The organism is Mesorhizobium sp. ESP-6-2 (assembly GCF_020164675.1).
GTDB lineage: Bacteria > Pseudomonadota > Alphaproteobacteria > Rhizobiales > Rhizobiaceae > Mesorhizobium.
In genome coordinates this window covers 166,023-394,757 of sequence record NZ_JAIUGT010000002.1, presented here as the reverse complement: position 1 = coordinate 394,757, position 228,735 = coordinate 166,023, and the positions used below count along the sequence as shown (strand labels likewise).

205 protein-coding genes, 2 other RNA genes and 3 pseudogenes (2 of these 210 running past the window's edge) are annotated in these 228,735 nt (G+C 63.6%); 75 read left to right on the top strand and 135 right to left on the bottom strand.

Features of this window, described 5'->3' with window-relative positions:
• The 3 genes in view from LB532_RS06920 to LB532_RS06910 are tightly spaced (at most 49 nt apart) and all read right to left on the bottom strand, a layout consistent with a single transcriptional unit that may run on beyond the window.
• Positions 1-374 carry the 5' portion of a GNAT family N-acetyltransferase gene (locus tag LB532_RS06920; RefSeq protein WP_140495357.1) on the bottom strand. The gene continues 148 nt to the left of window position 1, outside the view, so the window shows 374 of its 522 coding nt (coding positions 1-374); it begins with the start codon at positions 372-374; its stop codon lies beyond the left edge, outside the window.
• Between the two features lie 49 nt (positions 375-423).
• On the bottom strand, positions 424-735 hold the full coding sequence (locus LB532_RS06915) for a hypothetical protein (protein ID WP_140639144.1): 312 nt from the start codon (positions 733-735) through the stop codon (positions 424-426).
• Between the two features lie 4 nt (positions 736-739).
• The gene (locus LB532_RS06910; RefSeq protein ID WP_140639145.1) at positions 740-1,303 is read right to left on the bottom strand and encodes an XRE family transcriptional regulator; all 564 of its coding nucleotides are present in this window, start codon (positions 1,301-1,303) and stop codon (positions 740-742) included.
• A 154-nt stretch (positions 1,304-1,457) separates the two neighbouring features.
• Between LB532_RS06910 and LB532_RS06905 the strand changes: the two genes are divergently transcribed.
• A complete protein-coding gene (locus LB532_RS06905) occupies positions 1,458-3,290 on the top strand; it encodes an ATP-binding protein (protein ID WP_140639235.1) in 1,833 nt (610 codons plus the stop codon).
• Between the two features lie 175 nt (positions 3,291-3,465).
• On the opposite strand, the gene LB532_RS06900 is transcribed toward LB532_RS06905, so the two are convergent.
• Both LB532_RS06900 and miaA read right to left on the bottom strand, forming a co-directional pair.
• Positions 3,466-4,257, bottom strand: coding sequence for a GGDEF domain-containing protein (locus LB532_RS06900; RefSeq protein ID WP_140639146.1), 792 nt, complete (start codon positions 4,255-4,257; stop codon positions 3,466-3,468).
• A 106-nt stretch (positions 4,258-4,363) separates the two neighbouring features.
• Positions 4,364-5,332: a tRNA (adenosine(37)-N6)-dimethylallyltransferase MiaA gene (gene miaA, locus LB532_RS06895; protein ID WP_140639236.1), complete on the bottom strand. Its 969-nt coding sequence runs from the start codon at positions 5,330-5,332 to the stop codon at positions 4,364-4,366.
• Between miaA and serB the strand changes: the two genes are divergently transcribed.
• On the top strand, positions 5,322-6,209 hold the full coding sequence (serB, locus tag LB532_RS06890; protein WP_140639147.1) for a phosphoserine phosphatase SerB: 888 nt from the start codon (positions 5,322-5,324) through the stop codon (positions 6,207-6,209). The two genes, miaA and serB, sit on opposite strands and share 11 nt — an antisense overlap.
• Positions 6,206-6,778 (top strand): GNAT family N-acetyltransferase, encoded by a 573-nt coding sequence (locus LB532_RS06885; RefSeq protein ID WP_140639148.1) that lies wholly within the window; start codon positions 6,206-6,208, stop codon positions 6,776-6,778. The genes serB and LB532_RS06885 overlap by 4 nt, the downstream gene beginning before the upstream one ends.
• A gap of 39 nt (positions 6,779-6,817) precedes the next feature.
• On the opposite strand, the gene LB532_RS06880 is transcribed toward LB532_RS06885, so the two are convergent.
• The 6 genes from LB532_RS06880 to LB532_RS06855 form a co-directional block, all read right to left on the bottom strand.
• Entirely contained in the window at positions 6,818-8,332 is a 1,515-nt protein-coding gene (locus LB532_RS06880; RefSeq protein ID WP_140639149.1) for a DegQ family serine endoprotease, read from the bottom strand.
• Between the two features lie 144 nt (positions 8,333-8,476).
• Positions 8,477-8,665 (bottom strand): DUF2065 domain-containing protein, encoded by a 189-nt coding sequence (locus LB532_RS06875; protein WP_140639150.1) that lies wholly within the window; start codon positions 8,663-8,665, stop codon positions 8,477-8,479.
• Between the two features lie 6 nt (positions 8,666-8,671).
• The gene (gene hflC, locus LB532_RS06870) at positions 8,672-9,640 is read right to left on the bottom strand and encodes a protease modulator HflC (protein WP_140639151.1); all 969 of its coding nucleotides are present in this window, start codon (positions 9,638-9,640) and stop codon (positions 8,672-8,674) included.
• On the bottom strand, positions 9,640-10,758 hold the full coding sequence (hflK, locus tag LB532_RS06865) for an FtsH protease activity modulator HflK (protein WP_140639152.1): 1,119 nt from the start codon (positions 10,756-10,758) through the stop codon (positions 9,640-9,642). The genes hflC and hflK overlap by 1 nt, the downstream gene beginning before the upstream one ends.
• Positions 10,759-10,924: 166 nt before the next feature.
• Positions 10,925-11,443 carry a dihydrofolate reductase gene (locus tag LB532_RS06860; protein WP_224556464.1) on the bottom strand — a complete coding sequence of 173 codons (519 nt, stop codon included), beginning with the start codon at positions 11,441-11,443 and terminating at the stop codon, positions 10,925-10,927.
• Positions 11,443-12,453 carry a DUF4424 domain-containing protein gene (locus tag LB532_RS06855; protein WP_140639154.1) on the bottom strand — a complete coding sequence of 337 codons (1,011 nt, stop codon included), beginning with the start codon at positions 12,451-12,453 and terminating at the stop codon, positions 11,443-11,445. Before LB532_RS06855 ends, LB532_RS06860 begins: the two co-directional genes overlap by 1 nt.
• 123 nt (positions 12,454-12,576) lie before the next feature.
• On the opposite strand from LB532_RS06855, the gene cobF reads away from it, so the two are divergent.
• Positions 12,577-13,341, top strand: coding sequence for a precorrin-6A synthase (deacetylating) (gene cobF / locus LB532_RS06850; RefSeq protein ID WP_140639155.1), 765 nt, complete (start codon positions 12,577-12,579; stop codon positions 13,339-13,341).
• Between the two features lie 49 nt (positions 13,342-13,390).
• Here the strand turns inward: cobF and LB532_RS06845 are convergent, their stop codons facing one another.
• From LB532_RS06845 to LB532_RS06820, 6 genes are all read right to left on the bottom strand, one after another.
• On the bottom strand, positions 13,391-13,732 hold the full coding sequence (locus LB532_RS06845) for a winged helix-turn-helix domain-containing protein (RefSeq protein ID WP_140495328.1): 342 nt from the start codon (positions 13,730-13,732) through the stop codon (positions 13,391-13,393).
• Between the two features lie 92 nt (positions 13,733-13,824).
• Positions 13,825-14,937, bottom strand: coding sequence for a molybdenum ABC transporter ATP-binding protein (gene modC / locus LB532_RS06840; RefSeq protein WP_140639156.1), 1,113 nt, complete (start codon positions 14,935-14,937; stop codon positions 13,825-13,827).
• Entirely contained in the window at positions 14,934-15,638 is a 705-nt protein-coding gene (gene modB, locus LB532_RS06835) for a molybdate ABC transporter permease subunit (protein WP_140639157.1), read from the bottom strand. Before modB ends, modC begins: the two co-directional genes overlap by 4 nt.
• Before the next feature lie 15 nt (positions 15,639-15,653).
• Positions 15,654-16,448, bottom strand: coding sequence for a molybdate ABC transporter substrate-binding protein (gene modA / locus LB532_RS06830; RefSeq protein WP_140639158.1), 795 nt, complete (start codon positions 16,446-16,448; stop codon positions 15,654-15,656).
• Positions 16,449-16,722: 274 nt separating this feature from the next.
• Positions 16,723-17,517 carry a thymidylate synthase gene (locus LB532_RS06825; protein WP_140557590.1) on the bottom strand — a complete coding sequence of 265 codons (795 nt, stop codon included), beginning with the start codon at positions 17,515-17,517 and terminating at the stop codon, positions 16,723-16,725.
• 302 nt (positions 17,518-17,819) lie between these two features.
• On the bottom strand, positions 17,820-18,131 hold the full coding sequence (locus LB532_RS06820; RefSeq protein ID WP_140554449.1) for a DUF2853 family protein: 312 nt from the start codon (positions 18,129-18,131) through the stop codon (positions 17,820-17,822).
• 168 nt (positions 18,132-18,299) lie between these two features.
• Here LB532_RS06820 and ssrA point away from each other — a divergent pair.
• Positions 18,300-18,660: a transfer-messenger RNA gene (gene ssrA / locus LB532_RS06815) on the top strand.
• A gap of 114 nt (positions 18,661-18,774) precedes the next feature.
• On the top strand, positions 18,775-19,326 hold the full coding sequence (locus tag LB532_RS06810; protein ID WP_140639159.1) for an AAA family ATPase: 552 nt from the start codon (positions 18,775-18,777) through the stop codon (positions 19,324-19,326).
• Between the two features lie 46 nt (positions 19,327-19,372).
• Here LB532_RS06810 and LB532_RS06805 read toward each other — a convergent pair whose 3' ends face one another.
• Positions 19,373-20,578 carry a multidrug effflux MFS transporter gene (locus LB532_RS06805; protein WP_140639160.1) on the bottom strand — a complete coding sequence of 402 codons (1,206 nt, stop codon included), beginning with the start codon at positions 20,576-20,578 and terminating at the stop codon, positions 19,373-19,375.
• A gap of 187 nt (positions 20,579-20,765) precedes the next feature.
• Here LB532_RS06805 and LB532_RS06800 point away from each other — a divergent pair, with 187 nt between their 5' ends.
• The 4 genes from LB532_RS06800 to LB532_RS06785 all read left to right on the top strand — a co-directional run bounded on the left by LB532_RS06800 (position 20,766) and on the right by LB532_RS06785 (position 22,576).
• Positions 20,766-21,452, top strand: coding sequence for a TetR/AcrR family transcriptional regulator (locus tag LB532_RS06800; RefSeq protein WP_140639161.1), 687 nt, complete (start codon positions 20,766-20,768; stop codon positions 21,450-21,452).
• 145 nt (positions 21,453-21,597) lie between these two features.
• Positions 21,598-22,131, top strand: a complete 534-nt coding sequence (locus tag LB532_RS06795) for an SspB family protein (protein WP_140639162.1) — start codon at positions 21,598-21,600, stop codon at positions 22,129-22,131.
• Positions 22,132-22,149: 18 nt separating this feature from the next.
• Positions 22,150-22,347 (top strand): DUF4169 family protein, encoded by a 198-nt coding sequence (locus tag LB532_RS06790; protein WP_140639163.1) that lies wholly within the window; start codon positions 22,150-22,152, stop codon positions 22,345-22,347.
• A 7-nt stretch (positions 22,348-22,354) separates the two neighbouring features.
• The gene (locus LB532_RS06785; protein WP_140639164.1) at positions 22,355-22,576 is read left to right on the top strand and encodes a ribbon-helix-helix domain-containing protein; all 222 of its coding nucleotides are present in this window, start codon (positions 22,355-22,357) and stop codon (positions 22,574-22,576) included.
• Between the two features lie 12 nt (positions 22,577-22,588).
• Here the strand turns inward: LB532_RS06785 and LB532_RS06780 are convergent, their stop codons facing one another.
• Positions 22,589-24,382, bottom strand: coding sequence for a chloride channel protein (locus LB532_RS06780; RefSeq protein ID WP_140639165.1), 1,794 nt, complete (start codon positions 24,380-24,382; stop codon positions 22,589-22,591).
• A 149-nt stretch (positions 24,383-24,531) separates the two neighbouring features.
• On the opposite strand from LB532_RS06780, the gene LB532_RS06775 reads away from it, so the two are divergent.
• From LB532_RS06775 to LB532_RS06760, 4 genes are all read left to right on the top strand, one after another.
• The gene (locus LB532_RS06775; RefSeq protein WP_140639166.1) at positions 24,532-24,984 is read left to right on the top strand and encodes a MarR family winged helix-turn-helix transcriptional regulator; all 453 of its coding nucleotides are present in this window, start codon (positions 24,532-24,534) and stop codon (positions 24,982-24,984) included.
• Between the two features lie 32 nt (positions 24,985-25,016).
• Positions 25,017-25,262: a DUF982 domain-containing protein gene (locus tag LB532_RS06770; protein WP_140639167.1), complete on the top strand. Its 246-nt coding sequence runs from the start codon at positions 25,017-25,019 to the stop codon at positions 25,260-25,262.
• A gap of 265 nt (positions 25,263-25,527) precedes the next feature.
• Complete coding sequence (locus LB532_RS06765) at positions 25,528-25,833, top strand: hypothetical protein (RefSeq protein ID WP_140639168.1); 306 nt, start codon at positions 25,528-25,530, stop codon at positions 25,831-25,833.
• Positions 25,834-25,866: 33 nt separating this feature from the next.
• Positions 25,867-26,754: a sigma-70 family RNA polymerase sigma factor gene (locus LB532_RS06760; RefSeq protein ID WP_140639169.1), complete on the top strand. Its 888-nt coding sequence runs from the start codon at positions 25,867-25,869 to the stop codon at positions 26,752-26,754.
• A gap of 30 nt (positions 26,755-26,784) precedes the next feature.
• Here LB532_RS06760 and LB532_RS06755 read toward each other — a convergent pair whose 3' ends face one another.
• Entirely contained in the window at positions 26,785-30,657 is a 3,873-nt protein-coding gene (locus tag LB532_RS06755) for an AsmA family protein (RefSeq protein ID WP_140639170.1), read from the bottom strand.
• Between the two features lie 224 nt (positions 30,658-30,881).
• Here LB532_RS06755 and LB532_RS06750 point away from each other — a divergent pair, with 224 nt between their 5' ends.
• Positions 30,882-31,865 (top strand): Dyp-type peroxidase, encoded by a 984-nt coding sequence (locus tag LB532_RS06750; RefSeq protein ID WP_224556461.1) that lies wholly within the window; start codon positions 30,882-30,884, stop codon positions 31,863-31,865.
• 111 nt (positions 31,866-31,976) lie between these two features.
• On the opposite strand, the gene LB532_RS06745 is transcribed toward LB532_RS06750, so the two are convergent.
• Positions 31,977-32,498 (bottom strand): hypothetical protein, encoded by a 522-nt coding sequence (locus tag LB532_RS06745; RefSeq protein WP_140639172.1) that lies wholly within the window; start codon positions 32,496-32,498, stop codon positions 31,977-31,979.
• Positions 32,499-32,599: 101 nt separating this feature from the next.
• Complete coding sequence (locus LB532_RS06740; RefSeq protein ID WP_140639173.1) at positions 32,600-34,015, bottom strand: FAD-binding oxidoreductase; 1,416 nt, start codon at positions 34,013-34,015, stop codon at positions 32,600-32,602.
• A gap of 215 nt (positions 34,016-34,230) precedes the next feature.
• Here LB532_RS06740 and LB532_RS06735 point away from each other — a divergent pair, with 215 nt between their 5' ends.
• Both LB532_RS06735 and LB532_RS06730 read left to right on the top strand, forming a co-directional pair.
• Positions 34,231-34,716 carry a thioesterase family protein gene (locus tag LB532_RS06735; protein WP_140495288.1) on the top strand — a complete coding sequence of 162 codons (486 nt, stop codon included), beginning with the start codon at positions 34,231-34,233 and terminating at the stop codon, positions 34,714-34,716.
• A 147-nt stretch (positions 34,717-34,863) separates the two neighbouring features.
• Entirely contained in the window at positions 34,864-35,061 is a 198-nt protein-coding gene (locus LB532_RS06730; RefSeq protein WP_140495286.1) for a hypothetical protein, read from the top strand.
• Between the two features lie 51 nt (positions 35,062-35,112).
• Here the strand turns inward: LB532_RS06730 and LB532_RS06725 are convergent, their stop codons facing one another.
• Positions 35,113-35,592, bottom strand: coding sequence for an Lrp/AsnC family transcriptional regulator (locus LB532_RS06725; protein WP_140639174.1), 480 nt, complete (start codon positions 35,590-35,592; stop codon positions 35,113-35,115).
• Between the two features lie 89 nt (positions 35,593-35,681).
• Between LB532_RS06725 and LB532_RS06720 the strand changes: the two genes are divergently transcribed.
• Positions 35,682-36,584: an EamA family transporter gene (locus LB532_RS06720; RefSeq protein WP_140639175.1), complete on the top strand. Its 903-nt coding sequence runs from the start codon at positions 35,682-35,684 to the stop codon at positions 36,582-36,584.
• Positions 36,585-36,592: 8 nt separating this feature from the next.
• On the opposite strand, the gene LB532_RS06715 is transcribed toward LB532_RS06720, so the two are convergent.
• Positions 36,593-37,492 carry a dienelactone hydrolase family protein gene (locus LB532_RS06715; protein ID WP_140639176.1) on the bottom strand — a complete coding sequence of 300 codons (900 nt, stop codon included), beginning with the start codon at positions 37,490-37,492 and terminating at the stop codon, positions 36,593-36,595.
• Positions 37,493-37,882: 390 nt separating this feature from the next.
• Here LB532_RS06715 and LB532_RS06710 point away from each other — a divergent pair, with 390 nt between their 5' ends.
• On the top strand, positions 37,883-38,317 hold the full coding sequence (locus LB532_RS06710) for a hypothetical protein (RefSeq protein ID WP_140639177.1): 435 nt from the start codon (positions 37,883-37,885) through the stop codon (positions 38,315-38,317).
• A 29-nt stretch (positions 38,318-38,346) separates the two neighbouring features.
• Here LB532_RS06710 and LB532_RS06705 read toward each other — a convergent pair whose 3' ends face one another.
• Positions 38,347-40,662 carry a glucose/quinate/shikimate family membrane-bound PQQ-dependent dehydrogenase gene (locus LB532_RS06705; RefSeq protein WP_140639178.1) on the bottom strand — a complete coding sequence of 772 codons (2,316 nt, stop codon included), beginning with the start codon at positions 40,660-40,662 and terminating at the stop codon, positions 38,347-38,349.
• Positions 40,663-40,844: 182 nt separating this feature from the next.
• Here LB532_RS06705 and LB532_RS06700 point away from each other — a divergent pair, with 182 nt between their 5' ends.
• Positions 40,845-43,499: an ATP-dependent helicase gene (locus LB532_RS06700; protein ID WP_140639179.1), complete on the top strand. Its 2,655-nt coding sequence runs from the start codon at positions 40,845-40,847 to the stop codon at positions 43,497-43,499.
• A 186-nt stretch (positions 43,500-43,685) separates the two neighbouring features.
• Here the strand turns inward: LB532_RS06700 and LB532_RS06695 are convergent, their stop codons facing one another.
• Both LB532_RS06695 and LB532_RS06690 read right to left on the bottom strand, forming a co-directional pair.
• A complete protein-coding gene (locus tag LB532_RS06695; protein WP_140639180.1) occupies positions 43,686-44,000 on the bottom strand; it encodes a hypothetical protein in 315 nt (104 codons plus the stop codon).
• 115 nt (positions 44,001-44,115) lie between these two features.
• Positions 44,116-45,846, bottom strand: a pseudogene (locus LB532_RS06690) (trimethylamine methyltransferase family protein); the annotation flags it as partial.
• Positions 45,847-46,196: 350 nt separating this feature from the next.
• On the opposite strand from LB532_RS06690, the gene LB532_RS06685 reads away from it, so the two are divergent.
• Together LB532_RS06685 and LB532_RS06680 are read left to right on the top strand one after the other, a co-directional pair.
• Positions 46,197-47,687 carry an esterase-like activity of phytase family protein gene (locus LB532_RS06685; RefSeq protein WP_140639181.1) on the top strand — a complete coding sequence of 497 codons (1,491 nt, stop codon included), beginning with the start codon at positions 46,197-46,199 and terminating at the stop codon, positions 47,685-47,687.
• A 168-nt stretch (positions 47,688-47,855) separates the two neighbouring features.
• The gene (locus LB532_RS06680; protein ID WP_140639182.1) at positions 47,856-49,328 is read left to right on the top strand and encodes an MATE family efflux transporter; all 1,473 of its coding nucleotides are present in this window, start codon (positions 47,856-47,858) and stop codon (positions 49,326-49,328) included.
• A gap of 12 nt (positions 49,329-49,340) precedes the next feature.
• On the opposite strand, the gene LB532_RS06675 is transcribed toward LB532_RS06680, so the two are convergent.
• The gene (locus LB532_RS06675) at positions 49,341-50,549 is read right to left on the bottom strand and encodes an MFS transporter (RefSeq protein ID WP_140639183.1); all 1,209 of its coding nucleotides are present in this window, start codon (positions 50,547-50,549) and stop codon (positions 49,341-49,343) included.
• A 196-nt stretch (positions 50,550-50,745) separates the two neighbouring features.
• On the bottom strand, positions 50,746-51,150 hold the full coding sequence (locus LB532_RS06670; RefSeq protein ID WP_140639184.1) for an SH3 domain-containing protein: 405 nt from the start codon (positions 51,148-51,150) through the stop codon (positions 50,746-50,748).
• A 238-nt stretch (positions 51,151-51,388) separates the two neighbouring features.
• Here LB532_RS06670 and LB532_RS06665 point away from each other — a divergent pair, with 238 nt between their 5' ends.
• A complete protein-coding gene (locus LB532_RS06665; RefSeq protein ID WP_140495258.1) occupies positions 51,389-51,964 on the top strand; it encodes a TMEM175 family protein in 576 nt (191 codons plus the stop codon).
• Between the two features lie 4 nt (positions 51,965-51,968).
• Here the strand turns inward: LB532_RS06665 and LB532_RS06660 are convergent, their stop codons facing one another.
• On the bottom strand, positions 51,969-52,250 hold the full coding sequence (locus tag LB532_RS06660; RefSeq protein ID WP_140639185.1) for a hypothetical protein: 282 nt from the start codon (positions 52,248-52,250) through the stop codon (positions 51,969-51,971).
• Positions 52,251-52,408: 158 nt separating this feature from the next.
• Between LB532_RS06660 and LB532_RS06655 the strand changes: the two genes are divergently transcribed.
• A complete protein-coding gene (locus LB532_RS06655; RefSeq protein ID WP_140639186.1) occupies positions 52,409-53,275 on the top strand; it encodes an SDR family NAD(P)-dependent oxidoreductase in 867 nt (288 codons plus the stop codon).
• A gap of 80 nt (positions 53,276-53,355) precedes the next feature.
• Here the strand turns inward: LB532_RS06655 and LB532_RS06650 are convergent, their stop codons facing one another.
• The 3 genes from LB532_RS06650 to LB532_RS06640 form a co-directional block, all read right to left on the bottom strand.
• Positions 53,356-53,796: a low affinity iron permease family protein gene (locus tag LB532_RS06650; RefSeq protein ID WP_181169327.1), complete on the bottom strand. Its 441-nt coding sequence runs from the start codon at positions 53,794-53,796 to the stop codon at positions 53,356-53,358.
• A gap of 304 nt (positions 53,797-54,100) precedes the next feature.
• Positions 54,101-54,742, bottom strand: coding sequence for a DapH/DapD/GlmU-related protein (locus tag LB532_RS06645; protein WP_140639187.1), 642 nt, complete (start codon positions 54,740-54,742; stop codon positions 54,101-54,103).
• 86 nt (positions 54,743-54,828) lie between these two features.
• Positions 54,829-55,332: a CreA family protein gene (locus LB532_RS06640; protein ID WP_140630936.1), complete on the bottom strand. Its 504-nt coding sequence runs from the start codon at positions 55,330-55,332 to the stop codon at positions 54,829-54,831.
• Positions 55,333-55,550: 218 nt separating this feature from the next.
• On the opposite strand from LB532_RS06640, the gene LB532_RS06635 reads away from it, so the two are divergent.
• The 3 genes from LB532_RS06635 (at position 55,551) to LB532_RS06625 (ending at position 58,943) form a co-directional block, all read left to right on the top strand.
• Entirely contained in the window at positions 55,551-56,129 is a 579-nt protein-coding gene (locus LB532_RS06635) for an SCO family protein (RefSeq protein ID WP_140639188.1), read from the top strand.
• 10 nt (positions 56,130-56,139) lie between these two features.
• A complete protein-coding gene (locus LB532_RS06630; RefSeq protein ID WP_140639189.1) occupies positions 56,140-57,012 on the top strand; it encodes a 50S ribosomal protein L11 methyltransferase in 873 nt (290 codons plus the stop codon).
• A gap of 86 nt (positions 57,013-57,098) precedes the next feature.
• The gene (locus LB532_RS06625) at positions 57,099-58,943 is read left to right on the top strand and encodes an aminopeptidase P family protein (RefSeq protein WP_140639190.1); all 1,845 of its coding nucleotides are present in this window, start codon (positions 57,099-57,101) and stop codon (positions 58,941-58,943) included.
• 131 nt (positions 58,944-59,074) lie between these two features.
• Here the strand turns inward: LB532_RS06625 and LB532_RS06620 are convergent, their stop codons facing one another.
• The 23 genes from LB532_RS06620 to mraZ all read right to left on the bottom strand — a co-directional run bounded on the left by LB532_RS06620 (position 59,075) and on the right by mraZ (position 86,289).
• Positions 59,075-59,371, bottom strand: coding sequence for an AzlD family protein (locus tag LB532_RS06620; RefSeq protein ID WP_140639191.1), 297 nt, complete (start codon positions 59,369-59,371; stop codon positions 59,075-59,077).
• The gene (locus tag LB532_RS06615) at positions 59,368-60,096 is read right to left on the bottom strand and encodes an AzlC family ABC transporter permease (protein ID WP_140639192.1); all 729 of its coding nucleotides are present in this window, start codon (positions 60,094-60,096) and stop codon (positions 59,368-59,370) included. The genes LB532_RS06620 and LB532_RS06615 overlap by 4 nt, the downstream gene beginning before the upstream one ends.
• 111 nt (positions 60,097-60,207) lie before the next feature.
• Positions 60,208-60,900, bottom strand: a complete 693-nt coding sequence (locus LB532_RS06610) for a DUF2461 domain-containing protein (RefSeq protein WP_140639239.1) — start codon at positions 60,898-60,900, stop codon at positions 60,208-60,210.
• Complete coding sequence (gene ligA / locus LB532_RS06605) at positions 60,900-63,104, bottom strand: NAD-dependent DNA ligase LigA (RefSeq protein WP_140639193.1); 2,205 nt, start codon at positions 63,102-63,104, stop codon at positions 60,900-60,902. The genes LB532_RS06610 and ligA overlap by 1 nt, the downstream gene beginning before the upstream one ends.
• A 211-nt stretch (positions 63,105-63,315) precedes the next feature.
• Positions 63,316-64,989, bottom strand: a complete 1,674-nt coding sequence (recN, locus tag LB532_RS06600; protein WP_140639194.1) for a DNA repair protein RecN — start codon at positions 64,987-64,989, stop codon at positions 63,316-63,318.
• A gap of 13 nt (positions 64,990-65,002) precedes the next feature.
• The gene (locus tag LB532_RS06595; RefSeq protein ID WP_140639195.1) at positions 65,003-65,872 is read right to left on the bottom strand and encodes an outer membrane protein assembly factor BamD; all 870 of its coding nucleotides are present in this window, start codon (positions 65,870-65,872) and stop codon (positions 65,003-65,005) included.
• Between the two features lie 262 nt (positions 65,873-66,134).
• On the bottom strand, positions 66,135-67,085 hold the full coding sequence (gene lpxC / locus LB532_RS06590) for a UDP-3-O-acyl-N-acetylglucosamine deacetylase (protein ID WP_140639196.1): 951 nt from the start codon (positions 67,083-67,085) through the stop codon (positions 66,135-66,137).
• A 283-nt stretch (positions 67,086-67,368) separates the two neighbouring features.
• A complete protein-coding gene (gene ftsZ / locus LB532_RS06585; RefSeq protein WP_140639197.1) occupies positions 67,369-69,051 on the bottom strand; it encodes a cell division protein FtsZ in 1,683 nt (560 codons plus the stop codon).
• A gap of 66 nt (positions 69,052-69,117) precedes the next feature.
• Positions 69,118-70,425 carry a cell division protein FtsA gene (ftsA, locus tag LB532_RS06580; RefSeq protein WP_140553117.1) on the bottom strand — a complete coding sequence of 436 codons (1,308 nt, stop codon included), beginning with the start codon at positions 70,423-70,425 and terminating at the stop codon, positions 69,118-69,120.
• On the bottom strand, positions 70,422-71,363 hold the full coding sequence (locus LB532_RS06575) for a cell division protein FtsQ/DivIB (RefSeq protein WP_140639198.1): 942 nt from the start codon (positions 71,361-71,363) through the stop codon (positions 70,422-70,424). The genes ftsA and LB532_RS06575 overlap by 4 nt, the downstream gene beginning before the upstream one ends.
• Positions 71,351-72,277: a D-alanine--D-alanine ligase gene (locus LB532_RS06570; RefSeq protein WP_140639199.1), complete on the bottom strand. Its 927-nt coding sequence runs from the start codon at positions 72,275-72,277 to the stop codon at positions 71,351-71,353. Before LB532_RS06570 ends, LB532_RS06575 begins: the two co-directional genes overlap by 13 nt.
• 301 nt (positions 72,278-72,578) lie before the next feature.
• On the bottom strand, positions 72,579-73,544 hold the full coding sequence (gene murB / locus LB532_RS06565) for a UDP-N-acetylmuramate dehydrogenase (protein WP_140639200.1): 966 nt from the start codon (positions 73,542-73,544) through the stop codon (positions 72,579-72,581).
• On the bottom strand, positions 73,541-74,941 hold the full coding sequence (gene murC, locus LB532_RS06560) for a UDP-N-acetylmuramate--L-alanine ligase (RefSeq protein WP_140639201.1): 1,401 nt from the start codon (positions 74,939-74,941) through the stop codon (positions 73,541-73,543). The genes murB and murC overlap by 4 nt, the downstream gene beginning before the upstream one ends.
• On the bottom strand, positions 74,938-76,065 hold the full coding sequence (gene murG, locus LB532_RS06555) for an undecaprenyldiphospho-muramoylpentapeptide beta-N-acetylglucosaminyltransferase (protein WP_140639202.1): 1,128 nt from the start codon (positions 76,063-76,065) through the stop codon (positions 74,938-74,940). Before murG ends, murC begins: the two co-directional genes overlap by 4 nt.
• A 1-nt stretch (position 76,066) precedes the next feature.
• Complete coding sequence (gene ftsW, locus LB532_RS06550) at positions 76,067-77,218, bottom strand: putative lipid II flippase FtsW (RefSeq protein WP_140516599.1); 1,152 nt, start codon at positions 77,216-77,218, stop codon at positions 76,067-76,069.
• A complete protein-coding gene (murD, locus tag LB532_RS06545) occupies positions 77,218-78,618 on the bottom strand; it encodes a UDP-N-acetylmuramoyl-L-alanine--D-glutamate ligase (protein WP_140639203.1) in 1,401 nt (466 codons plus the stop codon). The genes ftsW and murD overlap by 1 nt, the downstream gene beginning before the upstream one ends.
• A gap of 9 nt (positions 78,619-78,627) precedes the next feature.
• The gene (mraY, locus tag LB532_RS06540) at positions 78,628-79,710 is read right to left on the bottom strand and encodes a phospho-N-acetylmuramoyl-pentapeptide-transferase (protein ID WP_140495211.1); all 1,083 of its coding nucleotides are present in this window, start codon (positions 79,708-79,710) and stop codon (positions 78,628-78,630) included.
• Positions 79,711-79,734: 24 nt separating this feature from the next.
• Positions 79,735-81,192, bottom strand: coding sequence for a UDP-N-acetylmuramoylalanyl-D-glutamyl-2,6-diaminopimelate--D-alanyl-D-alanine ligase (locus LB532_RS06535; protein WP_140639204.1), 1,458 nt, complete (start codon positions 81,190-81,192; stop codon positions 79,735-79,737).
• Entirely contained in the window at positions 81,189-82,643 is a 1,455-nt protein-coding gene (locus LB532_RS06530; protein ID WP_140639205.1) for a UDP-N-acetylmuramoyl-L-alanyl-D-glutamate--2,6-diaminopimelate ligase, read from the bottom strand. The genes LB532_RS06535 and LB532_RS06530 overlap by 4 nt, the downstream gene beginning before the upstream one ends.
• Positions 82,644-82,697: 54 nt before the next feature.
• Positions 82,698-84,407 (bottom strand): peptidoglycan D,D-transpeptidase FtsI family protein, encoded by a 1,710-nt coding sequence (locus LB532_RS06525; RefSeq protein ID WP_140639206.1) that lies wholly within the window; start codon positions 84,405-84,407, stop codon positions 82,698-82,700.
• The gene (locus LB532_RS06520; protein ID WP_140580013.1) at positions 84,404-84,799 is read right to left on the bottom strand and encodes a hypothetical protein; all 396 of its coding nucleotides are present in this window, start codon (positions 84,797-84,799) and stop codon (positions 84,404-84,406) included. The genes LB532_RS06525 and LB532_RS06520 overlap by 4 nt, the downstream gene beginning before the upstream one ends.
• Before the next feature lie 3 nt (positions 84,800-84,802).
• Positions 84,803-85,834, bottom strand: coding sequence for a 16S rRNA (cytosine(1402)-N(4))-methyltransferase RsmH (rsmH, locus tag LB532_RS06515; RefSeq protein WP_140639207.1), 1,032 nt, complete (start codon positions 85,832-85,834; stop codon positions 84,803-84,805).
• Positions 85,831-86,289: a division/cell wall cluster transcriptional repressor MraZ gene (mraZ, locus tag LB532_RS06510; RefSeq protein WP_140639208.1), complete on the bottom strand. Its 459-nt coding sequence runs from the start codon at positions 86,287-86,289 to the stop codon at positions 85,831-85,833. Before mraZ ends, rsmH begins: the two co-directional genes overlap by 4 nt.
• Positions 86,290-86,696: 407 nt before the next feature.
• Here mraZ and LB532_RS06505 point away from each other — a divergent pair, with 407 nt between their 5' ends.
• Positions 86,697-87,812 carry a cystathionine gamma-lyase gene (locus LB532_RS06505; RefSeq protein ID WP_140639209.1) on the top strand — a complete coding sequence of 372 codons (1,116 nt, stop codon included), beginning with the start codon at positions 86,697-86,699 and terminating at the stop codon, positions 87,810-87,812.
• Between the two features lie 166 nt (positions 87,813-87,978).
• On the opposite strand, the gene rnpB is transcribed toward LB532_RS06505, so the two are convergent.
• From rnpB to LB532_RS06480, 5 genes are all read right to left on the bottom strand, one after another.
• Positions 87,979-88,388, bottom strand: an RNA gene (gene rnpB / locus LB532_RS06500) — RNase P RNA component class A.
• A gap of 65 nt (positions 88,389-88,453) precedes the next feature.
• Positions 88,454-89,188 (bottom strand): lytic transglycosylase domain-containing protein, encoded by a 735-nt coding sequence (locus LB532_RS06495; protein WP_140639210.1) that lies wholly within the window; start codon positions 89,186-89,188, stop codon positions 88,454-88,456.
• A gap of 211 nt (positions 89,189-89,399) precedes the next feature.
• Positions 89,400-90,155 carry an N-acetylmuramoyl-L-alanine amidase gene (locus tag LB532_RS06490; protein WP_140639211.1) on the bottom strand — a complete coding sequence of 252 codons (756 nt, stop codon included), beginning with the start codon at positions 90,153-90,155 and terminating at the stop codon, positions 89,400-89,402.
• Complete coding sequence (locus LB532_RS06485) at positions 90,152-90,871, bottom strand: J domain-containing protein (protein WP_140639212.1); 720 nt, start codon at positions 90,869-90,871, stop codon at positions 90,152-90,154. Before LB532_RS06485 ends, LB532_RS06490 begins: the two co-directional genes overlap by 4 nt.
• A 154-nt stretch (positions 90,872-91,025) precedes the next feature.
• Complete coding sequence (locus tag LB532_RS06480) at positions 91,026-91,235, bottom strand: hypothetical protein (RefSeq protein WP_140495184.1); 210 nt, start codon at positions 91,233-91,235, stop codon at positions 91,026-91,028.
• Positions 91,236-91,474: 239 nt separating this feature from the next.
• On the opposite strand from LB532_RS06480, the gene LB532_RS06475 reads away from it, so the two are divergent.
• Together LB532_RS06475 and LB532_RS06470 are read left to right on the top strand one after the other, a co-directional pair.
• On the top strand, positions 91,475-92,722 hold the full coding sequence (locus tag LB532_RS06475; RefSeq protein WP_224556455.1) for a DUF3419 family protein: 1,248 nt from the start codon (positions 91,475-91,477) through the stop codon (positions 92,720-92,722).
• Positions 92,719-93,384: a class I SAM-dependent methyltransferase gene (locus LB532_RS06470; protein ID WP_140639213.1), complete on the top strand. Its 666-nt coding sequence runs from the start codon at positions 92,719-92,721 to the stop codon at positions 93,382-93,384. Before LB532_RS06475 ends, LB532_RS06470 begins: the two co-directional genes overlap by 4 nt.
• Positions 93,385-93,388: 4 nt before the next feature.
• Here the strand turns inward: LB532_RS06470 and LB532_RS06465 are convergent, their stop codons facing one another.
• Entirely contained in the window at positions 93,389-94,768 is a 1,380-nt protein-coding gene (locus LB532_RS06465; protein ID WP_140639214.1) for a serine hydrolase domain-containing protein, read from the bottom strand.
• Positions 94,769-95,085: 317 nt separating this feature from the next.
• On the opposite strand from LB532_RS06465, the gene LB532_RS06460 reads away from it, so the two are divergent.
• Positions 95,086-95,880, top strand: coding sequence for a GH25 family lysozyme (locus LB532_RS06460; RefSeq protein WP_140639215.1), 795 nt, complete (start codon positions 95,086-95,088; stop codon positions 95,878-95,880).
• Positions 95,881-96,125: 245 nt separating this feature from the next.
• A complete protein-coding gene (locus LB532_RS06455; RefSeq protein ID WP_140639216.1) occupies positions 96,126-97,304 on the top strand; it encodes a lytic murein transglycosylase in 1,179 nt (392 codons plus the stop codon).
• 110 nt (positions 97,305-97,414) lie between these two features.
• Here LB532_RS06455 and LB532_RS06450 read toward each other — a convergent pair whose 3' ends face one another.
• Positions 97,415-98,320, bottom strand: a complete 906-nt coding sequence (locus tag LB532_RS06450) for a LysR family transcriptional regulator (RefSeq protein ID WP_140644182.1) — start codon at positions 98,318-98,320, stop codon at positions 97,415-97,417.
• 128 nt (positions 98,321-98,448) lie between these two features.
• On the opposite strand from LB532_RS06450, the gene LB532_RS06445 reads away from it, so the two are divergent.
• Positions 98,449-99,180 (top strand): SDR family oxidoreductase, encoded by a 732-nt coding sequence (locus LB532_RS06445; protein WP_140644184.1) that lies wholly within the window; start codon positions 98,449-98,451, stop codon positions 99,178-99,180.
• Here LB532_RS06445 and LB532_RS06440 read toward each other — a convergent pair.
• A complete protein-coding gene (locus LB532_RS06440; protein WP_140644186.1) occupies positions 99,177-100,397 on the bottom strand; it encodes an alanine racemase in 1,221 nt (406 codons plus the stop codon). The two genes, LB532_RS06445 and LB532_RS06440, sit on opposite strands and share 4 nt — an antisense overlap.
• A gap of 207 nt (positions 100,398-100,604) precedes the next feature.
• Here LB532_RS06440 and LB532_RS06435 point away from each other — a divergent pair, with 207 nt between their 5' ends.
• Positions 100,605-101,534, top strand: coding sequence for a DMT family transporter (locus LB532_RS06435; protein ID WP_140644188.1), 930 nt, complete (start codon positions 100,605-100,607; stop codon positions 101,532-101,534).
• Positions 101,535-101,907: 373 nt separating this feature from the next.
• Here LB532_RS06435 and metF read toward each other — a convergent pair whose 3' ends face one another.
• On the bottom strand, positions 101,908-102,825 hold the full coding sequence (gene metF, locus LB532_RS06430) for a methylenetetrahydrofolate reductase [NAD(P)H] (protein WP_140644190.1): 918 nt from the start codon (positions 102,823-102,825) through the stop codon (positions 101,908-101,910).
• Entirely contained in the window at positions 102,825-103,847 is a 1,023-nt protein-coding gene (locus LB532_RS06425) for an ArsR/SmtB family transcription factor (protein WP_140644192.1), read from the bottom strand. Before LB532_RS06425 ends, metF begins: the two co-directional genes overlap by 1 nt.
• A 179-nt stretch (positions 103,848-104,026) precedes the next feature.
• On the opposite strand from LB532_RS06425, the gene tsaA reads away from it, so the two are divergent.
• From tsaA to LB532_RS06405, 4 genes are all read left to right on the top strand, one after another.
• Positions 104,027-104,551, top strand: a complete 525-nt coding sequence (gene tsaA, locus LB532_RS06420) for a tRNA (N6-threonylcarbamoyladenosine(37)-N6)-methyltransferase TrmO (protein WP_140644194.1) — start codon at positions 104,027-104,029, stop codon at positions 104,549-104,551.
• Positions 104,548-104,862 carry a DUF2293 domain-containing protein gene (locus LB532_RS06415; protein WP_140644196.1) on the top strand — a complete coding sequence of 105 codons (315 nt, stop codon included), beginning with the start codon at positions 104,548-104,550 and terminating at the stop codon, positions 104,860-104,862. Before tsaA ends, LB532_RS06415 begins: the two co-directional genes overlap by 4 nt.
• 131 nt (positions 104,863-104,993) lie before the next feature.
• Positions 104,994-105,947: an aminotransferase class IV gene (locus LB532_RS06410; protein WP_140644198.1), complete on the top strand. Its 954-nt coding sequence runs from the start codon at positions 104,994-104,996 to the stop codon at positions 105,945-105,947.
• A 134-nt stretch (positions 105,948-106,081) separates the two neighbouring features.
• Positions 106,082-106,873: an SDR family oxidoreductase gene (locus tag LB532_RS06405; protein WP_224556454.1), complete on the top strand. Its 792-nt coding sequence runs from the start codon at positions 106,082-106,084 to the stop codon at positions 106,871-106,873.
• Positions 106,874-106,918: 45 nt separating this feature from the next.
• Here the strand turns inward: LB532_RS06405 and LB532_RS06400 are convergent, their stop codons facing one another.
• Positions 106,919-107,545: an MOSC domain-containing protein gene (locus LB532_RS06400; RefSeq protein ID WP_140644202.1), complete on the bottom strand. Its 627-nt coding sequence runs from the start codon at positions 107,543-107,545 to the stop codon at positions 106,919-106,921.
• 180 nt (positions 107,546-107,725) lie between these two features.
• Here LB532_RS06400 and LB532_RS06395 point away from each other — a divergent pair, with 180 nt between their 5' ends.
• Positions 107,726-108,292 (top strand): methyltransferase family protein, encoded by a 567-nt coding sequence (locus tag LB532_RS06395; protein ID WP_140644204.1) that lies wholly within the window; start codon positions 107,726-107,728, stop codon positions 108,290-108,292.
• Positions 108,293-108,307: 15 nt separating this feature from the next.
• On the opposite strand, the gene LB532_RS06390 is transcribed toward LB532_RS06395, so the two are convergent.
• The 4 genes from LB532_RS06390 to LB532_RS06375 form a co-directional block, all read right to left on the bottom strand.
• Entirely contained in the window at positions 108,308-109,429 is a 1,122-nt protein-coding gene (locus LB532_RS06390) for a beta-ketoacyl-ACP synthase III (protein WP_140644206.1), read from the bottom strand.
• Positions 109,430-109,687: 258 nt separating this feature from the next.
• Entirely contained in the window at positions 109,688-110,470 is a 783-nt protein-coding gene (gene tam, locus LB532_RS06385) for a trans-aconitate 2-methyltransferase (RefSeq protein ID WP_140644208.1), read from the bottom strand.
• A gap of 112 nt (positions 110,471-110,582) precedes the next feature.
• Positions 110,583-112,232 carry an energy-dependent translational throttle protein EttA gene (gene ettA / locus LB532_RS06380; protein WP_140495150.1) on the bottom strand — a complete coding sequence of 550 codons (1,650 nt, stop codon included), beginning with the start codon at positions 112,230-112,232 and terminating at the stop codon, positions 110,583-110,585.
• Positions 112,233-112,409: 177 nt separating this feature from the next.
• Positions 112,410-113,417 carry a ribonuclease T2 family protein gene (locus LB532_RS06375; RefSeq protein WP_140644210.1) on the bottom strand — a complete coding sequence of 336 codons (1,008 nt, stop codon included), beginning with the start codon at positions 113,415-113,417 and terminating at the stop codon, positions 112,410-112,412.
• A gap of 187 nt (positions 113,418-113,604) precedes the next feature.
• Between LB532_RS06375 and LB532_RS06370 the strand changes: the two genes are divergently transcribed.
• The 3 genes from LB532_RS06370 to LB532_RS06360 all read left to right on the top strand — a co-directional run bounded on the left by LB532_RS06370 (position 113,605) and on the right by LB532_RS06360 (position 117,436).
• Entirely contained in the window at positions 113,605-114,537 is a 933-nt protein-coding gene (locus LB532_RS06370) for an alpha/beta fold hydrolase (RefSeq protein ID WP_140644212.1), read from the top strand.
• 80 nt (positions 114,538-114,617) lie between these two features.
• The gene (locus LB532_RS06365; RefSeq protein WP_140644214.1) at positions 114,618-115,790 is read left to right on the top strand and encodes a CaiB/BaiF CoA transferase family protein; all 1,173 of its coding nucleotides are present in this window, start codon (positions 114,618-114,620) and stop codon (positions 115,788-115,790) included.
• Positions 115,787-117,436, top strand: coding sequence for a thiamine pyrophosphate-binding protein (locus LB532_RS06360; RefSeq protein WP_140644216.1), 1,650 nt, complete (start codon positions 115,787-115,789; stop codon positions 117,434-117,436). Before LB532_RS06365 ends, LB532_RS06360 begins: the two co-directional genes overlap by 4 nt.
• 80 nt (positions 117,437-117,516) lie before the next feature.
• Here LB532_RS06360 and LB532_RS06355 read toward each other — a convergent pair whose 3' ends face one another.
• The 6 genes from LB532_RS06355 to LB532_RS06330 form a co-directional block, all read right to left on the bottom strand.
• A complete protein-coding gene (locus LB532_RS06355) occupies positions 117,517-117,966 on the bottom strand; it encodes a CHRD domain-containing protein (RefSeq protein WP_140644218.1) in 450 nt (149 codons plus the stop codon).
• 184 nt (positions 117,967-118,150) lie between these two features.
• On the bottom strand, positions 118,151-119,122 hold the full coding sequence (locus LB532_RS06350) for an ABC transporter substrate-binding protein (protein ID WP_140644220.1): 972 nt from the start codon (positions 119,120-119,122) through the stop codon (positions 118,151-118,153).
• 37 nt (positions 119,123-119,159) lie between these two features.
• A complete protein-coding gene (locus LB532_RS06345) occupies positions 119,160-120,314 on the bottom strand; it encodes an ABC transporter permease (protein WP_140644223.1) in 1,155 nt (384 codons plus the stop codon).
• Positions 120,311-121,189 (bottom strand): ABC transporter permease, encoded by an 879-nt coding sequence (locus LB532_RS06340; RefSeq protein ID WP_140644225.1) that lies wholly within the window; start codon positions 121,187-121,189, stop codon positions 120,311-120,313. Before LB532_RS06340 ends, LB532_RS06345 begins: the two co-directional genes overlap by 4 nt.
• Complete coding sequence (locus tag LB532_RS06335; protein WP_140644227.1) at positions 121,190-121,708, bottom strand: endonuclease domain-containing protein; 519 nt, start codon at positions 121,706-121,708, stop codon at positions 121,190-121,192.
• Entirely contained in the window at positions 121,698-122,489 is a 792-nt protein-coding gene (locus LB532_RS06330) for an ABC transporter ATP-binding protein (RefSeq protein WP_140644229.1), read from the bottom strand. The genes LB532_RS06335 and LB532_RS06330 overlap by 11 nt, the downstream gene beginning before the upstream one ends.
• Before the next feature lie 102 nt (positions 122,490-122,591).
• Here LB532_RS06330 and LB532_RS06325 point away from each other — a divergent pair, with 102 nt between their 5' ends.
• Positions 122,592-123,029 (top strand): cupin domain-containing protein, encoded by a 438-nt coding sequence (locus LB532_RS06325; RefSeq protein WP_140644231.1) that lies wholly within the window; start codon positions 122,592-122,594, stop codon positions 123,027-123,029.
• Positions 123,030-123,052: 23 nt separating this feature from the next.
• Here LB532_RS06325 and LB532_RS06320 read toward each other — a convergent pair whose 3' ends face one another.
• The 4 genes from LB532_RS06320 to LB532_RS06305 all read right to left on the bottom strand — a co-directional run bounded on the left by LB532_RS06320 (position 123,053) and on the right by LB532_RS06305 (position 127,595).
• On the bottom strand, positions 123,053-123,430 hold the full coding sequence (locus tag LB532_RS06320; RefSeq protein WP_181169613.1) for a hypothetical protein: 378 nt from the start codon (positions 123,428-123,430) through the stop codon (positions 123,053-123,055).
• A 2-nt stretch (positions 123,431-123,432) separates the two neighbouring features.
• Positions 123,433-124,884 carry a dihydropyrimidinase gene (hydA, locus tag LB532_RS06315; protein WP_140644233.1) on the bottom strand — a complete coding sequence of 484 codons (1,452 nt, stop codon included), beginning with the start codon at positions 124,882-124,884 and terminating at the stop codon, positions 123,433-123,435.
• Positions 124,885-124,948: 64 nt separating this feature from the next.
• The gene (locus LB532_RS06310) at positions 124,949-126,199 is read right to left on the bottom strand and encodes a Zn-dependent hydrolase (protein ID WP_140644235.1); all 1,251 of its coding nucleotides are present in this window, start codon (positions 126,197-126,199) and stop codon (positions 124,949-124,951) included.
• 67 nt (positions 126,200-126,266) lie between these two features.
• Positions 126,267-127,595 carry an aspartate aminotransferase family protein gene (locus LB532_RS06305; protein ID WP_224556453.1) on the bottom strand — a complete coding sequence of 443 codons (1,329 nt, stop codon included), beginning with the start codon at positions 127,593-127,595 and terminating at the stop codon, positions 126,267-126,269.
• 227 nt (positions 127,596-127,822) lie between these two features.
• Here LB532_RS06305 and LB532_RS06300 point away from each other — a divergent pair, with 227 nt between their 5' ends.
• Positions 127,823-128,458, top strand: coding sequence for a TetR family transcriptional regulator C-terminal domain-containing protein (locus LB532_RS06300; RefSeq protein ID WP_140495120.1), 636 nt, complete (start codon positions 127,823-127,825; stop codon positions 128,456-128,458).
• A gap of 15 nt (positions 128,459-128,473) precedes the next feature.
• Here the strand turns inward: LB532_RS06300 and LB532_RS06295 are convergent, their stop codons facing one another.
• The gene (locus LB532_RS06295; RefSeq protein WP_140644239.1) at positions 128,474-129,346 is read right to left on the bottom strand and encodes a helix-turn-helix transcriptional regulator; all 873 of its coding nucleotides are present in this window, start codon (positions 129,344-129,346) and stop codon (positions 128,474-128,476) included.
• A gap of 101 nt (positions 129,347-129,447) precedes the next feature.
• Between LB532_RS06295 and LB532_RS06290 the strand changes: the two genes are divergently transcribed.
• Together LB532_RS06290 and LB532_RS06285 are read left to right on the top strand one after the other, a co-directional pair.
• Positions 129,448-130,287 carry an SDR family NAD(P)-dependent oxidoreductase gene (locus tag LB532_RS06290; RefSeq protein ID WP_140644241.1) on the top strand — a complete coding sequence of 280 codons (840 nt, stop codon included), beginning with the start codon at positions 129,448-129,450 and terminating at the stop codon, positions 130,285-130,287.
• The gene (locus LB532_RS06285; RefSeq protein WP_140644243.1) at positions 130,284-131,006 is read left to right on the top strand and encodes an SDR family oxidoreductase; all 723 of its coding nucleotides are present in this window, start codon (positions 130,284-130,286) and stop codon (positions 131,004-131,006) included. Before LB532_RS06290 ends, LB532_RS06285 begins: the two co-directional genes overlap by 4 nt.
• 9 nt (positions 131,007-131,015) lie before the next feature.
• Here LB532_RS06285 and LB532_RS06280 read toward each other — a convergent pair whose 3' ends face one another.
• From LB532_RS06280 to LB532_RS06260, 5 genes are all read right to left on the bottom strand, one after another.
• Positions 131,016-131,393, bottom strand: a complete 378-nt coding sequence (locus tag LB532_RS06280; RefSeq protein ID WP_140644245.1) for a DoxX family protein — start codon at positions 131,391-131,393, stop codon at positions 131,016-131,018.
• A gap of 69 nt (positions 131,394-131,462) precedes the next feature.
• Positions 131,463-131,921: a carboxymuconolactone decarboxylase family protein gene (locus tag LB532_RS06275; protein ID WP_140644247.1), complete on the bottom strand. Its 459-nt coding sequence runs from the start codon at positions 131,919-131,921 to the stop codon at positions 131,463-131,465.
• Positions 131,922-131,932: 11 nt separating this feature from the next.
• Positions 131,933-132,451, bottom strand: a complete 519-nt coding sequence (locus LB532_RS06270; RefSeq protein WP_140644249.1) for an RrF2 family transcriptional regulator — start codon at positions 132,449-132,451, stop codon at positions 131,933-131,935.
• Between the two features lie 110 nt (positions 132,452-132,561).
• Positions 132,562-133,875, bottom strand: coding sequence for an NAD-dependent dihydropyrimidine dehydrogenase subunit PreA (gene preA / locus LB532_RS06265; protein ID WP_140644251.1), 1,314 nt, complete (start codon positions 133,873-133,875; stop codon positions 132,562-132,564).
• 2 nt (positions 133,876-133,877) lie between these two features.
• On the bottom strand, positions 133,878-135,242 hold the full coding sequence (locus tag LB532_RS06260) for an NAD(P)-dependent oxidoreductase (protein ID WP_140644253.1): 1,365 nt from the start codon (positions 135,240-135,242) through the stop codon (positions 133,878-133,880).
• A 300-nt stretch (positions 135,243-135,542) separates the two neighbouring features.
• Between LB532_RS06260 and LB532_RS06255 the strand changes: the two genes are divergently transcribed.
• Positions 135,543-136,319 carry a VOC family protein gene (locus LB532_RS06255; protein ID WP_140644255.1) on the top strand — a complete coding sequence of 259 codons (777 nt, stop codon included), beginning with the start codon at positions 135,543-135,545 and terminating at the stop codon, positions 136,317-136,319.
• A gap of 72 nt (positions 136,320-136,391) precedes the next feature.
• Here the strand turns inward: LB532_RS06255 and LB532_RS06250 are convergent, their stop codons facing one another.
• On the bottom strand, positions 136,392-136,880 hold the full coding sequence (locus LB532_RS06250; protein ID WP_140644257.1) for a hypothetical protein: 489 nt from the start codon (positions 136,878-136,880) through the stop codon (positions 136,392-136,394).
• A 200-nt stretch (positions 136,881-137,080) separates the two neighbouring features.
• On the opposite strand from LB532_RS06250, the gene LB532_RS06245 reads away from it, so the two are divergent.
• A complete protein-coding gene (locus LB532_RS06245) occupies positions 137,081-137,473 on the top strand; it encodes a DoxX family protein (protein WP_140644259.1) in 393 nt (130 codons plus the stop codon).
• A gap of 21 nt (positions 137,474-137,494) precedes the next feature.
• Here LB532_RS06245 and LB532_RS06240 read toward each other — a convergent pair whose 3' ends face one another.
• Both LB532_RS06240 and LB532_RS06235 read right to left on the bottom strand, forming a co-directional pair.
• Complete coding sequence (locus LB532_RS06240; protein WP_224556452.1) at positions 137,495-139,936, bottom strand: FAD-dependent oxidoreductase; 2,442 nt, start codon at positions 139,934-139,936, stop codon at positions 137,495-137,497.
• A gap of 66 nt (positions 139,937-140,002) precedes the next feature.
• Complete coding sequence (locus LB532_RS06235; protein WP_224556640.1) at positions 140,003-141,541, bottom strand: trimethylamine methyltransferase family protein; 1,539 nt, start codon at positions 141,539-141,541, stop codon at positions 140,003-140,005.
• A gap of 217 nt (positions 141,542-141,758) precedes the next feature.
• Here LB532_RS06235 and LB532_RS06230 point away from each other — a divergent pair, with 217 nt between their 5' ends.
• Entirely contained in the window at positions 141,759-142,349 is a 591-nt protein-coding gene (locus LB532_RS06230; RefSeq protein WP_140553022.1) for a transglycosylase SLT domain-containing protein, read from the top strand.
• Positions 142,350-142,776: 427 nt separating this feature from the next.
• On the opposite strand, the pseudogene LB532_RS06225 reads toward LB532_RS06230, so the two are convergent.
• From LB532_RS06225 to LB532_RS06200, 6 genes and pseudogenes are all read right to left on the bottom strand, one after another.
• Positions 142,777-145,074: pseudogene (locus LB532_RS06225) on the bottom strand (dipeptide ABC transporter ATP-binding protein); the annotation flags it as partial.
• A 53-nt stretch (positions 145,075-145,127) separates the two neighbouring features.
• Entirely contained in the window at positions 145,128-146,285 is a 1,158-nt protein-coding gene (locus tag LB532_RS06220; RefSeq protein ID WP_140644265.1) for an ABC transporter permease, read from the bottom strand.
• Positions 146,286-146,297: 12 nt separating this feature from the next.
• On the bottom strand, positions 146,298-147,332 hold the full coding sequence (locus LB532_RS06215) for an ABC transporter permease (protein WP_140644267.1): 1,035 nt from the start codon (positions 147,330-147,332) through the stop codon (positions 146,298-146,300).
• Between the two features lie 148 nt (positions 147,333-147,480).
• Complete coding sequence (locus LB532_RS06210; protein WP_140553015.1) at positions 147,481-149,139, bottom strand: ABC transporter substrate-binding protein; 1,659 nt, start codon at positions 149,137-149,139, stop codon at positions 147,481-147,483.
• A gap of 263 nt (positions 149,140-149,402) precedes the next feature.
• On the bottom strand, positions 149,403-155,456 hold the full coding sequence (locus LB532_RS06205; protein WP_140644269.1) for a translocation/assembly module TamB domain-containing protein: 6,054 nt from the start codon (positions 155,454-155,456) through the stop codon (positions 149,403-149,405).
• Between the two features lie 2 nt (positions 155,457-155,458).
• The gene (locus LB532_RS06200) at positions 155,459-157,384 is read right to left on the bottom strand and encodes an autotransporter assembly complex protein TamA (RefSeq protein ID WP_224556451.1); all 1,926 of its coding nucleotides are present in this window, start codon (positions 157,382-157,384) and stop codon (positions 155,459-155,461) included.
• Between the two features lie 271 nt (positions 157,385-157,655).
• On the opposite strand from LB532_RS06200, the gene LB532_RS06195 reads away from it, so the two are divergent.
• From LB532_RS06195 to LB532_RS06165, 7 genes are all read left to right on the top strand, one after another.
• Positions 157,656-163,148, top strand: a complete 5,493-nt coding sequence (locus LB532_RS06195) for an alpha-2-macroglobulin family protein (protein ID WP_140644272.1) — start codon at positions 157,656-157,658, stop codon at positions 163,146-163,148.
• A 211-nt stretch (positions 163,149-163,359) separates the two neighbouring features.
• Positions 163,360-165,453 carry a penicillin-binding protein 1C gene (gene pbpC, locus LB532_RS06190; RefSeq protein WP_140644274.1) on the top strand — a complete coding sequence of 698 codons (2,094 nt, stop codon included), beginning with the start codon at positions 163,360-163,362 and terminating at the stop codon, positions 165,451-165,453.
• A gap of 72 nt (positions 165,454-165,525) precedes the next feature.
• The gene (locus tag LB532_RS30310; protein WP_411908873.1) at positions 165,526-165,741 is read left to right on the top strand and encodes a M15 family metallopeptidase; all 216 of its coding nucleotides are present in this window, start codon (positions 165,526-165,528) and stop codon (positions 165,739-165,741) included.
• 158 nt (positions 165,742-165,899) lie between these two features.
• On the top strand, positions 165,900-166,925 hold the full coding sequence (locus tag LB532_RS06180; RefSeq protein WP_140516694.1) for a sulfate ABC transporter substrate-binding protein: 1,026 nt from the start codon (positions 165,900-165,902) through the stop codon (positions 166,923-166,925).
• Between the two features lie 21 nt (positions 166,926-166,946).
• The gene (cysT, locus tag LB532_RS06175; RefSeq protein ID WP_224556450.1) at positions 166,947-167,798 is read left to right on the top strand and encodes a sulfate ABC transporter permease subunit CysT; all 852 of its coding nucleotides are present in this window, start codon (positions 166,947-166,949) and stop codon (positions 167,796-167,798) included.
• Positions 167,791-168,675: a sulfate ABC transporter permease subunit CysW gene (cysW, locus tag LB532_RS06170; RefSeq protein WP_140552357.1), complete on the top strand. Its 885-nt coding sequence runs from the start codon at positions 167,791-167,793 to the stop codon at positions 168,673-168,675. The genes cysT and cysW overlap by 8 nt, the downstream gene beginning before the upstream one ends.
• 125 nt (positions 168,676-168,800) lie before the next feature.
• Positions 168,801-169,841 carry a sulfate/molybdate ABC transporter ATP-binding protein gene (locus LB532_RS06165; protein ID WP_224556449.1) on the top strand — a complete coding sequence of 347 codons (1,041 nt, stop codon included), beginning with the start codon at positions 168,801-168,803 and terminating at the stop codon, positions 169,839-169,841.
• A gap of 14 nt (positions 169,842-169,855) precedes the next feature.
• Here the strand turns inward: LB532_RS06165 and LB532_RS06160 are convergent, their stop codons facing one another.
• Complete coding sequence (locus tag LB532_RS06160; RefSeq protein WP_181169615.1) at positions 169,856-170,254, bottom strand: type II toxin-antitoxin system VapC family toxin; 399 nt, start codon at positions 170,252-170,254, stop codon at positions 169,856-169,858.
• Complete coding sequence (locus LB532_RS06155; protein WP_140553856.1) at positions 170,254-170,529, bottom strand: antitoxin; 276 nt, start codon at positions 170,527-170,529, stop codon at positions 170,254-170,256. Before LB532_RS06155 ends, LB532_RS06160 begins: the two co-directional genes overlap by 1 nt.
• Before the next feature lie 211 nt (positions 170,530-170,740).
• On the opposite strand from LB532_RS06155, the gene LB532_RS06150 reads away from it, so the two are divergent.
• Both LB532_RS06150 and LB532_RS06145 read left to right on the top strand, forming a co-directional pair.
• Positions 170,741-171,727: a sulfate ABC transporter substrate-binding protein gene (locus LB532_RS06150; RefSeq protein ID WP_140644284.1), complete on the top strand. Its 987-nt coding sequence runs from the start codon at positions 170,741-170,743 to the stop codon at positions 171,725-171,727.
• Positions 171,728-171,985: 258 nt separating this feature from the next.
• Complete coding sequence (locus LB532_RS06145; protein WP_006202816.1) at positions 171,986-172,435, top strand: RrF2 family transcriptional regulator; 450 nt, start codon at positions 171,986-171,988, stop codon at positions 172,433-172,435.
• 62 nt (positions 172,436-172,497) lie between these two features.
• Here the strand turns inward: LB532_RS06145 and LB532_RS06140 are convergent, their stop codons facing one another.
• The 7 genes from LB532_RS06140 to LB532_RS06110 form a co-directional block, all read right to left on the bottom strand.
• On the bottom strand, positions 172,498-172,980 hold the full coding sequence (locus LB532_RS06140) for a gluconokinase (RefSeq protein WP_140644377.1): 483 nt from the start codon (positions 172,978-172,980) through the stop codon (positions 172,498-172,500).
• 69 nt (positions 172,981-173,049) lie between these two features.
• Positions 173,050-174,036 carry an ABC transporter permease gene (locus tag LB532_RS06135; RefSeq protein ID WP_140644286.1) on the bottom strand — a complete coding sequence of 329 codons (987 nt, stop codon included), beginning with the start codon at positions 174,034-174,036 and terminating at the stop codon, positions 173,050-173,052.
• A complete protein-coding gene (locus tag LB532_RS06130) occupies positions 174,033-175,013 on the bottom strand; it encodes an ABC transporter permease (RefSeq protein ID WP_140644379.1) in 981 nt (326 codons plus the stop codon). The genes LB532_RS06135 and LB532_RS06130 overlap by 4 nt, the downstream gene beginning before the upstream one ends.
• Positions 175,014-175,026: 13 nt before the next feature.
• Positions 175,027-176,574 (bottom strand): sugar ABC transporter ATP-binding protein, encoded by a 1,548-nt coding sequence (locus LB532_RS06125; protein ID WP_140644288.1) that lies wholly within the window; start codon positions 176,572-176,574, stop codon positions 175,027-175,029.
• 78 nt (positions 176,575-176,652) lie between these two features.
• Positions 176,653-177,780, bottom strand: coding sequence for a sugar ABC transporter substrate-binding protein (locus tag LB532_RS06120; protein ID WP_224556448.1), 1,128 nt, complete (start codon positions 177,778-177,780; stop codon positions 176,653-176,655).
• A 307-nt stretch (positions 177,781-178,087) separates the two neighbouring features.
• On the bottom strand, positions 178,088-179,116 hold the full coding sequence (locus LB532_RS06115) for a LacI family DNA-binding transcriptional regulator (protein WP_140644292.1): 1,029 nt from the start codon (positions 179,114-179,116) through the stop codon (positions 178,088-178,090).
• A gap of 164 nt (positions 179,117-179,280) precedes the next feature.
• On the bottom strand, positions 179,281-180,525 hold the full coding sequence (locus tag LB532_RS06110; RefSeq protein ID WP_140644381.1) for an MFS transporter: 1,245 nt from the start codon (positions 180,523-180,525) through the stop codon (positions 179,281-179,283).
• A gap of 198 nt (positions 180,526-180,723) precedes the next feature.
• Here LB532_RS06110 and LB532_RS06105 point away from each other — a divergent pair, with 198 nt between their 5' ends.
• A complete protein-coding gene (locus LB532_RS06105) occupies positions 180,724-181,011 on the top strand; it encodes a DUF3175 domain-containing protein (protein WP_140644294.1) in 288 nt (95 codons plus the stop codon).
• A 33-nt stretch (positions 181,012-181,044) separates the two neighbouring features.
• On the opposite strand, the gene LB532_RS06100 is transcribed toward LB532_RS06105, so the two are convergent.
• Both LB532_RS06100 and LB532_RS06095 read right to left on the bottom strand, forming a co-directional pair.
• On the bottom strand, positions 181,045-181,821 hold the full coding sequence (locus LB532_RS06100; RefSeq protein ID WP_140644383.1) for a FadR/GntR family transcriptional regulator: 777 nt from the start codon (positions 181,819-181,821) through the stop codon (positions 181,045-181,047).
• Between the two features lie 104 nt (positions 181,822-181,925).
• Positions 181,926-182,822 carry an NAD-dependent epimerase/dehydratase family protein gene (locus tag LB532_RS06095; RefSeq protein WP_140644296.1) on the bottom strand — a complete coding sequence of 299 codons (897 nt, stop codon included), beginning with the start codon at positions 182,820-182,822 and terminating at the stop codon, positions 181,926-181,928.
• Between the two features lie 118 nt (positions 182,823-182,940).
• Between LB532_RS06095 and LB532_RS06090 the strand changes: the two are divergent.
• A pseudogene (locus LB532_RS06090) lies at positions 182,941-183,877 on the top strand (NAD(P)-dependent oxidoreductase).
• Positions 183,878-184,004: 127 nt separating this feature from the next.
• Here LB532_RS06090 and LB532_RS06085 read toward each other — a convergent pair.
• Both LB532_RS06085 and LB532_RS06080 read right to left on the bottom strand, forming a co-directional pair.
• Positions 184,005-184,787, bottom strand: a complete 783-nt coding sequence (locus LB532_RS06085) for a FadR/GntR family transcriptional regulator (protein ID WP_140553837.1) — start codon at positions 184,785-184,787, stop codon at positions 184,005-184,007.
• 180 nt (positions 184,788-184,967) lie between these two features.
• Positions 184,968-185,957, bottom strand: a complete 990-nt coding sequence (locus tag LB532_RS06080; protein WP_140553836.1) for a sugar-binding protein — start codon at positions 185,955-185,957, stop codon at positions 184,968-184,970.
• 456 nt (positions 185,958-186,413) lie between these two features.
• Between LB532_RS06080 and LB532_RS06075 the strand changes: the two genes are divergently transcribed.
• The 11 genes from LB532_RS06075 (at position 186,414) to LB532_RS06030 (ending at position 196,464) form a co-directional block, all read left to right on the top strand.
• Positions 186,414-187,157: an ATP-binding cassette domain-containing protein gene (locus LB532_RS06075; protein ID WP_140644385.1), complete on the top strand. Its 744-nt coding sequence runs from the start codon at positions 186,414-186,416 to the stop codon at positions 187,155-187,157.
• A gap of 61 nt (positions 187,158-187,218) precedes the next feature.
• On the top strand, positions 187,219-188,217 hold the full coding sequence (locus tag LB532_RS06070; RefSeq protein ID WP_140644298.1) for an ABC transporter permease: 999 nt from the start codon (positions 187,219-187,221) through the stop codon (positions 188,215-188,217).
• 177 nt (positions 188,218-188,394) lie between these two features.
• Positions 188,395-189,222, top strand: coding sequence for an AraC family transcriptional regulator (locus tag LB532_RS06065; protein WP_140644300.1), 828 nt, complete (start codon positions 188,395-188,397; stop codon positions 189,220-189,222).
• Between the two features lie 117 nt (positions 189,223-189,339).
• Entirely contained in the window at positions 189,340-189,783 is a 444-nt protein-coding gene (locus LB532_RS06060) for an SRPBCC family protein (protein ID WP_140644302.1), read from the top strand.
• Between the two features lie 10 nt (positions 189,784-189,793).
• Positions 189,794-190,588, top strand: a complete 795-nt coding sequence (locus LB532_RS06055; RefSeq protein WP_140644304.1) for an FAD binding domain-containing protein — start codon at positions 189,794-189,796, stop codon at positions 190,586-190,588.
• Between the two features lie 54 nt (positions 190,589-190,642).
• Positions 190,643-191,125, top strand: coding sequence for a (2Fe-2S)-binding protein (locus tag LB532_RS06050; protein WP_140644306.1), 483 nt, complete (start codon positions 190,643-190,645; stop codon positions 191,123-191,125).
• 10 nt (positions 191,126-191,135) lie between these two features.
• Entirely contained in the window at positions 191,136-192,503 is a 1,368-nt protein-coding gene (locus LB532_RS30045) for a xanthine dehydrogenase family protein molybdopterin-binding subunit (protein WP_140644308.1), read from the top strand.
• 1 nt (position 192,504) lies between these two features.
• Positions 192,505-193,509, top strand: a complete 1,005-nt coding sequence (locus LB532_RS30040; protein WP_140553823.1) for a xanthine dehydrogenase family protein molybdopterin-binding subunit — start codon at positions 192,505-192,507, stop codon at positions 193,507-193,509.
• A gap of 8 nt (positions 193,510-193,517) precedes the next feature.
• On the top strand, positions 193,518-194,399 hold the full coding sequence (locus LB532_RS06040; RefSeq protein ID WP_140644310.1) for an AAA family ATPase: 882 nt from the start codon (positions 193,518-193,520) through the stop codon (positions 194,397-194,399).
• Positions 194,400-194,500: 101 nt separating this feature from the next.
• Positions 194,501-195,577 (top strand): vWA domain-containing protein, encoded by a 1,077-nt coding sequence (locus tag LB532_RS06035; protein WP_181169621.1) that lies wholly within the window; start codon positions 194,501-194,503, stop codon positions 195,575-195,577.
• Positions 195,577-196,464 carry an amidohydrolase family protein gene (locus tag LB532_RS06030; protein WP_181169619.1) on the top strand — a complete coding sequence of 296 codons (888 nt, stop codon included), beginning with the start codon at positions 195,577-195,579 and terminating at the stop codon, positions 196,462-196,464. The genes LB532_RS06035 and LB532_RS06030 overlap by 1 nt, the downstream gene beginning before the upstream one ends.
• A 16-nt stretch (positions 196,465-196,480) precedes the next feature.
• On the opposite strand, the gene LB532_RS06025 is transcribed toward LB532_RS06030, so the two are convergent.
• From LB532_RS06025 to LB532_RS05995, 7 genes are all read right to left on the bottom strand, one after another.
• Positions 196,481-196,888 carry a carboxymuconolactone decarboxylase family protein gene (locus tag LB532_RS06025; RefSeq protein WP_095770195.1) on the bottom strand — a complete coding sequence of 136 codons (408 nt, stop codon included), beginning with the start codon at positions 196,886-196,888 and terminating at the stop codon, positions 196,481-196,483.
• A gap of 227 nt (positions 196,889-197,115) precedes the next feature.
• Positions 197,116-198,612, bottom strand: coding sequence for a sugar ABC transporter ATP-binding protein (locus LB532_RS06020; RefSeq protein WP_140644314.1), 1,497 nt, complete (start codon positions 198,610-198,612; stop codon positions 197,116-197,118).
• On the bottom strand, positions 198,612-199,661 hold the full coding sequence (locus LB532_RS06015; protein ID WP_140644316.1) for a hypothetical protein: 1,050 nt from the start codon (positions 199,659-199,661) through the stop codon (positions 198,612-198,614). The genes LB532_RS06020 and LB532_RS06015 overlap by 1 nt, the downstream gene beginning before the upstream one ends.
• Positions 199,661-201,781 carry an ABC transporter permease gene (locus tag LB532_RS06010; RefSeq protein ID WP_140644318.1) on the bottom strand — a complete coding sequence of 707 codons (2,121 nt, stop codon included), beginning with the start codon at positions 201,779-201,781 and terminating at the stop codon, positions 199,661-199,663. The genes LB532_RS06015 and LB532_RS06010 overlap by 1 nt, the downstream gene beginning before the upstream one ends.
• A 97-nt stretch (positions 201,782-201,878) precedes the next feature.
• Positions 201,879-202,904, bottom strand: coding sequence for a sugar ABC transporter substrate-binding protein (locus LB532_RS06005; RefSeq protein ID WP_140644320.1), 1,026 nt, complete (start codon positions 202,902-202,904; stop codon positions 201,879-201,881).
• A gap of 122 nt (positions 202,905-203,026) precedes the next feature.
• Positions 203,027-204,013 (bottom strand): ABC transporter permease, encoded by a 987-nt coding sequence (locus LB532_RS06000; RefSeq protein ID WP_140644322.1) that lies wholly within the window; start codon positions 204,011-204,013, stop codon positions 203,027-203,029.
• A 273-nt stretch (positions 204,014-204,286) separates the two neighbouring features.
• The gene (locus LB532_RS05995) at positions 204,287-205,720 is read right to left on the bottom strand and encodes a DHA2 family efflux MFS transporter permease subunit (protein WP_140644324.1); all 1,434 of its coding nucleotides are present in this window, start codon (positions 205,718-205,720) and stop codon (positions 204,287-204,289) included.
• A gap of 114 nt (positions 205,721-205,834) precedes the next feature.
• Between LB532_RS05995 and LB532_RS05990 the strand changes: the two genes are divergently transcribed.
• Complete coding sequence (locus LB532_RS05990; RefSeq protein WP_140644326.1) at positions 205,835-206,836, top strand: ornithine cyclodeaminase family protein; 1,002 nt, start codon at positions 205,835-205,837, stop codon at positions 206,834-206,836.
• Complete coding sequence (gene hutH / locus LB532_RS05985; RefSeq protein WP_140644328.1) at positions 206,833-208,350, top strand: histidine ammonia-lyase; 1,518 nt, start codon at positions 206,833-206,835, stop codon at positions 208,348-208,350. The genes LB532_RS05990 and hutH overlap by 4 nt, the downstream gene beginning before the upstream one ends.
• Here hutH and LB532_RS05980 read toward each other — a convergent pair.
• From LB532_RS05980 to LB532_RS05940, 9 genes are all read right to left on the bottom strand, one after another.
• A complete protein-coding gene (locus LB532_RS05980) occupies positions 208,315-209,115 on the bottom strand; it encodes a 3-methyl-2-oxobutanoate hydroxymethyltransferase (RefSeq protein WP_140644330.1) in 801 nt (266 codons plus the stop codon). The genes hutH and LB532_RS05980 overlap by 36 nt on opposite strands.
• A gap of 49 nt (positions 209,116-209,164) precedes the next feature.
• Entirely contained in the window at positions 209,165-209,476 is a 312-nt protein-coding gene (locus LB532_RS05975; protein WP_140557934.1) for a MocE family 2Fe-2S type ferredoxin, read from the bottom strand.
• A gap of 28 nt (positions 209,477-209,504) precedes the next feature.
• Positions 209,505-210,587, bottom strand: a complete 1,083-nt coding sequence (locus LB532_RS05970; RefSeq protein ID WP_140644332.1) for a fatty acid desaturase family protein — start codon at positions 210,585-210,587, stop codon at positions 209,505-209,507.
• 85 nt (positions 210,588-210,672) lie between these two features.
• Complete coding sequence (locus LB532_RS05965) at positions 210,673-211,854, bottom strand: aldose 1-epimerase family protein (RefSeq protein WP_140644334.1); 1,182 nt, start codon at positions 211,852-211,854, stop codon at positions 210,673-210,675.
• Positions 211,855-211,858: 4 nt separating this feature from the next.
• Positions 211,859-212,635 (bottom strand): ATP-binding cassette domain-containing protein, encoded by a 777-nt coding sequence (locus LB532_RS05960; protein ID WP_140644336.1) that lies wholly within the window; start codon positions 212,633-212,635, stop codon positions 211,859-211,861.
• Between the two features lie 2 nt (positions 212,636-212,637).
• Positions 212,638-213,657, bottom strand: coding sequence for an ABC transporter permease (locus LB532_RS05955; protein WP_181169617.1), 1,020 nt, complete (start codon positions 213,655-213,657; stop codon positions 212,638-212,640).
• 44 nt (positions 213,658-213,701) lie between these two features.
• Positions 213,702-214,646 carry a substrate-binding domain-containing protein gene (locus LB532_RS05950; RefSeq protein ID WP_140644338.1) on the bottom strand — a complete coding sequence of 315 codons (945 nt, stop codon included), beginning with the start codon at positions 214,644-214,646 and terminating at the stop codon, positions 213,702-213,704.
• A 50-nt stretch (positions 214,647-214,696) separates the two neighbouring features.
• The gene (locus LB532_RS05945) at positions 214,697-215,611 is read right to left on the bottom strand and encodes a sugar phosphate isomerase/epimerase family protein (protein ID WP_140644340.1); all 915 of its coding nucleotides are present in this window, start codon (positions 215,609-215,611) and stop codon (positions 214,697-214,699) included.
• A gap of 42 nt (positions 215,612-215,653) precedes the next feature.
• Complete coding sequence (locus tag LB532_RS05940) at positions 215,654-216,751, bottom strand: Gfo/Idh/MocA family protein (RefSeq protein ID WP_140644342.1); 1,098 nt, start codon at positions 216,749-216,751, stop codon at positions 215,654-215,656.
• 457 nt (positions 216,752-217,208) lie between these two features.
• Between LB532_RS05940 and LB532_RS05935 the strand changes: the two genes are divergently transcribed.
• Positions 217,209-218,231: a LacI family DNA-binding transcriptional regulator gene (locus LB532_RS05935; protein ID WP_140644344.1), complete on the top strand. Its 1,023-nt coding sequence runs from the start codon at positions 217,209-217,211 to the stop codon at positions 218,229-218,231.
• 113 nt (positions 218,232-218,344) lie between these two features.
• Here the strand turns inward: LB532_RS05935 and LB532_RS05930 are convergent, their stop codons facing one another.
• From LB532_RS05930 to LB532_RS05885, 10 genes are all read right to left on the bottom strand, one after another.
• The gene (locus LB532_RS05930) at positions 218,345-218,800 is read right to left on the bottom strand and encodes an aconitase X swivel domain-containing protein (RefSeq protein WP_140644346.1); all 456 of its coding nucleotides are present in this window, start codon (positions 218,798-218,800) and stop codon (positions 218,345-218,347) included.
• Positions 218,797-220,047, bottom strand: a complete 1,251-nt coding sequence (locus LB532_RS05925; RefSeq protein ID WP_140644348.1) for an aconitase X — start codon at positions 220,045-220,047, stop codon at positions 218,797-218,799. Before LB532_RS05925 ends, LB532_RS05930 begins: the two co-directional genes overlap by 4 nt.
• 57 nt (positions 220,048-220,104) lie before the next feature.
• Positions 220,105-221,169, bottom strand: a complete 1,065-nt coding sequence (locus LB532_RS05920; RefSeq protein WP_140644350.1) for an ABC transporter ATP-binding protein — start codon at positions 221,167-221,169, stop codon at positions 220,105-220,107.
• A complete protein-coding gene (locus LB532_RS05915) occupies positions 221,169-221,957 on the bottom strand; it encodes an ABC transporter permease (protein ID WP_140644352.1) in 789 nt (262 codons plus the stop codon). The genes LB532_RS05920 and LB532_RS05915 overlap by 1 nt, the downstream gene beginning before the upstream one ends.
• Positions 221,957-222,826, bottom strand: a complete 870-nt coding sequence (locus tag LB532_RS05910) for an ABC transporter permease (RefSeq protein ID WP_140644354.1) — start codon at positions 222,824-222,826, stop codon at positions 221,957-221,959. Before LB532_RS05910 ends, LB532_RS05915 begins: the two co-directional genes overlap by 1 nt.
• A gap of 64 nt (positions 222,827-222,890) precedes the next feature.
• The gene (locus LB532_RS05905) at positions 222,891-223,952 is read right to left on the bottom strand and encodes an ABC transporter substrate-binding protein (RefSeq protein WP_140644356.1); all 1,062 of its coding nucleotides are present in this window, start codon (positions 223,950-223,952) and stop codon (positions 222,891-222,893) included.
• A gap of 39 nt (positions 223,953-223,991) precedes the next feature.
• Entirely contained in the window at positions 223,992-224,975 is a 984-nt protein-coding gene (locus LB532_RS05900; protein ID WP_140644358.1) for a PfkB family carbohydrate kinase, read from the bottom strand.
• Positions 224,972-226,024, bottom strand: coding sequence for an ADP-ribosylglycohydrolase family protein (locus tag LB532_RS05895; protein WP_140644360.1), 1,053 nt, complete (start codon positions 226,022-226,024; stop codon positions 224,972-224,974). Before LB532_RS05895 ends, LB532_RS05900 begins: the two co-directional genes overlap by 4 nt.
• Before the next feature lie 3 nt (positions 226,025-226,027).
• Complete coding sequence (locus LB532_RS05890) at positions 226,028-226,753, bottom strand: GntR family transcriptional regulator (RefSeq protein WP_140644362.1); 726 nt, start codon at positions 226,751-226,753, stop codon at positions 226,028-226,030.
• A 434-nt stretch (positions 226,754-227,187) separates the two neighbouring features.
• Positions 227,188-227,352 (bottom strand): DUF3309 family protein, encoded by a 165-nt coding sequence (locus LB532_RS05885; RefSeq protein WP_023757858.1) that lies wholly within the window; start codon positions 227,350-227,352, stop codon positions 227,188-227,190.
• Positions 227,353-227,406: 54 nt separating this feature from the next.
• On the opposite strand from LB532_RS05885, the gene LB532_RS05880 reads away from it, so the two are divergent.
• Positions 227,407-228,735: the 5' end (the start) of a tetratricopeptide repeat protein gene (locus LB532_RS05880; RefSeq protein ID WP_224556444.1), read on the top strand. The gene runs 2,484 nt beyond the window's last position; 1,329 of the gene's 3,813 nt are visible here — the first part of the coding sequence; it begins with the start codon at positions 227,407-227,409; its stop codon lies off the right edge, out of view.

Genomic DNA, 228,735 nt, shown 5'->3' with positions numbered 1-228,735 from the left:
AGAAGTGTGCGGCCCCTCTCCACCGCAAGGGCCTCGGCCGCTTGCATCAGGCGGGTCGCCACGCCTTTGCCTCGACGATCGAGGCGCGTCATCAGCTTGGCGATCTCGGCCCGGTGCGGCTGGTTGGGCGGACAGTCGAGCAGCAGCGTGACCGTGCCGACCAGCGTGTCTGCCTCCCACGCGCCAAGCACCACCCGCTCGCCTCTTGCGGCCGCCGTCAGCGACGTGTCCCAGAACCTGCGGGCGGTTTCCGGCGCCAGCGGATGCATGAAGCTCACGGACCCGCCCGCGGCAACCGTTTCGACCAGAAGATCGCCAAGCAACGCCTGTGTTCGCGCGTCCTGCGTCAACATTCTGATCTCGATGGAATGCATGCTCGTTCTGCCTGGCTGAGATGGAAGGATCGATAGGGTCGAACTGGCGTCAATCGAAAGCGCTGAATCGCCTTCGCTTGCGTGCCGCCTTGATCGCGGCGATGCGTTCGGTGTCCTCTTCCTGAAGGTGGCGTCCACGTTCGAGGAGTTCGAGAATGTATTCCTCATAGGTGAGTCCCAGCCGTTCCGCCTTGTCCACGCGCATCAGCATGACGTCGCGGCTCGGTGCTTTCCACGCCTTGGCGTGCGCGGCCTGCCAGGCCAGGAAAATATAAGGATCGCCCTTGCCCCATGGCGGCCCCTTGTAGTCGTCGATCGGCGGTCCCCCATTGTGGGAGCGCTTCGGACGTCTCGCGGCCATGATGTCAGCCCCTGACCAGCGCGACGAGGTAGTCGGCGCCCGCATCGAGCGCATGGAAGGTGCAGTCCGACGGCGCGCCGAGCGCCAGACAGTCGCCGGGCTCGAGCCTGTGCACCAGATCGCCCTCGGTGAATTCGAGCCGTCCGGAGATCAGCCATATCTGCTGTTTGATGAAGGCGTAGGACGCCGCGGGCAGGCTGACCTTGGCGCCCGCCGGCAGATGAACCCTGATCAGTTCGAGCGGCATGTCGCCGGCCGGCGAAAGATGCCGCCTGACATAGTCGGTGTCGGGATCGCGCCAGACGGGCTGCGCGTCAGCCCGCAGCAAGCCCCCACCCTGCAATTCCGCGCGTGCGATAAGGGTCGACAGCGTCATGCCGAAGGCGGCGGCGATCCGCACCAGGAGCGCTGCCGTCGGGCTTGTCATGCCGCGCTCGATCGTGCTCAACATGGCTTTGGAGACGCCGGAGCGCTCGGCGAGCTCGGCCAGGGACCAGTCCCGTATCGTCCTCTCGGCGTTTATCCGTCTGCCGATTGTCGAGGAGATGTCGTTCGATATATCGTCCATTCGTCTATTATAACGAAAACCGATCGCTGGAAAAGAGCCTTGTCGCGACAATTTTCGCCGGCTTCTTAATCCTCCCTACACCATCCGGCCACACTCGACCTTAACCCCGTTCCTGTAGGCTTCGACGTGAGGGAAAATGGGGATTGGCCTGTCCATGTATGTCGAACGCGAAGCCTCGGTCGGAGAACCGACATCGCAGGAGCGCCGCAACGCCGAACAGAACGACAGGCGCATCCTGGGCAATGTCGTGCAATGCGACGGCGCGCGGGCCACCATCAGCGCCTTTGCGGACGACGTCGACGGCGCGGTGACCGGCCTGTGGACCGTCGGCAAGATGATCTCGGTCAATCTCGGCACGACGCGCACTGTCGGCCTGGTCTATGCGATCGGCAAGTCGGATCGCGCCTGGAACAGCGAAGGCCAGAACGCCATCGAGGTCAGCATCGAGCTGATCGGCGAAGTGCGCGACGGCGCCGAAGCCGGCTCCAAGCCGATCTTTGACCGCGGCATCACCACCTATCCCCATATTGGCGCCATCGCGCACCGCATCCGCAGCCGTGACCTGCAGGCCGTCTATGATCTGGCCGGGCGTCATTCGATCACCATCGGCTCGCTGTCGCAGGACGAGGCGATCGCCGCCAACATCGCCATCGACGACACGCTGGCGCGCCACTTTGCCATTGTCGGCACCACTGGTGTCGGCAAGTCCACCGCCGTCTCGCTGCTGCTGCGCAAATCGATCGCGGCGCGGCCGGATCTGCGCATCCTGATCCTCGATCCGCACAATGAATTCGCCGCGTCGCTGCCCGAATATTGCGTCAAGGTCGATTCCAAGACGCTCGACCTTCCGTTCTGGATGTTCCGGCTCGAGGAATTCGCCGAGGTTCTGTTTCGCGGCCGCGAGACCGTGCCCGACGAGATCGATGCGCTGCGCGACCTCATTCCGCTCGCCAAAAACCTCTATCGCAACCCCAATTCCGGTGCCTATCTCAGGCGCGGCAGCGATGCGCTGACCGCCGATACGCCAGTGCCCTACCGCATTGCCGATCTGCTCAAGCAGATTGACGAGCGTATGGGCATGCTCGAAAGCAAGAACGAGCGCCCGACGCTCAAATCGCTGAAGACGCGCATCGAATCAGCGGCAGCCGATCCGCGCTACCGTTTCATGTTCAACTCGCGCCTGATCGAGGACACCATCCACGAGACGATCGGCAACATCTTCCGCGTGCCGCATAACGGCCGCCCGGTGACCTGTTTCGAAATGGCCGGCATGCCGTCCGAAGTGGTCAATTCCGTCTGTTCGGTGCTGGCGCGCCTGGCGTTCGACCTTGCGCTGTGGAGCGAGGGCAAGCTGCAGCTCCTATTGCTGTGCGAAGAAGCGCATCGCTACATGCCGGCCGATTCGCGCCTCGGCTTCGCGCCGACAAGGCACGCGCTGTCGCGCATTGCCAAGGAGGGCCGCAAATACGGCTGCTATCTCGGCGTCGTCACCCAGCGCCCGGGCGAACTCGACCCGACCATCCTGTCGCAGTGCTCGACTTTCTTCGCCATGCGGCTCGCCAATGAGCAGGACCAGGCGATCATCCGCTCGGCCATCGCCGACTCGTCCGCCTCCACGCTTGCTTTCCTGTCGTCCATGGGCCAGCGCGAAGCGATCGCCTTCGGCGAAGGCGTGGCGACGACGATGCGGCTGAAGTTCGAGAGACTGCCGGCTGAACTGATCCCGGGCACGGCAAAGCGCGAACAAGCCATGTCGTCGAAAACCGGAGACGATGTCGATCTGGTGACGATCGTGGAACGGCTTCGCAACGTTCCAAAGCCGCAACAGCAGGCGATGGCCTTTGCCGAAGTGGTCGATTCTGGCCGCCAGGCTGGCGATCCCGACTACCGCAAGCCGCCGGCCGCACGGGTGCAATCGGACGATGATTTCGATATGCGCTACGGCCTCAAGCCCGCCACCTTTGGCATGCGCCCCCAGAACGATTGAGCCTGCAAGCTCTCTGACGACCGGCCGGGAAGCCGCACACAAGCTTCCAAAGGCTTCACATCATCGAACCAGCTTGGTCAAATCCCGAAAGGGAATTCATCAGGCCGGATTGAATGGCGTGGTTTTCGAGAAAGCCGCGTCAGGCAACCGGCCTCATGAATTCTTCTTCGGGATTTCAGGCGCAGACACGGTTGCGGCCTTGCCTCTTGGCCTCGTAGAGCTGGCGGTCAGCGCGGCGATAGAATTCTTCCGCCGTCTCCTTTCGGTCCCAGACGGCAAGGCCGACGCTGGTGGTGATCTTGAGCCGGACATTGCCCGAGAGAACCGACATGTTGGCGATCGCCTTGCGGATACGCTCGGCGAATTTCGACAACAATTCCGCCTCCATATTGGGCGTGACCACGGCGAATTCCTCACCGCCCAATCGCGCCACCACGTCATGGTAGCGCGTCATGTCCTTGAGACAGCTGGCGACGGCCTTGAGTACCTCGTCGCCGACGTCGTGGCCGTGTGTATCGTTGACCTGCTTGAAATGATCGAGGTCGAGGATCATCAGCCCGACGGGCTTCTCGATGCGCTTGAACTCCTCGAGATATTCCTTCAGCGCGTCGTCGAAATAGCGCCGGTTCTGCATGCCGGTCAGGCTGTCTGTCAGCGCCGCATGTTCGAACGTCTCGGAGCGGGCGCTCAGCGACACGGTCATGGCGCGCAGCTTGCCTTCCTCCATCGCCTGCTTGCGGATCAGCGGGTAGATGAAGAAGATTCCGAAGAACAGCGCGGTCGCCAGCAGCACGCCCGTCGCGAAAAGCAGCTTGTTGAGGTAGATGACCTTGTCCAGGCCGGAGGCCGTGTGCAGTTCGGTGGCAAAGGATTGCAGCAGTCCATAGGCATGCAGCGTCACCAGGCCGGCGGCCAGGATCACGAAGATAAAGACGAAAAACGCCGATTCCGCCTTGTGGAAACGCATCTGCTCCCCGATGGAAAAATGCCCGTCGACCTTATGGCATGGCGGGCCTTACGGAGGGTTAATTCGGACAACCACAACGAGAACCTTTCCGTGAAGGCTCAGCTTTCTAGGTTGCATTAGCAACAAGCGTTTGGATCGTGGTTTCGAGATCGTCACCAGGGCGCAATCTTTGCCATTCCGGCCCTAGCTGGTGGCGAAACCAGGTCGTCTGCCGCTTGGCATATTGCCTGGTTGCGATCTTGGCGCGCTCGATCGCCTCGGGAAAACTTGATTGCCCCGCCATCGCCGCTTGCAGTTCGCGAACGCCGATCGCCTTCATCGCCGGCAATTGCGGATCGAGCCCAAGCGCCGCAAGTTGCCTGACCTCGTCCAGCGCGCCCTTGTCGAGCATTTGGTCGAAGCGCGTCCCGATGCGGCTCACCAGTGCCGTCCGGTCCGGTTCGATGACGAAGAAATGCGCGCTGCGCCTGTCGATCAACGGCCGGCCCCGCGCCGCCTGCCAGTCCAGGATCGAGCGACCCGACGCGTCGAGCACCTCCAGCGCCCGCACGATGCGCTGGCTGTCGGTGGGCTTCAATTGCATGGCGGCTCTGGAATCCTGGCGCAGGAGGATGCCGTGCAGCTTGACGGCGCCTTGCTCCTTCAATTCATAGCGCCAGCGCTCGCGAACCCCCTGCGGAATATCGGGCATTTCGGAAATGCCCTCCGCCAGCGCGCGAAAATAGAGCCCGGTGCCACCGACGAAGATAACAGGCCGTTCGGAAAAAATTCCGTCGTCGATTAGCCTGGTCACGTCACGTAGCCAGGCTCCTGTCGAATAGGCCTTTGCCGGGTGGACATGCCCGTAGAGAAAATGTGGCGCGCGCGCCAGCTCGACGGCACTCGGCCGGGCGGTCAGCACGTCGAGCACGCTGTAGCCTTGCATGGAATCGGTGTTGACGATGACGCCGCCGGTGCGTTCGGCCAGGTCGAGCGCCAGCGCCGACTTGCCGCTGGCGGTCGGCCCGGCTATCAGGATCGCGTTCTTCACGCGGCCTTCGCCCGCATCCGCACCGGAATTATCGATGCCGCTTATCGCCACGCTTGTTTCCCATCCCGCCGATCGTGCCTTGTCGCCATCGCTTGCGAATATGGCCTCACGGTCGGTGGGCGCAAGCATTGTTAGCTGGATGGCCGAAGACATTGCCTGCGATCTCGCACTGCCGGCGAATGCACAAGCCGACGAGGCGACCGCCAATCTGCGCGCGGCGCTGGCCGCCGAGCCGATCGACGTAATCGTCCAGCAGTCGGCAACGCGCCGCAAGAAGATCCTCATCGCCGACATGGATTCGACCATGATCGACCAGGAATGCATCGACGAGTTGGCCGACGAGATCGGCGTCAAGGAGCACGTCGCGGCGATCACCGCACGATCGATGAATGGCGAGATCGCCTTTGAGCCCGCCCTGCGCGAGCGCGTGGCGTTGCTCAAGGGGCTCGATGCGGCCGTGGTCGATCTGATCGTTGCCAACCGCTTGACGTTGGCCTCCGGCGGTCGCGCGCTGGTGCAGACGATGCGGGCCAACGGCGCCTGGACCGCACTAGTCTCGGGCGGCTTCGAGGTCTTCACCTCACGCATCGCCGCCATGCTCGGCTTCCATGAAAACCGCGCCAACCGCCTGCTCGAACAGGACGGCCTTTTTGCCGGGTTGGTCGGTGAGCCGATCCTCGGCCGCGCCGCCAAGGCCGAGGCGCTGATCGAGATCACGGCGCGTCTCGGCCTCACCCCGGCCGATGCCATTGCTGTCGGCGACGGGGCCAACGATCTCGACATGATCCGCCTTGCCGGCACCGGTGTTGCGCTGCATGCCAAACCGATGGTGGCTGCACAGGCAAAGGTTCGCATCGACCATGGCGACCTGACCGCATTGCTCTATCTGCAAGGCTACAGGCAGGAAGAGTTCGTCCAATGAAACCTATGCGCACCGAGCGCCTGATCCTGCGCAACTGGGAGGATCGCGACCGCGAGCTCTTCCATCGCATCAATTCCGACGAACGCGTGATGGAGTTCTTCCCATTCCGTCGCGACCGCGCCGCAGCAGACGCCAAGATGGACGAACTGCGGGCCATCATCGAGCAAGACGGCTATGGCTTCGCCGCCGCCGAGGTCGCTGCATCAGGTCAATGCATCGGCTTTGTCGGCATCACCGGAACCGACCATCTGCCGTTCCTGCCCGCCGGCACCGTCGAGATCGGCTGGCGGCTGGCGCCCGAATTCTGGGGCAAGGGCTATGTCACGGAAGCTGCCGAGGCATGGCTGGCCTACGGCTTCGAAAAACTCGGCCTTGGCGAGATCGTCTCCTTCGCGGTCGCGAACAACCACCGCTCGACCGCCGTCATGCAACGCCTCGGCATGACCGCCGATCCATCCGCCGACTTCGATCATCCCGGCATTCCCGACAGCCACTCCGGGCTCAAGCGGCATGTGTTCTATAAGCTGACGAGCAAGGATTGGCAGGCAAGAAAAAGGGCGGCTCGCTAACCGCCCTCCTCAATCAGATTGTTGCAGGTTGTGCCGGATTCAATCCATCCGGATCGTCACAAACCTCAGCTCACCGGTCTTGGACGCCAGCATCAGCAGTGCGTTCTTGCGTCCCTGCTCCTTCAATGCGCCGATCCGGTCCATCACATCCTTGGGCGTGGCAACTGATTCCTGCGCGATTTCGGTGATCACCTCGCCCGGCTGGATGCCGCGTTCAGCCGCGGCCGAATCCTTGGCGACATCGGTGATGACGACGCCCGAAACATCGGCGGCGATGCTGAACTTCTTGCGCGTATCGTCGTTCAGTTCGCCGACGGTCATGCCGAGCACCGAGGCCGTCGAAACCGCCGGCGCCTTGTCGCCTTTGTCCTGGTCGGTGTTGCCGTTTTCGCCGCTGGCGAGCTTCTCGCTGTCCTCGAGCCGGCCAAGTGTTACCTTCACCGTCTGCTCGACACCCTTGCGCACTATGAGCACGTCGACCGCCTTGCCGACCGGGCTCTCCGCGACGACACGCGGCAGGTCGCGCATTTCGTGGATGTCCTTGCCGTCGAACTTGATGATGACGTCGCCGGCCTGGACGGTGCCGTTGTCGACCGGTCCGCCCTTGATGACGCCGGCGACCAGCGCGCCCTTGGCGGTCGCCATGCCGAGGCTCTCGGCAATGTCGTCCGTCACCGGCTGGATACGCACGCCAAGCCAGCCGCGCCGCGTCTCGCCATATTGGCGCAGCTGATCGACGACGCCGGAGGCGAGTTGCGAAGGAATGGAGAAGCCGATGCCGATCGAGCCGCCGGACGGCGAGATGATCGCCGTGTTGATGCCGATGACCTCGCCGGCGCTGTTGAACAGCGGCCCGCCCGAATTGCCGCGGTTGATCGCAGCGTCGGTCTGGATGAAGTCGTCATAGGGGCCGGAATTGATGTCGCGGTTGCGCGCCGAGATAATGCCGACCGTGACCGTGCCGCCGAGGCCGAACGGATTGCCGATCGCCATCACCCAGTCGCCGACGCGCATCTTGGTGGAATCGCCGAATTTCACCGCCGTCAGCTTGTGGCCCTTCGGATCGACCTTGAGCACCGCGACATCGGTCTTGGTGTCGGTGCCGACCAGCGTCGCCTTCAGCGTGACTCCGTCGGAGAAATTGACCTCGATATCGTCGGCATCGGCGATGACATGGTTGTTGGTGACTACGATGCCCTGCTCGGCGTCGATGACGAAACCGGAGCCGAGCGACTGCACTTTCTGCGAGCCATTGTCCTTGTCGCCGCCGCGGTTCTTGAAGAAATCGTCAAAGAAATCCTGGAATGGCGAGCCTTCGGGGAGCTGCGGCATCGGCACCGCGCCCGGACCTTCCGTGCCCTTCACCGTCTGCGAGGTCGAGATGTTGACCACCGCGCCGAGCAGGCCTTGCGCCAGGTCGGCCACCGAAGCAGGCCCGTCGGCGGCCATTGTCGGCGTCATGAGGGCCGGAACGGCCACGGTGCCCAGAAGAAGCGCTGCCGCGCCGGCGACGAATGTGCGTCGAGCCGCGCGCAAAAGGGTGTTGGATGTCATCGAGAAGCCTCCCGGCATTTCTGAAAGAGAAAAGCGCTTCGACGAAAACGCCGTGTCGCGCCATGATGGTAAGAAATAAGGCACGTTTGCGGCTGTGGCTATCGGCAGAGTGTAAATCCCGCGTTATTGCGCAAACCGACGCTCCTATCCGCCGCGAACCAGCCAGACGACGCCGACGCCGGCTCCGATCGCCACCAGCCCGGCAATCCGCAATGTATTCTCCGGCAATGACAGCACCTCGCCCGCCAGTTTCCTGGCGAAGCCGGGAAAGCCGCCATAGACCAGGCCCTCGATGACGAGGACCAGGCCTATTGCCGCGAAGAAATCCTGCACCGGCCGCTACTGGTCGGTGCCGGGCGAAGCCGCGGGTGCCGTCGCCGGTGCGGCAGGAGGTGCCGGTTGCGGAGCCGCCGGCCTTGCCGGCGCCTCCTTGCCGTCAGGGTCGCGGAAGAAACGGAAGAACTCCGAATTCGGCGACAGCACCATTGTCGTGCCGGTGTTGTCCAGCGCGGTGCCATAGGCGTTCATCGACCGGTAGAAGTCGAAGAACGCCGGATCGCGCTGATAGGCCTCGGCAAAGGTGGCGCTGCGCTGCGCCTCGCCCTCGCCGCGCAGGATTTCGGACTCCTTCTGCGCTTCCGCGATGATCTCGACCACCTCACGGTCGGCGCGGGCCTTGATGCGCTGCGCCGCCTCGTTGCCGCGCGCCCTCAGCCTTTCGGCCTCGGCCAGACGTTCGGCCTTCATGCGATCGAAGGTCTGCTGCGAGACTTCGGCGGTGAGGTCGGTGCGACGGATGCGGACATCCTCGATCTGCAGACCGAGCGAGGTGGCGTCGGGCCGTAACTGATCGCGCACTTCGCGCATCATCACCGCGCGCTCCTCGGAAAGGGCGGCCTCGAAGTCTCGCAGACCGTAGACCCGGCGCAAGGCAGCGTCGAGACGCGTCCTCAGCCGCGCTTCGGCGAGCTCGATCTGGCCGGATACCGCGGCACGGAAGACACGCGGATCCGAGATGCGGTAGGCGATGAAGGCATCGACCTCATAGAACTTGCCGCCCGAGACCTGGACGCGGATGTTGTCGAGGTCGAAGCGCAGCACCCGGTTCTCGATCAGTTGCACCGTGTCGGCGTCGAAGAACGAAAACGGCGCCTTGAAGTAGATGCCGGGTTCGGTCTTGACGTCGACGATCTCGCCGAACCTCAGCACCAGCGCCTGCTGGCGCGCATTGACCACGAAGACCGACGAATAGAGCAGGAACAGGATGACCGCCGCGATGACGACGATGACGGGGAGACGGTTGGCCATCACTGGTTACCTCCCGTCGTCGCGCCAAGGGGGGCCGGAGCCGGCGCTTTCTGCTGCAATGCCGGCAGCGGCAGATAGGGGACAACCCCCTGCCCGTTGCCTTGCTCGACGATCACCTTGCCGGAGTCCTTCAGCACCTTCTCCATCGTTTCCAGGTAAAGCCGCTTGCGCGTCACGTCGGGCGCCTTGGCATATTCGTCATAGACGGAGATGAAGCGCTGGGCCTCACCTTCGGCCTCCTGCACCACCCGGTTCTTGTAGGCGGCCGCGTCTTCGCGGACCTGTGCGGCCTCGCCACGAGCCTGGCCGAGCTTCTGGTTGGAGTACTGATTGGCCTGCTCGACGAACTTATCCTCGTCCTGCTCGGCGCGCTGCACCTCGTCGAAGGCGTCGGCGACCTCACGCGGCGGCGCCGCGTCCTCGATCGAGATGGCGTTGACCTGAAGCCCGGCCTTGTAGCCGTCAAGCGTGGTCTGGATGATCTCGCGCACCGAAGCCGCTATGCCCTGGCGGTCGTCACGGAAGATGTCCTGCGCCGGCCTGCGGCCGACGGCCTCGCGCATCGCGCTTTCGGCGACCTGCCGCAGCATGCCGTCCGGGTCGGAGACGTCGAACAGATAGGCGCGGGGATCGGAGACCTGGTAGGCGACCGAGAACTGCACGTTGACGATGTTCTGATCGCCCGAAAGCATCAGCCCCGACGTGTTGCCGCTGGACGCGCCACCGCCAATGTCGACGAGCTGCTCGGAAATCTTGGCCGTTTCGACGGTTTCGAGCGGCCACCAGTGGAAATGCAGTCCGGGCTGCGACAGTTCGGCCTTCGGCTTGCCGAAGCGCAGTTCGACCGCGACCTCGTCCGGCTGCACGGTATAGATTGCCTGGAACGCCCATAGCACGACCAGCGCGGCGCCGATCAGGCCGAATATGGCCGGACTGGCGCCGCCACCGCCGGGCAGCGCACGCCGCAGCCTGTCCTGGCCGCGGCGGATGATGTCCTCGAGGTCGGGAGGCGAGCCTTGCGGTCCGCTTGGCCCCTTCGGTCCCTGCCCCCAGGGTCCCTGATTGTTGCCGCCGCCCCACGGGCCGCCGCCACCGCCACCTTTGTCGTTCCAGGGCATGAATGTCCTTTCGCTTGGAATTCCCTCAAGCGCCGGAATTACGGCGCAAATCCAGTCTTGTTCTTCTATAGGGACGCCACGGCATGCTTTCAACGCGATGCTCTGCCGGCATCATCGGTTTTGGGCCGGTCGCGACCCTTTGTCGTCTTTAAACGCCTTTTTTCTTTCAATGGCTCTCGCGGCGTCGCTCGTAAACCGTATAGCGCGTCGCGTGGCTGTCCTTTTCGCCGACTGGGATCTCCTGCGAACTGACTTCGCGCCAGCGTTTCGGATCGATCGGGGGGAAATGCGCGTCGCCGTCGACAGCGGCCAGCACATGGGTGACATGCAGCCGGTCAGCGAGCGGCAGCGCCTGCGCATAGATTTCGCCGCCGCCGATCACGCAGACCTCGTCCACCCCGCTCATGCAGCGCCCACGCACATCAGCCAGTTGGATCGCGTTCTCAAGCGTATGCGCCACCTCGACGCCGTCGGCGCGCCAGGTCTTGTCACGGGTGACAACGATGTTCAGCCTGCCCGGCAGCGGCCGGCCGATGCCTTCATAGGTCTTGCGGCCCATGATGATAGGCTTGCCCATCGTGTCTGCCTTGAAGCGCTTGAGATCGGTGGAAAGCCGCCAGGGCAGCCCCCCGTCCCGCCCGATGACGCCGTTCTCGGCGATGGCGACATAGATTGCCACGTGCATCAGTTGCCGTTCCCATTGTCGGATGGATCGAGGATAAGGATGTCGATGTCGCGCTCTGGATAGAAGTCCTCAGCCGTCATCTCGAAACTCGTCGGCCCGACCTTCCTGACATTGTCGCCGCAGAACGAGACCAGGGCTTTGGGATTGCCCTTGTCGACGGTCAGCTTGAACTTGCCGATGCTGCCGGCCGCCCAGTTGCCGCCGGTGGTCAGGATGTAGGCGATGCGGCTCTCGTAATATTTTGGATAGCCGTCGGGATCGTTCTTGGCAGCCTTGCGCACTGCGTTCTCGAACGTGTCGTCCATGCAGTAGCGGGACTTGTAGGCGGCGTACTGTCCCTGGAACTTGCCGTCGTAGAAGAAGCTGACCGACGAGGTGCCGCCGACGCTCGGTTTGTAGCGGTGGGAAACGTGGACGTCCTTGTTGGCCGGAAAGGTCGAACGCCACCAATAGGTCGAGCGCAATTGCCAGAACGGTGCATAATTGGGTTTCGCGCCAGCGCCGTCATCGACAATGTCCTCGATGATGATGCCGCGGGTGACCCAATCGTCGGCCACCGTTTGCGGCAGCTTCGCGAGCGCCGCCTTTGCCGCTTCACCGAATGGGTTGAAAGGCACGTTCTGCGCCTTCAGGTCGGCACCGATGTCGATGCCGAGCGCGAACGCCTTCTGCTCGAGCTCAGGCTTTGCCGCCACGCCGTCGATCGTCACCTCGAAGCCGAGGAAATTGTCGCTCTGGTTTTCGGGGATCGCCGGCATCTCCTCGGGATCGCCGGAGATGTCGGGCATTGGGAAGGCGACGATCGCCTCGACGTCCTTGTCGGTGTTGTTGTGGAAGACGTAATCCACGGTCACCTTTTCCGGCGATATGAAGAGGTCCTCGCTCTGCATCGCCACGGCATCGCTGCGCGACAGGACTAGGCCGCCGGTGCCGAGCTCGGCAACAGAATCATTGGCGAACGCGGGGGCAGCCGACAAGGCCAGCACCGCGGTCAGAACATATCGCAACATGAAAGCCCCTCGGCGAGAATGTCGCGATGACCCTAGCGGTTTCAACGTGGCGTTTCAAAGCCCTTGCGCATTGCACCACGCCAGTCTGGACTAAAGGGTTGCGATCGGGCAGGAGTTCGCTTCATGCGCAAGGTTCTCGTTATCGGCATCGGCGCCGGCAATCCCGACCATATGACCGTGCAGGCCATAGACGGCCTCAATCGGGCCGACGTGCTGTTCATCCCCGACAAGGGTGCGAAGAAGAACGATCTTGCCGAACTGCGCCGTCACATCTGCGACCGTTTCGTCACCAACCCGAACTCACGCCGCGTGGAATTCGACGTGCCCGTGCGGGCCGAACCAGCGCCTTCCTATCGCTCGACGGTCGATGACTGGCACGAGGCAATCGCCGCCATCTATGAAGACCTGATCCGCGAAGAGATCGCCGAAGATGGTTGCGGCGCCTTCCTGATCTGGGGCGACCCCTCGCTCTACGACAGCGCGCTGCGCATCCTGGAGCGCGTACGCCTCAGGGGCAACGTCGCCTTCGAACTGGAGGTTATTCCCGGCATCACCGCCATCCAGGCGCTCGCCGCCAGCCACGTGACAGCGCTGAACCGCATCGGCGATTCTATCCTGATCACCACCGGCCGCCGGTTGACGGAAGAAGGCATGCCGAAAAATGCCGGAAGCGCCGTCGTCATGCTTGACGGCAAATGCGCCTTCAACACGCTCGCCGACCAGGATCTTTTCATCCAATGGGGCGCCTATCTCGGCACGCCGGACGAAATCATCGTCTCCGGCCGCCTCGGCGACGTCGGCGCCGAAATTGAAAAAATCCGCGAGGAAGCCCGCCGGAAGAAGGGCTGGATCATGGACACCTATTTGCTGCGGAAGGGAGGGGAGTAAAATTCCAACGCGCCCGAGTTGGTCTGCCCTACTGCCCTACTGCCTAATTCTACCCCTCCTCAATCTCCGCCTGCAACGCCTCCATATGCGTCGCGGCCGCCGAAGCCGCCGCGCGTTCGATGGCGCGGAAACGGCTGACTACGGCTAGGCCCACCGCCGTCAGTTGCGCGCCGCCGCCCTTGCGGCCGCCGGTCTGCGCGGCCACCAGCGGCTTGCCGAACACCCGGTTCATGTCCTCGACCAGGTCCCACGCATGCTTGTAGGACATCTCCATGCCGCGCGCGGCGGCCGAGATCGAACCGAAGGCGGCGATCTGCTCCAGCAATTCGATCTTGCCCGGCCCGATGCGCCCGTCGGGGTCGAGGTTTATCCGCAAGCTCAGCGACGGCATTTTCTTCCTCCGCGATCACGCCCGCCATGTTAGAGCGTCTTTGGCGGCATCGCTATTCCAAATAGATATAGCGCAAAGACCCACTCGCCGTCTCAGCCATCCGCCTCCGCGGGGAGCCCGCCCCCAGTGTTCGCCTGGTCGAAACTCACCGTCTTGATCACGGCGAAGACCTGTACACCGAGCCGCAGCTTCAGAACCTGCCGCGACTGTTCGGTGACCCGTGCCAGCACGGTCGCGCCGTTGCAGTCGATACCGATCTCGACCGTCGGCCCCTCGCCCGGCCTGATCGCGACGATCGTGCCGGCCAGGATGTTGAGCGCGCTGAGACCCGAAGGCCGTTCGGTGGCGATCATGACGTCGCGAGCGCGGATGCGTATGCGCACCGGCGCGCCCACCGTCGCCGCCAGCTTGGGCACACGTATCTCGCCGGCGTTCGAGCCAAGCACCGTCATGCCGAAAACCTCGTCATGCTGCAGTACGCTGGTGTCCAGCACCGCGCCGCCCTCGCCGCGCTCCTCCGCCGGCAGAAGGTCCAGCCTTTGCATGACAGCCGTGGTCGGGCCGCTGGCGGCAAGCTTGCCTTGCGCCAGCATCACCACCTCGCTCGCCAACCGCGCCACCTCGGCGATCGAATGGCTGACATAGATGATCGGGATCTTCGTCTCGTCGCGCAGGCGCTCGACATAGGGCAGGATTTCGGCCTTGCGCGCCTCGTCGAGCGAGGCCAGCGGCTCGTCCATCAGCAACAGCCGGGGGCTGGCGAGCAGCGCCCGGCCGATCGCGACGCGCTGCCTCTCGCCGCCCGAGAGCTTTGCCGGCCGCCGCGCCAGCAGCGGCTCGATGCCGAGCAATTCGACGACGGCGTCGATCTCGGCATAACGCTCCGCCGCCGGCGTGAACCAGCGGCCATAGCGCAAATTGCTCGCCACGCTCATATGCGGAAACAGACGCGCATCCTGGAACACCATGCCGATCCGGCGCCTGTGCTTCGGCACGAAAATGCCCTTGGCCGTGTCGACCAGCACACGGCCATCGACCTCGATGCGTCCCTGGTCGGGCCGGATCAGCCCGGCAATCATATTGATCAGCGTCGTCTTGCCCGAGCCAGAGGGCCCGAACAGCGCCGTCAGCCGCCCGGCGCTCTCGAATCGGATGTCGAGGGGGAAATCGCCGAGCCGATGGCGGATATCGACAAGGACCGTCATTCGATGTCCATCCGCCGGCCGACGCGCCGCGCCAACACTTCCGAGGCCACCAGGGCAGCCATCGAGATGACGATCGAGATCAGCGTCAGCCGAAGCGCGCCGGCATCGCCGCCCGGCACCTGGGTGAACGTGTAGATTGCCGACGGCAGCGTCTGCGTCTCGTTCGGGATGTTGGAGACGAAGGTGATCGTCGCTCCGAACTCGCCCATCGCCTTGGCGAAGGAGAGGATGGCGCCGGCGATCAGCCCGGGCAGGATCAGCGGCAAGGTGATGGTGCCGAACACCCATGGCGGGCTGGCGCCGAGCGTTCCAGCCGCCGCCTCCATCTTGCGGTCGACGGCCTCGATCGACAATCGGATCGCCCGCACCATCAGCGGAAAACCCATGACGCCGCAGGCAAGAGCCGCACCCGTCCAGCGAAAGGAAAAGACGATGCCGAAATGCTCGGCCAGGAATGCGCCGGCCGGCCCGCGCTTGCCGAAGGTCAGAAGCAGGAGATAGCCGGTCACCACGGGCGGCAGGATCAGCGGCAGATGCACCAGCCCATTGAGCAGCGTCTTGCCCCAGAAGCGGCCGCGCGCCAGGAGCAGCGCGATTCCTATGCCCGGCGGCAGGCTGGCGATCATCGCCACTGTCGCCACCTTGATGGACAGCCGGACCGCATTCCATTCGTCGGGAGTGAGGTCCAGCAGCCAGTTCATGCGCAGGTGGCTATCCTAGTTGACGGGCGCAAGGACCGTGAAACCCTGCTCCTTGAATAGATCCGATGCCTTTGCCGTCCGCAGGCACTTCAGGAAGGCAGGCGTGTCCTTGTCCTTCGAATCCGCCGTCTGGGCAACCGGATAGATGATCGGCGGATGCGAATCCTCGGGGAAAATACCAACCACCTTGACGCCCTTTTCTGCATGCGCGTCCGTGGCGTAGACGATGCCGAGAGCCGCTTCGCCCGTCGAGACCAGCTTGAGTGCCGCACGCACATTCTCGGCCTGCGCCGCCTTGCCCTCGACCGAGGACCAGACGCCGAGCGATTCAAGTGCGGCCTTGCCGTATTTGCCGGCCGGCACAGCCTTGAAGTCGCCCATGGCGAGCTTGCCGTCGCCGACCAGCTTGGCCAGATCAAAACCCTTTTCGATCTTGGTTTCGACCGTCGAATCCTTCGGCGCCACCAGCACGATCTCATTGCCGAGCAGCTTCACCTCGGTGTCTGGCTTGATCAGCTTCTTGTCGGATAGATATTTCATCCAGTCGAGATCGGCCGAGATGAACACGTCTGCCGGCGCGCCGCTTTCGATCTGCTTGGCGAGCGCCGAACTCGCCGCGTAGGAGATGGTCGCCGCTTCGCCGACATCAGCCGCGCAGGCCTTGTTGACCGCGTCGAGCGCGTCCTTGAGGCTGGCGGCCGCAAACACCACGACCTCGTCTTGCGCGCGCGCCGCCGGCACTGCTGCCGTCCACGCCGCCGCGAAGCCGCCAATGGCGACAGCCGCCACTGCAAAACCGTTGCGCGTCATGGAACTCTCCCTGAGTTGACATCCGGCCTGCTCGAAGCCTGCCATCCGATATATCCGGATGAATATAACAAGGAAAGGTTTTTCGCCCAGTGTCGCCATTGAATGCGCGGCGTCATCGCGACCTGCGATAGACCAGCACGGATACAGCGAAAGGCAGAAGAAGACGTCACAAGAAGATGCACTAAGGCCGACCGCCTCGCCGGTCAGGATCGACATTGACGGCGCCGTCGTCACGGCCTCGATGCGTCACGTCGGCAAGGGTTGCGCCGGCGGTTCAGACCGCGATCGGCGCCTTGATCGTCGCGTCGGCGACATAGTTTTCCAGCCGGAAATCCTCGAAGCGGAAGGCGAAGAGATCCTTCACTTCAGGGTTGATCCACATGGTCGGCAGCGTTCTTGGCGTGCGCCGCAGCTGCTCGCGCGCCTGCTCGAAATGGTTCGAATAAAGATGCGCGTCGCCGAGCGTATGAACGAAATCACCGGGCTTCAGGCCGGTCACCTGCGCTACCATCAGCGTCAGCAGGGCGTAGGAGGCGATGTTGAACGGCACGCCGAGGAAGATGTCGCCGGAACGCTGGTAAAGCTGGCAGGAAAGCCGGCCTTCCGAGACGTAGAACTGAAACAGACAATGGCATGGCGGCAACGCCATCGCCTCCACCTCGGCCGGATTCCAGGCCGAAACGATCAGCCGCCGCGATTGAGGATTGCGGCGTATCTCTTTCACAAGATTGGTTATCTGATCGATCGACCCGCCATGGCCGTCCGGCCAGGAACGCCACTGCTTGCCATAGACGGGGCCAAGATCGCCATTCTCGTCAGCCCATTCGTCCCAGATGGAAACGCCATGGTCGGTCAGATATTTGATATTGGTTTCGCCGGCCAGGAACCACAGAAGCTCATGAATGATCGATTTCAGATGCAGCTTCTTGGTGGTGGTGACGGGAAAGCCGCGCGCCAGGTCGAAGCGCATCTGGTAGCCGAAGACGGAGCGCGTTCCCGTGCCCGTGCGGTCGCCGCGGTCGGCGCCGTGGTCCAGCACGTGCTGCAGAAGGTCGAGATACTGGCGCATCGGTTCGGCTCGATTCGATCGTGCGAGCATTATAGCTGCTAGACAGGCGGCCGAACACATCAAAACGGTGCAGGCGGCGCTTGCCTCATCACTGTTTCGGCGTCCGCGCCGGCCTCCAAGCAACTGACCGCAGCCTCGGCGTCCGTCTTGCAACGCCGGCAATTGGCGAAACCATCGGTGGCAGCGTGCTTCTCCCCGTCTCTATACGGGGAGAAGATGGCGGCAGCCAGATGAGGGGCAGCACCAGGCGTGCCCATTACAAAGCAACGGGGCGCCTCAGCAACCGCGCGAGCACGGAATTCTCAGAGCGAACCGAGCTTTCCCAGGTCCTTGGCAACGAGGTAGTAAAAAGTCACCCGATTCTTGGTGTTGTCTGCGGCCATCGCCTTGCAGGTCTTCTCGATCGCAGCATCTGCCTTCGCTGCATCAGCGACGCCGAGCTTCTTGCCGACCCAGTTTTCCCGGACTCGCTCGAGTTCTTTGGGATCGGTGCAGGACACCAGCGAAGAATCGCGGTTCCTGAGCGCAATACCCAGATGCTTCACGATCTTCTCGACAGTTTCGGCACTCGCCGCGGCGTCGTATTTCTTCACGTCTGCAAGATAGTCGGCCATCAAAATTCCCCTCGTCGGCGCCACGGATCCGATCGATGAGGGCTGTGGCGCGCTCCGCAACTCGTGCGCTCGGTCGGTAACTCCTCACCGCGGCAAAGCTTCGGTTGAGACCGTTCCCAAGTCAACCCTGCCGCATCGCATTTTGACACAGGGACAAAGCACCATTGCGGTCTTTCATTTCTGGCGACGGACCCCTATATTCGCTTCGTCGGCTTGACCGACTATGGCGATAAACTGGCGATGAAATAAGCCGTTCGGACCCGGGGGCGGTACCCGGCGCCTCCACCAAAAACCGCTCTGGAAGACGGAGCGGCTTTTGCTGGGGGCGAAATAGGATCGACGAAGGTGTAAAGATCGTACTTTTGCCCGGCATTGTACCACCGTCATCGGGCTAAACTTATAGTTGCCAACGACAACTATGCGGAAGCACGTCTCGCTGCTTAATGCAGTGCGATAGCTTCAAATCAAGCCCTAGGGGTTCGCACTTCTAGGCGGGGTTCGGAGGTACCTGGCAACAGAAACCTCCACTTCTCCCCCTTTTTCATCTGCATCACGCGCAACGGCCCCTCGCGCCAGCCAGACTTCGTTCGGCCCACGGGAGGCGACGCAGTGGAGCCGCGTGCCTCCTTCGACATGGGTAAAAATGCAAAACAATTCCGACCGATTCTTCGTGCTGACCGGCGGTCCGGGCTCCGGCAAGACCACACTGATCGAAGGCTTGCGCCGTGCAGGGTTCGCCACCTCGGTCGAGGCCGGACGCGGCATCATTCGCGACCAGTCCGCCATCGGCGGCCCCGCTTTGCCCTGGAGCGATCGCGCATTGTTTGCCGAATTGATGCTGTCCTGGGAGATGCGCTCGTACCAAGCCGCGATCGAACAGGAGGGACCGGTCTTCTTCGATCGTGGCGTGGCCGACACGCTGGGCTATCTCCGCCTCGGCGGCCTGCCGGTGCCCGATCACGTCGGCATCGCAGCGAAGCGTTTCCGCTACAACCCCCGTGTCTTCGTTGCCCCGCCCTGGCCCGAAATCTTCACGCAGGACGAAGAGCGCAAGCAGACGCTCGACGAAGCCGAGCGCACCTATCACGCGCTGGTCGGCGTCTACGCCGAACTCGGTTATGAACTGGTACGACTGCCCCTGGCGTCTGTCGAGACACGGCTGCGCTTCGTGCTGGACGAAGCGGGATTGGCATAAAAAAGGCCGGGATCGGCCCGGCCTCTTTCAATTTATTGACGATTGCCTACTCCGCCGGCGCTTCAACCGCCTCGCGCGAACGGCCGAGGGTGATCTTGGCCAGGGTGAAAGAGATCACCGCGCAGAGCGTGATACCGGCGACCATCGGCAACGGTGTGCCGTCGAAGAAGATGCCGGCGACACCCATGGCGAGCGCACCGATGGCGAAGTGCAGCGTGCCCATCAGCGCCGAAGCCGTGCCGGCAATCTCGCCATGCTCCTCCATGGCCAATACCGAGGTGGTCGGAATGACCAGGCCGAGGAAGCCGTAGCCGACGAACAGCAGCGCCGCCATCATATCCAGCCGGTCCACGCCGGAAGCCATGATCGCGAACAGGGCCACCATCGTGGTGGCGTAGCCGGTCACCGCCACCCACACCACCCGCTTGAGCCCGAAACGCTCGGAAAGCAGGCCCGTGAGTTGCGACATGCCGATGAAGGCGACGGCATTGATCGAAAAGAACACGCTATAGACCGAAGGCGACAGGCCGTAATGGTCGATCAGGATGAAGGACGAGCTCGACAGGTAGACGAAGAAGCTCGCAATGCCGAAGCCCGCGATCGCCACCAGACCGAGGAAGTTGCGGTCGCCCATCAGGAAACGGTAGCCTGAAAGGGCGGTGCCAAAGGAAGAACCGGCGCGTTCTTCAGCCGGCCGCGTCTCCTTGAGCGAGGTCGCGAGCAGGATGGTTGCTAGCACCGCTGCGGCCGTCACGGTCCAGAACACGGCGCGCCAGCCGAAACTCTCGATGATCTGGCTGCCGGTCAGCGGCGCCAGGATCGGCGATACCGAGAACACCAGCATCAGCAACGACATCAGCTTGGCGGCTTCGTTGCCAGTGTGCAGGTCGCGCACGATCGCGCGCGGAATGGCCATGCCGGCGCTGGCGCCAAGGCCCTGCAAGAAACGGAAGGCGATCAGCCATTCGATGGTCGGCGCCAATGCCGAACCGATGCCGCCGACCATGAACAGCGCAAGACCGCCATAGAGCGGCAGCTTGCGTCCGACCATATCGGAAATCGGCCCTACGACGATCTGGCCGAAGCCCATCGACAGGAAGAAGATCAAAAGGCTCATCTGCACGGCTGCGGTGCCGGCATTGAGATCAGCGCCGATCGACGGCAATGCGGGAAGATACATATCGATGGCGAAGGGGCCGATGGCGGACAACAGGCCGAGCACGACCGCGATGCGGAGGAATTTGGAACTCATGATGTTGGCTTCTTTCGAATCTGGTTGCCGCCGCAAGGCGACGTCTAACCCCAGGACGTTCGATCCCGTGGGATTCCGACTCTCCGAGTGCGAATTGTTCGCGTCTCCAGAGGGGAACCCCCTTATACCGTGTCCACAAATTTAGACAGTCTTGTCTAAATCGTCAATCACCTCTATATAGATTTTCATGAGACCGGGCGTTTCTCCTGACAGTTTCCCGCCACGAAGCCACGAGGCCAAGCGCATCTCGGTGGTCGACGCCGCCGCTTCCGTGTTCTGCCGCGAGGGCTTTGCCGGCGCCAATATCGACCTGATCGCTGCCGAGGCGGGTGTGTCGCGTCAGACCGTCTATAACCACCATGGCGACAAGGAAAAGCTCTTCATCGCCGTAGTCCGCGACCTCACTGAGCGCTGCAACGCCGGCATCTTCGCCACCATCGCCACGTTCCCGGACCAGCCGAGGGATCTGGAAGCGGATCTGATCGGCTTTGCGGTGCGCCTCAACCAGAACTGCATCTGCAACCGCGACGGAAAATTCCTGCGTAAGCTGATCCAGACCGAAGGCGAGCGCTACCCTGAATTGTTCGCCGAATGGCGCGAACAGGGTCCGGGGCGGACCTGGCCGGCAATCGCCGCCCGCTTCGCTCGCCTTGCCTATGGCGGTTACCTCGCGATCGACGACCCCGACGTCGCGGCGCGGCAGTTCCTCGGCCTCGTCAATGCTGAATTGCAGACGACTTTCATGCTCGGCGGCACCCCGGCCGAGGACGAGGTCTTGCAATCGGCGACAAATGGCGTGCGCACCTTCCTGCGCGCTTTCGGCAAGCGCCCCTCCCCGACCGTCAAAAAGCAGACCGCACTGGCCAACGCATAGCATTGCGCGTGACGCAAGCCGGCTTCGCCGATCAAATCTCGGCAATCGTCCTCGCTTCGACACGGCGGCGCGTCTATATGCGGTTTACGCCGCGCTCAAGCTTGATTACAGCTATGCGGACGATTCAACGGAACCCGACCGCCACATGGCCGACGACCACATACGCTATGACATTCTGGCCCAGGAGGCGTTGCGCGGCGTCATGCGCAAGGTCCTGGCGGAAGTCGCGCGCACCGGCCTCCCCGGCAATCATCATTTCTTCATCACCTTCCTGACCGGCGCGCCGGGCGTGCGCGTGTCGTCGCGGCTGCGCGAGCGCTATCCGGAGCAGATGACCATTGTCATCCAGTTCCAGTATTGGGACCTTAAGGTCACCGAGACCGGTTTCGAGGTCGGGCTCTCCTTCTCGGACGTGCCGGAAAAACTCGAAATCCCGTTCTCGGCGGTGCGCGGCTTCTACGATCCGTCGGTCAACTTCGAACTCGAATTCGACGTCAAGACCGAAGGCCAGTCGGATGACGAGCCAGCTTCCCAGCCGGCGTCCGAACCGCTCGCCATCGTCTCCGAGAAAAAGCCGAAGGCGGAGAAGAAGACCGCCGAACCCGAGAAGAAGGCGGCCGATGCCGATGCCGCCAAGGGCGCCGAAGTCGTCTCGCTCGACGCCTTCCGCAAGAAATAAGCCTTCGGGTCGCGCGTCATGGCCGACATCGTCAATCTGCGCCAGGCTCGCAAGCAGAAGGCAAGGCTGGAGAAGGAGCGCACTGCCAGCCAGAACCGCGCCCTGTACGGCCGCTCCGGGGCAGAGAAGGAACGCGACCGCCTGGTTGCCGAAAAGGCTGAGTCCTTCGTCGCGGGCCATCGGCGTCAACCGTCGCCCGATCCGGACCCCAAATGAGCTTCAGGTGAGCCCGGTCGAAAAGCGCTCGGTGACGATCCGCGGCCACCGCACCAGCTATTCGCTCGAAAAGCCCTTTTTTGACGACCTTGTCGCTATCGCCATCGCGCGCAATCTGACCCTTGCCGCGCTGGTCGCGGAAGTCGACGAAAACCGGCCACGAGACACCAATCTGTCCTCGGCGCTCCGGATCCATGTACTGGCCTGGGCGAAGCGCGGCCGCGCCTGATGCCAGGCTCCGTCAGACAGCGCTTTCCTGTTTCCCGCGGCGGGTGCCGAACCCCAGCAGGGCCGTGCGATCGCGCTCTTCCGCCTGCTTCCTGGATCTGACGCGCATCAGGTCCTTCCAGCCGACGTAACCGACCAGCGTTCCGTCGTCGCGGGCCACGACCGGCAGATGCGACACGTTGGCCATCAAGAGCTTGTCCGACAGGCCTTCCAGATATTCATCGGGATAGGCAAGCGTCACCTTGCTCCCAGCCAGCAAGTCGCCGAGCGTCGTCGTGCGGTGTTTGCCGGCGCGCCGCCAGCGCAGGATCGCCGGTGGGTCGATAAGGCCGAGCACCTGCCTGTTGCCGTCAATGACCGGGAAGCTCGGATGACGCGTCTCCGGCGCGGTCAGGAATGCCGCTGCGCCATGCAGCGTCATCGTCGCCGGCACGCTTTGGACCTCCGTGGTCATCACTTCGTGCACCCTGGTCAGCGCGAACGGATCGACCCGGTATTCGCGCACCAGATGATGCCCTCGCCTGGCGATCTTCTCGGTCAGGATGGAACGTTTCATCAAAAGCACAGTCACCGCATGGGCGGCGGCGCAAGCCGCGATCAGTGGCACCAGCACATGCGTGTTGCCGGTCAATTCGACCGCGAAGAAGGTCGCCGTCAGCGGCGCGCGCATCGTACCGCCCATGGTCGCCGCCATCGCCAGCAGTGCCCAGAAGCCGGGATCGGCCGCCGGCAGGAAGCCGGCGAGCACCGCGCCCATCGCGCCGCCCATGATCAGCAGTGGTGCCAGCACGCCGCCCGACGTTCCCGAGCCCAGCGCCACCGACCAGATGACGGCTTTTACCACCAACAGCAGGAGTGCCGCCGTCGCGATCGTACGGCCGTCCAGCATGTTCGATATGTTGTCGTAGCCGACGCCGAGCGCCTGCGGCTCGATCAGGCCGCCAATGCCGACGACGAGGCCGCCGAGCATCGGCCACCACATCCAGTGGATCGGCAGCTTCTGGAAACCATCCTCGCAGGCATAGACCATCTGCGTCAGCAAGGCGGACAGGAGGCCCGCGGCAACGCCGATCAGGACCCAGCCGCCAAGACCGGCAAAGGAAATCGCCATGCCGCCCTGAAACGGAAAGATCGGTCCCGGCATGTGCAGCATGGTGCGCTCGACCTCCGCCACGATGGCAGCCACCGCCACCGGAATGAAGCTGCGCGGCGTCCATTCGAACAGAAGCAGTTCCACCGCCAGCATGATGGCGGCGATCGGCGTTCCGAACACGGTGGTCATGCCCGCAGCGGCGCCCGCCACCAGCAGCGTCTTGCGCTCATTGTCGCTGACCGGCAGCATCTGCGCGATTAGCGAGCCGATGGCGCCGCCGGTCATGATAATTGGGCCCTCGGCGCCGAACGGTCCACCGGAGCCGATCGAGATCGCCGACGACAGCGGCTTCAGCACTGCGACCTTGGCGTCCAGTCGCGAGCGCCCGAGCAGGATCGCTTCGATCGCTTCGGGAATGCCGTGGCCACGGATCTTCTCGCTGCCGTAGCGCGCCATCAGGCCGATGATCAGCGCGCCGATCACCGGCACGGCGACGGCGGCATATCCAAGCGGAGTGTCCTCCAGCTTCAAATCGGCAAGCGTGAATTGACCGAAATAGGCGACATTGGTGGCGAGCCGGATCAATTTCAGCAGGATGATGCCGGCAAACAGCCCGGCCGTCGCCACCACCACGGCAATGGCCGCGATCAGCAGCACCCTGGCGTCGGTGGTAAAATCGCGCAGATGTCCGGGAGTGCCATGTTCGGTCTTCATTGCCTGCCTGCTTTCCGTCGGCGTGCCGCTCTTGGAGGATCGGCAAACCGCCAAATCGGCTTTGCCGGCGGCTATGTATCGTAATACGATATAAATATTCAAGCAGGCATGGCCCGAAATCGTTTGAGCTTTGGCCGGAATGACAACACATGTCTGATATGTCGCATCCGCAAAAACCCCGCTCCGCCATCAGCCAGGCCGACTACCAGCGGCTGTCCGAGTTCCGCTACCTGATCCGCCGCTTTCTGGAATTCAGCCAGCTACAGGCGGAAGACGCCGGTCTCACCACGCGCCAGCACCAGGCACTGCTCGCCATAAAGGGTTTTCCGGGCGGAGGCCCGGTAGCCATCGGCGACCTCGCCGAACGCTTGCGCATCCGTCACCATAGTGCCGTCGAACTGGTCAACCGCCTGTGCGAGGCCGGGCTGATCGTCAGGGATCAGGACAAGGACGACCAGCGCAAGGTGCTGCTGCAACTGACCGAGCGGGCCGATGCCTGCCTCGCCGACTTGTCGGCCGTGCATCTCGACGAGCTTTCCCGCATCGAACCCATGCTGAGGAGCGTGCTCGCCCGAAAGGACCGCGATACGCTTCAGAAATAAGTTCGTTAACCCAGCTGAATGGAGGCTATGCCATGTACAACATCTGGTTTTCCAAGGCAGTCCCGGTTTCCACAGGCGTTTCCGGCGACGTTCGACATCTGTCCAATGCCGAACAAGCCCTCGACCTTCTTGCCAATCACTGGCGCGATGCGGGAAGCATCAAGCATAAGGCTGCGCTGCGGGCGTGCCGGCAGGCCATGAACGGCGGCGTATCGGCCGATACCGCCAGGGATGCTTTTGTCGAAGCCGCGAGGGAAGCGCGCATTCTGGTCGAATAACTGCCGCGCATGGGCTGTGGCGTTGTTGGTCCAACCAGAGGCCCGACATAGCGTCGTCGATCGACGGCGAGCGCACGATGAGATCGCGACAGCCGTCAGCAACGCGCCGTCGTCCATTCAACTTTGCGAAGCCCGGCTACCATCGGGAAGATGGGACATGACGGGCCGCATAAAAAATCCGGAAACCCCGAATCCTTTGGCTCCGCCGCTTCGTCTCGGACATGAGCGACCTGCAGGGTGCAGGGCCGCCAGAGGAACGGGCAAGATGAAACACCATTTGATACGTTACAGGACCAAACCGGAGCTGGTCGACGAGAACGAGCGGCTGGTCAAGGCCGTGTTCCAGGAATTGCGGGATAAATCGCCCGAAGGGTTTCGCTACATGACATGGCGGTCCAGCGACGGTACCTTCTTCCATCTGGTCGAAGCGGCAACCGAGGAGCAGGCCGGCACCCTTCCCGGGCTGGCGGCGTTCGAGACTTTTCAGAACGGCATCAGGGATCGCTGCATCGAGCCTCCGCATCGCGAGGCGATGACGGTGGTGGGCAGTTACCGGATGCTGGACCAGTAGGCGCGGTCAAGCGATGTAGAGAACGGCGGGCGTATGAACATCCTCATTCCTGGCGAGCACCGCGCGCTCATCGAACGCCTGTTTGGAGAATTGCGCCCAAAGCTGCACCGCTATTGTGCGCGCATGACGGGTTCCGTCTTCGACGGCGAGGACGTGTTGCAGGAAGCTCTGGCCAAGGCGTTCGAGGCTTTGCCGAACGCCGGCCAGATCGCAAATCCGGAGGGCTGGCTGTTCCGCATCGCGCACAACACGGCACTCGATTTTCTGCGCCGGCGAGCCCGCGAAAAGGCCTTTTCCGATGAGGATCCGGACATGATCGTCGACCCGGCCAACGCCACCTTCGACCGTCAGGCCGCTGCCGCCGGCCTGCACACCTTCATGCGCCTGCCCGTCGCGCAGCGAAGCAGCGTCATCATGATGGACGTTCTGGGTTATTCCCTGCAAGAAATCAGCACCGCGCTGGACACCAGCGTCCCGGCCGTCAAGGCGGCGCTGCATCGTGGCCGCGGCCGCTTGCGCCAGCTCGCCGCCGAGCCCGAGGATCGGCCGGTTCCCAGGCTGAGCGTCTCCGAACGCCTGTTGCTCGAAGCCTATATCGATCGCTTCAACGCCCGTGATTTCGACGCCGTGCGCGACATGCTCGCCGATGAAGTTCGCCTGGAGCTGGTGGCCAGAACGCGATTTACCGGACCCAAGGAAGTGGCCACCTACTTTCACAACTATTCCCGCGTTCACGATTGGCGTTTTGTGCCGGGATTCGTCGAGGACAGGCCGGTGATCCTCGTTCACGACGGCAACGATCCGGTTGCGCGACCAGCCTATTTCATCCTGCTGGTCTGGCAGGAGGGTAAGCTTGCCGCCATCCGCGATTTTCGTCACGCCCGCTACGTCGCCGACAGCGCCGAACTGCTCGTTCTTTGAACGATTGAGGCAAATCCCCTGCCTACTGCCCTACTGCAAAGACTTCAGCAAATTGTCGATCGTAGACGGATTGAACTGCGGTTTGGCCGGGGGCGGATTATCATTGGCCACCGGCGGCGGCGCCGGTTCCGGGTTCGGCGTCTGCTCGGCGCCCTTGCGCTCTGCTTCCAACCTTGCCCTCTCCTGCGAGGCGGTCCGCATCGCCTCCTCGGCCTTTGCCTTGGCATCCGCCTCGGCTTTGGCTTTTGCCTCGGCATCCGCCTTGGCCCTGGCCTCCGCTTCGGCCTGCGCCTGAGCTTCCGCCTCGGCTTTCGCCTTGGCGTCGGCCTCGGCCTTCAGCCGCGCCGCCTCCTCCCGCTGTCGCTGCTCCTCGGCCGCCTTGTCGCGCTGGTCCTGCAACGCAGCGTAGTAACGCACTTCGCGCCGCAGCCGCTGCTTCTCCAGCAATGCGGCCTGCATCGCCTCGACCCGCTGCTGCTCTTTCTCCAGCGCGCGCTGCGTCAGGAATTGCGCCAGCGGTTCGCTGTCGAACTGCCGTTTGACGGCGCCGAACGGCCCCTCGACGCTGAAATTCATCGCCGGCTCGGAACCGACGAGCGCTTCGTCGCCGGGCCGGTAGGTGACCGCGCCCTTGGCGGAGACCGTATCGGCATTGAGATCCGCCGTGATGTCGGCGGACAAGGTCGCCGAAGGATTTTCGAGGCTGATCGGCGGCGCCCGCAGCGTGCCACCTGCAATGGTGAAGGCGATGTCGGTATCCTTTGCCGCGAAACTCCCATCTGCCGCGATAGCAGGGGCGAAGCCGGCTGTCTTGGCTGCATCGATATCGCGGCCGATCGCGTCGGCCTTGGCGAGGAAGGTGTTGAACGCATCGGGATTGACGCCGGCGACCGTAACGCCCTTCAGCGCCGCCGTGCCCGAACCCGACAGAGCGGCGATCATCGCGTCGACCGATTTGCCGCTTGTCGAAAACGCCGCGGAGATATCCCCCTTGCCGTCGATGCCGGCATTCGGCAGCACGGCTGGCAAATCGGCGTCCGCAAGCTTCATCTGGCCGGTGAAAAGCCCGGTGCCGTCATTGTTTTTCAATTCGAACAGGCCGGTCAGCGCACCGCCAAGGAATTTCGCCCTGAGATCGGACACGCGGATGCCTTCCTGGTCGAGCTTCAGCGACAAGGCCGCGTCATAGGCGGTCGCGAATGGTCCTGCGGCGAGGGAAGCCGCGGTCAAGTCGAGATCGGCCGTGAACGGAAGGCTGGATTTCTGGCTGAACGGAGCCGACGGCCACACACCGCCTTTATTGTCTCCGTTCTTGTCCGTGAACGCGGAATCGCCGAACAGCGCCACCGCCATCGGGTCGAGATCGAGTTCGTCGAGCGCCAGCGCGCCGGCCAGATGCGGCACGCCATCCTTGCCGCCAATCCCCTCCTTGACGTCGATATTCACGTCACCCGACACCGCAGCTTCGTTGATGGCGGCATTGAGGCCGGAGAGCACCAGTAGGCCGTTGCCGTAATCGGCCTGCGCGGTGAGCGACGTCGACATGCCTGTTCCCATGCCTGGCAGGCCTATGCCTGATGTCATCAACCAGGGCTCGATGTCGGCCGCATCGAGGCTGACCTTGCCCTTTGCGACCGGACCTTGCGGTGTGTCGGCTACGGTGCCGTCGAAACCGGCGTTGAAGTCGTTGCCGGCAAGGCTGAAGCTCGTCGCCAGGCCGCCGCCCAGCGTGCCCTTGGCCTGGATGTCGGTGCTTGCCTCGCCGAGCATGCCGAGCGGCAGCGCCGGCAAGCCGTAAAGTGCCAGCAGCGCGGTGGCGTCGGGGTTCCTGGCATTGAAGGTCAGCGCCACAGGCGCTTCAAGAAGCTTCTCGACCGCTCCCTTCCCCGACAGCGAGGCGGAAAAGGACGATCCGCCGGCCTTGCCTTGCCCACTCACCGCAAGCCCCGTTGTGCCGTCGCCATTGTCGGCGGCACTCACCACAAGATCGACGCGTGAATCCTGGAACAGGTCGGGATAGGCTGCGGCGCGGCTAGCCAGTCCCTTGAGCACGGCATTGTCGGCATAGTGCTGCGCCGCCACGTCGATCAGTGGCTTCAGGTCTACGGCGACCACGGAGGCGTCGAGCTTGCCGGTCGGGCTCGCCGGAAAATCCTTGATCCGGCCGGTGGCGCTGATCGACGCGCCAGCCAGCCCGCCCACCGACAGCCGGTCGATCTCAAGTAGCCCGTCGCGCAGCCTGAGCGCGGTGTCGACCGTATCGGCGGTCAAGCCTCCGGCACTGACCGGTCCCGCCTTGATCTGGAAATCGAGGTCGCGGTCGGCAAATCGGTTGGCGCCCTTGTCGCTGATGAAGATCGAGGCGAAGGCCGCCAGCCCGTCGACATCGAGATCGCCGCCTTCCAGCCGCATCAGCACCGAGGGCCTGGCGTCGTCGGGCTGGCTGGAATCGATGCGGCCGGAAAACGTCGCCTTGCCCAGGACCAGTTCGAGATCGCTGAAGGCCTGGCGCTTTTCGGAGAGATCGACCCTGGCCCGGAAGCCGGCGGCGGGCAGGCGCCGGATCGCCTCGTCGACATCCTTCGACAACCAGGCAGCGAAGCCGGAAGGCTGCGCCACGGCCAGCAGCAGCGAACCGGTGAAGCCGAAATGGTTCTCGACGCTGAGCAGGCCGTCGGCCTCCAGCGTGGCGCGGCCGGGCAGTGTCGCGGCAAGCGATTTCACCGACCAGCCGCCATCGACCGGTTCGGCGGAAAGATGAACGTCGCGAACCGTGGTGTCGCCGGCCACGACGGCCGGCAACCTGACCTCGACCGTTCCGGGAATGGTCGGCTTAGGCAGGTCGAGCAAGGCCTGTTCCAGTCCGGCAATGCGCTGATCCAGTGTCAAGCCGGCGCCTGCCGCCGCACCCACGGCCTCGTCGAACTGCACCTGCGCGCCATTGGCCTCGATGGCGAAGCTTGGATTCTGCCCGAGATCGACCGAGGCCTTGCCGTCGGCGGTATATGGATTGTCGAGCGGCCCGGTCTCGAAGCGGAATTCATCGATGCCGAGCTTCTGGTGATCGAGCGCGAACTTGCCGTTGACCCGAAAGCCGGGATCGGACTTGCCGGTGCCGACCTTCACCGTCTCGCCATCGGTGCCCCGCAACTGGGCCGAGTTCTTGTCGGCGCCGGAAATCTTGAACTGTCCGGAGTAGATGGCGGCTCCGTTGACGATGCCGGCATTGCCGTCGGTTTCGATGACCAGCGGATAGGCGTCGGGATCGGCCTTGAGCCGAAACCGCATCTGGCCGTTGGCTTCGACCTTGCCGGTGGTGGCGGCAACCGTCGTGCGCAGGCCGTCGAACCTCAGCGTGCCCTCCATGCGCCACGGGCCCGCCAGCGATTTGGCCGAAATGGTCGAATTGATCTCGGACATGATGTGGCTGCGTCCGCCGGCGGCATGACGCAACTCGATCTGCCCTTCCGTCACCGTCAGCTTCTCGATCGATATCTGGTTGAGGTTGAAGGGCGAGGACGGCCGCATCGCCCAGTCGACAGTGCCATTGGCGGCGATGTCGATCGTCGCTTTCGGCCGCACCAGCCGCATGTCGAAAATCAGCACCTCGCCACGCAGGAACGGCGCCAGTTCCGCATCCATCGAAAACGTCTCGACGGTCATAGCCGGCTGGCCGGCGGGGCCGCCGGCAACGGCGACATTGGAGAAGGTTACCGACGGAAACGGCAACAAGCGCGCCGTGGCGGCGCCCTGCACGGTCACCTTGCGGCCGAGAATGGCGCTCGCTTCGCGCTCGAACTGCGCTCGATAGCCGGACCAGTCGACAAAATACGGCCCCACCAGCGCCGCGCACAGCACCAGCACGAACAGGCCACCGAAGATCACGAACAGGCGTGCGAGCATCAGCTCCGAACGGCTTGGTTGAAATCAGCCGCACTCTACCTGCATCCGCGTGTCGATAAAGAGGCAATTCGATCGTCGTCGGCGACAACCATGGACCGGGTTCGATGTTGCGCGGTCGCTCTTGATCGCGATACCTTGCTTTGGGCGTCCTCGCCCTGTTCCGGTCGCGGCGTTTTCCGATCCGGGATCGTCTGAAACAATCCTGGAAAAGCGGAGAATTGGGGATGTCGGGGAAGAACTGGGACCGTGTGCCGATCGATGCGCAGAGCGTCGATGCGCCGCTTTCGCAATCTGCGATTTTCCTTGTCGTCACCATAGCCGATGAACCGCCGGTTCTCGCAAGGGTTTGTTCCGTGCTCGGCGACCTTGACGACCTGGTCAAGACCGTCGGGTTCCGCGACCTTGGCGGGCGCCTATCCTGCATCGCCGGCATCGGCCGCGACCTCTGGGATCGGCTCAGCCCCGGCCGGCGGCCGGCGGAGTTGAAGCGGTTCGCGCCGATCAAGGGAGCGGTTCACGCCGCGCCGACGACGCCGGGCGACCTTCTCTTCCATATCCGCTCCGAGCGGCCCGACATGTGCTTCGAGTTCGAGCGTATCCTGCTGGACAGGCTTGGTCCCGGCGTGACCGTCGTCGACGAAGTCTCGGGCTTCCGCTATTTCGACGCGCGTGACCTGCTCGGCTTTGTCGACGGCACGGCCAACCCAACCGGCCTCGACCTGCCCGCCTCGGCACTGGTCGGCGACGAGGACGCCGAGTTCGCCGGCGGCAGCTACGTCGTCGTTCAGAAGTATCTGCACGATCTCGGCGCCTGGGCGGAAATTCCAACGCCTTTGCAAGAAGCGATCATCGGCCGCACCAAGATCGACAATATCGAAATCGATGACGACGACGCGCCGCGCAAATCGCACAAGTCGCTTGCCACCGTGGTCGATGCCGACGGCAACGAATACGACATATTGCGCGACAACATGCCGTTCGGCAGGCCGGGACAGCGGGAATTCGGCACTTACTTCATCGGCTATTCGAGGTATCTCTGGGTGATCGAGAAGATGCTGCAGCGCATGTATGTCGGCGACCCGCCCGGCGCCTATGACCGGCTGCTTGATTTCTCCACCCCTCACACCGGCACGACATTCTTCGCGCCCACCCGGCCGGTGCTGCAGGCGCTTGCCGAAGCAGCGCCAGAGAAGTTGGCCACTCGGTAGACGGCGCACGCCGCGTCAAAGCGTATCGACAGGTGCCGGCGGAGAAGCGTCTGTCGTGCATCGGCGTGCTGCGGAGACCAGCACGCGATCATCGGCGTCACCAGTGCGAATTCAACGCGCGTCGCGCTTTGCCTGCGCCACCTTGGCCGCCTTGCGTTGTCGGCCGAGCTCGGCCGGCCGAACCAGATTTGGCGTCCTCTGGTTTGCCACGGCCCGCATGCCCTTGTGCGCGGTGCGCGCGTTGAATGCTGGACCGTCCGTCGGCGCTTTCTGCTTCAGGGCCAGCGCCTTGCGCGCGCTGTCCACCAATGAGACGCGCGCCGCCAGTTGCCGGCGCCGTTCGACCTCGCCATTCAACCGTCGCATGGCCATCGCCAGCACCGCAAGCTTCAACTGCGAGCCGCCGTCGGCTTTCGAGGCAGCCGCGCCCTTGGGCGCGCCTTTGCCGCGGATTTCGCGCCGGCGTCGATGCGCCTCGGTCTGCGCCTTGTCGCGCCGCTCCCGCAGGCGTTTGACGAGGCCGGACAGATCGGCGTCAGAAAGGTCCTGGACCGCCGGATGGTGCGATTTCTCCACCAGCTCGTGTTCGTCGGCACTCAGCGCGCGCGCTTCTTCCTTGCGTGAAATCGCCATGACACCACTCCTCCGCTTGGATTGCCCGCCTCTTCCGGACCTCCAGCATACGGAATCTCGGCCCGATTGGCGGTGGGGTCAAGACGAGTCTATGACGGCGCCTACTCGGCAGCCGGCAGGATCTTGCCCGGGTTCATGATATCGAGCGGATCGAGCGCCTGCTTGATCGTGCGCATGATGTCGACGCCGTGGCCGAGCTCGTGGCGCAGGAAGCCGATCTTGCCCTGGCCGATGCCATGCTCGCCCGTGCAGGTGCCCTCCATGGCGATGGCCCGCATGTTGAGCCGGGCCACGAACTTTTCCGACAGCGCGATTTCCTTCGGGTCGTTCACGTCCATCAGCACCAGCACGTGGAAATTGCCGTCGCCGGCATGGCCGACGATCGGCGCGACAAGCCCCATTTCGGCAATGTCGGCCTCGGTTTCGGTGACGCATTCGGCAAAACGCGAGATCGGAACGCAGACGTCGGTCGACAGGCCCTTGGCGCCTGGCCGCAGCGTCAGCGACGACCAATAGGCATCATGCCTGGCCTTCCACAGCTTGGTGCGCTCCTCGGCGACGCTGGTCCACAGGAAAGGGCCGCCGCCATTTTCTTCCGAGATCATGCCAAAGGTCTCTGCCTGCTCGGCGACGCCGGCATCCGAGCCGTGGAACTCGACGAACAGGCACGGGCTTTCAGGATAGTCGAGCTTGGAATAGTTCTTCATTGCCCGCATCTGCAGCGCGTTGACCAGTTCGATGCGCGCCACCGGAATGCCCATCTGGATCGTCGCGATCACTGTGTCGCAAGCCGCCTCCAGGCTGGGGAACGGACAAACGCCGCCCGAGATCGCCTGCGGAATGCCTTGTAGCTTCAGCGTCAGCGAGGTGATGATGCCAAGCGTGCCTTCCGAACCGATCAACAGTCTGGTCAAATCATAGCCGGCCGAGCTCTTTTTCGCGCGCTTGCCCGTCGTCACCGCCTCGCCGTCGGCCATCACAACCGTCAGCGACAGCACATTCTCGCGCATGGTGCCGTAGCGCACCGCATTGGTGCCGGATGCCCGCGTCGCAGCCATGCCGCCAAGCGAGGCATTGGCGCCCGGATCGATCGGGAAGAACAGGCCGGTGTCGCGCAGATGCCGGTTCAGATCCTCGCGAGTCACCCCGGGCTCGACCGTGCAGTCGAGATCCTGCGGATTCACCGATAGTATCTGGTTCATCCGCGAAGTGTCGACCGAGATGCCGCCGCCCGGCGCATTTGTGTGGCCTTCCAATGAGGAGCCGACGCCGAAGGCGATCACCGGCACGCGGTGCGCGGCGCAGGCGCGCACGATCTCCTGTACCTCGGCGGTCGTTTCCGGGAAGACGACGCCGTCCGGCGCCTGCGTCGGAATGTAGGTGGTGGTATGCGCATGCTGGGAACGGACCGCCTGGCCGGTCTGGAAGCGCTCGCCAAACCGCTGCTTGAGGATGCCGAGCACGGCGGTGATGCCTTCTTCGTTGCGCTCGACCGCATTGAGGTCGCTCAGGGCCATGAATTCCTCCGCGAATGGAACAGTGTCCATGCTTGTCATGCATTTATGGATGATGCCTAACGCAATTCCAGGAAAAGTGTGAAGCGGTTTTCCCGGGAAAAGCGCCTAGCGCTTTCCCTAGGGAATTGTGTCAAAGAGGCGGTCCGATGTTTCCGTGAAACGATGAACCGCTCTTACAACCACGCTCTGTCCAACACCAGAACAAGGAAGTTGCCATGCCGATCCCCGCCCCTTTTGTTTCTCAGCCAATGGCTATCGAGAAGGACTGGATCGACTATAACGGCCATCTCAATATGGCCTACTACAACGTCCTGTTCGACCGCTGTTCGGATGAAGCCTTCGAGGCGATGGGCATGGGACTGGACTATGTCAAGAACCGCCGCCTCACCATCTACACCGCCGAAGTCCATGTCTGCTATGTGCAGGAACTGCATCTCGACCACAAGGTCACGGTCTCCTTCCAGCTCATCGACCATGACGAGAAGCGGTTGCGGTTCTATCAGGAAATCCGCCATGCCGACGGCTGGCTCGCCGCCACGTCCGAGCAGCTTGCACTGCATGTCGACATGTCCGGGCCCAAGGTAGCCCCCTTCCCCGCCGACGTGCTGGCCAAGATCGAAGCGATGCGCGCCGCTCACGCAGCCTTGCCGATGCCCGAGCGCGCTGGCCGCTCGATCGGCATCAAACGCAAGACGGCTTGAACCCGCCCGGGGCCCGCGTTAACCTTACCGAGGTTTTAACGGGAACAAGCCGATTGGACCGTTGCGCGACTCAGCGGGCCGTTCGAAAACGATCCGCATCGAAGTAGCGACACGGGCGGCGGGGCATAGCCGATTCGGGGGACGTGCATGAAAACCGATATCAAAGTCGAGGTGGACAGGCTCGCCGCCGATCCGCGCATTACCGACTATGATTTCTGGCGCTCGCTGAAGAACGTCAACAACGAGATCTTCCACATCGCCAACAACAATGAGCCGATCCCCTTCGACATGATCCGCTGGCGCGTTATCCTTAAGCAGGCCCGCATGAAGCGCGGCCACGCCTGACGCTGCGGGTAGAGCGGCTACTTCCGTTGACGACATTCCAGGGGTTTGACCTCAACCCTGTCGCCTGATTGCCGCCAGCGGCGAGCGCGCCGCCACCGGCGATGACTGGATGATCGCCGTGTTGGTCATCGCGTAGGGAATGATGCGGTCGATCACCCGTTCGAGTTCGGCCATTGAGCCGACATGCGCCAGCGCGATGAAACAGTCCTCACCGGTTACCCGGTCGCATTGCGCGATCTCCGGCAGGTCGCGGATGATCTCGGCCACGACGGCGAGCTGCCCCGGCACCGGCCTGACGCGCAGCCATGCCGACAGGTTCAGGCCAAGCGCCGCCGGATTGATCCGCACGCAATAGGCTTCGATGACGCCGCTCTCCTGAAGCTGCCTGATGCGCTCGGATACGCTCGGCGCCGACAGGCCGACGGCGCGCGCCAGTTCGGCCGTGCTGGCGCGCGCATCTTTTTCCAGCAGGCGCAGGATCTTCAGATCGACCGCATCGAGATCGATATTTTGGTTTCGAAGGTGTTTCATCAAAAACTCCTTGCATCTGGAAAGCGATCGAGATCATCGAATGATCACCACCCATATCAGACGGAAAAATTACCTGCGATACTGATCCGGTGAACGATCAGGCGCAAGTCCAAACCACGCGCACCGCAGGTGCGGCCTTTACCAGACTGACGACATCACTGCCGCCGCATGTCTGGTTCTGCGTCAGCGCCGTGTTCCACTATCTCGGCCCTGCCTTCGCCGTACTTTTGTTCGCGCAGATCGGCGTGCTTGGTATGGCCTGGTTGCGCATCGCCACCGCCGCGTTGATCTTCGCGCCGCTGACGCGTCCGTGGCGAATCTTCGCCCAGGCCGATCGGTCGACACGGCTGCTGCTGCTCGCCTTCGGCGCCTGTCTCGCAGTGATGAATTGCTCCTTCTATCTGGCGCTCGACCGCCTGCCGATCTCGCTGGTGGCCGCGATCGAATTCGTCGGCACCATCGGCGTCGCGCTGGTCGGTCTCCGAAGCGCGCGCAATCTCGCTGCCCTTGCTGTCGCCGTGGCCGGCACCTTGCTGCTGATCGACGTCAAATGGTCCAGCGATCCCATCGGTCTGTTCTGGGCCTTCCTCAATGGCGCGCTCTTTGTGGGCTATATCGTGCTCGGCCATCGCGTCGCCGCTTCAGGCGCCGGCGGCGGCATTGCCGGGCTCGGCGCCGCCATGGCCGTCGCCTTCCTGGTCGTGCTGCCGATCGGCTTCACCGATGCATTGCCGGCCTTTTTCGCCCCGCTGCTGTTGCTGGCAGCCATCGGCGTCGGCATCTGTTCCTCGGTCATCCCCTATATCTGCGACCAGCTCGCCATGGCGCGGCTGCCGCGGTCGAGCTTCGCGCTGATGCTGTCGCTGCTACCGGTCACCGCGACGCTGATCGGCATCTTGGTGCTGCGCCAGATCCCCGGCATCAGCGACTGCATCGGTATTGCGCTGGTGGTGGCCGGCGTTGCCTTGCACAGGCCGGCGAGCGCGCAGTAGATCCTGCGCTAAGCCAGTTTCTCCTTCAGGAAGGCGACGGTCCGGCCCCAGGCGAGATCAGCCGCCTTCTTGTCATAGCGCGCTGCCGAAGTGTCGTTGTTGAAGGCGTGATTGGCGCCTTCATAGACATAGACCATGTATTCGACATGCGCGGCATCGAGCTCCTTCTTGAAGGCGTCGATCCCGGCATTGGTGCGCTCATCCAATCCCGCATAATGCAGCATCAGCGCCGCCTTGATCTTCGAAACGTCCGCGGCCTTCGGCTGCATGCCGTAATAGGCGACGCTTGCCGCCAGATCAGGCGCGTTCACGGCGAGCATGTTGGCCGTGCCGCCGCCCCAGCAGAAGCCGACGGCGCCGACCTTGCCGTTGCCGTCCTTGTCGGCCTTGAGGAAAGCCACTGTCGCGACGCCATTGGCGACCGTCTGCGCCGTATCCAGCTTGGTGAACATGTCGCGCGCCTTGTCCTCGTCGGCGGGCGTGCCGCCGAGCGGCGACAGGAAATCCGGCGCGAGCGCCACGAACCCCTCGAGCGCCACGCGCCGGGCGATGTCGCGTATATGCGGGTTGAGTCCTCTGTTCTCGTGGATGACGATGACGGTGCCGAGCTTGCCCGCCTGATCCGCCGGCCTGACCAGATAGCCCTTCATCTCGCCGCCGGCCCCAGGATAGGTGATGTCCTGGCCTTTCACGCGGGGATCGTTCTCCGCGACGATGGCCGCCTGAGCGGAATTCGCCGCCAGCATCGGTGCGATCGCCGCGGCCGCCGCCCCTGACCCGGCAAGCCGGGTCAGTTGCTCCATGAAGCGGCGGCGATCGAGTGTCAGATGCGTGTATTCGTCATAGGCGTCGATCATCGCCTGGGTGATCCCAGGCTTTGCTGGTGTCGTGGCGGCTGCTTTGGTCATGGCGCATTCCTCGGCTTCAAGCTTCAATACCGGAGCTACATAGGAGCGCGGCTGGCCCGGTCCAGCCTGGATGGGCGCAGCGGCGAGCAATGCCCGCAGCCGGCAATGTCGGCGCCCCACATCACATTTTGGTCATCGCCATGAATCCTGCAGGCACCTGCCACAACAATAAGGGAAGCTGCGTGCTACCGATGCCCGTGCCATCCCGTTCCGACCAGAAGGACTGCCGCCGATGACCATGCCTATCCTCACCAGCGCGTTCATCCTTGCTCTGGCTGCCGCTCAGGCATTACGCTTCAGGCTTGCGGACGCAGGCAGGCGGTCGATGATCGAGCTTCGCATCGGCCGGGACCCCGCACGGACCCGAAATCCCAAATTTGAGGTGAGACCATGAACATTCAGGATATCGTCAACACCGTCTCGCAAAAGGCGGGCCTCGACCAGGCAACGACCGAGAAAGTCGTCGGCACCATCTTCTCGGTACTGGAGCACGAGGCGGAAGGCACCAACGTCTCGGGTTTCTTCGCCAAGATTCCCGGCGCCGACGATCTCGCCCGCCAATACGACGTCATGGCCGCTGGCGCGGCCGGCGGTGGTGGCCTGCTGTCGTCACTGCAAGGCGCGCTGGGCGGTGTTCTTGGCGAAAAAGCCGGCGCACTGATCAACGGCGTCGCCGCGCTCAAGGCCTCCGGCCTCGACATGGCGCAGATCAGACAGGCCGGCGCCGCGCTGATCCAACAGGCCGAAGCCGCCGCCGGGCCTGACCTCACCAATGAAGTGCTCGGTTCGGTGCCCAGCCTGAGGGGCCATCTCGGAATCAGTTAGGGCGCGATCCTGCGGGACTGTACCCGTTCCTACTTCGGAAGCGCATACGCCATCACATAATCGCCGGGCTTGGTGCCGACGGAGCCATGGCCGCCGGCGACTATGACCACGAACTGACGCCCGTCAGCCACCGTATAGGTCATCGGCGTCGATTGCCCGCCGGCTGGCAGGCGCGCCTGCCAGAGCTGCCTGCCTGAGGTCACGTCGTAGGCGCGCAGGTAGTCGTCGACCGCGGCGCCGAGGAAAGCCACCCCGCCGGCGGTGATCATCGGCCCGCCAATGCCGGGCACGCCGACCTTCAGCGGCAAAGGCAGCGGCGTCATGTCATAGACCGTGCCGTTCCTGTGCTTGTAGACGATCTGTCCGGTCCTGAGGTCGGCGCCGGCGACATAGCCCCATGGCGGCGCCTGGCACGGAATGCCGAGCGGTGACAGGAACGGTCCCATCACCACCGCATAAGGAGCGCCGTCATTGCGGTTCAGCCCCTGCTCGCTGCCCTTGGCGTCGCCAGGCGGCGGCACGTCCGCACGGGGCACAAGCCTCGAGGTGAAGGCAAGATAAGTCGGCATGCCGAACAGTACCTGCCGCACCGGATCGACCGCCACCCCGCCCCAGTTGAAGACTCCGAAATTGCCGGGATAGACCAACGTGCCCTGTAGCGAGGGCGGCGTGTAGCGGCCCTCATAGCGCAATCTGTGCAGCGAGATCCGGCAGGCCAGCTGGTCGAACATGGTGATGCCCCACATGTCGGCACCGGTCAGCGGCGGCGGATTGAAGGAAAGGTCAGATACCGGCTGCGTCGGCGATGTGTGGTCGCCTTCGATAGCGCCGCCAGGCGCTGGCACTTCCTTGACCGGAATGATCGGCTCGCCGGTGCGCCGGTCGAGCACATAGAGGTCGCCCTGCTTGGTCGGCCCGACCAGCGCCGGCACGACGGTGCCGTCGGCCTTGGTGATGTCGACCAGGCTCGGCTGCGCTGGCACGTCCATGTCCCACAAATCATGGTGCACGGTCTGGCGCACCCATTTCAATTGCCCCGTATTGAGGTCGAGCGCGGTGATCGAGGAGGAGAATTTCTCGACATTGGCGCTGCGGCCGGCGCCGAGCTGGTCCGGCGTCTGGTTGCCTAGCGGTATGTAGAGCAGGCCGAGTTTTTCGTCGGCACTCGGCGTCGACCACATGTTGGGCGAATTGGCGGTGTAGGTCTGGCCTGCCGCCAGCGGCGTGGTCTGGTCGGGATTGCCGGAATCCCAGTTCCAGATCAGCGCGCCGGTGCTGGCATCGAAGGCGCGGATGACGCCGGAGGGCTCCTGCGTCGAATAATTGTCGTTGACGGCGCCGCCGATGATGATCTTGCCGCCCGATATCAGCGGCGCCGAGGTCGAATAGTAATAGCCGGACTTGGGATAAGGCATGCCGGTCAGAAGGTTCAGCGTACCGCCTTCGGCAAACGAGGAGCAGACCTGCCCGTTGGCGGCGTCGAGCGCGATCAGCCGCGCATCCGAAGTCGGCAGGTAGACGCGGGCCGCGCAAGGCTGGCCGGGAGCGATCTTGGCGTCGGCGTAGTAGGAGACGCCGCGGCAGGTCTGGTGCTGGCGGTCCTTGTCGAGCTTGACCTGGGGATCGTAGCGCCACTTCTCCTTGCCCGTGGCCGCATCGATGGCGATGGCGAAATTGTGCGGCGTGCAGATGTAGAGCGTATCGGCGATCTTCAGCGGCGTCACCTGATAGGTGGTCTCGCCGACATCGTCGGGACCTTTCACGTCGCCGGTGCGATAAGTCCAGGCCGGCTGCAGGTTGGCGACATTCTCCGGCGTGATCTGGTCGAGTGGCGAATAGCGCTGGCCATAGGGCGTGCGGCCGTAGAAGTGCCATTCGCCGGCAGGTATGTCGCCGCCGAGATCAGCCGCCGGGGTCACCTTGTCGGTGTCGAGATTGCCGGCAATATCCTTGGGATCGGTCGTCATTGAATAGCCGGCAACCGCCAGCGACGCCAAAACGGCGAGAATGAGCGGCGCGCGGCCATCGGGACCAACAAGGCCCCGCCTCGCCCACGGCGTCAGCAGCCACAACGCGACGAGCACGATGATGCCGCCGCGCGGCCCGAGTTCCCACCAGTCGAAGCCGATTTCCCAGACCGCCCAGGCAAGCGTGCCCAGCACGATCGCGGCGTAGAGCCAGAGCGCGGTGGATCTGCGCCGGTAGAGCAGCCATGCGGCGATGAGGAAGGCGATGCCTGATATGATGTAGTACCAGCTACCTCCCAGTGAAGCCAACCAGATGCCGCCGGCGCCAAGCGCGAGGCCGATGAGGAGGAGAATGAGGGAGGTGATGGTGACAGCCAAGATGATACTCCTTCGACTGTTGCACGCCTCGAGGCGGCCGTGGGCAGCAGGATCCCCTCCCTGCCCTTTGCGCAGCTTTCCCTCACCCGCCCTGCCTGTCAAGCAGGCCGGAAACAATCAGGGGTGGAACAAAACGTAGACAGTTCTGGTCTTTCTCCGCCGAATCACTACATTCGGGGGCGATGTCCGGCTTTTCCGAAGACATGCCCTTTTTCGATGAACCCGATGCGCGGCCCACCGCCCCGTCGGGCATCGCCGCGCGCGCCATGGCTGCCCGCAGCGGCCACAACAACGCGCCCGACTATCTCAAGGGATTGAACCCCGAACAGCGGCTGGCGGTGGAAACGACCGAAGGCCCGGTTCTGGTGCTGGCCGGCGCCGGCACCGGCAAGACGCGCGTCTTGACCACCCGCATCGCCCACATCCTGGCGACCGGAAAAGCCTTTCCCTCGCAGATCCTGGCCGTGACCTTCACCAACAAGGCCGCGCGCGAGATGAAGCAGCGCATAGGCATCCTGATCGGCGAAGGCAATGTCGAGGGCATGCCCTGGCTCGGCACCTTCCACTCGATCGGCGTCAAACTCCTACGCAGGCACGCCGAGCTTGCCGGGCTGAAATCAGACTTCACCATCCTCGACACCGACGACGTCGTGCGGCTGATCAAGCAGTTGATCCAGGCCGAGGGCCTCGACGACAAGCGCTGGCCGGCCAAGCAGTTCGCGCAGATGATCGACGGCTGGAAGAACAAGGGGCAAGGCCCGGCCGATATCGCCGAGGGCGATGCGCGCAGTTTCGCCAACGGCAAGGGCCGCGAGCTCTACAGGGCGTATCAGGAGCGCCTGCAGACGCTGAACGCCTGCGATTTCGGCGATCTGCTCTGCCACCCGATCCGCATCTTCCGCGCCAATCCGGATGTGCTGAAGGAATATCACAAGCGCTTCAGATACATCCTCGTCGACGAGTACCAGGACACCAACACCGCCCAATACATGTGGCTGCGGCTCCTGGCGCAACGGCCAAATAGCGGGCGTAGTGCGACGTCTACGGATTTGCATTCGGCCGAAGGCCGCAAGCCCGACCGGGCGTTCGAGCCTTTGCGAGGCCCGCGCGGAGGGCCCGCGCCGGCAGGCGCGGAACAGCCCGTGAGCGAAAACAAAGTCAATATCTGCTGCGTCGGCGACGACGACCAGTCGATCTATGGCTGGCGCGGCGCGGAGGTCGACAACATCCTGCGCTTCGACAAGGACTTTCCCGGCGCCACCATCATCCGGCTGGAGCGCAATTATCGCTCCACCGCGCATATCCTCGGCGCCGCTTCGCACCTCATCGCCCACAACGAAGGCCGCTTCGGCAAGACGCTGTTCACCGATCGCGACGATCCCGAGGATGGCAAGGTCAACGTCCACGCAGCCTGGGATTCCGAGGAGGAAGCGCGCGCTGTCGGCGAGACCATCGAGGCTTATCAGCGCCAGAAGCATAACCTCAACGACATGGCGATCCTGGTGCGGGCGTCTTTCCAGATGCGCGAGTTCGAGGACCGCTTCGTCACGCTCGGTCTCAACTACCGCGTCATTGGCGGCCCGCGCTTCTATGAGCGCATGGAGATCCGCGACGCGCTTGCCTTCTTCCGCGTCGTCGCGCAAGGCGCCGACGATCTCGCCTTCGAGCGGATCGTCAATGTGCCCAAGCGCGGCCTCGGCGAAACCACCATCCGCCAGATCCACGACACGGCCCGCGCGCTGCGCGTACCGATGTTGGAAGCCGCCGCCAAGCTCGCCGAGAGCGATGAATTGAAGCCCAAGCCGCGCGCCGCATTGCGCGAGGTCGCGGCCAATTTCGAACGCTGGCAGAAGGCGCTGGAAACCACGCCGCACACCGAACTGGCCGAGACCATCCTGGAAGAGAGCGGCTACACCGACATGTGGAAGAACGACCGTTCGGTCGAGGCGCCCGGCCGGCTGGAGAACCTCAAGGAACTGATCCGCTCCATGGAGGAGTATGAATCGCTGCGCTCCTTCCTCGAACATGTCGCTCTGGTCATGGATGCCGAGCAGAACGCCGAACTCGACGCCGTCAACATCATGACGCTGCATTCGGCCAAAGGCCTCGAATTCGAGACCGTTTTTCTCCCGGGCTGGGAGGAAGGCCTGTTCCCGCACCAGCGCGCGCTGGACGAAGGCGGCCGTTCCGGCCTGGAGGAGGAGCGCCGGCTGGCCTATGTTGGCGTCACCCGCGCCAAGAAGAACCTGCACATCTGGTTCGTCTCCAACCGCCGCATCCACGGCCTGTGGCAATCGACGATTCCCTCCCGCTTCCTCGATGAACTGCCTGAAACCCATGTCGAAGTCGCCGAAAGCGGCAACTCCTATGGCGGCTACGGCAATTCCTATGGCGGCGGCTCGTTCGCTTCCGGCCGGGGCGGCCGCCAGAACCCCTATGGCGCCTCGCGCTTCGACAATGTCGGCGCCGAAAAATCGGGCGCCTTCTCCAACAGCTACGCCACGCCGGGCTGGCAGCGGGCGCAGCAGAACCGCACCGAAGCGACCGATCGCAACTGGGGCTCGCGCTCCGGCCACCAGGTCGAGCGCATCGGCTATGGCGAGACCGACAGCGGCTACGGCGCCGGCCGCACGAGCATCAAGGGCCGCACTATCGATGGCGAGCTGGTCGCCAAATCCGTCGCCGACACGCCGTCCCCCTTCAACGTCGGCGACCGCGTCTTCCACCAGAAATTCGGCAACGGCAACATCGCGGCCATTGAAGGCAACAAGCTGACCATCGACTTCGACAAGGCCGGCCAGAAACGCGTGCTCGACGGGTTTGTCGCGGCGGTGTGAGAAAAATGGACACTTACTCTGGTTAGGAGTTGGTCGAAAAATCCTGAGATTTCTGGATATGAAATCGAAGTAGATTTTGACCCTAATTATATTTGCGATTTCACAGCTAAAATTGACTGGAATGAATCCAATAGCGTGGACGTCCGAAGTGAACGGAACTTTCGGTAGCCACCCGGGCCGGACCGCTCAATCCACCTTCTTCTCGCCCGCCTCGCCTGCTTTGACGATGTCGCCCGTGGTGAACAGGATCTCCTTCAGTTCCGCCCGCCAGTCCTTCTTCTGGCGCAGCAGGAATTCGAGGTCCATGCCGAAATGCTTGAATTCCTCGCCTTGCGCGTTCTTCATGATGGCGCGGGCTTGCGGGTCCTTTTCCACCGACATGCGCTGCTCGTACCAACTGATCGCTTCCGCCTCCTCGATCAGCGAGGTGATCATGCGGGCAAAGGTCCGCACCTCCTGCGACAATTCCTCGGGCGGTTCGTGATATTGGTCGAAACCCATGTCGTCCTCCCTCAATGGCTCGCAAATGCAGCCTGGCCGCACCCATGAATGCACGGGGAACATGGCAGGTTCCGGATTGCGGCCAAGATTCAGGACGACGGACGGGTAAGCTATCTCACGACACCGGCGCCGCACCGCCCTCTTGCGTGCGCCGCGCGATGAATTCGTCGAGCACGCCCGATGTGGCGGCCGCAGACGCCGGCGGCTCGAAATCGGCGAGGATGCGCTTCCAGATACCGGTAGCGCGTTCGGTTGCGGTCTTGGAACCGGCCTGCGTCCAGTTGCCGAAGTTCGACCAGTCGGCCACCAGCGGCTCGTAGAAGGCGGTGCGGTAGCGCGCCATGGTGTGGCCAGCCGAGAAGAAATGGCCGCCCGGCTGCACTTCGGCGATCGCCTCGAAGCCGATGGTATCGTCGTCGCCGGGCGTGGCGGCGCACAGTTCAGCCACCGTCTGCAACGCCTCGATGTCGGTGACCAGCTTTTCGAAGGAAACGCTTAAGCCCCCCTCCAGCCAGCCGGCGGCATGGATGCACACGGTGGCGCCCGCCAGCACCGAGCCCCATAACGCGAACTGAGTCTCATGCGCCGCCTGCGCATCGGAGATGTTGGCCGCACTGCCGCCGCCCGAACGCCACGGCAGGCCGGTGAAGCGCGCCAGTTGGCCGGCCCCCAGCGTCGCCTTGATATGCTCCGGCGTGCCGAAGGCCGGCGCGCCCGATTTCATGTCGACATTGGAGGAGAAGGAGCCGTAGACGACAGGCGCGCCCGGCCGCACGATCTGCGCCAGCGTCAATCCGGCCAGCGCCTCGGCATGCTGCAGCGTCAGCGCGCCGGCCACCGTGATCGGCGCCATCGCACCCGCCAGGCAGAAAGGCGTGATGATCAGGACCTGCCCAGCCCTGGCGAAGTCGATGATGCCTTGCGCCATCGGGATGTCGAGCTGGCGCGGCGAATTGGTGTTGATGACGGTGTAGCAATGGGCGCCCGAGCGAAACGCGTCTTCGGACAGCCCGCGCGCCAGCCGAATCATCTCGAAGCTGTCGTCGACCTGCGGAGTGCCTCGCGCGAACACGAACGGGAACTTGTCCGAAAGGGTCAGTTGCGCCCGGTTGACGGCGTAATGGCGGAAACGGTTGTCGATGTCCTGCGGCTCGATACAGGGTCCCAGCATATGCAGGACGTCGAAATGCTGCACCAGCTTGATGAGTTCCTCGAAGGCGGCCAGCGTTCCGGGCCGCCGGCCGCGCTCGAGATCGGTGACGTTCGGCGCGCCGGACCCAGCCAGGAAAGTCATCGAACCCAGTTCGAGCGGCAGGTCGCGGGCACGTGCGCCGGCATGAGCGTGGATCGACCGCGGCGCCGAGGCCAACGCAGCCGCCACCATGTCGCGGCCGATCCGCACCATGTCGGTGTCGGGGTCGACCAAGGCGCCGGCGCGGGCGAGCAGGTCGCGCGCCTGCGGCAGCAGAACCGTGATGCCCAGCTCTTCCAGCACGCGCAGCGCCGTGTCGTGAATCGAGGCGACCTGATCGTCCGAAAAGATCGGCTGCGGCAGGAACGGGTTCTTCAGCGAGCGGTAATTGGGCCGGCGGCTGCTCTCGCTGCCGGCCTCGCCGATGCGTCCCCGTCGGCGCTCGCGCCTGCTTTCGCGTGCCGCGTCATCGATCATCCGGAAACCTCCCCATTGCCGCATCGCCTTGCCCAAGGGATCATAAGGCGAAGCCGGAATGACACGCGCCGGCCGCTCCGTGCCGACAATGTGCACGCAAAGCGCCGTTCCTTCCTCGGCAAAATCGTCATCCACCAACGCCAGCGCGACGCTCTTGCCGATCGTGTGGCCAAAGCGGCCGGAGGTGAGAAGCCGACGCGCCGCGGTAGTGAGATTTCAAGGCTTTCCCCCCGGACTGTCAGAAACCGGCACGATATGCGTAATGTACATAAGCGTCTAGTGCTGCGAACAGCTCCTGGACACGTCGAACCTGTGTCGGAACGATCGATTTCCGGCGCGGCTGCACTTCCCCAGCAGCGTCGCGGCGGGCCGACGCGAATGCGTCACCAACTGTCATGCAAGCATCATGTTCGCGCCTTAGACCGCTTGCCGAGGGCACAAGCGGCCCTCCAGGGCGGCAGCCTCGCCGCCCCCAAGGCAACCTCAATATTCCGCCGTCCCGGCACTTTGTCATCAAGGGGATATCCATGACGCATCTACGCTCATTCTCGTTGCGGCTGCTGGCCGCCGCGCTGGCGGCTTCGGCCGTTTCGCTGCCCGCCTTCGCCGACAGCGCGGCCAGCGTCGGCGGCGCCAGTTTCGTCAACAAGGGGCTGGTGGGGGTTGGCCGCATCCCGGCCGGCCAGCGCGACAGGTTCGGCGAGACCTTCGGCTCCGGTTCCGGCATGTCGATCGACACCGCGGGCTGGACGCATGATGCCGGCACCTACAAGGGTTCGCTGTGGCTGCTGCCCGACCGCGGTTATAACGTCGTCGGCACCACCGACTACCGCCCGCGCCTCAACACCATCAACATCGAGTTCGCCCCGGCGGCGCCAGGTGCCGCGCCCGCGGCCGGCCAGGAGCAGACCGGCGTCAAGGCGACGCTCGCCGACACCATGCTCCTGACCGACGACAAGGGTGCCGACGCCAGCGGTCTCGACCCGCTGAACGGCGTGCGTCCCGCCGCCGGCGACATGCCTGTCCTGCCGCAGGCCGATAACGGCAAGCTCGCGCTCGACAACGAGGCGATCGTGCGGCTGCCCGACGGCACCATGCTCGTCTCCGACGAATACGGTCCCGACATCTACCGCTTCTCCGCCGACGGCCGTCTGATGTCGGCGACCCAGCCTCCGGCCGCGCTCGTGCCGATGCGCCACGGCACGGCCAATTTTGCTTCCGACAATCCGGGCCCAGGTGCTGCCGAACCCGATCCAAAGGATCCCGAGACCGGCCGCCAGAACAATCAGGGCCTCGAAGGCATGGCAATGACGCCGGACGGCAAGTTCGTGATCGCGGTTTTGCAGTCGGCGACCCGGCAGGACGGCGGCGATTCGGCCTCGACGCGCCAGAACACCAGGGCGCTGGTCTATGACGCCTCCGATCTTGCCCATCTCAAGCTGGCACATGAATACGTCGTGCCGCTGCCGGTGTTCAAGGACGCCAAGGGCAAGACCAAGGTGGCTGCGCAAAGCGAGATCGTGGCGCTGTCGGATACCGCTTTCCTGATTCTGGCGCGCGACAGCGGCAACGGCCAGGGCCTGAAAGGCGAGGAGTCGCTGTATCGCAAGATCGACATTGTCGACCTTTCCGGCGCGACCGACATCGCCGGCGGTCCCTTCGATGCCGCCGATAAGCCGGTGGCGCCCAAGGGCGTGCTCGATCCGTCGGTGACGCCGGCAAGGCTGACGCCGTTCATCGACATCAACGACAAGGCCGAGCTTGCCCGCTTCGGCCTGCACAATGGCGCGCCCAACGACAAGGACAACCTCTCGGAGAAGTGGGAGGCGATGTCGCTGGCGAGCGTGCTCGATCCGAAGCTGCCCGACGACTATTTCCTGTTTGTCGCCAACGACAACGACTTCCTCGCCCAGGACGGCTTCCAGGTCGGCGCGCCCTACAAGGCCGAGGACGGCGCCGATGTCGACACCATGTTCCTTGTCTATCAGGTCACGCTTCCCGGCCTCGCCAGGAAGTAAACATCTTACCGGAGGCGCCAGGCGGCGCCTCCGGCCCGACAAGCATGATCGGATGCATGACGGCATGCCTTGCCCGCCGTCGCTCCTTTCGCAAGGGTGCATCCCGGTCGGGCCTGCGGTATCCTGCGTGCCGGACTCAAAAGAACCAGCTTTGCCGGATTGCCCGCCATGGATGAAAAGATGCCCGCGCGCCGGCGCACCGGTGACCTGACCAGCGGCCCCATTCCGCGCACGCTCCTGCTGTTCGCCCTGCCGGTGCTCGGCTCCAACGTGCTGCAATCGCTCAACGGCTCGGTCAACGCTGTCTGGGTCGGCCGCTTCCTCGGCGAATCCGCGCTTACCGCCACCTCGAATGCCAATCTGGTGCTGTTCCTCATCCTCGGCACGGTGTTCGGCATCGGCATGGCGGCTACGATACTGGTGGCGCAATCGGTCGGCGCCCGCGATCTCCCCGAGGCACGCCGCATCGTTGGTACCAGCGCCACCTTCTTCTTCTTCGTCTCGGTGCTGTTCGCCGTCTGCGGCTGGATCTGGGTCGACGCCATTCTGGGCGCGCTCGGCACACCGCCCGACGCCTTGCCGCTGGCGCGCTCCTATTTGCGCATCATCTTCGTCGCGGTGCCGATGATGAACCTTCTGTCCTTTGTCATGACGGTGCTGCGCGGCGCCGGCGATTCGCGCACGCCGTTCTTTTTCATGGCGCTCGCCGTCGTGCTCGACATCATCTTGAACCCACTGCTCATCCGCGGCATCGGGCCGTTTCCAGAGCTCGGCATCGCCGGCTCGGCAACCTCGACGCTTGTGGGCCAGACAGTGAGCGTCATTGCCATCCTGATCGTGCTCTACGTCCGCAAGCATCCGCTGCGTCTGGCCGGCGCCAATCTGGCGCTGCTGCGGCCGGACCCCGCCTTGCTGCGCGTCGTCGTCTTCAAGGGCGTTCCGATGGGTTTGCAGATGATCGTGATTTCGGCCGCGGCCCTGACGGTGATGGGCATCGTCAATTCCTACGGTTCGCAGGTGGCCGCCGCCTACGGCATCGCCGCGCAGTTATGGACCTACATCCAGATGCCCGCGCTCGCCATCGGCGCGGCCGTGTCCTCGATGGCGGCGCAGAATGTCGGCGCCGGCCGCTGGGACCGCATCAGCCGCATCGCAGCGTCAGGCGTCGGCTTCAACCTGGTGCTGACCGGCGCTCTCGTAGCACTTCTATGGGTCTTCGACCGCTCGATCCTCAGTCTGTTCCTGAGCCGCGACAGCGCCGCGATAGACATCGCCGCTCACATCAACAACGTCGCGTCCTGGTCGTTCATCCTGTTCGGCGTCACCATCGTGCTGTTCGCCACCGTGCGCGCCACGGGCGCCGTGATGCCGCCGCTGGTCATCCTGGTGATCTCGGTGCTGGTCGTGCGCACCGGCTTTGCCTATTTCATGCGGGATGTGATCGGCGAGGAAGCACTGTGGTGGAGTTTCCCCGCCGGCTCGATCACCTCCCTGCTGCTGGCCGCGGCCTACTACCGTCTCGGCGGCTGGCGCACCCTGCACATGATCGAGAACAGGCCGGCCGCCGGCGAGCCGCCCGACACCGGGCTCGGCGTGCCGCGCCAACGCGCGCATCTTTCCCCCGAGACGCCGAACGGCTGAAGCTGGCAGCTCTCAAGGCCTGTTTTTCAACCCAAAGCCCAGCGCGACCAGCGCAAACACGATGATCATCGCGGCGAACGCCAGGCTGGCCGCGATGGGGCTGGCATAGGTCGAGATGATGCCAATGCCGATAACGGGCAAGGCATTGCCGATAAAACAGCAGATGAAGAAGCTGGATATCACTTCCGCGCGGCGATCCTCCGGTGCGATCTCGCTCACCACCTGCAGGCTGCCACGATAGCCGAGTGCGGCCGTCACGCCGCAGCAGGCGGTGGCGGCGATCATCAGCGCCATCGACGCCAGCATCTGCGCCGCCACCACCATGAGGATGCTGGGAATCATCAACGCCAGCGCAGCCAGCATGGCCTTGCCGCTCTGCATTTGCTTCAGCGCTACGATGCTGAGCGCCGTGATGATCGCCAATTCGAAGAACAGCGCACCGGCGACAGCATGGTTCGTCTCATGCAGTTGCTGCGCCAGGATGCTTGGCGCCACCGCCGCATAGAAGCCGACCAGCGCCATGGCGCCGAAACCGGTCACCGCCGGCGCGACGAAGCGCGCGCGGATTTCATCCGGCACGGCAAAGTGCGGCCGCATGGAAATCTGCCCGGGGCCGCCAGGCTCCGCCACCGTTTCGCGTGTACGCCAGACCAGGATGGAGACGAATACAAGCGCCGCCAGATAGACGATGAAGACCAGGCGCAAGGGCCACGGTTCATACTGCGCCAACAATCCCGAGACGAGTGCGCCGAAACCGAGGCCCAGGAAATTGGTGCTGGTGGCAATGACGCTGGCGCGCGCCTTGTCAGCGCCAGGGAGAAGCTCGGCGATCCATGCCGTTCCGGTCCCCGCGCCGACACCGATGCCAAGCCCGCTCAGGACGCGCGCCACATCGAGCAGAACGACATTGTTGGCGAACAGAAAGACAAGCGCGCTGGCGACGGCGACGATCATGGCCGCGAGAGCGGTAGGCCGGCGCCCAACGACATCCGACGCGCCGCCCAACATCAGCAGGGCGCCGAGATTGCCGACGACATAGACCGCGTAGACCAGCGTCAGCGTGATCTGTGAAAAGCCGAATTGCTGCTTGTAGATGATGTAGAGCGGCGTCAGCACCGTGCTGCCGGCAAACAGAACGGCGATCATTGTGGCGACCACCGGAATTGCGAGAGCCTCGCCGCCTGCTTCGTTGCGCGAATGCGCCAAGTCACGAATGGCCATGGCCAAACCTCTTCATCAGTTTCAGGGATCGCGACCTTAACGCGCCCTTACTCCCGACGTTCCGGCCGGCCGGTGGGCTCCTGACAGCATGACGGACGTTGTCTGGACCGGAAACCCGTTGGCTGAACAGGCTGGTATCGGAGCCGATGGTTCCGATCCGGCACGACATCCTGTCGTGTGACCCCGCTGCAATTCGCTATTTGCAGGAGAAACCTGGTGCGATCTTGCAGTTCCCGGGACGCGGTTTGTGCGGTGGGCGATGGTGCGGAGGACGGTGCGGCCGATGCTGCCAGTGCGGCGGACGATGCGGCGGGCGCACGATGATCACCGGCGGGCGAACGACATGGGCCCGCGAGAGATAGCCGGAACTGGCCCAGCCGCTGACGCCGCCACCATGAATTCTGCACCAACCCGGCTGGCAGCCGGTGACGTTCACCCTGTAGCCAGCCGGCAGCGTCCCTACCTTGGCATATCCTGCCCCCGGCCCGGTGCGCACGTTGAGGTTGCTGCTGGTGTGGGCGCTGTACGCGAACGCGGCGGCCGACGTGCCGAGGATGGCGGCCAGAATGGTCGCGAGGCAGAGCAGAAATCGAAATCTCATCAGTCACTCCATCAGATCGCTCGGCCATATGTGGCTCAGCCAAGCTGTCTTCGATGGGAGAGACTGCGGCAAGAAAAGTCAACAACTTGCCACAGCAAACCATTGCCGCGAGCCGGCCTGGCGGGAGAGTTTCCCCTGATATAGTTGAGAAATTTCCCGGATGGCGTTTATCGGCCTGACAACATCAGCTAACGATTTACCGTCTTCAATGATCGACTCCGGACAAAGGGCGCAAATCATGGGCAAAGGCAGGGTCGAGGCATTCACCGACGGCGTCGTGGCCATCATCATCACCATCATGGTGCTTGAACTGAAGGTGCCGCATGGCGAGGATCTCTCGGCCTTGCTGCCGCTATGGCCGATCTTCTTCAGCTACGTGCTGTCCTTCATCAACGTCGGCCTTTACTGGAACAATTTGCACAATATGTTCCACACCGTGCAGCGGGTCGACGGCCGCGTGTTGTGGGCGAACCTCAATCTCCTGTTCTGGCTGTCGCTGATGCCGGTGACGACGGCCTTCATGGGCGAAAACCATTTCGCGCCGGTGCCGGTCGCCGTCTACGGCGCCGATCTTGCGCTGTGCGCCATCGCCTACTTCATTCTCGTCGTGACGCTTCACCGATTGCACGGCAACGATACGGCCTTTGCCAGGGCGATCGGCAACGACCGCAAGGGCAAGATCTCGCTTGTCGCCTATCTCTGCGCAATCCCGCTGACCTTCATCAGCCAGTGGATCGGCGTCGCGATCTATGTACTGGTTGCCCTGGTCTGGCTTGTGCCGGACCGGCGTTTCGCACGCGTGATCGAAAAATAGGGATCTATTCGCGCATCGCTTTCAGCTTCTCGGCCACCGACGCGGCAAGATCGGCGTAGCGCTCTTCCAGCCGTTCCGCCGCTTTGATGACCGCAAAGTCATGGCCGAACTTTTCCAGCGCCATGCGCAGCTTCTCGACGAAATCCGCCTGTTTTTCCAAGGCGGAAAACAGCGTCTTCACCTGTGCTTCGCTGATCTCGGGGTTTGCCAGCATCTGCGGCACTTCGCGGCTCATCTGATCGCCGATGGTGGTCTGCTGCTTCAGGATTTCGATCCAGTCCGTCAATCGGGAAATCTCCTTTTGCGAGGCACCATGCGCAGTCTCGGCCGGACCGGTCAACCCGGCCCATGCAGGCTGCTCAAGCGCAGTCAGGCGCGCGGAGGCTTGCGCCAGCCCGCTCCGGCGCTAAGTTCGGCGCCATCGCAAGAAGGAATCCGCCGCCCATGCTGACCGACGCAGACCTCCAGACCGCTTTGCCCGCGCTTGGTTCGGGCAATGCCGCAGTCATTACCGGCGCTGCCAGCGGCATTGGTCTTGCCGCCGCGAAGCGGCTGGCTCTCATGGGCATGAAGATCGTGCTTGCCGATGTCGCCGGCCCGCGTCTTGAGGATGCGGCCCGTATTGTGTCCGCCATCGCCGGCGACGATGCCGTGCTGGCCGTCGCCGCCGACGTTTCGAAGGCACAAGACGTGGATCGTCTCGCCGAAAGAGCCTTTGGCGCCTTCGGTAATGTGTCGCTGCTGATGAACAATGCTGGTGTCGGCAACAACCCGGGCAAGCCGTGGGAGAACCGCGACGCTTGGAAGCAGCTGCTGGACATCAATTTCTGGGGCGTCGTGCATGGTGTCGAAGCCTTCGTGCCCCGCATGCTGGGAGCCCGCCAGCCGGGCCTGATCGTCAACACCGGCTCTAAGCAAGGCATCACCACGCCGCCTGGAAACCTTGCCTACAACGTCTCCAAGGCCGGCGTGAAGACCTTCACCGAGGGACTGGCGCATGCCCTGCGCAATGAACCGGGTGCCCATCTGTCGGCGCATCTGCTGATTCCAGGCTTCACCTATACCGGCCTGACCGAGGGCGCGACCGAGAAGCCGGCCGGCGCCTGGACCGGCGAACAGGTCATTGATTTCATGCTGGAATCCCTGACAAAGCGCGACTTCTACATCCTGTGCCCAGACAACGAGGTGACGCGTCCGCTGGATGAGAAACGCATGGCCTGGGCGATCGGCGACATCATCGAAAACCGCCCTGCTCTGTCGCGCTGGCACCCCGACCACAAGGATGCTTTCGCGGCATTCATGAAGCGATGAGCATGTCCGAAAAAATGAGAGCCGGTGTTCGGATCAGGTCGCATTCGAGCGACGACGGAACTCTTGGGGGTTAACCGGTTTCAGCCGGTGCTTCGAGCCACCTGCTTTTTCGGTTTGCGCTTTGACGCCACGGCTTTCTTGGCAGCTATGGCCGCGATTTTCTCGTCATGCCGCTTCGCTGCCCGCTCGCATTTGGCACGGATCTCCTGGACCTCGGCTTCGGTCAGATGCTCGATACCGATGAAGGTGTTCTTGGCTTCGCTGACCCGGATCAACTCGTCGAGTTTGGCCTGGATTGCCGCGCCGTCTCGATTCTGGGTGTTTTGGATGAGAAACACCATCAGGAAGGTGATGATCGTCGTCCCGGTGTTGATCACCAGTTGCCAAGTGTCCGAGAAGGCGAAGAGTGGGCCGCTTACTGCCCAGATGATGACGATCAGGCAGCAGAGTGCGAATGTCGGCGACAGCCCCGCAAGATGGGCTACCCGGTTGGCGATTTTGGTGAAGAGCTTCTCGATCATGGGGTCCCTCAAACAGCGCCGCGCCGTGCGGTACGCCGGAAGGAACAACCGGCGGCCATATCAGGTTCCCATCGGAAAGAAATACAACCGCTGCAATCGAATGCACGCATCAAGGGAATTGGTGTCAAAGTAACGGTGCAGGCAAACAGGCCTGTTTCTTCCCTTCACAGCGGTTTACCTCCAGCCCCTTCCGTCGCCCCACCCCGCATGACGGAAGGGGTTCATCCGGAGCGCTCGCACAGTGGTTCCCTGAGGCGCGCCTTTGGCGCAAATGCGCGTGCTCTTCAGCCGCGCCGGCGCGAACTCATGCGGCGTGATTTTCCCAGCGGTCCAGGAAGATCTCGATGGTCATGGCCTGCATGTCGGGAACGGCGCTGGCGAGCTTTTCGACCGGCCAGTCCCACCAGGCGAGAGCCTCGATCCGCGCCGCGATATCGGCTGCGAAACGCGGCCGAAGCGGCTTGGCCGGCACCCCGACGACGATCGTATAAGGCGGCACGTCATGCGTGACGACGGCATTGGCGCCAACGACGGCGCCATTGCCGATGGTGAGGCCGGGCATGATCACGGCGCCGTGGCCGATCCACACGTCATGGCCGATGCTCACGGCCTCCGCCTGGCGCCGTTCGCGGAAGGCGGCATCGACGCCCAGCCAGCGGAAATATTCGTTGGGCCGGTAGCTGACCTTGTGCTGGGTCAGCCGCTCGATCGGATGATCCAGCGCATTGATGCGGCTGTTGGCGGCAATCGAGCAGAATTTGCCGATCCTCGTGTAGATCGCCTCGGCGTGCCGCTCGAAATAGGAAAAATCGCCGACACTCACTTCGCGCAGCACCACCCGCTCGCCGATCGAGGCGTAGCGGCCGAGCTTGCATGCTTTCAGCTCCGCCGTCGGATGGATACGCGGCTCGGGATCTTTCAGCACGAGATTTTCGGAACGGTCCATACGGGCGGCTTTACGTCAGGGCAATAGCTCCCGCAAGTCGGGAGCAATTGTCGGTCGGGTCAATTGCACGAAAGAACCGGATCCATCTATTTCGGTTTGCCCTTGGTCCACACCACGTTCTGGCCGTAGAGCGGCACGGTGGTGACCGACATTTTGGCCGAGCCGTTCTGCACCTGGCGCGAATGCGAGAGGTAGATCAGCGTCTCGTTGGCCTTGTCGTAGATGCGGTTCACCACCTGCTTCTTCCAGATCAGGCTGATGCCTTGCTTGAACACCTCCTCGCCGCCTTCGCTCATGTCGATGTCGCCGATGGTGATCGGACCGGTCTGGCGGCACGAAATCGAGGAATCGGAAGGATCCTCGAACCAGTTGCCCTTGTGCAGACGGTCGATGATGCCGCGGTCGAAATAGGACACGTGACAGGTGACGCCGTCCACCTTCGGGTCCTTGATCGCTTCGACGATGATGTCGTTGCCGAGCCAGTCGACGCCGACCTTGCCGACTTCATCGGCGACTGCGGCACCGGCGCCAAGGACAAGGCACGCGGCCAGAGCGCCGCCGATCAGATTTCGCCCAATCAGTCGTTGCAAGATAGCCTCCGAGTTCAAGTTTGCCGGTCTCAGGTGGGGCCAAGGACATTGCATTGCAAGCCGCCGGCCCCGATCAAAACGCCGGCATAGGTCACGGCCGGTTGCGTCAACGCGGCACCTTTGCGTGTACCCGGTCGAACCGCTAAGACTGTTCGCCAACCAAGGGCTGCCAGGCCATGGCCGGCATGCCGATGAAATTACAAGACGGAATCCTACTGATGATGCGCGCAATACTGGTCGGCATTCTCGTCCTGATGGCAGCCGGCATAGGCTGGCTGACCTTCGACTGGTATCGGGGCCACTATGGCGGCGAGCCTTTCGGTGCCGCCTTTACGCTGGTCGACCAGAAAGGCGCGCCGATCACCGAGGCCGCCTTCCGGGGCCACCCCAGCGTCGTCTTCTTCGGCTTCACCCACTGCCCCGAAGTGTGTCCGACCACGCTGTTCGAACTCGCCGGCTGGCTGAAGACGCTCGGCGACGACGGCAAGAACCTGCATGCCTATTTCGTCTCGGTCGATCCGGAGCGGGACACCCCCGCGGTCATGAACGCCTATGTCAGCAATTTCACGGATCGCATCACCGGCATATCGGGCGACCCCGACAAGGTCCACGCCATGGCGAAGTCCTTCGGCATCTACTGGAAGAAAGTCGACACCGGCGACGGCGACTACACGATGGACCATACCGCCTCGGTGCTGCTGCTCAACGGCAAGGGCGATTTCGCCGGCACGATCGCCTATGGCGAAAGCGCCGACACCGCCGTGGAAAAGCTCAAACGCCTCGCGGCCAAGGGCTGATGCGAAATCCATGACCCAGACGCGGCTCCATTTCACCGCCGGCAAGATCGAATCCACCAGAATTTTCGCCGCACTCGATGCCGCCTTTGAGGATGAAGGCTTGCCGATCGCCGTGCTGGAGGTCGATGAGGACGCGGACATTCATGAAGTCTCTCTCTATGCCGACGGCGATGTGGATGCGGTCGAGGCGCGGGTGAAGGACATTCTGGCAGGGCTAGCCCTGCCCAGGCCGGTCGAGCGCGAGACCTTGCCCGATATCGACTGGGTGGCGCGCTCGCTGGAAGGGCTGAAACCGGTGCGTGCCGGCCGTTTCTTCGTGCATGGCGCGCATGATCGCCGCAAACGCCACAGTGGCGAGCTTGCCATCGAGATCGAAGCGGGGCTGGCCTTCGGCACCGGCCACCACGGCACCACCGCCGGATGCCTGGAAATGCTGGAAAAGGTGACGCGGCGCGAGCGGCCGCGCAACGCGCTCGACCTCGGCACCGGCAGCGCGGTGCTGGCCATCGCCGTGGCCAAGCTCTTCCATATTCCCGTGCTGGCGACCGACATCGATCCGGTAGCGGTAAGCGTTGCCGCCGCCAATGCGCGGCTCAACCACGTCAAGGCGCTGGTGGAGACGGTGACCGCGCCCGGATTCCACCATCCGATCTTTGCCAGGCGTGCGCCCTTCGACCTGATCATCGCCAACATATTGGCGCGGCCGCTGATGCGGCTTGCGCCGGAAATGGCGCGACACATCAGCCTCGGCGGCTCGCTGGTGCTGTCAGGCATTCTCGACCGGCAGCGCGACGCGGTGATCTCCGCCTATGTCGGCCAGAGTTTTCGCCATGTCAGAACGCTGCACCGCGAAGGCTGGGTGACGATCCATCTCAAACGGTGACGCAACCCCGTCTGGCCCTGCTGAAATCGATTCCGGTTTCCAGCTCCATGCGTTACGGTCGGGCACTATCCGAGGGAGACGCCACCATGTTCCAGACCTTTGATTCCGCTGGCGATCCGGCCGTCGGCAGACCACGCGTGGCGTTGCTGCGCCAATGGCTGGCGGAAAACGGCCTGGACGGATTTGTCGTTCCCCGCGCCGACGAGCATCAGGGCGAATATGTCGCCGACCGCTCGGCGCGGCTGAAATGGCTGACCGGCTTCAGCGGCTCCGCCGGCGTTGCCGTCATCCTGCGCGACCGCGCCTTCATCTTCGTCGACGGACGCTACACGCTCCAGGTGCGCGGCGAGGTCGATCTCGGTATCTTCTCGATCGAGAGCCTGGTCGACAATCCGCCTGCAAATTGGCTTAAGGACAACCTTGGCAAGGGCGCGCGGCTCGGCTTCGATCCCTGGCTGCACACGATCGGTGAGATCAAGGCGCTGCAGGCCTCGGCCGAAAAGACCGGCGCCGTGCTGGTGCCGCTCGAGACGAACCCGATCGACATCATCTGGAAGGATCAGCCGGATGCACCGGTCGCTCCTGTCGAACTCCATCCCATCGGTTTTGCCGGCGAGCTCGCCAAGGACAAGCTGGCGCGGCTGGCGGCGGCGATCGGCAAGGAGGGCGCCACCCATGCGGTCCTGACCGACCCCTCCTCGATCGCCTGGGCCTTCAACATCCGTGGCGGTGACGTGCCGCACACACCGCTGGCGCTCGGCTTCGCCGTCCTCGCCGCCGACGGGTCGCACCAGCTTTTCATGGACAGCCGAAAATTCTCGCGGCAGGTCGCGGCCTATCTCACCCAGCTCGCCGATTTGCGCGAGCCCGGCGAATTCGAAGCGGCGGTCGTGGCGCTGGCCAAGAGCGGCGCGAAAATCGCGCTAGACCCCGTTTTGGCCGCCGACAAGCTGCGCATGCTGGTCGAGGACAATGGCGGCGAGGTGATTGTAGCCCCCGACCCGGCCCGCATTCCGCGCGCCACCAAGAACCAGGCCGAGATCAACGGATCGTGCGCCGCGCATCGCCGCGACGGCGCGGCCGTGGCCAAGCTTCTGTGCTGGCTCGATCGCCAGAAGCCCGGCTCGCTCGATGAGATCGCGGTCGTCACCCGGCTGGAAGAGACGCGCCGGCAGACCGGCGAGGAAACGCAAATGCCGCTGCGCGACGTCTCCTTCGACACCATTTCGGGCGCCGGCCCGAACGGCGCCATCATGCACTACCGCGTGTCGCGCGCCACCAGCCGCAAGCTCCAGGCCGGCGAGCTGTTCCTGCTTGATTCCGGCGCCCAATATCAGGACGGAACCACCGACATCACCCGCACCGTGCCGATCGGCCAGCCGACCGAGGAAATGCGCGAACGTTTCACGCTGGTGCTGAAAGGCATGATCGGCATTTCCACGCTGCGTTTCCCCGCCGGCACGCGCGGCTCGGAAATCGACGCCGTCGCCCGCATGGCGCTGTGGAAGCATGGCTGCGACTTCGCGCACGGCACCGGCCATGGCGTCGGCTCGTATCTGGCCGTGCACGAAGGCCCGCAACGCATCGCCCGCACCGGCACTGAAAAGCTGCTCGAAGGAATGATGCTGTCCAACGAGCCGGGCTACTACAAGGAGGGTTCCTACGGCATCCGCATCGAGAACCTCATTCTGGTGACGCCGGCCGCCCAGATCGACGGCGGCGACATCGCCATGCACGGTTTCGAGACGCTGACCCTGGCGCCGATCGACGTCAGGCTGGTGCGCTCGGATTTGTTGACCCGCGACGAGCTGCATTGGCTCGACACCTACCACGCCCGCGTGCTGGCCGAGATAGGCCCGATGCTCGACGGCGAGACGCTGGCCTGGCTGGAAAAGGCAACCGCGACGCTGCCGCACGACGCGAAGGTTTGATCTAGAGCAATTCCAGGAAAAGTGCGTAGCGGTTTTCCGTCCGGAATTGCGTAAAAACAAAGAGTTAGAGCGGGTCGGCGATTCCATCAAACGCTGAACCGCTCTAACTTCGAACGTTGGCGCCTCGAACTCTACCCCACGAACTGCCGCGCCAGGATCAACACCGCCGCCCCGGCCAGAAACATCGCCATCAACCCGCCACGCAGCGAAACCAGCGCGGTGACGACCAGCGCCGCCCACTCCGCCGGTCCGGCATTCAGCAGTTCCGGCGCTACCAGCGTCGTCAACACGGCAGCCGGTACGGCGTTGAGGCCGGCTTCCACGCGCGGATGGATGTAGTCGAAGCGGGAGATGACCAGATGGCCGCCGATGCGCGTGAGATAGGTGGCGATGGCGCCGGCGATGATGATCCAGAAGGTCGTGCTCATGGCCTTGCCTCCACACCGCTGCGGTGTGGCGGCAGGATGACGGCGAGCAGTACGCCGGCAATCGCGCCGATCGAAACGTGCCAGGGTGACCCCACTGTCTTGTAAGCGATGATCGAGGCGCAGGCACTGGCGATGACCACCGGCAGCCACAGCGCCCGCTTGCGGAAGCCCATCACCAGGCCAAGGAAATAGATCGGCAGCAGGAAATCGATGCCCAAGGCATGGGGATCGGGAATGAGCTTTCCAAACAGCGCGCCGAGCGCGCTTTCGATGGTCCAGAACACATAGACCGGTAGCCCAAGCCCCAGATACCAGGCAAAGCCGACGGTCTGGCCTGACTGGGCCCTGGCCTCGGCAACGGCGAATTGCGGATCGGTGAGAATGAAGAAACCGAGCGCCCGTTGCACCCCGGACCAGTGCGCGATACGCCGGCCAATGCCGGCGGAATAGAGCACGTGGCGGAAATTCACGGCGAAGATCGACAGCACGATCAGCCACGGCGCCACATGCTGGCCGAACAGTTCTATGCCGACCATCTGGCTGGCGCCGCCGAAGATCAGCGCGCTCATCAGGAAGGCTTCGAAAACGGAAAAGCCATTGTCGACGGCAATCGCGCCGAACAGCAGCCCGAACGGTGCCGCCGCCACCACGACCGGAATGGATAGCCGTACGCCTTGCCAGAAATCGCTCTTCGCGCCATTCTCCGAAATTGCTTGCGCCGACATGTCTCTCCCCGATCAGAGGGCTGATGTAGGAAGCACCACCCGGCTTGTCACACGAATTCGCTTGAGCCAAACGATCAGCGGAAATGATCGTTGCGGCGCCTGCGTGGCAGCTCAGTCCTTCGCCGCTTTGCCCTCGATCGCCCTGCCCCAGCCGAGCAACGGCCTGGCGCGCATGGTGAAGTCGACGAGTTCGTCGACCAGTTCCGGACCGTGAATGTTGGCCGGATCGATGGCGTGGCGGACGACGAAATGCCGGTTGCGGATGGCCGCGACGAGATCGGCTTCCGCGACGTGTTCGAAGCCGCGCGGCGTGCGCTTCATGCAGCCATCCGTGTCGAGCACCAGGCCGTTCTTGGCGAGCGCCTTGACCATTCCCCGAAACTGTTCAGGCTTCGTCTCGATGGCCCGACGTATCGCCAGCAGCAGCGCCGGCTGCGGGCTCCACCAGGCAACGCCGGCGAAACAGCGCTCGAGCCCGATATGAACGTAGAACACGCCCTGCTCCATCTTGGTGCCGTCGGGCGACAGGATCGCCGACAGATGCCGGTTGTAAGGCCGCTTGTCCTTGGCGAAGCGCACGTCCCGGTTGATCCGGAACAGCGACTTCTTGCGGTCGCCCTTGAGGCCGAGCCCGGCCTCGCCGAAACGTCGTGTGAGCGTCTCCACCAGATCGCCCAGCGGATCGCGCAATTCCTGGTCGAACAGGTCGCGATTCTCTACGAACCACTCGCGGCTCTGGTGGAAATCAAGCGCCTTCAGGAACGGAATAGCCTTCTGGCCGAACCCCTTGAATTCGCCTGACATCATGCCTTGCCGATCCGCTGCAGCCACGCGTCCTCGTCTATGACCTCGATGCCGAGTTCACTGGCAAGCTTGAGTTTCGAGCCGGCGCCAGGCCCCGCCACCACCAGATCGGTCTTGGCCGAAACCGAGCCCGCTACCTTGGCGCCCAGCCGTTCTGCCATCGCCTTGGCTTCGGAACGCGTCATCTTTTCCAGCGAGCCCGTGAACACGATGGTCTTGCCGGCGACCACGCTGTCGGCCGAGACGGTGACGATATAGGGCTTCGGCTTGACCTGCTTAAGCAACGCCTCAAGCACGTCGTCATTGCGCTCATTGCCGAAAAAATCGGCCAGCGCGTTGATCACCGTATCGCCGATGCCGTTGATCGACGGGAAAACACTGTGCGGATCGGCAGCCGCCGCGGTCTCCTTGCCGACGCGGATCAGTTCCTCGATTGTCGAAAACGTCCGGGCAAGCACGGCCGCCGTCGTTTCGCCGATATGGCGGATCCCAAGCGCAAAGATGAAGCGGTCGAGCTCCGGCTCGCGGCGCGCATCGATGGCCGCGAACAGCTTGTCCAACCCTTCATAGTTGCGGTCCTCGACGCTGCGCACATTCTTGCGCGTCTTGCCCGACGCCGCCTCGCGCTGCCTCGCCTGCTCCTCGCGCCGCTCGGCCAGCGCCTTGGTGACGGCGGGACGCCGATCCCTGAGCGTGAAGATGTCCGCGGCCGTCTTGACCAGACCCGCATTGAAGAACAGGTCGATGTTTTCCGCGCCTAGTCCCTCGATATCCATGGCCCCGCGCGACACGAAGTGGCGCAGCCCTTCCACGGCTTGCGCGGGGCAGATCAGTTCGCCCGTGCAACGCCTGCGGGAATCCTCCTTGCCGGTCTTCTCGTTGATCTCGCGCGTCGCCGGCGAGCCGCAGATCGGGCAAGTATGCGGGAATTCGTAAGGCACGGCATCGGGAGGACGCTTGTCGACGACGACGCTGACGATCTGCGGGATGACATCCCCTGCCCGCTGGATCACCACGGTGTCGCCGATGCGCACGTCCATACCGTCACGGATCGGCTGGCCGTTGCTGTCGAAGCCCTTGATGTAGTCTTCATTGTGCAGCGTGACGTTCTCGACCACGACGCCGCCCACGGTCACGGGCGCAAGCCTCGCGACCGGCGCCAGAGTGCCGGTGCGGCCGACCTGGATGTCGATCTTCTGCACTGTCGTCATCGCCTGTTCGGCCGGAAACTTATGCGCGATGGCCCAGCGTGGTTCGCCGGTTACGAAGCCCCACCGGCGCTGCAACTCCAGCTGGTCGACCTTGTAGACGACACCATCGATGTCGTAACCCAACGAGGAGCGCTGCTCCTCGATGCGGTGATAATGCGCGATCAGCTCGTCAACCGACCTTGCCCGCACCATCAGCGGGCTGACTTTGAAGCCCCATTCCGCGAATTTCTGCACCGAATCGTATTGTGTCGGAGCGGGATCGGCTGTCGTGTAGCCCCAGGCATAGGCAAAGAATTTGAGGTTGCGGCTGGCGGTGACAGAGGGATCCTTCTGGCGCAGCGAGCCGGCCGCCGTGTTGCGCGGATTGACATAGTCCTGGCCGCCGGCGGCCGCCGAGCGTTGCTTCAGCGCCTCGAATTCGGCATAGGTCATGTAGACCTCGCCGCGTATCTCGATGATTTCGGGCCAGCCCGAACCGTTCAGTCTGCCGGGAATGTCGGCAATGGTCCTCAGATTGGCGGTGATGTCTTCGCCGATAGCGCCATCGCCGCGCGTTGCGCCCTGCACGAACACGCCGTTCTCGTAACGCAGCGACGCCGACAGGCCGTCGATCTTCGGTTCGGCCGTGAAGGCGATATCGAGATCCTTGTCACGGTCGAAGAAACGCCGGCCGCGTTCGATGAAATCGGCGACGTCCTCGTCGGTATAGGCCTTGGCGAGGCTGAGCATGGGCACCGCATGGCGCACCTTGGCAAAGCCCTCCGCCGGCGCGGCACCGACCCTGCGCGATGGCGAATCCTCGCGCACCAGGGCGGGAAAGCGCTGCTCGATGGCAAGGTTGCGCCGGGTGAGCGCATCATACGCCGCGTCGGTGATAACAGGCGCGTCCTCGGTATGGTAGCGGCGGTCGTGCTCCGCGATCTCCTGCGCCAGGCGCTTCAGCTCCGCTTCGGCTTCGCTCTCACTGAGTGAATCGACTGGTCTTTCAGACATCGCACGGCTTCCCTGACCAATGCACGCCGCCCAAAATATGGTGCGATTTTGGGGCAACGACATGCGCAAAACAATAACCAAGGCGCGGGGCGCTTTGGTTGGGTGCCACTATAAATCAGGATTTGGCAGGAGGGAGCCGGCCTGCGAAAAAATCATTCCTGAACAGCAGGATGCAGCCATATCCTGACTCGCCTTCACGGAAACCGAGCTTTCAGGCAGCCGCCGTATTCTCCCGCAGCAACCTCTCGGCCGCAGCGCGCGCCTCGTCGGTGATGGTGGCCCCCGCCAGCATGCGGGCGATCTCTTCCTGGCGCGCCGCCCGGTCCATTTCGGCGATACCGGTCGCGACCTTGTCGGTGCTGCCGGATTTGGAGATCAGGAAGTGCGTCGCCGCACGCGCCGCTACCTGCGGCGCATGGGTGACCGAGAGCACCTGCACGCGCTTCGACAATCTTGCCAGCCGCTGGCCGATTGCATCCGCCACGGCACCGCCCACCCCGGTGTCGATTTCATCGAAGACCAGCGTTGGCGCCGAGCCCCGGTCGGCCAGCGCTACCTTCAGCGCCAGCAGGAAGCGCGAAAGCTCGCCGCCGGAAGCGACCTTCATCATCGGCCCCGGCCGCGTGCCGGGATTGGTGCGCACCCAGAACTCGATCTGGTCGATGCCCTCTTCCATGCGGCTCTCGGCTTCGCTCTTCATCTCGACGATGAAGGCTGCGCGTTCGAGCTTCAGCGCCGGCAGTTCGGCCATCACCGCCTTGGTCAGTCCGACCGCCGCGGCATGGCGCAGCGAGGACAGTTGCGCGGCGGCGATATCATAGGCCTCGCGCGCGGCGGCCGCCTGCTTTTCCAGCCCATGCAGGCGCTCCTCGCCGGCGTCGAGATCGGCAAGATCGGCAACCATCGTGTCGCGCAATTGCGCCAAATCATCGACGGCAACGCTGTGCTTGCGCGATGCCGCGCGCAGCGAAAACAACCGCTCTTCCGCCTTTTCCAGCCGCTGTGGATCATATTCGGTGGCGCGCAAGGCCGCCTCGACGCCCGACTGCGCCGCGTCGAGCGACAGCATCGCCTCATCCAGCGACTTCACGACGTCCTCGAGCAGCCCGGGGGCCTCGCCTGCCTTGCGCTGCAACCGCCTGAGCAGGCTGGCCAGTTGCGGCAAGGGCGAGGATGGACCCGAAAGCACGTCCTGCGCGTCATGGATTTCGGAGGCGATCTTCTCGGCCCGCATCATGTGGGCGCGCAAGTCGGCAAGCTCCGTCTCCTCACCCGGCTGCGGATCGAGCTTGGTCAGCTCCGTGACCGCTGCGCGCAGGTAGTCCGCTTCGCGCGCCGCCGCCGCCACCTTGGCACGATGGCGCGAGAGCTCCTGCTCGCAGGCACGCCAGTGCCGCCAGGCCTCACCCGTCGACCGGACGGCGCCGAGATGGCCGCCGAAGGCGTCGAGCACGTCGCGATGCGCGCCGGGATCGACAAGGGCGCGTTCGTCATGCTGGCCGTGGATCTCGACCAGCGCGCGGCCGACGTCGCGCATCAGCGTCACGCTGGACGGCTGGTCGTTGACGAAGACGCGAGTGCGGCCGTCCACAGTCTGCAAGCGGCGGAGAATGATGTCGCCGTCATCCTCGATGGCGTTCTCGGCGAGCAGCGCGCGCACCGGATGGTTGCGCGGCACGTCGAACACGGCAATCACCTGGCCCTGTGCCGCGCCATGGCGTACCAGGGAGGCGTCGCCGCGCGCGCCAAGCGCCAGCGACAAAGCATCGAGCAGGATGGACTTGCCGGCGCCGGTTTCACCGGTCAACACCGAGAGGCCGGGCTGGAAGTCGATATCCAGCTTCTCGATCAGAACGATGTCGCGGATCGACAGCCTGGAAAGCATCGTTACGCCTGCATCAGGCGCCGGTGATCAGTTTCCCGGCCTTGGATATCCACGAGCCGGCATTCTCGCGCGGCGCAAGCCCGTTGCTCTGCAGGAGCTTGTAGGAATCCTTGTACCATGGGCTGTCGGGATAATTGGTGCCGAGAACGGCGGCGGCGGTCTGCGCCTCCGAAGTCAGGCCCATCGCATAATAGCTCTCGGTCAGGCGAGCCAGCGCCTCCTCGACATGGCGGGTGTTGGAGTAATTCTCGACCACATTGCGGAAGCGCTTGACCGCGGCGATGTATTCGCGGCGTTCGAGATAATAGCGGCCGATCTGCATCTCCTTGCCGGCGAGCTGGTCGTTGGCGAAGCGGATCTTTTCCTTGGCGTCATCGACATATTCTGAATCGGGCCAGCGCGTCACGAGGTCCTGCATGGTCTGCACGGTCTGGCGCGCTTCCTTCTGATCCTGCGTGACGTCCTTGATCTGGCGGTAATAGCTAAGGCCGATAATGTACTGCGCATAGGCCGCGTCATCCGTTGACGGATACAGCGTCAGATAACGCTTGGCCGATGAGATCGCTTCGTCGTAGCTGCCCTTGCGATAGTCGGCGAACGCGCCCATCACCATCGATTTGCGGGCCCATTCCGAATAAGGATGCTGGCGGTCGACCGCGTCGAACTTCTTGCTCGCCTCGTCGAGACGTCCGGCATTCAGATTGGCGAGCCCTTGGTTGTAGAGAACGTCGGCCGGCTCGGTCTGGTCGACATAGGTCGACAGGTCGATATCTTTTTCCGACGACATGCAAGCAGACAGGAAGAGCGATGGAACAACCACCGAAAGCGCCAGGAAAACGGACCGCTGCGGCGCTTTCAATTGACCGAATCGCTTGAAGAACATGATTGGATTGCGCCCTTTCGGCGTTATTTCAGTGCCTGTTGCATGTCGTTTCCCCAAAACTGGTCCCCACTTCCAGGCGACATGCACTATCGACGGCAGCAGCCATAAACCATAACCGCCTTGCCCGGCAACGCTATGTCTAGGCAATGGAACATTTTTGTGGCGGCCAGGCCGCGCCGGAGTATCCCTGCGATTTCGCCGGCGAATGATGCATTCATGCAACACTAGCGAGCTGCGATGGTATCCGGAAAGTGGCGGTGACTCAGATCATCCAGGGCGCATAGAGAGGCGCGTTGACGGTGCTCATCTCGGCCGCACGGCCGCGCTCGCGGCGAGTCGTTTCGACGACCTCGAATGCGGTACGGTCCGACAGCACGCGCCGCAAGGCGGCCGCATTCAGCCTGTGGCCGCCGCGATAGGAGCGGAAGCAGCCGATGAAGCGGGCCCCGGCCAGCGCCAGGTCGCCCATGGCATCCAGCGTCTTATGACGTGCGAACTCGTTGGGGTAGCGTAAGCCGCCCATGTTGATGACGCGGTTATCGTCACCGATCACCAGCGAATTCTCGAGCGAGGATCCCAGCGCATAGCCCGCCGCCCACAGCCGCTCGACGTCCTTCATGAAGCCGAAGGTACGGGCGCGCGCGATGTCGCGGCGGAAAATGTCCGCATTGATGTCGGACGCGAACAGCTGCCGGCCGATCGCCGGGCTTTCGAAATCGATCTCGACCTCGAAGCGGGTACCGTCATAGGGCCTGAACTCAGCCCAGGAGGCGCCGTTCTCGATACGGACCGGCTTGACGATCCGGATGTAGCGCCGCTTGACCGACAGAGTTTCGATGCCGGCCTGGTCTATGGCCTCGACGAACGCCATAGCGCTGCCGTCGAGGATAGGGACCTCATGTCCATCAATCTCGATGATGACGTTGTCGATGCCGAGCCCGAACAGCGCCGCCATGATGTGCTCGACCGTGGCGATGTGCTCGCCAGAGGGATCACCGAGCATGGTGCACAGGTCGGTTGCGCCGATCTCGGAAAACAGGGCGCGGAACTCGCGACCTTGACCGTTCTCACTGAAAAGCTGGAAAACGATGCCGGTGTCGGCATCCGCCGGGAGAAAGCTGATGGAAACTTCCTTGCCGCTGTGAACGCCGGTGCCCGTAAGCGACGCGCGCGTCTTCACTGTCGTCTGATAGTCGTGCAAGACAATCCCCATAAGCCCGAAATGCCTAGGTCCGCTTCTCCAGCCCGAGGGCGCGGCTCTCTTGTAAAAAATCGGCAGGCCAGGTCACTTCCCCCGAAATCCCGGCAAACCGACGACGGTAGGCAGCGAAGATAATGTCCCGACAGGGATAGTCCAAATCACGGTTTCTTACCCTTTGTAACTGCAACCGACGTATGGATGACGTCTTAAGTGCTTGAATTTGCATCCCTTTAAACGTTAACAGGCAAGCAATTGCTTGCCTGCCTGTTAACAATTGTTACAGCCCGTTAACCGCTCAGTTGGCCTGGCGGCGCAGGAACGCCGGAATTTCCAACTGGTCGTCCTCCTGAGTCGCCCTGGCCTGCGGCGTCAGGCGGCCCTGGTCGTCGAGCTGGCCGCGCCGGGGCGCGTAGAGCTGCGCGTCCTGACTTGCCAGACGGCGCACTTCCGGTGCCGCCTGACGCAGCTTGGGCTCGCGCGGCTGCGCCGGCTGCAGGCGTGCCGGCTCTTCCTCGCGGCGCGTCAGGCCATTGGTCAGACGCTTCAAGAGTCCCATCGGCCCGCTGTTCTCATGATCGGCGGGGCGGCTCTTGGCGTCGACCTCGGCCTTCACGACAGGCGGAAAGTCCTCAACGCGCGGCATGCGCTGGGGAGCCATCGCGACCGGCTGCTGGACTTCGCGCAGGATCTCGCGCGGCTGAGGCGCCGGCTGCATCTGCTGGACTACGGGCTGCACCATCGGTTGCGGCTGCGCCGGCGGAGCCTGGAAGATCTTGCTCTGCGGACGGAAATCATCCGCATGGGCAACCGGCGCCGGACGGGCTTGCGCCATCGCCGCGGCGTTTGCTTCGGCCATCTGGATCGCCTCCGCGACCGGATCGGCGGCGCGCGGCTCGTACGCAGCCTGTTGGACCGGCGCGGGGCGGCTTTCCGGCGCGGCAACGGCCGGGCGGGCGGCCGGCTTCTGCGGCGCGGTGCGGATCGAGATCGGAGCGGCGGCGATTTCGGCCGCCGACTTGTCGATGCCGGTGGCGACAACCGAGACGCGGATGACGCCTTCGAGCTCCTCGTCGAAAGTGGCGCCCAGGATGATGTTGGCGTCCTGGTCGACCTCCTCGCGGATGCGGGTCGCCGCTTCGTCGACTTCGAACAGCGTCAGGTCGCGGCCGCCGGTGATCGAGATCAGCAGGCCCTTGGCGCCCTTCATCGAGGTCTCATCGAGCAGCGGGTTGGCGATCGCGGCTTCCGCGGCCGCCATCGCACGGCCCTCGCCCGATGCCTCGCCGGTGCCCATCATCGCCTTGCCCATCTCGCGCATCACCGAACGAACGTCGGCGAAGTCGAGATTGATCAGGCCTTCCTTGACCATCAGGTCGGTGATGCAGGCTACACCCGAATAGAGCACCTGGTCGGCCATGGCGAACGCGTCGGCGAAGGTGGTCTTGTCATTGGCCAGCCGGAACAGGTTCTGGTTAGGGATGACGATCAGCGTGTCGACGCATTTCTGCAGCTCCTCGATGCCGAAATCCGCCGTTTTCATGCGGCGCTGGCCTTCGAAATGGAACGGCTTGGTGACGACGCCGACAGTGAGGATGCCCTTCTCGCGGGCGGCGCGCGCCACGACCGGCGCCGCTCCCGTGCCCGTGCCGCCGCCCATGCCCGCGGTGACGAAGCACATATGGGTGTTGGACAGGTGATCGATGATCTCGTCGATGCATTCTTCCGCCGCCGCGCGGCCGACTTCCGGCTGCGATCCGGCGCCAAGCCCCTCGGTGACATGCGCGCCGAGCTGGATCAGCCGGTCGGCTTTCGACATGGTCAGCGCCTGCGCGTCGGTGTTGGCCACAACGAACTCGACGCCGCGCAGACCGGCGGTGATCATGTTGTTGACGGCGTTGCCGCCGCCGCCGCCGACGCCGAACACGGTGATGCGTGGCTTAAGCTCGGTGATGTCCGGCTTTTGCAGATTGATGGTCATTGTCTCCGTCCTTTGCCTTTCCTGCCGCTTCGCCGCCGCGGCCACTTATGGGGCTGTCCCCGTCAATTAGAAACTGTCTCTCAACCACTGACTCATGCGATGCAGTTTTCCGCCCGTTCCGGTCATCCTGAGACCGGAAATTCCTTTCGCCGGATGGCTCTCGAAGCTCGCCATCTGCGGATAGATCAACAAGCCGACCGCCGCCGAGAAGGCCGGCCCCTTCGCCGCTTCGGGCAGGCCCGCCACGCCAAGCGGGCGGCCGATCCGCACATTGCGTCCCAGGATGCGGCGCGCCGCTTCCGGCAGGCCGGCAAGCTGGCTGGCGCCGCCGGTCAGCACCACGCGCTTGCCCACCGCATTGCCGTAGCCGGACTTGTTCAGCCGGTCGCGCAAAAGCTCGAGCGTCTCGTCGATGCGGGCGCGCACGATGCGCGTCATGACGGAGCGCGGGATCTGGAGCGGCACTTCGCCCTCGTCGCCGATCGGCTGGATCGAGACCAGGTCGCGGTCATCGGCGCTGCCGGGCAACGCCGAACCGTGCATCACTTTCAGCCGCTCGGCGGCATCGAGCGAGGTCGACAGTCCCTTGGCCATGTCCAGCGTGACGTGGTTGCCGCCGATGGCGATGGCGTCGCCATGGACGAACTTGCCTTCCGAAAACACCGAGATCGTCGTCGTGCCGCCGCCCATGTCGATGCAGGCGGCGCCCAGTTCCAGCTCGTCGTCGACCAATGCCGCCAGTCCACTGGCATAGGGCGTCGCCACCATGCGCTCGACCGAAAGATGCGAGCGGTTGATGGAGAGCTCCAGGTTGCGCATCGGAGCGGCGTCGCCGGTCAGCACATGCATGTCGACGCCAAGCGTGTCGCCGACCATGCCACGCGGATCGCGCACGCCGCGCTCAGCGTCGAGCGAGAAGCCGACGGGGAGCGAATGGACCACCTCGCGCTCGGTCTTCAGCGCCTGCTTGGCGCCGGCACCGAGCACCCGCTTGATGTCGGCCTCGTCGGCCTCATGGCCGCCGAGGTTTATGGTAGCCGAGAAGGCTTCGCTCTTCAGCCGGCCGGCAGTCATGTTCACGATCAGCGAATCGACCGTCAGCCCCGCCATGCGCTCGGCGGCGTCGACGGAGAGGCGAATGGCATGTTCGGCACGGTCGAGATCGATGACAACGCCCGATTTGACGCCCTGCGACTTCTGGTGTCCGATGCCGATCACCTGGATGCGGTGCGAGCGTCCGCGCAGCAGCTTGCCGTCATCGCATGGCTTCAGCTTCGCCACCATGCAGCAGACCTTGTTCGAACCGACATCCAGCACCGTCAAGGTGCCGGAGCGGCGCGACGAGGCATCGCCTGAACCGCCAAGCCAGCTCATATCTTCGTCTCCGGCTTGCGCCTCAGCGCCTTTGGTTTTTCGTTGAGCGCGGCTTCGCGCTGGGTCGCCGCCTCCGGCGTCAACTGCACGACCAGCCGGTCCGACAGCCGCATGTCGACGGCTGCGATATCGCGCGACAGCAGCCCCTTGTCATGATCCATGCCGACGAGTTCGGCGAGTGCCTGATCCTCGCCATCCTCGGGAAGCTTGACAGTGATGCCATTGTCCAGCTTCAGGTCCCAGCGCCGATCGCCGACACGGACATAGCCCCTGATGCGGGTCGCGAGATCCGGGTATTTTTCGATCTTCGCCAGGAATTCCGGCGCCTTGGCCGGCGCGCCGGCTCCGATCAGCAATGGCAGCAGCACCTGTTTGCCACCCGAGAACGGCGCGATAACGGCACCGTCTTTTTCGATGACGGAGAGATCGCTGCCCTGCTGCCAAAGCGCGAACGCCTGACGCTCCTCGACGCGCACCTCCAACGTGTGCGGATAGACCTTGCGCACCGCGGCGACCTCGATCCAGGGCAAGGTGGCGATGCGTTCCCGCGCTGCCTCGGCATCGAAGCCGATCAGCGACGTCCAGCCATCGAGTTCGAGCCTGTCGAGTATATCGATCTCGGACGTCTGGCGATTGCCGACAACCTTGACCTGGTCGACGGCAAAGCCGGTGCGGGCGGTGATGCTCTGGACGATGCCGTCGGCGTGACCGCCGAGATAGGCGCCATAGGCGCCGCTCGAAAAAATGAGCACGGCCGACATGATCGCGACGGAGAAGCGCGGCGCCTGGAACTCGCCTTCGCCCAGGCGCGCCAGGATACGCACCGGGCGGCGAAGCACGCGCGGCAGCACGAAATGGTCGAACGACAATGGCAGGCTGAACAGCGCCGGCCCGGCCGCGCCCTTCCCCTTGCCCTGCCCCCACTTCAACGCAGACACGAAGCGTCCTCCACCATCCAACTCAACAGATCGCCGAACGAATGCCCTGCCTGGGCGGCGATTTCAGGCACCAGAGACGTCGGCGTCATGCCCGGCTGGGTATTGACCTCGAGCCATACAACCTCGCCATTTTCGGAGTGACGATCGTCATAACGGAAGTCCGACCGGGAAACGCCCCGACAGCCGACAGCTTGGTGAGCCTTGAGCGCCAGTGTCTGTATTTTTTGGTAAATATTCGGTGAAACTTTTGCGGGGCATTCGTGTTTTGATCCGCCCGCGACATATTTTGAATCGTAGTCATAGAACGAATGGCCCGTCGGGATGATCTCGCAGACGCCAAGCGCCACGTCGCCCATGACGGCACAGGTCAGCTCGCGCCCATGGATGTAGCGCTCGACCATGACGGTATCGCCATATCTCCACTCGGACGAGCCGATGACCTGCGGCGGATGCGACTGCCCCTCATGCACGATCACGACGCCGAAGCTCGACCCCTCATTGACCGGCTTCACCACATAAGGCGGCTTCATCGGATGGCTGTTCTGAATGGCGAAGCGATTGGCGACCTTCGATTCGGCGACGGGGACGCCGGCCAATTTCACGACTTTCTTCGACTGCTCCTTGTTCATCGCAAGCGCCGAGGCGAGCACGCCGGAATGGGTGTAGGGAATGCCGAGATATTCGAGAATGCCCTGAATGGTGCCATCCTCGCCAAAAGGACCATGCAACGCATTGAAGGCGACATCGGGCCTGAGATCGGCAAGCACGGAGCCGACGTCGCGCCCGACATCGACGCGCGTGACTTGATAGCCTTCCGTCTCAAGCACATCGGCACAGGCCTTCCCCGAAGACAGGGACACGGGCCGCTCGGACGAGAAACCACCCAGCAGGACGGCCACATGCTTGTTTTTCATTCCCCGTCATCCCCTCTCACGGCGGATCAAAAACCAAGATTTCCGCAACATTGAGTCCGAGTCTCCCGGCAGGTTGCCCCCCAGACGGAAAACGCGGGAAACGCGTCGAACGACTCAAATCAGGAAACGCTTTGGAGCAGAGAATCAGAGAGTTGATTCACTGGCAAGTGCTTATGATTCCGAGAGATTCACTTTCTGAGAAAATGGATGCGAAAACCGTGCTGTTGAGTCTTTGGAGCAACGGTCGCACGGTCATTCCTGACCGGTTGAAGTTCATGCATCACATGAACTTCAACGATGGCTAGAGCAGCTGCCCAAGAAACTCCTGCACGGCGTGCCCGGGGCGGAAGTCCCCGATGCGCTTGATCTCCCAATGCAGTCGGATGCCGGAATGTTCGAGCACCCGAGCGCGCACCGTTTCGCCGAGATATTCGAGCTCGTAGCCGGTCGCTGTCCCAGTGTTGATCATGAAATTGCAGTGCATGGGCGACATCTGCGCGCCGCCGATCAGCAGGCCACGGCACCCTGCCTTGTCGATCTCTTTCCAGGCTGAGGTGCCTTCAGGATTCTTGAATGTCGAGCCGCCGGTCTTCTCGCGGATCGGCTGCACCGTCTCGCGATGGTTCTGCACCGCGTCCATCGCCGCCTTGATCACGGCCTTGTCCTCGGCAAAGCCCTCGAAAATCGCCGAGGTGAAGATCAGCCCGGACGGTGCCGACGAGTGCCGGTAGGCATAGCCCATATCGGCATTGCTCAGCGTCTGGACGTTGCCCTTGCGGTCGAGCGCACGCACCTCGACGACGCGCTCGCGCGTCTCGACGCCATTGGCGCCGGCGTTCATCCTCAGCGCCCCGCCGATGGCGCCCGGTATGCCGTGGTAGAAATGGAAGCCGCCGATGCCGGCTTCCAGCGCCGCCGCGGCGATGCGCTTGTCGGGTGTGGCTGCGCCAGCCTTGATCGATGTCGGCGAAACAATTTCGGTTTCACCGAACCCCTTGGCCGACAGCCTTATGACGAAACCCGGAATACCCCCATCGCGCACAAGCAAGTTCGAGCCGACGCCGACTATGGTCAGCGGTATCTCTTCGGGAACCGCTTTCAGGAAAGCAGCGAGATCCGCCTCGTCCGCTGGCTGAAAGAGCGCCTCGGCCAGTCCTCCGGCGCGGAACCAGGTGATCTTGTCCATCTCGGCATTCGGCGTGATGCGGCCGCGCAGGCCGGCAAGCCGGCCGCCAAGTCTGTCGATCAGCGCCTGGCCCTGCATCATGAGACGGCCAGTTCCTTGGGCAGCGCATAAGCCCATTGCGTGATGTTGCCGGCGCCGAGGAAGACGACGAAGTCGCCGGGCCTGGCCAGATCACGGATGACAGGTGCTATTGCCTCCGGACCCTCGATGTAGCGCGCGTCGCGATGGCCGCCGGCGCGGATGCGCGACACCAGCGCGTCCGAGGTCACGCCCTCGATCGGCTCCTCGCCGGCGGCGTAGACCGGTGCCACCATCACCGTGTCGGCGTCGTTGAAGCAGGCGGAGAATTCGTTGAACAGATCATGCAGCCGGGTAAAGCGGTGCGGCTGGGCAATGGCGATGACGCGGCCCTTGGTGGCGCTGCGCGCGGCTTTCAGCACCGCCGCGATCTCGACCGGATGGTGGCCGTAATCGTCGAACACTTCGACGCCATTCCAGGAGCCGGTGCGGGTAAAGCGGCGCTTTACGCCGGCGAAGGACGACAGGCCTTTCTTGATCGCCTCGGCCGACAGGCCGAGCTCATGCGCCACCGCGATTGCCGCCGTCGCGTTGGAAACATTGTGGCGGCCGGGCATCGGCAGACGCAGATCCGATATCGTCGTCTGGCCGCGTCCCTTGCGGTCGCGGATCACCACGTCGAATTCCGAGGTCGCGCCGGCCATGCGGTGGTTGGCGAAGCGCACGTCGGCCTGCGCGTTCTCGCCATAGGTGATGACGCGGCGGTCCTCGATGCGGCCGACCAGCGCCTGCACCTCCGGGTGGTCGGTGCACATGACGCCAAAGCCGTAGAACGGCACGTTCTCGACGAACTGGCGGAAGGCTTCGCGCACCTTGTCGAAACTGCCGTAGTGATCGAGATGTTCGGGATCGATATTGGTGACGACGGCGATATCGGCCGGTAGCTTGAGGAAGGTCCCGTCGCTCTCGTCGGCTTCGACTACCATCCACTCGCCGTCCCCCATGCGCGCATTCGTGCCATAGGCGTTGATGATGCCGCCATTGATGACGGTCGGATCGAGCCCGCCGGCTTCGAGCAGCGTCGCCACCATCGAGGTCGTCGTCGTCTTGCCGTGCGTGCCGCCGATCGCCACTGCCTGGCGGAAGCGCATCAGTTCGGCCAGCATTTCGGCGCGGCGCACGATCGGCAGCAATTTCTCCCTCGCCGCCTTCAGTTCAGGGTTGGATTTCTTGATAGCCGTCGAGACAACCACCACTTCGGCATCGCCGAGGTTTTCTTCCCTGTGGCCGACAAAGCACTCGATCCCCTTGTCGCGCAGCCGCTGCACATTGGCGCTGTCGGCCTGGTCGGACCCCTGCACCTTGTAGCCGAGATTGTGCAGCACTTCGGCGATGCCGCTCATGCCGATGCCGCCAATGCCGATGAAATGCACGAGGCCTATGGTCTGCGGCATCTTCATGCGTGCGTTCCCTTCTTAAAATCCGAAACGGTTTTGCGGGACGCAATAGCCTCTGTGAGATCGGCGAGCAACCGCGCGGCGTCCGGTTTGCCGACCGACTTCGCCGCCGCAGCCATTGCCGTGAGCCGTTCGGGCTCGGCCATCAGGGCGCCAATCAGCGCCGCGATGCGCTCGGGCGAAAGTGAGGATTGCGGCTCCACCTCGCCACCGCCGGCGGCCGCAAGAGCGGCTGCGTTCGCGGCCTGGTCGTGATCGAGCGCATAGGGATAGGGCACCAGCAGCGCCGGTCGCCCGATGACGGCGATTTCCGAGACGGTCGACGCGCCGGAGCGCGACATAACCAGCTGTGCGGCCGCTATACGCGCCGCCATGTCGCTGAAGAAGGGCGAGACCTCGACAACGACGCCGAGCGCTGCATAGGCGGCCTTCACCCGCCCGACGTCATCGGCCCGAGCCTGCTGCGTGATCACCAGCCGCTTGCGGAGTGCCTCGGGGAGCAAAGCGACGGCCGCCGGTACCGCATCGGAGAAGAACTGCGCGCCCTGGCTGCCGCCGAACACCAGCAGGCGGAAGGGATCATCCCCGGCCGAGGCAACGTAGGCGGTCTTTGCGGCTTCGAGCACCTGTGGGCGAACCGGATTGCCTGTCGTCACCGTCTTGGCGCCGACGGCGCTTTCGTCTTGCGGCAGGAAGCCGCCGGCAATCGCATCGACGCGGCTGGCCAGCGCCCGGTTGGCGCGTCCCATCACAGCGTTCTGCTCGTGGATCAGCGTCGGCACCTTGCGCCGCGTCGCGGCGTAGAGCGGCGGCAAGGTCGGATAGCCGCCAAAGCCGACCACGGCATCGGGCTTGATCCTGCCGATGATGGCGGACGCCTGGCGCACGCCGCGCCAGATTTTCCAGAAGGCGCCAAGCAGGGCAACAGGATTTTTCGAGCCCAGCGTCGCGGACTGGATCGGATGGATGGCGGCTGCGGGGAAGTGAGCGGCGAAGCGCTCGGCGCGGTCGTCGGTCGCCAGATGCACCGCCCAGCCGCGCCCGTTCAGCTCATGCGCCAGCGCTTCCGCCGGAAACAGATGTCCGCCGGTTCCGCCCGCCGCGAGAAGGATGACGCCTCTGGCCATGTCACTCCGCCGGCATGGCGCGCTGCGGCAGGGCAAAGCCCACCTGCTTGCGCTTTTCCGGCCGTTTGCGCGTCAGCGCCAGCACCATTCCCATCGAGATGGCGATGGCAATCTGCGAAGAGCCGCCATAGGAGATGAACGGCAGCGTCATGCCCTTGGCCGGCACCAGCTGCAGGTTGACGCACATGTTGATGACTGCCTGCAGGCCGAACACGGTGACGAGCCCGCCGACCGCATAGCGGGTGAAATCGTCATGCTCCTTCAGCGCCGTGTTGAGGCCGCGCAGCACGATGAAGGCGAAGATGGACATGATGAAGAAACACATGATCAGTCCGAATTCCTCGCCCGCGACCGAAAAGACGAAATCGGCATGGCTGTCGGGGATGACCCGCTTGACGGTGCCCTCGCCCGGCCCGACGCCGAACCAGCCGCCATTGATCAATGCGTCGCGGCCCATATCGACCTGGAACGTGTCGCCTTCGCCAGTGAGGAACTTGTCGATACGCAGGGCGACGTGCGGAAAGACCGTATAGGCGGCAAAGACGCCGCCGACGCCGGCCGCTCCGAGCACGACGATCCACAGCCATGGCAGCCCCGCCATGAAGAACATGATACCCCAGGTGCCGGTCGTCAGCATGGTCTGGCCGAGGTCCGGCTGCGCCACCAGCAGCGATACGACCAGTACCAAGAGCAACATGGCGAAGAGATTGCCCGGAATGTCGGGCTGGCGCTTATGTTCGGCGAACAGCCAGGCGCACATGATGACAAAGGCGGGTTTCAAAAACTCCGAGGGCTGGATCGACAGGCCGGCAAGCGACACCCAGCGCCGCGCGCCTTTCACCTCGACGCCGATGTAGAGCACCGCCACCATCAGCACCAGCATCAGGCACAGCATGATCAGCGCCATGCGCCGGATCTCTCGGGAATCGAGGAAGGACACCGCCAGCATCACGCCGAGCGCCGGCACGGTGAAGATGATCTGCCTGGTCGCGAAGTGAAAACTGTCGAGGCCGATGCGTTCGGCGACCGCGGGACTTGCGGCGAAGGACAAGACTATGCCCAGTCCCATCAACGACAGGAACGCCGCCAGGAACCAGCGATCGATGGTCCACCACCAGGTCGCAACCGGGCTTTTGTCGAGACGGCTCTGCATTATCGTGCCCCTCCGATGGGTTTGACGCCCTCGATAGCATTCGCAGCTTGCCTGAAGGCTTCGCCGCGGACCTCGAAATTCTTGAACTGGTCGAAACTGGCGCAGGCCGGCGACAACAGCACCACCGCCTCGCCGCCATCGTCCTTGGCCGCATCATGCGCCGCATGCTCGACCGCGGCTGCAAGCGTGCCCGATATCTCATACGGCACCGCCTCGCCCAGCGTCGCCGAGAAGGCCGGCGCTGCCTCGCCGATCAGATAGGCCTTGGCGATACGCGGGAAGAAGCCGCGCAGCGGCTCGATGCCGCCTTCCTTGGGCAGGCCGCCGGCGATCCAGTAGATGCGTGGAAAGCTCGACAGCGCGGGTGCCGCCGCATCGGCGTTGGTCGCCTTGGAATCGTTGACAAACAGCACGTGGTCCTTGCGGCCGACCTGCTCCATGCGATGCGCCAGGCCCGGAAAGCTTTCCAGCCCGGACTGGATCTCGCCGAGGTCGAGTCCGACCTTGAGACAGGCGGCGACCGCGGCAAGCGCGTTTTGCGCATTGTGCTGCCCGCGCAACGAGCCGATGCCTTCGAGGAAGGCGACCCGGCTATAGCGGCCATGCACAGCTTCCATCAAATTGGTGCCATCGGCGAAATAGCCGTCGGTCAGCGGCAGCCGCTTCGAAATGCGGATGACGTGCCGCCCCGCCCGCTCCAGCCGTTCGGCGATCTGCGCACACCAGGAATCGTCGACGCCGACGATCGCGGTCTCGCTGCCGGCAACCAGCCGCTCCTTGATCGAAGCGTAATGCTGCATGGTGCCGTGACGGTCGAGGTGATCCGGCGTTAAATTGAGCAGGATGCCGGCCGTCGGATTGATCGATGGTGCGAGGTCGATCTGGTAGGACGAGCATTCGACGACGTAGTGGCGGTCGGGCTGCGGCGGATCGAGCGTCATCACGGCGCGGCCGATATTGCCGCCCATCTGCGTATCGCGGCAGGAAGCCTTCAATATATGCGCCGTCAGCGCCGTGGTCGTCGACTTGCCGTTGGTGCCGGTGATGGCGATGAAGGGAGCGGCTGGCGCGCTGAGCGTCCGCTCGCGGCAGAAAAGCTCGACGTCGCCGATGATCTCGACACCCGAACCGCGCGCCAGTTCCACCGTCCAGTGCGGCTTGGGATGCGTCAGCGGCACGCCGGGCGACAGCACGAAAGCGGAAAACCTGGCCCAGTCGGCTGTGTGCAGGTCGCCGGTTGCAATCCCGGCGGCTGCCGCCTTGGCGACACTGTCGGGATTGTCGTCCCAGGCCACAACCTCAGCCCCGCCCTCGATCAGCGCGCGTGCGGTCGCGATCCCCGAGCCGCCGAGCCCGAAGAGCGAAACACACTTGCCTGCGAAGGATGCGGCCGGAATCACAGGGGGCGCCTATCTGAGCTTGAGGGTGGAAAGGCCGACCAGCGCCAGGATGACGGCGATGATCCAGAAGCGGATCACCACCTGGCTTTCGGTCCAGCCGAGCTTTTCGAAGTGATGATGGATCGGCGCCATCAGGAACACACGCTTGCCGGTCATCTTGAAGTAGCCGACCTGGATGATGACGGACAGGATCTCGACCACGAACAGCCCGCCGACGATAACCAGCACGATCTCGTGCTTGGTGGCGACCGCAACGGTGCCGATCAGCCCGCCCATGGCCAGCGAACCGGTGTCGCCCATGAAGATCGCCGCCGGCGGCGCGTTGAACCAGAGAAAACCGAGGCCGGCGCCGATGACCGCGCCCAGCACGACGGCCAGTTCGCCGGTGCCAGGCACAAAATGGATCTGCAGATATTCGGCGAATACGGCATTGCCGGAGAGATAGGCAATGACGCCAAAGGACGCCGCCGCGATCATGATCGGCACGATCGCCAGGCCATCCAGCCCGTCGGTGAGGTTCACCGCATTGCCCGCTCCCACGATGACGAAGCAGGAGAACGGAACGAAGAACCAGCCGAGATTGATCAGGAATTCCTTGGCGAAGGGGAATGTCAGCGATGAGGAGAACGGCGCCTGCCCGTTATGCATGATCGCCCAGGCGGCGATGCCGGCGATGACGAATTCGAGTGCCAGCCGCGCCTTGCCGGAAAAGCCGAGATGCGACTGCTTCGTCACCTTCAGATAGTCGTCGTAAAAACCTATCGAGCCGAAGCCCAGCGTCACCAGCAACACCACCCAGACATAAATGCTCGACAGGTTCGCCCATAGCAACGATGAGCCGATGATGCCGGAGAGGATCATCAGTCCTCCCATGGTCGGCGTGCCGGCCTTCTTGAAATGCGTCTGCGGCCCGTCGGCGCGGATCGGCTGACCCTTGCCCTGGCGCAGCCTGAGCGAATTGATGATGGTCGGCCCGAAGATGAAGACGATCAGCGCCGAGGTGATCAGCGCCCCACCGGTGCGGAAGGTGATGTAGCGGAAGACATTGAAGACCGAGATCTTGTCCGCGAAATCGACGAGCAGTGTGAACATGCGCTTTTCGTCCCCGACTTGACCCTAGGTCTGTTTGCCGATTGTCGTTTCAGCCGGGAATTTGCCCAGCAAGGCATCGACCAGCTTTGCAAAGCCGATGCCCTTCGACGATTTGATCATCACCACGTCGCCTGGCTTCAGTGCGGCAAACAGCACCGGCTTCAATTCCTCGACGTTGGCGCGGTATTCCGTCCTGATCTCGCCCGGCAGCGCTTCCGCCAGCGCCCGCATCTCCGGACCGCCGAGAAAGACGGTCTGCGTGCCGGTGCCGACGATGAGACCGGCAAGGGCCGCATGCAGCTTGGCCGAATGCTCGCCGAGCTCCAGCATATCGCCCAGCACGGCGATGCGGCGGCCTTCGCCCGTCACCGGCGTCGCGTTGAGCAGCGCCATGGCGGCCGCCATCGAGGCGGGATTGGCGTTGTAGCTTTCGTCGATCAGCGTGATCGGTCCACCGGGATGGCTCGAAGTCGAGCCACCGGGGTGACGCAGCACATGGCGTTTGCCGCGGCCGCGCTCGGCCGAGAGATCGGCCAGCGCCAGGGCAACCTTGTCGAGATCGGCGCCGACCAGACGGGCCGCGCCGAGGACCGCCAGAATGTTCTGCACCATGTGGCGGCCGGGCGCGCCGATGCGAGCCGTCACCTCGTGACCGCCGATCCTGGCGGCAATGTCGGAATGATCGGCATGGACCTCGCATTTGACCAGTCTGAAGGTTGAGCGCGCGTTCTCGCCGAACCCATAGACATGCTCGACGCCCGCGGCGTGCGCCATCTTGTCGAGAAGCTTGAAACGCGCGTCGTCGCGGTTGAGGATCGCCGCGCCGCCAGGTTCCAGCCCTTCGAAAATCTCGGCCTTCGCCTTGGCGATCTCGTCCAGATTGCGGAAGAAGCCAAGATGCGCCGCCGCGATCATTGTGACGATGGCGACATGCGGCCTTACCATCTTGACCAGCGGTCTGATCTCGTCGGGATGGTTCATGCCGATCTCGAACACGGCATAGTCGCAATCGGCCGGCATGCGCGCCAAGGTGAGCGGCACGCCCCAGTGGTTGTTGAACGACTGCGCCGAGGCATGCACCTTGCCGACCGCCAACAGCACGTGGCGCAGCGCTTCCTTGGTGGTCGTTTTGCCCGCCGAACCGGTCACCGCGATGATCTTGGCCCGGGAACGGTCACGCGATGCGACACCGAGCTTTTCCAGCGCCACCAGCACGTCCTCGACGACGATCATCGGCGCCGTCAGCCGGCCAAGCGACGGCAGCTTGCCTTCGGCAACGACCAGCACCCCGGCTCCGGCCTTGATGGCAGCGGTCGCGAAATCATGGCCGTCCATCGCCTCGCCCTTGATGGCGAAGAAGGCGTCGCCCGGCTGAAGGCTGCGGCTGTCGATCGAAATGCCCGATATGCCGTCCGGCATCGGCCCGATCGGTCGTCCGTCCATGGCGGCGACCAGCGTCTCGGATGTCCACAGCAAATTCATGCGGCCCGCTCCAGCAGCGCGGCACGGACTTCCTCGTGGTCGGAGAAATGCAGGGTCTCGGTGCCGATCGTCTGGCCTTCCTCATGGCCCTTGCCGGCCACGATCAGCGTGTCTCCGGCATGCAACATGGCGACGGCCTCGTGGATCGCCGCGCGCCGGTCACCGATCTCGATCGCGCCGGGAGCGGCGGCAAGGATCGCGGCCCGGATCGTCTCCGGCACTTCCGAGCGCGGATTGTCGTCGGTGACGATGACGACGTCGGCGAGCCGGGTCGCGATCTCGCCCATGATCGGCCGTTTGCCGCGGTCACGGTCGCCGCCGCAGCCGAACACGACGATGATCCGGCCGGTGGTGAACGGGCGCACCGAGGCAAGCACGTTTTCCAGCGCGTCAGGCTTATGCGCATAATCGACATAGACCGGCGCACCATTTGCAGTGGTCCCGACAAGGTCGAGCCGGCCGGGTGCGCCCTTGAGTTTCTCCAACGCCTTCAAGGCCTTGGCGACTGGCGTTCCCGTGGAGATGGCAAGCCCGGCCGAAACCAGCGCGTTGGCTATCTGGAAATCGCCGGCCAGCGGCAGGTCGATCTCGTAGAGCATCCCGTCGGCCTCGACCTCGGCACGCTGACGGTGGCGCTCATGCTCGACCCGCTTCAGCGTCAGGAAATCGCCATGGCGGCCGACCGTCAGCACGTCGAGCCTTGCGGCCTTCGCCGCCTGGATGGTTGGCGCCGACCACGGATCGTCGGCGAAGATCACGGCGGGCGCGCCCTTCGGCAGCAGCGCGTCGAACAGACGCAACTTGGCCCGGTGATAGTCCTCGACGGTCGGATGGTAGTCCATGTGGTCGCGGCCGAGATTGGTGAAGCCGCCGGCGGCCAGCCTGACACCGTCGAGACGGCGCTGGTCGAGACCATGGCTGGAGGCCTCCATCGAGGCATGGGTGACGCCGGCGTCCGCCAGTTCACGCAACAGCTGATGCAAGGCGACCGGATCTGGCGTCGTCAGCGAGCCATAATCGTTGCGGCCCGGCGCCACCACGCCGGTGGTGCCGATCGAGGCCGCCGCAAAGCCGGCCTGCTCCCATATCTGCCTGACGAAAGCGGCGACCGAGGTCTTGCCGCTGGTGCCGGTGACGGCCACCATCGTCTGCGGCTGTTTGCCGAAATAACGGGCCGCGCTCAGGGCCAGCGCCAGGCGCGGGTCATCGACGGCCAACACGGGAACCGGCAGTCCGTCAAGGGCGCTGTCCTTGCCCGCGACGATCGCGGCAGCCCCTCGTGCGGCGGCGTCCGCAGCATAGGCGGTGCCGTCCGCCTTGCTTCCAGCGAGCGCGAAAAAGACGACACCGGGTTTTACCTGGCGGGAATCCGACGAGATGCCGGTAACCTCCAGATCGGCGGAAGCTGTTCCTTCGACTGGCAGGATACCGGCTAGTTCTTTGAGCTTCATCGAGTTCCGTTCACCGCAACAAAATAGCGCGCAGTTGCCGGCGCGCCCTAAGAATCACTGATAGGAAACCAGCGTTGCACCATTTTCATGGCTGAAATCTGGCTTCACGCCAAGCATGGCCGCAGAACGCCTGATGATATTGCCGGCCATAACCCCCGCATTGTTGGCCGCGACGTCTGTCATCCCAGGCTTTTCCGGATGCGGGGCGTCGGCAATCGTGAACACGAGATATTGCGGATCGTCCATCGGGAAGGCGGCGACGAACGTATTGAAATTCAAGTCCTTCGAGTAGCGGCCATTGATGACCTTCTCGGCTGTTCCGGTCTTGCCGCCAACGCGATAGCCGGGGACCCTGGCATTTCTGGCCGAGCCCTTCTCGGCGTTGAGCGTATAGAGGTAGCGCATGCCCTCGACCGTTTTGTCGGCAACCACTTTCTTGGCCGCCGCCATCGCGTCCTGCTGGCTGCGGACCAGGAATGTCGGCTCCATCAGATAGCCCCCATTGACCAGCGCCGCGCAGCCGACGGCCGCTTGCAGCGGTGTCGTCGACACGCCATGGCCGAAGGCAATGGTGAACGAATTGACTTGCTTCCAGACTTTCGGTTCGGTCGGGCGGGCGACTTCGGGCAGTTCGGTCTGCATCTTCTCCAGAATGCCAAGACGATGCAGGAATTCGCGGTGCGCCTCGATGCCGACCAGTTCTGCCTCCCTGGCCGACCCGATGTTGGACGAATAGAGGAACACCTCCGGCAAGGACAGCACACGGTTCTTGCCGTGGAAATCGTGAATGGCCTGATGGCCGACCCGGATTGGATGCGAAGCGTCGAAGCGGCTCGCCATCGTCGCCTTGCCGGAATCGAGCGCCATGGCTGATGTGAAGCTCTTGAAGGTCGAGCCCATCTCATAGAGTCCCGCCGACATCCGGTTCAGCCGGTCCTTGTCCTGTGCATTGTAGGGATTGTTCGGATCAAAATCCGGCACCGAGGCCATGGCCACCACTTCGCCGGTCTTGACGTTGAGCACGACGGCACCCGCGCCCATGGCGCGATAGCGCTCCAGGCCGGCGGCAATCTCGTCGCGCACCACATGCTGGACGCGCAGATCGATCGAGAGCTTCACCGGCTTGAGATCCTTCGCCACCGCCAGGCCCGACGCCTGCAGGTCGCTCAGACCCTGCTCGTCGATATATTTCTCCATGCCGGAGATGCCTTGATTGTCGATATTGGTCAGGCCGACAATGTAGGACGAGGTTTCACCACTGGGATAGAAACGGCGCTTCTCGGTGCGGAAGCCGAAACCGGGAATGCCGAGCTGCATGATGTCGGCCTGCTGCTTGGGCGTCAGCTGCCGCTGCAGCCAGACGAAGCCGGCGCCGCTCTTCAGCTTATGGTAGGTCTGCTCGTAATCGATTTCCGGCAGCACCGTCGACAGCTTTTCGATCGCCTCGTCGGCGTCGACGATGCGGCGCGGCTCGGCAAACAGCGATGCCGTCTTGATGTCCGTCGCCAGCACCTCGCCGTTGCGGTCGACAATGTCGGGCCGCGAGGCCGTCACCCGGCTCTGCGGGCCGCCCGACATGTCGGGGGTCTGGAAGCCGAGATAGACCAGCCGCCCTGATATGATCGAGAAGATACCGAAGAACACCGCCATCGTCATGACGATGCGCGCCTTGCCTTTGCCTCCGGTCGCCTTGCGGGCGCCATCGACCACGATCGAACCGTCCTCGGTGGCCCTGGGGCGACGTTTCAGCAGTTTGCCGATCATTGGGCGATGCCTCCGGTCACGATGGGATCCTTGCCGTCCGAGGGTGTGTTGCCGGAATTGTCTGCCATGCCGCCTTGGCGCCCGTTCAGGATGTCCTGGATGTCGAGGGCTTTGGCTGGCAGGTCGCCGAGGCCGACGATCTGGTGCGCGCTGACCGGCTCCAGTTCAAGCTGCGACTTGTAGAGTTCGGCGAGCTTCTGTAGCCGCGACGGCTGGGTGAGCAGGCTCCAGTCAGCCTTGAGCAGGTCGATCGTGTCCTCCTCGTAGCGTATCTCAGCATGAATCTTCTGCACTGCAGCCAATTGGTCCTCGGCCTCGCGCTTGGTTTTGTAGGTCAGGGCCGCCGCCGAGACCATGACGGCGATAAGGACGATGTCGCTGGAACGAAACACGTGCTACCTCTCCCCCGGCCGCTCGATGCCAGGAAGTTTTGGGCCGGGAAGTTTTGGAAGGCCGAAAATCGAAAAGTCGCCGGCACGCGCCGGCGCATCGGTGCGGATGGCGGCGCGCAGCCTTGCCGAGCGGGCGCGCGGGTTGGCCGCAGTCTCGGCATCACCCGGCGTCACGCCGCCGCCGGACTTGCTGAAGGTGGCACTGCGTGCCCGTGCTTCCGGCATGTGGCGCGAGCCGCTCGCGGCGTCGGAGCGATCGGCAATGAAGCGCTTGACGATGCGGTCCTCCAGCGAATGGAAAGTCACCACCGCAAGCCGTCCGCCCGGCTTCAGCGCCCGCTCGGCGGCGAACAGCGCCTTGGCCAACTCACCGAGCTCGTCATTGACGAAGATGCGCAGCGCCTGAAAGACGCGGGTGGCGGGATGGATCTTGTCCTTCGGCGCCCGGCCGATATGCGTCTCGATGGCGTCGGCAAGCTCCAGCGTGCGCTCGAACGGACGCTTTTCGCGACGCGCTTCGATCATGCGCGCGATGCGCCCGGCGTGGCGCTCCTCCCCGAGGAAGCCGAAGATGCGGGCAAGATCGCCTAGCTTGAAGTTGTTCACGACATCTGCGGCGCTGAGGCCCGCCTGCGCCATGCGCATGTCGAGAGGCCCGTCGGTGCGGAACGAAAACCCGCGCTCCGCCTGGTCGAGTTGCATCGAGGAAACGCCGATGTCGAGCACGACACCGTCGGCACTTTCGACATGCTGGTCCAGCGTCGAGAATGGCGCCTGCACCAATCTCAGGCGGCCACCTGATTGGGTTTCGAGATCGCGACCGGCCACTATGGCATCCGGATCGCGATCGATGGCAACCACGGACGCGCCGGCCGCCAGGATGGCCTTGGTGTAGCCGCCGGCGCCGAACGTGCCGTCGACGATGACGTCCCCTTCCACTGGCGAGAGCGCCTGCAACACTTCGGCAAGGAGGACCGGAATGTGGCGGGTCGGTCCGCCAACGGCGTTGATGTCATCGCCGTGGCCCACCGTCATTCCGGTCGCTCCCCAGGCTTCGTCCCCTGCCGAAGCTGCAAAAGCCGGGCCCGCGCCTGCGCTCCGTAGGCCGCAAGCCGTCCCGGCTCCCAGATCTGAAAAAAATTGCCGCGCCCGACAAAGGCTACTTCCGCTGAAAGGCCGGCATGTTCGCGGATGAAGTCGCTGATCGTGATGCGACCATCCTGGTCCAGCTTCAGGAATGTTCCGTCGCCATGGCAGAAGAACGACATGTCGTCCGCCGTCTGCTGGAACGGATCCTCGAGCGCGATGCGCTGCTCGTAGCGGTCGAGCAGGTCGGGCCCGCCGACATCCATGGCCGGCAGATCCAGGCAGCGCAGCGCGTAGAGATCCGAATAGCCGCGTTTCTGAACGACGGCGCGAAAATGCGCAGGAACGGACACCCGCCCCTTCGCATCGATCTTGCTCACCGTGTTCGACAGAAACCGGTCCATCACACGTCACAGCGGCTTGCGCCGCCGCACCCCTCTTCGTCGTGTTACACGCGCCACCGCTACGCGTTCCCTGCCCTGAACCCGCCTCCATGACAGGGGCGAAAACCGGCAAACGCGCAGCCGCCGCGGCTGCCCGACTGGCGTACGCTTCACCCTGACGCGGAACGAAGGCTTTGGTATTGATATGGGATATCATGGGGTACTATGGGCGTCAACGGGAACAGGCTTCACAACATGCAGTCGCGACCGATAGAAGCGGCTTTGAAACACGTCTCGTCTTTATGGATCATTAAGCCTAACGAAGAGTTTAGAGCCGCTTGGCCCAACCGGACGCGCCTTGTCGCGAGCTGTTGCCGGGCATAGCGTCTCACCACACGTCCAGGGTCACCAAGAGGGTTGGAATGTCGATGTCTGAAACAGCACGGTCGCGCGCCGCGGCTCTTGCCCACCTCCGTCGCAACGCACTAGCCGTCGGCGATTCCATCCCGCTGCCACTCACCATGGCTGCCATCTTTCACGCGCCTGGCGACGCCACCGGTTTCAACCAGTATGGCCGTTTCAGCAATCCGACCTGGGATGCCGTAGAGCATATGCTGGCACATCTGGAAGACGCGCCCTGCGTCGCCTTTCCTTCCGGAATGGCAGCGATTTCGGCGGCATTTTTCGCTGCCCTCAAGACCGGCGACCGCATTCTTCTGCCTTCGGATGGCTATCACACGACAAGGGCACTGGCCGAACGCTTCCTGAAACCACTCGGCATCGCCTACGATGTAAGGCCAACCTCGACCTTCCTCGATGGCGGTTTCGAAGGCTATCGTCTGGCTTTCGTAGAGACGCCCGCTAATCCGGGGCTGGACATATGCGATATCGCGGCGGTGGCCGCAGCCGCACACAAAGCGGGCGCACTGCTCGTCGTCGATAATACGACCATGACGCCCTTCGGCCAGCGCCCGCTCGACCATGGCGCGGACATTGTCATCGCCGCGGACACCAAGGCGCCCAACGGCCACTCCGACGTGCTGTTCGGCCATGTCGCGAGCCGCAACGCCGACATCATCGCCGCGGTGACGGATTGGCGCGAAACGTCCGGCGGCATTCCAGGGCCATTCGAAGCGTGGCTTGTGCATCGCGGTCTCGAAACGCTCGATGTGCGCTTCGACCGCATGTGCTCCTCGGCGGAAGTGATCGCGCGGCGCCTGCAAGGTCACCCGGCGATCACGGGCCTGCGCTATCCCGGCCTGGAAGGCGATCCTTCGCACAACCTTGCCCGCGCCCAGATGGAACGCTTCGGCTTCCTTGTTTCCTTCGAACTCGCTTCGGAGCAGAAGGCCGAGGAATTCATCAACAACTGCGAACTGATGCAGGCCGCGACGTCCTTCGGCGGCGTCCACACCTCTGCCGAGCGGCGTTCGAAACGAGGCGATGCGGTATCGCCCGGCTTCGTTCGCCTTTCTGTAGGCTGTGAGCCGGTGGAAGAGCTCTGGAAGGCGATAGAGGCGTCGCTGGACAGGATCGGCGGCTGACCGGCTCGATCACGAGCCAATATGCTCAGCTTCGATATCGCGATGGCCGTGCAGCACACGAAGGATTTCGATCGCGTCCACGGGCGACCAGTCAAAGACCTGACTCGACAGGCGCGCCGGAGGGTGCAACCTGCTGATCTCAAAAAATTTCTCGTCGCGGAGAAAAACTGCCAGCTGGCCTGTAAGCCGGGTTCTGTATGGCCCTCGCCCCTTGCGGCGCGAGAACGTGGCGGCCATTCATCTTGGGCGCATATTGCCATGCGCCTCACGCAACCTACCCGGACGGTGAGCCGGAAACAGCCCTCGAGGGTTTCCCCTCGCACCGCCCCTATTCGGTCTTGCTCCCGGTGGGGTTTACCGTGCCGCTCCTGTTGCCAGTCGCGCGGTGGGCTCTTACTCCACCCTTTCACCCTTGCCCCGACCCGGCAAAGCCAAGTCGTGGCGGTTTGCTTTCTGTGGCACTTTCCCTGGGGTCGCCCCCGCCGGCCATTAGCCGGCACCGTGTCTCCATGGAGCCCGGACTTTCCTCACCCGCAGCCTTTCGGCTTTTGCTGGTGCGGCCGCCCGGCCAGCTGGCCAGGCGTATAAAGGGGTTCACGCCACAAAACGCAACCAAAAAAGCCGGTGACGACCGGTTCTTGTCACGCCGGTGACCCGACAGCCGCCAGTTGCACCTTGACCTTGCTGCAATAGGCGGCCGAAACCGGGTTCATCCGGGTGGCGCCGTGGCCGGCATTGTATTTCAGGATCGTGCCGCACGTCGTGCCGCCGCCGAGATCCCGCGCCATGGCAAGATACTTCATGCCGTATTTGATGTTGGTGTCCGGATTGAAGAGCCCATTGGCCGAGCCGCTATAGCCCATCATCCGCGCCGTCGACGGCTTGATCTGCATCAGCCCGATCTCGCCGGCGCCGCCGACCATGTTCGGCCGGTAGTTGCTCTCGATCTTGATGACTGCGTGAGCGAGCGAGACCGGCACGCCGTAGCTCGCGGCATAGCGCGCCACGATGGCCGAATACTGGCCGCCACTGGCCGCCGCCGCCGTCGAGGCCGCTGCCGCCTTTGGCCCGATCGATGCCGTCGTCGTCTTATCGACGACCTTGCGGCTGCGCGTCGCCTTGCGTTTCGTGCTCGCCTTCTTCGCCTTGGTCCAGCTCGCCTTCTCCACTTTCGCGGAAGGCTGCTTCGCCTCATTAGACTGCTTCGCCGTCTTAACATCCTTGCTGCTTTTGGCCGAAATGGCCTTGCCCTTGGCAGTCGCTGCGACGAGCCCCTGATCGGCCCGTGGGCTCAATGGCGCGGCGCTGGCCGCGCCGAAGGCAAAAGTCATTACGCCGGCAGCAAGAGCTGCCGTTACAACGGTCAATTTCTGCATGTGATCCTGTTCTGTCTGAACCGCGTGAAGATCTCCGCGCGGCATTGCTTGATCAAAATCGGAACATCCGGGGGGATAGACGTCCGACAAACTGTACGGATCGCCCTTTGGGGCCCGAATTGCGCGCAAAGAAGGCGGGGCAAGTCACTTTAGGTGACAGTTTGTAACTTAAGGTCGGAAAAGCATTACTTGGAAGGCATCCTGATCCGGGTCAATTCCCGTGCGAAGCGAGCAGCCGTTGAAGCGTGCGCATCGTCGATCCGTCCGCCACTCCATCGATCCGGCGTGGCCGGAAATGGCGCTGGAAAGCCTGGACCACGACCCGCGTCTGCTGGTCGAAAACACCCGATATTTCGACCCCATAGCCGTAAAGAGCCAGCATCGATTGCAGCGCCTCGACATCGGCGCCGGCGTCGCCGGTCTTCAGCACGGCGCCGCGCCTGACCGGCGCCGCCGCCACCAAGTGGCCGACGCCGGCCTCGAACAGGGCCCGCCAGGGAAACTTCTCGCCAGGGTCGATCTTGCGCCCCGGCGCCACGTCGGAGTGCGCCAGCACCCGCTGGGGGGCAATCGCATGCCGGCTGGCTATTCCGGCACACAAGCCGATCACCGCATCGATCTGTCGCTTGGGAAAACCGGGATAACCCAATGAATGCCCCGGGTTGACGATCTCGATGCCGACGGAACAGGAGTTGATGTCGGTGCGTCCGAACCACGAACTCTTCCCAGCGTGCCAGGCGCGGTCGCTTTCCCGGACCATCTGCACGATATGTCCATTCTCGTGCACCAGATAATGCGATGAGACCTCGCTGGCAGGATCGCATAGCCACGCCTCGGCCCCGGCGCCTGTGGGCATGCCGGTATAGTGCAGCACGATCATGTCGGGCTTCAGCGTCTCGCGCCGTGGCCCGAAATTCGGCGATACCCTGACCTCGGCGCTCGGCTCGTCGGGCAGGAAGCCGCTCATGCGTGCCGCAGGCCCCGCTCGATCATCTCATAAGCGGTGTTGATCGCCGCGAGCCTCGTCGTCGCGATCTTGATGAATTCCTGCGGCAGGCCACGCGCGATCAGCCGGTCCGGATGATTGTCGGAAACAAGCTTCCGGTAGCGTTTCCTGACCTCCTCGAACGGCTTGCCGCGCTCGATGCCGAGCACGACATAGGGGTCGGCCGCTCCAAGATCGACGTGCCTGGCAAGGATCGCCTCGTAGTGCACCTCGTCTATGCGGAAGATTTCGGCGATGCGATGCAGGAACTGGCCTTCACGCTCATGGATCAGCCCGTCGGCCTTGGCGATGTGGAACAGGCCGTCGAGTATATCCTCCAGCATCATGCAGTTCGAATGGCCGGAGCCGCAAAGCTGCGCCATGCGCTCGGCATAGGTCTCGAACCCGGCGACATCACGTTTGGCCAAGTCGTAGAGCCGCGCCACGTTGCGCGTCTCCTTCGGCGGCACCTCGAATATTTCCTGGAAGGCGCGTATCTCGTCCTGGGTGACGACCCCGTCGGCCTTGGCCATCTTGGCCGAGAGCGCGATCATCGCCACCGAGAAGGCAACGCGGCGGCGCAGATCCGCATCGCCGGAAAAAACCGTCCGCACGGCCTCGACCACGTCGGCGACGCCCGACGAGGCTGAAGACGAAATCCGCGTGATGAAGTCGCCAAGACGGTCCCAAATCGACATGGCCGCTTCTTAGAGCCAACCGGTCCCCGCTATCAAGCCAATAACGGCCGGCATCAGGCCTCCGACGAAAATCGATCTCGTGTGGGAACCGCTACCCGCCTGGGAGAAGGGCCGGCAAGACGCCGGCCCTCACCAGAACACAGGTACTAATGGACTACTGCGCGGGCGCAGGAGCGGGCGTTGCCGGAGCCGGCTCGGCAGGCTTGGTCGAATTATCCGCGGGCGCCGCGGGTTTCATCGGCTGCTCGGCCGGCGGATTGGTGCTCTGGGTGGTGGTGTTATCCGTCCCCGTGCCGCTGTCGCTGCATGCAGCGACGCCGAGCAGCGCAAGGGCGGACACCGACGCAAGAATGAGTTTTTTCATGATATCTCTCCTTCAACACACGCTCACGTTGCAGTGAACGGTCGAGAAGGAAATGCATCACTCAGCCATGGGTTTCGTAACGATGCGTTTCCGCATGTAACATCGCTCGCATCCTCCTCTTGCGGAACGCCTGCCCAGGGGTGAAACAGCTTTGCGCTCCCTGTGCAGGTTGCTGTCATCGACCTGTCATCGCTGGGCGTTACCCGCTTGCAGCAAAGCAAATGGGGAATCACCTTGCCATGACGGACGTTTCTGCAGATCTGATCTTTCGCCGCGGCAAGGAAGTTGGAAAAGCGGTCTACCAGAACCGTCCCCTGTCGAAGGCCGGAATTTCCGAACGGCTGTTCGCCTTCCTGTTTTCAGGCCTGGTCTATCCGCAGATCTGGGAAGATCCCGATGTCGACATGGACGCAATGCAGCTTGGCGAAGGCCACCGTGTCGTCACCATTGCCTCCGGCGGTTGCAACATACTGGCCTATCTCACCCGGTCGCCGGCCAGGATCGACGCCGTCGATCTCAATGCCGCTCACATAGCCTTGAACCGCATGAAGCTGGAGGCCGTGCGCCACCTGCCATCGCAGGGCGACCTGTTCCGCTTCTTCGGTGCCGCCGGCAACAACCGCAATTCTCAGGCTTACGACCGCTTCATCGCGCCGCACCTCGACCCGGTCAGCCGCCACTATTGGGAGCGCCGCAACTGGCGCGGCATCAGGCGCATCGCCGTCTTCGACCGCAATTTCTACCAGACCGGCCTGCTTGGCCTGTTCATCGCCATGGGCCACCGCACGGCGAAATTCTTCGGCGTCGACCCTGCCGGCATGATGGAAGCCAGGAACATCGGCGAGCAGCGCCGCTTCTTCAACGAGGAGCTGGGGCCGGTGTTTGACAAGAAACTCTTGAAATGGGCGACCTCCCGCAAGGCCTCGTTGTTCGGCCTCGGCATCCCGCCGGCGCAATATGACTCTCTCATCACGTCCGGCGACGGTACCATGGCCAGTGTGCTGAAAGCCCGGCTGGAAAAGCTCGCCTGCGATTTTCCATTGAAAAACAACTATTTCGCATGGCAAGCCTTTGCCAGGCGCTACCCCGAACCCGGCGAAGCCGCCCTGCCTGCCTATCTTGAAAGGCAGAACTACGAGGCCATCCGCGGCAATGTCGACCGCGTCGCCATTCATCATGCCAATCTGATCGAATTTCTGGCAGGCAAGGACGCGGGTTCCGTCGACCGTTTCATCCTGCTCGACGCGCAGGACTGGATGACCGAGGACCAGCTCAATGCGCTGTGGTCGGAAATCACCCGCACCGCCTCCGCCGGCGCGCGCGTCATCTTCCGCACTGCGGCCGAGCCAAGTCTGCTGCCGGGCCGTGTCTCCGCGTCCCTGCTCGACCAGTGGAGTTACGAGAGCGATGCGTCGCGCGAATTCTCGGCCCGCGACCGCTCGGCAATCTATGGCGGCTTTCATCTCTACGTGAAGCGCGCCTCATGAGCACGACCGAACTGCCGGCCAATCACGCCGAACTGATGGATGGTGTCTACCGCTGGCAGCGTCACATCTACGACCTGACCCGCAAATACTATCTGCTCGGCCGCGACCGGCTGATATCAGGGCTGGACGTTCCGCCGGGCGGCACGGTGCTGGAGCTCGGCTGCGGCACCGGGCGAAACATCATCCTCGCTGCCCGCAGCTTTCCCGGCGCGCGCTTCTATGGCCTCGACATTTCGGCAGAGATGCTGGAGACCGCCGGCACCGCGATTGCCCGCGAAGGCCTGTCCGATCGCGTCATGCTGGCAAGGGGCGATGCCACGGAGTTCGACGCAAAGGCGCTGTTCGGCCGCGACAGCTTCGACCGTGTCTTCGTGTCCTATTCATTGTCGATGATCCCCGGTTGGGAAAAGACGGTCTCGGCCGCGCTGGCAACGCTCGCTCCGGGCGGTTCCCTGCACATCGTCGACTTCGGCCAGCAGGAAGGCCTGCCGGACTGGTTTCGGACCCTGCTTCGCGGCTGGCTCAGAAACTTCCACGTCGCGCCCCGTGAAATGTTGCGCGAGGTACTGGAATCGGAAACGCGAAAAATTGGCGCAAGCTTCCGTTTCCGCACACTTTATCGTGGCTACGCCTGGCTGGCGGTGGTCCGGCCGAGCAGCTGACCGGCTAGCGCAGCGCCTTGACCAATGCCCCGACCATCGTCTGCGGGCGATAGCCGAGCTTGGCCGGCGTCAGGCCGAGCCGCACCACCACCAATTGTTCGGACGGGATGATGGCGACGGTCTGCCCGTCGTGCCCCTCCATCCAGTAGGTGTCCTTAGGCAGGCCGGCGGCGACGCCGGCACCGGGATTTTCCTCGTCGCCCGGCGCTTCGATCCACAATTGCCCCTTGCTGTAGACTTTCGACGCCGACGCCGGTTCCCGCATCCAGTCGACGAAACCGGCCGGCAATATCTGGTTGCCGTTCCAGACCCCGCCCTGCAGCAGGAACTGGCCGAAGCGGGCCCAGTCATGGGCGGTGGCGTAGAGATAGGATGAGCCGACGAACGTGCCCTGCTCGTCGGTCTCGAGCACGGCGCTGTGCATGCCCAGCGGCTCGAACAGCGCGGTGCGCGGCCACGTCAACGCCTTGGCCCTGTCGCCGACCGCATCCTGCCAGAGCCGCGACAGCATCACAGCCGTGCCGCTCGAATAGGAAAACTTCTTGCCCACTTCGGCAGCCAACGGCTTTGATTCGGCAAAACCTGCCATGTCGGGCTCAAGATAGAGCATGCGCGTGACGTCGGCGACGTCGCCATAGTCCTCGTTGAACTCCAGCCCGCTCGACATTGCCATCATGTCGGCAAGGCTGATTGCGGCGCGGCCATCCGCCTTCCAAGGCGCGAAAAGGCCCTGGTTGGTCATCGCCATCTTGCCGTCCTTGACCAGCGTGCCGACTAGGGCGGCATTGACCGTCTTGGTCATCGACCAGCCGAGCAACGGCGTCCGGGCGGAAAAGCCGTCGCCATAGCGTTCCACCACGACGCGGCCGTTCTTGACCACCACCACGGCGCGCATGCCGGCGCCGACCATAGCGACGTCGTCGACGATTTTCGCCACATCGGGATTCTGCGAGGCTTCGACCCGCTCGCCCTCCGGCCATAACGCATCCTGTTTAGGCGCCGAGGGCTCGGTACGGATCGCGATCCGCCGTGCCTTGCCGACATCGCCATCCGGAACCGAGGCGCAGCCCAGCCCGTCGCGGGAAACCGCGATGCTCTTGCCGAGGAAGCCAAGCAGGCCGGCGGAGACTGTGCCCCGGTTCTTATCGACCGAGACCCGCATCAGCTTGAGCAAGGGATGACCGGGCGCCTGCACGTCAATGGCAAGCACCTCGTTGGCGTCGCGCGCGGCGATGAAAACGTTGGAGCAGACGATCTTTGCCGAATAGCCCGAACCGACCCGGATCAATTCGGGCGGCGCGAAATAGAGCCACGCAAACAGCGCCGCGACCGACAGCACCATCAGGCCGAGCAACCATTTGACGATCCTGGCAACGATCCGCATCTTTCCCGCCCCTCGATTCCAGCCTTGATCCATGTCATCGATTTGCCGCCATTGCTTCCGCAAAATCATGGCTGTTGTCGAGCGCCGTCAACCAGATATCAACCATGATCGGCGATCACAGGTACATGTCGCCCAAAAACGCGCAGCGGTTTCGGAATCACGACGCGGAGAGAAATATTTGAAAGGCGCCGAAAATGGCGCGCTTTGAAGATACCGGACGATGCTGTGGGGCGATCGTCCGGCGGGGGCCAGACCAAGCGCCGGCCATCAGTACACAGGCCCATCAGCGACCGGCTGCAACCGGCTCGGGAGTTGTGATGCGCCGTCTCGCGGCCCTTTCCATGCTGACGCTGCTCGGCGCCTGCTCGACCGTGGAGGATCTGTCGCCGCTGTCGCCGTCCAGCAGTGCGACGGTTGCGGTGCGCGCGCCCCGCTTCGGCGATTCCAAGCCGCATGAATGGGACAGCGGCGCGCCGTGGAGCTATGCCGTTCACGGCACCGACGTCTCCAAATACCAGACCTCGGTCGACTGGCCGATAGCCAAGGCCAGCGGCATCTCCTTCGCCTTCATCAAGGCGACGGAGGGCGGCGACCGTTTCGACGAGTATTTCAACGAGCATTGGGCCCGCACCAAGGCCGCCGGGATTCCTCGTGCCGCCTATCATTTCTTCTATTTCTGCACGCCGGCGGCGGTACAGGCGCGCTGGTTCATCCGGAATGTTCCCGTCGACCGCTCGGCCATGCCGCCGGTGCTGGACATGGAATGGAACCCGAAATCGCCGACCTGCAGGCTGCGCCCCGACCCGGCCACTGTGCGCGCGGAGATGACCACCTTCCTCGAAATCGTCGAGCGGCATTACGGCAAGAAGCCGATCATCTACACGTCGGTGGACTTCTTCGAAGACAACGAGCTGTCGACCTTCCGCGGTTATCCCTACTGGCTACGCTCCGTCGCCGGCCACCCGCGTCAGAAATATGGCAGCCATCCCTTCACCTTCTGGCAGTATACGGGAACCGGCATCGTTCCCGGCATGACCGGCAAGTCCGATATAAACGTCTTCAACGGCAGCCAAGCCGCCTGGGACAAATGGTTGAGGCAGAACACACATTGACACCGTGTCAACGGCAGCCAAGCCGCCCGGAGAAGGAGCTTGGGCAGAACACACGCTGACACCGTGTCAACGGCAGCCAGGCCGCCTGGGAAAAGGGCTGCGGCAGAACACCCGTTGACACCGGGCCTGCCGCCTGCTTTTCGACACGGCCGGCGGCCAAGAGTGCAACCGCCGGTATTCCGGGGCGACGCGCATTCAGATGGACAGCCAGACCGCCCGGAATCCTGAATGTCGAAAGGAAGTCTATGCGACTGCGTCCTCAAGCCCTCGCGGTGCTGTTCCTGTGCGCCACGGCCTTGCCGGCAATGGCGCAGGAATGTGGCGGCGACTTCGAAACCTGGAAGCAGGGCGTGGCTGCGGAAGCCAAGGCGGCGGGTGTCGGCCCTGTCGGCCTCGAAGCGCTCGAGGATGCCAGCTTCGACGAGAGGGCCCTGGCGCGCGACCGTACGCAGGGCGTCTTCACCCAGACCTTCATCGAGTTCTCCAACCGGATGATCTCGGCCTACCGGCTGAAGCAGGGCGCGGCGAACATGAAGAAATATGCCGATATCTTCGCCCGCGCCGACCAGCAGTTCGGCGTCCAGGCGCCGGTCATCACCGCCTTCTGGGCGCTGGAGACCGATTTCGGCGCCGTGCAGGGCGATTTCCATACGCTCAGCGCGCTGGTGACGCTTTCCCATGATTGCCGCCGCCCGCAGCTGTTCCGGCAGCAGCTGGTGCCACTGCTGGAATTGATCGACCGTGGCGTGCTGCCGGCCGACGTCAACGGCGCCTGGGCTGGCGAGATCGGCCAGACGCAAATCCTGCCTTCCGACTATCTCGCTCGTGGCGTCGACGGCGACGGCGACGGCAAGATCGACCTGCGGGGCAGCGTGCCGGACGTGATCATGACCACGGCCAACAAGGTGCTGTCGCGCGGCTGGAAGCGCGACGAGCCCTGGATCCAGGAAGTGCGCGTGCCCGACGAGATGCCTTGGGACCAGACCGGCCGCACCAACAAATTGCCGCTGACGCAGTGGGCGCAGTGGGGCGTCACCAATCCCGACGGCTCGCCGCTGGTCGACAAGGGCCTGAAGGCCGGGCTGGCGTTGCCCATGGGCCGCAAGGGGCCGGCCTTCCTCACCTACGACAATTTCGACGTCTATCTCGAATGGAACCAGTCCTTCACCTACGCGCTGACCGCGGCAAATCTTGCCGCGCGGCTAGCCGGCGCGCCACCGATCGACCCGCGCAATCCCGAGCCAGGCCTAAACAACGGACAGATGAAGGCATTGCAGACCAAGCTGGAAGCCAAGGGCTACGATGTTGGCACGGTCGACGGGATCCTGGGCACCAACACCCGCGAAGCGATCCGCAAGGAGCAGACGCGGCTGGGGCTGCCCGTGGACGGCTGGCCGACGCCGGAGCTGTTGGGAAAACTGTAAAAATAGCGTGTAGTCAGTAGTCAGTAGTGAAGATCCCAGGAGCGGCACTACTCACTACTCACTACTCACTACTCACTACTCACTACTCACTACTCACTACTCACTACTCACTACTCACTACTACCCCTCCTCTCCCGCACAAAATCAATGAACGCTCGCAATGCCGGCGGGACGTGCCGCGTGCTCGGGTGGTACAGGTAGAAACCCGGAAAGCTGGGCGACCAGGCTTCCAGAAAACGAATGAGCTGGCCGTTTTCGATCCAGGGGCGGACCTGATAGTCCATCATGTAGGCGATGCCCGCTCCGCCCAGCGCGGCGTCGAGCAGCAGGTCAGTGTCGTTGACCGTCAGATTGCCCTCAACGGCGATTTCCAGGGTCCGTTTTCCCCGCGAGAACTCCCATCGGTAGATGTTGCCGCCGCTGGGCCATTGGAAGTTGATGCAGCGGTGCTGGTGTAAATCCTGCGGATGACGTGGTGTGCTGCGCCCGGCGAGATAGGCCGGAGCGGCCACAGCAGCCATCTGCAGGTCCCCGCTCAGCTTTACCGCAACCATGTCCTTCTTCAGCCGTTCGCCGAGGCGGATTCCGGCGTCGAAGCGTCCCTCGACAATATCGGCCAGCATGTCGTCGACGATGACGGTCAGGCTGATATTGGGATAAGCGTGCTGAAAACCACCCAGAATAGGCGCAACGAACCGCATCGCGGCCACCCGCGGTACATTGATGCGAAGCGATCCCGCCGGCCGGTCTCGCGACGCATGGATATCCGCGACGGCGTCCTCCAGTTCACTGAACGCCATGCCGACCCGTCCGAACAGCGCCTCGCCGGCCGCCGTCGGCGACACGCTGCGCGTCGTCCGGTTCAGCAGGCGAACGCCGAGGCGAGCTTCCAGTTGCCGGATCGTCTGGCTGAGGGCCGAGGGTGAAATCCTGAGCCTGGCAGAAGCACGGATGAAACTGCCCTCCTCCACGATCGCCGCAAAGGCCTTGAGCTCGGTGAATTCAGACCCTCTCATTATGCATCTCTGGCTTAACAAGCTAATCAGATAATAGGCCATTATCTGATCAATTGCATACCGCTATTTCTCAATTACTGGCCCCGTCGCACAACCGGCGCGGCAGTGCGTAATTGAAGGAACTGATCATGTCTCATGCGCTTCAGGGTAAAACCGCAATCGTCACCGGCAGTTCGCGCGGTATCGGCCGTGCCATTGCCGAAGAGCTCGCCGCCAATGGCGCCGCCGTCGCTGTCAACTATGTCGGCAACAACAAGGCTGCGGACGAGGTGGTGGCAGGCATCACGAGCAAGGGCGGAAAGGCGGTCTCCATTCAGGCGGATATATCCAGCGTGTCGGACGTTCGCCGCCTGTTCGACGATGCGGAGAGCCGGTTGGGCGCGATCGACATCGTCGTCGCCAATGTCGGCGTCGCCGTCATCAAACCGCTGGTCGAGGCCAGCGAAGCCGATTTCGACCTCGTCTTCGGCACCAACGCCAAAGGCACTTTCTTCACGCTCCAGGAAGCGGCACGCCGGGTGCGCGACGGCGGCCGCATCATCGCGGTTTCCACTGGTGGAACCAAAATGTTCTTTACGCAGACTGCGCTTTATCTCGGCAGCAAGGGCGCCGTCGAACAGTTCGTGCGCGTACTGTCGCGCGAACTCGGGCCACGCGGCGTCACCGTCAACGCGCTGTCGCCCGGCTTTACCGACACCGATCTGCTGCCCGAGCGTGACCGCGCCGTTGCTGCCGGCATGTCGCCCTTCGGCAGGATCGGTGCGCCGCGCGACGTCGCCGACGTCGCCGTCTTCCTGGCCAGCAATGAGGGCCGCTGGCTGACCGGCGAGAACATCCAGGCCGGCGGTGGCGTGGCTTAATCCGCCATCGTCTCCAAGCTCGCAAACCCTACCGGCGCATCGCCCTCGTCGAAGGACGTCGCCACCTCGACGAAAGTGTCGGGATAAAAGCCGTTGAAGCGAGTTCTCAGCGACAGCGAATAGGCACCGATATGGCCGATCTCGATCCAATCGCCGGTGTCGACCGTCTCCGGCAGCCAGAACGGCCGCGACAATATGTCGACGGAATCGCAGGTCGCGCCGCAGACCTTGAACGGCACGATGGTCTTCTCATCGCCATTGCGCGTGCGGATCGCGGGATCGGGAATGAAGCGCGCCGGCAGCGTGATCTTGCCGGTCCAGGAATCCGACAGCGACGCCCAGATGCCGTCATTGATGTAAAGCCGCTTGCCCTTGCGCAAAAGCACCCGCACGATCAACGACAGGCAGCGCGCCACGATCACCCGGCCGGGCTCGGCCACCAGCGGCATCTGGTCGAACTGGTATTCCTTGAGGTCTCCAGAAAGCCGCGACATGATCTGGCCGAGCGACGGCATCGCGACCTGCTTGCGATTGGGATCATGCCCGTATTCGGCCGGAAAACCGCCGCCGACATCGAGACCGGCCAGGTCGAAGGTCAGCCGGTTGCGCACCCAGTCGGCCGAGGCCAATGCCCTTTCGTAGGTGTCGGGGTCTTCGATCTGGCTGCCGACATGGAAACACAGCCCGACCTTGTAGCCGGTGCGGTTCAGCCGCTCGGCCAGTTCGACCGCATAGGCCGGCCCGGCGCCGAACTTCTTCGACAGCTCGTAGGCCGCATGGCCCTTGGTCTGCACCCGCACGAACACGCTGACCGCGCCCGGGTCGATGTCGAGCGCCCTGACCACCCGCGTCAGCTTGGTGATCTCGTCCTCGTGGTCGAGCGCAATGACGCGGATGTCGTATTTCTCCAACGCCAGCTTGATGTCCGACTGCGCCTTGACAGGATGCATGTAGAGCATCTCGGCATCGGCCGAGACCGCGCGCACGGCGGCGAACTCGCCGGGCGATGCCACGTCGAAAGCGGATACGCCGGCCTCGACCAGCGTCTTCAGCACGATCTGCTCGCCATTGGTCTTGACCGCATAGGCCGTCTTGCCGGGGAACATGCCCATGAACTGCAAGGCATCGGCCTTCAGCACCTGCGGGCGGAAGCAGTAGACCGGATCGTCCGGGCGAAGCGCCAGTGCCGCCTCGCGGGCATTCTCGAATCGCTGCATGGACGAATCCTTGACCTAGCCTGCGCACAATTAATCCAAGCTAGCGGCCAATGAAAACAATTCTGTGTCTCGTGCGCCTGACGGCAGGGCGCTAGGCTTTGTCAGGGGAGACAGGCCATCGGGCAGGTTTCGGGTGGTTCTTGCCTGCGAACCCGATAACGCTTCTGTTGGCTGCCTGCATTCGGCCGTCTGGGGAGGACGCATCACATGGCAATAGCCGCGACATCAGCACCCCGCGGACCGATGGCGCTCAAGGACTGGTCGCAGCTTCTGCTGCTCGGCGCGATCTGGGGCGGCTCCTTTTTCTTCGCCCGCATTGCCGTGGCGGAGCTTCACCCGCCGGTGCTGGTGCTGTTTCGCGTCGCCATCGCGGCACTCGCTTTGCAGCTCTATCTCTTCCTGCGCGGCCCGTCCTTCCGCCTTGCCCTTCCTCATGCAGGACTGTTCTTCCTGCTGGCCTTCACCAACAACGTCGTGCCTTTTTCGCTGATCTTCGCCGGCCAGACTGAGCTTGGCGCCGGCGTCGCCTCGGTGCTCAATGCGACCACGCCATTCTGGACGCTGATCCTCGCCAACGCCCTGACATCGGACGAGAAGCTCTCCTGGAACAAGCTGGCCGGGATTGCGCTTGGCGTCGCCGGCACGGCTGTGATGATCGGCCCCGGCCTGGTTGCCGGCCTCGGCGGCCCCGTCTGGGCCAAATTCGCGCTGATCGGAGCATCGTTGTCCTACGGCGTCGCCCTGATGGTCGCCCGCCGCTTCAAGGGCGTGCCCTCGCCGGTCATTGCCACCGGGCAGCTGACCGCCTCGACCGTCATCATGATCCCGGTCGTGCTGCTTGCGCACGGTCCCGCCGGCCTGCTCTCGGCCTCGGCGCCGGTCTGGGCGGCGGTGCTGGCGCTGGCGCTGCTGTCCACCGCCTTCGCCTATATCCTCTATTTCAACCTCGTCGCCTCGGCCGGCGCCACCAACGCCTCCCTGGTGACGCTGATCGTGCCGGTGAGTGCCATGCTGCTCGGTTTCCTGTTCCTCGGCGAGCGGCTGGAACTGTTCGAAATTGGTGGCATGATGCTGATCGGTCTCGGCCTGGTGACCATAGACGGGCGCCTGTTCATCCGCAGGGTAGCGCTGCCATGACATGCCAACGACACGAAGCCGCCATAATTTATTCACAGGTTCGTATCTGGTTTTTGCCTAGAAGTTTCAACGCCTAACGGCGAAAACGAGGTCGCAAACTCCACAATCGCGTCGCAATGCAGCACATTTTCCGCTTGCCTGTGGCACAAATGACCCTAGACTCCGGGCATAGCTCTTTTAAGAGGAGGCTATGTCATGGGACTTACGAGGCCAATCAACGCATTGATGATCTGTGCTGCGTTTGCATTCATCGGCGCCCTCATTATAGGCGTTCTTCCCTGAACCCGCCAAAAACCGGGAAGACCAGCACCCAATAATCAACCAGTTTGAAAGGCCGGGTTTTTACCCGGCCTTTCTGCATCTCAAGCCCGGTTCAGGCGGCTGCGGAGCCAGCCACTTCCGCCTCATGCGAGCGGATGCCGATCATGTGGCAGACGGCAAAGACGAGGTCGGCCCGGTTCATCGTATAGAAGTGGAAATCGCCCACGCCGCGCTCGACCAGGTCCAGCACCTGCTCGGCCGCCACGGCCGACGCCACCAGCGCATGCGTCTGCGGGTCGTTCTGCAGGCCGTCGAAACGTTCGGCCAGCCATGCCGGCACCAGCGCGCCGCAACGTGCCGAGAAATTGGCGACCTGGGTGAAATTGTGCACCGGCAGGATGCCCGGCACGATCGGAATGTAGATGCCGGCTCGACGCGCGCGCTCGACATAGCGCTCGTAGAGATCGTTGTCGAAGAAGAACTGGGTGATCGCCCGCGTCGCGCCATTGTCGACCTTGCGCTTCAGCATGTCGATGTCGGTGGCGAAGTCGGGGCTTTCCGGATGCTTTTCCGGATAGGCCGAGACCGAGATGTCAAAATCGCCCGCGCTCTTCAGCGCATCGACCAGCTCGGCGCCATTGGCATAGCCGTCCGGGTGCGGACGATAGGCGGTGCCGACGCCCGCGGCCGGATCACCGCGCAGGGCGACGAACCGCTTCACGCCCATATCGGCGAATTCCTGGATCACCGCGTCGACCTGGGGGCGTGGAGCGTCGACGCAGGTCATATGTGCTGCCGGCGTCAGGCTGGTCTCCTTCAGGATGCGGCCTACCGTGCGTGCCGTGCGCTCCCGAGTCGAACCGCCGGCACCGTAGGTCACCGAGACGAATTTCGGCTGCAGCGGTTCGAGTCGGGTGACCGTGTCCCACAGCCTCGCCTCCATCTCGTCCGACTTTGGCGGGAAGAATTCGAAGGAAACCCTGACCTTGTCGCCAATGTCGGGGCGGCGGGAAAAGCGGAACTGGTTCATCAGGCGATTTCCCCTATCGAATTCACTTTGGTCTGCTGGCTGTCATTGGCAGGATCGGCGATCAGCAGGCGCCGGTCGCGGCCAAGCCAGAGCTTGACCGTGAGCCTGGCCTCGGTGCCGCCGCGCGGCTCGAATTCCTGGGCATCTTCGAGATCGAGGCCCGCTTCGGAGAACCACTCGCCGATCTGCCGGTCGGAAAAGCCGAGGCGCATATGCGCGTGCTCGTCGCGCAGGAATTCCAGGGTGTGCGGCGCGAAATCGACGATCACCAGCCGTCCGGAAGGGCGCAGCAGCCGCGCCGCCTCGCGGATGGCGCGCGCAGGATCATCGAGATAGTGCAGCACCTGATGGATGGTGACGAGATCGAAGGCGTCGCGCTCGACCGGCGGCGAGAAGATGTCGCCCTGCCGCACCTGAGCATTGGAGACGCCGGCCTTGTCCAGATTGGCGCGCGCGACGGTCAGCATCTCGCGAGACATGTCGATGCCGATGCCGCGCCGGTAGAGCGGCGAGAATATCTCCAAGAGACGTCCGGTGCCGGTGCCGAGATCGAGCATCGACTGGAACGGCCGCTTGCCGACGAGTTTCATGAGTGCGGCCTCGACCGCACGGTCCGGCACGTGCAGGGAGCGGATGTGATCCCAGCTTGCCGCGTTCTGCGAAAAATACTCCGCCGCGCGGTCCTGCCGCTTGCGCTTGACCGAGGCCAGCCGCTCGAGATCACGCTCGACCTGCGGATCGGCGCCGCGAATGCCGGCGACCAGCCGCAGCACGAAATCGCGCGCGGAATCCGTGTCAGACAGCCGGAAGAAGGCCCACGACCCCTCCTGGTAACGGCCGATCAGCCCGGCCTCGAGGAGCAGCTTCAGGTGGCGTGACACCCGCGGCTGCGACTGGCCGAGAATCTCGGTAAGATCGGACACGGTGAGATCACCGCGCGACAGCAGCGCCAGTATACGCAGGCGGCTCGATTCGGCCGCCGCCTTCAATGTGTCCACCATAGTGTCGAGCGCGACATGCATCAGCGTATTCTCTTTGAAAAAGATATAAACATATGTTTATGTCGATTTTTCGAACCATGCAAGCGCTATGTCGCTGTAGGACAAGAAAATGCCGCATGCGTGATTTCGCGATGCATGTTGCCTAAAAGCGTGTAGCGGTTCGGGGAAGAAGACATGCGCCAACAAAAAGATGGGATAAAATGACCGGGCAGCATGAGATGTTCGAGGTTAGAGAAGGCGAGCAGAGGCTGGAGATCGATCCGGCACTGATGCCGGCTGACGGCCATGTCGTGTTCATCGGCCGCGTCACCTCACCGTGGACGACGCGCGAAACTTGTCCCAAGAACATGCGCGCGGCGCGAGAGACCGGACAGCCGGCCGTGCTGACTATCGAGCCGCTTTACCGCGCCGGCCTGCACGGGCTGGAGCGTGCCAGCCACGTCGTCATCCTGTCATGGCTGCATCACGCGCCGCGGTCTCTGATCGTGCAGAAACCGCGCCATGCGGCTGAAGCAAAAGGCGTATTCGGGCTGCGCTCCCCGGCCCGACCGAACCCGGTCGGCTTGCATGTGGCGAAACTTGTCGCGCTCGACGTCGCCACCGGGCACATCGACATCGACGCCATCGATGTGCTCGACGGCACGCCCGTCATCGACATCAAACCGTATTTCGCCTCGACCGACGCCATACCGGAGGCAACCATCAAAGGGCGCGACGAACGATGAAGGCGCCGACCGGACGTCGCCGCGCCCTCGCCAAGGCGCTGACCGCGCTTCTGCCGCTGGCGCCCTATGCCGACATGGAGAAGATTCGAGCCGATGCCGGCTCCGTTCACATGAAGACCTTGCCGCCGACCATCGCCGTATGGCTGGCGACGATTGCCCACATCCGCCACGCCCACACCGACTACGAAAAGCTACTCGCCGAAGGCTATGACCGCGACTCGGCGCGTTTCTTCGTCATCGAGCAGACCAATGTGGTGCTCACCCGCTGGCGCGCCACCCGCCTGCTCGACGCCGACGACGAGGATGATTGAAGCTGTTGCCCAGCCGGCACGGCGATCGCGTTGCATGACTGGCCAGATTTATCTCGAGGACGAACGACGCCGGATGACTGGCTCTATGCCCTCTGCCTGACACCGATAGCCTGTGATGCAAGGAGGTGCCGATGAGCCAGACCGCACAGGATACACCGCCACCTGTGGTGAGCGACCGTCACGTCGACCCGCATCGCTATCCCGACGGCATCGCTTTCCTCGACGGTCAGTACCTGCCGATGTCGCAGGCCAAGGTCTCGGTGCTGGACTGGGGGTTCCTGCATTCCGACGCCACTTACGACACGGTGCATGTCTGGAACGGCCGCTTCTTCCGGCTTGATCTGCATCTCGACCGCTTCTTCGGCGGGCTGGAGAAATTGCGCATGACGATCCCATTCGATCGTGACGGCGTGACCGGGATCCTGCACAATTGCGCGGCGCTGTCCGGTCATCGCGCCGCCTATGTCGAAATGCTGTGCACGCGCGGTGCCTCCCCGACCTTCAGCCGCGATCCGCGCCAGGCGGTCAACCGCTTCATGGCCTTCGCCGTACCCTTCGGCTCGGTCGCCAATGCCGAGCAGTTGCAGCGCGGCCTGCATGTGGCCATCAGCGACAAGGTGCGCATTCCGCCCGCCTCCATCGATCCGGCGATCAAGAACTACCACTGGCTCGATCTGGTGCGCGGCCTCTACGATGCCTATGACCGCGGCGCCGAGACCGCACTGATCCTCGACTTCAACGGCAACATCGCCGAGGGTCCGGGCTTCAATGTCTTCTGCGTCAAGGATGGCAGACTGTCGACACCGGCCGTCGGAGTGCTGCCGGGCATCACCCGCCGCACCGTCTTCGATCTCTGTATGCAAGAAGGCCTCTTCGCCACCCCCACCGACGTCAGCGTCGCAGCGTTGCGCGAGGCCGACGAGGTCTTCATCACCTCGACAGCCGGCGGCATCATGCCGGTTACGATGATCGACGGCATCCCGGTCGCGGACGGCAGGCCCGGCGCGATCACCAGTCGACTGATGGCGCTCTACTGGGACAAACATGAAGATCCGGCCTGGTCGAGCGCTGTACGCTACCCCTGACCGGCCGCGAGGTCTGTCCAAATAATTCCGCCACCACCTCTGGAAAGTCGCGGAACGCACCGTATATGGCACAAAGCGGAGAAGCCTCCGTTTACCCCTGAAAAATCACAGCCCCTTCGGGCAAGGACTTCATCATGACAAACAAGGTTTGGTTCATCACCGGATCGTCGAAAGGCTTTGGCCGCGTCTGGGCCGAGGCCGCATTGGCACGCGGCGACCGCGTCGCCGCGACCGCCCGTGACACAGGCACGCTCGCCGATCTCGTCGCCAAATATGGCGACAACATCGCCGCGATAAAGCTCGATGTCAGCGACAAGAAAGCCGTCGATGCCGCTGTGGCCGAGGCGCACAAGCGCTTTGGCCGGCTCGACGTCGTCATCAACAATGCCGGCTACGGCCATTTCGGCGCCATCGAGGAAGTCAGCGAGCAGGAAGCCCGCGACCAGATCGAGACCAATGTGTTCGGCGCACTGTGGGTCACCCAGGCCGCCTTGATCGGCGGCGTCAATGCTTTTGCCTCGCTCGGCCTCTACCATGCCTCGAAATGGGCGCTGGAAGCCTTCAGCCAATCGCTGAGCCTGGAAGTCGCCGAGTTCGGCATCCACGTCACGCTGGTCGAGCCCGGCGGCTTCTCCACCGACTGGGCCGGTCCGTCGGCAAAAGTCTCGAAGGAGATCGAGGCCTATGCACCCGCCCGCGCCGCCATGGAGGAACGCCGCAGCCGCGCCGTGGCCGGCGATCCCGAGGCGACGGGTCCGGCGATGCTGGCCATTGTCGACGCGGCCGAGCCGCCTCTCAGAGTGTTCTTCGGCGACGGCGGGCTGCCGATGATCAAACAGGAATACGCCAACCGCATCGCCACCTGGGAAAAGTGGGACCATGTCTCCGTCATGGCGCAAGGCGCCAACAAGAACCGCAAGGCGTAGTCCGGACCACTCAGCCACGCCGTTTCGAGCGGCGTGGCTGTTTCATCAGGCGCGATAAATCCACTGCTCGGGCACCCGCACGGAGATTTCCTCGCCGGACCTGACGATGCCGGGCTTCTCAACCCAGGCGACAAGGCCCCGCAGCCGCTTGGCGACTTTCGGGAAAAGCAGCGCGGTGGCGTCACGGTTCGCCGCCCGGACATGCTCGGCGATCGAGTGTCCGGCGACGCGGCATGGCTTGTTCTGGGCATCGATCTTGACCGTCACGCCGCCCTTGAAGAATAGCAGCGAGCCGGATGGCAGCATCGAAAGATGCGGTATCCCTTCGATCAGCACATTGGCCCCGATCCACTCGGGCTTGATCTCATTGAGGCCCATGCGTTCGGCGACCAGCGCGAGTTCGTCCGCCGCCACCAGCGACAATTGCCTCTCGTTGCGCATCTCGGTGCCGCGCTGATACCAGGGTTCGCGCCCGCCGGAGCGTCGCGTTATCCCGGCATGAAAATCGCCCGCTATGCCGTCGAAGCCCAGTTGCAATTCCTCGACCGCCTTGGTTTCGAAATGGTCGAACGGAGCGGCATAGAGCGCCGCCGCCCTTGCTGCCAACTTGCGGCCCGGCACGATGTCGACCGTCAGGTCCGCCGGAAAAAGCTCGAGGTTGGTTTCCTGCATCAGTCTCGTCTAGAGGCCCTCCGCAATGCGGTCCAGTCGAAAGCGCTGATGATCCGATCACGCCGTTTGATGCCGATCACGACTTTCTTACCGGAAACGCCGTCGCCGTCCGCAGTGCGCCGCATTGCCGCCGCGCCGCCGGCATAGACGAGGGCGCCAGATCGGGAGGAGGTTCGGGTCATGCAGGTGGGACACGCCGTTGCTGCGCTCTGGTTGTTCTGGCTGGTATCGTGGATTCTTGCCGCGTCATGGGCCGATCCCGTGCGCAAGCGGGCGGATTTCAGGGCGGAGGCGCGATATCGGGTTCTCTGGCTCGCCGGTACCGTCCTGCTGTTCGTTCCGGCGCACGGCTATGTGGGTCGGCTTCGGCTCTGGACGCCGACGCTCCCCCAAGCCTGGATTTGCGTCGCCCTGATCGCCGTCGGCATCGCCTTTGCATGGTCGGCCCGCCTGCATCTCGGCCGGCTGTGGTCCAGCACGGTAACGGCCAAGGCCGATCATCGCATCATCGACACCGGTCCTTATGCGCTTGTCCGTCACCCGATCTATACGGGCCTGCTGCTTTCGGTCCTCGCCACCATGGCCGTCAAGGGCACGGTATGGGGCGTCGCGGGCGCCGCCCTGCTGCTTGTCGGGATCGTCATCAAGGCGAGGCTGGAGGAAAGTTTCCTGCGCGGCGAGCTTGGGCCCGCCTATGACGATTACGCGCGCCGCGTGCCGATGCTCGTTCCCTTTTCGCCGGCCTGAAGCGGCAAGCGCGTCCTACAGCATCCGCAGCAGCGCGCCGCCGATCGAATACCCCGCGCCGAAAGCGCAGATCAGGCCGAAGTCGCCCGCCTTCATGTCGGCATGGTTCTCCGACAGCGCGACGATGGCGCCGGCGCCCGCCGTGTTGCCGAGACGCTCCAGCACCATGGGCGCGCGGTCATGATCGACCTCATGGCCGAATGAGAGTTTCAGGATCATGGCGTTCATGCGCGCATTGGCCTGATGCAGCCAGAAGCGTCGCACCGCCTGCGGCGTCAGGCCGTGCTCGGCCAGGAACTCGACAATGAATTTGTGCCCGGCGACGGTGACTTCCTTGAACACCTTGTTGCCGACCTGCTTGATGAGATTGCCCTCCAGATCGATCCTGTAGGGATCGTCCTGCGCGGTCCGGGTGTGGTAGCCGAGATTGGTGCGGATGTTGTTCGACATCTGCGTCCAGATGCGCGTGTCGAGCACCTCGAAACGTCCCGGCCGTTTCTCGCCGAGTGCCAGCCCCTCGACCACCATCGACACCGAGGCGTCGCCGAAAATGAAATGCGTCTGCCGGTCGCGGAAATTGAGATGGCCGGTGATGATCTCCGGCGTCGTCACCAGGATGCGCTTGTGCGCGCCCGCGCGCACAAGGTTGACCGCCATGTGCAGTGCCGCTGCGGCGGAGGAGCAGCCGAGCCCCATGTCGAAGCCCGCCCCCTTGGTGCCCAGGGCCTGCTGCATCTCGATGGCGATCGCCGGATAGGGCCGCTGGTGGTGCGAGGCAGAGCAGATCACCAAATCGATATCGGACGGCTTCAGCCCAGCATGATCGAGGGCCTTGCGGGCCGAAGCGATGCCGAACTCGGCCTCCAGCGACAGCGCATCATCCGGTCGCGCCGGAATGCGCGGCGCCATACGTGTCGGGTCGAGTATGCCTTCGCGCTCGATCACATGACGGCTGCGCACGCCCGAGGCGTGGACGATGAAATCGCTGTCCGATTTCTGCAGCAGCGGCTGGTCCGTGCCGGACCGGCGCGCGTTCTCCGTGTCGACCCAACTGTTGAAACTGGCGACCAGTTCCTCATTGCTGATCTCAGGCGCGGGGATTTCGACGCCGATACCGCTGATGATGACGCGATGCATGTCCAGTCCGTCCCATCCGCAGGCGTTCAGGGGCTTTGATGTGGGCGCAAGGGAGGCCCGGCGCAACCCTTGTCGCATTAAGCCGGTTTATGCCAGCTTAAACCGGTTCCCGCGTCCCCTCACCACGCGCACAGTTTGGTGTTGTCTGTGGATTATTCCAGCATGCGCCGTCGTCGCGGCTGCGCACGAACTGCCCCGGCAGCGATATTGCGACGGCCGAGATCAAGCGGCGGCTTGAGCGACAGCGTTTGCCCGCTTTCAGGCCCGCTTCGCCACGATGAAGATGCGAGGAAAACGCAACAGCACCTTGCCGTCAGCCGTCCCTGGATAGGCCTTGGCAATCGCAGTCGTATAGGTGTCGAGGAACAGCTTCTTCTGGTCGGCTTCCAGCGGGTCGACAAAAGGTTTCAGGCCCGTCGACTTCACCCATTCGACGATCGCCTCGGCGTCGGCCAGAGGGTGGTTGTATATCGTGTGCCAGATGTCCACCCTGTCACTCAGCGGCGACAGGAGGTCGTAGTAGAACGACACGGGCGGCAGCGGCGCGCGCGCCGCACCTTTCATCTTGGCTGCGAACGGCATTTCGGCGGCGGTCTCCCGCATCAGCCTGTGGGAATCTTCGCCCAAGTTGTCCGGCATCTGCACGGCGAGCGCGCCGCCGGGCGCTAAAAAGCCCATTAGCCGCTGGAAGACATCAGGATGATCAGGCAGCCACTGGAACACCGCATTGGCGAAGATCACGTCGACCGGCTTCTCCGGCTGCCATGCGGCCGCGTCCGCTAGGTCGAAAGTGACATTGGGCAGGCGCGCCCTTGCCTTTTCGATCATGTCGGGCGAGGTGTCGAAGCCGCTCACCTGCGCATCCGGCCAGCGCTCGACCAGAAGCTCGGTCGAGTTGCCCGGCCCGCAGCCTATGTCGACGACGCGGCGGGGGAAGTCGACTGGCACCTGCGCCACCAGGTCGCGTGCGGGTCGCGTGCGCTCATCCTCGAACTTCAAATATTGGGCGGCGGACCAATCGGGCTTTGCTGGGCTGTTCAACGGTAGACCTCGCGGCGGTTGCCACCTTCCATGACCGGCGCGACAGGCCGGCTATCCCAGAATTGGGTGACGATCCCGTCGCCGACCGGAACCGCCACTGCGATAGCGGCTTTTATCGCGTCAGCCTCTTATGCGTCATGCGGTGCGGGGCCGCCGCTTCCGCGCCGAGGCGGCGAAGCTTGTCCTTCTCATACTCCTCGAAATTGCCTTCGAACCATTCGACATGCGCGTCGCCCTCGAAGGCGAGCATGTGGGTCGCCATGCGATCGAGGAACATGCGGTCGTGGCTGATGATGACAGCGCAGCCGGCATAAGCTTCCAGCGCATCTTCGAGTGCGCTCAGTGTCTCGGTGTCGAGGTCGTTGGTCGGTTCGTCGAGCAAAAGCACATTGCCGCCGCCTTTGAGCATCTTGGCCAGATGAACGCGGTTGCGTTGGCCGCCCGAAAGGTTGCCGACCTTCTGCTGCTGATCGCCGCCACGGAAGTTGAAGGACGAGCAATAGGCGCGGCTGTTGACCTCGTGCTTGCCAAGCTTGATGACTTCGGCGCCACCGGAGATTTCTTCCCACACCGTCTTGTTCGGGTCCAGCGCGTCGCGGCTCTGGTCGACATAGCCGAGCTTGACGGTCTCGCCGATGCGGATCGACCCCGCATCAGGCTTTTCCTGGCCAGTGAAGGTCTTGAACAGCGTCGTCTTGCCGGCGCCGTTCGGGCCGATGACGCCGACAATGCCGCCCGGCGGCAGCCTGAACGACAGATCCTCGATCAAAAGCTCATCGCCGAAGCCCTTGGTGAGCCCTTCAACTTCGATGACGACATTGCCGAGGCGCTCGCCCGACGGAATGACGATCTGCGTGTCGGTCGGCTTGCGGTTCTGCGACTGCTCGACCAGTTCCTCATAGGCCTTGATACGAGCCTTGGACTTGGTCTGGCGCGCCTTCGGCGAGGACTGGATCCACTCGCGCTCGCGCCAGATCGACTTCTGGCGGGCGTCATCCTCGCGGCCTTCCTGGATCAGGCGTTTGGCCTTGGCGTCGAGATATTTGGTGTAGTTGCCCTCGTAAGGGATGCCACGGCCGCGATCGAGCTCGAGGATCCATCCCGTGACGTTGTCGAGGAAGTAGCGGTCGTGGGTGATAATCAGCACCGAGCCCGGATAGTCGCGCAGGTGCTTTTCCAGCCACGCCGTGGTCTCGGCGTCGAGATGGTTGGTCGGCTCGTCGAGCAAAAGCAGGTCGGGCTGTTCCAGGAGCAGTCGGCACAGCGCCACGCGGCGGCGCTCGCCGCCCGACAGATTGGTCACCTCGGAATCGGCCGGCGGGCACTGCAGCGCGTCCATCGCCATCTCGACCTGCTGCTCGAGGTCCCAAAGATTGAGCCGATCCATCTCGTCCTGGAGCTTGGCCGACTCGTCCGCCGTCTCGTCGGAATAGTTCATCATCAATTCGTTGTAGCGCTCGATGATGGCGGTCTTCCTGCCGACGCCGTCCATGACGTTTTCACGCACGGTCTTGCTGTTGTCGAGCTGCGGCTCCTGCGCCAGGTAGCCCACGGTCGCGCCTTCGGCCAGCCACGCCTCGCCCTGGAACTCCTTGTCGAGCCCGGCCATGATGCGCAGGATGGTCGACTTACCCGAACCGTTGGGGCCGAGAATGCCGATCTTGGCGTCCGGGTAGAAGGACAGATGAACGTTATCGAGCACCTTCTTGGTGCCGTAGGCCTTTGACAGGCCTGACATGTGATAGATGAACTGGCGTGCCACGCGCGCTTTCCCTGAAAAACTGACTGATTTGTCGATCTGAATGGAGGTTGGCCGCTATGTAGGCGATGCGGAGCCGAACGGCAATCGCTTTCGCCGAATCGAACCGATCACAGGCCGCACCAACAACGGGCGTTGGCGTTGCCCCGGCCTGCCTGCCGGCTGGAATGAGCTCAGGACCTACTGGAACCCGATCGCGTCGACGGTTCCGGTCGGGCAACCCGCCTTGTTGGTTGGCACCGAAGCCAGCAGCAGGTCCTTGAGCGAGCTGTTTGGGCCGATCGGACCGGCAAGGCCGAGCGTCAACTCTCCGATCAGCCGCCGGCCGCTCGACGGATCGATGACACAGGAGACGCGCACACGATCGCCAGCGCCGGCGCCAAAGGCCTGATCGAAGGCGCCGCGGATCCGGTCCGCCGTCAGCTTGCCGCCGATGTTCTTGGCGAAGAGATCGCGCACCGCTGAGCCGTTCACCGCACGCATCAGGCTGAGTGCGTCGGAAAAGTACTCCTGCTGGTTCTTGCCGTAGCAGGTGCCGTGCTTGATCCATTCATGCCGCTCCAACTGCGAAGCAGTGCCCGGCATCACCTTGTCGAGTTCCGTGCGCGTGCCGGCGTCCAAATTGACAGGCGGAAGATCCTTCCAGTGCGCCGGACTGTCGTTGGCCTTGTCGCTGGCCGGTACCTGGCAATAGAAGTTCCCGTTCGGCTGCGGCCACAGGCCGTGCAAGGTGAAGTTGCTGGCATCGAATTCATTCGGGTTTTGTGCCTTGCATTCGCTCTTGCTGGACTTGGTCTCGCAAAAAGCCGGTTGCCAGCTCAGCGCGAAGACATATTCGGGTTTTCCTGACGCCGCCGGCTTGCCCTTCCCGCCGGGGGTCGCCGGCAGCGTTGCCGCGCTGCTGCCGGAGAGATGTCCGCAACTGACCTTCACCCAGCGCCGATCCGGATCTGCGCCCGGCACCAGAATGAGATAGTGCGTCGGCGCATCCTTGTTGCCCGCCAGCAGTTGATAGCTCTGTCCGGCATCAGTCGAGACATTGCCGGGATTCTTGCCGTTCTTGATGGCTTGCGTCGCCGGACAGGAGGCGTCGGCAACGAAGGTGCCACTCACCCTTACGTCGGCATGGGCCGCACCCGTTAACGATGCCGCCAACATGGCCAATCCGAAAACAACAGCAATGCGCATGGGGAATCCCTGGATGAAAAAGGTGGGCGACAGACTGAAGCTCTCTCCATGTCAGAATTGCGATATTCCATCGGCCAGACGCAAGAAACATCATCGCGAGAAATCCGGAATGGCGGATTGACGCTGAACCGGCCCCGGCGCAAACAAGGCTGGCGCCACCGAGGCGGGCCAGGGTGGAAATCACTGAATGTCATTCAGCCAGCAGCGCATGGTCCGTTCGCCGACCGGCGCCGACCTCAATCTTCTGGTCCGGCAGGCCGACGGCCAGCCGCGCGGCGTCATCCAGATCAATCACGGTCTGGCAGAACATGCGGCGCGCTATGATCGTTTTGCCGATTTCCTGGGCGCGCGCGGCTTTAGTGTCTATGTTCACGATCATCGCGGCCATGGCGCAACGAAGGCGCCCGACGCACCGCTGGGCAGGTTCGCCGGCACGGATGGCCCCGCCAAGGTGATCGCCGACGTCGCCGCCATCCATGATCTCATTGCCAGGGAGCAGCCGGGCCTGCCTGTCATCCTGTTCGGCCATTCGATGGGCGCGTCTGTGGCGCTGAACTTTCTCCTGGCCCATTCGAACCGCGTTCACGCCGCCGCCATCTGGAATGGCAATTTTTCAGCTGGCCTGCTCGCGCAGGTGGCGCTCGGCATCCTTGCATGGGAAAGGATGCGGCTCGGCTCGGACGTCCCATCGCGCCTGCTGCCGAAGCTCACCTTCCAGGCCTGGGGCAAGGCGGTGCCCAACCACCGCACCTTGTTCGACTGGCTGTCACGCGATCCCGCCGAGGTCGACAAATACATCGCCGACCCGCTGTGCGGCTGGGACGCCTCGGTGTCGATGTGGCGCGATGTCGTGCAGATGGCGCTCAATGGCGGCAGGGACGCCGGTTTCGTCGGCGTTCGGCGCGACCTCCCCGTCAGCGTCGTGGGGGGCGAAAAAGACCCTGCCTCGGATTATGGCAAAGGGATCATCCGGCTTGCCGGACGCCTGCGCAAAATGGGTTTTTCGAATCTCGTTTCAAAGGTTTACAGCGAAACCCGCCACGAAAGCCTGAACGAGGTGAATCGCGACATCGTCATGGACGATTTCGCAGCGTGGGCCGAAACCGCCTTGAAGCGATGAAGCGTTGGCCCATCGCAAGAGCCGTGACAGCGGCAATCTCTGTTGATAGAGGCTTCGGTTCCGACCAATTCTGGTGATCTATGGCTGAGCCCCCGCTGAAAGGCGTCCGTGTCGTCGAACTCGCCCGCATCCTTGCCGGGCCCTGGGCCGGGCAGTTGCTTGCCGATCTCGGCGCCGACGTCATCAAGGTCGAAAGCCCTGATGGCGGCGACGACACCCGCAAATGGGGCCCGCCCTTCGTCATGGGCAAGGATGGCGAGAACCTGTCGGCCGCCTATTACCATTCCTGCAATCGCGGCAAGCGCTCCATCGCCATCGATTTTTCGACACCGGAGGGCGCCGAAACCGTGCGCCGGCTGGTGACAACGTCCGACGTGCTGATCCAAAACTTCAAGCTTGGCGGCTTGAAGAAATACGGGCTCGATTATGAGAGCCTGCGCAAGATCAATCCGCGCCTCGTTTATTGCTCGATCACCGGATTCGGCCAGGACGGTCCCTACGCGCCGCGCGCCGGCTACGATTTCATCATCCAGGGCATGGCCGGCATGATGTCGATCACCGGCGAGGCGGGACGCGAGCCGCAAAAGGCCGGCGTCGCCATCTCCGACATCTTCACCGGCCTCTATTCCGTCATCGCCATCCAGGCGGCCCTTCGACACGCCGAAAAAACCGGCGAAGGCCAGCACATCGACATGGCATTGTTCGACACCCAGATCTCGGCGCTCGGCAACCAGAACCTCAACTATCTCGTCTCCGGCAAGTCGCCTGTGCAGATGGGCAACGCGCATATGAACATCGCGCCCTACGAGGTGCTGCCGGTCCGGGACGGCCACATCATCCTGGCGGTCGGCAATGACGGCCAGTTCGCCAGGTTCTGCGCGGTGGTCGGGCTGGACGAATTGCCCGACAATTCCGATTTCGCCACCAATCCGGCCCGCGTCGCCAACCGGGCGGCGCTACGCGAGCGGATCGTCGAGGCGCTGAAGACCAGGGATCGCGACCCGCTTCTGGCCAAGCTGGAAGCGGCCAGCGTGCCGGCGAGCCCGATCAACACGATCGGACAGATGTTCGCCGACCCGCAGGCGATCGCGCGCGGCATGCGGCTCGATCTCGACGACGGCCATGGCAATCTTCTGCCCTCGGTTCGCGCACCGATGATCATGTCCGAAACACCGCTCGTCTATGAGCGCCCCTCGCCCCGCCTGGGCGAACATACTGACGAAATCCTTGCCGAACTGGAGAGAGCAAAATGAAAACCGGCGGACAATTGATCGTCGACGCGCTCGAGGCCAACGGCACCGACCGGGTATTCTGCGTGCCAGGCGAATCCTATCTCGCGGTGCTGGACGCGCTGCACGATTCGGCGATCCGCACCGTCGTCTGCCGCCAGGAGGGTGGCGCCGCTATGATGGCCGACTGCCAAGGCCGCCTGACCGGCAAACCCGGCATCTGCTTCGTTACCCGCGGCCCGGGCGCCACCAACGCGTCCGCCGGCATCCACATCGCCATGCAGGATTCGGTTCCCGTGATCCTGTTCATCGGCCAGGTCGCCAGCCACGCCAAGCAGCGCGAGGCTTTCCAGGAAGTGGACTATGTCAGGTTCTTTGGCGACATCGCAAAATGGGTGGTGGAGATCGACGATGCGTCGCGCATCCCCGAATTCGTCACCCGCGCCTTTGCCGTGGCGACCTCCGGCCGCCCCGGCCCCGTGGTCATCTCGCTGCCGGAAGACATGCTGACCAGTGTCGTCGACGCACCGGCCGCGATCGCCTACACCCCGGTCGAGACCAGCCCCGCCGAAGCCGAACTCGACCGGCTCCAGGCGCTGCTCAATGCAGCCAAACGGCCGATCGCGATCCTGGGCGGCACACGTTGGGATTTCCAGGCTGTCCAGGAAATCACCCGTATCGCTGAGGCGTGGTCGCTGCCGGTCGGCTGCTCCTTCCGCCGCCAGATGCTGTTCGATCATCTGCACCCGAACTATGCCGGCGATGTCGGCATCGGCATCAATCCGAAGCTGGCGACAGCGATCAAGCAGGCCGATCTGGTGCTGCTGATCGGCGGCCGCATGGGCGAGATGCCGTCCTCGGACTACACGCTCCTGAAAAGCCCCTACCCCGACCAGACGCTGGTCCATGTCCACCCCGATGCCGGCGAACTTGGCCGCGTCTACCGTCCAACGCTTGCGATCAACGCCTCGCCCGCCGCCTTCGTGCGGGCCTTCGCCAAACGGAAGGGACCGACATCGCCGGGCTGGGCGGCGGAGACGGCAAAGCTCCATGCCGCTTATCTCGACTGGTCGACGCCGCCGGAAAGCGGTCCGGGCGCCGTCCAGATGGGGCCGATCATGACCTATCTCGAAACGGTGCTGCCCGACGATGCCATCCTGACGAACGGCGCCGGCAACTACGCCACATGGGTGCACCGCTTCCATCGCTTCCGCCGCTTTGCCACACAGGGCGCGCCGACCTCAGGCTCGATGGGTTACGGAACGCCGGCGGCGGTAGCGGCCAAGGCCCTTTATCCGGATCGCACCGTAGTCGCTTTCGCCGGCGACGGCTGCTTCCTGATGAACGGGCAGGAATTCGCCACCGCCGTGCAATACGGGTTGCCGATCATCGTCATCGTCGTCAATAATGGCATCTACGGCACCATCCGCATGCACCAGGAGCGTGAATACCCCGGGCGGGTGGTGGCCACGGACCTCAAGAATCCGGACTTCGCCGCCCTGGCGCGTGCCTATGGTGGCCATGGCGAAACGGTGGAGAAAACCGCCGACTTCGCCCCTGCCTTCGAGCGCGCCCACGCCAGCGGCAAGCCGGCAATCGTCGAGATCCGGCTCGATCCGGAGGCAATCACCCCGACCCGAACGATGACGCAGATAAGAGACAAGGCCTGAAAGTCGGCAGGACATAGGGCGGCGCTGTCCCGCAAAGCTTTCGCAAGCAAATACGGGCGCGCGCCCCGAGCGACGTCGCGTTACATCGACGCCGCCGCCTTTTCGATCTGACCGCGGATCTCGCCGTCCTTGTTGGCGGCGGTGTGGATGTTGACGTAATATTTGCCGGCCTCCAGATCGGTCACCTGCGTATCGGTCAATGTCGCCGACCCCTTGATCGGGCTCTTGAGTTTTTTGAACGGGATTACCGGGTCCGCATTTTCCCCCTTCGCGGCCGGCCCGTGAATGTGAGCGGCTACCGCCGGCCCGCTGAGGCCGGAATATTTGACGTTCCAGCTGAGTTTCTTCTTGGCGGTGTCGAAGGTTAATGTGGCGGTGCCCTTGCCCTTGGTCGTGACGGGCGGGCTCTGTTGGCTGCCATCGAGCGTCGCCTTGTACTTCACCATGTCGGCCATGGCCGGTGATGCGAACAGGAAAGCGGTCGAAATGGCCAGCGCCGAAAGGGCCGGCAAGACGGTCTGTGTGCGCATGAAGAACCTCCGATTGGCTGCAGCATCCGTCGTGGCTCCCCGCACGCGCATGCCTCCGAAGCAACGCTCGGCCGCCCCAATGTATCCAGGCACACGCTTTTGTGATTTGGCCGCATGAAAAAGGGGCGGTCGCCCGCCCCTCCAACATCGTCCATCAAGCCCTGCCACGAGGCCGTTTTGAGGCCTACTTGATCGCCTTGTCGGTGATCGCGGTGGTATAGGCGCCCTTCGGCTCCTTCGTGATGATCTTCTGGTCGAGCAACGCCTTGGCGGTACGCTCATAGGTCGCCGGGTCGAGCTTGCCGTCGGCATTGTCGATGAGCTTGGCGACTTCGCTCATCATACGCTTCTGGTGGTTCTCGTCCTGGCCGCCACCATCCATGACGATCTCCGCCGCTTCGTCATTGTTGTCGACGGCGTATTTCCAACCCTTCATCGAGGCGCGCACGAAACGCACCATCTTGTCCTCGAAGGCCGGATCCTTGAGCTTATCCTCTGAGGCATAAAGCCCGTCCTCGAGCAGATCGTTGCCCATCGCCGAGTAATTGAACACGGTGAGCTGCTCCGGCTTGTAGCCGGCGTCGATCAGCTGCCAATATTCATTATAGGTCATGACCGAGATGCAATCCGCCTGCTTCTGAATCAGCGGCTGCACGTCAAAGCTCTGCTTGAGAACGGTGACGCCGTCCGGGCCGCCATCGGTCTTGAGGCCAAGCTTGTTCATCCAGGCGTAGAACGGATATTCGTTGCCGAAGAACCAGACGCCGAGCGTGTGGCCCTTGAAGTCGGCTTCGGTCTTGATCGGGCCGTCTTTCGGGCAGACCAGTTCCATGCCGGCCTTCTTGAACGGCTGGGCGATGTTGACCAGCGGCACGCCCTTTTCGCGGGCTGCCAGCGCGCCGCCCATCCAGTCGACGATGACATCGGCGCCGCCCCCGGCGATCACCTGCTCGGGCGCAATGTCGGGACCGCCCGGCTTGATGTCGACGTCGAGACCCTCCGCCTCGTAGAAGCCCTTCGCCTTGGCGACGTAATAGCCGGCAAACTGGGCCTGCGTGACCCATTTCAGCTGCAACGTCACCTTGTCGGCGGCCATTGCCTGGAACGCGGCCAGCGACATCGCGCCGGCCAGTACAGGAATAATCCGTCTTTTCATTTTTTCCCTCTGGAGTTAGTGCCCAAACCCACCGCCCCTATCCACCACGGACAGAGGGATGCCAAAACGTGACGGCTCTTTCGACAAGAGCGACCACACCATAAAAGACCGAACCTGCAAGGGCTGCAACTGCGATTTCGGCCCAGACCATGTCGATGTTCATCCGTCCGACTTCGGTCGAGATGCGGAAGCCCATGCCGACGACAGGCGTGCCGAAGAACTCGGCGACGATGGCGCCGATCAGCGCCAGCGTCGAGTTGATCTTCAGCGCGTTGAAGATGAAGGGAGCAGCGGCCGGCAGCCTGAGCTTGATAAGCGTCGGCCAGTAACCCGACGCATAGGTGCGCATCAGGTCGCGCTCCATATGGCCGGACGCGGCCAGACCGGCGACGGTGTTCACCAGCATCGGGAAGAAGGTCATGATGATGACGACAGCCGCCTTGGACTGCCAGTCGAAGCCGAACCACATCACCATGATTGGCGCCACGCCGATGATCGGCAGCGCCGAGACCATGTTGCCGATGGGCAGCAGGCCGCGCCGCAGGAATGGCACCCGGTCGGCGAGAATGGCCGTGACGAAGCCGGCGCCACTGCCAACGACATAGCCGAAGATCACCGCCTTGAAGATGGTCTGCCGGACATCGGCGCCAAGGATCGGCAGCGAACTGGCGATGCGCGCGCCGATGGCGCTCGGCGGCGGCAACAGGATGAACGGGATGCCGGCGCCACGCGTCACCGCTTCCCAGATGATCAGGATCCAGGCGCCGAAGATGGCGGGGATGATCAGGCGTAGCGCAGTGCGCATCCAGCTTGCCGTGGGGTGCAGTCCCGATAGCACCGCGACGCAGCGCCAGCCAAGCAGCCAGGCGGCCGTGAGCAGCACGAAATACGGCGCCAGTGCCGTGCCTTCGAAACCAGTGATACCTGAGATCAGCAGCCAGGCGACGAGGTGGGCGCCGACAAACAGCACCACCGCTTCCACAAAGGGCGGAATCCTGATCATCGAGACCAGGGCCGTCAGCACGGCAAGGCCGAGCATCAAGCCCTTTGTTCCGGCATAGGGGTAGTTGAGGCTGTTTGTCGGATCCGCCAGCGCCGCCGCTTCCGGTTTAGATATGGCGCCGAGTGCGACCGCCATCAGGCACAGCACGATGGCCAGCACAGCCTGCCAGGAGGGTTTCAGCCGATTCATGCCGGTCTCCCGCCCATGGCGCGGTCGACGAGGCGCCCGGCAATGCCGACCACCATGACCAGCAGTGCGGCCACGATCGAGCCCGCGACAAGCGCCGACCAGATGTCGATGGATTGGCTGTAATAGGCGCCAGCGAGCAGCTTGGCGCCGATGCCGGCGACGGCACCCGTCGGCAGTTCGCCGACAATGGCGCCGACCAGACTCGCCGCCACCGCCACCTTCATCGAGGTGAACAGGAACGGCACCGAGGCCGGCACGCGCAGCTTCCAGAAGGTCTGCGCACGGCTGGCATTGTAGGTGTGCATCAGGTCGAGATGCATGATCTCGGGCGAGCGCAGGCCTTTCACCATGCCCACCGTCACCGGGAAGAACGACAGATAGGTCGAAATCATCGCCTTCGGAATCAGGCCGGTGATGCCGATCGCCGCCAGCACCACGATGATCATCGGCGCCACCGCCAGGATCGGGATGGTCTGCGAGGCTATGATCCACGGCATCAGGCTGCGGTCGAGCGTCGCCACATGTACGATGCCCACCGCGATGATGATGCCGAGCGCCGTGCCGAAGGCAAAGCCCAGCAGCGTCGAGGACAGCGTCACCCAGGCATTGTAGACCAGGCTGCGGTTCGAAGTGACGTTGCGCAGGAACGTGTTCTCGAAAAAGTTAACCGCTACCTGGTGCGGCGCCGGCAGCGTCGGCTTTGGTTGCGAGAGCGCCTTGCCGATGAACTCGACGGTGCCGGGCGTTTCATTGGCGCGTTGGTCGAGATCGCGCTGGAACGGCGTGTTGAGTATGACGGCGAAGACGTACCAGAGGACCACCACGCCGGCGAGGATGGAGGTTACCGGGATGACCTTGGAGCGGAAAGTGTCCATCTAGCGCCGCCCTTCTCCTCTCCCCACTGGGGAGAGGGTGGCCGGAGCGAAGCGAAGGCCGGGTGAGGGTGAGTGTATCTGCCCCTCAAGCACAGCCAGTATCGTGTCTAGGAGCGCCCGCCGTTCAGCCAGAACTTCGTGATTCCAGAAGCGAAGAACCGAATAGCCGTGACCATTCAGCCAAGCGGTTCTGCTTTCATCGGTCAGGGATTCGGCATGTTGGCTACCATCGATTTCGACGATCAAGCCTTTTTCACGGCAGAGAAAGTCGACGAAGAACGGTCCAAGCGGCACTTGCCTCAGAAATTTGTAGCCATTGAGGTGGCGCCCTCTCAACTCGCCCCAAAGCCGGTATTCGGCTTTGGTTTCGTTAAGCCGCAGCTCTCGGGCGCGATCGGTTGCCCCGACTTTTCTCTTGGTCGGATCTGTCGGCGCCGCCCCCTCACCCGACCTCCGCTTCGCTCCGGCCACCCTCTCCCCGTTGGGGAGAGGAGGAAACCCGTCCTCCTCAATCATCATAGCTGTGCCCTGCCCGCAACCCGTCGCGCACGCGCGCGGCGATCGCCAGGAACTCCGGCGACTCGCGGATGTCGAGTGGCCGCTCCTTCGGCAGCGTCGATTCGATGACGTCGCTGACGCGGCCCGGACGCGGCGACATGACGACGATGCGCGTCGACAAATACACCGCCTCGGGAATGGAGTGCGTGACGAAGCAGATGGTCTTGTTGGTGCGCGCCCACAATTGCAGCAATTGCTCGTTGAGATGGTCGCGCACGATCTCGTCCAGCGCGCCGAACGGCTCGTCCATCAACAGAAGGTCGGCATCGAAGGCGAGCGCGCGAGCGATCGAGGCGCGCTGCTGCATGCCGCCGGAAAGCTGCCAGGGATACTTCTTCTCGAAGCCGGAAAGGTTGACGAGGTCGAGCGTGCGTCTGATCCGCTCTCCCTGCTCCGCCCCGGACAGACCCATGATCTCCAGCGGCAGCGCGACGTTGCGCTCGATGGTGCGCCAGGGAAACAGGGCGGCGGCCTGGAAGACATAGCCGTAGGCGCGTTTCTCGCGCGCCTGTTCTGCTGTCATGCCGTTGACCGAAATGGTCCCCGAGGTCGGCTTCTCAAGATCGGCGATGACCCGCAGCAAGGTCGTCTTGCCGCAACCCGACGGCCCGATAAAGGAAACGAACTCACCCTTGCCGATGGTCAGGTCGACATTGGACAGCGCCTGTACCGGCCCGTCATTGGTCTGGAAGGTCAGGCCAAGCTTGCTTGCCGCGACGACGGCTGGCGAAATCCCCGTCATCGGCCCCGGCCTGCCTGTTCCTGCCCCTGCCCCTGCAGCGCCGGCCCGATTCCCATTGCTTTTATCGCGATGTTGTTTTCCACTCGCCCAGTCCCATTGGTCTTGTTCCACTCATTCGACGCCCGGAGTTTCCCCGATGTCGCTAAACCCACTTGCCATCTTATCCGCCCTGAAAGCTCTTATGAAGGCAAGCAGGGATTGACGTATTTCGCCGGTATCGCCACCGAGTCGGTCGGCTCATCTGGTATCTGCATGCATGTGCTCACCATGCCGCCCGGCGCCCGCGCCAAGGCGCATCTGCATGAGAACCATGAAACGGCGATCTACGTGCTCTCCGGCGAGGTCCATACCTGGTACGGCGACCGGCTTGAGAACCACATCGTCGCCAAAGCCGGCGACCTCTTCTACATTCCGGCCGGCGTGCCGCATCTGCCCGCCAATCTGAGCGGGGCCCCGTCTTCGGCCGTCATTGCCCGCACCGATCCCAAAGAGCAGGAAAGCGTCGTCCTGCTGCCGGAACTGGATGCATTGGTCGCCTGAAGCCGGCTTTGCGGGGCTAGGCGTCATCGGCACCGGGAGACTTCTCCGTAGACCATGCCGTTCTCGTCGGCGATCACCAGCCTCTTGGCGTTCTTGACGCTGCGTTTGATGGTGAACTGGATCGGCGATTGGCCGTCCTCGCCTTCCGCCTCGCATTGCGCCTTCATCACCAGCGAGCCGTCGGCCTGAACCTGCTTGTCGGTAAAGGTGCAGGCGCTGGCGACCGTGATGAACTCCTTGTCGGTCAAAAGCAGCATGTCCTCGGCATAGACCTGCTGGCCGTTCTTGTTGATGCAGCCGGACTTGTTGCCATAGAGCTTTGAGAGATCGACGGCTGCCGCCGACGCAGGCCCAGCCGTTGCCACGACGACTGCCGCGGCGACTAACAGAAGTGCGCGCAAGCTCAAACCCCGGTCGCCGGAATGCCTGTCCGCTCCACCTTGCGCGGCGCAGTGATCTCCTTCCAGGTCGACAGTGCCCGGTTGACCGCCGCGTTCGGCTCGCGGCCGACGAACTGGCCATGGCCAGGCTTGGCCTTCACCTCGCTCTCCTCGATCGACAATTCGCCACGCGAGAAGACAAAGCGCGGCAGGCCTGTCACTTCGACGCCTTCGAAGACGTTGTAGTCGATGACCGACTGCTGCTTCTTCGAAGAAATCGTCTTCTTGCGCTTGGGATCCCACACGATGATGTCGGCATCCGCGCCTTCGACAATGGCGCCTTTTTTCGGGTACATGTTGAGGATCTTGGCGATGTTGGTCGAGGTTACGGCGACGAATTCGTTCATCGTCAGCCGCCCGGTGTTGACGCCCTTGGTCCACAGCACCGGCATGCGATCCTCGAGGCCGCCCGTGCCGTTCGGGATCTTGGTGAAATTGCCGACGCCGAAGCGCTTCTGGTCCGTGGTGAAGGCGCAGTGGTCGGTCGCCACCACCTGCAACGATCCCGCCTGCAGGCCGGCCCACAGCGAATCCTGGTGTAATTTGTTGCGGAAGGGCGGGCTCATCACGCGGCGCGCCGCATGGTCCCAGTCCTTGTCGAAATACTCGCTCTCGTCCAGCGTCAGGTGCTGGATCAGTGGCTCGCCGAACACCCGCATGCCTTTCTGACGCGCCCGGCGGATGGCCTCGTGCGCCTGCTCACACGAGACATGCACGACGTAGAGCGGCACACCGGCCATGTCGGCGATCATGATGGCGCGGTTAGTCGCCTCGCCTTCCACTTCCGGCGGGCGCGAATAGGCGTGCCCCTCCGGGCCATTATTGCCGGCGGCAAGCAGCTTCTGGGAGAGCGCCGCAACCACGTCGCCATTCTCGGCATGCACCAGCGGCAGCGCGCCGAGCTCGGCGCAGCGCTGGAACGACGCATACATTTCGTCGTCGTCCACCATCAGCGCGCCCTTGTAGGCCATGAAATGCTTGAACGAGGTGATGCCCTTGTCGACGACGGTGGCCATCTCGTCGAACACCTGCTTGCCCCACCAGGTGATCGCCATGTGGAAGGAATAGTCGCAAGACGCCTTCGAGGTCTTGTTGTCCCACATCTGCAAGGCCTCGAGCAGCGACTGCTGCGGCGACGGCAGGCAGAAATCGACCACCATCGTCGTGCCACCGGCTAGTGCCGCGCGCGTGCCGGACTCGAAATCGTCGGCCGAATAGGTGCCCATGAACGGCATTTCGAGATGAGTATGCGGGTCTATGCCGCCGGGTATCACATAACAGCCGGTGGCGTCGAACTCATGGTCGCCGTGCAGGTTGGAGCCTATGGCGACGATCTTGCCGTGCTGCATCAGCACGTCGGCCTTCCATGTGCGGTCGGCGGTGACGATGGTGCCGTTGCGGATGACTTTGGTCATTTTCTCGTTCCCTTGTTCCTTCGCGCTTCTTGCGAGCGCCGTTTGGAAATCCAGCTTTCCAGCTTTACTCCACGATAACCGCCGTCTCCACCACGGCATGGAACAGCACGTCGGCTCCTGCCGCCGCCCATTCCTTGGAGATCTCCTCGGCCTCGTTGTGGCTGAGACCGTCGACGCAGGGGCACATCACCATGGCGGTCGGCGCGACGCGGTTGATCCAGCAGGCGTCGTGGCCCGCGCCCGAGACGATGTTGCGGTGCGTGTAGCCGAGCCGGTCGGCGGCATCACGGATCGCCTTGACGCAACCCTTGTCGAAGGTGACCGGATCGAAATGGCCGACCTGCTCGATCTTGTACTGGATGTCGAGCGCCTCGCATATCGTGTCGATCCCTTCGCGGATGCGCCCATCCATGGCGTCGAGCACTTCCTTCTCCGGCGAGCGGATGTCGATGGTGAAGACGGTGCGCCCGGCGATGATGTTGCGTGAGTTCGGGTAGACTTCCATGTGGCCGACCGCGCCGACGGCGTCAGGCTGATAGTCCATGGCAATCTCATGCACCAGTTCGATCACGCGCGCCATGCCGAGCCCGGCATTGCGGCGCTTGGGCATCGGCGTCGAGCCGGTATGCGCCTCCTTGCCGGTCAGCGTCACCTGCAGCCATTTCAGCCCCTGTCCATGGGTAACGACGCCGATGTCGATGCCTTCGTCCTCGAGGATAGGCCCCTGCTCGATATGCAGTTCGAAAAAGGCGTGGATCTTGCGATCGCCGACCTTCTCCGTGCCCCTCCAGCCGATACGCTCCAGTTCCTCGCCGAATTTCTTGCCGTTCTTGTCCGTATGCTCGTAGACGTCGGCTTGGTCGAGCACACCGGCGAACACGCCGGACGCCATCATCGCCGGGGCAAAGCGCGAGCCCTCCTCGTTGGTCCAGTTCGTGACCACGATCGGATGTTTGGTCTTGATGCCGAGATCGTTGAGCGAGCGCACGACTTCCAGGCCGCCGAGCACGCCGAGCACGCCGTCATACTTGCCGCCGGTCGGCTGCGTGTCGAGATGGCTGCCGACATAGACCGGCGGCAGGCTGGGGTCGGCGCCTTCGCGCCTGGCAAACATGGTGCCCATCTCGTCGATGCCCATTTCGAGACCGGCGGCATCGCACCAGCGCTTGAACAGATGCCGGCCCTCGCCGTCCTCGTCGGTCACGGTCTGGCGATTGTTGCCGCCGGCAATGCCCGGGCCGATCTTCGCCATCTCCATGATGGAATCCCACAAACGGTCTGAATTGATTCGCAGATTCTCGCCGGGTGCGGCCATTCAAAACCTCTCCAATTGCGTGGCGTTCCCCTCCCCCTCGAGGGGAGGGTTATCCGCGCCCAGTTCTTCAATCGATCGACCTCAGTACCTCACGCACATGATCGATCAGTTCGTTGATCTGGCCCTTGGTGATGATCAGCGGCGGCGACAGCGCGATGATGTCGCCGGTGGTGCGGATCAGCGCGCCGCGCTCGAACGCCTTGACGAAGGCCGAGAAGGCCCGCTTGGTCGGCTGCCCGGCGATCGGCGCCAGCTCGATCGCACCGATCAGGCCGATGTTCCTGATATCGATGACATGCGGCTCGCCCTTCAGCGAATGCAGCGCGTCTTCCCAATAGAGCGCCAGTTCCTCGCCGCGTGTGAGCAGGCCCTCTTCCTTGTAGGTGTCGAGCGTGCCAAGCGCCGCGGCGCAGGCGATCGGATTGCCGGAATAGGTGTAGCCGTGGAAGAACTCGATCATGTGCTCGGGGCCGGTCATGAAGGCGTCGTGGATTTCCTTCTTCACGAACACCGCGCCCATCGGGATGACGCCGTTGGAGACGCCCTTGGCGGTGGTCATGATATCAGGCGTGACGCCGAAATAATCGGCCGCGAACGGCGCGCCAAGACGGCCGAAACCGGTGATGACCTCGTCGAAGATCAACAGGATCCCGTGCTTGGTGCAGATTTCGCGCAGCTTCTGCAAATAGCCCTTTGGCGGCAGGATGACGCCGGTGGAGCCAGCGACCGGCTCGACGATGACGGCCGCGATGGTCGAGGCGTCATGGAGCGCCACGATGCGCTCCAGCTCGTTGGCGAGCTCCGCGCCATGTTCCGGCACGCCCTTGGAGAAGGCGTTCTTCTCGGGCAGGTGCGTGTGCGGCATATGGTCGACGCCGCCGAGCAGCGAGCCGAACATCTTGCGGTTGGTGACGATGCCGCCGACCGAAATACCGCCGAAATTGACGCCGTGATAGCCGCGCTCGCGTCCGATAAGGCGGGTGCGCGAGCCCTCGCCCTTCACGCGGTGATAGGCGATCGCCATCTTCAACGCGGTCTCGACCGATTCCGAACCGGAATTGGTGAAGAACACGTGATCCATGCCCTTCGGCGCGATGTCGACAAGGCGGTTCGCCAGTTCGAACACGATCGGGTGGCCCATCTGGAAGGCCGGGGCGTAGTCGAGCTCGGCGGCCTGGCTCTGGATCGCCTCGGTGATCTTGGGCCGGCAATGGCCGGCATTGACGCACCAGAGGCCGGCGGTGCCGTCCAGCACCTTGCGGCCATCGCTGGTCGTGTAGTGCATGTCCTTGGCGGACACGAACATGCGCGGCGCCTGCTTGAACTGCCGATTTGCCGTGAACGGCATCCAGAATGCACTGAGATCGTTCGGCGTGACTTTCAGCCGGTTGGACATGACCAAGACTTCCCCTTGTAACCTGTTTCGGTACGTCCAACGCTTGGTCTTTGCCGCGCTTTCGTGCTACGCAAATTTTTGACCGATTGGACAAACGTTAGCACCGCCCTGTCGGCGGTCAAGGGATTACTAGCGGAAATGCGGCTCCTGAAGTGCGTTCCACAGGCCGGGGAAAAACTGGTCCAGAGAATTGGGCCAGACCGCTTTCAACACGAGGGCGCGCAACGGTGAACACCAGCACGGAAGCCCCTCGCCGCACCCGCATCCAGCAGGAGAAGCGCGAACTCATTCTCGAAGCGGCACTCGAGGTGTTCTCCACCAATGGCTTCCGCGGCTCGACCATCGACCAGATCGCCGAAGCCGCGGGGATGTCGAAGCCCAACCTGCTCTATTACTTTCGCCGCAAGGAAGACATTCACGAGACCCTGATGCAGCGCCTGCTCGACACATGGCTGGCGCCACTCAGGGAACTCGACGACATCGGCGATCCCCTGACCGAGCTCAGGAGCTACATCAGGCGCAAGCTTGAAATGGCCCGCGATTTTCCGCGAGAGAGCCGGCTGTTCGCCAACGAGATCCTGCAAGGCGCACCACGCATCATGCCGTTGCTGACCGGCGAGTTGAAGACGCTGGTCGACGAGAAGGCAACCGTCATCAAGGGCTGGATGCGCGCCGGCAAGATCGCCAGGACGGATCCTTGGCACCTGATCTTCTCGATCTGGGCGACGACCCAGCACTATGCCGATTTCGACGTCCAGGTCCGCGCCGTGCTCGGCCCGAACCGTGGCGGCGACGGCCGCTTCGAGGACGCAGCGAGGTTCCTGGAGCAATTGTTCCTCGACGGGTTGAAGCCGAAGGCCTGACCCTGCCCTGAAGGCTCATGCGCTGCGCCGCTCGGCCGGCAGCGCATCCAGCAAGCTCTGCAGCTTGGCGATCGAGTTCTGCTCGGCCAGCGGCGTGTAGACGACCAGCCGCATGTCGGATCCATCGTCGATCGACAGGCTCATATGCTCGAAGGCCATGGCGCCGGCCGTCGGGTGGCGGACGTGCTTCAGACCGGTCAGCTTTCGCGCCACGTCGCGGCGCGGCCACCAATCGCGGAACTCGGGGCTCGAGCGCATCATCAGCGCGATCAGCCGGTCGAAATCGGGATCACCGACATATTTGGCGCTTTCAGCGCGAAACGAAGCGAGCACCACGCGGGCAAGCTCTTCCCAGTCGACCAGCAGGCGGCGATGGTGCGGGCTGGTGAACACCATGTGGACGATGTTGCGGGCGTCACCCTCCAGCAGGCCATAGTCGCCGAACACCACCACCGCCGCATCATTCCAGGCAAGGACGTCCCAGCGCCGGCCAACCACATAGGCGGGCTGCAGCACAAGGCTTTGCAGCATGTGCAGCAACGGCCCGTCGACCTTTTCGGGCGTTGCCCCACGACGCTCCGGCTGTTGGCGGCCGGCGAGGATGAACAAATGCCGCTTCTCGACAGCGTCGAGGCGCAGCGCCTCGCAAAGCGCCGCCAGCACCTCCACCGAGGGCCTGACATCCCTGCCTTGTTCCAGCCAGGTGTACCAGGTGGTGCCGACACCGGCGATCATCGCCACCTCCTCGCGCCGCAGGCCCGGCGTGCGCCGCCGCGCGCCGCAGGCAATGCCAGCGGCCTGTGGCGAAAGCCTCTCGCGGCGCGAGCGCAGGAAGGCGCCGAGCTCGCGCCGGCGGCTGTCTTCAGCGGAATGAGAAGGAGCATCCATGATCCTATTATAGCAGTACCGATACCAGGATAAAGTTTGAACTGTTTGGCGCGCACCCGCTGCCCCATCTTCTGTCGAGAGCAACGAATGGAGGCTCAAACATGGACCTGAAAGACAAGACAATCCTGATCACCGGTTCGACCGACGGTGTCGGCCGGGTCGTCGCGCAACGGCTGGGCGCAGGTGGCGCCCGGGTGCTTGTGCACGGACGCGACGCAGCGCGCGGCAAGGCGGCGGTCGCGGACATCGAGGCGGCCGGCGGCAAGGCCGAGTTCTTCGCAGCCGACCTCGCCTCGCTGGCCGAGGTGCGCCGGCTCGCGGAGGCCGTGCGTGAGAAAACCGCTCGGCTCGACATCCTCATCAACAATGCCGGCGTCGGCACGGCTGGCCAAAACGCTAAAAGGCAGGTCAGCGCCGACGGCTATGAACTGCGCTTCGCCGTCAACTATCTCGCCGGCTTCCTGCTGACGCAAGAATTGCTGCCCCTGCTGAAGGCCAGCGCACCGGCGCGTATCGTCAACGTCGCCTCGGCGGGCCAGCAGGCCATCGACTTTAGCGACGTCATGCTGCCCCATGGCTACAGCGGCGTGCGCGCCTACTGCCAGAGCAAGCTGGCGCAGATCCTGTTCACCGTCGATCTCGCCGAGCAGATCAAGGGCAGCGGGGTTACCGTCAACGCCCTGCACCCGGCGAGCTACATGAACACCACGATGGTCCGCCAGGCAGGCGTCACGCCATGGAGCTCGGTGGAGACCGGCGCCGAGGCCATCGTCAACCTCGCCACCTCGCCTGATCTCGCAGGGCGCAGCGGCCTCTATTTCGACGGCCTTCGCGAATCCCGCGCCGACGCCCAGGCTTACGACACCACGGCAAGAGAGAAACTGCGAAGCCTGAGCCTCGACCTTGTCGGGCAGGCAACATCGAAGGACCAGCACCCATGACCGAGAAGATCGAACACACAGTTATCATCGGCGGCTCGTCCGGCATCGGCCTGGCGACGGCGCGAAAACTGCTCGGCCCGAGCATGAAGGTGACGATCACAGGGCGCAACCAGGAGAGGCTCATCAGCGCCTGGAAAAGCCTTGGCGGCGCCGCCGGCAAGGCGACGTTCGATGCGGCCAAGCCCGACGAGGTGCGCCAGTTCTTCGAGCGTCTCGGCCCGTTCGATCACCTCGTTCTGGCGGCCAGCGGCGGCAAGGGCCTCGGCCCGTTCCAAACGCTTGACCTTGCCGATATCGCGGGCGGAGTCGACGAAAAGGTGCGGCCACAATTGTCCTGCCTGCAGGCGGCCTTGCCGACGCTGGACAAATCAGGATCGGTCACCTTCATCTCGGCGGTGTCCGCCCAGCTCGCCACGCCGGGCGTCGCCGGCATCGGCGCCGTCAATGGCATGCTCCTGACGGTGGCGCCGATCCTGGCTGTCGAGCTGAAGCCGCTGCGCGTCAATGTCGTGGCACCCGGGGTCATCGACACGCCTTGGTGGGACTTTTTGCCGGACGAGCAGCGACAAGCGGTCTTCGCGGAATATGTCGGCAAGACGCCGGTCGGCCGCATCGGCCGCGCAGAGGACGTCGCCTCGGCCATAGCCTTCCTCGTCTCCAACGGCTTCATGACCGGCCAGGTGCTGACCTGCGATGGTGGTTTGCGGTTCGCGGCCTAGCTGCAACCGTCAAAGCGACTGGGCGATCAGTGTCAGGAAGCCGCCGCTCAGCGCGACATTGCCAACAAAACCATTGATACGCGACGCACGCTCCTGTCCCTGATAGTCCCAGAAATTGTGGAACATCGGCGTGGCGACGATCATGAACAGCACCAGCGCCATACAGGCAATCGCGGTCCAGAAGCCCACCATCACCAGCACGCCGGCGATGATCTGCAGGACGATGCCGGCCCAAAGCGCCAGCCGCGCCTGCGACACGCCTCGCGCGGCCATCAGCCCCGTCAAGAAGCCCGCGTTCTGGATGTTGCGCAGGCCAGCGAAGACAAACCCGCCGCCAAGCAACAGCCGGCCGAGAACCAACAAGGCGGCGGGCAAATCGGCAAGCATCAAACGCTCTCCCTTTGAAATAGTGGGAGCGCCGCCTCCCTCGGCGGCGCTCCGATCGTGATCGGGCAATCAGGCGGCCTTGGCGGCAGGCATCGGATGAATGGCGTGGAACGGAATGCAAAGCCGGTTCCAGGTGTTGATCATGCCCAGCGCCACGGAGAGCTTGACCAACTCCTCTTCCGAGAAATGCTCCAGCGTGCGGGCATAGAGCTCGTCCGAAACACCATTGTTGGCGATCAGCGTCACGGCCTCGGTCCAGGCCAAAGCGGCGCGCTCGCGCTCGGAAAACAGCGGCGATTCCTTCCAGGCCGAAACCAGATAGAGCCGCTGCTCAGTCTCGCCGTCGCGCCTGGCCTCGCGGCTGTGCATCTCGACGCAGAACGAGCAGCCATTGATCTGCGAGGCCCTGAGCTTGATCAGGTGCAGCAGGCTCACCTCCAGCCCACATTCGTCGACCGCCTTGTTGAGCGCCGACACCGCTTTCATGATCTCGGGCGCCTTGGCGAAGAACTGCAGCCTCTGTTTCATGGTCTTTCCTTTCACGCTTGCTTGGTTGAACTGGATTTCTGCTGCCGCTGGTGGCGCTCGGTGAAAGCGCAGCTTGCCGCGACCGACCGCGGATCGGCGCCTTTCATGAAGTCCGCCACGATGTCGGACAGCCTGACCTCGGACAGCGCCGTGCGATAGGCGCGCTCCGCCTTCAGCATCGCAGCATTGATGCCGCACGGCCTGACATAGGCCGACGCATCGAGTTTCGTCGGGCCGCGCTGGCGGATTTCGCCGCAGCGGAAAGCCGGCTCGCGCCCTTCGACCGCCAGCACGATGTCCAGCAGCGTGATGCGTTCGGCCGGCTTCGCCAACCGGTAGCCGCCCGCCGGTCCCGGAACCGATTCCAGGATGCGCGCAGCGGTGAGCATGTTGAGATGTTTCAGGAGATAGCTCGGCGACAGGCCAAACGCCTCCGCCAGGGCCGCACCCGGCATGGTGCTGTCGCCATCAACGCCCGCCAGCGTCGCCGCGCAGTGGATGGCCGCTTCGACGCCATCACCCAGTTTCATGGTGCCAATCTCCTATACATGGATAATTTATATCCTGGATATTTCTTGTCTGCAATAGGAAAATGAAGACGGCGCCCGAAGACGCCGCTTTTTTCCTCGATTGTTCCGCCCTACTCCGCCGCCACCTTGGCCATCGGGTTGTTCGGGTGCGTGGTCCAGTTGGCGTAGACCGGCGACACGGGCATGCCGGTGCGCTGGTCCATCACCCCGGCGGCCAGCGGCTCCATGGTGATGCAGTTGTCGACCGGGCAGACATTGACGCACAGATTGCAGCCGACGCATTCGGCCTCGATCACCTCGAAATGCCTGACGCCGTCGACCATGCTGGTGATCGCCTGATGCGAGGTGTCCTCGCAGGCGATGTGGCAGCGGCCGCATTTGATGCAGGCATCCTGGTCGATATGCGCCTTGGCGACATAGTTGAGGTTGAGATACTGCCAGTCCGTGACATTGGGCGTGGCACGGCCGATGATGTCGTCGAGCGAGCGATGGCCCTTCTCGTCCATCCAATTTTCGAGACCGGCGATCATCTCCTGGACGATCTTGAAGCCGTAGGTCATCGCCGCCGTGCACACCTGCACGTTCCCCGCGCCGAGGGCCATGAACTCAGCGGCGTCGCGCCAGGTGGTGATGCCGCCAATGCCGGAGATCGGCAGCCCCTGCGTTTCGGGGTCGCGCGCGATCTCGGCCACCATGTTCATGGCGATCGGCTTCACCGCCGGGCCGCAATAGCCGCCATGCGAACCCTTGCCGTCGATGGTCGGCATCGGCGCGAAGCTGTCGAGATCGACGCCGGTGATCGAGTTGATGGTGTTGATCAGCGACACCGCGTCGCTGCCGCCGGCGTGTGCTGCTCGCGCCGGCTTGCGGATATCGGTGACGTTGGGCGTCAGCTTGGTGATGACGGGCATGCGCGTGTACTGCTTGCACCAGCGCACAACCATTTCGATATATTCCGGAACCTGGCCGACGGCGGCGCCCATGCCGCGCTCCGACATGCCGTGCGGGCAGCCGAAATTGAGCTCGATGCCATCGGCGCCGGTCTCCTCGACAAGCGGCAGGATCGCCTTCCAGCTTTCCTCGACGCAAGGCACCATGATCGAGGCGATCAGCGCCCGGTCGGGCCACTCCATCTTGACCTGCTTCATCTCGCGCAGATTGGTCTGCAAGTCGCGGTCGGTGATCAGCTCGATGTTGTTGAGGCCGAGCAGACGCCGGTCGGCGCCCCAGATCGCGCCGTAGCGTGGGCCGTTGACGTTGACCACCGGCGGGCCCTCTTCGCCCAGCGTCTTCCAGACGACACCGCCCCAACCAGCCTTGAAGGCGCGCACGACATTGTAGGCCTTGTCGGTCGGCGGCGCCGAGGCCAGCCAGAACGGATTGGGCGATTTGATGCCGACGAAATTGTTCCTGATATCTGCCATGCTCATGCCCTCCCGTTCGAGGTCAGTGCCCGGTGAATGGATTCCGCCGCATCACGACCTTGCGCCACGGCCGAGACGGTCAGGTCGTCACCGCCATAGATGCAATCGCCGCCGGCCCAGACCTTGGCCAGCGAGGTGCGTCCTTCCGCATCGACCTTGATGCGCCCGGCCTCGAGCTCGATCGCAGCACCGCTGCCGTTGAGCGCAGCGGGGACGAAACTCTGGCCGATCGCCTTGAATACCTGGTCGGCAACGAGGGTCAGCGTCTCGCCGGTGCCGGCAAGCCTGTCGCCGTTCATGGCGGTATATTCGAGCTCGATGGCATTGACCTTGCCGCCTTCGGCAATCACCCGCTTCGGCTGTAGCCAGTGTCGGATGACGACGCCGTTGGCGGCCGCCAGATCCTGCTCGAATTCGGAAGCATTCATATGTTCCTGGCCGCGCCGGTAGCAGATCGTCACCTCTTCGGCGCCGAGCAGCTTCGACTGCACGGCGGCGTCGATGGCCGTCATACCGCCGCCGATGACGACGACGCGCCGGCCGACCGGAAGCATCGAGAGATCGCTGGCCTGGCGCAGTTCGGAAATGAACTCCACCGCATTGATGACGCCGTCGGCGTCTTCCCCGTCGGCGCGCAGCGCGTTGACGCCGCTAAGCCCCATGCCGAGAAAGACCGCGTCATAATTGCGGATCAGGTCCGACAGCTGGTAGTCGCGGCCGAGCGCTTTGCCGCTTTGCATGTCGATCCCGCCGATCGAGGTGACGTAGTCGACCTCGGCCTGGGCGAAATTGTCGACGCTCTTGTAGGCGGCGATACCATACTCGTTAAGGCCGCCGGCTTTCTGGCGCGCTTCCAGGATGGTAACATCATGGCCATGGCGGGCGAGCCGGTGCGCCGCCGCGAGTCCTGCCGGGCCGGCGCCGACCACGGCAATCGTCTTGCCGGTGGCCGCGGCGCGTGCATAAAACTGCTTGTTCTCGGCCATCGCGATATCGGTGGCGTAGCGCTGCAAGCGCCCGATCTGCACCGGCTTGCCTTCCGCCACCTCGCGCACGCAGACCTCTTCGCACAAGGTCTCGGTCGGACAGACGCGGGCGCACATGCCGCCCAGAATGTTCTGGTCGAAAATGGTCTTGGCCGAGCCGATCGGATTGCCCGTGGAGATCTGGCGGATGAACAGCGGAATGTCGATCGAGGTTGGGCATGCGTTCATGCACGGCGCGTCGTAGCAGAAATAGCAGCGATCGGATTCGACCAGCGCCTCGTGGTGATCGAGTGGCGGATGCAGGTCGGAAAAATTGTCCGCATACTGATCGGCAGGCAGCCGGCCGCCTGCAATGCCTTCCCTGAATTGGCCTTCTGCCATCGTCAGTTCCCCTTGTTTTCGTTTTAGGAAAGGCTAGCACGTTTTATTTTTTTATCAATTGGTCAATTTTCGACATAAGTCGCTGAAAAGGCTCGAATAAAACATGATATTTCAGTTCATGTTTTAAGCCCGTGATGCGCGAATATCGAACCTTCGAAGAAAGGCTTTCCGCAAGGCGGCCGGCGCGGCCACGGCGCGCCTGGGACACGCAAATTTTTCCTCCGCTGTCGGATTTCCGTCTCGAAGATCGTCCTATGATGGATCGAAGGACGATCGACGCAAAAGGTGAGGAGACCGACGATGCCGAAATCCCCAATGCCCTTTTTCTGGTACGAATTGATGACATCAGACCTCGACGCCGCCGAGGCGTTCTATACCAAGGTGGTCGGCTGGATGGCGCAACCCTTCGACAATGCTCCCGGCATGCCGCGCTACATCGTCATGAATGTCGGCGAGCGTGGCGTCGGTGGGCTGATGACGATGCCTGAGGATGCCGCCAAGATGGGCATGCCTCCCGCCTGGCTTGGCTATATCCACACCAGGGATGTCGACGCTGCCGCGGCGTCGTTGCAGAAAGCAGGCGGCGCCGTTCATCGCCAGCCCGACGACATTCCGGGCGTCGGCCGCTTCGCCGTCGTCGCCGATCCGCAAGGCGCGACCTTCATGTTCCTGCAGCCGAACGGGCCCGACCAGCCGGTCGTGCCGGCCAGCACGCCGGGCCATATCGGCTGGCACGAGCTTTATACAACCGACTGGAAGGCCGCGTTCGACTTCTATTCCAGCCAGTTCGGATGGACCAATGCCGGCGATTTCGACATGGGGCCGATGGGAACCTATCAAACCTTCGCGGCCGGCCCCGAATCCGGTGGCGGCATCATGAACAAACCCGAACAGATCCCGGTGCCGGTCTGGCAGTTTTATTTCAACGTAACCGCCATCGACGCGGCGGCAAAACGGGTGACCGACAATGGCGGCAAGATACTGATGGGTCCGATGGAGGTACCCGGCGGCAGCTGGATCGTGCAGTGCCAGGACCCGCAAGGCGCCCATTTCGCCCTGATGGCGCCCGGACGGTAAGGGGCTCAACGTCGCACAGGAGGACGGCCTTTGATCGTAAGATTGAGGGCCGTGTCCCTGCTTGGCGCCGCGCTATTCCGGGGTCAGCACCGCGACTTTCAGGCCTGCCTTTTTTGCACCGCTGAACTGGACGGTGGCCGGGCCGGGCGCAAGCTTGAACCGAACGCTCTTGCGAATGTCCGGACAGGTCTTGACCCCGCTGTAGCCGGCCAATTTCACAGTATGGCCGTCCTGAATGACATCGATCCAGGCTTCGCCCGACAGGCTTATCTGGATGCCCCCTTCCGGCGGTACAACCATGCTGGCGACGGCACCGAACGTGCCAGGCGCCGGGGCACGTTCGGGCGGGAGGGCGAATTCCGCTGTCTCGGCCGGCACCAGGACCAGATCGGCGGCAGCGCCGATCGCCAGCGCGGTCCCCGACGCAGCAGAAGGAGGCGCCGCGAACAACGCCTGCTCGCGCGTTACCGGCCATTTGAACGCCTCGCAGCCGGCATCCTCGGCCATTGCGAAGCTGGTGCCGGCAAGGATTGCGAAAAAGCTGATGACGACTTTTTTCATGGCGAGAGATCCCCAAACGATTTCGACTATCTACAGATCGATACAACCATAGAGATAATAATGCAACCCTAGGAGGAAAATATCGACACATTGCGGAACATCTCGCATCACCGATTGTTGATGTGAGGTAGCGGGAAATGAATGGTCCATCTCGGGGCGATAATCTAGGCCGAACCTGGGGGTGAAAAACGGAGTTTCAGATGGCGCTTTTCGAAGGCTTGGCGCGATACCAGCCACAGGCGCTCGGCGTTCTGCGCATCATGACCGCGCTGCAGTTCGTCGAGCATGGCAGCCAGAAGCTGTTCAATTTCCCGGCAAGCGCCGAACCCCACGCCCTCAGCGGGTTGACGCTGACAGCCGGCATTCTCGAGTTCGCCGGCGGCATCCTGCTGGCGCTGGGGCTGTTCACCCGCCCAGTCGCCTTCCTTCTGGCGGGCGAGATGGCGATCGCCTATTTCATGGCGCACATGCCGCGCGGCTTCTTCCCGGTCAACAATGGCGGCGATTTGGCGATCTCGTTCTGCTTCATCTTCCTCTATCTGTTCTTCGCCGGCCCTGGCGCCTTTGCGCTCGACAATCGCCGTGCTGCCTGATGCGAGCCGGATGCGGATTGTTCACGCCCGCATCCGCTCCAAATTGGCGTCGAACAGCGGTACCGGCTGCATGCGTGCGGCACGGCGCTTGCCGAGGATTTCGATCTCGAAGCCTTCGCTCTCCTCGGCGATCTCCTTCGGCACGTAGCCCATGGCGACCGATTTCCTTGAATGATGCGCATAGCCGCCTGACGTCACCCAGCCACGCACCGTGCCGCCGAACCAGATCGGCTCGTCGCCGATGACATCGGCGTCGGCAGCCTCGACGATGAAGGCCCGCAGCCTGAGCCTGCCGCCCTGCTTGCGCTCTGCCAACGCCCCGGTCTTGCCAATGAAATCCGCCTCCTTGCCATAGGCGACGAAGCGATCGAGCCCCGCCTCCAGCGGTCCGTAGATCGGCCGGTATTCGCGCGCCCATGAGCCATAGTTCTTTTCCAGCCGCAGTGCGTTCAGCGCGCGGGAGCCGAACAGGCCTATGCCGAACTCCTCGCCCGCCGCCATCAGCGCCTGGAACGCCGCGCGCTGATATTCCGGCGCCACCCAGATTTCATAGCCAAGATCACCTGTGTAGCTGACGCGGCCAACAAGGCACGGCGCCATGCCGATATCCATCTTGCCAATGGCCATGAAGGGAAAGGTGGCGTTCGAGACGTCCGTCCGCGTGACCTTGGCCAGCACGTCCCGCGCTTTCGGCCCGGCGACGGCAAGGCCGGTGAGTTTCGCGCCCGATGCCTCAATGCGGACAGAACCATCCGCGGGCAGATGCTTTTCGAACCAGCGCATATGGTATTGCTCGGCAATGCCGGAACCGGCGATGAACCACTCCTCGTCATCTCGATCAAGAGGGCCGAGATTGGCCAGCGTGAAGTCGCCGATGAGCTTGCCATCCTCCTTCAGCATAGGCGCCAGCGTCATGCGGCCTGGCCTCGGCAGCTTGCAGGCAAGCAGCCGGTCGAGCCATGCGGCAGCACCCTCGCCTGTCACGCCATATTTGGCGAAGTTCGAAATCTCGGCGAGGCCGACGCCCCCGCGAACATTTGCAACCTCCCTGCCGACATGGGCGAAATCGCTCGAGCGGCGCCACGAGAACTCGTCCCTGACGCCTACGGGCGCGTACCAGAGCGGCACTTCCAGCCCATAGGACACGCCCCATTGCGCGCCCTTGGCCGACAGCAGGTCGTAGACCGGCGTCGTCTTCAGCGGCCGCCCGACGGGCAATTCCTCATTGGGGAAGCGGATCGAAAAGCGCCTGGAATAGTTCTCGCGCACCTTGGCATTGGTGTAGGCCATCGTCGCCCAGTCGCCATAACGCGAGACGTCCATGGCCCAGATGTCAGCGCCGGGATCGCCCTCGATCATCCAGTTGGACAGCGCGAGCCCAACGCCGCCGCCCTGGCTGAAACCGGCCATGACGCCGCAGGCCACCCAGAAGCCCGGCAAACCGCGCACCGGCCCGACCAGCGGGTTGCCGTCGGGCGCGAAGGTGAAGGGTCCGTTGATGATCTGCTTGATGCCGGTGTTCTGAAAGGCCGGGAAATGCCGGAAGCCGACTTCCAGCGACGGTGCGATGCGGTCGATGTCCGGCTCCAGCAGTTCGTGGCCGAAATTCCACGGCGTCGAGAATTCCGACCATGGCTTGTTGGCCTTCTCATAGGTGCCCATCAGCATGCCGCCGCGCTCCTGGCGCAGATAGAGCTCGCCGTCGAAATCGACGGCGTGGATGATCTCGGTGCCGGTCTTGGCGTTCCAGGCTGCGACCTCCGGCATGTCCTCGGTGATCAGGTACATGTGCTCCATGGCCATCACCGGTAGTTCAAGTCCGACCATGCGGCCGACCTCGCGCGCCCAAAGGCCACCGGCGTTGACGACATGCTCGGCCACGACCTCGCCCTTGTTGGTGATGACACGCCACAGCCCGTCGGGACGCCGCACGATGTCCTCGACCTTGGTGAAGCGCTCGACCTCGGCGCCCAGCTTACGCGCAGCCTTGGCATAGGCATGAGTGACGCCGGAGGGATCGAGATGGCCGTCCTCCTTGTTGCGGACAGCGCCGACGAACTGCTTGGGGTCGAGCAGCGGCATCAGTTCGGCCGCTTCTTTCGGCGAGATTTCTTCGAGATCGATGCCGAGATAGCGCCCCTTGGCGACGACGCCGCGCAGCCAGTCGAGCCGCGCCTCGGTCGCCGCCAGCAGCACGCCGCCGGTCAGATGCACGCCGGTCGCCTGGCCGGAAAGCTCCTCGATCTCCTTGTAGAGGTTGATCGTGTATTTCTGCAGCTTGGCGACGTTGGGATCGCCATTGATCGTGTGCATGCCGCCGGCCGCGTGCCACGTCGAGCCTGAAGTCAGCTCGTCGCGCTCCAGAAGCACGACGTCGGTCCAGCCATGGCGGGCGAGATGGAACAGCACGGAACACCCGACGACCCCGCCGCCGATGATCACGACCTTTGCATGCGATTTCATGATTTTATCTCTGATATCAGTGAGTTGGATGGGTTAGATGATTCAAAACGGGACGTTCGTGGCGCATCACGGCTCGCCCGCCCCAATCGCTTCCTTGCGCTTGGCCACGTAGGCCTCCAGCGCTTCGCGCACGGCGATGTCCATCGGAGGCTCGACATAGTCTTCGAGCGCCTTCTTCCACAACCGCGTGGCGCGCGCGGTTGCGTCGAGGCCGCCGGCTTCCTGCCAGGCTTCAAAATTCTGCCAGTTCGAAAGCATTGGCTGATAGAAGGCCGTCGCATAACGTTCCAGCGTGTGCGGCTCGCCGAAGAAATGCCCGCCGGTCGGCACCGCGCCCAGCGCCTCGACGGCAAGCTCGGCTTCATCGACCACGATCGGGCGCAAAAACTCCATCATGTGCTGGATCATTTCGACGTCGATGATGAATTTCTCGAACGACGCAGTCAGCCCGCCCTCCTGCCAGCCGGCGGCGTGATAGACGAGGTTGCCGTGGCCGAGCACCGCGCCCCACAGCGCCATTAGCGTCTCGTAGGCGCCTTGCGCATCGGCGGCGTTGGAGGCCGAGCCCGGCGTTGTCCGGTAGGGTAGCCCGTAACGCCGTGCCAATTGCCCCGACGCGATGTTGGCCTTGGTGTTTTCAGGCGTGCCGAAGGCCGGCGCGCCCGACTTCATGTCGACATTGGAGGTGAAGGCGCCATACATGACCGGCGCGCCCGGACGCACAAGTTGCGTCAGCACGACGCCGAACAGTGCTTCCGCATTCTGCTGCGCCAAAGCACCCGCCAGCGTCACCGGGCTCATCGCGCCCATCAGCGTGAACGGCGTCACCGCCACCGACTGGCCGAATTCGGCCATCGTCATCAGCCCCTCGGCCATCATCTCGTCGAAACGGCGCGGCGAGTTGACCGAGATGATGGTGGCGACGCCGGGATCGTCGCGCAACTGGTCCAGCGTCAGCCCGCGCGCGATCGCCATCATCTCGATCCCGTCCAGCGCCCTGCCCCGGCCGATCGCCGAGACATGGAAGCTTTTGTCGGTCAGCGTCAGATTGGCGAAATAGGTGTCGAGATGGCGCGAATTGGCCGGCAATTCGACCGGTGCGCAGACCTGGTTGCCGAGCATGTGCACGCAGTTGAAATGCTGCGCCAACCGGGTCAGATCCGCATAGTCGTGCAAATTGCCGGGGCGGCGGCCGCGCGCCATGTCGTGCACATTGGGCGGCCCCGCAACGAGCGTGAAATTGATTGTGTTGCCGCCGAGATGAACGGCGTTGGCCGAATTGCGCGGTGTAAGGGCATATTTGGATCGCGTCGTCTTCAGCGCCTCGTCGACCATGCCGCGGTCGATGCGGACGTTCGCCGACGCGTGGTCCACGTTGGCACCGGCCTTCTCGAACAGCGACAGCGCCCGCGGGCTCATCACCTCGATGCCGAAATTCTCCAATATGTGCATCGACGCCTGATGGATCGCCTCGATCTGGTCGGGCGACAGCAAGGCCATCGGCGGATAGGGATTGGTCACCCGCCTCGCCGGCAGTTGCGGAATAGGCCCTGGTCCCCGGTTGCTGGTGCGCTCGGCGCCGCGCTTGCGTCTTGGTTCGTTCATATCAGGCATCAAAGCCTCGGCAAACCGCGCCAGCTGTCAGAAATACGCCGTTTGCGGGCGCGATTTTAACCGAGGCGGCATTTTCGAAACATTGATTTATAAAAAGCGACAAGATATGTCGGACAATCAATATGGCACTTTCCGAACCGCCCGCGTCGGCGACGCGTTAACGGGCGCGGCAAGATTCCCTTTATGATTTGAGCCTATTGCTCTGCCGATGCGTAGGTCGAGTTTTAGTAAAATTGTAGCGGTTGGTATGCTGCTGGCACTTTCGGCCTGCGCGACCGCCCCCAGCCACATCAACAATGTCTGCGCCGTCTTCGACCAGAATGACGGCTGGTTCGACAATTGGCAGTCGGCCGCCGAACGCGCCGAGCAGAAATACGGCGTGCCCGTTCCCGTTCTGATGGCAACGGTGCGCAAGGAATCCGGATTCAAGAGCAACGCCCGGCCGCCGCGCACCAAACTGCTCGGTTTCATCCCGTGGAAGCACGTTTCGTCGGCCACAGGCTTCTCGCAGGCGCTGGACGGTACATGGTCGCAATATCAGAGCGAAACCGGCAACTGGGCGGCGCGCCGGACCAAATTCGCCGACGCCGTCGATTTCGTCGGCTGGTACCATTCCAAGACAGCGGATACTTACGGCGTCGCCCGCAACGACACCTACAATCTCTACCTCGCCTACTATCTCGGCTGGACCGCCTATGGCCGCGGCAACCGTGGCGACGCCGGCGTCCAGGGCTATGCCCGGGCGACCGACAAGATGGCCCGCGACTATGCCCAACAGCTGAGGCAGTGCGGCAGCTGAGAGGCGCGCCGGTGGGTCAGCGCGGCTCCCTGCCGAACACCTTGATGTATTCCGCCTCGCCGCCCTTGGCGAGCGCCTTCGCCTGCTTGACCCAGTCCTCGCGCTCGATGCGGCCTTTGAATCTAAGATAGTCGTCGACCCATTGGCGCTCGGCTTTTTTCCACGCGGCGACCTGGGCGTAGGTGAAGATGCCGAGGTCGTTGAGGATGCCTTCTGTTTTCGGGCCGACGCCCGAAATCAGCTTGAGATTGTCGGGTTTGATCGGCCTGGCGATGCCGGTCGGACGGTTCTTGTCGGTGGCACTTGCGTCGGCCAGCCGAGCCGGCGGGGCAAGCGGTGCAACGTATGCACTCTCGGCCTGCCGGCCGTCACCAAGCGTTCTTGGCGTGAACGGCGCAGAGGTTGCGTTGGCATCCGTCGCCGGACGACCAGTCTCCGAAACCTCGTCGCGGACCTCATGACGACGGGCCTTTGAGACGGCTTCGGTTTCCTCGGCGTCCTCTCCCACCGCGCTGGCTTCCGCACTGGCAGTCTTGCCATGTGGTCGGCTGGGCGGCTGACCGGCAAAGCCCGGGCCGGCACCATGCGGCGCGTCGTCCGGCACGCCCTCATGGTCGGCATGCTGCTTGTCGAACTTGATCACTGGCTCCATCGTCGCCAGCACGTCGTCCGAGAGCCAGCACAGGCTCATGTGCCCGTTGCCCAGGTTCTTGACGGGCGGCACCTTGGTTTCGCAGAGATTATCCGGCACCAGTCTCTTGTAGCCGCAGCGCGTTTGGAATGGACAGCCTGTCGGCGGGTTCATCGCCGAGGGTATGTCGCCCTCCAGCACGATATGCTTCTTGACCACGCTGGTGTCGGCGATCGGGATCGCCGAAAGCAGTGCCTCGGTGTAGGGATGATAGGGCGGCACGAAGATCTGGTCGGTCGTGCCTTGCTCGACGATATAGCCGAGATACATGACGACAACCCGGTCGGCGATATAGCGCACGACCGACAAATCGTGGCTGATGAACAGCATCGTCGTCTTGTTCTTGCGCTGGATGTCCATCAGCAGCTCAGTCACCGCCGCCTGGACCGACACGTCGAGCGCCGAGACCGGTTCGTCGGCCACCACCACCTTGGCATCGCCGGCAAAGGCGCGCGCCACACCGATGCGCTGCTTCTGGCCACCCGAAAGCTGGCGTGGCTTGCGGCTCTCGAAGGCGCGCGGCAGCTTCACCAGGTCGAGCAATTCCAGCATGCGCTTGCGCCGGTCGGCGACGGTCTTGCCGACGTTGAATTTCTCCAGTGTGCGGATGATCTGCGAGCCGACCGAATGGCTGGGGTTGAGCGTATCGAACGGGTTCTGGAATACCATCTGGATCGACGACACAGTGTCGACGCTGCGGCTCTCGATGCCGGTCGACTGGATTTCCTTGTTGGCGAGCGTGACCTTGCCAGAGCTCGCCGTCTCGAGCCCGAGCAGCACTTTGGCCAGCGTCGATTTTCCGCAGCCGGATTCGCCGACAATGGCGACGGTTTCGGATTCTCGCGCGGTGAACGAAATCGTCTCGTTGGCTTTGACGACGCGGCCCTCGCTTGAGCCGAACACCTCGCTGCCGCCAACCTTGTAGTATTTTCTCAGGTCCTCGATCTTGAGTACCGGTGCGCCAGGCACGACCTTCTCATTGACCTTCTTGGCACCGGGCGGCAGGGCGTCCCAATCGATTTCGTTGAAGCGCACGCAGCGCGAGAAATGACCTTCATGTCCCGCGACTTCAATCATCGGGATTTCGGCGGCGTTGCAGACGCCCTCGACGAAATGGTGGCAGCGCGGGCCGAAATTACAGCCCTTCGGCCGCTCATGCGGCAGGGGCAGCTGGCCGGGGATCGAGATCAGCGGCCGCGAGTTCTTGTCGGCGCCCGGCAGCGGAATCGAGCGGAAAAGGCCCTGCGTATAGGGATGGCGCATCCGGTCGAACACGTCCTTGATCTTGCCGGTCTCGACGGCCTCGCCCGAATACATCACCGTAATGCGGTCGCAGGTCTCCAGGATCAGGCCAAGGTTGTGCGACACGAAGATCATCGAGGTGCCGAACTTCTCGCCCAGCCCCTTGACCAGTTCGACGATGCCCGCCTCCACCGTTACGTCGAGCGCCGTCGTCGGCTCGTCGAGGAGAAGCAACGCCGGCTTCGACAGCAGCGCCATGGCGATGACGATGCGCTGCTGCTGGCCGCCCGAAAGCTGGTGCGGATAGGAGCGCATCATGCGTTCCGGATCGGGAAGCTTCACCGAGCGCACCATTTCGAGCGCACGTTTATAGGCCTCTTCCTTCGACACCTTGTCGTGGATCAGCGGCACTTCCATTAGCTGCTGGCCGATCTTCATCGCCGGGTTCAGGCTCGCCATCGGCTCCTGGTAGATCATGGCGATCTTGTTGCCGCGGATGCTGCGCAGCTCCTCCTCGGAGAGCTCGCCCATGTCCTTGCCCTGGAACTTGATCTTGCCGCCGACGATCTTCCCGATGTTGGAGAGATCACGCATGATGCCGAGCGACACGGTCGACTTGCCGCAGCCGGATTCGCCGACAATGCCCATCGCTTCGCCGGGCATGACCGTGCAGGAAAAATCCATCACGGCCGGTATCTCGCCCTTGCGGGTGAAGAAGGAGATCGACAGGTTCTCGATCTCGATGATCGGCCCATTGTTCGGCCTGGCCGGATTTCGAACTGCCTCGTTCATGGGTCGCTCCAATCCTTGGTTTTTCCGGGCAAGTAGGGTCGAGGACCCCGCCATCAATCCTTCATCGATTGCTCGCGCAGGGAATCGGCGAGCAGGTTTAGCCCCAGTACGAACGACATCAGCGCGATCGTCGGCGGCAGTGCCGGGTGGATGAAGGAACGCAGCAGCCGGCTGGCATCCTTGATCGCGGTGCCCCAGTCGGGACTTTCCGGCGCCAGCCCGAGGCCGAAATAGCCCAGCGTGCCGAGCAGGATGGTGGTGTAGCCGATGCGCAGGCAGGCATCGACGATCAGCGGTCCGCGTGCATTGGGCAGGATCTCCCACAGCATGATGTACCATGGCGATTCACCGCGCGTCTGGGCCGCCGCCACATAGTCGCGCGTCTTGATATCCATGGTCAGGCCACGAACGATGCGGAACACGCCCGGGCTGGAGGCGAACACCACCGCCACGAAGATGTTGAGCTGGTTGGGATCGATGTGCACGATCTTCAGCGGGTCGGCATCGAACACCAGGCCGGCATAGATCCAGCCGCCGACCACCAGCGTCAGTCCGAGCAGGATGTAGATCCGGTCGGAACGGTTCTTGTAGCGCGTCCAGAACAGCACGCAGAAGAAAATGATCGGGAACAGGAAGAAGACGCCGGCCAGCGCGTAGGGGATCGGCGTGTCCATGATGCCCGGCGTCACCAGGAGGTAAAACAGCAGGATAACTGGGAAGGCCAGCACGAGATTGGCCAGGAACGACAGCACGGTATCGATCTTGCCGCCATAATAGCCGGCCGGCAGGCCGAGCGTGATGCCGACCATGAGCGCGAAGCCGGTCGCCGCCGGCGCGATGATCAGTACGATCTGGCTGCCATAGACCATGCGTGAAAAGACGTCGCGGGCGAGCTTGTCGCCACCGAACAGATAGGCGAGGCCCGATTGCGGTTCGATGGCTCCGGGCAGCGTATCCTTCATGATGGGAATCTGGCCGAGCGGATCGAAAGGCGAGATGGTCGAGGCGAAGATCGCCGTGAACAGCCAGAACAGGCAGATGGCCACCCCCGCCATGCCGACGCCGCTGTCGAACAGTTGGCCGTAGAGAGCTAGCTTCTTCTTGTAGAGGAAGCTCGCGCCCATGACGATGAGAAGCGCGAGCCAGACCGGCCAGAAGCGCCAGAGCACTTCGAGGACGACGGTGGAGGCGCCGATATATTGGGCTTGCATGCGCCGTCTCCCCTACTGAACCCGAATGCGCGGATTGAGGAACGCGTAGCCGACATCGGAAATGAGCTGCGTGATCAGGACGATGAAAACCGAGACCAGCGAGCAACCGAGCAAAAGGTCGATGTCATTGTTGCCGGCGGCCTCGACCAGCGTGTAGCCGAAGCCCTGATAGCGGAACATCACCTCGACGATGACGACGCCGGTGAGCAGCCACGGAAACTGCAGCATGATCACCGTGAAGGGCGCGATCAGAGCGTTGCGCAGCGCATGCTTGACCACCACGCTTTTGAAGGAAAGGCCCTTCAGCCGGGCGGTGCGGATATATTGCTGCGTCATCACCTCGACCATCGAGGCACGCGTCATGCGCGCGATGTAGCCGATGCCGTAGATGGCCAGCGTGATCACCGGCAGCGTGAAGTTATAGAAGGTGATGCCCTGGCTTGCCGATGCGGCGGATCCGTTCAGCCAGCCAAGCCAGGAGGCGAAGATGACGGTAAAGATGACGCCCGATACATATTCGGGCGTCGCCGTCGAGGCGATCGAGGCGACCGACAGCACCCGGTCGGTGCGCGACCCCTCGCGCATGCCGGCCAGGATGCCGATCAGCAGCGAGACCGGCACCATCACCGCCAGCACGCAGAACATCAGGACGCCTGTGGCGCCGAGTGCCGGGAACAGCTTGGCCCCCACCGTGGTCTTGAATTTGGTCGAGCAGCCGAAATCACCCTGGAGCACGCCGGAGAACTTCGGCTCGGCCGGATCGTTGCAGAAGGAGAAGCGCTGCGCCGGTTTGCCGGTTGCCGGATCGGTTACCGGCTGCTTGGGCAGGACGCCGAGCCACTGGCCGTAGCGCACGAAGAAGTTCTGCCGGTAGCCATGATTGACCAGCCAGCTTTCCAGCTGTTCGGCCGAAGTGTGCATCTCGGTCTGGCTGATCGCCAGCTTCTTCAGGTTGGGTTCCAGATTGACGAGGAAGAAGACGACCAGCGTCAGGCACAGCATCGTGAGCAGTATCGTGCCGATGCGTCTGGCGATGAATGAGAACATTGTACCCCCCTGCCGGCCGGGTTGGGGTCAGATAGGTTCAACCCTGTATCAAAAACCTTGTGACGTCACGCCGCCGCTGCACCCAATGCAACGGCGGCGATGCCGCGGAGCGAAAGGCGCTGGCGCCCCGCTCCCGGCAGGCTGTGGGTCACGCCTGATCGAGCCAGACCTTGCCGAAGTCGTGCTCGTAGGTGGGGTGCATCGAGTGGTTCTTCACCTCGGGCTTGATGTTGATGTAGAGCTTGCGCCAGTAAGGCTGGATGATGATGCCGGAATCCTGCAGCATCTGCTCGATGTCCTTCATCACCACCTTGCGCTTCTCCGCGTCGGCGATCCCGAGCGCCTCGTTGACCTTCTTGTCGAAGTCCGGATTGGCGTAGGCCGTCTCGTTCCAGGCTTCACCCGAGCGGTAGGCGATAGCGATGACCTGGATGCCAAGCGGACGCATGTTCCAGTTGGTTTCCGAGAACGGATATTTCGTCCAGTCGTTCCAGAAGGTCGAGCTCGGCAGCACGGTGCGCTTCACCTTGATGCCGGCCTCGCGCAGTTGGGCCGCGATCGCGTCCGTGGTGTTCTTGTGGTAGTCCTCGTCGTTGCTGATCAGCTCGTGTTCGAAATCGATCACGCCGGCTTCCGTCAGCATCTGCTTGGCCTTGGCGATGTCGCGCTTGATCTTGGGCAGCTCGACATATTCGGGATGGATCGGCGCGACATGGTGGTTCTCGGCCGGCGTGCCGGCATTGCCGTAGCCGAGCTGCAGCACCACCGAATTGTCGACGGCCAGGCACATCGCCTGACGCACCTTCTGGTCGCCATAAGGCTTGGCGTTGACATTGAAGCGCGACACCACGGTGGCGGCGGTCACGACCTCGGAAGGCGGCGCGCCGACGTCTGCGATGATCTTGACGTAGTCGGCGGTCGTCTCATGGTTGGTCTGAACTTCGCCCGATTCGAAGGCCGAGACCGTTGCGGCCGGATCGGTGCCGTAGTCGATGAACTCGACGCCATCGAGGAAGGCTTCCCCCTGCCACCACTTGCCGGTCTCGCGGCGCTTGTAGACGACTTTCTGGCCGACGTCATAGGAGACCAGCTCGAACGGACCCGTACCGATCGGGCAGTTCTTGAAGTTGGCGCCCTTCTCGTCGAAGCTCTTGTGCACCACCAATGCCGGATAGTCGGTCAGGTTGGGAATGATGGCGATATCGGGTTTGGTGAGCTTCAGCTTGACGGTCATGTCGTCGACCTTGATGACCGACCCCTCGCGCAATTTCTTTGTGCTGTCGTCGACGAGGCTGCCGAGGCGGCCCGGCATGGAGTTGCCTTCCGCGGCCTTGTCGGCCCAGCGGGTGAAATTGTAGATCACGTCGTCGGCGGTGAACTTGTCGCCATTGTTCCACTCGACGCCCGGCCGCACATGCAGCGTGTACTCGGTGGCGTCGTCATTGATGTCCCAGCTTTCCAGGAGATAGGGCGCGAATGTGTACTGGTGGGTGTATTTCACCAGCGGCTCGAGCGCCTGCCGCTCGGCATTGGAGATTTCCGACCAGTCGGCCGTGCGCGGATCCTTGGGATCCTTGACCGACATTGCCACCTTGAGCACGCCGCCTTTCTTTCCCTGCACCTCCTCGGCCTTGGCCGGCGTCGGGGCGGCGAGCCCCAGCAGGCCATAGGCCATGGCCGTCGAAGCGCCGAAGACGCTGGCAAGCGCGAGGAATTCGCGGCGATCGACCTTACCCGACTTGGCTTCTTCGGCCATGGCCAGGATGTGATCCGGAACGCTGTCGCCATTACTCTTGTAGATTGTCATGACTAACTCCCATTGTTGGCTTTCCGCCGATTAACATTCCGCATCCAGGCCATGATGTCAAAGACGGCATGGATTGGGAACATATCGACGAATGTGCAACTTTGGAGGGGGAGCGGTTCGCGTGATAGCGACAGTCTTGGCGCAAAATTGCTAGTGCGCGACGGATTTCCCCTAAATCTCTTCGGGCGATTAAACTGAGACATTGACGCGGTTTGCGACAGTGCCAGCCCTCGCCGGGATGAGGGCCAGCCCATGTCCCTGCTTCAATATTCCTTCTCGTAGAAGATGCCGCCCTTGGCTTCGCCGGCGTCCGTTGCCTCGCCGCGCAGTTTGACGCCGCGCCCGACATTGAGGTCGATCATGGCCTTGCCCGAGCCCGGCTTGTCGCCCTTCTGGATGGTTACATAGGTGCGGTCGTTGAGGTACTTGCCGGCAGAAACCGCCGTGCCGCCCTTCTCGTCCGCGGTGACATCGAGATCATCGACGCCGATCGCGCTGCGCAGGTTTTCGAGCAGCGACGTCGAGCCGCCGACGCCGGCCAACTGTCCGGCGGCTTCGGCCAGTTGCGCGATCTGCAGCGGCGACAGGTTCGACATGGAGCGCCCGAAGATCAACTGCGCCAGCACCTCGTCCTCGGGCAGCGCCGGCACCGAGGTGAAGGTGAATTTCGGATTGGTCGCCTCGCCCGACACCACGATGGTGACGGTGGCGCTGCTCGTGGTCGTTGTCGCGGTCAGGTTGAGATAAGGCACCAGCGAGCCGGAAAAACCGACCGTGCCCTCGGTGAAGGTCAGCCGCTTTCCGAGGATCGACAGCCGCCCGCGTTGCAGCGTGAAAGTGCCCACCGCTTGCGGCGAGGAGGCCGGACCGGTCAGCCTGAGCGAGCCGCCGAGTTCGGCGTCCACCCCTCTGCCCTGGATGAAGATCTGGTTCGGGGCGTTGACGGTGACGTCGAGCGCCAGGCCACTGCCGCCGCTCTTGCCGCTGGTCGTGGCCGGGCGCAGTGCCTTGTCCTGCGCCCTCACCGCGCCGGGCGCGTTCTTGTGCCTAACGTCGAGGGCCGAGAGCGACCCCGGTAATTTGTCCGGAACGGTGATGACGGTCTTGGCGAGGTTGACGGTGCCGGCAATCACCGGCGCCGACGTCAGCGGTCCCTTGATCGTCAGGTCGCCGCCAAGATTGGCGGTGACCACCCGCCCATCGGTGTAGCGGCCGTCGGTGAGCTTGATCGACAGGTCGGCCGGGAACCCCTGCGCCGGATTGATGCCGACCGTGCCGCTGGCCGACAGGCTGCCGCGCGTCGACAACGTCCCGGTCAGGCGGTTGATCCTGGCGACACCATTGCCGATCGCGATTTCGGCTGCGATGTCGTTGACGGCAAGCCCGGAACGCGCGTCGAGCAGGCGGGCGCCCGACGTGCTGATGCTGCCGCCGATAACGGGCGATGTCGCGGGGCCGCGCACCTGCACATTGACATTGGCGGTCCCCGTCAGCGACAGGCCTTGCGCGGCGAGCTTCTGACTGAGGATGCCGAACGGCACGGCGCCATTGAAGTCGAGCGCGAGCGCCGGCGTGCCCGATGTCGTCACCGTGCCGCCCCCCTTGAGGCCAAGGCCGGCTCCATCGCTGACATTGGCGTTGAAGGTCAGCTTGTTGCCGGCAAAGGTACCCGAGGAAGAAACACTCACTGCACCGACACCCGCGCCGCGGGTCTGCGAAGTCTGCACGCCGGTCGCGTCGAGGTTGAACGCCGCACTGGGGCTGGCTGGCGCCCCGGTGACCTTCACCGTGCCCGAAATCGAACCGGCGGCATCGAGACCCCGCGAGAAACTGTTGGCAAGCGAGATCGGCACCCGCGCCAGCGCCGCATTGATGTCGAGCGCCTGCCCGATCTTGCCGGTCACCGTCGCCGTGCCGCCGCCCAGGTTGAGCACCAGCCTATCCAGCGTTGTCGTGCCATTGGCGATGGTGACGGTCGAAGCCTGCGCGATGGCGGCCTTTATGCCCTGGACGGTCGCCTCGCCGGAAGCAAGCTCTATGATCGCCGTGCCGTTGGCGGCTTTTACGCGGCCCACGGCCTTTGCCGGTATTCCTTTCACCGTTGCGCCGCCGGAAAAGCCGGTCCAGTCGCCGTCACGCTTCAGGTCGACGTCGATGCCGCGGATCACCGTGCCGCCCGATGTGACGGTGTCGGCATGGATTTTTCCGGAGATGACTGGCGCGGCGAGGTAATTGGCGATCAAGGCGTCGATCGACACGGCCTTCGCCTGAAGGTCGCCGCGCGTGACCGAGGCGGTCCTCGCCTTGATGGCGACTTGCGGTGCGGCGCCGTTCTTCGAGAATGCAATCGTGCCGCGCACGTCGCCTTCCGCTTTTTCCAGCGCCAGTGCGGCAAGCGGCCCGATATCGGGCAGCTCGAGCGAGATCGTGCCTTCGGGTACGAATTTGTCGTCCAGCGCTAGGTCGCCGGAAATCCTGTTTTGGCCCAGCGACAAAAGCAGGCCATTGATGGCGCTCTTGCCGTCCGCAGTCGCCAGCACCGCACTGCCTTGCAAGGGTTGGCCCGCGACATTGCCTGTCAGTTGCACATTGGCCGCCGGCTTGGCCGCGTCGGCCTTGCCGGTGGCGGTGAGTCTGAGCCCGGTGATCTCGCGCGACGCCACCGAAAGCTTGTCGCTGTCGACAGTCAGCGACAGATCCGGCGCGGTCGCCGGCCCCTGCGCATTCAGCGCAAAGGCGATAGCGCCTCTGGCATCCTTGGACAGCAGCGAAACGTCGCCCAGTGCGCCTTTTATGTCGGCGGCCAGCGTATTGCCGGCAAGACTCGCCTGCCCCTGTGCGGTCAGCGCGCCGGAGGCCAGCGTCAATCCGCTTATGGCGATATTGCCGTTAGGCTCGCGCTTCAGCGTGGCGCTCAGTTGCGCCCGCTCGCCAAGCATGCCGCGCGCAGCGGTCGGCAGGGCCGACGATGGGGCATCCGCCTTCAGCTTGAGGTCGATGGCGCCGTCACGCAACGACACCAGGCCGGCGACCTGGCTGTTGAGCGCGTCGCTTTTAAGCGAGCCGCTGTCGATGGCGACAGCGTCGGCTGACAGGCGCCCGCTGAGCGCGGCCGTGACCTTGCCGGCGATCAGCGGCGCGATGGTGGGATTGTCGAGCCCCACCCTATCCACCGAAACCGTGCCCGAAACCGGCCCGGCGCGGTTCTTCAGATCGAACGCATCCGAGTGCAACGCCAGGCTCAGCCCGTCCACCTTCGCCGGTCTCGTGGCGATCGAGGGCAGGATCGCGGACATATCCAGTCGGGCCCGCGTGCTCTCGCCCGCCACCTTTGCCGACAGCGACCGGACCTCGATCTTGACAGGACTCTCGGCGCTTCCGACCGTGAGCGGCAGGCTTGGACCGGACGAGACGAGGTCGAGGGCGAAATCGCTGGCGCCGTTCGGATTGATCGTGCCGGCGGCTTGACCGGAAACCTTGTCACCGGAGAGCGTCGCGTGGTCGAGGACGACGCCGCCGGCCATGGTGTAGCTGCCGGCCGCGTCGACTGCGAGCTGCCCGAGCCCGGCCTGGCGGGTCTGGCTGGTTTCGGCGCCGGCCAGTTGCACGTTGAACCGGACGTCCGGAGCGGACGGCGAGCCTGTTATCTCGGCACTGCCATCAAGCGTTCCAGCGGCATCGAGGCCGGGCGAAAAGGCGTCGGCAAGGGCAGCCGGCAAGGCGGAGACCTTTGCCGCGAGATCGAGCGTCTGGCCGGCGGTGCCGGACAGCGCCACCGAGCCGCCGCCGACATCGAGCGCCAATTTTTCGATGCTGGTGGTGCCGTCGGCGATGCTGAGCGTCGACGGCTCGGCAATCGCCGCCTTGATGCCGCGAACCGTCGCCTCGCCCGAGGCGATCTCGACGCTGGTGACGCCACCGGCGATCTTCACCCGTCCCGCCGCCTTCGCTGGAATACCTGATACGGTGGCGGCACCGGCAAAATTCGTCCAGTCGCCGTCGCGCTTCAGATCGACGACGATGCCGCCGACTTGGGTGGTCCCCGACGTGACAGCATCGGCCTTGATCGAGCCTGAAATCGCCGGCGCCTTGAGATAGTTGGCAATCAGGGCATTGACGGCGATTGTGCTCGCCGTCACCTCGCCGCGCGCGATCGACGTGCTCGTGGCGTCAATGGCAACCGAGGGCGCGTCGCCACTCTTGGCAAAGCGAATGGTGCCGTTGATGTCGCCGGTCACCGCCTGGCCGGCCAGCGCCGCAAGCTGATCGATGGCAGGCGCAGCAAGAACGAGCGTGCCCAGCGGCATGAACTTGTCATCCAGCGCCAGATCGCCCGACACCTTGTTGTCGCCCAGTGACACCGCAAAGCCGTTGATCGAGCGCTTGCCTTCGCTCGTCACCAACGCCGCCTTGATGTCGAGCGGCTGGTCGTTGACGGCGCCTGTCAGCGAGACATTGGCGGAAGGGTTAGCAATGTCGGCCTTGCCGCTGGCGGTCAGCTTGATCGCCTTCACCGTGCGGCCCGAGGCCGTCAGGCTATCGCTGTCGGCGGAGACAGTGAAATCCGGCGCGGTCATGGCGCCGCTTGCCGACAGGGCAAAATCGACACCGCCCTCGACCGGGACGCCGACCGTTGGCGACAGCACCGAAACATCACCCAGCCTGCCTTTGATATCGGCCAGTATGTCGGTACCTTGCATGCTGGCGGTACCGCTGGCGCTGAGCGAACCGGATGTGAGTTCGATCGAGTTGGCGGCGAACGAGCCCTGCGGATCGCGCGACGCTGTGGCCGAGAACTTCACCCGCCCGCCGAGCACCGAGGCGATCTGCTGCGGGAAGGCGGTCGCCACGGCATCGGCATTCATCTTGAGCTGCATCGACAGGTCGGCGAGTGCCACGGTCGCCGTCAGCGAGGCATTGAGCGCATCGGACCGAAGCGTGCCCTGATCGATGACAATGGTGTCCTTGCTGAGGGAACCAGCCAGGCCGACATCGACCTTCCCAGTGACCAGGGGCGCCAGCGTCGCGACGTCGGTTTTCAGGCCGCCGGCCCCAAGCTTGACGGCAACCGGACCGGTGCGGTTCTGGATGTCGAAACCGTCGGAGTGTATCTGCGCCGCCAGGTCGTCCAGCCGCGTGCCGCCGGCGACGATCGAAACGAAGGAGGCGCCGATGTCGACGATCGGCGCCTTGCCGTCGCCGAACGCCCGGGCGGTGGCATTCTTGATCGCCAGCGTGATCGGCTGCGCCTTGCTGCCGACGCTGATGACCACGGGCGGCCCCTTGGCGGCGAGTTCGACCGAAAGATCGCTGGCTCCGGCAGGATCGACGATACCGGTCGCGGTGCCGTGCATGGCATCGCTATCGATGTTGGCCCGGTCGACACTGATCCCGCCCGCTGACGTGGCGGTGCCCGCCATATCGAAGCTGGTCTTTCCGGCAAACAATGGTTTCAGGTTCTCCGGCAGGAAGCGGGCGAAATCGCCGTCCCCCTTGGCTTCGAGATAGTTGCCTTTGTCGGTGAGCTGATGGCGACCGGTGAGCTGTGTGACGATCCGGTGATCGACAAGGAAGGTGCCGACGCCACTCCAGTTGGCCAGCGGCCCGGTGCCCGAGACGACGATGTCGACCGGCGGCGTGTCCGGCAGGTTGAGCAGATTGGCGATGATGCCGCCGGCCGGTTCCGACGCCTTGAGGTTGAGGTCGAGCTTGTTGTCCGCTGGCGCGAAATGGATCTGCGCGTCGACGTTGCCCTGTTTGCCGTCATGGCGGGTAATGTTGAGCACCGTCTCGACCGACAGCGGTGCGGCGTCGGCCTTCACCGAGGCCTTGGCGGCGAGTTCGGCGATGCCGCTGCCGGCCAGTTGCTGGCCGAGCGCGACTTCCGGCAAGTCGATCTGCCTGATATCAATGGAAACCGGCAGCGTCGTCGCGCCGCCTTGCGCCGGCTGCTGCGTGCCGGCCACCGGCAGACGCGCAAGTTCGATGCGCTCCGCTGCGATGCGGTCGGCGCTGAAGTTTTTGGACAACAGCGTCAGCGGCGACCAGTCGATGGCCACCCTGCGTGCCACCAGCCAGACGCCCTCGCGGTCCTCCAGCACGACATGGTCGACACTGAGCGCGCCCGACCAGATACCGTCGATGCCGCTGACGGTGACCTTACTCTCGTCGCTCGAGGCCACGCGCGAAATGATGCCGGCGAGATTGTCGCGTCCACGCTCGGTCTTGGTCAGCACGAAAAGCGCGCCGATGGCGCCTGCTACCACGATCAGCAGCGTGTAGAGAAAAATACGAAGGATGCGCCAGACCGTATTCATGTTCAAAACGCTTGGCCAATGCCGGCATAGATGCCGAAATGAGGGTCGCCTGGGTCGCGGTTGAGCGGCACGGCGGCGTCGATACGCAGCGGCCCGAATGGCGTCACATAGCGCAAGCCGACGCCGGCGCCCACCTTGACGTCGGAAAAATCGGGGAACGACCTGGTCGATACCGTGCCGGCATCGACGAACGGCACGATGCCGATCGTGTCGGTGATGGCAATACGCATCTCAACCGAGGTCTCGAAGAAGGACAGGCCGCCTATCGGCTGGCCGGTGAAATCCTTCGGGCCGATGCCCTGATAAGCATAGCCGCGCACCGAGCCGCCGCCGCCGGAATAGAAACGCCGGTCGGCAGGCACGTTCTGAAGGCTGGTGCCGACGATCGAGCCGAGGGCGACACGTTCGGCCAGCACGAATTTCGAAGCGGTATCCAGCGACTGATAGGCCGATCCCTCGCCCTTCAGCTTGAGGAAGGCGGCACCGCTCAATGTGTCGTAGCTCGGCTCGGCATAGGCCAACAACCTGAAGCCCTTGGTCGGGTTCAGCCTGACGTCCCTGTCGTCGTAGACATATTGCAGCGGGATGCTGGCGATCAGGTATTTATGTTTGCCAAAGGAATCGTGGATGCGTGAATAGTCGAGCGCCACCTCGGCCGACACGGTCTGCTTCTTGGTCAGTTCATAGGACAGGCCGGTGTTGCCCTTGACCGAGAAATGGTCGTAGGCGTCGGGATGTTCGAGCACGGTCTTGACGCCGGCGAAGAATTTAGATGCCGGCCCGATCACGCCGGGTTTCTCGAACATGATGCCGGCATTGTAGTTCAATTCGGACAGATCATTGCTGCCAATGCCACTGATGGCGCCGTCGATGCGCAGCTTCTCGGCCCGGCCGAACAGGTTGCGATGGCCCCAATATCCTTCCAGCCCCAGCCCTTCCGTGTTCGAGAAGGTGCCGCCCAGCCCGAAATAACGCGGCTTGCGCTCGCTGACCTGGACGCCGATCGGAATGTTGCCCTCGGCATCGAGCTTGTCGGCCTCCTTGAAAGTCACGCTGTTGAAGACCTCGAGCGCCAGCAATCTGTCGCGCGCATCGTCGATCTCCTGCGGCGAGTATTGCCGGCCCCGTTTCAGTCCGGTCATGTATTCGGTGAAGTCGCGGTCGACCTTCTCGGTGCCTTCCACCGTGGTCGCGCCATAGCCAGCGACTGGCCCGGCAGCGACCGTCAGCGTCACATCGAGGGTCGAGGTGGCATGGTCGGCGACGATCTGCCTGCTGGTCACCTCGGCCAGCGGCCTGCCCTGCTCCTTCAGCGTGCGCACGATCAGCGCCTCGGCCTTGAGCACCGCGCCAGACCCGGCGTCGCCGCCTGATATCAGGCCGTAGTCGGCGCTCATCAGTCCAGCGGCGTCACCCTCCAGCCGGATATCGCCGAGGGTGAATTTGGGACCCGCGGCGATGTTGACGACCACGGGAATGGGCTGCGGACCCTTGAATTCGGCGTCCGGCGGCAATTCGTCCAGCGGCTTGCCCTCGATGGCGATGTTGACGACGCCTTCGTAGCGGGCATCAGCGTAGAGCGCCGCCACAAGCTGTTCTCGATCGCTGCGCGCCTTGGCCATCAGACCGAGCGAGCCGGAGACGGGATGGTCTTCGTCGCTCTTCAGCGCCGAGGCGTTCTCGAGCTTTTTTAACAGGTCCTTGTCGGCGTCGGGCGCGGAGATGGTCACGGCGTAGCGCATCGGATCGACGATGTCGGCATCCTCATCGCTCGATGAGCCCCACAGCTTGATGCCGAAGATTTCGAAGGCGGCCGCCGGTCCCACCCCGGCGATCAGCGAGCAGCAGATCATGGCCAGAAGCAGCGCGCGCGAAAGCACGCGCCCTTGCGCGGTACCCCCTGACATCTGCCTTTCATACGCCGGCATTACGACAACCTACTTTACAAACCTAAAATTGGAATGAAGTTCTGAAGCGCTCGTAAAGGGGCCACAATCCAATTGTCTGAAATAGGACGGGCTTGGAATTCACACCTTTTGCGTTGCCGCAAGAATGCGTGATCCCCTGTCCTATGGAGGTACTACCGGCTGTTGGCCGGAAAGGAAACCGTCGGCAGGCGGAACCCTGCCGCGTCCTCATGTTGACAAGCCTGAGTGAAGCTTGAACATGCCCGGACGTCTGCACTGTCTGGAGGGTGTTATGGCAATGCGCGCGGCTCGTGGTCTCCTGATCCTTCTCTTCTTCGCCTGGGCCAATGTCTTAGCCTGGGATAGCGTCGCGCAAGCGGCTGAAGCACGGCGAGTCGCCACGACCGACAATTCGGACTATTTCGGTTTCGACCTCCGGTCCGACCAGAATGTTACGCTCGATCAATGCAAGACCACTTGCCTGGGCGATCCTGCCTGCCGCGCCTTCACCTATAACACCAAGGCCAAATGGTGCTTCCTCAAATCCGATTATAACCAGTTGAAGCCCTTCAACGGCGCGGTCGCGGGCAAGGTCGTCAATATCGACGGCGACCCCGACATCGGCGCGCCGCCGGAACTCGCCTTCTTCCCCAACTGGATGGCTGACCAGGCCCAGCAATACCGCAACCGGCTGCTCGGCCCGGCCTATGACAGGCCGACCGAGGGCATGGCGGCGCTGACCACGGCGGCCGAGCAGGCGGTGCTCACCGGCGATCATCGCACTGCCATGCAGAAATACGAGGCCGCGGTCTCGGTCATGCCCGACGATGGCCAGCTCTGGCTCAACCTGGCGCGCGAAACGCTTGCCGTGCAGCCGGCGGCCAACACATCAGAGGCCTCCACCTTGCCGGCAAACGGCACGTCTGCCGCCTTCAATGCCTACAAGCTGTTGCGTACAGCCAGGACGCGCGCAGAGACGCTGGCGCTCATCGGCTCCGGCCTCGACAAGCGCGACCTCTATCGCCCCGCTCTGCAGGCTTATGAAGCCAGTCTTGCCCTGGTGCCCTCGCCGGCGGTCCAGGCCGACTATTCCGATCTCAAGGCTCGCAAGGGTTTCCGCGTCATCGACCACACCGTCGATGCCGACACCAGCGCACCGCGCATCTGCGTCCAATTCTCCGAGGAACTGGTCAAGACCGGCGTCGATTACGCACAATTCGTCACCGTCGACAACCAGCCTCCCAAAGGCGTTGAAGCCAAGGACAAGCAGATTTGCGTCGAAGGGTTGGAACACGGCCAGCATTATGACGTGACCTTCCGCGCCGGCCTGCCGGCTGCCATCGGCGAAGTGACCGCCGCGCCCGTCGTGCTGTCGATCTATGTGCAGGACCGTGCGCCTTCGGCCCGCTTCACCGGCGACAGCTTCGTGCTGCCGGCCGGCGCGCGCCGCGGCATCCCTGTCGTCACCGTCAACATGAACGCCGCCGAGATGAAGCTCTATCGCATCGGCGACCGCTCGCTGGCCCAGCTCCTGTCCGGCTACCAATTCCTGCATCAGCTCGACAGCTACGACATCTCAAACATTTCCGAGCAGATGGGCGAGCCGGTCTGGGAAGGCCAGCTCGACATCGCCAACGATCTGAACAAGGAGGTCACCACCTCCTTCCCGGTCGACGAGGCGCTGCCGCGGCGCAAGCCCGGCGTCTATGTGCTGACTGCCCAGGCCGTCAGCGACAAGAGCGACGACTACGACGCGATGGCCACGCAATGGTTCGTCGTTTCCGACATCGGCCTCTCGACCTATACCGGGCAGGACGGGCTCAATGTCTTTGCCCGTTCGCTGGGCAGCGCCAAGCCGATAGCGGGCGCCGAACTGACACTGGTTGCCCGCAACAACGAGATCCTCGGCACCGCGACCTCGGATGCCGAGGGCCACGCCGTGTTCAATCCCGGCCTGACGCGCGGCGACGGCGGCATGGTGCCCGCCGTGCTGATGGCCAGGCAGGGCGACAACGACTTTGTCTTCCTCGACATGGCCCGCGCCGGTTTCGACCTGTCCGACCGCGGCGTCACCGGTCGCGCAGCGCCGGGCGCGCTCGATGTCTACGCCTGGACCGAGCGCGGCATCTACCGCGCCGGCGAGGAGGTGCATGTCGCGGCTCTTGCCCGTGACGGCGCCGCCAAGGCGGTCGAAAACCTGCCGCTGACCTTCATCTTTTCGCGCCCCGACGGGGTCGAGGATCGCCGCATCGTCAGCGATGGCGCGTCAGCCGGCGGGCACGCCGTCGATCTGCCGCTCCAGCCAAACGCCATGCGCGGCACCTGGTCGGTATCGATCTATACCGATCCCAAACAACCGGCCGTCGCCAGCCAGATGTTCCTGGTCGAAGATTTCGTGCCGGACCGCATCGAATTCGACATGAAGGCCGACAAGCAGGAGATCGCGCAGGGCGAAACCGCCAACATCACCGTCGACGGCCGATTTCTCTATGGCGCACCGGCTGCTGGCCTCGCGCTCGAAGGCGAACTGACCCTGTCGACCGCACGTGACTGGGACCGCTTCAACGGTTATTCCTTCGGCCTAGCCGACGAGCAGTCGTCGGAACCGACCGTCACCCCGTTCACCGATCTTCCGGTGGTCGGCGAGGATGGCAAGGCAACCTTCCCGGTTTCCGTCGAGCAACTGCCGTCGACCACGAAACTCATCGACGCCAAGGTTACGGTTCGCATGCGCGAGACCGGCGGCCGCGCCATCGAGCGCTCGCTCAACATCGGCATCCGCCCGCAAGGCCACATGATCGGCATCCGGCCGGACTTCGCTGATGATGAAGTGCCGCAAGGCGGCACGGCGAAATTCAGCCTGATCGCCGTCGACCCCGACGGCAAGCGCGAGGCACTGAAAGGCGCGCAATGGTCGCTGGTCAAGGTCGAGCGCAATTACCAGTGGTACCGCTCCAACAACTCATGGAATTACGAACCGGTCACCTTCACCAAATCGATCGCCAATGGCCAGGTCGACCTTAGCGCCGACGGCGAGGCGACGGTGTCGATCCCGGTCGACTGGGGCCGCTATCGGCTCGAGGTCGAGACGGCGGATCCGGAAGGGCCCGCGACCAGCTATGAGTTCGATGGCGGCTGGTATGTCTCCTCCACCACCACCGAAACGCCTGATGGCCTCGAGATCGCCCTCGACAAGGACAATTATGCCGCCGGCGAAGTGGCCAGGCTCAAAGTCTCGCCGCACTTTGCCGGCGAACTTCTGGTCAACATCGGTTCCGACAAGCTGTTGAAGACCGTCACGGCGTCGGTGCCGGCCGGCGGCGGCACGGTCGACATCCCGGTCGGCGACGACTGGGGTGCCGGCGCCTATGTCACGGCGACCCTGTTCCGGCCTGGCGACGCGCAGGAAAGCCGCATGCCGGCCCGCGCTATCGGCGTGAAATGGCTGAAGGTCGACCCGGGCTCGAAGAAGCTCGCCGTCACCCTCACCCCGCCGGACAAGACCATGCCGCGCCAGCAACTGTCGATCCCGGTCGCGGTCGCCGGCATGGAGCCGGGCAGCAATGCCTATGTCACTGTCGCCGCTGTCGATGTCGGCATCCTCAACCTGACCAGCTACAAGGCGCCGGACCCGGACAACTGGTTCTTCGGTCAGCGCATGCTGGGCATGGAAATCCGTGATCTCTACGGCCGCCTGATCGACGGCTCTCTCGGCACTATAGGCAAGCTCAGGACCGGCGGCGACGGCGCCAACATGCAGGCGCAGGGCAGCCCGCCGACCGAAAAGCTGGTCGCCTTCTTTTCCGGTCCGGTGCAACTCGACGCCGACGGCAAGGCACGCGTCGACTTCGATATTCCGCAGTTCAACGGCACGGTTCGCGTCATGGCCGTCGCCTGGACCAAGGAAGCGGTCGGGCACGCCCAATCGGATGTGATCGTGCGCGATCCGGTGGTGATCACCGCCGGCCTCCCGCGCTTCCTGGCGCCCGGCGACGCCGCCGTCATGCGGCTCGACATTGCGGACACCGACGGCCCGGCCGGCGACTATGCGCTGTCGATCGACACGACGGGCGGTCTCTCGACGGGCGACAAGCCCCTGCCCCAGAAGCTGACGCTGGCGCAGGGCAAGCGCCAAACCCTGACCGTGCCGCTGATCGCCCAGACGGCAGGCAATGCCTCGCTCACCATCAAGCTGGCGCACGCCGATGGCACCAAGGTCGAGCAGACGCTCTACGTGCCGGTCCGTCCGGCACAACTGCCGGTCACCACCCGCATGGTGGTCGACCTCAAGGGGGATGGCGGCACGCTGCGCGTCGACAAGGAGCTTTTGGCGGCAAGCCTGCTCGACGGCGCTTCGGTCAGTGTCGGCGTTTCGCAGGCGGCGGCCTTCGATGTGCCTTCGCTCCTGATGACGCTCGATCGCTACCCCTATGGCTGCGCGGAGCAAACCACCAGCCGGGCGATGCCTCTGCTCTATGTCAACGAAATGGCCTCGGGCGTCGGCATGGAGAGCGATCCCGAGCTGCATGGCCGCATCCAGGACGCGATCTACAAGGTGCTGAGCTACCAGGCTTCGGGCGGCAGCTTCGGCCTGTGGGGCCCGGGCTCCGGCGATCTATGGCTCGACGCCTATGTCACCGACTTCCTGACCAGGGCGCGCGAGCAGAAATATGATGTGCCCGCGCTCGCCATGAACCAGGCGCTGGGCAATCTGCAGAACTCGCTCGGTTACGACCAGAGTGTACAGGACCGCGGCAGCGAGATCGCCTACGCGCTCTACGTGCTCGCCCGCAACAAGAAGGCGTCGATCGGCGATCTGCGCTATTACGCGGACACCCAGCTCGAGGCCTTCACCAGCCCGATGGCCGTTGCCCAGCTGGCGGCGAGCCTGGCGCTGTATGGCGACACGCAACGTTCGGAAGCAACGTTCAAGACCGCGCTGCAGCTCGCCAAGTCGAGCACCGCCTATGACTACTATCGCTCCGACTACGGCTCGGCGCTGCGCGACGGGGCGGCAATGCTGGCGCTTGCGGCGGACTCGAAGCCGGTGCCATCGGTCGTACCGGAGCTGATCAAGCTGGTGACCAGGGAACGCGCCGAGGTCCGCTGGACCAGCACCCAGGATGAATCCTGGATGCTGCTGGCTGCCCGCGCGCTGAAGAAGGGCAATGACTCGATCACACTCACCATCAATGGCGCGCCGCATTCCGGCGGCTATTCCGACAGGATCGACGGCAGCGATCTGGTCGACAGCCCGCTCACCATCGCCAACACCGGCAAGACCCCGCTGCAGGCCGTCGTCACCACCGTGGCGTCGCCGGTGCAGCCCCTGCCGGCCGGGGGTGACGGGTTCACCATCGAGCGCACCTATTACAAGCTCGACGGCACCGAAGCCAATGTGACGGAGGCAACCCAGAACGAACGCTATGTCGTCGTGCTCAAGGTCAACGAACAGAACAACTGGCCTTCGCGCCTTTTGATCACCGACCTTTTGCCGGCCGGCTTCGAGATCGATAATCCCGGCCTGGTCTCCAGCGCCCAATTGTCGAACTTCTCCTGGCTGGCGCAGACCGACGCCGCGCATCTGGAATTCCGCGACGACCGTTTCGTCGCCGCCTTCAACCCCAGTGATGGCGACCACGACCACAATCTGACGCTCGCCTATGTCGTGCGCGCCGTGACGCCGGGCACCTACGCCCATCCGGCCGCAACGGTGGAGGATATGTACCGGCCGCAATATTCGGCCCGTACCGCCACCGGCATGATGGAGGTCAAGGCGCCGTAAGGTGTCGAGGCGGACATGAACGTGAAGTTTGCGCTGCCCCTTATTGCCCAGCCGGGCATTTCTCCCCGTATAGTGACGGGGAGAAAGAGGATTGCATCGACGCTTTCGCCAATGTCCAACGTTGCAGAAAAGGTGCCGACGATCGCGACCGCTCTCTTCTCCCCGTCACTATACGGGAAGAAGGTGTCGGCAGGCGGATGAGGGCAGCGCCATGCTCTCAACAACACTGCTGCGCCGGTCAGCCATCGCTGGAACCTCCTTGGTGGCCGTTATCGCTCTTTCCGCCGCCACCCTGTGGCAGCTCGACCGCGCCTTTCCGCCTCCGCTTCCGGAAAAGCTCACCGTCTCGACGGAAGTCCAGGATCGTGACGGCCAGCTTTTGCGCGCCTTCGCCACGCCTGACGGTTATTGGCGGCTTGAGACCCGCCTCGATCAGGTCGACAAGCAGTTCGTCGACATGTTGGTCACCTATGAGGACAAGCGCTTCTGGGAACACGAGGGCGTCGATGTGCTGGCGCTTGCCCGCGCCGCTGGCCAATTCGCCGCCAGTGGCCACATCGTTTCCGGCGGCTCGACGCTGTCGATGCAGCTTGCCCGCCTGATCGAGCCGCGCGAGAGCCGCAGCCTCGGCTCCAAGCTCAAGCAGATGCTGCGCGCCTTCCAGATCGAGCGGCGGCTGTCCAAGCGCGAGATCCTCGAACGCTACCTGACGCTGGCGCCCTATGGCGGCAATCTCGAAGGCGTACGCGCCGCTTCGCTCGCCTATTTCGGCAAGGAGCCGACGCGGCTCACCGTCTCGGAAGCCGCCCTTCTGGTCGCCCTGCCGCAACTGCCGGAGAAGCGCCGGCCCGACCGCAACCTCGCGATCGCGCACGCCGCCCGCGACCGCGTGCTGACCCGCATGGCCTCGGCTGGCCTGCTCGGCGAACGCGAGGCTGCGCGCGCCGCGCTCGACGATGTGTCTGGCCTGCGCCATAAATTGCCGGCGCTCGCCGCGCACGCCGCCTATGCGATGCTGCCCAAGGCCGTTCCCGGCCAGCCGCTCAAGCTGACGATCCGCAAGAGCGTCCAGGAAGGACTGGAACAGGTCGCGCGCGACGCCGCCGCCAAGCTTGGGCCGCGTCTCTCCGTCGCCATGGTGCTGGCCGATTCCCGCACCGGCGACATTCTGGGCGAAGTCGGTTCGGCCAATTTCTTCGACGCCAGCCGCTCCGGCTGGATCGACATGACAAAGGTCGTGCGTTCGCCCGGCTCGACGCTGAAGCCGTTCATCTACGGCCTTGCCTTCGAACAGGGACTGGTGGCGCAGGAAACACTGATCGAGGACAGCCCGGCCGATTTCGGCGGCTACCGGCCGAAGAATTTCGACATGGGTTATCAGGGCGACGTCAGCATCCGGCAGGCGCTGCAACTGTCGCTCAACGTGCCGGCGATCCGCGTGCTCGACGCGGTCGGTCCCGCGCGGCTGACGGCCCGCTTCCGCCAGACTGGGGTAAATCCGATCCTGCCGGTCAACGAGGCGCCGGGCCTGGCCATCGGCCTTGGCGGCGTTGGAATTACGCTGCGCGATCTCGTCCAGCTCTATACAGGGCTCGCCAATGGCGGCAAGACGCACACGCTGCACGATGGCACCGAGCCGGCCGATGCCGAGCGCACCACCACGACCATCCTCAATGACCAGGCGAACTGGCAGATCATCGACATTTTGTCGGGCGTCAAGCCGCCCGAGGGTGCGTTGCAGCGCGGCATCGCCTACAAGACCGGCACCTCCTACGGCTACCGAGACGCCTGGTCGGTCGGCTTCGACGGCCGCTACGTGCTGGGCGTCTGGGTCGGCCGGGCGGATGCCGCCGCTGTGCCCGGCCTGTCCGGCTATGTGTCGGCCGCCCCGATCCTGTTCGAAGGCTTTGTCCGCTCGGGTCTCGCCACCGTGCCGCTACCGGGCAAGCCCCCCGGCGCCTTCACTCCTCGACGTAGCGACCTGCCTGTGACGCTTGCCCGCTTCGGGGCCGGGTCCGACGGCCTGGTTCAGGCCTCGACCCCCACAGAGCCCGCGCCGACCATCATCTTTCCGCCCGACGGCGCCCGCGTCGATCTCGCCACCAACTCGGCCGACGCCTCGCCGCTGGTACTGAAGCTGCAAGGCGGGCGCGCGCCGTTCCGCTGGCTGGCCAACGGCAAGCCGCTGACCGGCATAGACCGCCGGCGCACCGCGACCTGGCAACCGGACGGCACCGGCTACTCGACCTTGACCGTGATCGATGCGGCGGGACGCGCGGCAAGCGTGAAGGTGTTCGTTGAATAAGACTGCGCAAGCGATTCAGGGGATTGCGCTTCTTCGCCTGAGGTACAGCGCCTCGCGCCCGACCTTCACCGGATATCCGTTACGCCGGAGCGGACAATTTTCCTGTACCGCAAGCTGCTGCTCGGCGCGATGCACTCGGCCGGATTCAAGAACTATGCACGCGAATGGCGGCACTTCACGCTGAATCACGAGCCCTTCGCCAAGCAGCGCTTCGATTTCCCAGTACCAGCCGGATACCATGCCGACCGAATGCACAGCCTTGCTTCGGCACCGCTTGTTCCTAGATAGATCGGTGGGGATTCGCCAGGGGACGTTTGAGGGAAAAAGTTTCTCCTCACCGCGAAATCCGGGCCAAGATTTTCTCCAAAACGACAAAAAAGGCAACATTTAATGCATCTAAATTCTACCAATTCGGTAGATTTGACGTGGGTTCAACGGAGGCAGAAATGACCAAACCTCGTTTCAGGAGACTGCTCGGCGCACTGGTCGCCACGTCCGTCCAGTTCGGCACGCTCGGTTTCGCGTTCGCCGATACCACCATTCTCAACGTGTCGTACGATCCGACACGCGAGCTCTACAAGGCTTATGACGAGGCCTTCGCCGCTCACTGGAAAGCCGAGACAGGGGAAACGGTCACCATACAGCAGTCGCACGGTGGATCGGGCGCCCAGGCCCGCGCCGTGATCGACGGCCTCGACGCCGACGTGGTGACGCTGGCGCTCGAAGGCGATATCAACGCCATCGTCTCCAAGTCGAAAAAGATCAATCCGGACTGGCGCACGAAATTCGAGAACAATTCGGCGCCCTACACCTCGACCATCATCTTCCTCGTCCGCAAAGGAAACCCCAAGGGCATCCACGACTGGAATGACCTCGTCAAGGACGGCGTCCAGGTGATTACGCCCAACCCGAAGACATCAGGCGGCGCGCGCTGGAATTATCTCGCCGCCTGGGCTTATGCCAACGCCAATGACGGCGGCGACGAGGCCAAGACGAAGGAGTTCGTCGGCAAGCTCTATGCCAACGCCCCGGTGCTCGATACCGGTGCGCGCGGCTCGACGGTGACCTTCGCGCAAAAGGGCCTGGGCGACGTGCTGATTGCCTGGGAAAACGAGGCCTATCTGGCGCTCGACGAGTTCGGTGCCGAGAATTTCGATATCGTCTATCCCCCGACCTCGATCCTGGCCGAGCCGCCGGTCGCTTTGGTCGACGCCAATGTCGATGCCAAGGGCACGCGCAAGGTCGCCGAAGCCTATCTGGGCTGGCTCTATTCCAAGGAAGCGCAGACGATCATCGCCAAGAACCACTATCGTCCGGCCAAGCCCGATCTGGTGCCGGCAGAGGACCTGGCCAAGCTACCGCCGATCAAGCTGGTCACCATCGACGACCCACAATTCGGCGGCTGGAAGAAAGCACAGCCTTACCATTTCGGCGATGGTGGTATATTCGACCAGATCTACAAGCCCCAGTAAGCACTCGATATTCAGGACGATATGATCACAGCACCCGCTCGGGCGGGTTGGCGGTTTCGACAGCCGAGCGTCATTCCGGGTTTCGGATTGACGCTCGGCTTCTCGCTTGCCTACCTGACCCTCATCATCCTCATTCCGCTGTCGGGGCTGATCTGGCGCTCTGCGGCGCTGGGCTGGACCGATTTCTGGGCGATCGCCACCGACCGGCGCACCATCAACGCGCTCCGCATCAGCTTCGGCACCGCCTTTGTCGCGGCCGCCGTCAATGTCGTCTTCGGCACGCTGGTCGCCTGGGTGCTGGTGCGCTATCGCTTTCCCGGCCGCCGCATCGTCGATGCCATGGTCGACCTGCCCTTCGCGCTGCCGACGGCGGTGGCCGGCATCGCGCTGACCACGCTCTACGCGCCCAATGGCTGGATCGGCAAGCTGTTGCTGCCGCTTGGGCTCAAGGTCGCCTACACGCCGCTCGGCATCGTCATCGCGCTGGTCTTCATCGGCCTGCCCTTCGTCGTGCGCACCGTGCAGCCGATCATGGAGGAGATCGACAAGGAGGTGGAGGAGGCCGCCGCCACGCTCGGCGCCAGCCGCTTCCAGATCGTCACCCGGGTGCTGTTCCCGGGTCTGGCGCCGGCCATCGTCACCGGTTTCGCGCTGGCCTTCGCGCGCGGCGTCGGCGAATACGGCTCGGTCATCTTCATCGCCGGCAACCTGCCCTACAAGTCCGAGATCGCGCCGCTCCTGATCGTCATCCGGCTGGAGGAATACAATTACCCGGCGGCGACCGCCATCGCCGCGATCATGCTGGCCTTGTCATTCCTCATGCTGCTCATCGTCAACCTGGCGCAGACATGGAGCCGCAAGCGCTATGGCTGATCCGGAGATCAAATCCTACGAGCCGCATCACGACAGCCGCTCGGCGGCGGTGACGGAAAGCCGCCCGGCGCAGGCCGTGCTGATGGCGATCGCCTTCGCCTTCCTCGGCATCTTCCTGCTGTTGCCGCTGATCATCGTCTTCAACGAAGCCTTCGCCAAGGGCGTCGGCGCCTACACCGAAGCGCTTGCCCATCCCGACACGCGCTCGGCGATCCGGCTGACGCTGCTGGTGGCGGCGATCTCGGTGCCGCTCAATGTCGTCTTCGGCATCTCGGCCGCCTGGGCGATCGCCAAGTTCGAGTTCAAGGGCAAGGCCTTCCTGACCACGCTGATCGACCTGCCGTTCTCGGTCTCGCCGGTCATTTCGGGCCTGGTCTACGTGCTTCTGTTCGGCGCCCAGGGGCTGCTCGGCGCCTGGCTGAAGGCGCACGGCATCGTCATCCTGTTCGCCGTGCCCGGCATTGTGCTGGCCACCATCTTCGTCACCTTCCCCTTCGTGGCCCGCGAGCTGATCCCGCTGATGCAGGAACAGGGCAATGGCGACGAGGAGGCCGCGCTGTCGCTTGGCGCCAATGGCTGGCAGGCCTTCTGGTATGTGACGCTGCCCAACGTCAAATGGGGGCTGCTTTACGGCGTGCTCTTGTGCAATGCGCGCGCCATGGGCGAGTTCGGCGCCGTCTCGGTGGTGTCGGGCCATATACGCGGCCTCACCAACACCATGCCGCTGCATGTCGAGATCCTCTACAATGAATACAACGCCGTCGGCGCCTTCGCCGTCGCCTCCTTGCTGGCCGGCCTGGCGCTGGTGACGCTGGTCCTGAAGACACTGCTCGAGATGCGTTACGGCGCCGAGATCGCCGCGGCGCGTGGACATTGATGCATGTCGCCCAAAAGTGGGACCCGGTTTTGGGATAACGGCATGCAGCCACTACAAAGCATGTCGCCCAAAAGTGGGAACCGGTTTTGGGATAACGACATGCAGCCACTACAAAGGGACTGTTGATGGAAGTTCGCGTTGCCAATGTGCGCAAGGAGTTCGAGCGCTTTCCCGCGCTCCATGACGTGTCGCTCGACATCAAGTCGGGCGAGCTGATCGCGTTGCTGGGGCCGTCGGGCTCGGGCAAGACGACGCTGCTCAGGCTGATTGCCGGGCTGGAGCGGCCGACGCGCGGCAAGATCTTCTTCGGCGACGAGGACGCCTCGCAGAAATCGATCCAGGAGCGCAATGTCGGCTTCGTCTTCCAGCACTACGCGCTGTTCCGGCACATGACGGTCTCGGACAATATCGGCTTCGGCCTCAAGGTCCGGCAGGGCTCGACGCGGCCGCCGGCGGCCGAGATCCGCCGCCGCGCCTCCGAGCTGCTCGATCTGGTGCAGCTCTCGGGCCTGGAAAAGCGCTATCCGGCGCAGCTTTCCGGCGGCCAGCGCCAGCGCGTCGCACTGGCCCGCGCCATGGCGATCGAACCCAAAGTGCTTCTGCTCGACGAACCGTTCGGCGCGCTCGACGCGCAGGTGCGCCGGGAACTGCGCCGCTGGCTGCGCGACATCCATGACGCCACCGGCCACACCACCGTCTTCGTCACCCACGACCAGGAAGAGGCGCTGGAGCTTGCCGACCGCGTGGTGGTGATGAGCCAGGGCCGCATCGAACAGGTCGGCACCGCCGACGACATCTACGACAGGCCGAACTCGCCCTTCGTCTATGGCTTCATCGGCGAATCGAGCTCGCTTCCCGTCAAGGTCGAGAATGGCGAGGTCTGGCTCGCCGATCGCCCGATCGGGCTGTCCGCGCCGGACGCCGCCAGCGGCAATGCCACGCTCTACTTCCGTCCGCACGACGTCGAATTGCTGAGCGGCTGCTCTGGCTGCATCGCCGGCACCGTGGTCGCCAGCCGCCGCGTCGCCGGCACCCGCCGGGTGGAACTCGAGATCGGCGGCGAACGCCAGCGCGTCGAGATCGAGCTGCCCGTCGACCATCCCGCCGCGCAGAAGAGCCGGCTAGCATTCCGCCCGGGCCGCTGGAAGCTGTTTCCGGCTGCTTGATATTGGACCGAGCACTACTCCAGCCAGTTCTCGATCTTCAGGTTGCGGATTCGGATGAACTCGCCCGTATTGGCCGTTACCAAAGTGATGCCCATAGCGCAGGCGTGCGCAGCAATAAAAAGGTCGTTATGGCCAATGGGTTGGCCGGCGGCCTCCAGTTCTGCACGAAGGGCGCCATACTCTGCATCCGCCGGAAGATCGAGTGGCAAGACCGGAATCTCGGCCAGCAATTGCTCGACTTTTTTGAGCAGCCTGGCTGATCCCTTCCTGGCACAGCCATATCGCAATTCCGAGGCCACCACGATACTTGTGCAAATGGCGTCGTCTCCCTCGCGCTCCACTGCATTGGCGGCTTTGCCAGCCGGATTTCGGATCATGTCACTGATGATGTTCGTGTCCAGCATAAACCGCATCAAAAAATGTCCTCGGATTCGACCGGCGCATCATTGATTTCGGGAAAATCGTCCTCGGGGCCGAGCGGCGGCTCGTTTGCCCATTGGGCGAGCAACGCGCCGAGCCCAGCTTTGCGGATCGGCTCAATGACAAGGCGGTCGCCTTCACGGCTGATCAGGACCTTCTCGCCGGGGAGCTCGAACTCGACAGGAATGCGCACCGCCTGGCTGCGGTTATTGCGAAACAGTTTCGCCTCCTTCGACGGCCGTGTTGTTGAATGGCGGTGTTGGGGCATGGTTGCCTCCCTTTGTATATGCATATTGTATATGCATGCTGGCCCAGGAATGCAAGGGTAAGAAAGCGTTGGGCGGAACAGAATTCTAATGATAGCGCTCGTGACGACATTTTTTCTTACGGTGGCACCGCGAAACCATTGCAGGTGTCTCGTCGGGCCCGTGGCGCAGGGCTATGGTCGGGCGATTAAGCACTAGACGGAGTCTCATTTCATGAAGCGATTTCTCCTCGGCGTCGTCGCCGTCGCCGGCCTGTTCCTCGCATCTTCCCAAGCCTGGTCTGCCGACAAGCTGCTCAACGCCTCCTATGACGTCGGCCGCGAACTGTTCGTCCAGGTCAACAAGGCCTTTACCGAGAAGCACCCGGGCGTGAGCATCGACCAGTCGCATGCCGGCACCTCGGCGCAGGCGCGTGCCATCGCCGAAGGGCTTGGCGCCGATGTCGTCACCTTCAACCAGGTCACCGACATCGACTTCCTGGTCAAGAAGGGCCTCGTCTCGGCCGACTGGCAGAAGGATTTTCCCGACAACGCCTCGCCCTTCTATTCGCTGCCATCCTTCCTGGTACGGGCGGGCAACCCCAAGCACATCAAGGATTGGAGCGACCTGGTGCGCGACGACGTGCAGGTGATCTTCCCCAACCCGAAGACCTCGGGCAATGCGCGCTACACCTATCTGGCGGCTACCGCCTACGCCAAGGAGGCCTTCAAGGGCGACGACGCCAAGGTGAAGGAATTCATCACCAAGTTGTTCAACAACGTGCCGATCTTCGACACGGGCGGGCGCGCAGCCACCACCACTTTCGTGCAGCGCGAGATCGGTGACGTGCTGATCACGTTCGAATCAGAAACCCGCGGCATCCGCAAGGAGTATGGCGACGACAAATTCGAGCAGGTCACGCCTTCCGTCAGCCTGCTGGCAGAATTCCCGGTGGCGATCGTCGACAAGGTCGCCGACGAACATGGCACGCGTGATCTGGCCAAAAGCTATCTCGATTTCCTCTATACGCCCGAGGGCCAGGACATCGCCGCTGACAATGGCCTGCGCGCCCGCGATGCCGCTGTCGCCGCCAAGCACAAGGCCGACTTCCCGGACGTGCGCCTGCTGACGGTGGAAAACGTCTTCGGCGGCTGGGGCAACATCCAGAAAGAGCATTTCGCCGCCGGCGGCCTGCTCGACCAGGCCTATGGCAACCGATAAGGTTTTCGCGGCGCGATAGCAGGTTGGGATAAGCAAATCAGGAAAGCCGGCGCTTTGCCGGCTTTCTCCGTTTGCGGCAAACATTGGCAGATACGACGCCTGCCGCGCACGAGGTTACGAAGAATCAACGCGTTTGCGCCTAATGTGCCGGCAAATCGGCTTGTTCGCGAAACGGCAGCGCTCCACAAGCCCCGTCATCATTTGCACACAAACAGCCGCCAGATGCGGGTTGTTGGGGCTTCATGGGTTGACTCGGGCATGCTGACAAAAAAAGGCAAATACGGCCTCAAGGCCCTCGTGCATCTGTCCGGCTTGCCGGTTGGCCAATTGGCCTTCGTCAACGACATCGCGGTCGCCAACAACATCCCCAAGAAATTCCTCGATGCCATTCTGGGCGAGTTGCGCAATGCCGGCTTCGTCCAGAGCCGCAAAGGCAAGGAAGGCGGCTATCGCCTCGCCCGCCCGGCCTCGGAGATCAAGATCGGCCATGTCGTGCGTGTGCTGGACGGGCCGCTGGCGCCGATCCCATGCGCCAGCCGCACGCAATATCAGCGCTGCGAGGATTGCGACGAAGCGACGTGCCAGGTCCGGCACATGATGCTCGAGGTGCGCCAGGCAATCGCCGAGGTACTGGACAACCGCAGCCTTGCCGCCATGCGCGACGCCGACAATGATGATTTTCCGGTCGAGTTGACGTCGCAGATCTAGACCCTGCGCATGCGCGGCATTTGCCGGCACAAGTCGAATGCCGGCATCGCGCCGATCAAGGTTCAGAACCACCGCGCCAGGTGCACCGCCTCGGCAACAAGTTCGGCGATCGGGTGCGTCGCATCGAGCGTCAGCGCCCGCTCGTCCGCCGCCGGCGGCTCGAGAATCGCGAACTGGCTGTCGACCAGGCTTGCCGGCATGAAATGACCCTTGCGGTTGCCGACGCGCTGCCGCGCCGTGGCCGGGTCGATCTCCAGGTAGAGGAAGAGGATGTCACGGCGGAAGCCGCGCAGTCGTTCACGATAGCTTCGCTTCAGCGCCGAACAGGCGGCGACAACGCCCTGCCCTTTGCCGGCCGAGGCCGCGATGCGCTCGCCAATCGCATCGAGCCATCCCTCGCGCAAAGTGTCCGTCAGCGGCTCGCCTCTGGTCATGCGGGCGACGTTTTCCGGTGGATGCAGCCGGTCGCCTTCGATGAAGACGGCGCCCAGACTCTCTGCCAGCGCCATGCCGACGGCCGACTTGCCGCAGCCGGCGACGCCCATCGCCACGATGACCGGCGCCGGCCCGCTGGCACCGGTCGGCGATTGATCTGTCCTTTCCGCCACGATGGTCTAGCGGCTTGCCGGCGCGCGGCCGTAGAGCAGCAGCATGGCGACGATGACGACGCCATAGATGATCTGCCTACCCGCCTCCGGCATCTGCATGACCGACAGTATGGATTGCAGGAGCGTGATCAGGATGACGCCGGCGACAGTGCCGAGATAGGAGCCGCGCCCGCCAAGGATCGAGGTGCCGCCCAGCACGACAGCCGCGATCGACGGCAGGAGATAGGCGTCGCCCATCGACTGCGCCGCCTTGGAGGCGTAGCCGGCAAGGAGCACGCCGCCGAAGGCGGAGAGCCCGCCGGAGACGGCGAAGGCGATCATCACCACGCGCCTTGTATCGATGCCCGAGAGATAAGCGGCACGCTCGCGGTTGCCGATGCCGTAGACGGTGCGGCCAAAGCCCGTGCGGGTCAGAACGAACACCATCGCAGCGCCGATCAGCGCCCAGATGATGACCGCGTTGGGAACTCCCGGAATGGCAAAGCCGGTGGCCAGGTAGCGCATGGCGCCGGTGGCCGAATCCTGGGGCGAGAACCCGCCGGTGTAGACCACCATCAGCCCTTGCGCGACGGCGTTGGTGGCGAGCGTGATGATCATGGAGGGAATGCGCAGATAGGCGACGCCGATGCCGTTGAGGATGCCGATCAGCACCCCGCACAAGACGCCGAATGGAATGGCCAACGCAACCCCGGCCGGGCCATACGCGGCCGCGGCGCAAGCCATCATCGCGCCCGCCGCCACCGACCACGGCACCGACAGGTCGATCTGGCCGAGCAGGATGACCAGCATCATGCCGGTCGCGATGACGCCGAGAAAAGAGGCCACCTTGAGCTGCTGCAAGAGATATTCAGGCGACAGGAAGCTGCGCGAATAAAGACTGCCCAGCAGGAGCAGGACCACGATGCAGGCAAAGGCCGTCAGCACCGCGGGATCGGCGCGGCGGATGAATTTCGGCATGCGTCCGGCGATGCCGCCCAATGTCGTCTCGCTCACAGGAACCACTCCAGCCGGTTTCGGACCCTAAACAGGGCGAAGGCGCCGAGGCTGACGGCGATCAGCAGGATAACGCCCTGGAACAGCGGCTGCCACAGCGGGTCGAAATCGAAGACGAACAACAGATCGCCGATGGTGCGGAAGGCGAGCGCACCGAAGATAGCGCCGACGGCACTTCCCTTGCCGCCGAACAGCGAGACGCCGCCCAGCACCACGGCGGCAATGGAAAACAACGTGTAGGAGTTGCCGCTGGCATAGGCCGCTTCGCCCGTATAGGTGAAGAACGTCAGGAACAGGCCGCCGATCGAGGCCAGCAGCCCCGCCAGCGTATAGGCTGCGAACTTGCCGCGCCGGATCGGCACGCCTGACATGTAGGCCGCCATTTCCGACGACCCTGCCGCATAGGCCGCGCGGCCAAGCACCGAGCGGCTGAACGGCACCCAGATCACCAGCACGACGGCCAGGAGCACAACCATGCTGGCCGGCACCACGTCAAACACACGGCCCGTCAGCGCGTCGGCCAGGCCCTCATTGACCGAGCCGCCCGGGAACGGCCGCAGCAGCAGCCCGATGCCATAATAGACCGCGCCGGTGGCGATGGTGGCGACGATCGGCTGTAGCCGCCCGTAGATGACGATGGCGCCATTGATCGCCCCGCACAGCAGTCCGACGGCCAGTACCGCCAACACGCCAAGCGCCGTCTGCATCGGTGTGCCCACCACCAGCCAAGAGGCCAGGCAGTTGGTCAACAGGAAGATCATGCCGACGGAAAGGTCGATGCCGGCGGTGATCACCACCAGCGTCTGCGCCATGGCGACGAAGGCCAGCAGCACGCCCTTGTTGGCCGCCGTCTGCACGACATTGGCGGTGAAGCCGGCCGGATGGTTCGCGGTGTAGATGACGAACATGACGATGAAGATGCCGAGCGCCAGCAGCGTTCCGCGCTGCTCCGCCAGCCAGTAGCGCCAATCCTTCACGCCAAAATCCCTTTCACGCATTCGCTCCCCGGTTCACCGGGCTATCCCCGCCAGGCATGTTGAGCGCGCTCGATATCAGCGCCCGCTCGGTGATTTCGGCGCCGACCAGTTCGCGCTTGACCGCCCCGTCGTAGAGCACCAGCACCCGGTCGCAGCAGCCGATCAGCTCGTCATAGTCGGTCGAATAGAACAGGATTGCCGCCCCCGCGTCCGCCAGCTTGCGCATCAGTTGATACAGCTCCTGCTTGGTGCCGACATCGATGCCGCGCGTCGGATCATTGAGCAGGATGATACGCGGCTGGCGCATCAGCCATTTGGCGATGACGACCTTCTGCTGGTTACCGCCCGACAGCGCGCCGACCGGAATGTCGAGGCCGGCCGTCTTGATCGCCAGCAGGCCGACCATGTCGTCGATAAGCCGCTGCTCCGCGGCGCGGTCGATGATGCCGCCCTTCGACAGCCGGTCGAGCGCGGCGAAGGACAGGTTCTCGCGCACCGTCATCGGCAGCATCAGGCCTTCGGTTTTGCGATCCTCGGGAATGAGCGCCATGCCGATGCCGTTCTCGCGGGCAGCGGCGGGGCTGGCGATGCCGACCGGCTTGCCGTCGACCAGGATCTGGCCGCTGAGGCCACGCAGGACACCGAAGAAAGCGAGCAGCAATTCGCGTTGGCCCTGTCCGTCGAGGCCGCCGAGGCCAACCACCTCGCCTGCCCTGACCGACAGCGAGATGTTGTGCAGGCGATCCGTCCAGGAGAGCTTGCGGGCTTCGAGCACAGGCGCGGTGACGGCCGGCGCAAATGTCGGCTTGGGCGGGAAGATGTGGCTGTATTCGCGCCCGATCATCAGTTCGACGACTTCACTGTCGCTCTTCGAGCCGGCGGGATAGCTGGCGACATTGCGGCCGTTACGGAACACGGTGCACTGGTCCGCCAATTCGGCGATCTCGTTCATGCGGTGCGAGATGTAGAGCAGCGCCAGCCCTTCCGAACGCAGCCGCTTCAGCACGGCGAAGATCTTCGACACATCCGCCGCCGTCAGTGCCGAGGTCGCCTCGTCGAGGATCAGTATGCGCGGCTTCCTGGCCAATGCCTTGGCGATCTCGACCATCTGCCGGCGCGACAGCGGCAGGTCCTTGACCAGTGCCAGCGGATGAATGTCGGATGCTCCCGCACGCGCCAGGGCGTCCTCGGCGATGCGCCGCTGCGCCTTGCGGTCGATCATGCCGAAACGCTTCGGCGGATCGGATATGACGATGTTGTCGGCGACGCTGAGTTCGGGAATCAGCGACAACTCCTGGAAGATGCAGACGATGCCGGCCTTGTTCGCGGCGCCCGGCGAGGCGAAGGTCGCCTCGCGCCCGTCCAGCAGCATGCGGCCTTCGTCGGGCGCAACGACCCCCGCCATGATCTTGATCAGCGTCGACTTGCCGGCGCCGTTTTCGCCAAGGATGGCGTGAATGCTGCCGGCCTCGACCGACAGCTCGGCCTTCTCCAGCGCCCGCACGCCGCCATAGCGCTTCGATATGCCTTCCATGCGGAAGAGCGGAGCCGCACCGTCCATCAACCCTCCCAGGGCGCTCGTATATTCGGGGACCGGCGCCGCGGGTTGGCCGCAGCGCCGAAATGGCATCCGGCGGAACTACTGGTTTTCCTTGGTCTGGCCCATGATTTCCTGGGCGCTGAAGTTGATGCCGCAGGTCGGGAAGGAATTGCCGACGAAGAAATTGTCGGACTCCTTCGGGAAGTAATCCGTGCCTTCCTTCATGCCCGGATCAGAGGCGACAGCCAGCGGCAGCTTCACCTCTTGCGGCACCACCTCGCCTTCCAGCGCCGCAATGGCCGCCTTGATGGCGACGGCGACCTGGGCCGGCCCCGAGCCGGCGGAGGTGCACTTCAGGCCGTCGGCCGAATGCGCCGCGCAGAACTTGCGGAAACCGTTCTCGGTTTCGCCGCCGAACGGCACGAAGGGATGCTTGGCGTCGATCATCGCCTGCACGATACCGGTGTCACCGCCCTGACCGGTGATGCCGTCGAAGGGACCATTTGTGGCGATCGCATCCGCGGTCACCTTCTGTGCCACGCCGTCGTCCCATTTGCCGGCGACTTCGGTGACGTCCCATTTCTTGCCGGAAGCGTCGAGCACCTCATGAATGCCGTTGTGGCGGTCTGTATCAACGGAAGTGCCGGCCACACCGCGCACTTCGAGGATCTTGCCGCCATTCGGCACCTTGTCGACCAGCCACTTGGCCCACAATTCGCCGAGGCCCTTCTGGTCGACATTGACATTGATGGCGTCCTTGGTGTCGAGAATGTTGTCGAAGGCGACCAGCACGATGCCTGCCTGTTTGGCGCGCTTGATGACCGGGCCGAAGGCGGTCGGATTCTGTGCGTCGGTGACGATGGCGTCATAGCCGGAATCGATGAAGTTGTTGATCGCCGAGATCTGCGCCGGCACGTCCTCTCCGGTCGAGACGACCTTGAATTCCTTGATCTTGGCCTTGACATCCGGCTGGGCGGCATAGGCCTTTGCGGTCTGCACCATCTGGATGCGCCAGGTGTTGGCGATATAGCCATTGGCGAAGGCGATACGGTATGGGCCTTCCTTCTTGGGATATTTGAAGAATTTCGTGTCCGCGCTCCAGGGCGCGAAGCAGTCCGCTTGGGCGGCCGGGCCCGGCACGATCTCGGGGCCGGCGGCCATGGCGGCCGAGTTGAGCATGACGAATGCGCTGGCGGCAATGATGCCACCTACCAGTGACTTGATCATCGATAATCCTCCCATTTTGTAATTCTGATGTCGTTTCGCGATGTGAATTTCGTACGGTCGGCTCCGGCCCTCCTGCCTTGTCCTACCTGCCTTTCCGATGGCCAATGGCCTATGCGATGCCTCCTCCCCGTTGTTCCCAGGCTATTGGGGAAAATAGCATATTATCCATAATAAACAAGAATTAGTTGTCGCTTATGTATAATAGACAGGCTCCGTGCCGTTGCATTCTCTTCCCTGTCCGGTAGGAATGGTAGCGCTACCAAGAGTGCTGTGTAAAGCGCCCTTTCTCCTGATCGCGAAAGTGTGTTCAGCGGGCCGTGCTCTCGCGGCGTTTGAGTTCGAAACCGAGATCCACGACGCGCTGCTGCGGAGGCTCGCCTGCTATCGCCGCCAGCGCCATAGCCACCGCCCGCCGTCCGATCTCGTAGCGGGGCGTGCGGATACTGGTGACGGAGGGAAACGCCACCTGCATCATATCGAGATCGTTGAAGCCGACGATGCCGACCCTCTTGGGTACACTGATCGAAGCGCGATGACACTCGAACAGCGCGCCTAGCGCGATGTCGTCATTGTTGCAGAATACGCCGTCGAGCGTCGGCATCTTGGCCAGCGCGCCGCGGAAAAGTTCGCGCCCCAGCGTTACGCTGGACGGCACCGGCGTGGTGGTGATCAGGCGTGGATCGAACAGGCCGGCTTTCTCCACCGCCATGCGGTATCCTGCCAGGCGTCGCTGCGAGCGCGGATCCATGCGCGCGCCGATGAATCCGATGCGACGGTAGCCCGCCTCGATCAGATGCTCGGTCGCCGCCCTGCCGCCGTCCAGATGCGAGAAGCCGACCATCATATCCACCGGATCGGGGCCGGTTTCCATGACCTGCACCACCGGGCAGCCTGCGTTCTCCAGCAATTTTCGCGAGGCCGGCGTCTGGTCGATGCCGGCCACGATCAGCGCCGCCGGCCTTTGCGGCCCGAACACCTGCAGCAGCCGCTCTTCTTCAAGTCCGGAATAGTGGGTGTTGCCGAGCTGGATGCGGAAGGCGCTGTCAGACAGGCTGTCATAGATGCCACGCACCACCTCCGCAAAGACGCTGTTGGTAAGCGACGGCACCAGCACGCCGAACACCTCGGCCCGGGCCGAGGCCAGCGCCCGTGCGTTGGGATCCGGCACGTAGCCCAGTTCGTCGACGGCGGCGTGGATCTGGCGACGCAGGTCCTCGGAGACCCGCTCCGGCTCGCGCAAGGCGCGAGACACGGTGATTGCGCCTACGCCGGCCTTGCGCGCGACGTCGGATATGGTCGGGCGGCCGCCGCCTCGGCGCGAGCGCGGCTTGATCAAGGACAGGCTCCATGCGGTGCGTGGCCGCCAAGGCGCTGCCGCAATACGATCGACGTTGCTGTCGCCATTTCACCAGCCTGTGCCGCACCACTCGCCTCTGGCGTCGCGCAGCCCCGGCCCGTTGTCAAGCCGAGGCGCTTGCGGGCGAGTGCTTCCGCTCTGCCTCAGGCCATTGCCGTCGCGCCGCGTCTTGCCTTCCAAAGCACCAGCACCATCATCAGGATGTTCAGCAGGTTCCAGGCGATGCCGTTCAGGAATGCGGCGGCGTAGGAGCCGGTCAGGTCGTAGATCCAGCCCGACATCCAGCCGCCGATCGCCATGCCGAAAATGGTCGCCATGATGACGATGCCGACGCGTTGGCCGGCCTCCCTGGCGGGCATGTATTCCCGCACGATGATCGCATAGCAGGGCACGATGCCACCCTGCGACAGGCCGAAGACCAGCGAAACGATGTAGAGCGAGGCAAGCCCGTCGAAAGGAATGTAAAAGAACAGTGACAGGCATTGCAGCACCGAGCCGATAAGCAGGGTCTTCACCCCGCCGATGCGGTCGGCGACGAAGCCCGAAGCCACGCGGCTGACCACGCCGGCCGCCATCATGATCGACAGCATGTCGGCGCCATGCGCGACGCCGTAGCCAAGATCCATGCAGTAGGCCACGATATGCACCTGCGGCATCGACATCGCCACGCAGCAGCCGAGACCGGCAATGACAAGCAGCACCTGGAGTGCCGTCGGCGACAGCGAGATCGGCTGCACCAGCCGGCTGCCTGCGGAACCGGCAACCGCGATCGGCGCGCCGCGCCGCAGCATCAGCACCAGCGGCACCATGGTCGCCAGGCAGAAGAGGCCGATGGCCACATAGGTGAAGCGCCAGCCTTCCGCTTTCATCAGGGGCGGCATGACGGTAGGCCAGATCGTTCCGGCGAGATAGCTGCCGGCCGCGGCCGCCGCCACGGCGACACCGCGCCGGCGGTTGAACCAGTGCGAGATGTCAGCGATCAGCGGCCCGAAGATCGCCGATGTACCGACCCCGATCAGCAGGCCCTGGGCGAGCGTGAATTGCAGGATCGAGGTCGACAGCGCCGCCAGCAGGAAGCCGGCAACCAGCGCCATCGAGGAAGCAAGCGCCGGGATCCAGTAGCCGACACGGTCGATAGCGCGCCCGACCAGAACGTTTCCGGCGGCAAAGCCGACCATCGTCGCAGTATAGGGCAGAGCGGCGTCGGCCCTGTCGACGCCGAACTCGGCCTGCACGGCCGGCAGCACCACGACCACGGCCCACATGCCGACGCCGCCGACTGTCGATAGAAGCGTCGATACCGCCAGCCGTATCCATGCATGCGAGCTGTCGACGACGGCACTACCGGCTGCTGGTGAGGAGAAGATCGAGGCCAAGCTGTTTCCCATTCCGTCATCGACATTGACCATTGTCGCGGTCATGCGGCCTAGCGGCCGACGGTCCTTTCGCCACTATCGGCGCATTCGCCGCGCCGAGCAGCGCCACATGGGTAATTCCATGGTTCCAGAGTTCGTCGGTTCCGGGCTCACCGGAACGTGCGACGACGAAGGACGTTCTGCAATCAGCTCAACGCGAAGGAGATTGCCATGACCGCAAAACGGAAATGGTCGGCTGAGGTGACCGAGCACAGCAATGCCATGGATCTCGAAGACCATGTCTTCGAATCCCATGACCCGAAGAAGATCGCGGCTTCGCTCAAGCGGTCGGCCGAACACAGCGACCGGCGCAAGGCCGAACCGTTCCAGTCCGCCATGTCGATGCTGAACTTCTACATCAACCGTGCCGGCAAGAACCTGCCGGCGAAGCAGAAGAAGGTGCTCGATGACGCCAAGGACGAACTGCGCGCGGCGTTCGGACGTGAGAAGGAAGGGTAGGCAGAAAGCCGCGTAACGGGTTCCTGGAACGTCTTATCGTGACCTGATCACGCCGTCTGTGTTGGCGAGCAGCTTGCGTACCGCGGCACGCGCCGCGTCCGGCCGCTGCAGGCGGATGTTCTTCTCGATCGCCTCGTGCATCTTCTGTGCGTGCTGCAAATCGTCGAGTTCCCGCGTCGTGTAGGTGAAGAGATGGTCGAAGGCGGATTCGATCAGCACCCCGAGCGGCACCAGCAGATCGTTGCCAGACGCCCGCAGGATCGCGAGATGAAAGCGCGTGTCGGCGCGGGTCCGTTCCTGCAAGCTTTTCGCCTCGCCCATATCCCGGCAGGCCTCGCTGATCTCCGCCATCTGCTCGTCGGTCCGCCGCATGGCGGCAAAGGCGGTCGCTTCCGGCTCGATGATGTGGCGGAACTCCTGCACCGTCTTCAGGAACACCTCTCGGTCGGGCGACGTCGCGTACCAGGCCAGCACATCGCGATCGAGCAGGTTCCAGCGCTCCTTCGGCTCGACCCAGCTGCCGATCTTGGGGCGCGAGGCGAGCAGGCTCTTGGCCATCAGCATCTTGATCGCCTCGCGTACCGCCGAGCGGCTGACGCTGAAGGTCTCCGACCATTTGGCTTCGTTGGGCAGGATGGTGCCCGGCGGATAGTCGCCACGCACGATCCTGAGCCCGATCTCGCTGGCCAGCGAGGTGTGCACGCTGGAGCCCGGAATGCGCGCCGCATCGGTGCGGCGAACGCCGGCCTGACGCTCGGCCGATACCGCTTTTGCCGGCGATTTTTCCTTGTTCGGCTTCGCGTCCCGCATACGCTCCAGAAAGTCCGGATTGAGCAGGGTGTCAAGCACGGCAAGCGGGTTCACCCGCAAAGCCGGCTTCTGTGCACAACTCAAAACCCCTGCGGGGCGTGTTTTCAAGCGATCTTCACGTATTTGCGCCAGCTGTGTTCCGGCCGAAAGCCCAACATGTCGCGCGCCTTGCGATTGGACAACAGCGTCTCGAATTCGCCGAGCTCACCCTTGACCGGCACACCGGGATAGAAGCGCTTCAGCAGTTCCGCGGTCGGCAAGTCGGACGAAGTGTCGTCATTGGCAGCGTTGAACACCTGGTAGCCGAGCCCGTCCTTCTCGATGGCGCGCAGCGTGATCTGGCCGAGGTCGCGCGCATCGACATAGCTCCAGGCGATGCGCTTGCGGAAACCGGGATCGGCGAACCATTTCGGAAACAGGGAATATTCGTGCGGTTCGATAACGTTGCCGATGCGCAATGCATAGATGTCGGTACCGTCGCGCTGCGCAAAGGCCCGTGCCGTCTTCTCGTTGACGACCTTGGAAAGGGCATAGCTGTCCATCGGATCGACGTCGTATTCTTCGTCGAGCGGGAAATATTTCGGCGCGCGCGGCTCGTTGGCGAAGACCAGCCCGTAGGTGGTCTCGCTGGAGGCGATGATCACCTTGCGGATGCCGAGCTTCACCGCCGCCTCGATGACATTGTAGGTGCCCATCGCGTTGATGCGGAACACTTCGTTGTCGGGCGTGATCATGATGCGCGGGATCGCGGCGAAATGCACCACGGCGTCGACGGGCTGGGGGCGCAGCGACGGGTCGAATTCATGCAGGCCCGCATAGCTCGACAGCGCGTTGAACACCTGCCCGCTATCGGTGATGTCGGTAATCAGCGTGCGCACCTTGGGATTGTCGAGCGGCTTGGTGTCGATGTTGAGCACCTGGCAGCCCTGCTCCACCAGATATTGCACGACATGGCGCCCAGCCTTGCCGCTGCCGCCGGTGAACATGATCCGCTTCGTCATTCTGGTCTCCACGAAAGCCCTGGGATTATGTGTATTGTCAGACAATATTGCTTTCTGCAACCGCATACGGCTAAAACAGCAGCGACATTATCGATAATCGTAAAACAGGACAGACAGCATGAACACGACCGCAGCGAGCGAGAAGATCGGCTTCATCGGCCTTGGCCTGATGGGTTATGGCATCGCCAAGAACATCGTCGACAAAGGCTATCACCTGACCTTCCTCGGCCGCAAGAACCGCAAGCCGGCGGAGGATCTGGCTAGCCGGGGCGCCCACGAAGCCGCGACCTCCCGCGACGTGGCGGCGGCATCGACAATCGTCTTCATCTGCGTCACCGGTTCACGCGAGGTCGAAGCCATCATTCGCGGCCCCGGCGGTCTCAAGGAAGGATTGAGAAAAGGCTCGGTCGTCGTCGACTGCTCGACCTCCGACCCGGTCTCGACCGTTGCGCTGGCCGCCGAACTCAAGGCGCTCGGCGTCGACTATGTCGACGCGCCGCTCAGCCGGACGCCGAAGGAGGCCTGGGAAGGCACGCTCGACGCCATGGTCGGCGCACCCGAGGCCGTCTTTGCCAGGGTCAAACCGGTGATCGAAACCTGGGCCGGCCGTATCGTCCATATCGGCGACACAGGTGACGGCCACCGCATGAAATTGCTCAACAATTTCGTCTCGCTGGGCTATGCCGCGATCTATTCCGAGGCATTGGCCCTGGCCGAGAAAGTCGGCATATCGCCGGCGCTTCGACAGCGTCATCCGCAACGGCCGCATGGATTGCGGCTTCTACCAGACCTTCATGCGCTGGACGCTGGAGGGTGACCGCGATGCCCACAAATTCACCGTCGCCAACGCCTTCAAGGACCTGACCTACCTCGAATCGATGGCGGGTTCTGCCGGCATCGCCAACCCGCTCGGCAACGCCACCAAGAACGCCTTCGCCGGGGCCTTCGCCACCGGGCCGGCCGAGCAGTATGTGCCGATGCTGGCCACCCATATCGGCAAGGTCAACGGTGTCGACCTGATGCCGATGAAGGATGGAAAGAAACAGACGATTTAAGAGTGAGAAGCGGTCCGCAGCGGATGAAAGGCCAATAGCTGGGCTTTTCGAGCTTCGAACGCCTGCGAAGAGCCGACGAAGGCTACGCATTGCCCAGGGAAAGGCGATCACCAAGCGCCAGCGCCGGTCACCCTCGCCCCCTTCCGACCCTCTCATCGGTATCGGCGAGCAGCTTGTGCACGGCGTTGCGCGCCGCCGCGGGTCGCTGCAAACGAATATTCTTCTCGATCGCCTCGTGCAGCTTCTGTGCCCGCCGCTGGTCGCCGACCTGCTGTGTCGTGAAGACGAAGAGGTGATCGAGCGCCGATTCGATCAGCACGCCGAGCGGCACCAGCAGGTCGTTGCCAGAGGCTCGCAGGATGGCGAGATGAAAGCGCGTATCGGCCCGGATGCGCTCCTGCAGACTTGCCGCCTCGCCCATCTCGCGGCAGGCCTGGCTGATCTCGGCCATCTGCTCGTCGCTGCGCCGCACCGCGGCAAAGGCGCTCGCTTCCGGCTCGATGATGTGACGGAACTCCTGCACGGTCCGCAGGAACACCTCCCGGTCCGGCGCGGTCGCGTACCAGGCGAGCACGTCGCGATCCAGCAGGTTCCAGCGCTCCTTCGGTTCGACCCAACTGCCGATCTTGGGGCGGGACGCCAACAGGCTCTTGGCCATCAGCATCTTGATCGCCTCGCGCACCGCCGAGCGGCTGACATTGAACGTTTGCGACCATTGGGCTTCGTTGGGCAGTATGGTGCCGGGCGGATAGTCGCCGCGCACGATCCTGAGCCCGATCTCGCTGGCCAGCGAAGCGTGCACGCTGGCACCGGGAAAGTGCGCCGCATCGGGCCGGCGCATGGCGGCCGGACGGCGGCCGGCCTGTGCCTTGGTCCGAATGGCTCGCTTGTTTGACTTTTCGTCCGGCATCCACGTTCCAATGCGTCGGCCGTACCTGTTCCGGTCAGGAACTGTCGGTCCGCCGATGCCATTGCCGAAAATTCGAACCTCGGGCGCGCCAAAGCCGGAGCCGCTGCCCCTGAAATGCGTGTCCCCGTTCGTCAGCAGAGCTGGCGGGGCGCCCGCTGGCGAGCGCCCCGATCGAGACGCCTACTTCTGGATGCAGGTGTCGACCGTATCCTTGGTGCATTCGTCGAGGCCGGTGAACACCGGATCGTCGACCTTCTTGCCTTCGATCAGGTCGATCATCACGGACGGCGCCTTGTAGCCCATCTCGAACGGCCGCTGGCCGACCAGCGCGGTGACAAGGCCATCCCGCGCGATCGCCACCTCGTCGCCGATCGTGTCGGCGGCGCCGATGACGAAGTCGTTGCTGGCCAGCTTGTCCTTCAGCGGTCCGACCAGATCGCGATAGGGCTGCGGCGCGCCGAACAGCGGCCAGCCGCCCATGATGCCGAACGCATCGAGCTTGGGGTTGGCGGCAAGGATGTCGGTCATCGCCTGCACGCCCTTGGCGCCGTCGTCATTTGTGAACACCGGGCAGCCAGCCACTTCCGTCCAGCCGCCTTCGCCGGCAAGGGCTGCAAGTCCTTCCTTGCCCGACAGCGCGTCACGCATGCCTTGCGCGCGGCGTAGGATGTTGTCGGCCGCCGGATTGCCCTCGATGGTGCAGATCGTGCCGCCATTCGGCTTGGCCTTCTTGATGTATTCGCCGATCTTCTTGCCCATCAGATAGTTGTCGGTGCCGAGATAGGTCTTGCGAAGTGCTGCGTCCTCCTTGGCAAGGTCGGCATCGACGGTCATGATCGGGATCGACGGGTTGGCGCTCTTGATCGTTTGCGCGATCAGCGGCGCGTTGGACGGCGAAATCGCCATCGCCACCGTGTCCGGCTTGCTCAGCATATCCTGCACGATCTGCGCCTCGCCGGCCTCGTCGGAAGTCGACGCCGGACCGGTGTAGAAGCACTCATATTCCGAGCTGGCGTTTTCCTTGTTCCATTTCTCGCAGCCCTGGTGGATGGCCTCGAAGAACGGATTGTCGAGACCTTTCACCACGATGACGAGCTGCTTCTTGGCCAAAGCCGGCCCGGCGCCCAACGCCATGGCGGCGACGGCGGCGAGCAAAACTGTTTTCCTCATGTCAGTCCTCCCTTGGAAACAGACGGACACGGCGTGCCCGCCACACAGATCGTCCTGATGCGAGATGACAGAAGCAAGCGCTCGTGCCGTCAGGCCAGGCCGATAAGCATTTTCAGATGCGACCAGGCCGGCAACGATGCCGGCACGATCGGTAATCCTCCACCGGTTGCGCCGCCAAACGACGTCGTCAAAGCCGGCATATCTTCCTCCGACGCTCAACTAATAACGGCTTGCCGCCAACGTCAATTGCTATTTGTCCTACAAAACGGATTTTTCCAGAAAAGCAGGATCTCATTCGTCCGACAATTGCCCAAATCTTATTCGTCAGACAATTGACGCCCGTGCAGGCATTTGCGTAAATGACCGCGTCGCTGCTTCCGGGAGGAGCTGGGGGAGCGAACCGAAGCCGTCGCCCCTTCCGGGGACAGACGGCCAGACATGGGAGGCAAAAGGCTGGTGGCGGTTCTCGAACTCACCAACATCTCGAAGCATTTCGGCGCCATCCAGGCGGTGAACGACGTGTCGCTGTCGATCGAGCCCGGCCAGGTCGTCGGCCTGATGGGCGACAACGGCGCCGGCAAGTCGACGCTGGTCAAGATGATCGCCGGCAATTTCCGCCCGAGCCACGGCACCATGCAGATGGACGGCGAGGATCTGATCCTCCACAAGCCGGTCGAGGCCCGCCAGCACGGCATCGAGATCGTCCACCAGGATCTGGCGCTGTGCAATAATTTGACGGCGGCGGCCAATGTCTATCTCGGCCGCGAACTGCGCCGCGGCGTCGGGCCCTTCCGTATCCTCGACTATGCCGCCATGTACAAGCGCGCCGGCCAGATATTCGCCGAGCTCAAATCCGAGACGCGCCCGCGCGACCTCGTCAAACAGATGTCCGGCGGTCAGCGCCAGGCGGTGGCGATCGCCCGCACCATGCTGTCGCAGGCCAAGATCGTGCTGATGGACGAGCCGACGGCGGCGATTTCGGTTCGCCAGGTGGCGGAGGTCCTCAACCTGATCCGCCATCTGCGCGACCAGGGCATCGCCGTGGTGCTGATCAGCCACCGCATGCCCGACGTTTTCGACGTCGCCGACCGCGTCATCGTCATGCGGCGCGGCAGGAAAGTCGCCGACAAGGCGATCGCCTCGAGTTCGCCCGAGGAGGTGACAGGGCTGATCACCGGCGCCATCGAGCAGGTGGTGTGAGAGCGGCAAAACCGGATTTCATTGCGCTGGCGCGTTTCGCTGCCGGCAGGAAAGGTCGATAATGGCAGTCACCCTTGATCAGACGATCGCGCAGAAACAGCACAGCTTTCTGTCGCGGCTGCTCTCCAGCCAGACGTTCTGGGTGGTGATCGCCGTCATCCTCGCCTGTATCTTCCTGTCCTTTGCCACGGATGCCTTCGCCACCCCGAAGAACCTCTTCAACATCACCCGCAACGTCACCTTCGTCGCCATTGTCGCGCTGGGCATGACCTTCGTCATCATCACCGGCGGCATCGACCTCTCGGTCGGTTCGGTGCTGTGCCTCTGCTCGATGGTGCTGGCCGTTACCATGCATGCCGGGTTTTCGATCGAAGTCGGCATCCTGGCCTCGATCGCCACCGCACTCGTCATCGGCGGCTTCAACGGCATTCTGATCGCCTATCTCGGCTTTCCGTCCTTCGTGGTGACGCTCGGCATGCTGTCGATCGCCCGCAGCCTCGCCATGGTCGCCTCCAACAACACCGTCGTCTTCCAGTTCGGGCCCGATCACGACAAGCTACTGGCGCTGGGCGGCGGCGCCTGGCTCTTCGGCATCGCCAATCCGGTGCTCTACATGATCCTTTTGGCGCTGATCACCGGCTTCGTCCTGCGCTGGACCAAATTCGGCCGGCATATCTTCGCCATTGGCGGCAACGAGCATGCTGCGACGCTGACCGGCGTTCCGGTGCGCCAGATCAAGGTCGCCGTCTACATGATCTCGGCGCTGTCGGCGGGAATTGCCGGCATCATCCAGACAGGCTGGCTGGGCGCAGTCACCACCAATCTCGGCAACGGCATGGAGCTGCAGGTCATCGCCGCCACCGTCATCGGCGGCGCCAATCTCGCCGGCGGCGTCGGCACCGCCTTCGGCGCCATCGTGGGTGCCGCCCTCATCGAGGTGATCCGCAACAGCCTCGGCCTGCTCGGTATCAACGCCTTCTGGCAGGGCACCTTCATCGGCGGCGCCATCCTGCTTGCGGTGCTGTTCGACCGCATCCGCAACTTCAGGCGCAGCGATTAAAAGCCTGTCTTCGCCGAAGTGGCGTTCATCCCGGTCCTATCGCTCAGTCTGAAAATCGGCTGAAGCGGCCTGCCGCGAATACCGGCCGTGCGGCTATGCCTTGACGGATACGGAAAACCGGCCGCACAATCCCCAAGCAGGCGAAGGGAGGCCAGTCGCCTGCGGGAGGATATACCCATGACGGAAGCGATCAGGCTCTACTGGGGCCGGTTCGGACATGTTTCTGTCCTGAATGTCGCGAGCGACTTCGTCACCCATGCCCATGTCGAGGCACATCTCATCATCTGGCTGGAAGGCACCGCCGGCGAGATGACCATCGGTCGTGAGACGGTCCTGCTTGGGCCTGGCACGGCTGCCGGCATCAACTCGTTGCAGCCGCACAGCCATGTGCTGTCGCAGGACGGCACGCCTGGCCTGTTCCTCGCCTTCTACATCGACCCGGACTGGGCACGGCGGCGCCGTGACCTGCCATCGTCCGCGCCGCTTTTCGCGCAGGCGTCAATCACGCTCGAACCCTGGCTGCACCAGGCTGCCGCCGGCCTGCTCGATCGTCTGACCGACAATGAGAGCATCGACGATGTCGCCAATTACGAGATCGAGCGCTTCATCGATTCGGTGCTCGATGCCGCCGAAGCTTCAGCTCCGCAGGAACCGCGCGGCCGCGTGAACACCATGCAGGATTTCCGCGTCCGCAAGGCGATCCAGCTGATGAAAGCCAATGTCTGCGAGCGTATCTCCTTCGATGACGTGGCGCGCAGCGTCGGCCTCTCGCGGCCGCATTTCTTCGCTCTGTTCAAGGAACAGACCAGTTTGACGCCCAACGTCTACTGGAACACGCTGCGCATGGAGGAAGCGGTGCGCCAGCTCCAGTGGTCGCATGAGCCGCTGATATCGGTCGCCTGCAATCTCGGCTTCACCACCCAGGGCAATTTCTCGCGTTTCTTCCGCGACCATGTCGGCGTGCCGCCGACGCTCTATCGCGAAGCGGCGCGAGCAGTGTCCTGACGGAGCGGAAACCGGCTATTTTCAGACTGGTTGATACGTGCCCAAGACGCATTGATAAGCACCGCGACCGCGGTCGGCCTACCATCCCAAGCAGAACGTTTGCAAGGGAAAGAGCATATGGCTGATGTCACCATCTCCAGCGTCATCGACGCGCCGGTCGAAAAGGTCTGGGCGCGGATCCGCGACTTCAACGGACTGCCGAGCTGGCATCCGCGCATGGTCGAAAGCCATATCGAGGACGGCAAGGACCCCACCACGATCGGCTGCGTGCGCAACTTCCAGCTGGCCAGCGGCGCACGGCTGCGCGAAAAGCTGCTCGATTTCTCCGATGAGAATTTCCTCGTCAGCTATTCGATCCTGGAAACGCCGCAGCCGCTCACCAACCACAAGGCTACGCTGCAATTGCGGCGCGTCACCGACGGCGACCGCACCTATGCCGAATGGACCGCCAGCTTCGACGCAGCACCCGAAGAAGCCGACAAGCTGGCCGAGGGCATGGGCACCAATGTCTTCCAGGGCGGCTTCAACGCCCTGAAGAGCCATTTCGCCGGCCAGGGTTGAGGAGCGGGCCATGGCGCTGGCATTGCAGAGTTTTGCAACGGTGAAAGACGCCAGCGCGGCGCTGAAAGCCGCCGGCACGCGCTATCTCGGCGGCGGCACGCTCGTCTTGCGCGCCGCCAATGAAGGCGATGTTTCGGTCTCCGGCCTTGTCAGGTCAACCGACCCCGCCTTGTCGGCCATCGCGGTCTCCGGCGGCACGATCCGCATCGGCGCTTCGGTGACCATGGCGGCGATCGCCCGCCATCCCGAGCTCAGCCAGCTTGCCAAGGCCGCGCGTGCCGTTGGCGGTCCGGCGATCCGCAACATGGCGACCGTCGGCGGCAATCTGTTTGCGCCAAGTCCCTATGGCGATTTCGCAGTCGCCCTGCTGGCGCTGGACGCCATCGTGAGCACCAATGACGGCGAAACGCCGATGGAAGCGTTTCTGGCCAAGCGGGACGGGAGCCGCGCGATCGTCACCTCCGTCAGCTTCACGCGGCCGGCACAGGGGAGTTTTCGATTCGTGAAGGTCTCGCGGGTAAAGCCCAAGGGCGTCTCGGTGCTCAGTATCGCCGCTATCCTGGAACAGGCCGGCAACGGCACGATATCCTCGGTGCGGATCGCGCTCGGCTGCATGGCCGACCGGCCGATGCGAGCCAAGACAGCCGAGAAAGCGCTGCTCGGCAGGACGCTGGACGCGGACGGCATTGCTTTGGCTCTGGCTGCCGCCAACGACGGCATCGCACCTATTACCGACCCGATCGCCAGCGCCTGGTATCGCGCGCAAGTGCTGCCGGTTCATCTCGGTCGGCTGCTGCTCAGCTAGTCACATTTCGGGGGCGCGCGCTTGCCCTGCGGGGCAGGCGCGCAAGGAGGAAGAATGGCAAAGGTTCCCGTCCAGTTCACGCTCAACGGTTCTGAGAAGGCCGAATTCGTCGAAAGCGGCGCCACGCTGCTCAACGCCTTGCGCGACAAGATCGGCGACACCTCGCCAAAGGGCGGGTGCCATCAGGGCACTTGCGGCGCCTGCTCGGTGATCGTCGACGGTGAGCTCCGGCTGTCCTGTCTGACGCTCGCCGAGACCTGCAATGGCGCTGCCATCACCACCACGTCGGGTCTTGCCGAAGGCGGCGTGCTGCATCCGCTGCAGCGCGCCTTCCTCGACGCCTTCGCCACGCAATGCGGCTTCTGCACGCCGGGCATGCTCATGGCGGCCAAGGTGTTGCTCGACCACACGCCCGATCCCAGCCGCGACGACGTCGTCGAAGCGCTGTCGGGCAACATATGCCGCTGCACGGGCTACGAGCCTATCATCCAGGCGGTGCTCACCGCCGCTCGCGCCAACTCGCAGAACGCGGCCTGAGGGAAGCAAGATGGAATTGCGCAAAAGCTATTTTTCGGACGTCCGCAAGGATGACCTCAACGAGATCGGCCAGCCCAGGCCCCGCTCGGATTCGCCCGGCCATGTCACCGGCAAGACAGCCTATTTCGCCGACCGCAACTTTCCCGGCATGCTGCATCTGAAGATGGTGCGCAGCCCGCACCACCATGCCCGCATCCGGTCCATCGATACGTCCGAAGCGGAAAAACATCCGGGCGTGGTGAAAATTCTCACCGCCAGGGACGTCCCGCACAATGTCTACACCATCCTGATCCTGATCCAGATCGGGCCGGAGGACGAGACGGTTCTGGCCGACGGCAAGGTGCGCTGGAAGGGCGAGGCCGTGGTGGCGGTGCTGGCCGAGACCGAACGCGCCGCACAGGAGGCCGCGGCCAAGGTCAAGGTCGACTACGAGGTGCTGCCGGCCGTCTTCGACATGGAGGAAGCGCTGAAGGCCGGCGCGCCCCTCGTCAACGAGTATCACGGCCAGAACTACTATCTCTATGACAGCGGCGAGTGCCGCAAGGTGCGCTTCGGCGATGTCGAGGCGGGCTTTGCCGAGGCCGACTATGTCCTCGAACAAAGCTACCAGTCCTCGCCGATCGAGCATGCGCCGACCGAGACGACCGGCTGTATCGTGGCACCGGAGGGCAATGACCGCTTCACCTGCTATACCAACACGCAGGCAATGTTCTTCACCCTCGACAACACGTCGATCATTTTGCAGATGCCGGGCAGTAAGCTGCATTTCGTCGGCGGCACGGTCGGCGGTGGTTTCGGCGGCAAGGTCGATGTCATCGTCGAACCGATCGCGATCCTCGGCGCCAAGCTAACAGGGCGACCGGTCTGTTTTACCTACAGCCGCGAGGAGGAGATGCAGATCTCGTCACCTCGCGCGGCCGAAAAGGTCGTCATCAAGGACGGCGTGATGAAGGATGGCCGCATCGTCGCGCGCAAAGTTACCGGCTACACGGACGCCGGCGCCTACTCCCGCCATTCGCCCTATGGCGCCCAGAAGGGCGCGGGGCACTATCCCGGCCCCTACACCATCCCCAATGTCTGGATCGATACGTACTGCGTCTACACCAACCGCACCCCGTCATCGGCCATGCGCGGCTTCGGCGTCACCATCGGCGACTTCGCACTGGAGGTGCAGATGGACAAGCTGGCACGGCTGATCGGCATGGATCCGCTCGAATTCCGTTTCATCAATGCCTATCGCGACGGCGATATGAAGGCGCATCGCCAGCCGACCGAAGGGGCGGCCCTTATCGAGTGCATGCAGGAAGCCTCGCGCGCCGCCAACTGGCCCGTGGCGGAGAAGTTCATGGCGATGTCCTCCTACGCGAAGGGAGCTTGAGATGGCGATCAGGCGGGGACGCGGCGTTGCCGCGATCAATTATCCCACGGGCATGAACCTCGGCGGCGACCCCACCCAGGCGCTGGTGCATTCGACACCGACCGGCAATTTCATGGTGACCCTATCATCGGTCGATCTCGGCCAAGGCATGAAGCAGATCATGGCGCAGATCTGCGCCGAGACGATCGGCGTGCCGACCGACCGCGTCGTCGTCGACACCGCCGATACCGACACCGGCCCGCACTGCATGGGCACTTTCGCCTCGCGCGGCACACACCGCGCCGGCAACGCCGTCATCCAGGCGGCCAAGGAAGCCCGCCAGGTTATGCTCGAAGTGGCGGCGGAGGAACTGGAGGTGAACGCGTCGGACCTCGAGACCGACGGCCAAGGCAACATATTGGTGAAAGGCGCGCCGCAGAAATCGATCTCGATCTTCGACGTCGCGCTGTCGGCGCATTTCAAGCGCGGCCGCTCGATCTCGGGACGCGGCATGTTCCTGATCCCGCGCTCCTATCCGGAGAAGGAGACCGGCGCGATGAAGCCGTCGACCTGCTACGCGCATGCCTGCACGGTGGCCGAGGTCGAGGTCGATGACGAGACCGGCGAGGTGACGGTGCTGACAGTGAAGAACGTGTTCGAGATCGGCCGTGCGCTGAATCCCAAAATGGTCGAGCAGCAGCTGGTCGGCGGCTCCTGGATGGGCATCAGCCACGCGCTCTACGAAACGACCGAGCCCTATTATCCCAACCGTGACCACGGCGGCACCGACTTCAACCAGTATCTGATGCCAGGTCCCGGCGACCTGGCCGAAACCGAGATCATTGTGCTGGAGCGGCCCTCGGCAGATGGTCCTTACGGCGCCAAGGGGCCCGGCGAAATGTGCGCCAATCCACAGATTCCGGCGGTCGCTAATGCCGTCTTCGACGCTGTCGGCGTGCGCATCGACACGTTGCCGATCACGCCGGAACGCATTTTGCGCGCGCTCAAGGCGCAAGCGACGACCTGAGGACCGACATGCCCGAGGTAAACGCCGAAACGATCGCGACCTCGCCAGAAGCGGTCGCCGAGCGCCTCGCTGTCTCGCATTATCTGGCTGATGAAAGCCTGGCGACGGCCATCTTCCTGGCGATCCGGCTGGGCAAGCCGCTGCTGCTCGAAGGCGCTCCCGGCGTCGGCAAGACGGAAGCGGCCAAGGCAATCGCCGAGCTGCTCGGCCGCGATCTGGTGCGGTTGCAATGCTATGAAGGCATAGACGCCGCGCATGCGCTCTATGAGTGGAACTACCAGCGCCAGCTGCTCGCCATCCGCCATGCCGGCGAGCAAGAAGTCGATATCTACGACGACCGCTTTCTGATCGCCCGCCCGCTGCTGCAGGTCCTGAAGGCGCCGGAGCAGCGTATCCTGCTGGTCGACGAGATCGACCGTTCCGACCACGAATTCGAGGCGCTGCTGTTGGAGTTTCTTTCCGACTTCCAGATCAGCATTCCCGAGCGCGGCACCATCCGCGCCACCGCACAGCCGATCGTCATCCTGACCTCCAACCGCACCCGCGAACTCGCCGAAGCTCTCCGGCGGCGTTGCGTCTATCACTGGATTGGCTATCCCGATGCCGAGCGCGAGGCGTCCATCATCATGCTGCGCGCCGGCGATGTCGCACAGGCAACGGCACGCGCCGTGGCCACAGCCGTGCAGACCATCCGCGCGCGTCCACTCGCCAAACCGCCCGGCATCGCCGAGGCGGTCGAATGGGCCAATGCCGCGACCATTCTCGAAAAAGGTGGCAGTCCATGGCCGGAGGCGTTCCGCCGCGCCATCGGCGTGCTGATCAAGGACGAGGAGGATCTGTCCTACATCGCGCCCGAGCTTGGCCGTATCGTGGACGAGGCGCTGGCGTGAGCCGAGACGTCATTCAGCAACGCTGGCGGAACAGCGCCCCCCTCTGTCCTGCCGGGCATCTCCCCCGCGCCGCAACGCCCTTGCTCAGCTTCGCTCGCCTGCTGCGCCGCTACGGCTTCGCTATTGCCCCGGAACAAGTCTCCGGCTTCATGCAGGCCGTGACCCTGCTGGGCCCACGCTCGATGGCGGACATCCGTGAGGCCGCACTCGCCACACTAGCGCCGCCGCCTGACCGCCGGGACGAATTCGAGGCGCATTTCCAGAGCCATTTCTATGGCAACGCGTCAGCCATGGTCGAAGGCGACGCCGACGAGGAAACGCGCATCAAGGATGATGGCGGTGCCGACGACGAACGGATCGAGGCCGAGCAGAGACAGGAAGGCGGCGAGTTGTTTTCGGCCCTGGAGCAGTTGAGCTCGCGCGACTTCAAGCGCGACCACGACCGACTGACCGCCTTTCGCCGAAAGCTGTCATCGGCCCTGCCCGCCCGACGTTCCTTCCGCACCGTGCGCACCCACTCGCGCGGCAAGCTCGACCTGCGCCGCTCGCTCAGGGAAATTGTCGGCGCCGATGGCGATGTCCCCTCGCCGCTGCTGCGTCGCCGCCAGATCGTGCCCCGCAAACTGCTGCTCTTGATCGATGTCTCCGGCTCGATGAAGCTGCACACCGCCGACTATCTCAAGCTGGCGCATGCCGCCGTGCAGGGTGCGGACCGCGCCGAGATCTTCACCTTTGGCACGCGGCTCACCCGTATCACTACCGCATTGCGCATCCGCGACCGCGACCAGGCGCTGGCGCGGGCAGCAAGCCAGGTCGACGATTGGGATGGCGGCACCCGCATGGGGCCAGCACTGCTCGCCTTCCTCTCGGTGCCACGTTTTTCCGCCTTCGCACGCGGAGCGGCAGTTGTCATCCTGTCGGACGCCCTGGAACGCGGCGTTCATGCCGAATTGGGGACGGCAATGCGCAGGCTTAGCGCCCGCGCCTTCCGGCTATCCCTGGCGACCCCGCTGGCCGGCGATCCGCGCTTCCGCCCGGCGACAGCGGCGCTGCGCGCCATCCTGCCCGACCTCGACGACCTGGTCGACGGCTCGTCGCTGGCCGGCCTCACCGATTTCATCCTGTCGCTCGCACGCCCCGCCCCGGCGGCCGCGACCATCTGGAAAAGGGTATCGTGATGCAGAAAGCCATCGACGCGCATTTCCACATCTGGCGCCAGAAGGACCAACCATGGCTGGTCGGCCCGATGGTGCCGCGCATCTTCGGCCCCTACGAACCGATCCGCCGCGACTATCCGATCGGTGAATTTCTGGCCGACCAAAAAGGGTCGGGCGTCGAAAAAGCTGTCTATGTCCAGACCAACTGGGCCAAGGAAGATTTCGAGAACGAGGTCGCTTTCCTGCAGAAGACCGCTGACGAGACCGGCTGGCCGCACGCCATCGTCGGCTATGCCGACATGACGGTGGACGATGTCAGGCCGCAGATCGACCGGTTGATGAAATACAGGCTGCTGCGCGGCGTGCGCATGCAGCTGCACTGGCACGAAACCCCGGCCTTTCGCTTCGCCGCCTCGGCCGATCAGGTGATCGACTCCAAGGTCCGCGCCAACGTCGCACGGCTGAAGGATTATGGCCTGTCCTTCGACCTGCAGCTTTTCCCCGCCCAGATGAAGGATGGGCTGACGCTGGTCGGCGAAAACCCGGAGACGAATTTCATCCTAACCCATGCCGGCATGCTGACCGGCATGGAACCGGAAACCACCGAAACCTGGAAGGCCGGCCTGCGCACGCTGTCGGCCGCGCCCAACCTCTACGCCAAGCTTTCCGGCCTCGGCACCTTCGTTCACCGCAACGACCCGGCGCTGATCGCCTACATCATCGACAATGCGATCGACATTCTGGGCAGCGATCATCTGATGTTCGGCTCGAACTTTCCGATCGAGAAGCTCTGGACCAGCCACGCCGAACTGATGAAGGCGCACCGCCATGCAGCGGAAAAGCATGGCGCGGCGGCCGAAGCCGACATTTTCTGGAACACGGCGGAGCGGGTCTACAGGCCGGTATAGCCCGTATCTTTTCTCCTCACTTCACCTCAAATTGTGGATCGACCGGGATCTGCATCGCCGTCACCAGATGGTTGGTCTGGCCTGCGAGACCGATGATCGACACCAGCTCGCCATGCTGTGCATCGGTCATGCCCTTGGCACGCGCCGCCGCCGTGTGCGAATGGACGCAGTAGGAGCAACCATTGGCGGTCGACACCGCGATGTAGATCATCTCCTTGGTCAGCGGATCGATGGCGCTGTCGGCGACCATCACCGCCTTGAGTTGCTCCCAGACGCGCTTCAGGGCGGCAGGATCATTGGCCAGCCCGCGCCAGAAATTGTTGACAAAATCCGATTTTCGCGTTGCCCTGATGTCGTCGAACACCGCCTTCACCGCCGGGATTTTCTCCACCTCGGCATCGCTCAGGAGTTTTGTCGTGGCCATGGTGTTTCCTTTCGTTTGAATCGTGGCGTGAATTGAATCGGGTAAAGAGCAAATGCAGCTAATTACTTCGGATGATTCAGTTTCCGATGTAACGTAGAACCTTGGCGTGTGGCCTACGACTTCGTCATTCTAGGGCGAAGCAGGAGCGAAGCTCCGCCGCGGTGACCCTAGGATGACGAATGGAGCAGCATCCCAGCTAGTTGTCGAAGTCCGCACTGGCCATAAACCTAATGCACCGCCGCATACATGATCTTCTCCTCCGTCGCCTCCGCCGGCGAAAACTCCTCGACGATGCGGCCTTGGCGGCAGACCAGGATCCGGTCGGACAGGTTCAGGATTTCCGGCAGGTAAGACGAGATGACCACGACGGCGAGCCCCTCGTCGGCCAGCCGGTTGATGATCTGGTGGATCTCGGCGATGGCGCCGACATCGACGCCGCGCGTCGGCTCGTCGAAGATGACGACGCGCGGCTTCTGCACCAACCCCTTGCCGATCACCACCTTCTGCTGGTTGCCGCCCGAAAGCTCGACCACGCGCGCATTGTCGTTGATCGCCCTGATGTTCAGCGTCTTGGTCCATTCTGCGGAGAGCGCGCGCATCTCCTGCTGATTGATCACCCAGCCTTTTTCGCGGCCGGCCGCCAGCAGCCCGCCGAACAGGTTCTCGGCAATGCCCATCGTCTCGAAAATGCCTTCGCTCTTGCGGTCCTCCGTGACGTAGACGATGCCGTCCGCCACCGCTTCGCTCGGGACGAGGTAGCGCACCGGCCTGTCGTCCAGCTCGATCGCCCCTCCGCGCAGGAAATCGCGTTTGTAGATCCCTGACACGATTTTGAACGTCTCGGTGCGGCCGGAGCCGATCAGCCCGAACACGCCGGTGATCTGGCCTTCGAAGATCGAGAACGAATTGTTGCGCACGACATTGCTCATTGAGATGTCCTGCACCGACAGAACTTTCTTGCCCGCCTTGCGCAGCTTGGCCTCGTCGCGCTGGCGATAGATCTGCCCCGATAGCGTGCGCCCGACCATGGCGGCAACGATCCGGTCGCGATCGAAGGCCGACGTATCGTCGGTGATGACCAACTCGCCATCGCGCAGGATGGTGATGCGGTCGGCAATCAGCAGTGCCTCTTCCAGCGCATGGCTGATGAAGACGATGGAGACGCCGCGCGCCTGGAGCCGCCGGATCAGCGCGAAGAAGTGCCGCTTCTCCTCCGGCGTCAACGTCGCGGTCGGCTCGTCGAAGATGATGATCTCGGCATTGTGGTGCACGGCGCGCGCGATCTCGACCATCTGGCGCTTGGCCGCGCCAAGCGTCGCCACCATCGCGTTCGGGTCGACCGGAAAATTCAGCGACTGCAGGAACTGCTGCGCCGAAATGTAGGTGCCGCGCAGCCGGTTGAGGAATTTCTCGGTGCCGAGATAGAGGTTCTGCGCCACCGTCATCGACGGCACCAGGCTGGTCTCCTGGAACACCATTGCGATGCCCGCCTCGAGCGCCGCATGCGGAGAGGCGTAAGCGATCTCGCGTCCCTTGTGGAACATCTTGCCCGAACTGGCGTCGACCACTCCGGCGATGATCTTGGTCAGCGTCGATTTCCCCGCGCCGTTTTCGCCGAGCAGCGCATGGATCTCGCCCTTGCGCAATTCGAAGCTGACTTGTCTGACCGCGGGCACGCCGCGATAATTTTTGGTGACGTTCTCCAGGCGCACGATCGGTTCCATCAAAAGCCTCCCGAAGCGACAGCCAACATGCAGTCGCCGCCCTTCGAGGCGACGAACAGTTCGCCATCTTTTTCAACCACGCTGCAAATGCCGTGACGTATGCCGCTGGCGCGGCTGTGCAGGCTGAACCGAGGCTGCATGTTCTGGTCGAGCCTGACCACCAGACCGTAGGAGCGGCTCGGCGACCAGGGCTTGTGGATGCCCATGGTGCGGATGCCGCCGCATTGCAGCGGTTCGAGGAAGCTGCGGCTTGAGGCCAGCGCCGGTGCGATCCAGTAGGCCGGCGGCACCTGCTCGATCATGTCCTGACGGTAATGCGTCTCCTGCAGCACGAATTCGATCAGCCGGTTGCGCGGCGCAAACAGGGTCAGCCAGGCGCCGCCATCGGCGGATGGCGACAGCCGCGCGGGATGGCCGGGGAGATGCGTCAGAACCGTCGAGCGGCTGCCGCTTGCCCCATGGAAGCGGATGAGCTGATGGCGCCAGCTCTCGCTGACCAGGACATCCCCACGGACGGGATGGAGCCCATACGGAAAGGCGATGGCGCCGGCCAGCTTGCGGAAGTCCCCGCCTGCCGCATCCTGCTTCCAAAGCGATCCGGACGCACCTTTCCTCATCAGGTCGGCCGCCCATTGTGATGGTGCGAATTCGGCCGAACCATTGGCCAGCCACAGCGCGCCGTCATCGGCATAGGCGAGCGCGGTGATGCAGCTGACACCGGCCGGCAGCGAAACATCCCTGCCGCCGACCAGCAGCTTGCCGCTTTCCAATCCGACCGTCAGCTCGCCCGATGGCGAGAGCGCCAGCGCGGAAACGGTGGACGAAAAGGTCTCGACCAGCTTAGGCGCGGTTCCGGCAGCGATCGAATAGACGGCGTTGCCGCTGGAAACGAGCAGCTTGTCGCCAGCCACCAGCAGATTGTCCGGCTCGGTCAGTTCGGCAAACGCCGGCGCATCGTCAAGCTGGGTGTTGGGTCGGAAAGCGCCATCCAGCGGCGGGATCGTCACCGCCTTGCCGCGAAATAAATCCAGGATGGGATCGAGGATCATTACTTTGCTCCCCAATAGGAAGCCGGGCTGGTCCAATTCGGGTCGGCGCCAGCAATCTTGTAGCGGCCGATGCGGTTGTTGAGGATGCCGCCGACGAAAAGATATCCCTTATGCTCGCGCATTGAGGTTACCATCGGATGCGCGCCGCCCGAGAGGTCGCCCATCGCTTCGACGATGTCGCCCTCCTCCGTGAATTTCACCACGCCCCCGGTGTTGATGTTGGGGAACAGCCACTCGTCCTGCGGCAGCCGGCGGGTCATGCGCTTGCGCATGTCGGGATGGCGCAGCGACAGGTCGAAGCTCGGCGTGCGCATGCCGAGCCACGCCATCCAGTAGTTGCCGTCGGAAGCGCGGTTGATGTTATCAGGATAGCCCGGCATGTCGCGGATAACGCATTCGGCGGTGCCGGCCTTCGGCCCTTCCAGCCAGTAGCGATGCACACGGCAGGCCCAGCTCTCGGCGAAGAACAGCGACTTGCCGTCATGCGCCATGCACACGCCGTTGGTGTAGCGGTAGCCGTCGAGCAGCGTCCTGGTCGATCCGTCCTTCGGGTCGTAGACCAGCAGGCGGCCGGTGGCGCGATTCTCGATCGAATCCAGCGCCCAGTCATGCGCGTCGTAGCGCTTGGTCGAGTCGGTGAAATAGATGCGGCCGTCCGGCGCTATGTCGCAGTCGTTGGGATCGCGCAGCCGTGCGTCGTCGACAACCGATGTCCAGGAGCGCGCAGTCTCCGCCGACAGCCGTTTCACCTCGCGATCGGGCGAGACGGAATAGAGCCCCATGGCGCCGACACAACTGATCAGATTGCCTGATTTGTCGAAGGCAAGGCCAAGCGGAAAGCCGCCGATATGAGCGAACACTTCCGACTTCACATAGTCCGGCGCGAAGAAGCGGACGATCTCGCCATGGCGAGTGCCGCAATAGAGGTGGTCGTCACGGTCGAGAATGACATCTTCCGGTCCTTCCAGTTCGCCGAGCCCGATATGGTCTGCACCCGACAGCCGATTGTCGAGTTCGTAGGATGTGCCGGAGCCGGGCGCCGCCGACTGCGTCTCGCCCATCCTGAGATAGACCGGCGCGACATAGACCTCGTTCAGCACCTTGTGGCGATTCTTCAACCAGCGGATGTCGATCGTCACCGCCACCGCCAGCATGATGCCCAGCACCATCTGGTTAGTGCCGGTGCCGTAGCCCAGTCGGATCAGGCCATTGGTCATGGTCAAAACGATGATCGCGCCCATCAGTCCCTTGATCACCGAGCCGCGCCCGCCGCCCAGGCTGACGCCGCCGACCACCGCCGCGGTCAGCGCCATGATCTCGAGGTTGAGGCCGGTGCCCGGCCCTGCGCCGCTCAGCCGGCAGGCGATGAGAAAGCCGCCGATCGAGGCGCAGAAGCCGGAAAAGACATAGGTCATGAACACCGTGCGGCGCACGCGAATGCCGGCATTGTGGGCCGACCGCCTGGAGCCGCCGACCGCCAGCACATGCCAGCCGGGCCGCGAGCGCGTCAGCGCAATATGAGTGACGATGGCGAGGATAATGGCCAGCCACACCGAGACCGACAGGCCCCAGAAGGTGCCGTCGCCGATGAAGTCGAGCACATCGGACGTGGCCTGGGAAAGCTGCACGTCCGCGGCATAGGTAGTGACGAGAATGTCGAACAGCGCCCGCCCGAAGATGAAGGTGACCAGCGTGGTGAGGAAGGCGCGCAGCCTGAGATAACCGACGAGATAGCCGTTGACGGCGCCGAAGACGAGGCCGGCGGCGAGCGAAGCGGCCAGCGCCAGCCAGATCGACTGTTCGAGGATGAAGAAGACATAGACGGCGGAAAAGCAGGACAGCGCAAAGATCGAGCCGACCGACAGGTCGATGCCGCCGCCCAGCATCACCACCGTCATGCCGGTGACGACCATCGAGAATTCGCCGAGCTGGCGGGTCGATTCCTGCAGCGAGGTCAGTTTGAAGAAGCCCGGAATGATCGAACCGAACACGCTGAGTGTCGCCACCAGCGCCAGGAAGGGAATGGCGTTGTCGGTCCAGCGCTTGGTCAGGATTTCGCCGACCAGATGGTCAGGAACGAGATTGTAGCGCCAGGACTGGAGGCGTTCGCGAAAGGACATCGGCTCACTGCTGCCGCGAGAGAAAAAGCAAAAGGAAAGAGAAAGAGGTGGCCGGACGGTCCGGCCACCCCACAGCTATCGGTTTCACGAGAACCGGTTACTTCGCCGCCGCTTCGGCCTGGAGCGCCTTCAGGTCCCAGCAGCTGTCGGGCTTGAGGTCGGCCTTGGTCGTCGCCTTCTCCAGCGTGTAGATGTAGGTGTGCGACGTGCCGGCCGGCTGGCCGCTCTGCAGCAGGAACTTTATGATGGCGTTCATGTCCCCCGACTGCCGGGCAAGGTCGGTCATGACAACCGCGCCATAGGTGCCGTCCTGCAGCTTGTCGCAGTCGGCCGCCTTTTCGCCGCCGCCAGTGGTGACGAGAAAAACCTTCCCGTCGAGCTTGGCGTCGCGGATCGCAGCGGACGCGCCGGTGGCGTCGCCGTCCCAGAAGTCGATGATGGAGCAGATGTCGGGATGCTGCTGCAGCATCGTTGTGGTCACATTGCGCGAGGTGGTGGCGTCCCAGTTGGAGTCCGGCTTGGCGACGACCTGGAAGTCGGGATGCTTCTCCAGCACCTTCATGATGCCGGCGTACTGGTAGAGGCTGGAGGAGTTCGCCTGGTCGCCCTGCACCAGCCCGATCTTTTTGGACGAGTTCTCGCCGCAGCCCTTGATCGCGGCTTCCGCCTCGAGTTGGCCGAGCCGGTCCCAATCGCTGCCGACAAAGGCATCGGCCGGGAAATTGGCGGGATTGTCGACCAGGATCACATAGGTGCCGGCTGCCTGCGCCTTCTTCATCAGCTTGGAGTAGGAGTTGAGATCCGGGGCGTGGATGATCAGCACATCAGGCCTGGTGTCTGACGAGATGGCGTCGGTAATCGCCTGCGCGCCGGCGTCGACCACCCAGTTGGGATCGCGCGTCTCGAAAGTGCCGCCCCACGCCTCGACTTCCTTTTTCAGGTAATGCGCCCAGCCCTGCGCCAGATCGAAGCCCATCGCCAGCGGCACCAGCATGACACGCTTGCCTTTCAGCGCCTGTGCATAGGCGGCAGGTCCCGGATCGTCGGCAGCGAAGCTCGGCGCCGCGAAGGCGGTGACCGCAAGCGCTGTCGCCGCGGCCATCAATGTTCTGATCAGTTTCATGTCACATCCTCTGGTTGGTCATGGTTATCTGCGGCCGGCCCCAAACCGTCCGCTTTGGTTTAGTCTTCCTGTTTGAGCATGATCTTTTCCGAAAACCGGTTCCCACTTTTCGGGATCATGCTCTAGATGTCGCCCTGCTGCGCCGTCTGTTCGTCACGCGGATTGATGATGCCGTCGACGATGATGGCGCCGAGCAGGATCGCCGCCTTGATCAGGTTCTGGTAAAGCAGCGGAATGTCGATGATGGTCATGGCGTTCAAGAGAATGCCGATCAGCGCTGCACCGACCAGCACGTTTCGCACCCCGCCTCGCCCGCCCGAAAGCCCGATGCCGCCGATCACCGCCACCAGCACGATGTCGTAGAGCAGCGTCGAGTTGACGACGCGGGTGTTGATCGAATGCAGGCTGGCCGCCGTCAGCAGGCCGGCAATCAGCGCGACGCAGGCGGAAAGCACATAGCGCAGCACCAGCATCGGCCGCACCGGAATGCCGATGTTGCGGGCCGCTACCGGATTGTCGCCGGCGAAATAGATGTAACGGCCCCATTTGGTGTAGCGCAGGAACAGGAAGAACAGGAAAGCGAGTGCGGCGAAGACGAACACCTCGATGGGAATGTCGAGGAAGCGCATGCCGCCGAGCAGTTCCACCCAATGGCCCTGCGGCACCGGAACGGCATCCTGCGTGATCAGTTGCGAGCGCACATAGCCGAAGACGAAGGAGCCGGTCGCCAGCGTCACGAAGATCGCCGGGACGTCGGCATAGGCAACAAGAAAACCATTGAGCAGGCCGATTGCGAGCACGCCGGCCAGCACATAGGCGAAGGCGAGCCCGTCAGGCGTTCCTGAATTCATCAACTGCAGATACCAGGCGACCGACATCGCCATGATCGCCACCGCCGACAGGTCGATGCCGCGGCCGATGATCACGACCGCCATGCCCAACGCCAATATGCCCAGTACCGAGACCGAACGAACGATGGCAACGAGATTGTTCGGAGCGATGAAGCCCGGCAGGCCTATGGCCGCGGCAATGAACAGCATCACCGCTATGGCAAAGACAATGCCTTCCTGGTTCAGGCTCTTGAAACTCGGCCGACCCATCGCGTTCATTGTCTGTCTTCACCCCGGCGGCAGCGCTGCCGCCCCTGGGAAAGAAAGCTAATCGGCTCAACGTCGGTTCGTCAAATGAATCCGCGTTCAAAACACGGACTGCCGACGAGACTCGCGATGTGGACGCATTGATTGCTGAAGCTGGCGCAATGCCCGGAAACTCCAGCACTTTTGGCAATTGTTTGCGCCATCCCCTGCGTCTTGCGCAAGCACAACACCAAGGCGCAAGGCGAAGATGGAATTTAACCCTGCGGTGGATGGGAAAATTCGATTTCAGTTCCCGGCCATGTGGCCGGAAACCTCGGCGCCGGCGGTCCTCGGCAACACCAGGAAACGGAACGACGCCACCAGCCCGATGACGCCGATCACCAGGAAGGTGACTCGAAAATCGACGAGGTCCAGGGCCGGTTGGGCCCTGGCGATCTGCGACAGGTTGAGGATCGCCGCCGCTATCGCCACACCGAACAGCATTGCCACCTGCTGCAGCATCGAGGACAGCGTCGCCGCCGAGCTGCGCTGCGCCGCGGCGATATCGGCGAAGGCCAGAGTGTTCAGCGCCGTGAACTGCATGGAACGCGACAGGCCGGCGATCAGCATCAGCCCCGCCACGAGCGCCTGCGGCGTCTGCGGCGAGATCGCCGCGCAGGCCATGATCGATGCGGATGCAATGACGCCGTTGACGACCATCACCGAACGAAAGCCGAAGTGGCGCAGCATCGGCGTCGTCACCGTCTTCATCCCGAGATTGCCGAGGAAATAGGCCAGGATCATCATGCCGGCATCGACCGGGCTCATGCCAAAGCCGACCTGGAACAAAAGCGGCAGCAGGAACGGCGTGGCGTTGATCGCGACGCGGAATATGGTGCCGGCCGCAAGTGTCGAGATGGCGAAGGTCAGCACCTTGAACGAGGACAGGTCGAGCAGCGGATGGGGCGCGCGCCGGAGATGCCGCACCGCCAACCAGCCGATGACGATCCCTGCCGCGACCAGCAGCACCGTCGGCAGCACGCCGTCGTCGGGATGCGCGATACGCTCGAGGCCGCAGAGAAGGCAAGCAAGTCCCGCCGATGTCAGAAAGAAACCCGGCCAGTCGAGTGGCTTGGGATCGGCTTCACGGTCACCGGGGATGAAGCGGGCGACCAGCGCCAGCCCGATCAGCCCAAGCGGGATGTTGATGAAGAAATTCCAGTGCCAGGAGAGATAGGTGGTGATGAAACCGCCAAGCACCGGACCAACGACAGGCGCGAACAGCGCCGGCCAGGTGATGAGCGCGGTTGCGTTGAGCAGTTCCGATTTTGACGCGTTGCGCAGCACCAGGATGCGGCCGATCGGCGTCATCAATGCGCTGCCCAGCCCTTGCGCGGCGCGCGCCGCGACGAACTCGGTGAGATTCTCGGAGAAGCCGCAGGCGAGCGAAGCCAGCGTGAACAGTGCGATCGCCACCAGGAAGATGTTGCGCGCGCCGAACCGGTCGGCGAGCCAGCCCGACAGCGGCACGAACACCGCCATGGTCAGCATATAGATGGTGATGCCGATGCTCATCGCCACCGCCGGCACGCCGAAGGAGGCACCCATCTGCGGCAGCGACGTCGAGATGATCGTCGAATCCAAGAGCTGCATGAAGAAGGCAATGGCGACGATCAGCGCCACACGCCGCGAATTGCTGGCTGGGTCGGCTAAAACTTCAGTCTCGGGGATGGCAGTCATGACGGACCGCTTTGAACAGCATTTGGCCGGCGACGTCCAGGCAAGGGCCAACAAACTTTCGTGTCGCGGCGTGGCCTGTTATGGATGAACGGGGCGGCCGAGGAACGCGCACGCATGAAGCCTATCTATATCGACTATCTCAACGCCCTCGACATCGATGCCCTTGCCATGACCGACGCCGAAATCCTCGACGCCGTGGAGGCCGGCCTGGTCGCACAAGGCGACGGCCAGACGGTGATCGAGCCGCGCGTTCATCTCGAGCCAGATCCCGCCTTCCACGGCCATTTCAATGTTTTGCGCGGCTACGTGGCGCCGCTCGATGCGGCGGGCGTGAAAATCGTTGGCGACTATGTCGATAACTACCTGCACGGCCTGCCCTCCGAATTCGGCATCCTCAATCTGTTCGATCCGCGCACCGGCGCGCCGCGCGCCATCCTCGACGCCACCGTCATCACCGACATGCGCACCGGCGCCGTCACTGCGATCGGCGCCAGGCATCTGGCGCGCAGGAATTCGAAGGTGCTTGCCCATATCGGCGCGCGCGGCACGGCCTACTGGAACGTGCGGCTGCTCGACCACCTCTTCGACTTCGACGAGATCCGCGTCCATTCGCGCCGGCCGGAAAGCCGCGACGGCTTTGCCGCCAGGCTCTCCGCCGACCTCGGCAAGCCGGTCAAGCCTGTGGCTAACTGGCAAAGCTGCGTCGAGGGCGCCGACATCGTCGTCGAGGCCTCGCGGCTGCCGGAGCCGCAGCCGCTGCTGAAGACCGATTGGATCAAGCGTGGTGCGCTGGTCGTGCCCTATGGCACGATGAGCGCGGTCGAGCTCTCGCTGACCGACATCATGCAGAAAATGGTCGTCGACGACTGGGGCCAGTGCAAGGGCGGCAAGTTCGGTTCGCTGCGCGCTCATGTCGAAACCGGTCGGCTGAGCGAAAAGACGCTGCATGCCGAGCTCGGCCAGATCGCCGCCGGCTTGAAAACAGGGCGCGAAAGCGATGACGAAACAATCCTGTTCTGGCATCGCGGTCTGTCGCTGTCCGATATCGCGCTCGGCAAGGCAATGCTGGCCAAGGCGCAGGCACAAGGCATCGGTCAAAGGCTGCGCTTCGCATGAGCGCTCTGATCCTCACCGGAGCCGACGTCAGCGTCGGCGATGTCGCCGTCGTTGCCCGCGAGGCACGCAAGGTGGAAATCGGGCCCGATGTTATCGGCAGGCTGGAGAAGGCGCGGAAAGTGCTCGACAAGGCCGCCGCGTCCGGCCAGCAGATCTACGGGCTCAATACGGGTCTCGGCGCCAATCTCGGCACAACGGTCGGAGGCGACGCCAGCGCCTTCCAGCGCCAATTGCTGGAAGGACGCAGCGGCGCCGTCGGAGAAGCGCTGCCGGTGGAAACCGTGCGGGCGACCATGCTTGCCCGCCTGACGATGCTGTCGGCCGGCGGCTCCGGCCTTTCGCCCGCAGTGTTCGTCGCCTTGGTCGACACGCTCAATGCCGGCATCCATCCGGTGATGCCGTCGCTGGGCTCGATCGGCGCCGGCGATCTCGTGCTGATGACCGCTATCGCCCGCGTGCTGATCGGCGAAGGCGAGGCCGACTATCAGGGCCGGCGCATGTCCGCGGCCAAGGCGCTGATGATGGCCCGCCTGGCCCCCATCGGCCTGGCCCCGAAGGATGGGCTGTCGCTGATCAACGCGTCCGCCGTTTCCGCCGGCAGCGGCGCACTTGTGGTGACGGATGCGCTATCCGCCCTGGCCCAACAGCAGCAGGCCGGCGCGCTGACCATGGAAGGCATCGGCGCGAACCGCACCATTCTCGATCCCCGCCTGCATCTGGCGCGGCCGGCAGCAGGTCAGGCCGAGGCCGCCAAGGCGCTGCAGGATCTGCTGGCCCGTGACGAGGCGCCGGCGCCGATCACCTTGCAGGATCCGCTGTCGATCCGCTGCATGCCATCGATCCATGGCGCGGTGATCGAGGCGATCGATCAGGCGAGACGTGCCGTCGAGATCGAGCTCAACGCCGCCGCCGACAACCCGCTCGTACTGGCTGAGGACGAGCTGGTGCTGTCGACCGGCAATTTCCACACCGCCTCGCTGTCGCTTGTCTTCGAAACGCTTGGCCTGGCAATCGCGCAATGCGCCGCGGCAAGCGCGGCGCGCTTCATCCAGCTCACCGGCTCGGGCCGCAACGGCCTGCCGAAATATCTGTCGCCGGTCGGTGGCGCATCGGCCGGCTTCGTCCCGCTGCAGAAGACGGTAACATCGATCCTGGCCGCCATCCGCCACAAGGCCAATCCCGTGATGCTCGATTTCCTGTCCGTCTCCGAGGGCGTCGAGGACCATGCCACGCAGACGCCGCTAGTGATCGCTAAATGCGCCGCTATGGTTGTGCTGTGGCGACGGTTGATCGCTTTCGAACTGATGGCGGCCGCCCAGGCCGTTGACCTGCGCGACGGGCTGACGCTGGCGCCGGGCACAGCCGCTATCCATACGGCGATACGCGCGCTGGTGCCGGCGCTTAGGGAGGATCGGCCGCTCGGCATCGAAGCCGACGCGCTTCATGCCGCGCTCGCCAGCGACAGATGGCAGCCGATCTTAGCCCCGGCCGACTTTGTCGAGGAACAGGTGTAGCTCGGCCGGATCCATGTGCACCACATGCCTGTCCTCGGGATAGGCGCCGCTGTTGACGTCGGCGACATATTCGGAGAACGCCGCCACCCGCTCCACCTGCAACCGATCATATTCAGCGGCGAAATTGCGATAGACCTTGGAATGGCGCGGCATGTGGCCCCGATTCTGCCCAAGGATATCTTCGGCGAACAGATATTGCGCGTCGCAACCGGTGCCCGCGCCCATCGACAGCATGATCAGCGAGGTGCGCTCCGAGATTGCCTTGGCGACCTCGACCGGCACCACTTCGATTTCGGCGCCGATGGCGCCGGCGGCCTCGAGCTGTTTCACCGCTTCGAACACCTGCATGGCGGTGTCGGCGGTCTTGCCGACCGCCTTGAAGCCGCCGGTCCACGTCGCGCGGGAGGGAATGAGGCCGACATGGCCGATGACGGGGATGGCATCGTCCGCCATCCGCTTGATGGTGGCGTAGCCCGCGCTGCAATAGACCGCGTCGGCGCCGGCCTTGTAGAGCCGGAAAGCCCAACGCAGGAAATCATCCGATGTGCCGATTTCGTAGAAATTGTCTCCCGGCATGGTGAACAGGCTCGGTGCCGCATCGCGGTATTGCGGGTTGAGCACGAGTTCCGGCGGCACGGAGACGATATCGACCCCTGCCCGCTCGGCAGCTTCCGCCTCGTCCAGGGTCAGCACGCGCAGCATGGTCAGCTGACGCTTGCCTTTCATGGCGCGCAGGTCGGCGACGGTCGGTCTCTTTCGGCTCATTAAACGTCCCTCTTTTGCTTGCCGCGGTGCCGGATCGGTTTGCCGCGCTTCAGATCTCGATCATCACCTTGCCAGCTTCGATCTTCACCGGATAGGTCGCAAGATTGACGCAGACCGGCGCGCCCTTGGCCTGGCCCGTCTTATAGTTGAAGCGGCCATTGTGCTTGGGACATTCGATGATGTCGTCCATCACCAGCCCGTCGGCGAGATGTGCCTTCTCATGCGTGCAGAAACCGTCGGTGGCGAAGAATTCATTGTCCGGGGAGCGATAGATCGCGAAGGTTCGGCCACCGTGGTCGAAGCGGATGACATCCTCTTCCTCGACATCGTCCACCGCACACGCTTCAATCCAATCGGCCATCTCTGTCTCCCGCAACCACTCGCGATCCTTATTCAGCCGCCGCCGACATGTCGATCTCATGGAATTCGCCGCGATAGGGCCTGGCCGTCGGCGGCAGCTCGCGCTTGAGGTAGTAGTCCTCGTATTTCAGCTGCCTGAGCAGGACCGGCCAGACCTCGCGATAGGCATGCCACATCGACGGGTTCGGCACGGGCAGGTCGTGCTTGATCAGCTCATGCAGCCTGGGCAGCGCATGATAGGGCACCATCGGAAACATGTGGTGCTCCACATGGTAGTTCATGTTCCAGTAGATGAACCGGCTGATCGGGTTCATGTAGACGGTGCGCGTGTTGAGCCGGTGGTCGACGACATTGTCGGCCAGCCCGATATGCTGCAGCAGGCCGGTCATCACCATGTGCCAGGTGCCGTAGAGGCGCGGCAAACCAATCAGCACAACCGGTATCCATGACCTCAGCGCGACCGCGACAGCGATCGTCGCAATATACACGGCAACATGCCACCGCGCGGCCGTCACCGCCTTTGCCCATTCCATTTCCGGAACGTAGCTCTTCTCCTCGTCGGACAGCTTGCCGAAAGCCTGGCGCACCAGCGTCGGCAGCGAATAGCGGAAATCGAGGATGCCGGTGAAGGCCAGCGCCGCCTTCAACAGGTCCGGCGGCCGCATGACGGCGATCTCGGCGTCGCGGCCGACGATGATGGTATCGGTGTGGTGGCGGGCATGGCTCCAGCGCCATTGCACTGGATTGCGCATCAGCATGAAGGAAGCAATGTGGTAGACGACATCGTTCATCCAGCGCGTGCGGAAGGCCGTGCCATGGCCGCATTCGTGCCAGCGCGAGTCACTCGACGAGCCGTAGAGCACGCCGTAGACGAACAGGAACGGCACCACCCACCATGAGCCCCAGAACCAGATGATGCCGGCGGCCGAGGCTAGGATCGCAACAATCCAGATGATGGTGTCGCGGATCGCCGGCCCGTCGGAACGCTGCATCAGCTCCTTCATCACCTTGCGGGGGACATCGGTGTGATACCATTCGGCGGAGGCCAGGCCGGTCTCGATCGCGGCCCTGGTGCTTTCACCGACCAGGCTGTAATCCCGCTTTTTTGCCATCGTCTTCACACGGGCCTCCAAACTTCTCGCACCGCTCGCAATCCGGTCCGCCGGCCGGAGGGCTTGCTTTGAATACATGTCGCGCTCATGCCGGGCCCGCCAGTCTCCGGAAATTGCCGGAAGGCCGAGGATAATCCTGTTCGGGCTGGCGGGCGATCGCCGCAATCCTGGCTTCGGCGCCGGCGATCGCTTCCCTGCCGTCCAGGACCCGGAACACGGCGTCGTAGGCGCGGCCTTCGTCATGCTCCAGCCAGATCATCTCGCCGCGTTCGCGCGCGGCGAGATCGCCGAGCACATGATGCGTCGATGGCTCGATGCCCAGCGCATACTGTCCGGCCTGGAAATTCTGCCATTGATAGGCGCAAGGCAGCTGGTCTTTCCGCGTCACCATTTCGAAGCCGAGGCCGAGCCGGTCGTTGACCACCGCGACTGGTACCTCGCCCTTTCCATCGGCGTCCATTTCATGCTGCCAGACCTGTTCGCTGAACTCCATCCGCGGTTCCGGCACCGTGCGGTAGCCGACCTTCTGCGCCTCATAGCGCTCGCCGGCATGGCCGGCCCACACCACGTCGCGGATTGGCGCGAGGTAGCGCGAGCCCTCGTCAAGCAGGGGATGACTGACATTCACATGGTAGAAATACATATGCGGCGTGCGATTGAAGCCATGGTTCACGACGCGGTCGGACAGCCGGATCTCGTTGCCGCCGACATCCGCCTCGATCCGCCGGATCAGATGCAGATCCTCGCCGAACACCGCCGATTGCTGCACGATGCCTTCGGCCCACAGCACGCAGCGGTCGCCGTCCCACGCCTCACCATAGCCTGTCAGCCGCGCCGGGATGGTGCCGACACGGCCATGCAGCGAATGGATCACGGTCTTCTTGCCGGGATAATTGTAGTTCTCGGCCGGCACCTCTTCCCGGCCCAGTATATGGTCGAGGCCGCAGGTGACCAGCAAGCCGGAGAAGGAGCGTGCCCAGGCCAGCCCCCCTTCCCCCTCATAGTCGTGAAGACCGGGGTGGCGAAAACCGCCCGGCGAGTGCCAGCCGATCGCCTGGCCCTTGAAGTCGCAATCGGCGATATCGAGCGCGCGGTCGACGAGTGCGGTGAAGCGCAGGCCGGAGCCCGTACGGAACTCCAGCATGCGGATACCGCGCTCCACCCCGTCGCCGAGCGTCATCAGCCGCACGCCAGCGAACTGCGACAGCATGCCGGAGCGTTCCGAGACCTGCCGGCGCGAGAGCGTCTTGCCGTAAAGCTCTACCATGCCGTCACTGCGCCCTCTTCATCAGGGCCGATAGGTCGGCGCCGGTGATGATGCTTTCCACGGTCAGCAGATCGGTATCGGCGACCGTCTGCTCGGCAACGATCTCGCCGCGGCGCATGACGATGATGCGGTCGGCAACCTCGAACACGTGATGGATGTTGTGGGTGATGAGCAGCACCGAATGGCCGGCCTGACGCATCTCCCTGACGAAGCGCAGCACGCCGTGGGTTTCCTCGACGCCGAGATTGTTGGTCGGCTCGTCGAGGATGATCACCTTGGCGGCGAACTGCATGGCCCGCGAAATGGCGATCGACTGGCGCTCGCCGCCCGACAGCGTCGAGACCAGCGCGTCGGCGTCGAGTTTCTTCGAGATGCCGACGCGCTTCAGCAGGGAGGAGGCAGCATCGCGCAGCTTGGCGAGATCGAGCGGCGCAAACACGCCCAACCATTTGAAATTGACCGGTTCGCGGCCGAGGAAGAGGTTGCGCGCGATACTGAGATCCGGCGCCAGCGACGTATCCTGGTGGATGGTCTCGATGCCGAGATCCATCGCGTCGCGCGTCGAGCGGATCGAAACCTTCTGCCCGCGCACATAGATGTCACCGCGATCGACCGGGAAGACGCCGGAGATCGCCTTGATCAGCGTCGATTTGCCGGCGCCATTGTCGCCGAGCAGGGCCACTATCTCGCCTTCTCTCAGCGTCAGCGAGGCATTCTTCAGCGCGCGCACGCTGCCGAAGGATTTTTGCAGGTTCTGCAGCCGAAGCACTTCTTGCATCATCGTCAGCTCCTTGCCGCGTTTTTCTGCAGCAAAGCGTGCAGGATGAGCATGGCGAGAATGATCACGCCGACGAAGATGTTGTAGGCGAGGCCGGGCACGCCGACGAGCACGATGCCGTTGCGGATGGCGCGCAGCATCAGCGCGCCGACGATGGTGCCCAGGATGGTGCCGCGTCCGCCGGTCAGCGCCGTGCCGCCGACCACCACCATGGCGATCACTTCGAGCTCATAGCCTGTGCCGGCCACCGGCGAAGCGGCCGAAATACGAAAGGCGCTGATCATGCCGGCAAGCCCGGCCAGCACCGAGGTGGCGATGAACAGCCAGATCTTGACGGCGTCCGCCGGCACGCCGCGGGCTACTGCCGCGTTGCGGTTGGAACCAATGGCGCTGATCCAGTTGCCGAGCTTGGCATAGCGCAGGACGTAGATTGCCAGCAGCGACAGGCCGACGAACCACCACAGCGAGGTGTAGAAGCGGAACGAGCCGATATTGAAGCTGCCGGCAAGCAGCGTCACGAAGAAGCCAGGCTGGTCCCACGACTTCAGCGGGAAACCCTGGGTGATGTAGAGGGCCGCGCCGCGCACGATCAGCAGCATGGACAGGGTCACCAGGAACGACGAGATGCCGATCTTGGTGACGATCACCCCATTGATCGCCCCAATCGCGATGCACAGTAAAAGTCCAGCCAGAAGGGCGACGCCGATATCCACCCCGCCGTTCTGCACCAGAAGCATCACCACCACCGGCGCCAGGCCGAATACGGCACCGACCGACAGGTCGAACTCGCCGGCCGTCAGAAGCAGCGTCATGCCGAGGGCAATGATGCCGAGCTCGGGCAGGAACGCCATCATGTTGGAGATGTTGAGCGGCGACAGGAAATTGCCGTCCGCGATCGCAAATACCACGAGAAGGACGACGAGGATGATGAATGAGGAAAATTGCGGCGAGCGCATCAGCCTCGACCTGCTCCTGGCGCTTGTTGCGCCTTCTTCCGCGGTGACTGCCATAACGTTCTGAACCATGCTGCTTGCAAGGCGCCCGCCGCCGGCGCGGCGGGCGTCCATCTTCACTTCTTGTCGTAGAGTTTGAGGATCGGCTCGACGCTCGAAGCATCGTAGAGACCGAAAGTGTGGATGTCGTAGCCGATTGGCTCGCCCGAGGCGGCAAGCCCGAGCAGTGCTACCGGCATGAAGCCCTGCGCCGATGGGTACTGCCAGGCCGCCGCGTTGACGAAACCGTCCTTGACGGCTTGCGCCGTCTCCTTCGAATTGCCCCAGCCGACGACCGGGATTTTGCCTGCCGGCACGCCGGCGCCGTCGAAGACCCGCTTGACGCTGGCCGCCACGGAATCGCCGAGCGCGATGATCGCCGGCGGATTGTTGGCAACCATATAGTCGGTCATCTTGGCGATGATGCCGGCCGGATCGGTGCCGCAATCGACCACGTCATATTTGATGCCGAGCGGATCGAAGACGCTGGCGATGCCTTCGGTCTCGAGCTGCTGGTAGCTTGCGCCGGGGACTTCGACCGGCAGAAAGACCTTGTCACCCTGCTTCACCATTTTGTGGTCGACAAGATACTTTGCCCAGATGGTGCCGGCCTCCTTCAGGTCGGCGCCGACATAGGCCTGCCGCCCCGTCGCCGGGTCGTCGGTGTTGAAGAACACGATCGGGATGCCGGCGGCCTTCGCCGCCTTGACCTCCTCGGTCCACAGGCCGGGCTGCGCCGAGGTTGTGGCGATGCCGTCGGGCTTGGCGGCAAGCGCGGAATTAAAGGCTTCCTTCTGCGCCGCCATGTCGCCGCCGCTGAAGGAGATCTTGCAGGTCACCTTGAGCTGGTCGCAGGCCTTGGTGGCGCCGGCGTTCCAGTCGATCCAGAAAGCGTCCGACGGACCGCCATGCGACAGCAGATAAAAGGTCTTCTGGCCGTCCTGTGCCTGTGCGGCCGACCCGAACGCGACGCCGGCAAGAACAGTCGCGGCGGCCGCCAATTTCAATGCAAATTTCAACATGCTTTTCCTCCTTGTTTGAAGCCGCCATGCACCGGCGGCGCGGCCGGCCGTCACAGGCCGTTGGCGCGGAACTTCCCGTCGAGGAATGTCTTGGCGCGCGGCACGTCGTCTTCCGACAGGTGCTCGATGATGACCGGAATGTTCGGGTGCTTCTCGGCAAGCCGCTGAAGATAAAGGTCGTAGTTGAGCGAGCCGAGGCCGGGCGCCGGCAGTTCGATCTCGCCGACGCCGCGGAAGGTGTGGCTTTCCATGGCATCCTCATCGCCGATGTCGGCGTGCTTTTCCGACTTGTCGCTGCCCGAGCGCTTGACGTCCTTGGCATGCGCTATCCTGATCTTGTCCGTCAACGTGTCGAACACCTGGTTCAGGATCTGGTCCATCCGATCGATGTTGTGCGTCTCGAAATAGTTGGTCGGGTCCATCAGCAGGCCAAGGCCGGGGTGATCGACCTGCGCGAACATCTTGACCGTCTCCTCGACCGAGCCGACGACGTTGTTGACATAGGTTTCAAGCAGGAACACCGCGCCATGGTCATAGGCGGTCTGGGCGAGGTCAGCGATCACCTTGCGGCATTCCTCGAACCCCTCCTCGGTCTTGTTCTTGGGGTGGTGCACCCAGTCGGATTCGGTGTTGTAAGTGCCGGTTTCCGAGATCACGTAAGGCGAGCCGAAATGGCGGGCGTTGCGGATGATCTCCTTGAGGTAGCCGACGCGCTTCTCGCGCTCTGCCTTGTCGGGATGGATGATGTTGGTGTAGCCCGACACGCAGCAGACCGGCAGGTTGTGGTCGCGGAAGACATCGCGCACGGTCTTGGCCTTATCTTTCGTGATCTGCCCGGCCGACAGGTCGATATCCCTGAAATGCAGGTCGAGCTGCACCGTGTTGAAACCGAGCCCACGAATCTTCTTCGCTGTCTCTTCAAGGCCGTACGGGAAATAGCCCGTGAAAATACCTGCCTGCATCATGGTGTGAATTCCTCCCTGTAAGCGATTCAGTTGCCAGCGATTTCAATTGATCGGGTTTGTCGAGATTTCGGAAAGCTTGACCGTGCGGCCGGAAGCGATCGAGCGGTAGCCCGCTTCCACCAGCGCCATGGTCTTGACGTTGTCGGCGACGGAAAGCGCCGGTGGCATGCCTGTTTTCACCGCATGCTGGAGCTGCTCCATCACGCCGATGAAGGCATGCGGGAACCACATCGTGTCCCAGCTTGGGCTGACCCACTCGCCGCCCGTCGTCTCGGCCGAGGCATAGGTCAGCGTCGAGGCCGCACCTCTCGGCCAGCCGATCGTGCCCTTGGCGACGCCTTTGGTGCCGTCGACGCGCCAGTTGATGTGCTGGTCGTCCTTGTAGCCTTCCTGGCGTGGGCCGGACCAGACATCCTCCACTGACACGGCGAGCACGCCGGACGGGAAGCGCAGCGTCGAGACGGTGATGCCGTCGGTGTGTTCGAAAGTCGTGCGCGGATCCTTGCGCGTCAGCGTGGTGATCTCATCGGGATCGCCGAACAGGAAACGCAGCACGTCGAGATGATGCACGCTCATATTGGCAAGCGTCAGCCGGTCGTACTCCTCGAGGAAACCTTGCCAGTGCGGGATCGCATGCATGTCGATCTGCGCGAAGACGACGTCGCCGAGCGCGCCGCTGTCGATGATCTGCTTCAGCACGCGCATCGACTGATCGTAGCGCATGTTCTGGTTGACCGAGAGGATCTTGCCCGCCTTCGCCGCCTCGTCGCGCAGCTTCACCGCTTCCTCGACCGACAGCGCCAGCGGTTTCTGCGCCAGGATCGCCTTGATGTGCTTCTGTTTCAGCGCGTGGCGGATCAGCGTCGGCTGCTGGTCCGGCGGGAAAGCCAGGTCGATGATCTCGACTTGCGGATCCTCGATCAGTCGTTCCGGCGTGTCGTGGACCGTCGGAATGCCCCAGCGCGTGGCGACCTTCTGCGCATTCGCCTTCGTACGCGAAGCGATCGCCACGACAGGAAAGCCTGCTTCCTTATAGGCCGCGAGATGGCATTCGGCCATGATCATGCCGGCGCCGACGCAGCCGATCCTGAATTCCCTGGTGCGAACCTTCACGTCCGGCTCGAAGCCTTTGCCTGCCATGTCTTCCTCCCAGAATTCTGTCTTCGCGGCCGTCGTCATCTCGCCAACGCGCTTCCAGATGCTAGCAACCGGAGCCGCGGCATGCGGATCGGATCAGGCATTGGAATTCCCTCCCTCGGGCCAATGTTCCTCCACGAGCCCTTGAGGGATATTGACGGCAGTCACGGAAGGCTGTCAACATCATGAATAATCAAAACACCTCATAATCTAGCAGAAAGGCGAAGGAATGCGCCATACCGGAATCCATACACCGCTCCTGATGCCTCGATTTGATGGGAAATCTATCCTGCCACGCCGATGCGATCCTGCCGGGCGATCTGATTTAGCCCGACGGCTTGCGCATCGGCCAAGGCCGGACACATCATTTCCCATCAGAATCGCGGTTGGCGAAGAGCAGTCGCCACCCGGCCGGCCGTCGGCATTGCGTGATCCTGATGCATTGAGGAGATGAAAGACGGTGCGTTCCACCCTGACTGACATAGCCCGGGAAGCCGGCGTTTCCGCCGCCACCGTCGACCGTGTTCTCAACAACCGTCCGGGTGTGCGGGCGCGCACGCGCGAAATCGTGCTCGAAATGGCGCAGCGTCTTGGCTACATCGCCGAAGGCGGGGCGCCTCTCAAGCCCTTGTCCGGCGATGTCATCCGGCTCGACTTCGCGCTGCCGGCCGGCACCAATTCCTTCATCAAGATGCTGCATCGCCACATCGAAGCCCAAGCCTTGGCGCGGCCGGATCTCGATGTCCATATCGCCACGATTGAGGGCTTCAATCCCGACCGGCTCGCACGCCTTTTGCAGGATCTGCGCGGCCAGACGCAGGGCGTCGGCGTCATCGCGCTCGACCATCCGACGGTGCGCGAGGCGATCCGCTCGCTATCGGCCAACGACGTCAAGGTGGTGACCATCGCCTCCGACATCCTGCATGTGCCAAGGGTCGCGTATATCGGCATCGACAACCGGGCCGCCGGGCGGCTGGCCGGCTACCTGCTCAACCGTTTCATGGGCTCGGAACGTCCTGGCAAGGTGGCGCTGTTCGCCGGCTCGCTATCCTATCGCGGCCATGAGGAACGCGAGATGGGATTTCGCCACATATTGGCCGAGGAATCGCCCAATCTGGAGATCGTCGAGATGCGCGAGATGCTTGACGACCGCGAGAAGGCCTATTCGGAGGCATCAGCCCTTCTGGAGCGACACCCCGATCTGGCCGCGATCTACAATGTAGGCGCGGGCAATACCGGCATTGCCCGCGCGCTCAAGGAGCGCGGCCGCGCGCAGTCGATGGTTTTCCTCGGCCATGAGGTAACCGAGGGTACCAAGGAGCTTCTGCTCGACGGCACGCTTGACGCGGTCATCGACCAGAACCCGCGCGTTGAGGCGCGCGAAACGCTCAACACCTTGACCCATGCGGTCCGGGCACTGCCCTACGAACTACACCAGCCGAGGCTGCAGGTGATCTTCAAGGAGAACATCCCGGAGATCTGAAGGGCGCGCGGCAGTTGGCGCCGTATGCACAAAAACAAAGATTCAGGCGTGTCAGTTGAGTCACTTGGGTAGTGACACGCCTGGTCGGCCAGCAGGATGCAGCGCTCACGCTGTCAGCGAGCGCTCGTCCCCTGGACGTTGCGAACAACCGCCCCGCCATCCTCGCTAACATCGATCGCAATCCGCTCTCCCGAGATAATGCCCCCAATGTCGCAGACCACCAGCGGCATGCCGATCCCGTAGAGAAATTCCGCGACGATGGCGCCCACCGCCAGGATCGGGTCCGGCCGTTCCAGCAGGATGCCGGCAGGCGCCGTGCCCCTGCGGATCGCCTCGGCCAGCACCGAGGATGAGGACGAGGAGCCGCGCCCGCTCGGCATGACCAGGATTTTCCCGGCGACGTTCTGGCCGAGACCCGGATGCGAGTGATCCGTTATGTCCCCGGTCCCCGCGTCAATGCCGCCCCAGAAGCTCAGCGGCTGCGAAAACACCAGCGCCCGGCCCTCGGCACTGCCGGCCAGTTGGAAGGTGCCGGATCGCTCGACGCCCGTTTCGACCGGCGCGGTCATGACGCGCCTCGCACGACATGCCCCACCGCGGCGGAGCGGATGCAATCCGTCATATCCGCGAACGCAACCGTCACGCCGATATTGCCCGGCGCGTAATGCGCCCATTTGCCGGAATTGGTCATCACCACGCCGTCGAGCCGTTCCAGAATCGCGGTGACATAGGTGCAGGTGTCTGCGACGGGGATCAGGCCGAACGCCTGTGTGCCATCAAGCGCGCCCTCCTCCTGCAATCGCGTCAGCGTCGCGCGACCGGTGTTGACATAGATCGGGATTCCCCTGCCCGGCGCGACGGCGCGCAGCAACGGCAGCAGGCGCATCCATTCCGCATGCGAGAAATGCGGAGTGCCCAGCGACACGGCCGCCAGCGGCGCCCCGTCGGGTACGCGCGACAGCCTGGCCAGTGCATGATCGATATCGGCGCGCGTGATGCGGATCGTCTCTTCCGGCGCTTCACCATGGAACGCCTCGTCAAGCGTTCCCGCTTCCGGGGTGATGCCGACCGCATGGAACAGCGCCACGGCGCCGGTAGTCGCGGCTGCCGCGCCCAGCGCCTTCAGCTGGTCCTCGTCGCGCGGCCGCGGCAGGCCTGTAATAACCGGAACGCGATCGCCGCTGGCTTGCCCGATGATCAGCCCGACGCCGACGAACAGGGCGTCGCTCGGCTCTGGCTCGGCAAAGTCCAGATCGAACAGGATGCGGCCGCGCCGGTTCTCGCTCAGATGCAGGCCCCAGGCCGGCGCGCGGCCCGTGATGGCGCAGCACAGGTCGATGAAATCGCCATAACGGTTGGTGCGCGCGCCGATCACCGAATTGGCAAAAACGATGGCGTTGGATTCGCCCCAGGCGATCTGCTGGCCGAAACCGGGCCGGAACTGCGTCTGGTAGGGCGCGCAGGTAAAGGTCGCCTGGCAGCCGAGCTCGATATGCGCCTTCATCAGCCGCCGCGCCGGCGCTTCCTCCGCCGCCGGCATCTTCACCAGACCGGGATGGATGAGATCGAACGAACCGACATTGAGCGTCGTCGGCACCTGAACGCGGCCGCCGCCTTCGACCAGCCGTTCGACGAAATCGAGCCCTGCCTTGCCGTGATAGAGGCAGCCATCAATATGGGCGCCGGCAATGTCGAGGAGGCTCTCTGCTCCGATGGCTTTGGAAAAGGCGACAAGGATCTTCATGGCCGCGGCCGCCGACGGCCCTTGCTCGCCATCGAGCATGGATTGGTCCTCGGCAGTCAATTCCAACGTCATTGGCGCTCCGGCCCGTGCTCGTCTTATGGCGCGCAGGAACGCCAACAGTCCAGTGAACTACCCCGCCGCGATCAACACCGTGCTCTCCGGCGACCAGCGTAGTACGACATGCTGACCTTCCGCCAGCCTGTCAGCGCCGGTGTTCTGGACGATGACCTTCAGCGTCTGGCCGGCACGCTCGACAAAGTAGGTGCTGTTGTTGCCGGCGAAGATGCGTTTGGAAACCCGGCCCTTGAGTATGTTGGCATCACCGTCCGAAGTCCCGGCATCAAGGGCAATCCGAATGCGCTCCGGGCGTACGGCGCAGCTTGCCTTGGCCCCGGCGGCAAGCCTGGCGCCGGCCTGGGCGGCGATCGTCGTGCCGTCCGGCAAGCGGATGCCGTTGCCGGTGGTATCGCCGCGAAAGATGTTGGCATCCCCGAGGAAGGTGGCGGCGAATTCGCTTTTCGGCCGGTCGTAGATCTCCTCCGGCGGCCCTTCCTGCACCAGCCGGCCGTCGCGCAAGATGCCGATGCGGTCGCTCATCGTCAGCGCCTCTTCCTGGTCGTGGGTGACGAAAATGGTGGTGATGCCGATCTCGCGCTGGATGCGCTTGAGCTCGATCTGCATGTCGACGCGCAGGGCCTTGTCGAGGGCGCCGAGCGGCTCGTCGAGCAAAAGCACGCGTGGCTTGGTGACGATGGCGCGCGCCAGCGCGACCCGCTGGCGCTGGCCGCCGGAGAGCTGATGCGGCTTGCGACCGCCGAGCGAGCTGAGCTGAACGAGGTGGAGCGCGCGTTGCACTTCGGTGGCAATCGCCGCCTTGGCCTCGCCGCGCACCGACAGGCCGAAGGCGACATTGTCGGCGACGCTCATATTGGGGAACAGCGCGTAGTTCTGGAACACCATGCCGATGCGCCGCTTTTCGACCGGCACCCGCTCGACGCTTTCGCCGCCGATGGCTATGCGGCCGCTGTCGGGAAAATCGAAGCCGGCGATCTGGCGCAGCAGCGTGGTCTTGCCGCTGCCCGATGGCCCGAGCAGCGCGTAAAAGCCGCCATCGGCGAAATCGATGGAGACGTCGTCCAGCGCCTTGTGCGCGCCGAAACTGCGCGAGACGTTGGATACCTGGACGCCGGCCATTATTTCTCTCCGCCGAATTTGAAGAAGCGCGCCGTGAGCAGCATCAGCGCCATCGACACCACGATGATGATCGTCGAGACCGCGTTGATCTCGGGCGTGAAACCCTTGCGGATCGCGGCGTAGATCTCGACCGGCAGCGTCGTCTGTCCCGGCGTCGCCAGGAAGTAGGACACCACGAACTGGTCAAACGAGACGGCGAACGCAAACAGCCCGCCGGCGATCACACCCGGCATGATCCAGGGCAGCGTAACGCGGTTCGTCACCTGCCACTGGTTGGCCCCGAGCGAGCGCGCCGCCTCTTCCAGCTCCGGTGCGAAAGTTTGCAGCCGGGCCGAGACCACGACGATGACATAGGGCAATGCCAGCGCGACATGGCCGAGCAGGATGGCGAACAGCCCGCGTCCAATGCCGATGCCAAAGAAAAAGATCAGCATCGCCGTGCCGGTGATCAGCCATGGAATGGCGATCGGTGGGAACAGCAGCGCTTGCAGGAATTTCTTGCCGCGGAACTCATTGCGGTAGAGCGCCAGGGACGCCGCCGAGCCGAGCACGGTCGAGATGACGGTCGTAATCATGGCGATCTCGATGCTGTTCCAGGTGGCGGCGATGAGCTGGTCGTTCTGCCACAGCGAGGCGTACCATTCCGTCGTCCACTCGAACGGCAGCTGGTAGAAGGGCGAGACGTTGAACGACATCAGCGCCATGATGAGGATGGGCAAGTACAGGAAGGCGAGCAGCACCGCGATATAGAGGCGGCCGAGCCACTCCAGGATACGCGTCGTCGCCATCACGCGGCCCTCCGCAGCACCGGTGCGGCCAGCGCCAGAATGACCAGCACCACTGCCAGCAGGATGAAGGAGAGTGCCGCCCCAAGCGGCCAGTTGAACACGGCCACGAACTGGTCCTCGATCACCGTGCCGTAAAAGGTGCCGCTGCGGCCACCGAGGATGCGCGGCTCCATGAAGGAGCCGACAACCGGCACGAAGATGAGGGCAGCTCCCGCCACCAGGCCCGGCATGGACAGCGGGATGATGACGCGCTTCAGCACCTGCAACCGCGAGGCGCCGAGCGAGCGTCCGGCCTCGATCAAGGAATCGTCGATCGCCTGCAAAGTGAGATAACAGGTCAGCACCATATACGGTACATAGGAGTGCACCAGTCCGATGATGATCGCCGGATAGGAATACATGAGATCGATGTTGATCTTGAACGGCAGCACGGCGTTGAGCGCGGTGTCAAGAATGCCGCCCTCGCGCAAAACCATCGCCCAGGAGAAGATGCGCACCAGCCCGTTCGACCAGAACGGCAGGATGACGAGCAGGAAGATCGCCTCGCGGCTGCGCCCCTTCAGCACCTTGGCCAGCACGTAAGCCGCGGGATAGCCGATGACGATGCACCACAAGGTCACCTCGAGGCCGAGGCGCAGCGAGGCAAGCAGCAGTGTCAGGTAGAGGCTTTGCGAGAAGAAGGCGGCGTAGTTGCCAAGCGTGAACGCCCACGGCTTTCCCGTCAGCGGCAGGTCGGTCATGAACGAGAAGAACACCATGGCCGACAATGGCAGGAAGATCGCCACCGTCAGCCAGAGATAGGCGGGCGCCAGCAGCGGCAGCGCCGATCTCAGCCCGCCGCGCGCTGCGACCGCGCCCTCTGCTGCCATGCTATCCTCCTCCCCCGGATTGGAAGGACCAACCGGCGCGAACACCGGAGCCCCGACACGCGTTTTATTTCACGTCGACCTTCAGCTGCTGCCAGAGCGTAAGATAAGCTTCGCGCTGGGCATCGGTGATCGGCGCCTGGAACTGGATGCGCTTGGCGACTGCGGGATCACCCATCACCTTGCGGTTGAAGGCATCCTCGGGCAGCGCTTCCACCGCCTTGGCGTTGGCCGACACCGGTGCACCGACCTTGGTGACCCATTCCACATAGAATTTCGGGTCGATCATGTAGTTGATGAAGGCTTCGGCGCCCGCGACATTCTTGGAGCCGACCGGGATGGAGAAGGCGTCCAGCCAGGCGACGGCGCCTTCCTCCGGGATCACGAGCGAGACCGGCAGCTTGAAATGGGTCTTGGCGCGGTCGGCCGAACCGCTCCAATAGGTGCCGATGTCGATCTGATTGGAAGCCACCATTTGGTTCCAGTCGTTCTCCGAGCTCCAGAAGGTCTTGATATGCGGCATCAGCGAGGTGAGCTTCGTCTTGACCGCATCCATATCCTTGATGTCGTTGATGTTCTGGCCTGTGGCGATGGCGCCGAACTGCACGGCCTCAACGGCATCGTCGCGGATGACGACGCGGCCCTTATGGGCGGGATCCCACATTTCCGCGATCGATGTCGGCGGCTTGTCGAAGGATTTCTCGTTGATGGCGAGCGCCGTCAGCCCCCACACCCACGGCACGCCATAGACCTTGCCGTCATGGTTGAGCATCGGCGAGCTCGCCTTGTCCTTGCTGATGTCGGCATAGTTGGAAAGCTTTGAGACGTCGATGGGCTGGATCAGCTTTTCCGCCATCGCCTGGTCGTTGAAGGCGGCGTTGATCATGACGACGTCGTAGAGGCCCGGGTTGGTCCGGATCTTGGTCAGCATTTCCTGTTCGGAGTTGAAGAAGTCGTTGACCACCTTGTGGCCGGTCGCTTTCTCGAAGGCTGCAACCGCCCATGGCTCGTCGGCGCCGTAGCCTTTCCAGTTGAGCACGTGCACTTCATCGGCCTTGGCGGCAAAGGTAAGTGCGGAGGTGAAGACGGCCGTCGCCGTCAAAAGAGCAGTCAGGTCAGGCATGCGCATGTTCGTTCCTCTCTTTGTTTGCCCGCTTCCCGGGCTTTGTCAGGCTGTCTGATGGGCCTTCCGGTCCTGGCCTCGCGCGCCGGTCGAGTGACCGTCGGCATGGCTCAGGAAAGTCTGGATTTCCGCGTCGGTGGGCGCGGATGAACCGCCATGGCGGGTGACCGAAATGGCCGCCGCCGCATTGGCGTAGCGCGCCGCCTCGAAAGGCGGCATGCCGCGCGCGAGCGCACTTACGAAGGCGCCAATATGAGTGTCGCCGGCGCCGTTGGTGTCGATCGCCGCCACCTTGAAAGCGGGAATGGTCCGGGCGGAGCCGCCCGCCAGTCGGATATGGCAGCCCTTGGCGCCGCAGCGGATGACGACGCCGTCGGCGTTGGGACAATGATCGGCAAGCAATCGCGCCGCAAGGGCGTCGGCATCGCCCGGGCCCGCAATGTCGGTGGCTTCCGTCGCGTTGCAGCTCAGCCAGGTCGTGCGGGCGAGCACCCGCGATAGGGTGGCGCGCGAAATGTCCGAAACGACCGGCGTCGGGTCGAGGACAAGTGGAATGTCCGCCGGCAGCGTCTCGATCCAGTCGGTGAGCGCGTCGCGGCTGCCGGGATAGCTCAGCGTATAGCCTGACGTGAACACCCAATCCTCGGTCGAGACCAGCACCGGCGCCATCATGTCGAGGCTGAGCACGCTCTCCGCTCCCGGCCACGACACGAAGGTGCGTTCGGCATCGCTGGAGATCATGGCGACGCAGTTGCCGCTGTCCATCAGAGGAGAAGGCTGCGTCAGAATGTTGATATCTTCGGCGGCGAAGGCGGCGCGCAGGAAGTCGCCATTGGGTCCGCTGCCGAGCTGGCCTGCGAATACCACCTTCATGCCGGTGCGGATTGCCGCGACCATCATGTTGAAACCGCCACCGGCGACCTGCGCATAGCTCGACGCCGTCTTCTCCGTGCCCGGCGCCGGCAAGGCATCGATGCGGTAGACATAATCGACCACCGCGCTGCCGATATGGACGAGACGCGCGCTCATGCTGCGGCGTCCTTGCCGGGTCCGGTCCGCTCCGGGCGGCCCTTCGACATCCGCGCCGCCACGAGGTCGGCGGCGAGCGCCCGCACTTGCGACATGTCGATGCCCTTGAGGCTCGCGATGCGCTCCTGAGGCAGGCGCGCAAAACCTGTGCAGGCACCGGCCATGCCGGCGGCGATGGCGCCGATCGTGTCGGTGTCGCCGCCGAGATTGGCGCTGATGACCGCCGCTTGCCAGGGATCGCCGCTGGCGACCTCCAGCACCGCAAAGGCGGCCGGAACGGACTCCTGGCTGGCGACGCCGGTGCCGACCAGATCGGTGATCAGCCGGACCGCATCTCGCGGGGTCTTGCCGCGAACCAGATCCTGCGCCCAGGCGACGCGCGCGGCGATATCGCCGCCGGTCACCCAATGGCCGTGCGTCGCCCCTCGCCTCGCCGCTACGACGGCACTGTCGGACGCGGCGCGCCAGTCGCCGCCGGCGATGCCGCGGCTGACGGCGGCCGCGACCGCTGCGGCGGAAGCAATGGCGATCGAGGTGTTGTGCGTCGCCCGGCAGGTCTCGGCCACCTTGTCGACTAACGCATCCAGCGGCTCCGGCTGCATCATGATGCCGACCGGTGCGATGCGCATGGCCGCGCCATTGGTGTCGCCGCCGCGCCCAGCCTCCTCGGCTGGCACGCCCTTGTTGATGGCGTCGATGGCGCGCTTGGTCGACGGTCCCAAAAGGTCGTAGCTGCCGCGCGCCTTGACCTCGCGCTCCCAGCCGAGCAGCGCGTTGACCCAGCGCGCATGCTCGAAGCGGTCGCCTGAAGCAACCAGGATGCGGCCGAGCAGCAGCGCCTGTTCGGTATCGTCGGTGATAGTCCCGGCCGGCAGCCCCTTCGACACCGGATGATCGGCGAAGGGTGCGACGAAATCCGCAACATGGCCGTAGAGTTCGGCGATGCGCTGAGGCGACAGAAGCTGCGTCGGCATGCCGAGCGCGTCGCCCAGCGCCCCGCCGACGAGCGCACCCATGGCGCGGTCCATCTCAAGCTCGTTGTCCGGCATCGCTCAGAACCTCATATGCAGCGCGAAATGGGCGGGATTGAGCAGGCTGGTGACATATTCGACCGGCCGCTCATCGGCCGCGCGCGTCAGGCGACGGCCACGCAGGAAGGGTGTGCCTTGCGGGCAGCCTAGGATAGCGGCGTCATGGGCGTTCAACATCTCGATGTCGACCCACTCCTCGCCATGGTCGGGTACAAGCCCCGCTTCGCGCAGCGTCTGGTGCAGCGAGCCTTCGCGCAGACCCCGCAGCGGCACGTCCTCCAGCTCGGGCGACAGCGGCAGGCGGCTGCGTTCGATGGAGATGGCATGGCCGTCGCTGGCATTGGTGCGGACCCGGTCGACGGCGATGAAGAGCGGGCTTTCGATGCCTAGCAGCACGGCAAGGTCGGCGTCCTCGATCACCTCCAGTCGCAGCGTCCGTGTATCGGCGTTGGCGCCGGCATTGGCCAGCGCGCGCGACCATCCGATCGCATCATCGACCGGCTTGCCGTCAAAGGTGACGAAGGACCCGATGCCGACCTTTGTGGTGATCAGCCCGCGGCTGGACAGTTCCTCCAGCCCCTTGCGCACCGTGTTGCGGCTGACGGAAAAGCGCTGGACGAGTTCATTTTCGCTTTGCAGACGGTCGCCGAAACCCAGCACGCCGGAACGGATCTCGTGTTCGAGGACGGTGGCGATCTGCTCGGGCTTGCCCGTGCCGGGAGACAGTTTGATCGCGCTCCGCTTCATATAAGTACCTGTATAGTGAACCTGTCTAATCCTGTTTAGGATCTCTTGATGTCTCGAGCTTGTCAATGGCAGGACGGGATGTGCGCGGTGCACTGCTTTCCAAGATCAGCTGGCTGCAGGCGACGAAGAAGGATTCGCCACTCTGGACGTCTTGCGGTGGTGATCCTATCGGCAGAAGAAAGAAAGCCCGCTCCGGGAACCGGGGCGGGCCTTGGAGGAGGACAAGGGGTGGGACCTCTCCTCTTGCTTTCCACGGGGGGTGTGGACCGAAATCACCTTACGGGAGTTTCGTCGGAGACCCGATCACAAGCCTGTTTGCCTGCATCACGATCCGGTGCGGACCGGCATCGACATGGTCACGGGATCGCGAGCAGCGGCCAGTGCATGTCGCCCGAAGCGGATCTCGCCTTGTGAGAACGACGTGCACGACGCGCTTAAATGCGTCCGAGCACGACCAGAATAATGACGATCAGCAGCACGAGCCCCAGCCCGCCGCCGCCATAATAACCGGTTCCGTAGAACGGACCGCCGCCCAGGCCGCTGAAGCCGCCGAGCAGGGCGAGGATAAGGATGATGATAAGGATGGTTCCAAGACTCATGGCTTCCACTCCCGCAGGCACTTGCGCGCCGATTCCGGCACTTCTGGGTTGAGAATGTTGCTCACAGACAACGCTTTGAACGCGTTCGCGTTCCACCTAATGCAGGACGTCGAGAAGGCGACGGCGCAATTTCTGCAGCAGTCTTGCCGCAACGGCGGGGCTTTCCGACCGGCCGACGCGCAGGATACGATAAAGCTGAAGGAACGTGATTGCGGCGTAAACGGGGAGATTCTAAGGAAAAAGCCGACAGCAAAAACGGGGGTAACCGTCAAGATCGGATCGACTTCGACTTATCTTCGATCTTGCGTTGTCAGATCTGTGAAAGCGGATTTGCAATTCATGCTTGCATTTCTGGAACAAATAAGGAACAGTAGAGAACCGAGCTGCCAAGGCGGATTAAAGTTTTGGGGGACCAGCGATATGATGAGGTGGAAGGATGCGGGGCTCCTCGCCGCCGCGATTGCGCTGACGAGCCTTGCGCCCGACTGGTGGCCCTCAGCCGGGCTTGGTGCCGCTCTCGCCCGGATCATGCCTGCGCTCGCAGCCGAGAAGGATTATGCAACCTGCTTCGGCGAGGACATCGAGCCGGACAAGCGCATTGTTGCCTGCTCCGCGATTGCGGAGGACGCCGCAGAGCCGGCACGCAGCCGCGCCACAGCCTATTTCCAACGGGGCGTCGCTCTCGGCGACCAGAAGCAATACGACCGATCGATCGCCGACTACAGCGAGGCGATCGCGCTCGATCCGAACGACGCTTCCGCATATCTCAACCGCGGCGCCGACTGGTTCAGCAATGGAGACGACGACCGCGCGATCACGGACTTCAACATCGCCATCAGTCTGGAGCCGTCCTCCAGCGATGCCTACAGCAACCGTGGCCTCGCCTTCCTGCACAAGGGCAAGACCGACGCGGCCATCATCGATTTCCAACAGGCAATCGAGGCGGACCCTCAGAATGGCAAGGCGCATGCGGGCCTGGGCATCGCCTGGGACAGGAAGGGCTACTCGAAGCAGGCCCTGGCCGAGTATGACGAGGCGGTCCGTATCGATCCCAACAACATATTGGCCAATGTCAAACGCGGCATCGCCCGCGCCGCCGAGAGTGAGTTCGATCCCACTGTCACCGGTGACGATGCTGAACAGGCGCCCGGCGAGGATTTATCCGCCGCCAAGGATACGACCAGGGATCGCACAGCCGCAAAGACCCTGATCGAGCGCGCCGGGATGCGGCTGTCGAAATATGGCCTCGAGGGCGCGCTTCTCGATTTCGACAAGGCGATTAGCCTCGATCCCGACAATGCGGACGCCTATCTCGGGCGCAGCCGCGCAAGGACACTCAAGGGAGACAGCGCCGGAGCGGCGGCGGATTGCCTGCGCGCCATC

What these genes read in the sequence shown, in the direction of transcription:
- LB532_RS06370 (WP_140644212.1), top strand. Translation starts at nt 113,605, where the DNA reads ATGTCATTCAGCCAGCAGCGCATGGTCCGTTCGCCGACCGGCGCCGAC.
- LB532_RS06610 (WP_140639239.1), bottom strand. Translation starts at nt 60,900, where the DNA reads ATGTCAGGCGAATTCAAGGGGTTCGGCCAGAAGGCTATTCCGTTCCTG.
- LB532_RS06755 (WP_140639170.1), bottom strand. Translation starts at nt 30,657, where the DNA reads ATGCTCGCACGCCTGTTCGTGATCTTCGGTGGCCTGTTCGTGCTGGTG.
- LB532_RS30045 (WP_140644308.1), top strand. Translation starts at nt 191,136, where the DNA reads ATGGAATTGCGCAAAAGCTATTTTTCGGACGTCCGCAAGGATGACCTC.
- ftsW (WP_140516599.1), bottom strand. Translation starts at nt 77,218, where the DNA reads ATGCAGAGCCGTCTCGACAAAAGCCCGGTTGCGACCTGGTGGTGGACC.
- LB532_RS05930 (WP_140644346.1), bottom strand. Translation starts at nt 218,800, where the DNA reads ATGACCGCGCCGGTCGAAACGGGCGTCGAGCGATCCGGCACCTTCCAA.
- LB532_RS06070 (WP_140644298.1), top strand. Translation starts at nt 187,219, where the DNA reads ATGGCAGTCACCCTTGATCAGACGATCGCGCAGAAACAGCACAGCTTT.
- LB532_RS30040 (WP_140553823.1), top strand. Translation starts at nt 192,505, where the DNA reads ATGGCGATCAGGCGGGGACGCGGCGTTGCCGCGATCAATTATCCCACG.
- LB532_RS06700 (WP_140639179.1), top strand. Translation starts at nt 40,845, where the DNA reads ATGTCCGGCTTTTCCGAAGACATGCCCTTTTTCGATGAACCCGATGCG.
- LB532_RS06410 (WP_140644198.1), top strand. Translation starts at nt 104,994, where the DNA reads ATGAGCCAGACCGCACAGGATACACCGCCACCTGTGGTGAGCGACCGT.
- LB532_RS06710 (WP_140639177.1), top strand. Translation starts at nt 37,883, where the DNA reads ATGAACATTCAGGATATCGTCAACACCGTCTCGCAAAAGGCGGGCCTC.
- ftsA (WP_140553117.1), bottom strand. Translation starts at nt 70,425, where the DNA reads ATGAGCTGGCTTGGCGGTTCAGGCGATGCCTCGTCGCGCCGCTCCGGC.
- LB532_RS05955 (WP_181169617.1), bottom strand. Translation starts at nt 213,657, where the DNA reads ATGGTTCAGAACGTTATGGCAGTCACCGCGGAAGAAGGCGCAACAAGC.
- LB532_RS06485 (WP_140639212.1), bottom strand. Translation starts at nt 90,871, where the DNA reads ATGTCGATTTGGGACCGTCTTGGCGACTTCATCACGCGGATTTCGTCT.
- LB532_RS05915 (WP_140644352.1), bottom strand. Translation starts at nt 221,957, where the DNA reads ATGGCGACGACGCGTATCCTGGAGTGGCTCGGCCGCCTCTATATCGCG.
- LB532_RS06805 (WP_140639160.1), bottom strand. Translation starts at nt 20,578, where the DNA reads ATGAGTTCCAAATTCCTCCGCATCGCGGTCGTGCTCGGCCTGTTGTCC.
- LB532_RS06215 (WP_140644267.1), bottom strand. Translation starts at nt 147,332, where the DNA reads ATGTTCTCATTCATCGCCAGACGCATCGGCACGATACTGCTCACGATG.
- LB532_RS06885 (WP_140639148.1), top strand. Translation starts at nt 6,206, where the DNA reads ATGAAACCTATGCGCACCGAGCGCCTGATCCTGCGCAACTGGGAGGAT.
- LB532_RS06775 (WP_140639166.1), top strand. Translation starts at nt 24,532, where the DNA reads ATGTCTGATATGTCGCATCCGCAAAAACCCCGCTCCGCCATCAGCCAG.
- LB532_RS06790 (WP_140639163.1), top strand. Translation starts at nt 22,150, where the DNA reads ATGGCCGACATCGTCAATCTGCGCCAGGCTCGCAAGCAGAAGGCAAGG.
- LB532_RS06475 (WP_224556455.1), top strand. Translation starts at nt 91,475, where the DNA reads ATGACGGACGTTTCTGCAGATCTGATCTTTCGCCGCGGCAAGGAAGTT.
- LB532_RS06180 (WP_140516694.1), top strand. Translation starts at nt 165,900, where the DNA reads ATGACCAAACCTCGTTTCAGGAGACTGCTCGGCGCACTGGTCGCCACG.
- LB532_RS06375 (WP_140644210.1), bottom strand. Translation starts at nt 113,417, where the DNA reads ATGCGCATTGCTGTTGTTTTCGGATTGGCCATGTTGGCGGCATCGTTA.
- LB532_RS06415 (WP_140644196.1), top strand. Translation starts at nt 104,548, where the DNA reads ATGAAGGCGCCGACCGGACGTCGCCGCGCCCTCGCCAAGGCGCTGACC.
- LB532_RS06730 (WP_140495286.1), top strand. Translation starts at nt 34,864, where the DNA reads ATGAAAACCGATATCAAAGTCGAGGTGGACAGGCTCGCCGCCGATCCG.
- LB532_RS06230 (WP_140553022.1), top strand. Translation starts at nt 141,759, where the DNA reads ATGCGTAGGTCGAGTTTTAGTAAAATTGTAGCGGTTGGTATGCTGCTG.
- LB532_RS06760 (WP_140639169.1), top strand. Translation starts at nt 25,867, where the DNA reads ATGAACATCCTCATTCCTGGCGAGCACCGCGCGCTCATCGAACGCCTG.
- LB532_RS06340 (WP_140644225.1), bottom strand. Translation starts at nt 121,189, where the DNA reads ATGGACACTTTCCGCTCCAAGGTCATCCCGGTAACCTCCATCCTCGCC.
- LB532_RS06530 (WP_140639205.1), bottom strand. Translation starts at nt 82,643, where the DNA reads ATGAAGCTCAAAGAACTAGCCGGTATCCTGCCAGTCGAAGGAACAGCT.
- LB532_RS06820 (WP_140554449.1), bottom strand. Translation starts at nt 18,131, where the DNA reads ATGGCCGACTATCTTGCAGACGTGAAGAAATACGACGCCGCGGCGAGT.
- ligA (WP_140639193.1), bottom strand. Translation starts at nt 63,104, where the DNA reads ATGTCTGAAAGACCAGTCGATTCACTCAGTGAGAGCGAAGCCGAAGCG.
- LB532_RS05980 (WP_140644330.1), bottom strand. Translation starts at nt 209,115, where the DNA reads ATGAGCCGAAAGAGACCGACCGTCGCCGACCTGCGCGCCATGAAAGGC.
- cysW (WP_140552357.1), top strand. Translation starts at nt 167,791, where the DNA reads ATGGCTGATCCGGAGATCAAATCCTACGAGCCGCATCACGACAGCCGC.
- LB532_RS06285 (WP_140644243.1), top strand. Translation starts at nt 130,284, where the DNA reads ATGACCGAGAAGATCGAACACACAGTTATCATCGGCGGCTCGTCCGGC.
- LB532_RS06495 (WP_140639210.1), bottom strand. Translation starts at nt 89,188, where the DNA reads ATGCAGAAATTGACCGTTGTAACGGCAGCTCTTGCTGCCGGCGTAATG.
- LB532_RS06155 (WP_140553856.1), bottom strand. Translation starts at nt 170,529, where the DNA reads ATGCCCCAACACCGCCATTCAACAACACGGCCGTCGAAGGAGGCGAAA.
- LB532_RS06740 (WP_140639173.1), bottom strand. Translation starts at nt 34,015, where the DNA reads ATGGCCCTGAGCGACCTCAATGCGGTCGAGCGCAACGAAGAAGGCATC.
- LB532_RS05940 (WP_140644342.1), bottom strand. Translation starts at nt 216,751, where the DNA reads ATGGCAGGCAAAGGCTTCGAGCCGGACGTGAAGGTTCGCACCAGGGAA.
- LB532_RS06735 (WP_140495288.1), top strand. Translation starts at nt 34,231, where the DNA reads ATGCCGATCCCCGCCCCTTTTGTTTCTCAGCCAATGGCTATCGAGAAG.
- LB532_RS06445 (WP_140644184.1), top strand. Translation starts at nt 98,449, where the DNA reads ATGTCTCATGCGCTTCAGGGTAAAACCGCAATCGTCACCGGCAGTTCG.
- LB532_RS06310 (WP_140644235.1), bottom strand. Translation starts at nt 126,199, where the DNA reads ATGGCCGCACCCGGCGAGAATCTGCGAATCAATTCAGACCGTTTGTGG.
- serB (WP_140639147.1), top strand. Translation starts at nt 5,322, where the DNA reads ATGCCGCTTATCGCCACGCTTGTTTCCCATCCCGCCGATCGTGCCTTG.
- LB532_RS06020 (WP_140644314.1), bottom strand. Translation starts at nt 198,612, where the DNA reads ATGGAACCGATCGTGCGCCTGGAGAACGTCACCAAAAATTATCGCGGC.
- LB532_RS06350 (WP_140644220.1), bottom strand. Translation starts at nt 119,122, where the DNA reads ATGAAAAGACGGATTATTCCTGTACTGGCCGGCGCGATGTCGCTGGCC.
- mraY (WP_140495211.1), bottom strand. Translation starts at nt 79,710, where the DNA reads ATGTTCACACTGCTCGTCGATTTCGCGGACAAGATCTCGGTCTTCAAT.
- LB532_RS06490 (WP_140639211.1), bottom strand. Translation starts at nt 90,155, where the DNA reads ATGAGCGGCTTCCTGCCCGACGAGCCGAGCGCCGAGGTCAGGGTATCG.
- LB532_RS06140 (WP_140644377.1), bottom strand. Translation starts at nt 172,980, where the DNA reads ATGGGCGTCGCCGGCTGCGGCAAGTCGGCCGTCGGCATGGCGCTGGCA.
- LB532_RS06860 (WP_224556464.1), bottom strand. Translation starts at nt 11,443, where the DNA reads ATGCACGTGGCAATCTATGTCGCCATCGCCGAGAACGGCGTCATCGGG.
- LB532_RS06440 (WP_140644186.1), bottom strand. Translation starts at nt 100,397, where the DNA reads ATGCAGCGATTCGAGAATGCCCGCGAGGCGGCACTGGCGCTTCGCCCG.
- LB532_RS06395 (WP_140644204.1), top strand. Translation starts at nt 107,726, where the DNA reads ATGCAGGTGGGACACGCCGTTGCTGCGCTCTGGTTGTTCTGGCTGGTA.
- LB532_RS06040 (WP_140644310.1), top strand. Translation starts at nt 193,518, where the DNA reads ATGCCCGAGGTAAACGCCGAAACGATCGCGACCTCGCCAGAAGCGGTC.
- LB532_RS06745 (WP_140639172.1), bottom strand. Translation starts at nt 32,498, where the DNA reads ATGGCGATTTCACGCAAGGAAGAAGCGCGCGCGCTGAGTGCCGACGAA.
- LB532_RS06405 (WP_224556454.1), top strand. Translation starts at nt 106,082, where the DNA reads ATGACAAACAAGGTTTGGTTCATCACCGGATCGTCGAAAGGCTTTGGC.
- LB532_RS05960 (WP_140644336.1), bottom strand. Translation starts at nt 212,635, where the DNA reads ATGATGCAAGAAGTGCTTCGGCTGCAGAACCTGCAAAAATCCTTCGGC.
- LB532_RS05945 (WP_140644340.1), bottom strand. Translation starts at nt 215,611, where the DNA reads ATGATGCAGGCAGGTATTTTCACGGGCTATTTCCCGTACGGCCTTGAA.
- LB532_RS06050 (WP_140644306.1), top strand. Translation starts at nt 190,643, where the DNA reads ATGGCAAAGGTTCCCGTCCAGTTCACGCTCAACGGTTCTGAGAAGGCC.
- LB532_RS06630 (WP_140639189.1), top strand. Translation starts at nt 56,140, where the DNA reads ATGACCCAGACGCGGCTCCATTTCACCGCCGGCAAGATCGAATCCACC.
- LB532_RS06470 (WP_140639213.1), top strand. Translation starts at nt 92,719, where the DNA reads ATGAGCACGACCGAACTGCCGGCCAATCACGCCGAACTGATGGATGGT.
- LB532_RS06725 (WP_140639174.1), bottom strand. Translation starts at nt 35,592, where the DNA reads ATGAAACACCTTCGAAACCAAAATATCGATCTCGATGCGGTCGATCTG.
- LB532_RS06780 (WP_140639165.1), bottom strand. Translation starts at nt 24,382, where the DNA reads ATGAAGACCGAACATGGCACTCCCGGACATCTGCGCGATTTTACCACC.
- LB532_RS06770 (WP_140639167.1), top strand. Translation starts at nt 25,017, where the DNA reads ATGTACAACATCTGGTTTTCCAAGGCAGTCCCGGTTTCCACAGGCGTT.
- LB532_RS06810 (WP_140639159.1), top strand. Translation starts at nt 18,775, where the DNA reads ATGCAAAACAATTCCGACCGATTCTTCGTGCTGACCGGCGGTCCGGGC.
- LB532_RS06435 (WP_140644188.1), top strand. Translation starts at nt 100,605, where the DNA reads ATGGCAATAGCCGCGACATCAGCACCCCGCGGACCGATGGCGCTCAAG.
- LB532_RS06450 (WP_140644182.1), bottom strand. Translation starts at nt 98,320, where the DNA reads ATGAGAGGGTCTGAATTCACCGAGCTCAAGGCCTTTGCGGCGATCGTG.
- LB532_RS06345 (WP_140644223.1), bottom strand. Translation starts at nt 120,314, where the DNA reads ATGAATCGGCTGAAACCCTCCTGGCAGGCTGTGCTGGCCATCGTGCTG.
- recN (WP_140639194.1), bottom strand. Translation starts at nt 64,989, where the DNA reads ATGCTTTCCAGGCTGTCGATCCGCGACATCGTTCTGATCGAGAAGCTG.
- LB532_RS06715 (WP_140639176.1), bottom strand. Translation starts at nt 37,492, where the DNA reads ATGACCAAAGCAGCCGCCACGACACCAGCAAAGCCTGGGATCACCCAG.
- tsaA (WP_140644194.1), top strand. Translation starts at nt 104,027, where the DNA reads ATGACCGGGCAGCATGAGATGTTCGAGGTTAGAGAAGGCGAGCAGAGG.
- LB532_RS05990 (WP_140644326.1), top strand. Translation starts at nt 205,835, where the DNA reads ATGAAGCCTATCTATATCGACTATCTCAACGCCCTCGACATCGATGCC.
- LB532_RS06015 (WP_140644316.1), bottom strand. Translation starts at nt 199,661, where the DNA reads ATGATCCTCGATCCCATCCTGGATTTATTTCGCGGCAAGGCGGTGACG.
- modB (WP_140639157.1), bottom strand. Translation starts at nt 15,638, where the DNA reads ATGAACTGGCTGCTGGACCTCACTCCCGACGAATGGAATGCGGTCCGG.
- LB532_RS06795 (WP_140639162.1), top strand. Translation starts at nt 21,598, where the DNA reads ATGGCCGACGACCACATACGCTATGACATTCTGGCCCAGGAGGCGTTG.
- LB532_RS06060 (WP_140644302.1), top strand. Translation starts at nt 189,340, where the DNA reads ATGGCTGATGTCACCATCTCCAGCGTCATCGACGCGCCGGTCGAAAAG.
- mraZ (WP_140639208.1), bottom strand. Translation starts at nt 86,289, where the DNA reads ATGGACCGGTTTCTGTCGAACACGGTGAGCAAGATCGATGCGAAGGGG.
- LB532_RS05970 (WP_140644332.1), bottom strand. Translation starts at nt 210,587, where the DNA reads ATGGCAAAAAAGCGGGATTACAGCCTGGTCGGTGAAAGCACCAGGGCC.
- LB532_RS06525 (WP_140639206.1), bottom strand. Translation starts at nt 84,407, where the DNA reads ATGATCGGCAAACTGCTGAAACGTCGCCCCAGGGCCACCGAGGACGGT.
- ftsZ (WP_140639197.1), bottom strand. Translation starts at nt 69,051, where the DNA reads ATGACCATCAATCTGCAAAAGCCGGACATCACCGAGCTTAAGCCACGC.
- LB532_RS05995 (WP_140644324.1), bottom strand. Translation starts at nt 205,720, where the DNA reads ATGACTGCCATCCCCGAGACTGAAGTTTTAGCCGACCCAGCCAGCAAT.
- LB532_RS06665 (WP_140495258.1), top strand. Translation starts at nt 51,389, where the DNA reads ATGGGCAAAGGCAGGGTCGAGGCATTCACCGACGGCGTCGTGGCCATC.
- LB532_RS06065 (WP_140644300.1), top strand. Translation starts at nt 188,395, where the DNA reads ATGACGGAAGCGATCAGGCTCTACTGGGGCCGGTTCGGACATGTTTCT.
- LB532_RS05920 (WP_140644350.1), bottom strand. Translation starts at nt 221,169, where the DNA reads ATGGCCGGCGTCCAGGTATCCAACGTCTCGCGCAGTTTCGGCGCGCAC.
- LB532_RS06105 (WP_140644294.1), top strand. Translation starts at nt 180,724, where the DNA reads ATGACCGCAAAACGGAAATGGTCGGCTGAGGTGACCGAGCACAGCAAT.
- LB532_RS05890 (WP_140644362.1), bottom strand. Translation starts at nt 226,753, where the DNA reads ATGAAGCGGAGCGCGATCAAACTGTCTCCCGGCACGGGCAAGCCCGAG.
- LB532_RS06100 (WP_140644383.1), bottom strand. Translation starts at nt 181,821, where the DNA reads ATGCGGGACGCGAAGCCGAACAAGGAAAAATCGCCGGCAAAAGCGGTA.
- LB532_RS06650 (WP_181169327.1), bottom strand. Translation starts at nt 53,796, where the DNA reads ATGATCGAGAAGCTCTTCACCAAAATCGCCAACCGGGTAGCCCATCTT.
- LB532_RS06280 (WP_140644245.1), bottom strand. Translation starts at nt 131,393, where the DNA reads ATGCTTGCCGATTTGCCCGCCGCCTTGTTGGTTCTCGGCCGGCTGTTG.
- LB532_RS06675 (WP_140639183.1), bottom strand. Translation starts at nt 50,549, where the DNA reads ATGGCCATTCGTGACTTGGCGCATTCGCGCAACGAAGCAGGCGGCGAG.
- LB532_RS06855 (WP_140639154.1), bottom strand. Translation starts at nt 12,453, where the DNA reads ATGTTGCGATATGTTCTGACCGCGGTGCTGGCCTTGTCGGCTGCCCCC.
- LB532_RS06505 (WP_140639209.1), top strand. Translation starts at nt 86,697, where the DNA reads ATGTCTGAAACAGCACGGTCGCGCGCCGCGGCTCTTGCCCACCTCCGT.
- LB532_RS06295 (WP_140644239.1), bottom strand. Translation starts at nt 129,346, where the DNA reads ATGGATGCTCCTTCTCATTCCGCTGAAGACAGCCGCCGGCGCGAGCTC.
- LB532_RS06620 (WP_140639191.1), bottom strand. Translation starts at nt 59,371, where the DNA reads ATGAGCACGACCTTCTGGATCATCATCGCCGGCGCCATCGCCACCTAT.
- LB532_RS06000 (WP_140644322.1), bottom strand. Translation starts at nt 204,013, where the DNA reads ATGAACGCGATGGGTCGGCCGAGTTTCAAGAGCCTGAACCAGGAAGGC.
- LB532_RS06160 (WP_181169615.1), bottom strand. Translation starts at nt 170,254, where the DNA reads ATGCGGTTTATGCTGGACACGAACATCATCAGTGACATGATCCGAAAT.
- LB532_RS06150 (WP_140644284.1), top strand. Translation starts at nt 170,741, where the DNA reads ATGAAGCGATTTCTCCTCGGCGTCGTCGCCGTCGCCGGCCTGTTCCTC.
- murB (WP_140639200.1), bottom strand. Translation starts at nt 73,544, where the DNA reads ATGATGCAGGGCCAGGCGCTGATCGACAGACTTGGCGGCCGGCTTGCC.
- LB532_RS06465 (WP_140639214.1), bottom strand. Translation starts at nt 94,768, where the DNA reads ATGCGGATCGTTGCCAGGATCGTCAAATGGTTGCTCGGCCTGATGGTG.
- LB532_RS06010 (WP_140644318.1), bottom strand. Translation starts at nt 201,781, where the DNA reads ATGTCCTTTCGCGAACGCCTCCAGTCCTGGCGCTACAATCTCGTTCCT.
- modA (WP_140639158.1), bottom strand. Translation starts at nt 16,448, where the DNA reads ATGACGCGCAACGGTTTTGCAGTGGCGGCTGTCGCCATTGGCGGCTTC.
- LB532_RS06570 (WP_140639199.1), bottom strand. Translation starts at nt 72,277, where the DNA reads ATGAAAAACAAGCATGTGGCCGTCCTGCTGGGTGGTTTCTCGTCCGAG.
- LB532_RS06635 (WP_140639188.1), top strand. Translation starts at nt 55,551, where the DNA reads ATGATGCGCGCAATACTGGTCGGCATTCTCGTCCTGATGGCAGCCGGC.
- LB532_RS06240 (WP_224556452.1), bottom strand. Translation starts at nt 139,936, where the DNA reads ATGAAATCGCATGCAAAGGTCGTGATCATCGGCGGCGGGGTCGTCGGG.
- LB532_RS06335 (WP_140644227.1), bottom strand. Translation starts at nt 121,708, where the DNA reads ATGATGATTGAGGAGGACGGGTTTCCTCCTCTCCCCAACGGGGAGAGG.
- LB532_RS06400 (WP_140644202.1), bottom strand. Translation starts at nt 107,545, where the DNA reads ATGCAGGAAACCAACCTCGAGCTTTTTCCGGCGGACCTGACGGTCGAC.
- LB532_RS05965 (WP_140644334.1), bottom strand. Translation starts at nt 211,854, where the DNA reads ATGGTAGAGCTTTACGGCAAGACGCTCTCGCGCCGGCAGGTCTCGGAA.
- LB532_RS06695 (WP_140639180.1), bottom strand. Translation starts at nt 44,000, where the DNA reads ATGGGTTTCGACCAATATCACGAACCGCCCGAGGAATTGTCGCAGGAG.
- LB532_RS06645 (WP_140639187.1), bottom strand. Translation starts at nt 54,742, where the DNA reads ATGGACCGTTCCGAAAATCTCGTGCTGAAAGATCCCGAGCCGCGTATC.
- LB532_RS06275 (WP_140644247.1), bottom strand. Translation starts at nt 131,921, where the DNA reads ATGAAACAGAGGCTGCAGTTCTTCGCCAAGGCGCCCGAGATCATGAAA.
- LB532_RS06480 (WP_140495184.1), bottom strand. Translation starts at nt 91,235, where the DNA reads ATGAAAAAACTCATTCTTGCGTCGGTGTCCGCCCTTGCGCTGCTCGGC.
- LB532_RS06235 (WP_224556640.1), bottom strand. Translation starts at nt 141,541, where the DNA reads ATGAACGAACCAAGACGCAAGCGCGGCGCCGAGCGCACCAGCAACCGG.
- LB532_RS06680 (WP_140639182.1), top strand. Translation starts at nt 47,856, where the DNA reads ATGGATGAAAAGATGCCCGCGCGCCGGCGCACCGGTGACCTGACCAGC.
- LB532_RS06330 (WP_140644229.1), bottom strand. Translation starts at nt 122,489, where the DNA reads ATGACGGGGATTTCGCCAGCCGTCGTCGCGGCAAGCAAGCTTGGCCTG.
- LB532_RS06120 (WP_224556448.1), bottom strand. Translation starts at nt 177,780, where the DNA reads ATGATCAAGTCACTGGTAGGTGGCATCATTGCCGCCAGCGCATTCGTC.
- LB532_RS06085 (WP_140553837.1), bottom strand. Translation starts at nt 184,787, where the DNA reads ATGCCGGACGAAAAGTCAAACAAGCGAGCCATTCGGACCAAGGCACAG.
- LB532_RS06030 (WP_181169619.1), top strand. Translation starts at nt 195,577, where the DNA reads ATGCAGAAAGCCATCGACGCGCATTTCCACATCTGGCGCCAGAAGGAC.
- LB532_RS06915 (WP_140639144.1), bottom strand. Translation starts at nt 735, where the DNA reads ATGGCCGCGAGACGTCCGAAGCGCTCCCACAATGGGGGACCGCCGATC.
- hflK (WP_140639152.1), bottom strand. Translation starts at nt 10,758, where the DNA reads ATGCCCTGGAACGACAAAGGTGGCGGTGGCGGCGGCCCGTGGGGCGGC.
- LB532_RS06005 (WP_140644320.1), bottom strand. Translation starts at nt 202,904, where the DNA reads ATGAAACTGATCAGAACATTGATGGCCGCGGCGACAGCGCTTGCGGTC.
- LB532_RS06900 (WP_140639146.1), bottom strand. Translation starts at nt 4,257, where the DNA reads ATGCGTTTCCACAAGGCGGAATCGGCGTTTTTCGTCTTTATCTTCGTG.
- LB532_RS06615 (WP_140639192.1), bottom strand. Translation starts at nt 60,096, where the DNA reads ATGTCGGCGCAAGCAATTTCGGAGAATGGCGCGAAGAGCGATTTCTGG.
- hutH (WP_140644328.1), top strand. Translation starts at nt 206,833, where the DNA reads ATGAGCGCTCTGATCCTCACCGGAGCCGACGTCAGCGTCGGCGATGTC.
- LB532_RS06200 (WP_224556451.1), bottom strand. Translation starts at nt 157,384, where the DNA reads ATGCCGGCGTATGAAAGGCAGATGTCAGGGGGTACCGCGCAAGGGCGC.
- hflC (WP_140639151.1), bottom strand. Translation starts at nt 9,640, where the DNA reads ATGGCCAACCGTCTCCCCGTCATCGTCGTCATCGCGGCGGTCATCCTG.
- LB532_RS05905 (WP_140644356.1), bottom strand. Translation starts at nt 223,952, where the DNA reads ATGCGCATGCCTGACCTGACTGCTCTTTTGACGGCGACGGCCGTCTTC.
- LB532_RS05900 (WP_140644358.1), bottom strand. Translation starts at nt 224,975, where the DNA reads ATGAGCGCGCGTCTCGTCCATATCGGCAGCGCGGTGGTCGATTATGTC.
- LB532_RS06260 (WP_140644253.1), bottom strand. Translation starts at nt 135,242, where the DNA reads ATGGCAGAAGGCCAATTCAGGGAAGGCATTGCAGGCGGCCGGCTGCCT.
- LB532_RS05910 (WP_140644354.1), bottom strand. Translation starts at nt 222,826, where the DNA reads ATGGCAGCAGAGGGCGCGGTCGCAGCGCGCGGCGGGCTGAGATCGGCG.
- LB532_RS06250 (WP_140644257.1), bottom strand. Translation starts at nt 136,880, where the DNA reads ATGAAAAAAGTCGTCATCAGCTTTTTCGCAATCCTTGCCGGCACCAGC.
- LB532_RS06910 (WP_140639145.1), bottom strand. Translation starts at nt 1,303, where the DNA reads ATGGACGATATATCGAACGACATCTCCTCGACAATCGGCAGACGGATA.
- LB532_RS06750 (WP_224556461.1), top strand. Translation starts at nt 30,882, where the DNA reads ATGTCGGGGAAGAACTGGGACCGTGTGCCGATCGATGCGCAGAGCGTC.
- cysT (WP_224556450.1), top strand. Translation starts at nt 166,947, where the DNA reads ATGATCACAGCACCCGCTCGGGCGGGTTGGCGGTTTCGACAGCCGAGC.
- LB532_RS06880 (WP_140639149.1), bottom strand. Translation starts at nt 8,332, where the DNA reads ATGACATCCAACACCCTTTTGCGCGCGGCTCGACGCACATTCGTCGCC.
- LB532_RS06220 (WP_140644265.1), bottom strand. Translation starts at nt 146,285, where the DNA reads ATGCAAGCCCAATATATCGGCGCCTCCACCGTCGTCCTCGAAGTGCTC.
- LB532_RS06245 (WP_140644259.1), top strand. Translation starts at nt 137,081, where the DNA reads ATGGCGCTTTTCGAAGGCTTGGCGCGATACCAGCCACAGGCGCTCGGC.
- LB532_RS06055 (WP_140644304.1), top strand. Translation starts at nt 189,794, where the DNA reads ATGGCGCTGGCATTGCAGAGTTTTGCAACGGTGAAAGACGCCAGCGCG.
- LB532_RS06270 (WP_140644249.1), bottom strand. Translation starts at nt 132,451, where the DNA reads ATGAAACTGGGTGATGGCGTCGAAGCGGCCATCCACTGCGCGGCGACG.
- LB532_RS06765 (WP_140639168.1), top strand. Translation starts at nt 25,528, where the DNA reads ATGAAACACCATTTGATACGTTACAGGACCAAACCGGAGCTGGTCGAC.
- lpxC (WP_140639196.1), bottom strand. Translation starts at nt 67,085, where the DNA reads ATGGGGATTGTCTTGCACGACTATCAGACGACAGTGAAGACGCGCGCG.
- LB532_RS05925 (WP_140644348.1), bottom strand. Translation starts at nt 220,047, where the DNA reads ATGACGTTGGAATTGACTGCCGAGGACCAATCCATGCTCGATGGCGAG.
- LB532_RS06655 (WP_140639186.1), top strand. Translation starts at nt 52,409, where the DNA reads ATGCTGACCGACGCAGACCTCCAGACCGCTTTGCCCGCGCTTGGTTCG.
- LB532_RS06595 (WP_140639195.1), bottom strand. Translation starts at nt 65,872, where the DNA reads ATGTTCTTCAAGCGATTCGGTCAATTGAAAGCGCCGCAGCGGTCCGTT.
- metF (WP_140644190.1), bottom strand. Translation starts at nt 102,825, where the DNA reads ATGAACCAGTTCCGCTTTTCCCGCCGCCCCGACATTGGCGACAAGGTC.
- LB532_RS06145 (WP_006202816.1), top strand. Translation starts at nt 171,986, where the DNA reads ATGCTGACAAAAAAAGGCAAATACGGCCTCAAGGCCCTCGTGCATCTG.
- LB532_RS06080 (WP_140553836.1), bottom strand. Translation starts at nt 185,957, where the DNA reads ATGAGGAAAACAGTTTTGCTCGCCGCCGTCGCCGCCATGGCGTTGGGC.
- LB532_RS06685 (WP_140639181.1), top strand. Translation starts at nt 46,197, where the DNA reads ATGACGCATCTACGCTCATTCTCGTTGCGGCTGCTGGCCGCCGCGCTG.
- hydA (WP_140644233.1), bottom strand. Translation starts at nt 124,884, where the DNA reads ATGACCAAAGTCATCCGCAACGGCACCATCGTCACCGCCGACCGCACA.
- LB532_RS06195 (WP_140644272.1), top strand. Translation starts at nt 157,656, where the DNA reads ATGGCAATGCGCGCGGCTCGTGGTCTCCTGATCCTTCTCTTCTTCGCC.
- LB532_RS06425 (WP_140644192.1), bottom strand. Translation starts at nt 103,847, where the DNA reads ATGCATGTCGCGCTCGACACTATGGTGGACACATTGAAGGCGGCGGCC.
- LB532_RS06905 (WP_140639235.1), top strand. Translation starts at nt 1,458, where the DNA reads ATGTATGTCGAACGCGAAGCCTCGGTCGGAGAACCGACATCGCAGGAG.
- LB532_RS06210 (WP_140553015.1), bottom strand. Translation starts at nt 149,139, where the DNA reads ATGACAATCTACAAGAGTAATGGCGACAGCGTTCCGGATCACATCCTG.
- cobF (WP_140639155.1), top strand. Translation starts at nt 12,577, where the DNA reads ATGCGCAAGGTTCTCGTTATCGGCATCGGCGCCGGCAATCCCGACCAT.
- LB532_RS05950 (WP_140644338.1), bottom strand. Translation starts at nt 214,646, where the DNA reads ATGTTGAAATTTGCATTGAAATTGGCGGCCGCCGCGACTGTTCTTGCC.
- LB532_RS06670 (WP_140639184.1), bottom strand. Translation starts at nt 51,150, where the DNA reads ATGAGATTTCGATTTCTGCTCTGCCTCGCGACCATTCTGGCCGCCATC.
- LB532_RS06025 (WP_095770195.1), bottom strand. Translation starts at nt 196,888, where the DNA reads ATGGCCACGACAAAACTCCTGAGCGATGCCGAGGTGGAGAAAATCCCG.
- LB532_RS06165 (WP_224556449.1), top strand. Translation starts at nt 168,801, where the DNA reads ATGGAAGTTCGCGTTGCCAATGTGCGCAAGGAGTTCGAGCGCTTTCCC.
- LB532_RS06305 (WP_224556453.1), bottom strand. Translation starts at nt 127,595, where the DNA reads ATGTCCAACCGGCTGAAAGTCACGCCGAACGATCTCAGTGCATTCTGG.
- LB532_RS06365 (WP_140644214.1), top strand. Translation starts at nt 114,618, where the DNA reads ATGGCTGAGCCCCCGCTGAAAGGCGTCCGTGTCGTCGAACTCGCCCGC.
- LB532_RS06110 (WP_140644381.1), bottom strand. Translation starts at nt 180,525, where the DNA reads ATGGGAAACAGCTTGGCCTCGATCTTCTCCTCACCAGCAGCCGGTAGT.
- LB532_RS06355 (WP_140644218.1), bottom strand. Translation starts at nt 117,966, where the DNA reads ATGCGCACACAGACCGTCTTGCCGGCCCTTTCGGCGCTGGCCATTTCG.
- LB532_RS06360 (WP_140644216.1), top strand. Translation starts at nt 115,787, where the DNA reads ATGAAAACCGGCGGACAATTGATCGTCGACGCGCTCGAGGCCAACGGC.
- LB532_RS06205 (WP_140644269.1), bottom strand. Translation starts at nt 155,456, where the DNA reads ATGAATACGGTCTGGCGCATCCTTCGTATTTTTCTCTACACGCTGCTG.
- LB532_RS06825 (WP_140557590.1), bottom strand. Translation starts at nt 17,517, where the DNA reads ATGCGCCAGTATCTCGACCTTCTGCAGCACGTGCTGGACCACGGCGCC.
- LB532_RS06800 (WP_140639161.1), top strand. Translation starts at nt 20,766, where the DNA reads ATGAGACCGGGCGTTTCTCCTGACAGTTTCCCGCCACGAAGCCACGAG.
- LB532_RS06095 (WP_140644296.1), bottom strand. Translation starts at nt 182,822, where the DNA reads ATGACGAAGCGGATCATGTTCACCGGCGGCAGCGGCAAGGCTGGGCGC.
- LB532_RS05895 (WP_140644360.1), bottom strand. Translation starts at nt 226,024, where the DNA reads ATGCCGGACAACGAGCTTGAGATGGACCGCGCCATGGGTGCGCTCGTC.
- modC (WP_140639156.1), bottom strand. Translation starts at nt 14,937, where the DNA reads ATGACGGTCCTTGTCGATATCCGCCATCGGCTCGGCGATTTCCCCCTC.
- rsmH (WP_140639207.1), bottom strand. Translation starts at nt 85,834, where the DNA reads ATGACGGTGGGCCACGGCGATGACATCAACGCCGTTGGCGGACCGACC.
- LB532_RS06290 (WP_140644241.1), top strand. Translation starts at nt 129,448, where the DNA reads ATGGACCTGAAAGACAAGACAATCCTGATCACCGGTTCGACCGACGGT.
- LB532_RS06625 (WP_140639190.1), top strand. Translation starts at nt 57,099, where the DNA reads ATGTTCCAGACCTTTGATTCCGCTGGCGATCCGGCCGTCGGCAGACCA.
- LB532_RS06390 (WP_140644206.1), bottom strand. Translation starts at nt 109,429, where the DNA reads ATGCATCGCGTCATCATCAGCGGTATCGGCGTCGAAATCCCCGCGCCT.
- LB532_RS06455 (WP_140639216.1), top strand. Translation starts at nt 96,126, where the DNA reads ATGCGACTGCGTCCTCAAGCCCTCGCGGTGCTGTTCCTGTGCGCCACG.
- LB532_RS06845 (WP_140495328.1), bottom strand. Translation starts at nt 13,732, where the DNA reads ATGCCGTCGCTGAGCTTGCGGATAAACCTCGACCCCGACGGGCGCATC.
- murC (WP_140639201.1), bottom strand. Translation starts at nt 74,941, where the DNA reads ATGAAGATGCCGCAGACCATAGGCCTCGTGCATTTCATCGGCATTGGC.
- LB532_RS06460 (WP_140639215.1), top strand. Translation starts at nt 95,086, where the DNA reads ATGCGCCGTCTCGCGGCCCTTTCCATGCTGACGCTGCTCGGCGCCTGC.
- LB532_RS06255 (WP_140644255.1), top strand. Translation starts at nt 135,543, where the DNA reads ATGCCGAAATCCCCAATGCCCTTTTTCTGGTACGAATTGATGACATCA.
- LB532_RS05975 (WP_140557934.1), bottom strand. Translation starts at nt 209,476, where the DNA reads ATGGCCGATTGGATTGAAGCGTGTGCGGTGGACGATGTCGAGGAAGAG.
- murG (WP_140639202.1), bottom strand. Translation starts at nt 76,065, where the DNA reads ATGGCCAGAGGCGTCATCCTTCTCGCGGCGGGCGGAACCGGCGGACAT.
- LB532_RS06125 (WP_140644288.1), bottom strand. Translation starts at nt 176,574, where the DNA reads ATGGACGGTGCGGCTCCGCTCTTCCGCATGGAAGGCATATCGAAGCGC.
- pbpC (WP_140644274.1), top strand. Translation starts at nt 163,360, where the DNA reads ATGCTCTCAACAACACTGCTGCGCCGGTCAGCCATCGCTGGAACCTCC.
- preA (WP_140644251.1), bottom strand. Translation starts at nt 133,875, where the DNA reads ATGGCAGATATCAGGAACAATTTCGTCGGCATCAAATCGCCCAATCCG.
- LB532_RS06535 (WP_140639204.1), bottom strand. Translation starts at nt 81,192, where the DNA reads ATGAATTTGCTGTGGACATCCGAGACGCTGGTCGCCGCCATGGACGGA.
- LB532_RS05885 (WP_023757858.1), bottom strand. Translation starts at nt 227,352, where the DNA reads ATGAGTCTTGGAACCATCCTTATCATCATCCTTATCCTCGCCCTGCTC.